Origin of the sequence: Bacillus sp. DX3.1, from assembly GCF_030292155.1 — a bacterium.
Taxonomy (GTDB): Bacteria; Bacillota; Bacilli; order Bacillales; family Bacillaceae_G; genus Bacillus_A.
Genome location: NZ_CP128153.1, coordinates 2,095,397 through 2,326,082 on the forward strand (window position 1 = coordinate 2,095,397; position 230,686 = coordinate 2,326,082).

Sequence of the window (230,686 nt, forward strand, 5' to 3'; positions counted from 1 at the left end):
CATTCATTTGGCTGAATGAATATCTGTTTGAGCACCAGTACTTAGATGTTCAAATCAAAAGGATTCAAGCAAAAATCGGTCGTTTGACTCACAGGCAATACCGTTTAAAGCAGAAGCTTGAATCGTACCAAACGCATATTCCTAGCGCGGTGTTTGGGAGTAAAAAACTGTTTCGGTCTCAATTTACAATCGATGAGTTTATACATAACCATGACAAATGGAAAATATTATTTTCCCGTGCTCGAAATAAACAATTCATTCTATCTGGCCGTAAAGATGCCAAACACGGAAATTTTGTGTTTCAGTATGTTGCCCAGAATCAGGAATTATGGATGACGACAAGTACAGGAAAACTAGTTATGTTTCCAGCTATCACATTCCCGTATGGACAAGAAATCATTGAGGAAGTGATCACAAACCAATTACAGTGTAAGAATAAGAAAAAACATGGCAAACCGATTGCGTGGTCTGTTGAAGACTATGGTGAGTATTATATTGTGAAATGCTTAGTCGATGTACCGGAAAAACTTCACACGAATTACAGTAAAGCGGATGGGGTGATTGGTGTAGATTGTAATCTAAATCATTTTGCTTGGGCGCATGTAACGAAGGATGGGAATTACAAAGGAAGTGGTTCCCTCCGTTTTTCCATGATAGGTAAATCTACCGGACAAATCACAAAGATAATTGAAGCGGAAGTCATTCGATTAGTTGACCTCGCGCATCAGTATAACAAGCCGATTGTAATAGAGAAGTTAGATACCACGCAATCTAGGGCAGGGGATCGATACGGAAATAAGCGAGCGAATCGAATGAAGAGTATGTTCGCTTATAAGAAGATGACAGACGCAATTCTGGGTCGTGCGGATAAAATGGGCGTGGCTGTCTTTCAAGTCAATCCAGCTTACACTTCTATCTCAGGGAAGATGAAATATATGCGGAAACTTGGCATCTCTATTCATCAATCTGCGGCCTTTACGATTGGGCGTCGTGGATTAGGGTATAAAGAAAAAGTGCCTCAAGTGCTTCAGCCTTATATTTTAAAGAAAGAAGCACACCACTGGACCCATTGGCATCAATTAAACAATCGATTTGATATTCGTACGCATCATTTCTATCAGTTATATCATGTGAATCAGCCGAAAGAGGCATTACAAATCGAACGATTAGACTTATTTGAAAGTGAAAAGAAAAAACTAGCAAAACTGTTTGCATAATGAAAAAGACGCCTTGTCCCAGTCTCTTACACTTGTCACCAGAGCAGATAACAGGTCTAGGAACTGGATGCATGACAGGGTGTTCTTCGCCTCGATATAGGAAGAAAGTAGCTGTACCTTTTCTGTTCTCCTCGGAAGACAGAAAGAGGTCGTCTTGCCTAAGGACACTACCGAATTTCTATATTGTTGTATCCTCTTTGTTGAACGAGAGGAAGTGTTTTTGTTAGGGCAGAAACACAGTAGAATCCCCCACCTCAAGCTCGTGTAGAGGTAGGTGGGGGTAGTTCAATTCAAAAAAATCGAACGGAATGTTCTTTTCTTGCCAATATATAGTGTAAGACATAAGGAGGGATGACGGATGGAGAAAGAAGCTGAATATGATCATCTCATCCAACTGACTCTATCAGGGAATCAAGCAGCATATGGTGAACTATATGATAAAACAATCGAAGCTGTATACAAAACGGTTCATTTTCTGTTAGAGGAAAAATCGGATGTAGATGACGTAGTTCAGGAAATATATATGCAGCTATACCAATCCCTTAGCCAATTTGATCAGGAGCGACCTTTTCGGCCATGGTTAATGGGACTTGCTGTAAGGCAAATTCACTCATATCGAAGAAGGAGATGGATACGTCTACGTATTGTAAAAAAGGCGGAAGAACAGAAGAAACCAATTGAATTTGATTTTTCAAATGACGTTGTGAATAAGCTTTCGAATCGTGAGCTTGTTACGTTAATTCATAAGTTACCTTACAAGTTGAAGCCTTGTTGATTGGCTTTATAGGTAATCATTTCAATCAGTAGGCGATGTGGAATATGACAAAAGGATTGATTACTTTGTTTTCCCATATCGCTTTTTTGTTTCCACGAGATATTGTTACCAATCACAATCATAGATATTTCATTTTGAATCGCGAAATGGACGAGTTGGTAACTGATTTTGTGAAAGATATCTTTCATTTTGAGAAATCTCTTCTCATGCAGTCGTTCTAAACACTTTGATGTGTAGAGATAATAAAGTTATTTAATTCTTGTTTCAAAAACACAAAGGAGATACTACATTTTAAGTAGTGTCTCCTTTTAAAGTTCTTTAAAAATATTCATTTCAGCATAATTGTAGACATGAAAATAGGTAATAAAGAATAGTATTTGTTACATATAATTTAAAAGTTGTGAATTAACGCAACCTCGCATTATTCTTGCAACTTTTATCTAATTAGAACTACACCTCTGCATTTAATAACTTGTAATCATTATCAAAATAGGCATGTATCATGTGTCCGCCAAATAAATCTCCATCATGATATTCACAGTATATATCATTTGCTCTAATTTCGATGTCATAGAGAGTAATTGCCTTTTCAAATTTTTCTTTGGTTACATCATATTCTCCTGCATCTACAGCATCCCAATTTAAATGTTCATCATTCTCATCATACTCAGGCCAAAAATCATTTTTGTAATCAATCAATTTCTCTGCTATGGCTACTTTAGCCTTTTTATCAAATTCTTCTATGCATAAAAAAAGCCTCTCTGCTCTTTTAATCATCTCATTAACATTTACATATTCATTTCTAATATCCAATTGCCAATGTATTTTTCCTTTATTTTGCTGATATGTTTTACAAGCCTCATTAAAGGTAAACACTCCAATTAATTCACTTTTTATTGATTTTTCCATCTCCTAATTTCCTTTCTATTAATATACCTCCATTGATTACATCGACACTTTCTTGCTTTTTTATCTCTAATTCAGTATAGAAATTAATTACTCCACCTTAAACGAGACCTATGCTATGCCCTTCACGTTTTGAAGATGGAGTTTTCTTGCCTACTTTTTGATAAATAGCAAAATGAAGGTAACGATAAAGCTATTTCATCAAGGAAAAAATAAAGCTTTTTACATGTATTTTGTAGCTACAAAACTTTCCTTAATTCATCGTTGTTTTTGTTTGCTCAAGTTTTGTAAAGTAATCAATAATGCCCATCGCGCTAATTTCCATATCAAGCTTTAATACTTCATAAATAGAATGTGTTGTTGGGACGCCTTGTTTTGTAAGATGCGAAGATACTTTCTCTAGTAATAAAGCGGAAAGCTCATGACCTGCTTTTTCAAAGTCTTTTTCTTTCGCATATACATGCTTTCCGGTCTCAACAAAGATTGGAAGCCAATTTTCAAGCTGTCTATATACTTCGGAAACACGGGAGGAGGCTCCATAATGACCAAAATAAATATAATCAACATCCATATGTTGAATGCGGTCTTTTGCAGTGATCATCGCATCTGGCTGAAATTGGGAAGGAGACGTTGTTGGTAAAAATAGTTCAACGCCGAGCTCTGCCAATTCCCGATAGTAAATGCCAATTGTATCACCTGTAAACATGCCATTTGTTAAAGAATCATGGATACTAATATGATGCTTAGCATGACCAGGTGTATCATAAAATGTTAAGGTTCGATTTTCTGCGATTTGCAGTGTTTCACCATCTTGTACGATGTGAACTCGTTCTTCTGGAATTGGTAGGATTGGATTGAAGAGTTCATCGAAAGTATCGCCATATACCGCTTTTGCACCTTGGATTAATTTCGTAGGATCAATCATATGGCGAGCCCCGCGCGGATGGACAAATAAAGTAGCATTTGGGCATTTCTCCATCATTAAGCCAGCTGCACCGGCATGATCAAGGTGAACATGTGTAACGATGATATTTTTAACATCAGTAAGATCAATACGCAATTGTTGTAATCCATTTAAAAGATACGGAAGAGAAGGGGCAGCGCACGTTTCAATCAAAGTGATTTCATCGCTGAGTAAGACATATGTACCTGTTCGCTGATCATGCTGTAAGTCATGATCGTCAATAAGATATAACTGTGAAGATAATTGTTCTACTTTTTTCACACTTATCACTCCTAGTAATCTATTATATTTGTATTATAAAAGAAAAGGCAGAAAACGAAAAATCGTTTTCTGCCTTTATGTAATGTGTTTAGTTATTTTGCTCTTTGCTTATTGACATAATAAAGAATCCGACAAGACCACCAACTGCTGGAAGAGTAATCATTCCTGCAAGTGTAAAGTATTTACTTAAGAAAAGTCCATTTACATCCATAAACCAACCAGCGACGAATAATAACATCATATATAGTACGAAATAAAACTCACGATTTGAAAGCATTTCACGTTGTGCAGTTTTCATTATCAACACCATCCTTTTCTTTTATAATGGAATTGAAATGTCACAATTTAGAAGGTAAACTGTCACATTTTGTTCACAATTCAATTGTAAAACTTTCCAAGTAAATTGTCTAGTAGTTTGTGTCGAAATTTTGAACAAAAATAAAGCGCTCTCATTAGACAAGGAAGAGAAAGCGTTTTATCATAGACATAAAAGTTACAAAATAGGGGGCAAGCATATATGACAATTTATGATTTTTCTGCAACAACGATAACAGGAGAAGAAAAATCGCTGAGAGACTACGAAGGAAAAGTGCTTCTCATTGTGAATGTCGCAAGTAAATGTGGCTTCACGCCGCAGTATAAAGGATTACAATCTGTTTATGAAAAATATAAAGAGCAAGGATTTGAAATTCTTGGTTTTCCATGTAACCAATTCGGAGGGCAAGAGCCTGGTACAGAGGACGAAATTACGAGTTTTTGTGAATTGAATTATGGTGTATCCTTTCCGATGTTCGCTAAAGTCGATGTCAAAGGGGAGCATGCTCATCCGCTATTCAAATATGTAACAGAGCAAGCACCAGGTATACTTGGTATGAAGTCAGTTAAGTGGAACTTTACGAAGTTTTTAGTAGGACGTGACGGCAAAGTGATTGATCGTTTTGCACCGAAAACGAAGCCGGAAGATTTAGAGAAAGAGATTGAAAAGATACTTTCATAAAGTGAATAGGAAATAAACTACATAAGTAATGGTAGTTTATTTCCTATTGTTTATGAGTGCTATTAATGAGGGTGGACAGAAATAAAACATACGTCATCTAAATTAATTTCTACAATTTTATCTGCATCTTTTATTTTTATTTTAGCTGGGGGTCTTAAATCATCATCCACATCGTCTTCCTGAACAGAAATTAATATACCTTGAATAGGCTCTTCCTCATCTTGAAGCCGAATCGTAATTTTCTTTCCAATAAACCCTTGTAAGTAAAGTGCTAAAGAAATACCGAAGAAAGTGTTAATTAAAATAGGATTAGCTGCTACTGTTTTTCCAAAATGTAGTATTAAATCTAGTCGCAGTGGTGGGGTGAAGTTAAATGGGAAAGACTGAAGAGAAGGTTTTTGATTGTGATTTCGCTTCAATAAACACAGTTGTAAATATGGGATTAGTAATCTTCCTTCTTCTTCTTCGTTAGTTAACTCAATAAAATCTTTTCCTGCATTTGTTAAAGTTCCAAACAATTTTTCTTTTGTAGTGTCACATGCAACAATTGCTTGTGCTTCTAAACCGCGAAGTGTTAAGAGAAAAAGCTGTAAAGCTCTTGTAATTTCTGCATCTCTTGGATTTGAAATAACATGAAGTAAGTTATTGGCTTCTTCAATGCACGCGTGTAATTGATCTAATTTATCTTGTGGAAGTGAACTGTTAGGGGAAGGGAAGCTTGGTGTAGTATTAGGAAAGCAAGTAGATAATGGATGGCAAGGGGAGACATCAAAATGAGTTGGAAACCAAATTTGGTTTCGGTTGTCCGTTTTCATTGTTTGTAGAATGCTCCTTTCATATCAAAAAATATAGCTAGTATAATAGATGCGATTTTCATACATTGTGTGTCATCATTCACCCCATTGCAATTGAAAAAGGCTATCACCTACTCTTTGTAAGAGGGATAGCCTTTTTGAGTTAAATTCCTGGTATTTGTTGAATGTTTGGAATTTCAAATCTACCATCTTCAATAAAAAACACTTCAATATCATCAATGTGTATACGTACGGTCATATTGTCAAAATCATTAATATGAGTTGTTTCAACTTTAATGAAAGCATAATCACCTTGTACATCAACAATGGTACCGATAATCATAAATGGAAATTGTGCAATGAGAATGAATACGCGGCGACCAATATGGCTTTCAAATTCTTGTGCAACATTAGCGCGGCGTAATTCATTAATTAAAGGATTGCTAACTGAACTTCTACACACCGGAGGAAGTGGTTTTTTATCTTTAACATGATCTTGATCTTCCATGTTTACACCACCTTTATCATTATTATGGAATTGGAAAACGTGTTTCCGGATCAAACGGTAAGAAGAAGGCAATCATCTCAATTGCAAAATTAAGAGGTGTAGGAAATTGGAAAAATGGTGCATTGCTCATTTTAATTGTGACAGGATAAAGTGTAATGAAGCCGTCTGTTACTCTTACAATTCTTCCGGTAAAAATAGGGCGAAATGTTTGTCCTAATATATTTAACTGATCAGAGCGAGTAGTCAATAAAATATTTTTCCCTAATAAATCGCCAAATACTTGGTTTTCAGGTAATGTTGCGTTGTTTTCTAAAGGAATTGTTTTCTTTTGTGAACTTTCCAATTCAGTTGGTTGTTTTCCATGCTCATGTATCAAATTATTATTTAGCATACGTATGGCGTGAGATCTCGTGGTATGTACCAGGAGAACAGACGCTATGCCCCCTTTCACTATGAATTTTACTACCAATCTATTATTATGCGAATCATTTTACTTTTATTTCTATAAAAGTAAAATAATTAATATTTGTTTTTTTGTGTGTCCTTTTATTTCTCTTCTTCATACGCTAAAGAGAATAAGTAAAAGGAGATGTTGTCTTTTGTGGTTTAATAAACAAAAAACAGCGGTATCAAGTCCGTATTTTAATGCTCCGAGTGTAGTACAAAAGAAGAACAGTCTGGAATATAAAGAACAAAAAATAAAATTTCCAATTGTTAAGGAGGCACAAGTCAAAAAAACGATAGATAATAGAGATCCTGTATGTGAAGAATTGACCCCATTGAATTTTAATGGTTTAAAGGATAGAGTGAATTTCCGCCTTTTAAAAAATGTTGGAAATATAATAGAAGTAACAATACGCTGTGATGGGAATGAGGAAGAGACCATTGTTGGGACGATTCAAGAAGTAGGTACGGGTTTTATCCGCGTACTACAGGAGCAAAAAGGGATAGTCACAATATTATGGGGAAATATTAGAGAGAAAACAGCGGTATCAAGTCCGTATTTTAATGCTCCGAGTGTAGTACAAAAGAAGAGCAGTCTGGAATATAAAGAACAAAAAATAAAATTTCCAATTGTTAAGGAGACACAAGTCAAAAAAACGATAGATAATAGAGATCCTGTATGTGAAGAATTGACCCCATTGAATTTTAATGGTTTAAAGGATAGAGTGAATTTCCGCCTTTTAAAAAAAATTGGAAATGTAATAGAAGTAACAATACGCTGTGATGGGAATGAGGAAGAAATCATTGTTGGGACGATTCAAGAAGTAGGTACGGATTTTATCGGCGTACTACGGGAGCAAAAAGTGATAGTCACAATATTATGGGAAAATATTAGAGAGATTCGTTTGAAAGATGGAGAAGTGATAGTGATTGAGCAACTTGATGAAGAAGAAATGATTGTAACTGAGCAACTTGATGAAGAAGAAATGATTGTAACTGAGCAACTTAATGAAGAAGAAATGATTGTAACTGAGCAACTTGATGAAGAAGAAATGATTGTAACTGAGCAACTTGATGAAGAAGAAATGATTGTAATTGAGCTACTTGATGCAGAAGAAGTGATTTAGATTGTGCCTTAAGCAGAAAATATGAAGGCTATCCCAGTAAAATAGGGATAGCCTATGTTTTTAAGGGTTACATAAAGGTGGTAGTTTGCTATTTTCCCTTTTTAGAACACGAAGGATACCCCACATTCCGAGTTCGATATCCCAGCGAATATTGCCAGAGCGGTACATATAATCTCCTGGTATTCCATTTAGCCCTCCAGCTCCATGTGCAATGACGAGATTTGCTCTGGAACCAACACTATTTTCTCCTTGGACAGCGGTAAAGGTTGAGTTTAAATTATTCTCATTTCGAAGCCATGAATGACCATGTATTGTAAAAACATGCGCTCGCGGTTTATCAGCAGGGAAAGTATAACGAAAGATAATTGGATCATCTACATGTGCAAAAAAGATTGGTGTTGCAGGATCTCCATGTATTTTCGAATTAAATACTTTTGAGACATCAGGATTTATTTTCAAGCGATGAATAATGCGCTCTGAACGATAGTTAAAACCACGAGATCCTTGATCTTCAGGGTCTTCCAGTTTTTCTTCCGGTATTATAAAAATTGGCTCGGGATCGATAATAAGATTTCCGTCTTTATCTACAAGGCGAACACCGTCATGCATGAATAAAGCAAATTCACGAAATTCTGGGAAAAGAGGATGTGAAATAATTGCTTGATTACTAGTTCGTATTGGAGTACGTGTTATAGGATGTAGATGAACAGACCCGGTTTGTTCTGTAATTAGCATACCAAAAGCTCCGTGGTGCCGGTGACTACGTAAATCAGCCATATCCCATAGATTACAAGAGCCAACATTACGATCAATAAACCACCGATACGTAATACTTTCCCCTGGCGCTACGGTTTGATCAGGATTAAATCCAACTGTAGCACCGTCTGAGCCAAGGACGTCATATGCGACCATTTGCGTATGAAGAGAAATTCGTCTTGATGGTGTGAAAATAACATCCTCATCAGGCACTTCTGGATAACCATGAGATTCTCCTTCATTATGAAATGGCTCTGTTAATTGGTTGTGGAGTGTAATCTCTACACATTCACCAGTATTGGCACGTATTATAAATGGTTCGGGATTTATTTTCCCATTTTTAATATTCTCAACATCTTCTTTTAAAGCAAAAATAATGCCAAATGGATCGTGATCACCAGCTTTGTTATATTTAATCTTTGATTGAAATGCAACGACTTCAAATCTTCGAACTGGTGTACCTGTGGGACAAGGATCACCAGGATCTGTTGCTGGTGGCGGATTTTCCCCAGTAGGTTTTGGTAATGGCTTTGTTCTTTCTGGTGGTTGTGGCCGGTCTGGTAGAGGGAGTACATGCGAAACCCGCTCTTTAAATGCCCGGAAGATCCCCCAAGCCCCGAGCCAAATATCATCAATTCCACCGTAATGGTACAGCATATCAAAGTCGCCATCGCCTTCAATAGCAAATTCAGCTGTAAAAGCTTCTGAAATTCCAATGATTTGTTGCTGAGTAAGTTCTGATTCTAAATCAGGACGATTTCTATGCCAGCGTTGTCTGTGTAAGTTAAAGCTATGAGATTCCTCATGCGCTCCTTGAAATAATCGAATGCGTATCGAATCTCCATTATAAGCTTGTAATAATGGTGTAAATGGATCACCATGCAGGAAAGAGCTAAAGACAAAAGCGGGATCAGTATCAGGGTTTACTAATCGAGCTGATAGCGGCTCATTTCGGTAATTAATCGCCATAACACCAGGGTCACCATCAGAACCCGAAAATCTTGGTGGATTGAGTGGTCTGCCCTCTTCATTAAAAAGAAGCGAAAAGTCATGAACAAATAAGGCGAATTCACGAAAATCAGGAATGAGTGGATTTGTAATAATAGCTTGTGTACCAGATGATAAGATGTCTCCTGAACGAGGATCGAGAAATTTTGACCCTTTTGGTTCAATGCATAATCCGCCAAACAAACCGTGCTGTTGGTGTGAATTTGCAAATAAATGATCATGAAAGAAGACTGCTTTCAATTCTACATCTGCAAACCATTGGAATTGAATTGTTTCACCTCGTAAAGCACTGCTATCATAATTCCAGCCAACATTAGCAGCGTCGGAAACAAGAGGATCAAATTTGACGAAGTGTACATGAGTACCTGCTTCATATGTTCGTTCTACAAGTTGAAATGCGTTTCCACCTAATGTTTCTGGAAATTTATTTGTAAAGTTAATACGAATACACTCACCGGCATTCGCACGTATGACAATAGGCTCCGGTTTTTTACGGCCAGATAACACAGCTTTTTCATCTTCCTCTAATACATATATACGGCCTTCTGGATCATTCCAGCCTTCTTTGTTATATATAATGGGGACTTGAATGCCAACAATATTAAAAATCCGTTCTATTTTTGTACCTTCAGGACAAGGATTAACAAATACTGCACCAGGACGTGCATTTGGATCAAATTGATTTATTTCAAGCTTTGTTGATTTGCGGCCCCCTACAATACCAAGTGGTGGTCGAGGCGCTTTACAACCAAAAACACCAGGAATAAAGTTTGGGAACCCTGGTTTGTCTCGTGTTGGTGCAGGCGGAATTGGTCGATCGGGAAGCGGCTGTAATGCTGCAATTGGCACACCGTTCGGATAATATTGACTACCATCTTGTAATGTGTTAAAAATACGATTTATTCCCCACATTCCCTCACCAAAATGAGGATAAAGGTGACAATGCAAAATAACATCACCAAATGCACCTTGTAAGCTTCCTGCACCGTATAGAGGTGAAACAGTAAGCGCATCTTGTGGACCGAAAGACAATGAGTCAACCTGCATGGAATTGACATTATTACGTTCAAACAGCCATTGATGGACATGATAATGAAAAACGTGTGTTTCTTTTACCCCGCCATGAATGACACGGATTTTAAGGGGATCCCCTACGTAAGCGCGTAAAATAGGGGTGGCCGGATCACCAAATACCCAGGAATCATGGTGAACTTCTTCACCCTCACAGTCAGGACAAACAACACCTTCTTGTATGAGACGAACGCGATTTCGCATTGGTTCGGATCGATAATTAATGGCGTGTGTTGCGCTGTCTTGTAATGTATGAGGGTCAATTGATTTTGCTCCTGTTAAATCTTTTACTTCCATTTCATCATGGAAAAAACATGCGTACTCTCGAAAAGAAGGTAATAGAGGATTATGAATATCAGCGTAAACCCCGCTGTTAATAGGTAAGCCTGTTATAGGATCTGTCCATGCAGAGCCTTTTGGCTGTGCAAGTAATGCACCAAATAAACCCTGTACGTTACTTCCTTCTTCACTAGAGAGTGGATTACCTAAGTCAGTGAAAAGATGAATCTCTTCGCGAATGATGTCCCACGTATAAATTAGTTTCTCACCAGGAGGAACAGTAGTGTTCTTGTTATTTCCAACAAACGCTCCATCTGAAGTCTGTACATCGTACTCTGCTAACTGAATATGCATGGAAGTGCTAAAAGATAATTGATTTTCGAAAGTGACTTTTACCGTATCTCCTACGTTGGCACGAATAACGAGTGGTTGCACGAGATCTACTGTTGAAAACGGATTTTCCTCTACAAGCTTTTTTACTTTACTGACATTTTCTTTTAAAACATATATCTTACCTTCAGGATCGTGATCGCCAAAGTTGTTAATAACAATTCGAATCGGAATGGCAACTACATGATACTCCCTCAGCATTATATCAAGCCCCCCTCCAAATTAGAAAGAATCGCACTCTATATCAAATATAAAAAATGAAATACGAAAATATTCATATTCTATTTATTTTTACAAAAAAAGGTAATTAAAAAACCCTATCCATTCGTGAAATATAATATTACATAATAGAATGCTTACTTGAAAACAAAGCAAAAGTATATTGTGTTTTCTTTGTTTGATGAACATGTATAGATGTATCAAACAAAGGAGAATGGTTAGTGATTGAATAATGAGGAATACTGCTCCAGATGTATATAAATTCATATAAATAAAATAGGTAAACATATTATAGGTAAATAAGAAACCTGTTAAAATACAAGTATACAGATGAAATTTAGAGAGAAGTGGCTGTATAAAGAGTTGCTTTTGAAAAGCAGCTATAAATAAATAACTTCCTCCTAAAATAGTAACAATATATAAATAAATGTTTTCAAAAATTATTGTAAAAGGAGAAGGAAATATAGTTAGGGTATACGTTGTCAAACTTTTTACAAAAAGGATGGAGATTACCCATAAAATACAGACTAAGTTTGAGCGAGATAGACAGAAAAAGCTAACAAAAGCTAGCAAAACTAAAAAAATCCAGGAACCCCCATATATAATATCAATTGGTAGTGTGAATATTTTCCCATCTAAATCAAAATCAATTGTACTAATGGATTGAAATATGAGTAAAAGTAGTGTCGTTAGTAAAAAAAATAATTGAAAGATAAAAAGGTTAGCTTGATAAAGTTTGAAATTTGTAGATTCAGCCGGTTTAAACAGTAATCCCCATATAATCCAGCCGATTAACATAATGATGCCAAAATAATGAAACACACTAGTAGAATAAAGAAGTGTTATCCAAGTGTGTTCTGAAATGGTTGCGAAAATATTTCCGCAAAATTGCGAATCATACTTGAGTTGGAAGAGAGACCGAAATGAAAAGATGGATTGATTAGCTGTCTCCTCTGAATATACGTCAATTGTAAATATGTAAGAATCACGAACGATTTCTCCAGTATTCATCGGTATATAATAAATGACTGTATATACACCGTTTTCTAATAAAGGCAAACGTAAAGATAAAGTCGTTTCGTTATTCGAAAATTCAAGTGGACTGTTAACCATGTTCGTTCCTTTTTCATCAAAAATTTGAACGGTAGCTTTTTCTTTATTAATGTGAGCTGGAAAAGTCATTGAAAATTCTGATGGGGAATTTGTAAGTTTTTGGTTTGGAATTGGATTTGTTTGTATGATGTTTGTTTCCGCAAAAACTTGTTTTGTTTGCAAAAAAAGACAGATAACACTTAATAAGATGAGCATATGTTTCCATCTAAGAAGTTTGCACATAACCGGATCGCTCCTCCACTAAACCTTGATTAATTCCGAACGGAAAAGCGTAGCAAGATGAAAGATAAAAATACGACCACAGTTGTGCAAATAATTAAGAAAACGGGTTGTGTCGAATGTAAACCGAGCATCGGTCCCATGAGTCCGGACATAATACCACTTGCGACACCAGTTAGTAGTGTTTGATAATCAACTAACGCTCCAAAAACAACGCCGACAGCAACAGCAATTATTGTCGTTACAATTGTAATAACCGCTTCAGCTAAGGGGAACTGTGATCCGAGAACGGTACCAACAGCTAAACCAATGGCTGTACTAGATAACATTGCGATATTCATACCTAAGTGATAGCCTATGAGATGCCGAGATTTGTACAAATGGTAGTATGAAATAGCTGCGATAAAAAAGTAGCTAAATAAAATGATTCCACTTAAAAAATTCATTTGTGTTTTCACCTCCATAATAAACTATGAGTTACCATCATAAAATATTTATGATGAATGAAGAAAAAGGAGGTTTGTATGGGGGAGAAGGGTATAACAAAGGTTCGTGATGAGGATCCGCTTGTTTTGGACTATAAGGAAAAAAAGGGAGAAGGATATACATCTCCAGCTAGCGCTTTGCCGACATACGAATTAAAGATGCTTCAAGAATATATGCATGGTGCTAATCTAAAAGTACTAGGTGAATGCTTACCAGAGCGAAAACAAGTGATGATGCTAATGAAGTTTTTTAAGCATAAACGTTATCAGCGCGTGGAAATTTTTTCGAATCGAGGCGGGGGCAGTGTACACACATTAGCGAAAGTAAATGAAATCGGTAGAGATTTTGTAGTGCTTACAACATTAACGGAACGCATTTTTATCCCGTACACAGCGATTCAAAGTGCGAATATTCCTTATGCGATACCTAATGTTTCCACATCTCATCAACATTTAATATATGATGAAACCCTCCGAAAGAAATTGATGCTACAGTTTGGGAAAACCGTAGCAGAACAAGTGAATTTGAAACAGCAGTTTTTTGAAGAAGCATTTATGAATCATTTGCAATTGTGGGAGGGTATGTATATAAAACTATACGATCAAAAAGAAATGTATACAGGACGAATTACGAAAGTGACGAACAAATATATTTACCTGAAAAAACGTAATAAAACAGAAACAATATTAATAAAAGATATTACCTTTATTAATATCATGCGTGTTTTCACTATGTTTGCTGGTTTAATAAAAGGGATAAAGAAAAGAATTCATCAATGGCGTAAAAAAACATAGAGATGATGTATGCTCTAGCTAATTGTTCATTATGATAGGTTTAAGAAAGACATAGAAAAAGAAGCTCCGGTATGAGCTTCTTTTTCTACGTACATTATCGTTCACATGCGACTCCATCGCCGTCACGATCTAACTGACGACTATAGCCAGGTTGACCGCTATATAGAGGTGCTTTACCAGCATTTTTCACTTCTGTACAGTTTTTGTAGTATACGTTACTATTATTTTCTGCCGGAGCAGGTTGTGTTTGTTGTGCTGCTTGTTGTTCCTGTTGTTGGCGGGCCTGTTCGTCAGCTTGACGTTGCTGTTCTTCCTGTTGTTTGCGAGCTTGTTCGTCAGCTTGACGTTGCTGTTCTTCCTGTTGTTTGCGGGCTTGTTCGTCAGCTTGGCGTTGCTGTTCTTGTTGTTTGCGAGCTTGTTCGTCAGCTTGGCGTTTTTGCTCTTCTTGTTGTTTGCGAGCTTGTTCGTCAGCTTGACGTTTTTGCTCTTCTTGTTGTTTGCGAGCTTGTTCATCAGCTTGACGTTTTTGCTCTTCTTCTTGCTTATGAGCCTTTTCGTCCTCTTCTTTCTTTTCTAGTTCTTGTTTCTTTTCTTTATCTTTTTTTTCTTCTTTTTCTTTTTTCTCAGCTGCAATTTTTTTATCTGTTGCGGTTGCCTTTCCTAAAGAAGGGTTCGCAATGTTACCTAATGCTACAGCACCGACAAATAAAACAGCAGTAATTAAAAATTGTTTTTTTGCCACACCAGTTTTCTTAATAACGGATAAGATTGCTAAGATAAGAAAGAAAATAAATAGAATGAAACATACATTAGCAAAAAAGTTCACAATAGGGTGTTTGGTTTCAGCAGTGCTTGTTGCTGATGTTAAGAATGAAATAATAAAACAAATAACTGCAGGCCTACCATATTTCATTGCTTTGCCATTTTTCTTAAAGAAAGAAATGATACATAAGACTAGTAGGATAAGAGCTGCTAAAAATAAAATTACACTCATGTTATTCCAAAATGCCATTTTTTTATACCTCCATTTGTAAGATTTTCCTCATTGATTATATAAGAATATGATAGGAATTACATGGTTTCTAGCTAAAATAAGAAAATTAAGTTTGTTTTCATAGAGATATATATTCTTTTTATTGGTATATAAAGAAAGATTAATTAAATAAACCCATTTTGATTTTTCGACATATAAGCCGCGGCTATGGATAACAAAAGGCGACCTGCACCCGTTTTCTCTCTTTGTTTTCACTTGGCATGGGGCTGGCCGCTTCTATGCATGGCTGGATGCTCTCTCCCATCTAAAAAGAAGGGGTTTATGTCGGTTTTTTAATTTGTATTTATATAAATTCCTATTACCTTTTTTCAGCAAGTTCATAGATTATTAGTAATTCTTCTGAAAGGAGGTCTGTAAATGGATTTACCATTAGTAGTAACTTGTATTTTACAAGAGAATGGGATAGAGGGTTATGGAATGATAGGGGAGAGGCTTATTATATACATAGACTTGTTGTATCAAAGGAAGATCAGGGACTAAATATTGGTAGTCAATTGGTAGAATGGGCAAAGCAAAAGGCGAGAGGGGATGGGCAATCACTGCGACTAGATTGCGTAGCTACCAATGGGTTTACTTTGTTTCAGTGCGGAGAAACAAGAAGAATCATTTCTAGGAGTATAAAAAGAACTGTACCAAAATCCCACATATAATGGACTTTTGGTACAGCTTCTTAATTTACAAAACTAGTATGTTTTGTTTTCCATCTTTCTAGGGAGATGAATACCCAAAAACTATAGATACCTAGTGTAATAATAATTAAAATCCACCACTTTATCCATAAGCCGAATAGACCGATTGCAGAACCGTTAAATTGAAGGCGGCGACCTTCAATGACAGTATGCTCTACTTTCCATCGATAAAGCATTGTTAATGACCAGGGGTAACAAATACCAAATGTACAAATAGTAACTATTGCCCCGAGTATACAAAGACCAATATATTGTCTTAGTTTACCGTCAAAATATGAACGTTCAATCGTGCTCATTATACGCTCCTCCTATTTATAGAAGTTAAAAAGAATATGTAGATTAGAAATAAAAGTTCAAATGATTTCTCGGAAAATTCACTACTTCTTTAATCCTATATTATAATTTCTCAATATCATCATAGCACATGACGAAATAGTAGGAAATCATATAGGAGTAATCAAGAAAAGTGGTAATTTTACAAAAAATATTATTTATTAGGATGTCTTACTTTTAAATATTTTAATAAAAGTTTTATAATATAGAATGTGATTGATGTGAACTTGTACCAATAAATATATATTTGCTCAGAAAGAGGATTAATAATGAATATACGATCTTTAAAACATAAACAACCAATTCTTCCTGTTTTTAAATATAATAAAAACCCTTTAGGGTTGCTAGTCATAAGAGAAGCAAATGAAATTTGTCCAGTATGCCATAAGAAAACAGGGTATGTGTACGATGGCCCTTTTTATACAACTTTTGATGAGGAAGAAACAGAGAATATATGTCCATGGTGTATTGCAGATGGTTCTGCTGCTAAAAAGTTTGATGGAGAGTTTAATTATGACGGAGAACATATGAAAGTTCATAATGAAGCGTACACGGATGAACTTTTTTATAGAACACCTGGTTATTTTTCCTGGCAAGAAAGTTATTGGCTAAATCACTGTAATGATTATTGTACAATTATTGATGAAGTGGGTTGGAAAGAGATAGAGTATTTAGAAAATGAATTACAGGATGATATCGAGCATATTGTAAAAAGAATGAGAATGACCAAAGAGGATTTTAAGAGGCAATTATATAGAAAGGGACATTTTACAGGATACCTATTTCAATGTGTTCATTGCAATAAACATCGTTTACATGTTGATATGTCATAATTACCGATAGACTTAAAAATTGTGTTCCGTTCTTCTATAAAGGTTTGTTTCTTAGCTTTCATGCTTACAATGTGTTTACGAACTATATGAAACGTACGAAAATCTATAAAGTGAAACTTTAATCAGTGGGGGGATCACTACCTGTTAATGCGGGATAAAATAACGATTGTAAAAAATAGAAAGCAAAAAATGAAAAAGTGCCAAAATCCACGTATAATAAGGATTGTTGGCACTTTCATAGTTTTTATGCTTCACAAAATGAACAAATTTAAAACTGCTCATTTTTCTCCCAAGATTCTACAATATAATGAGCGATCGTTGGGTTAAAACCTTTTCCGATTAAGAACATAATCGCTGCAATTTCTGTCATTGCGTGTTGGGGGGATGTATGTTTTGCTTCTTTCATTCCGTAATCTACCCATGGTTTTACGAAGTTTAAGACTGGCTGTTTTAAGGATAAGAATTGTGTACCGACTACTTGCTGGATTTGTTGTGGTGTTGGTTCTGCTGGTGTTGTAGGGCTTGGTGGCGAAATGTGTATTTGTGTCGGATCTAATGTAGGTGCTGGTGGAGAAACACGTGGGTCATAGTATGGCTGGTACATTTGCGGTTGTTGATATTGCGGCTCTTGATGTTGCGGCTCTTGATGTTGTGGTTGTTGATATTGTGGCTCTTGATATTGTGGCTCTTGATATTGTGGCTCTTGATATTGTGGCTCTTGATGTTGCGGTTGTTGATATTGTGGTTCTTGATATTGTGATTCTTGGTATTGTTGTTCTTGGTATTGTTGTTCTGGGTATTGTTGTTCTCGATATTGTTGTTCTGGGTATTGTTGTTCTCGATATTGTTGTTCTGGGTATTGTTGTTCTCGATATTGTTGTTCTGGATACTGTTGCCCCGGATGTTGTTGGTAGTGTGGCTGCTGCGGATAAGGTTGTTGATTGTTATAGAACATTTTGTTTCCTCCTTCATGCTACTGAATACAACATAGTGTATGGGCAAAGAAGAAAATGTGTGATGAAAAAATGAGGGCGTGTTACAATAAGAAATTGGGTGAAGATAAATGAAAAAACAAGAACAAATACAAAAAACAGTTACGTTTGTAAAAAACACATTAGAAAAAGATGCAAGTGGGCATGATTGGTATCATATTGAGCGTGTACATAAATTAGCGATTTCATTGTCTGAACAAGAAGGCGGGAATCGTTTTGTGATTGAAATGGCAGCTTTACTTCATGATGTAGCAGATGAAAAGTTAAATGAAAGTGAAGAAGCTGGCATGAAAAAAGTGTCTAATTGGTTAGAAAGGTTACAAGTTACAGAAACAGAAATGGAATATATCCTTCATATTATTGCAAATATGTCTTATAAAGGTGGACATGGCGGGAAAGTAGAAACGCTGGAAGGAAAAATCGTTCAAGATGCAGACCGCTTGGACGCTCTAGGTGCGATTGGCATTGCTCGTACGTTTGCCTATGGCGGGGCAAAGGGACGTTTAATGTATGATCCGAAAATTCCGCCGCGTGAAGCGATGACCAAAGAAGAGTATCGAAAAAATGATGAGCCGTCTTTAAATCATTTCTATGAAAAGCTCTTGAAGCTAAAAGATTTAATGAATACAGATGCAGCGAAACAGGAAGCGGAAGTGCGTCATCGTTATATGGAGCAGTTTATTGAACAATTTATGAAAGAGTGGAATGCACAAATATGAAAATGCTAACAGTGGAAAACGTATCAAAATCATACGGAGATAAGCCGTTATTTGATGGATTATCATTTAGTATTACAGAGGGACAGCGTGCAGGGATTATCGGTGTAAACGGCACGGGAAAATCAACATTATTAAAAATTATTGCGGGTGTAGAAATTCCAGATACAGGTGACATGACGCATTCCCGTGGTTATACAATTAGCTATTTATCACAGCAACCTGATTTTAATGAAAATTTAACGGTACTTGAGCAAGTGTTCCATGGGGACACACCACTTATTCGCCTTCTTCGTGAATACGAACAAGCGTTATTAAACATAGAAAAAGATGCAAGTAATGAAAAAGTACAAGAACAATTATTTGCGATGCAGCAACGTATGGATGCGATGAATGCGTGGGAAGCGAACGCCAATGCGAAATCGCTGCTAACGAAATTAGGAATTACAGATTTCACTGCGACTGTTGGGAATTTATCTGGTGGACAAAAGAAACGTATCGCAATGGCACAATGCTTTATTGAAACGCCAGATCTATTAATATTAGACGAGCCAACGAACCATCTTGATCATGAAACAGTAGAGTGGCTAGAAGAATACTTATCACGTTATACAGGAGCGGTTTTACTCGTAACGCATGATCGATACTTCTTAGATCGTGTTACAAATCGTATGTTTGAACTAGAAAATGGAAAGCTTTATAGCTATGAAGGAAACTATAGTACATTTTTAGAAGCGAAAGCACTTCGTGAAGAGCAAGAATTGGCGCAAGAATCGAAACGACAAAATTTATATCGCCGTGAACTAGCTTGGATTCGCCGCGGTGCCAAAGCTCGTTCTACAAAACAAAAAGCTCGTATTCAGCGTTTTGATGAATTGCAAGGGCAAGATGGACCAGCAGCGAAACAATCAGTTGATATTGCACTGAGCGGTAGCCGATTAGGTAAAAAAGTACTGGAGTTAAAAGATGTAACGAAAACATTTGGCGATAAAACAGTTTTGCATAACTTTAATCATATTGTAAAACCAGGTGATCGAATTGGTATTATCGGAGCAAATGGAAGCGGGAAATCTTCTTTATTAAACATGCTTGCAGGTAAACTATCACCTGATAGCGGTGAAATTGAAGTAGGACAAACTGTAAAAATTGCATATTATACGCAAGAAAATGAAGAGATGAACTTGAATCAACGTATGATTGAATATATTAAAGAAGTGGCTGAAGTCATTCATACGACAGATGGAAAAGTAATTGGTGCATCACAAATGCTAGAGCGCTTTTTATTCCTACCACATTCACATGGGACACCAATTGGAAAACTATCAGGCGGTGAAAGAAGACGTTTGTATTTATTACGTATTTTGATGGGCGAGCCGAATGTACTTCTATTAGATGAGCCGACAAACGATTTAGATACGCAAACGTTAACGGTGCTTGAAGACTATTTAGAAGATTTTCCAGGTGTTGTTCTTACCGTATCGCATGATCGTTATTTCTTAGATAAAGTGGTAGACGAATTGTTTATATTTAGTGGAGAGGGACAAGTTAGTGGCTTCTTGGGAAGTTATAGTGATTATTTAGATGTGCAAAAAGAACAAGCAGTTTTAGTAAAAGCAGAAGTTCAAAAAGAAAAGAAAGTAGAAGAAGCTCCAAAGCAGCAACGCAAACGTAAACTTTCGTATCATGAACAGCGTGAGTGGGAAACAATTGAAGATAAAATTGCCGAGCTAGAAGAAAAGGTTGAAAGTATTACAGAAGAACTTGCAAATGTAGGCTCTGATTTTACGAAGGCACAGCAGCTTTCTGAGGAGCAACAACAAACAGAGGAAGAGCTAGAGAAAACGATGGAACGTTGGAGTGAACTATCTGACATCGTTGAAGGATTAAAATAAAAACAAGCTGCATATATTGCAATGTAAAGAGAAAAACTTTACACTATTGGTAGAATCTATTATAGGAGGGAAATAATGAGAACATCCAATCCAATGTTAAAAAAAGAGGCATTTCGTAAAGAAGGCACAAGTACTTCTGCGATGACGATTGGCGGAACAGTAGGCAAAACATTTATTATGCTGGTATTGCTACTTGCGACGTCTGTCTACTCATACATACAGATGTATAATGAAAAAATGCAAATGCCAGTTTTAATTGGTGCATTAATTATCGCTACTATCATCGCATTTGCATCTATGTTCTTTCCGCGTATCTCACCTATTGGAGCACCGATTTATGCTGCAGTAGAAGGTATTGTGTTAGGAAGTATTTCAGCAATGTATACAATTCGCTTTGGTGATTCTATCATTTTACATGCTGTATTATTAACAATTTCAATTTTATTTGCAATGTTAGTTTTATTTGCGACTCGTGCGGTGAAAGTAACAGATAAATTCCGTACAGGTGTAATGGCTGCAACATTTGGGATTATGATTATGTACTTAATCGTTTTCTTGTTACAAATGTTCGGTGTTTCCGTTCCATATTTACACCAAGGTGGAACAATCGGTATTATTATTAGTGCAGTTGTAATTGTAGTTGCTGCATTAAACTTACTATTAGACTTCGATTTCATCGAGAATGGTGCACGCGGCGGAGCTCCAAAGTATATGGAGTGGTACGGTGCAATGGGTCTAATGATGACATTAGTATGGTTATACTTAGAAATTCTTCGTTTCGTTTCTTATTTCACGAAGAATGACTAATTGAAAGAAAATCCTGCATGTTTGAAACATGCAGGATTTCTTTTTGTATTTTTTCAGATTTAAAGTTATTGTTTCCTCGCATGAATATATCATTTTGCATTTTTTACCTACTCTATATTTTTGTCTACAATAAAGAAAAAATGTGAGGTGGTATAGGTATGATGAACAGAGTCGTATTAATCGGAAGACTGACAAAAGATCCAGGTGCGCCACGTTTCGCATAACCACCACATGCCAATGGTGGGATAAAGTGACAGTTGTGAGAAATCGAATATATACCTATGTTATAGGTTGAAACAGATATTATCACATACTAACTGAACTGATTAATCAAGTTTCAACGGGGAAGTACCGTTGACATATGGAGAAAACACATAAGGATGAGGAATGGTAAGCTCGTCTGTGGTATGAACACTGAGACTTCCCTATGCGATGTATGCTGTAACATACAGACGTATAAAGCGGGGTAAAGACGTAACTTGAAATCCTAAGTCTGTTTACAGATATGGAATATAAATAGTGCGGGTGTCCGTAACCTACGGTTAGGTAACGAAAAGATGTTTGAAGTGTCGTCATTAGTCACTCTAGAAATGGAGACCAAATATAGTTGGAATATAGCACTCTGGTTTTGCGTATTCCCTCTTACTTGAAATAGTAAGTTGAAATGTAAGGAATAACTATTTCTCAAATCTTACTTAGAACTATCGGCATATAGTCTTGACCTAAGGGTTACAGCAAAAGGATAGATTAATCGGAACGTGGGAGAGCCTTTAAATGGAGTTTTACAGAATGTTGAAGTTTAAAGGAAGTCAGAGGTCTCGTAGTAGTCAGAGATGGAGAAAAACCATTACAGGGCAAAGGGGACCAGTCAACTTATCAAGTTTAACGATTCGATAGAGAAGTTCAAACTTTCTGTAAGAATGAATTGTGAACTCTAAAGGCAGGTGATGTCTTTATGAACTTTAGCACAAACTTCTCAAATGAAACTGAACTCAAAAGAGCTCAGGACAAACTATACGAATTGTCAAAGAGCAATACTCGTTTTCATAGCTTATATGAAATGGCATTCAATGAGACCACAATAATTACAGCTATTCATAAAATCAAAGCTAATAGAGGAGCTAACACCCCCGGTGTTGATGGACATGACATTCGAAGATATTTGCAAATGGATAAAAATGACGTCATAAAGCTAATTACTAAAGCAGCACGGAACTACAAATCCAAACCAGCCCGAAGGGTTTATATCGACAAAGCGGATGGAAGTCAACGACCATTAGGGATACCAACGGTCGTTGACCGTATCATTCAAGAATGTATTCGTACAATACTTGAACCAATCGTAGAAGCAAAATTTTACGACCATAGTTACGGCTTCCGTCCTTACCGTAGTTCTAAACATGCCGTTAGACAAGTGAATCATTTCATTACTACTACTAAGTCTTATTATGCAATCGAAGGTGACATAAAAGGTTACTTTGATAACATCAACCACAGATTACTAATTAAAAAACTATGGAGATTAGGCATAAGGGACAAGAGAATAATAAAGATTATTCAAATTATGTTTAAAGCGGGATATATGGAGTATGATTTTAAATTCACTACGGAAAAGGGAACTCCACAAGGCGGTATAATTTCACCCCTACTTGCAAATGTGTATCTTAATGATTTCGATTGGATGGTAGCACGTAGATTCTACAAAGCGAAACCAACTGGAATTTCAAAGGAACCGAGAAAGCAAAGAGAAAGGCTGGTTAGACAAGGTAGAAATAAATGCTACCTAGTTAGATACGCAGATGATTGGATTATACTTACTCAAACCTATCAAGAAGCAAGACGCTATCTTGAATATTTGCACAAGTATTTCAGAATAAAGTTAAAACTTGAATTGTCCAAAGAGAAAACAGTCATAACAGACTTAAGGGAAAAACCAGCACTCTTCTTAGGGTTTGATATTTATGCCGAAACACCTCTCCTCAGTAAGAGTGGAAATATAGTTGGCAAAAACAAACCCAATCATAGAAAGGTCAGCGGTCAAATTAGTAAAGTTTGCAAAGAAATAAGGAAGATGAGGAAAGTTTTAAAAGAAGAATTTTGGATAGAACAAATCATCAAAGTTAATCAAATGCTCGAAGGATATGCGGAATATTGGAAAGTCGGTATTTGCGCAGACACATTTGATAGAATTGATTACAACGTAAATCACTCCTTATTTAGAACTTTTAAGAAATTGTTCCCTAGTAGCTATATGAAGCATAAAGTAAAAATGTGTGAGCTAGGCAATCGACCTAGTAGACACTATAAATATCAGGCAAAAACCTTCGCAATCAAAAAGAAAGGATTTTGGATTGGAGTCACAAAAGCTTCATATACTCCTTCGGAGTGGCTTGTAAAACCATTTGACCAAAGGATGACACCTTACACTATAGTAGGAAGAGAAATCTACTACAAACAAAGGAAAAAACTGTTAAGGCTGGATAGACCTCATATAATGACACTACAGGATTTTTATCTCTGCAAAGATACAAAGAGTAAATATAACTTTGAATACTTTATGAACCGTGAATATGCGTATAACAGGGATAGAGGAAAATGTAGATGCTGTAATGTCGGATTAGACTTTATGAAGAGCGATGCACATTGCCATCACATTGAACCATACTTACCTATGGATTTAATTAACAGAGTCACTAATCTAGCATGGCTATGTAAAGAATGTCATACATCCATACACTTTGAAAACAATGTGTTAAGTTATGATGCTAAAACAATAAAGAAAATTGACAAATTCAGAAGTAAATTACTTCAAAAATGAATCGTAAAAACTTATAGGATTGTATCGGTGACGAACAATCTAATGAAAAAAGAATTAACTCATGCATTGAGTTAAGAAGTAGGATAAGTTGATGGAAAGCCGTATGCGTTGAAAGGCGCACGTGCGGTTTGGGGCGGGGGAAAAAGTGAAGATAACGTCAAAACTTTACCTATCGCGACCCGTAAGGGTTAGTAGCTACCCTAGCTCTTTCACGAGCTAGGATGCTACACATATAATTATACTATACAAAGCAAGGGATTGCCTACGCCCGTATATGCGTGGCTGTAAACAGAGGGTTTCGGAATAGTTTAGGAGAACAGCAGGCGGACTACATTTATTGTGTAGTATGGAGAAAATCTGCTGAGAATGTATCAGAGTATTGTCAAAAGGGATCACTTGTTGGAATTACGGGTCACATTCATACGAGCAATTATGACAATGAACTAGGGAAGAGAGTGTATAAGACGGAAGTTGTGATTGAGCGAATTACGTTTTTGGAGAGGAAGAAAGAAGGCACGTTGCGGTAGAGTGTGTAGTAGGAAAATGGTGGAGATGAATGGATGTAAGTTGTTGATACTTTATGTAAATGGATAAATAGAAAAAGGAAGAACTTTTTTTGTAGAGTAAAATTACCACATAACATTTACTGAAAAGAGGCCTTATTAATGAATGGGTCTGCAACAGATCTTGTTCAACCTCTAGGATAAGTTACACTGAACTAGACAAAAAATTAAGGTCAAGTAGATTACCCCTACTATATGTAAGGAGGACCTATATATTTTCAACCTACATTCAGGAAACAAAGCTGTTCAAAGGAAACTTTTTGGACAGCTTCTTTTTTTGTTACGCAAATAGTATAATGAAACCATTACAGCTAGAAAGAGGGTAGTTCTGTGGGGAAAATTCACATTATTCACGAAAATACGGAGTGGACAAGGCATCTAACGGAAAGATTGGACGAGCTTGGTCTTCCTTATGAAGAATGGCATTTAGACAAAGGTAATGTTGATCTTTCATCTGTTCCGCCGCAGGGCGTATTTTATAATCGCATGAGCGCTTCATCTCACACAAGAAATCACCGCTTTGCACCAGAGTTTACGGGTGCTGTGCTTTCTTGGTTAGAGAGGCATAATCGAAAGGTGTTTAATGGAAGCAGAGCATTACAACTTGAAGTAAGCAAAGTAGCACAATATATGGCGCTAAATGCACAAGGGATTCGTACACCAAAAACAATTGCAGCTGTTGGAAAGGATCATATTATAGAAGCAGCAGCTCAATTTGAAGGCCATCCATTCATTACGAAGCATAATCGTGCAGGAAAAGGATTAGGGGTTCAACTATTTCAATCTGTTGCATCTTTACAAGCATATGTAGAAAGTGTAGCATTTGAAGAGCCAGTAGATGGTATTACATTGATTCAAGAATATATACAAGCTCCGGAACCGTACATTACACGCTGTGAATTCGTTGGCGGAAAGTTTGTGTATGCAGTACAAGTAGATACATCAAAGGGTTTTGAATTATGCCCAGCTGATGCTTGTCAAATTGGCGATTTGTTCTGTCCTGTTGGAGAGAAAGCTCCGGAAAAACCGAAGTTTCAAATTGTAGAAGGGTTTAATGACCCGATTATTCAAAAATATGAGGCGATGTTGGCTGCTAATCATATTGCAATTGCTGGTATTGAGTTTATTCGAAATGCGGATGGTGAGATTTTCACTTATGATATTAATACGAATACAAACTATAATGCTGACGCTGAGGCAGTTGTTGGAAAATACGGTATGCTAGAGATTGCGAAGTTTCTTGGTAGTGAATTAGAGAAATTATAATAGATAGGGAAGAAAGCTGCTGATTAGGCAGCTTTCTTTGATGTTAAGGAAGTGGACGTTTGAACCAGTTCTATAAACTTATATTTCTATGTGATGCAAACATATTTTGAAGTTTATAACTGAAATTCTTATGTTATTAGGGTAATCAATTTCATATATTGTCCCATTTTTGTGTCTTAAAAACCCCCTAGTACGCAAAGTGTAGACAGTTTCCGACAATCAAGATTGAACACTTTTTTACCAAAAAATAGAGTATTGTCAAAAGAGATCACTTGTTGGAGTTACAGGACGCATTCATACGAGCAATTATGATAATGAATAGGGAAGAGAGTGTATAAGACGGAAGTTGTGATTGAACGAATTACTTTTTTAGAGAAGAAGCAAGAGAGAGCGTCTCAGTAGGAATATGATTCCAGAACATGTTACAATACAGCTAAGAACAGCAATAAAGGAGAGTTTTTTTACGTGAAGATTAAAGCAATTGAACCAACGCCAAGTCCAAATACAATGAAAGTTATCTTAAATGAAGTGTTACCATCAGGAGCACGTAATAATTATACAAACGAAAATGCAGAACAAGCACCAGAACAAGTGCAGCAAATTTTAAAGATTGAAGGTATTAAAGGTGTATATCATGTAGCCGACTTTTTAGCAGTTGAACGAAATGCGAAGTATGACTGGAAAGTACTTTTGCAGCAAGTTCGTGCTATGTTCGGAGAGGAAGTAACAGAAGAAGATGAACAGGAGCAGCTTTCGCATTTTGGTGAAGTGAAAGTATTCATTCAAATGTTCTTTACGATTCCAATGCAGGTTAAATTAACAGATGGGACAACGGAAGAACGAGTTGGATTACCAGACCGTTTTAAAGAAGCGATTATGAAAGTGCAAATGTCTGCACCAAACGTTGTGAAAGAGCGGAAATGGGTCGAGCAAAGTACACGTTACGGTAATTTTGAAGAGATTGGAAAGGAAGTTGTTGAAGAAATCGTTGCGGCATATTCCGCTGAACGTGTCGAGACAACTGTTAAAGAATTATTGGAGCAGGCTGGCAGGGCAGAAGTAACAGTTGCAAAACGTGTGCCATATAAAGTAACAGAAGAAATGATGGCAGATTCTGATTGGAAAAATCGGTTTGCGGCTCTTGAACAAATGGATCCAACAGAAGAAGATATCCCTGTGCTGAAAAAAGCGTTAGAGGATGAAAAAGTATCGATTCGTCGCCTTGCAACAGCTTACTTAGGGATGGTAAAAGGTGATGAAGTATTGCCATTATTATATAAAGCATTGCTTGATCGCTCTGTAAGTGTGCGCCGTACAGCGGGTGACTGCTTATCTGATGTTGGTGATCCAGCAGCTATGTTTGTCATGATAAAATCGCTCAAAGATCCAAGCAAATTGGTGCGCTGGCGTGCAGCAATGTTCTTATTTGAACTTGGTGATGAAAGTGCGATTCCAGCACTTCGCGTAGCACAAGATGATCCAGAGTTCGAAGTAGCGATGCAAGCACGTCTAGCACTGGAACGTATTGAAGGCGGAGAAGAAGCAAAAGGGTCAGTTTGGAAACAAATGACGGAGTCTCGTAAAGGGGAGTAATCATATGATTGTTTTCTATGATAGCTGGTGTCCGATGTGTACGGCAGTTGCAGAACGTACACAAAAGCTTGATAAAAAAGGTACGATGAAGTTTGTTTCTTTTCGCGACAAAGATGTAGTAGAGGAGTATCAACTTTCTACAGAGTTACAAGGAAAGATGGAACAAAGACTCTACATTTTAAAAAATAACAAATGGTATGATGGAATTAACAGCATATATGTATTGGCAAAATCTATACGAGCATATTGGTTTGCAGTTCCGTTTATTAAGTTATCTATATTGTTTGGTTTTGGAAATAAAGTATACGATTATATCGCACATAATAGAAAGCTTGTACCTGTTGGACACTGCCGAGAAGGAGTTTGTGAAATTTCTTCAAAAAACTGATGACACTGCTACCGCTTTCTTTTGCATCTATTATAAGAGCGTGATATGATAAATTTGAAATGAAAGTTGAAGGAGAAATCATACGATGAATGCATACGATGAATACATGCGTCAAATGGTAATTCCAATGCGCCAAGAGTTAGTGCGTGCTGGATTTGAAGAATTAACAACGGAAGAGGATGTAAATCAATATATGGACAATGCGACAGGTACAACATTAGTTGTTGTAAACTCTGTTTGCGGTTGTGCGGCTGGCTTAGCGCGTCCAGCAGCTGGTCAAGCAGTTGTCCGTTCTGAAAAACAACCGGATCATCTTGTAACTGTATTTGCAGGACAAGATAAAGAAGCAACTGCAGCGATGCGTTCTTACTTTGGAGATATTCCTCCATCCTCACCGTCTATGGCGTTATTAAAAGGAAATGAAGTTGTTCACTTCATCCATCGCCATGAAATTGAAGGCGTAACAATGGAAGAGATTATGAACAACTTAGAACAAGCTTTTGAAAAGCATTGCTAAAAAAGGGGGAATCGTTCTCCCTTTTTTTCTTTATATTGAGGTGAAAAGATGATTGTAACTACAGCAGGACGAACGAATGAGAGAATGACAACATATGCAAAGAACATTGCGAAAGAATTACAGTGTTCTTTCATTGTGCGAAATGACGTACCCGTATACAAGTTACACGAGCAGTATGAGCAAGACGTACTTGTCGCTGGAAAAAATCGATTAGCTATTTACCCAAAAGGTACGGAAGAATCATTTTTCTTTCATCCGAACTCTGCGATGTTTCGTGTGAAGCGATTAATGCGAGGAGAGAACGATCCATTCCTGCAAGCAGCAAAGCTAGAAGAAGGAATGAGCATGCTCGATTGTACACTTGGGATGGCATCGGATAGTATTGTAGCAAGTTATGCGGTTGGACGAGCGGGAGAAGTAATGGGACTCGAAGGAAATCGTTATATGGCTTACGTAATTGGCAAAGGTCTGCAGCAATGGGATGCAGGTATTGCAGAAATTGATGAAGCAATGAAACGAATTATAGTACAGCAGACAGAGCATTTTACTTTTTTGCAGCAATGTGAAGATAACAGTTACGACGTTGTATACATAGATCCGATGTTTGAAGAGACAGTCATAGAATCAGATGGGATTCGTGGTTTAAAACACTTTGCTTTGTATAACGATGTCACGGATGAAACAATTGCGGAAGCAAAGCGTGTGGCGAGAAAGCGCGTTGTATTAAAAGATCATTTTCGTAGTACACGTTTTGAAAGACATCACTTTTTTGTGTATAAACGAAAAAGTGCGAAATTTCATTTTGGTGTAATTGAAACTTGCTAATTTTCCGAAAAGATGTATAATAAGCAATAATAAATTACATATGATGTTGTAGATGAAGAGAGTAGTCCTATTCAGAAGAAAAGCGAGCTAGGGGTGGTGAGAGCCTAGTGCGGAGAAGGGGATGAAGCGCACTTCGGAGACGCTGCTTGAAATGAATAGTAGAGTAAGCCGGGGCCCCCTGTCCTCGTTATAAACGGGAAAGTGGTTCGAATCGAACAACAAGGGTGGTACCACGGGTGATAACTCGTCTCTTTTTTAGAGACGAGTTTTTTGTGTTCAAAAAATGAGGAGGGATCGTATGGAATATAAAATTCAATTTGCAGGATGTCTATCTCAAATCTTACCATCAGAAGTATCGTTAGAGCAGATTACAGGATTGATTGAAACGCCGAAGCAAGATGAATTCGGAGACGCTGCATTTCCTTGTTTTATACTTGCAAAGCAATATAAAAAAGCACCAGCATTGATTGCGAAGGAAATAGCTGAGAAACTAGACGATCCATTTTTCACAAAGGTAGAGGCAGTTGGGCCATATGTAAATGTATTTTTCAACCGCCATACAGTAAGTAACAAAGTGTTACAGACAATTTTAGCTGAAAAAGAAGAATATGGACAGAAGCATTTTGGTCAGGAAAAGACGGTAGTGATTGACTTTTCATCTCCGAATATCGCAAAGCCGTTTTCAATGGGGCATTTACGTTCAACGATGATCGGAAATTCATTAAAGCATATTGCTGAAAAGTGTGGCTATGAAGTTGTCGGCATTAACTATATTGGAGACTGGGGCACGCAGTTTGGTAAGTTAATTACCGCCTATAAAAAATGGGGTAATGAAGAGCTTGTGAAAGAAGATCCGATTCGTGAACTATTTAAGTTATATGTGCAATTTCATGAAGAAGTAAAAGAGAACCCAGAGCTAGAGGAAGAAGGACGTGCGTGGTTTAAAAAATTAGAAGATCACGATGAAGAAGCGGTCTTTTTATGGAATTGGTTCCGTCATGAATCATTAAAAGAATTCTCTCGTATTTATGAATTACTCGGTGTGGAGTTCTTTAATTTTCAGGGTGAGGCTTTCTACAATGATAAAATGGATGATTTCGTCCAGCTTTTAGAGGAACATCATTTATTAGAAGAATCAGATGGCGCGCAAGTTGTAAATTTAGAAAAAGAGGGGATGCCGCCATGTTTAATTAAAAAATCAGACGGGGCTACGCTGTACGCAACGCGGGATTTAACAGCGGCATTGTATCGTCAAAATACTTATAAATTCGATAAAGCACTATATGTAGTAGGAGCAGAACAAAGTTTACATTTCTCACAATTTTTCAACGTATTACAGAAGTTAGGGTTCGAGTGGGTAGATGGGATGGCTCATGTACCATTTGGGCTCATTTTAAAAGATGGCAAGAAAATGTCGACACGTAAAGGGAAAGTGGTATTACTGGAGGAAGTGTTAGAAGAAGCCATTACACTTGCGAAACAAAATATTGAAGCAAAAAATCCAGGTTTAAAACAGAAAGAAGAAGTTGCAAAACAAGTTGGAGTAGGGGCAATCATTTTCCATGATTTGAAAAATGAACGTATACACAATATTGAGTTCTCAATGGAAAACATGTTGAAGTTTGAGGGAGAAACAGGACCGTATGTACAATATACACATGCACGTGCCTGTTCGCTTTTGAGAAAAGATCATGTTGAATTTGAAGCAGAAGACTTCGTGCTAAGTGACGATATAAGCTGGAACATTATGAAACTGTTACATGGATTTCCGCAAGTAATTGAAAATACTTTTGCAAAATATGAACCATCACATATTGCAAAGTACTTATTAGATGTTGCACAAGCATTTAATAAATATTATGGAAATGTTCGTATTTTAGAAGAGAATGATGAGAAGGAAGGCAGACTTGCACTTGTATATGCAGTAAGCGTAGTACTGAAAGAAGGATTGCGTTTGCTTGGAATGGGAGCACCTGAAGAGATGTAAGAATTACAATGAGGTTCAAGTAGATAAATTAAAAAGATGAACAACTCAAAAATGAACTTAGGTTGTTCATCTTTTTATGAGTAAAGTCACTTTGACTTCGAGAATAAGAATTAATGTTGCTTTTTTACTTTCCAAAGAAACAAACAAAGATAGCATAAGAGAAATAGACTAAAGATGTAGAATGCATTTGTTAATCCGAATAAATCTGATAAGCTACCGCTTAATATGGGGCCGAAAAACATACCAATCGAATAGGCTGTATTGTAGATAGCAAATAGTATACCGTATGCGCGAATTCCGTTTTGATCTGCAAGATATGTAAGTTCTGGGAGGGCGGGTGCTAGTAGAAAACTAAAGCTCATTCCAAGTATCGCAAGTACAAATATTTCAAGAGCGATATGAGAAACAATTGCTGTAAATGGGAAACAGAAAGCAGCAATAATCATCCCAATCACCATCGTTTGTTTTCTTCCAAACTTAGTTGAAAGTGTTCCAATAATTGGAGCGGTAAATCCATATGCGAGAGTTGGGACAGCGAATAATAGTCCAATTGTTCCAGGGCTGAGGTGTAAGACATCTTGTAAGTAGAGAGGAAGAGTTGGCTCTAAAGCGCTAGGTAAGGCCGATCCTAGTATAATAATGCCAATAATCATAAATAGGGAACGCATCTTGAAAATAGATTGATAGGAAATTCGTTGCTTTGTATCGTGTTTTGGTTCATCGCGAAGTAATGTAATGCGTAATATACCGTCAACGAGAGCGATGGTTGCTGCGACAATAAAGGGAAGATGATAACCGCCCCATTGATATAGTAAACCGCCAATTGTTGGGCCAAGTAGCATCCCAGCTGCTTGACCAGATAAAGCTAAACCCATTGCTTTTCCGCGTTCTTGGAGAGGAAACACATCTGCAAGAAGGGCTAATCCAGCTGTCCATGTTGCAGCTGCAGATATACCTTGTAGCATTCGTGCTAGAACGAGTAACATAAAATTATTTGCAAGTCCAAATAATATAGTTGCAGCTGCGAGTCCAAATAAACCTAGAATCATAGGAAGGCGTCTTCCTACTTTATCAGAGACCATCCCTAAAATGGGGGTAGCAAGCAGTAATGTAATGGCATAGCTACCGAATAAAAAGCCAATCTCAGTTTGCGAAGCACCGAGTGTTTCTGCGTATCGTGGTAAGATTGGCACAATCATTCCATATATAAGCATATCAGTAAAGACAGATACTGCTACAACCCATAAAGCAGCTTTTTGTATGCGAGACATTTTCACCTGAGCTTTCATCATCTTTCCTCCGCTTTGTTCTTTTCTTCTAATCCAGATAGCATTTTTTCCATTTTTTCAATGAAACGAAGCTGCATCTCACATTGTTCATAAATATTTTCAAAAATAAGGGTTACATGTTCTGGAAGATCTATCATTTTCTTTTTAATGGACTGTCCAGCTTTCATGTTTTCGTACATTTCTATAATTGTCTTTTTTTGATCTTGTAAAGCGGATGAAATGTTTTGAATTGAAACAGTATCGGTGTTGAAAAAAGTGAGCGCTGTATATAGCTGCGTTGGGAAAGCGACAGAAGATTGCTGGAATGATTGTATCATTAGTGAATGAAACTCATTCTTTCCAGCTGCTGTGATACTGTAAATCGCTTTGGAACGATTTCCTGTTTTTTCAACAGCGTCTAGTTCTACTAATCCTTCTTTATCCATTTTTTTTAAAGCGTGATAAATGGAAGCAGGGAAAACGCCTGCCCAAGTATCAGTTTGTGCGGATTGCATAGCTTGCTGTAATTCATATCCAGACATAGGACCGTATTGCATCAGTAAACCAAGTACCATTAACCTTGTCATATATAGCCTCCGTTCTATTGGAAAACATTTAATACTAAACGTTTAGTATTAAATTGAATATATCTGGTAATTTTCGTTTTGTCAATATGTGGGTGTTTTTGTGTGCGGATATGTAACAATCTAAACGATGGAAAGGTAATATATTTAACTATATAAATCTATTTTGATTTTTCGACATATAGCCGCGGCTATGAATAACAAAAGGTGACCTGCACTCGTTTTCTCTCTTTGTTTTCACTATGTCTGGGCAGGAAAAATCTGACCGCTTCTATGCATGAACGGATGCTCTCTCCCACCTAAAAAGAAGGGTTTTATGTCGGTTTTTTAATTTGTATTTATATAGTTGTTTTTAACTGTTTTTGAACATTGTTTAATAGTTCCATATTGAATACACGATGCGAACTGTGTAAAATCGAAGCAAGTAGATGAAAAATCCTGATTTTGGATGTGGATTAAAATAATTATTCGAGGTGAATGCATGCTAGAATTTAGGCGGCTGGACACATGTTTGAAAGAGAAACGATTTTTAGATGGGTTACATGACGTAAATAAAGAACTGACAAATATAAGAGACGTCAATACGCTGTCATATGTGAAAGAATGGCTATCAACTATTTCATCAGCAGAGGAGTGCTACACACTTATTCGTCTTACAGATGAAGGGCTTATGCATCAATATAGTGCGTTTCTTACTCGCTATTCCTATAAAAAATTCCCAAGTTTGAAATCGGTTTCTTTGTATTGTGATGAGCTTATTGATGAACGCAAAGTTCTTGATGCTGAAAAATTATTAAAAGATTCCTTGCAAGATGCAGCGAAAGATCAAATAGATTCGGATACATTATCTAAAACATATTTTACGTTAGCACGTTGTCTTCTTGAAATGAAACGAAATGAAGAAGCGTTACAATATATGAAAAAAGCAGAGCAGTATAGTAAACGCCCGTTGTTTGACAAATGGGGTTATTTTTACATACAAACGGGGGAATGGGATAAAGCAGAGCAGTCACTTTTAGCTGGGAAGCAGAGTGAAGAATGCCAAGAGTTAGCAACCTATTTACTTTCACAACTATATGCTTATAGAGGGGAACACCAGCAAGCGTTACGACTCATTGATGATGCGATGGAAAAGTTTCCACAAGTACCGTATTTCTATTTTGAAAAAGTGAAAAATTTAGTAGATTTACAGTGTTATGAAGAGATGATTGATTTGTTAGATCAAATCAATCGTATGCTACCGTATCATGCTTATAAAAGTTATTTTGTGCATTTACGTGCGGAGGCACTGTATAAAATGAATAAAAGTGAGGAACTGCTAGCTTTATTAAAAAAAGAAACATGTTTAAAAGATTCAATATATCATAATATAGAAAAATATCCTGATGGGAAAAAGGTTCAGTTACCGTTAGTTCCAATTGTACAAAAAGATAATTATTGCGTACCGGCAAGTTTAGAAATGATGTTACGTTTATGGAAAGAAGAACGTACGCAAGATGAAGTGGCAAATCGTATTTTTGATGTAACAGGGTCGAAGTTTTCAGACACGGTTTTCTATTTAGAAGAGTTAGGCTATGTTTGTCGTTATTTTAAAGGAACAGAAAAGCTTTACAAGCAGTTAATTGATCAGGGGATCCCAGTATTGCTGAGTTTAGATATTGAGCATGCATCGCATGTTCAAGTGCTTGCTGGATACGATGAGCAGTTGCAATCCTTTTCTATTCAAGATCCGAATTTTTTGGAGCCGCTTCTTGTTGAATATGATAAGTTTCAGGAAAGGTATCGTTATACAGACTATTTATCAATTGTTTTTGTACCGAAGGAGAAAGTAGATCAATTGTTATGCTTATCGTTTGAAGAAGATGTATATTTCCGGAAATTGTTTACGCTCACGGATCATCTGGAAGAGCAGGATAAACTAGGAATCGAAAAATTAGTAGCATTTTTACAAGAGCAGAGAGAGATTCCTTATACATGGTTATATGCAATTAAACATTTAGACGTCGAAGTAGATCAAGAGTTTATCCTTTCTTGCGTGCAAAGTTTAATGAAGATGTATCCAGATTCAGATTTTGTGAAACTGCACAGTGCACAATGCTTTATTCGTCTTCGTGATATGGAACAAGCGGCAGACATGTTACAAAGTGTACAGAAAAAGAAAAATCAAGCGTTGTATCATTTTATAGCAGGGCGATATGCTTTAGAGAAAGAGAACTATGAAGAAGCAATTTCAAGTTTTCAATCATCGTTACAATTAGATGCAGATCAGCCGATAGCGTGGAGTTTTCTAGCATTATCGTATATGTATATGGATCAGTCTGAAAAGGGATTAGAGATGTCTCATATTGCTATCCAGCGTCATCCTGAACGGTTTATCCTCGTGAATCATGGTTTGATTTTAATGGATTTGGAGCGCTATGAACAAGCGTATCACATGTTTAATACGTTACTGAAAGATTACAAGTATGAAGCACATATATGGTATGAACGAGCTCGCTGTGCGCGTCAACTTGGAAAATTATATTTAGCAATAAAAGGATTACACATAGCAATTCAATTGGATGAGACAGCACCATATTCATATGTGGAGCTTTCGGAAATATATGAATATGATTTAGAAGATGAAAAAAGTGCGGAAGATATTTTATTGCAAGGAATCCCAAAATGTGAAGATCCGTCGACGATCTATGTTCGATTAGGAGATTTGTATTTTCAAAGTGATCGATTTGACCGAGCGGAAGAAATATATAAACGTTGTCTAGAAGAAAATAATCAAGATGTTTTTGCGCATCTCGGTTTGGTTCAAATTTATATGGCGCAAGAACAGTATGAGCAGGCGAAACAATATATTGTAAGTGTAGAAAAGCAATTTGAGAAGAATCATGATTTTCTCATTCATGCTGGTATGGCGTTATGGGATGCGGAAGTCGAGCTAGGGGCAAAGGAAGACCAATTAAAGACTGTACTATTTATGTTGGAAGACGGGATTCGCTATTTACAAAATAATATAGCGGATGTGTTAGAGGAGTATGTAAGCCGGATTGAAGGAACATCATTTGTTCAGCGAAGTATCGCATTTTTAAAACAACTTGCGAAAGAGCGAGCGGAACACATTGAGTATAGCTGTTATGTTGGCATTTTATACGAATCGCTTGGGCAATATGGTCAAGCAATGAAACGATATTATTATGCAATAAATCAGCAACCGAGTACACTTCCTTATTATCGCCTTGGCGAGACATATATGGCATTAGAGCAAATTGAACAAGCAAAAAAGGCGTATGAAACATGTCTGGAAATCAATTCGCAGTTTACTGTCGTTCATTTCAAATTAGCTGAAATATATGCGATGGAAGAAAATATTTCAAAAGAACAATATCATATGCTGCAGGCGATGAAACAAGATCCATTAGGTGTGAATATGGAGCAGTTGGCACAGCTATCAGTGGAAAATCAGCTTCATGAAGAGCTCCTATCTGAGTTATTAAAATTAACTGGAAGAGTAGCTGAAATGTGGCGTTTAGACGCACTTGCATACGTATATGGTGCCGCTGGAGACTCCGAAAAGGAACAGGAACTTGTGGAAGAAGCGTTGCAAATGGATAAAGAACATCCAGAAGTGATATTCCATTATGCGAAAGTACTTGCTAAACAGCGTAATCCAAAAGCAATTTCACTTGTTACAAGTGTGATGAAGCGCGATATTCATAACGAACGCGCATTTGAATTGTATGTACAAGTGATGGAGCAACAGCGAAAATTACCTCAAATACGAGATGCTCTCCACTTGCTTCCTATCACGAAACAAGAAAGAAGCTTTACCTTTATGTATACGGCGACTGCTATAGCAAATCGATTTGCTGAAAAACAGCAAAATGAACAGCCGAAAAAGTCGATCTTTACGAGAGCATTTTATCGCGTGAAAAATCGCGCGAAAGAGATTTATTCGCTTACAATGGTCATTAATTTGTTTGAAATCTCATTAAAATTGAATACAAAAAATAGTCTGGCAGCGCAGCGATTAGCTGAGTTTTATGAAAACGGAAATATGATTGCAGAAGCAATAGAAGTATTACAAACATCTTTAGAAAATGTTTGGGATTTTGATGTTGCCCAGCAGTTTGCCACACTACTCCTTAATCACGGGGATGGAAATGAGGATATGATACGAGATGCTCTCCGTCTAACGAAACAAATGTTACAAGAACAGCCGCATCATTACGATGTTCTTGTATTACAATCGCATGCACTGTTTGAGTTAGGAGACGAGAAAAAAGCAGAAAAAATCTGCTTGCAATTAGTTGAAACAATGCCTTTTGTAAGTAGAGGATTTCTCGCTCTAGCCGATATATATCGAAGTCAAGAAAGGTTTAAAGAAGCCATTAATATGTTAGAGAAAGGGCTTACACATCATCCACATGAAAATGCAATCTATCTGGCTTTAGCAGCTTCCTATCATCAAGATGGAAGAACAGAAAAGGCAGAAGAACTAACGCATCATGTTCTATCCTTTGACCCCTCAGATTTATTAGTACGTTACAATCATGCATGTTATTTAGCGATGTTAAACCGAAATGAAGAAGCAAAAGCAGAGCTTGAAACGGTACTGCAGGAGGACGAAACAGGACTTTTTGCAGAGCTTGCAGAAGAAGATGAAGATTTGAGTGAAGTGTGGGGGGCTGTGAAGAGATGATTGATTTTTAAATTATGTATAAATAGCAATATAAAGTGAAACGTTTCTCAGTGGGATTCTTCATTCCCACTGAGAATGAGCTCTCACCAATCAAGCAACTTTCAGGTGGGAATATTACTGCTCGTTAGTGCGGGAGAAAAATATATTTTTCGAATTGATTGACAATCGGTAGTGAGATGGAATAAAATAACTGTTAATAAAAGTATACAAATCTGAAGACGAGAAAGAGTAAAATATCGTGCTGTTCTCCAGAGAGCCGGTGCAGTGCTGAAAACCGGTGTGCAGTCTTTATTTGAAAATCATCTCCGAGGAGCCGTGGCTGAATCGAGTAAGCTCGGACGGATGTCTACCGTTACAAAGAACACGTATGTTAGTACGTTGCTAAGTGCTATTGATGATAACATCAATTGAACTAGGGTGGTAACGCGGGTAAACCCGTCCCTATCATTAGGGACGGGTTTTTTGTGTGCTTTTAAACATTTCAAAGGAGTGATTGTACATGGAAAAGGTAGATGTAAAAGAATCAGCTGTAGGGAGAGAAACACGAATTCGCAAGCAGTGGAACGAACAGAATATCTTTGAACAATCGATTCGAAATCGTGAAGGCGCACAATCTTTCGTTTTTTATGAAGGGCCGCCAACTGCAAATGGATTGCCACATGTTGGCCATGCACTCGGACGGACAATTAAAGATTTAGTAGCTAGATATAAAACGATGACTGGGTATAAAGTACTTCGTAAAGCGGGCTGGGATACACATGGGTTACCAGTTGAATTAGGAGTTGAAAAGCAGCTTGGCATTTCTGGTAAGCATGAAATTGAAGAATACGGAATTGAACCGTTTATTCAAAAATGTAAAGAAAGTGTATTTACGTATGAAAAGCAGTGGCGCGAATTTACTGAGAGCATTGGATATTGGGTCGATATGGATGAGCCGTATGTTACTTTAAAAAATTCGTATATCGAAAGTGTATGGCATATTCTTGGAACGATTCATGAAAAGGGCTTGTTATATAAAGGGCATCGCGTTTCTCCATATTGCCCGAGTTGTCAAACATCATTAAGTTCACATGAAGTGGCGCAAGGGTATAAAACCGTAAAGGATTTAAGTGCAACTGTAAAGTTTAAACTTGTAGATCGTGAAAATGAATATTTTCTTGGCTGGACGACAACCCCGTGGACACTTCCGGCCAATGTAGCACTTGCTGTACATCCAGATATGGACTATGTACGAGCGCAACAAGGTGATTCTGTTTACATTGTTGCGAAAGAACGTGTAAACGGTGTGTTAAAACAAGACTATAAAGTATTATCTGTTCATAAAGGTACAGAACTACTAGAACTTTCCTATCATCCACCATTTCATATGGACGAAGTTACGAATGGTTATCGTGTAATTAGTGCGGGCTTTGTTACAGGGGACAGTGGTACAGGACTTGTTCATATCGCGCCAGCTTATGGAGAAGACGACTATAAAGTTGTACAAGAACATGGCTTATCATTCCTTCATGTTGTGGATGAAAAGGGTGAGTATACTGCAGCTGTTCCATTCTTACAAGGGAAATTTGTGAAAGAGTGTGATGTTGATATTGTCCGTTATTTAGCTCAGGGAGGCTTGCTATATCATAAAGAGAAATATGAACATAGTTATCCGCATTGTTGGCGCTGTGATTCGCCACTACTTTATTATGCAGGAGAAAGCTGGTTCATTCGGACAACTGCAATCAAAGAAACGTTTTTAAAAAATAATGATGAAGTTACATGGCATCCAGAACATATGAAATACGGAAGATTTGGGAACTTTTTAGAAAATATGGTGGACTGGAATATTAGCCGAAAACGATACTGGGGAACACCGCTAAATGTATGGGAATGCGAAAGCTGTGATCATCAATTTGCGCCGAAGAGCATAGATGAATTAAGAAAGAACAGCGCGGGGCATACAGCAGAAAATTTAGAGCTGCATAAACCATATGTAGATGAAGTAAAGGTATGTTGTGAAAAATGCGGTAGCTTGATGGTTCGTACTCCAGAAGTAATCGATGTTTGGTTTGATAGCGGTTCGATGCCGTTTGCACAGTATCATTATCCATTTGAAAATAAAGAACTTTTTGAGGAACAATTTCCAGCCGATATAATTGCTGAAGGTGTTGACCAAACACGTGGTTGGTTTTATAGCCTATTAGCAGTAGCTGCCTTATACACTGGAAAAGTACCATACAAACGTGTATTATCTCTTGGGCATGTGCTAGATGAACAAGGACAGAAAATGTCAAAAAGTAAAGGGAATGCATTAGACCCAGTGGACTTAGTCGAGAAATTTGGTGCAGATGCACTAAGGTGGGCTCTTCTCGTTGATAGTGCACCTTGGAATGCAAAGCGTTTTTCAGAACGAACAGTGCAAGAGGCGAAATCAAAGATGGTCGATACACTCGTGAATGTGTATAGCTTCTATGTGTTATATGCGAATTTAGACAAATACGATCCGAAGAAAAAGTATGAAACGAAGCGAACGAAATTAGATGAATGGGTACTTTCACGTCTCAATAGTACGACGAAAAAAGTAAGAGAAGCGTTAGAAGCATATCAATTTACAAATGCAGCGAGGGAAATGGCAGTACTGGTCGATGAAGTGAGTAATTGGTATGTAAGACGTTCGCGCAATCGTTTTTGGGAATCTGGAATGAATGCCGAAAAAGCAGCAGCCTATGAAACGTTACATGAAGTACTCGTCACATTGAGCAAATTACTTGCTCCATTTATACCGTTTGTAGCGGAAGACATTCATTATAATTTAGAAGGTAGCAGTGTCCATGTAGCGGATTATCCAGTGCAGGACGAAACGTTGATACATGTAAAGTTAGAACAGGAGATGGCAGCTGTTTTACAAGTTGTCGAGCTTGGACGCAGTAACCGAAATCAGCATGCATTAAAAGTAAAGCAGCCATTAGCGGAACTAGTATTACTCGAGCATCATGAGCAGAAAGTGGACTGGGAATCCTATCGTGATATCGTCATGGATGAACTGAACGTAAAAGAATTTCATGTAGAATTAGATGAAACAAAGTATACATCGTACCAATTAAAGTTGAATTTTAAGACGGCAGGACCGAAATTTGGAAAGAGCGTCAATGCAGTAAATCAATGGCTAAAACAATTATCTCAAGAGGAAGTACAAAACTTCGTTTCAACTGAGAAAGTACTGCACAAGCTTACATCAGGGGAAGAAATTGTAGTAACACTTGAAGATGTATTAGTAGAAAAAGTACCGAAAGCAGGATTTTCTAACGCTACAAATGGAAAATATACAGTTATGTTAGATACGAATGTTACAGATGAATTGTTCCAAGAAGGAGTGGCACGTGAATTTATTCGAGCTGTTCAAGAGTACCGAAAACAGTTGAATTTACCAGTTAACTTGCGAGTAGATGTTATTGTTGACACAGATGATGAATTACAAAACACGTTAACGAAGCATAAAGAATTATTAGAAGAAAACCTTTTAGTAAAGCAATTTACATTCCATGCATTATTAAAAGAGGATGATGAAATTTCTTTAGGTGAGAAAAAGGTTCGGATTAAGTTAAGCCCAGCTAGCTAAATCTAAAAAATAGTATGTAAATGGAAAGTTCGAATGTTATATGATTCGAACTTTCTTTACTGTAGTATGTTGACCATAAAATTATCTTTTTAATAGTTTAGTAGCGTACTATCCAGTTATCTTTCTCATAATCCATTCTATAGGTCCTCTAGAAAATTTCTCTCGCCACAAAAAACTAAACAATACACTAAAAATGAAAAAGCAAGTAGCGAACGTTAAAACAAAAACTAAAGACTGATTTTCAAGTTTGTTTAAGAGAATCAATGTTCCTATACCTAAAATTACATGGCTCACATAATGAGTTAAAGTTAACTGTCCCGTTTTAATAAGGGTTGTAATAAACCAATTTTTTTCATACTTTTCAGTAATGTATAAGCAAAGTATTAAGGGTATTAAAGCAGATCCTGTAGCAGATAAGATGTATAAAACATTCGGTAAAATAGGTCCTGTATTGAATAAAAAGGTGGAAGCTTCCTTTCCGATATAGGGGATAAAAAAATGAGTGAATGCTTTTGACAACAATTCAGTAGTTGCTGTAATCATTAGGCTCATTATTAGTAGTTTGTTTCTAATTTTATTATTATGAAGATCCATTCGCCCAATCAACATACCAATCAAGAAGAAAGAGAACCATGGAAAAATGGGGTGGTAGCCGTTAAAGAATAAGTTACGAAGAAATCCTTTTAAGGACCAAAAATCTATATAGTTGATAAATGGAATTGGACCTCCCCAGCCTTCAAAGGAATTAAATGTTAATTGAAGATATTGTGCAGTTAGTAAAATGATGATAGACAACCAGAGTAACAACCTTTTATTAACTGTAATTAATAAGGCTGCAATAAAAAGATAAACACCATAGTAGTGTAGTATATCACCGGTCCAGTCGATTACATATAACAATAACCCTAAAACAAACAAGAACAGTGACCGTTTCCATATCATTTTTCGACTCTTCATAATTTGTGTTTGATCATGACTAGCGACAGATGATCTAGTCATGAGGGAAATCCCTATACCAGCAAGTATGACAAATAAAGCAGAAGCGCGGCCCTCAAATAGTGACATAAAAGTTATTAACCATGGAGGGCCATTACCTTCAGCCCCCGTTATCACCATAAAATTGACAATCAGCATCCCAAACATGGCCCATGCTCTGGCAAAATCTAAACCAGAAATTCGTTTTTTAACTTCCATGGGGATTACGTCCTTTAAATATACTATGCACAGCTTCAATCCATATTTGCTTATAATCCATGTGTCTATCAAACATCATGAAATTCCCTATATTATCAAGTACCAATGCAAGTACATGTGCTTTTGAGGTTAGGTTATCATTTACAATAAGTTGTAATGAGCCTGCTTTATTAAGGAGAGCTTCAAAACCATTTAAATATTCTCTTTGTATGGCAAGTAGTCGCTCGCTGTACATGTTATTTCTAGATGCGAGTAACATGTATTCTTGTAAGACGCGATTAAAATGAGGGTCCTTATTCTGTTCGTCAATCATGTTCAAACCAATTTTAATACATTTCTCAATAAAGTTATCCTGTGTAAATTCTTCCGTTTTAAAGAATGTTGAAAATTGAATTGCCTGACATAGTTCATCAAAGACACCTTCAATTAATGCATCTTTGGATTTAAAGTAATAATAAATAGAAGGTTTTGCTATCCCGACTTCCTCGGCAATCATTGTGTATGTTGTCTTGGCAATCCCGTGCTTTGCAAATAAACGATAACTTGCCCCGATTATTGAAGAAAGAGTTTCCTCACTTTTACTCATCATGAATCCTCCTACAATATAAGATTATATTCAGAGTATCATTCCTTATTATATTTTTCAACCTATCGTTAGGTAAAAAATAGCCTATTTTTTATTTAGTCCATATTCATTATTATTGGTTTTATTGCATAACTGAAACCATAAATTTCAAATTAATACTCATAGCGAATAATATCTTTCGAAAGTATTTATCGTTTTCATACTAAAATGTTGAGAAAATATTACTTTACTTATTTATATAAAAAAGAGAAAGGTAATATAATCACTCTTATAGAATTACTCGTACATTCAAAATTTATTTAAGAGAGTGGAGAGTGATTCTATTGTTCAAAAAAAGAGTTGTAGCAATTGCTACGGCAATCCCGTTAGTTTTTGGCGCGATATCTACTGCTTCAGCGGTAGAAGAAACACAGGTAAAGATAGAGAGGTTTTCACCTCAAGGAAAAGCAATGGACTATTTAAAAGTAAATGCTACGCAGTACTCGTTGAAAGCCGATTTATCAGATTTACAGTATGTTTCTACTACTGAAACACAGGTAGCATCTTATGTAAGGTTTCAACAAGTAGTAAATGGTGCTCCTGTATTTTCGAGGCAAGTAACAGTTACACTAAGTGGAGAAGGGAATGGATTACTTGCGGTTTCTGATTATCAGCCTGTTCAAAATGTGAAAGAAATAAAGCAAAAGATTAGTGAAAAAGAAGCAGAACAGAAATCACAATCATATGTTGCTGGAGTAGAAACTGAAAAAAATTTATGGGCGCCAACGATGCAAGAATTTGGATATATCATTGAGGAAGGAGTTGCAATTCCCGTATATCGCGTTGTAGTCCATGCTAATGAACCATTCGGTGCGTGGGAAACATTTATTGATGCGGAAAGTGGGAAATTGATTAAAAAGGTAGATATAAACCGTAAAGCGGAAGGAACAGGTAAAGTATTTTTGCCAAATCCTGTAGTATCAAGTGGTAGTTTAACTGGATTGAAGGATAATAATGATGCAGATTCAGCAGCATTAAATAATCAATTAAAAACAGTTACTTTAAAAGGTTTAAACGGTACAGGCTTTTTAGTTGGAGATTATGTAACGATTTCTTCAAAAGCAAATACGAAATCTACATCCCTCCAATTTAATTACACGCGTTCTAATGATAGCTTTGAAGATGTTATGTCATACTACCATATTGATACTTTACAACGTTATATACAACAAATAGGTTTTAAAAATATTAACAATCGATCTATTAAAGTAAATGTGAATGGAACGAAAGCTGATAATTCTTTCTATTCTCCTTCAACTAAGGCGTTAACATTTGGTACTGGTGGAGTAGATGATGCAGAGGATGCTGGAATCATCGCGCATGAATATGGGCACTCCATTCAAGATAATCAAGTACCAGGCTTCGGAAATTCTGCAGAAGGCGGGGCAATGGGAGAAGGATTTGGAGATTTCTTAGGTGCAACTTATGAGGATGCTGTATCAACGACAGGGTATGGAAAAGCGTGCATTGGAGAATGGGATGCGGCTTCATACTCTAGTTCGAACCCAACATGTCTGCGGCGATTAGATAACAATAAAGTATATCCAAAAGATATTGAAAATGAAGTACATGCAGACGGGGAAATTTGGGCACAAGGCCAGTACGAAATGGCACAAGCTTTCGGGCGTGATATTGCAACGAAAATTATTTTACAATCACATTGGTCACTTACTCCAAATGCCACATTTCGTGATGGTGCCAAGGCAATTAAACAAGCGGATGCTCTTCTTTACGGGGGACAACATGCAGCTGAAATTGATCGAATTTGGGCAGCAAGGGGAATTAGTACGAATTAGGAATACCACTGAATCATCATGAAAAACCCAACATAATTGATGCTATGTTGGGTTTTTTGATGAATATTGTTGTTTACCAAAAAATATATTTATAATTTTCTATAAGTGTAGGAAATTTACAGATTAGTAGCCATTAAATTTTTATCCATTAAGAATGCGATATAATCCGTAATAATAATTTGATTTCTGGCATTGGGTACTCTGTATCACCGTGAATATTTAGTGTCATAAGGCCAGAGAGAACTGTAAAGTAGCAGGAAATGAGATTACGAGGATTACCCTCAGCAAATACGCCTAATTTTTGCCCCTCTATGAATAATGGCTCCAATTTATCGACATAAACTTCCATAGAATATTGTTTGAGCAGTACTTTAGCTTCTTCGGGTACTTCATCTGATGTGCGAGCCTGATGAATTAGCATGAAACCAAGTTGATTTTCTTCATCGAGTATATGCTGAGTTAAAGCTTTTATTTTATCCATTGGTGATCCTGGTAGATGATAGAAGCATAGGCCATCAATTGATTCTTTCATTGCCCGTTGAACGAGTGTAGTGAAAAGTTCATCCTTTGATTTAAAATAGCGATAGAGAAGACCTGGGCTGATATTTGCTTCAGTAGCAATCATAATCATTTTCGTTCCGTTGATGCCCCGGCGTGCGAAGACTTTAAGGGCAGATTCCATAATTTGTTCCTTTCGCTCATTACGAATCTGTTGTAACTGATCTTCATTTAAAGGTGACAATAGGATTTCTCCTCTCCGTAGTAGTATTTTCTAATGACTGAAGAAACAATTGTGATTTATTTTTCAAGAGCTGATGTATTTTCGAGAAAAGACCTCTACTCAAAATAATTACTGACTTACTGACTTGAAAGCTGTCTGAGAGAAGGTAGGAACAATTTGATCTAATACGTCCTCTAATGGTTGACCATAGGTTAGTAAAAGCTCATGGAGGAAGTGATGCCCTTCATTAGATGAAGTGAGAATGGTCTGTACCATTTTTGGATTAAAGATAGTATGTGGGGAGATCGTCAATGAATTTACTGCCCAATACAGTCCATATAGTTCGAAATTTCGCTCGGTTGTTGCATATTTAAGATATAAATCCATATATTTTTGGCCAAAAGAAATTCCTTTCAATTGCTGTGAACTTACATATTCGACACCTTTCCACTGCAAATCAGTAGCACAATTGAGCCACCAAGCTGGCTCGATCACATCTTGCATTTTTTTGAGAACTCTTTGTTCAAAATGGGGAGTAGGATTATTTTGTTGTTCTTGCAAACAGGATTCGAGTACTTTTACTTCAATTGCAGCAACGGTCATTCCCTGACCAAAAATTGGGTCGTAAATACAGAATGCGTCTCCCAAAACTAATAATCCAGCTGGCCATCGGTGCATTTGTTCAAAGTGATGACGAAACAGTTCTGGAACGTGATAACTTCGAGGAGAGGATATTGGTTCAAACCCTTGCAAGATTTCGCCGATTATCGGACTTGGGAGCTCAGTAATAGCCTGTTCAAAGTCTTCGGCATTTGTAGGAGGATAATGTCCACCTGGACGATAAAGTAATACCTCAGCTACATTATTTTCAATAAAGGAAAATACTCCTGTAAAAGTTTCGTTAGCGGGCTGCCCTGCAATATTAATTGTATCCCATTTTTTTGTAAGATGTGATAGATGGGAAGGAACCTTATAACGACGGGTACTATATCCAAGAGAGACTTTCAAACGTTCTGAATCTGGTACATCATAGCCGTAATCTTGAAGCCGATTTACTAACCTAGAGGAACGACCACTGATATCAAATATCAAATCAGCATTCAGTATTCGTACTTGCTCGGATTTTCCACGTTCCCGGACTTGAATTCCTGTAACAGTTGTCTGATCTATCGTCATTAACAAGCCAATTACATTATGATTTGTCAGAAAACTAACATTAGGAATTTTTTGTACACGTTTACGAAGGGCCCACTCAAGCAATGCCCTACTAAACTTGATATCATTTCGTGGGTATTGCATTTCTATAGTGCCATATTGATTCATGTTGTAGACTATTTTATTCAGCACTGAAGGCGCCCCTTGTGCTACTAAATCATTTTCATAGCCTGGAAAGAGTCGTTCTGTAATTAACTTACCACGCTGGGTAAAACGATGTGGATGAAAAGCTTGTGGAGTGCCAGATCGGTTGTCTGGTTTTTCTGGAAAATCATCTTTATCAACTATAAGCACCTCTTTATAATAAGCAGAAAGTACTTTTGCAGTTAGTAATCCTCCAATACCGCCTCCAATGATAATAACTCGCTCTGTTTTCCCCTCTGTAAGTGCATACTTGGTATTAGTCATAATCGTAATCCTCCATTCATAAAGTGAAATTTTAATCAGTATTTTTTCATTCCACACTGATTATTAGTTAATCAAATTCGGCTTTTACTGCCTGTTCATACGGGATAAATGGTTTAACTAATGAGTAAATGAATCATTCATTACTAAGTTATGTTAATTTTTTGAAGTGTGAACTGGAAAATCAAAAAAATTATGAAGTGACTCTTTATATCTGCATGAAAAATAAAATATTCTGCACCAATATAAGTGGAGAAAGCTAAGTTTGGAAGTTGAAGAGCAGTTGAAGTTTTTAAAAGAAAAAATTATACAAAAAGGCGCTATCCTTTCCTAATATGTCTACAGAAAGAACAACACATTTTTGAATTTAATATATTTGTTTTGTAAGTTTGAAAATGGTGAGACTTTGTGAATCATAAAATGTGTTTTGTGATGTATCTAATTTAATTGCTTGAAGGTGTATGATTGTTGTAACTACTTGGATTCTAGATAAAGAAATTTTTATAGTATTTTCACAAATAATGCTTTCTGATTGTGCAGAAGGATTTCATTTTTTGGATTCTTTAAAAACAAAATGCTCTTTAAATTTTCTTCCTTCAACTTTTTGACCACTTATTGAAGGGATCGCGTGGAATGGCTTTAGAAGAAATCGTCCAAAACTGGATAAAATAAAAAATCGGAAAATAATGAAAAAAACAGCTTGCATTCTTCCGGTTGAAGGAATAGAATATTCTGTAAATATAAAAAGTGATGAACAGGAAAAATACATGATGCAAGGGTCTACAGAGAGCAATCGGAAGCTGGAAAGATTGCGATACTATATCATAGAAGGACACCTGTGAGCGTTGCTTTGAACGTGATTATTAGTAAAAGCGAACGGTACCTACCGTTATCAGGTCTAAGATGGTCAGTATGACAATTTGGGTGGTACCGCGGAAAAATCCGTCCCTTTTCTAGGGGCGGATTTTTGTATTTTTTGAAAGGAGGTGAGCGGTCGTGGATGATGACGATGACAACAATAATGTAAATAAATACGTAAATATAGGAGGCAGAAATGATGGAGCAAAAAATGAAACGGTCGCTCATTACTGAATGTAAAACGTCTGAAAAGAAAGTTGTTCGTCTGCAAGGTTGGGTGAAAAAGATTCGCCATTTAGGCAATGTCAGTTTTCTATTATTGCGTGACCGAACAGGAGTCATTCAATGTGTGTTAGAAAAAGACTTAGCTGGTTATAAGGCAGATGTGGAAAGTGTTGTTCAAATTACTGGAGAAGTGGTGGAAACAACAAAAACGGAACTAGGTGTTGAGGTGCTCGTGCATGACATTCAGTTATTGAATTCCTCAGAACCACTTCCATTTGAAGTAAATAAAAGAAAGTTACAAGTCGGTTTAGATCAAATATTAAATGAGCGTGTACTATCATTTCGACATGAGCGAATACAAGCAATTTTTACAGTTCAATCTATGTTAGTGCAGGCGTTTAGTGAGTATTTAATAGAGAACGATTTCACACGTGTCTTTACACCGAAAATTGTTTCACAAGGAGCAGAAGGCGGTGCTAACGTATTCCGGCTTCCTTACTTTCAGAAAGAAGCGTATTTAGCTCAATCTCCGCAATTTTATAAACAAATGATGGTCGCAGGCGGATTGGAACGTGTTTTTGAAATCGCTCCTGTTTATCGAGCGGAACATCACAATTCTTCCCGTCATTTGAACGAATATATATCTTTAGACGTAGAACTCGGTTTTATTGAAAGCTTCCATGAAGTAATGGAGCTAGAGAAAAATCTTTTACGTTATATGTTTGAAAAAGTAGAACAAAACTGTCAAAAAGAATTACAACTCCTGAAAGTCACAATACCCGTTATTTCAGAAATTCCAAAAATAACACTTGCAGAGGCACAGCGCATATTGCAAACAAAATATCGGAAAGAATCGCCGGCTGGGGATTTAGATTCAGAAGGAGAAAAATTGCTTGGAAAATATGTAAAAGAAATATACAGTAGTGATTTTGTCTTCATTATTCATTATCCGAAAGAAACGAGACCGATGTATACGATGCCCAATAAAGAAAACAAGGCAATTACAGATTCGTTTGACCTGCTGTATAAAGGTTTGGAAATAACGTCTGGTGCGCAGCGTATTCATCAACATGATCTATTACTTTCTTCATTTCAGGAAAAAGGATTACATCCAGAAAACTTTCAGTCGTATATTGATACATTTCGTTTCGGTTGTCCGCCACATGGGGGATTTGCGATTGGATTGGAACGACTTGTATATAAGTTTCTAGAATTATCGAACGTTCGAGAAGCAAGTGCGTTTCCAAGGGATTGTACACGTCTTATACCATAGTAAAAAAAACTCTCCATATATACTGGAGAGTTTTTTTATACATATATAGGAAGAAGTATGGAGCGAAAAAACAATATTCATTTAGTGAAGGAATATTGGAGATATATTCTTTTAATCATAAATTATTATATTGTATAAATAATAGGGAAAAATTTCTATAATACATTGAGAAATAGAAAATTCATACGTTATAATAAACTATGAATATAAAGAATCATTCGTATAATTTTGTGTAAGAAAGGGTATGAAATATGTTATATCAAACACAAGCAACACAGCAAACACCGGCGTACATCATTTATCTTCTTGATGTAAGTGCATCGATGAATCAAATGATGGATGCAGGGGGAGAAGAAAAACGACGTATCGACATTGTAACAGATGCTCTTTCCTTAGCGATTCGTCAAATGGTGTTTCGTTCTACGAAAGGCAGTCGTTTGTTGCCGAGATACCGTTTATCTATTTTAGCTTATAGCGATCATGTCTTTGATTTATTAGGTGGTGTGAAAACAATTGATGAAGTCGCTAGATTACGTCCGTTAGAAAAGATTCAAACGCATCGTTTAACAGATACAGCAAAAGCTTTTTCGGTAGTAGAAAAATTATTACAAAATGAATTACCAAACTTGCAAGATGGTCCAGCTCCTGTTGTATGTCATATGACAGATGGTGCTTCAACAGGTGAGGATCCAGAGCCGATTGTGCAAAGAATTATGAATATGTCAGTGCCGGATGGAAATGTGCTTGTTGAAAACATTTTCATTTCGGATGAAATCATGCAAGAGCCAATTTCTAACATAAAGCAATGGAAAGGTATTATGGCAGATACAAACATTTCGGATGAGTACGGTGCAAAACTACAACGGCTTTCATCGCCTATCCCTCAAAGTTATCGTGAAATGATGATTGAGCACGGATTTCATATTGCAGATGGAGCAATTATGATGTTCCCTGGTACAAATGCTGATTTAGTATCACTTGGCTTTCAAATGTCTGCTGCGACCCCGGTTCGATAGGAGGTGGAAGGGATGTTGGTACATACTACTTTGCCACAAGAGAAGGAAACGCTGTTGCAGGAACATAATACTGAATGTTTTACATATCGTTATAGTTATTGTAGAGCCAAGGAAGCACAGGAATTAAATGAAATTGGACAAGATTTTTTAGCGTTTCAGACAAGAGGAAATAGTTTTATATTTGTACTATGCGATGGTGTAGGAATGTCCTTTCATGGAGAAATAGCTGCCAAATTTCTCGGAACAAAATTAGTAAAGCTATTTGAAACTTGCTCGGATAAGGAGCAAGATTTTTCTATGTTTTTATATAAATGTTTGCAAGATTGGAAAAAAGAAGCAACAGAAGAAGTAAAAGCGTTTCAGTTACCAAAGGAAACGCCCTGGTTACTTCGTGATGTATTGGAAGAAAAGCGAAATCACGGCAGTGAATCTATGTTTATTGGTGGGAAAATTGAAGTGATTCCAAATCAAGACGAAGTGAATTTAATATTAGTTGCACATGGTGATTCATTCTTGCAATTGTTTCAAGAAAATAAAAAGTGTATGGATTTGATAGAGTATGAGAGAAAGACAGAGAACAGGTGGTCTACTCATCGCGGAATGATTGGTGGAGAGTTACAAATTATTTCGAAAACGTTATCTAGAAAAGAGGTAAATCGAATTGTCATTCATTCTGATGGTCTAGCACCGCTTCTTCAATATAATTTTGAAGAAGTAACAGAAGAAATAAAGAGGGCCCAGAGCTCCCCGACAAGTGATGATATCTCATTTCTTGATATTTCTTGGTAAGAACATGATGAAAAAAGGTGAATAAAGTTGGAAGAAATTATAGTGACGTACATTAAGCAGTCAAATGAGGAAATAGATATTGCTATTCCAAATGATGTGAAAGCGGAACAAGTTATTGAAGCCATTTTACATCATGAAAAGATAGATGAAACGTTAAGTGGAATCTATGAAATTCGAATAACAAAGGATAAAGAAGAGTGGCATTCTATTCGTAATGATGAGACTTTACGAGATAATGATGTTTGGGATGGTCAATATATTATGTTGCATAAAAAAGGAGCAATCATTCCTTCTTTTGAAATGTTACCAGCAAAAGATCAACATAATGAATCTGTTATACCTGATGTGCCTTCCGATAAAGAAGAAGGTTATGTTTGGAAAATTATTGAATAGAATGTTTTGTGAAAGAGGAAGGAGAAATGTTTTGTGCAAAAATCACCATATTTTCAGCGCTCTCCGCGTGTGAAAGTAGACATACCAACAGGCAATGTTGTCATTCATGATCCGCCAAATATACCAGAGGAACCGAAGTTTTCAATAGAAACAATGATATTGCCAGCGGCGATGACAATTCTAACACTGGTATTATACTTCGTGATGATGAAGGTTATGAAGATGAATTCAAGTTATATGCCACTTATGATGGTTTCTAGTATTCCAATGTTAGGATCTTATATATTTACAACAATGGGATATTTGCGTAACAAGAAAGAACATCGTCAAATGGTTGAGCAACTGCAAACAAGATATCTAGAGCAAATTCAAAAGCGCCGAGTGGAGTTAGATACATTAAAGGTCGAACAAGCAAAATATTTAATTACACAAAATCCAAGTCCTTTAAAAAGTGTACAACGAATTGAAAATCGAGAAAGTAATTTATGGGAAAGAACACCGGAAAGTCCAGATTTTTTAGATATTCGCATTGGAACGGGTTCAAGACCGTTTCTTATTGAATTAAAAGTTCCTGAACAAAGGGGATATGAAGAAAATGCATTAGTTACAGAAGCGCAAAATGTGAAAAGAGATTTTACAACAATTCCTAATGGGCATATTTCAATCTCTCTGAAAAAAAATGATGTAATTGGTGTAGTTGGGAATAAAGAAGATAGATTGAACTTTATTCGAACTGTAACGACACAAATTATGACGCATCATGCTCCAAATGAAGTGAAAATGGCAGCCTTTTATCATGAGCAAGAGAAAAAACAATGGGATTGGATGAGATGGCTTCCGCATGTATGGGACGAACAACGAAGCATGCGTTTTTTATCAGAGAATGAACAAGATGCACAAAGGTTGGCAGAAGCATTATTTACACCGCTTAATATGCGCAGAATCTATAATTCTTCAGCACAAGCGGATGCAAAAGTGCCATTAATCCCGATGTATATTTTCTTCTTATCTGCAAGAGAGTTTTTGGAAGATGATCCGCTTCTTCCTATGTTGCTTAGAGAAGGAGAGAGCGTGGGAGCTTCGACATTCATATTTGCAGAACAAAAAGAACGATTACCAATGGAATGTGATATTGTTATTAGTTTAAATGGAGAAAACGGTGAATTAGTAGAAACATTCTCGAGTTCGGCTGAAAATAGCGGAACAACACGTGCTAGCTTTAAAGTAGATCGTCTTTCATTTGAACGCTGTGAACTAGGTGCTCGTAGTATAGCGCCGATTCGAATAAAAAGTTCTACAGCAGCTAACATACCAAAGGTATTAACATTTTTAGATCTATTCCAAGTCAAGAAAATGGAAGAATTACAAGTGTTAGATCGCTGGAATGAAAATCGCTATCCAACTTCATTGCCGGTTCCAATTGGAGTAAGAGAAGGTAGCAAACCTGTTTTTCTAAATATTCATGACAAAATTGAGAAAAAAGGACACGGTCCACATGGATTAATGGCCGGTACAACAGGATCTGGGAAAAGTGAAGTTATACAGTCTATTATTGCAGCATTAGCGGTTACATACCACCCTCATGAGATGGCATTTATGCTAATCGACTATAAAGGTGGGGGGATGTCGAATACATTTACAGGGCTGCCACATATTATCGCATCGATTACGAACTTAGAAGATCCAAATTTAATAGAACGTGCAAGAATTTCGTTAAAAGCAGAGTTAGAGAGAAGACAAAAACTGTTCATTCAAGCTGGAAATGTCCAACATCTTGACGAATACTATGAAACAAGTTGGCGTGAGAAAGAACCTCTGCCACATTTATTTATTGTTATTGATGAGTTTGCTCAAATGAAAAAGGAACAACCAGAATTTATGGATGAACTTATTAGTGTCGCTGCAATTGGTAGAACGTTAGGTGTACATTTATTACTGGCAACGCAAAAGCCTTCTGGGGTTGTCAATGATAAAATTTGGAGTAACTCTCGTTTTCGTATTTGTTTGCGAGTACAAGATGGCGCAGATAGCCGTGAAATGCTAAAAATTCCAGATGCATCTAAAATTAATGTTCCTGGACGTGGGTATTTACAAGTCGGTAGTAATGAGATACTAGAACTATTCCAATCAGCTTGGAGTGGAGCTCCATATAATCCAGATGAGGAGAAGGTTGTAGATATTGTTGATTTCACAGAAGTAAAGCTTTCTGGTAAACGAATAAAAGTGAAAAAGCGTCCGAAACCTATGACGAATAGTCCAAAGCAATTGCAAGCCTTTATTCAATATATACAGACAATATCTGAGAAAGAAAATATTAAACCATTACCAGGGCCTTGGTTGGCGCCCTTACCAGAGAAATTATTATTAAATCGATTCTATGAAATAGAGAATTGGAATGCGGATGTATGGAAGAAAAGGGAAGAAGAGTTGCAGTTAACGGTGGGACTAATCGACGACGTGGCAAGTCAAGCACAGTATCCTTTGAATTTAGATTTACAAGAGGGACATTTAAATATTTATGGTATGCCAGGAACAGGGAAAACAACTTTATTACAAACAATTATTATGTCGCTTGCATTATCTCATACACCAGAGGAAGTAAACTTCTATGTGATTGATTTTGGTCGTATGTTTTTAGATTTTAGAGATTTACCACATATGGGTGGGATTGTGCAAGAAGGCGAAAATGAAAAAATGAAACGGTTATTCAGCTTTTTAAAGAAGGAAGTCACATATAGAAAAGAATGTTTTTCAGATATAGGGGCGAAATCTTACTCAATGTATAACCGAATGGTAGAAAAAAAAATCCCAGCTATTGTCGTGATGCTAGATGGTTATATTAGGTTCCGAAATGAATATGAGAAGGAAAATGAAATGTTAGAGCAATTGTTACGTGAGTCAAGTACGTATGGTATTTATTTTCATTTCTCACTCAATCAAACAACTGATATGTTTGACCGTGTTCGTAACAATATTCCGATGGCAATTTCGTTTGAATTGCAAGATAGAACTGAATATTATAGTTTAGTTGGAAGACCGAACTTTCCATTAATTGAAGTGCCATCTGGGCGTGGTTTAGCGAAAGGACAGCCACCAGAACTATTCCAAGCAGCATTACCTTTTATTGGGGAAAATGAATTGGAATATTCTCAGCAGTTAAAAACGATTATTCAAAAAATGAATGGAGCATGGACTGGAGAGAAAGCAAAATCAATTCCAATGGTTCCGAAAGAGTTGTTTGTTGAAGACATGCTAGAGCAATCAGAATCGTCTCAAATTTGTGCAGGTATCGAAACAGAAGATATTCGTTTGCAAAACTTTTCATTAGAAGAAATGACAAATATTTTCATTGGTGGAAGAATTGAAGGTGGTAAGACATCTTTATTACAAACACTGATTTTTTCACTTACCTATCAACATGCACCTGAAGAAATTGAATTATTTATGATTGATTTAAGTGAAAAAACAACGGGTATTTTGGCTCTTGGAGAATTACCTCATGTTAAGAAACGGATTACAGATGGTATGCAATTAAAAGAAATGCTAGATGAGTTGCTAGAAATAATAAATAGCAGAGAAGTGGTAATGCCGTCTTTAAATCCAAATGAAAAAATGAAGTTTCCATATTCGAGGATTATTATTGTTATTGATGATATTGATCAAATGTTGGCGTTATTATCTACTGATTTTGATGCAAAAAATAAAATGGAGCAAATTGTTCAAAATGGAAGAAATAAAGGGGTCCATTTTGTCGCAGCAGCTACAACATCAAGTATAAATAGTTATTCTCATGAAAAATGGTTTACGGAAATCAGAAAACGAAGCTTTAGTTATTTATTAGGTACAACGCAAAATAATGATGTGTATTTCTTTAATATAAAGCTTAAGCATGCAGAAATGGATCAAGAACTCCGGAGTGGTGAAGGATATTTTATACGCAGGAAGCCTATGAAAGTAAAATGTGCTTTTACACCGTTGCATTTACTTCATGATCTGACAAGAAAAATCACTACAAAATGGTCAAAATCGACAATTGAAAGAGTATAAAATTGGTTAAATTACAAAAAAATAGTTTTTTTGTAATTTACCCCTTTAAAAACAGTATGAATATAGTTTATAATCTAATTGTTACAATATTAATTGATCGAAAGGGGAAATACAGGATGGCAGAAATTAAAATTACACCCGAACAGCTTGAACAAATTGCTAGTAACTTCACAAATGCAGCAAGTGAAGCACAACAACAAATTAATAGACTTGAAGGCGACATTAATAATTTAGAAGGTCAATGGTCTGGGGCAACACAAGCAAAATTTAGAGGGAACTTTAATGAATCTAAACAAGCAATGCAACAATACATTCCAATTCTACAACACATTTCTGAAGAATTGAAAAAGATTGCTAATAACTTCCGTAACGTGGATAACTCATATTAATAGCGGAACAATTGCAAAAGACCAGGAGCTATTGTTCCTGGTCTTTTCTTTAAAAATCGTCATATGAGAGTAAGGAGATAAAATGGGATTCCGACCAGAAGTAGGAGAAAAAATAACTTTTCATACAGATGTTTATAGCTTTACAAAACATCCAGCAGTTATTGGTATTGATATGCCGTATGGACAAGAAGGTAGACAAGGGACTGTATATCAACTACAACATGAAAATAGTGCAGAAAGAATCGCTTTAAAAGTTTTTAAAGAACGCTATCGTGATGAAAAACACCAACTGGCATTTTTAGAACCTCTTTCTCATCTATTGGGGCTTAAAGTATGCTCACGCTACATTGTTACACAAGAAGAACATACAGCTGCTATTGAAAAATCAGAAGAACTTGCTAATAGTATTGTAATGCCATGGATAAAAGGGCCAACTTGGGCAGACATTTTACAAGAACAAAAATTTTTATCAAAACAACAATGTTTTTCAATTGCAGAGGCATTTCTTACAACACTTAAAACAATGGAAGAGAATGAAATTGCACATAATGATTTATCATCAAGTAATATATTAATCCCTTTATTAAGTGAAAATCCAATTGAGGGCCAACATAATATTGAACTTGTTGACGTCGAACAAATGTATGGTCCGAAAAGTAGGAGACCATCACTGTTACCAGCAGGTTCAGCTGGTTACGCGCCAACGTTTCTAAAAGGTGGGGTATGGCAAAAAGAAGCAGATCGTTTTGCTGGTGCTGTTTTATTAGGTGAGATATTAAGTTGGTGCAGTGAAGAAGTACGAAATAAGAAATGGACAGATGCCAGCTATTTTAAAACAGAAGAAATGCAGACGAAGTGTGAGCGTTATTTATTGCTTCAACAAACATTACATGAGCAATGGGATGACAAGATTGCACAGTTATTTGAGAAGGCATGGAACAGTAAAACCTTTGCAGAATGTCCAAGCTTTGCAGAGTGGTATGATGCATTCAATAGTGTTAGAGAGATAATTAAAATTGATGCGGAAAGAAAATCAGAACAAGAGCAATCTCTTTTTGTATCGAAATGTTTGGAAATTGCAAGATTACTAGAAGAGAGAGGATTTAAACAAGCAGCATTATTTGAATATAAAACGATTCTCAATTCATCACATCCATCAACTGCTCTAAAACAAGAACTAGCATATATGATTAAAACGATAGAGAGTCAAGAGCCTGAAATAAATCAAAGACGGGTGCTGCAAGGTTATTTGGAATTAGCTACTGAATTAGAGAGAGAAAACAATGCAGAATTTGCTTGTTTCGTCTATTCACGAATCATACAATTTCCAAACATTGATCAAGCACTAAAACAGGAAATTGAAAGCATCATTGAAGAGATAAAAGAACAACAAGGAACGTACCCTACTGAAGAAGTGGCTGCTGCTGTGACAGTCCCAAATAGCATCTTACAAAGCCGCAAACAAACAAAGAAACAAGTTGAATATGATATAGACGATGAAATCTTAAATGCGAAAGCATCGAATCAGCCCCTCTCATTAACACATGAACAACGAGAACCATCTGCATTTGCAAAATGGTGGAGAAAAAATAAAAAGCGTATTTTGATTATTGGCTCAAGTGTAATTGTAGTAGCAGTCGGTTCATTGTCGTATTATTTCTATACAACAAATGCGAAATACCAACAATTCATGGAACAAGCTCGGCAAGCGTATCACGATAAAAAATATAAATTAGCTGAAGAAGCTGTGGCTTCGGCTATTGCAGTGAAGGGAAAAGACGAAGCACATCTACAATTAGCAACAATTTATGTTGCGGAAGGTAAAAATAAAATTGCCATCGACTATCTTACTAAGTTAATAAAAGATAGGGAAATTGATAAAAACAACAAAGAAGCAGCGTATCTATTAGGTTCAGCAAACTTTCGAATCGGAAAATATCAGGAAGCAGTACCGAATTTTGAACAGGCACTTGCGAACAATGCTAAAGGGATTGAAATGTATAAAAAAGATGCGATGCGAGATTTAGCTGTGAGTCATATGAAAATGAAAGAATTTGAAAAGGCAGAAGATGTCATTGTTAAAATGAGCACAAATACAGATGAGGACAAGGCAATCGTTTCTTATCTAAAAGGGCAACTAGCAACTGCAACTGTGCAATTAGACAAAGCGGAGTCCTTTTTTAAAGAGGCGATTAAGCAAGATGCTAAAAATACTACATATACAATTGAACTTTCTAACTTATATGTGCTTTGGAATAAGACAAACTTGATTGATAGTGCGAAAAAAGAAGGAAACTACCAGCAAGCATCACAAGTATTACAAACTGCAATTCAAAAGGATCAAAATAATATAGAGCTATTAAATCAATTAGGAATTGTTTATTACGAAGCTGGTCAATTTTATGAAACGCGTGATGGGGGCAAAAGTACGGCTGCTTACCAACAAGCACTACAAGCCTATAATAGGGTTGTCAATAGCGGTATGCGTGACACAAATACGCTTGTGAATGTAGGGATTTTATACGATAAAGTGGGACAAGGAAATGAAGCAGAACGATTCTTCTCTGAAGCATATTCGCAAAATGATGAAGATCCGCATGTGAATTTTGCGTTCGGCATGTTTAAAATTAAACAAAAGAAATATGAAGAAGCAAGCCGATTCTTAAGAAAAACCGTACAAGCAAATGAAAATCAAGCTGAAGTGAAAACAGCACAAGAAAAACTATCAGAAATGAAAACAAACGGCTGGATTCAATAAAGATGGGAAATGGGGAGAAAATAATATGGAAGAAAATAATAATTTAGGTAAGAAAGTCGCGATATCTGTTATGTCAGCTGCTTTATTGGGCACATCCGGTTATCTTATCTATGATAAAGGCTTTAATACCGCTGGAAAAGAAACAGTAAAGTTAGCAAGTAATACAGAAGAGAAAGAAGACGATCGTATTACAGGAAGTAATGATTTACAATCTATGTTTCCTAATTTAATTGCCGATCCAGCAAAGAAAGACGATAAACCGGGTGAAAAACCCAATATTAACCTAGCAGACTTAATTGGAAACAATAAATCACCAATTACGCCGGTAACATACAATCCAGACGAAGTGCAAATTGCAAAAAAAGATCCTGATATTAAGCTATCAGATGCACCAGCACCACCAAAGGTTGACCTACCAACTAATATGGGGGGACCGGTGGTGGATCCGGGGAAGAATTTGCCGGATAATTTAGTGGATACAGCGAAGAATCCAACCACTACAGAGCCACCGAAAGAACAAGAGGGTAATGGTAACCAACCAGGTGGAGATAAACCTGGAAACGGTGGAGATAAACCTGGAGATGGTGGAGATAAACCTGGAGATGGTGGAGATAAACCTGGAGATGGTGGAGATAAACCTGGAGATGGTGGAGATAAACCTGGAGATGGTGGAGATAAACCTGGAGATGGTGGAGATAAACCTGGGGACGGTGGAGATAAACCTGGGGACGGTGGAGATAAACCTGGAGATGGTGGAGATAAACCTGGAGACGGTGGAGATAAACCTGGAGATGGTGGAGATAAACCTGGAGACGGTGGAACTACCGGAGGCGGTGGAACTACTGGAGGCGGTGGTACTACAGAGCCAGAGAAACCAGACCCAACACGCCCAACGATAACAGTATCACCACAAACGGGTGATATTTTAGTTGAGTGGATTGCTGGAAATGGAGAATATTACTCATCTGTATTCTTTAATGATTATTATGGTAATCCAAAAGGGCAGAATTCAAATGCATTAAATAATCTGACTAACTACGATAGCACAAAGAACGACTGGACGCTCGTTAGCCAATTGAATACACAATCAGAAGCAAAGGCGGTAGCTGAACATAAGTTAGCATTAGATAATTTAGAACAAATTCTGAGCCCATCAAATAACAATTACTCAAATCATAGAGAGTTATTCTATTTACGCAATCAAATCAATGTACTGAATGAATCGGTTACAACACAAACACAAGAAGAGTTACAAAGATATTTAAATGAAAAACAGAAAGAGCACATTCAATCAGTTGCAGAAAAAGTGTATCAAACAGCGATACAAGAAGAACAGATTTGGTTAAATACAGGGGATACAGCATCTTTAGAACAAGCTTTAAGTAAGTATTATTTAATTACATCAGTTTTTGAAAGTGTGGATTCTAAATTAGTAGAAGCTGCAAATCAACGTGTAGAGAAGATTTTCTACAAGCTGCTCCAAGAAGAATTGAAGAATATGGACATTCAAACGCCAGTAGTAGAAGAAACTTCAAAAGAAGCTGCAAAAGAAACTGGTAGCAAGGAAGAAACAAAAACACAAGAAGATCATACGGCAAAAACAGAAGCAATCGAAGCGACTAGTGAGCAAGAGACAAAAGGAGAACTAGCGAAAGATAATACAGAGAACAAAGAGAATAAAGAGAAAAAAGAAAGCAATGAGAATAAAGACAGTCAAAATAATAAGGAAGAAAAGGATAATAAAGACACTAGTGATCAAAAGAAACCGGAAAAACCAGATCCGATTAATCAAGTAATTGAACAAATTGAAACATATTTAAACCCAGAAAATTCACAGTACGAAAATGCTTTATTATTAGCAAATCAATGGATTGATGTAGCAAAAGGTGAGCAACAAGAGAAACTAAATCAGCAATTTAACGTAGCTGTAGAGGGACTTCGAGGACAAATGAAAGACCCTAATGTTTCCATTGATGACGCTCTAAAGAAAGCGAATTTATTAGCAAGTGCAGCAAGAGTAGAAAAATCTGTTCAAGATGAAGCAAAACAATTGTTGATGCCACTTATGTTTGAAAGAAAAGCAAATGAGGCAGCAGCTAAAGGAGAATATTATACAGCTGTATTAAATATCGCGAATGCAATCCGTACAAAGCATCCATTAGAGCGCTCAAGAGAAGAAATGGTAAGTTATGCGAATAAACTATGGGAAAGCACAGAGAAAGACTGGAATGAAATTAATGGAACAACAGGATGGCAAAGTAAGGTAGAGAAAACGGTGCTACCATCATACACATTACTTGCACAGTTAAAAGATATCGATAAAACAATTGGAGAAATTAGTGGCATGAATATGATTGATCGTGCGTCTAAAAAAGTAGAGGGAATTCAACTTATCCAAATAGCGAGTGCTGAAGCAAATAAACAAGGAAAACTTTATGACGCTTTACATTATTATGGTCAGGCAGCTTCCCGTGATGTTATTGACACAAAAGGATTTACTAAGGTCGCTAATGATGTATTAGAAGTAGCAAAACAGGCAGAAGAAACTAATTATCTATCAGCTTTAAATATCTATCAAGTTCTATATAAAACACCAGGAATTGAAATAACTGGAGTTAAAGATCAAGTGAAATATGCGATTGAGTATTTGGGCACATTTGATGCTGCGAATAAAAAAGCAGAGAAAATAACAACTATTGAGGATTTAGCTTCAGTAATTGAATTAATAGATCAGTCAATGAAACTAGGATATCAACAAACTCCTGCAAAGAACTTGATGAAGAAGTACTCTAATTTTATGTTTGACAAGGGGAAAGAGGCCTTTGAAGGAAAGAATTTTGATGCAGCATATAAATGTTTTGAGTTTTTAACTCGTCCACAATATGCAACAACTATTGATGGGGAATTGCGCCAAACAGCAATGGATTATTTAGAAAAAATTAAAGAAATGGATACCCAAAAATAAATATATGTGAAGTTCACCATCTTACCTCAATAAGATGGTGAACTTATTCCCAATAAGGAGTGAAAGAGAATGAGTTTACTAGAAATTTGTCCATTAGATGAGGCGCTAGTAGAAGCACTGCAGAATGAAGAAAAAAGGGGTCGCTTTTACGATATTTTACAAAAATCAGATTTATATGTTGTCGCTTCTGTAGAAGGGGACACAAAAATGGATGAGGAGGGAAACTTCATTTCTACAGAAAATACCCAATTGCAAATTCATTATTTTGAAATGGAAGACGGGTTAATGTTACCGCTTTATTCTGATTTAAAGCATTTAGAGACAGTAATTCCAGAAGAATGTCCATATGTTTGTATGAATGCTATTGAATTATTGCAGACGATAGATTTAGAGGCAAATGTGATTTTAAATCTAGGGACACCTTTTCAAAAATTGTTTGTAAAAGAAGAAATCGAAGCCATTTGTGATGGGAGTATCTTTGATATTTTTTCTAAAGAAGTATAAGCAATAATTGATGCGCTTCCTATTCTTTTTGGTATAAAATAGAGGAAGGTGGGAGAAAGTTTGGAGATTAAAGTCAAACCTGAACAACTCGAGCAAATTGCCAAAAACATCTCAGCGATGCAAAAACATAGCCAAAATATACAGCAGAATCTCAATCAATCGATGTTCAGTATTCAAATGCAGTGGCAAGGAGCAACGAGTCAGCGTTTTTACGGGGAGTATATGAGATCGACGAAACTAATGGAAGGGTATATACATAACTTACAAGAAACAGAAAAAGATTTACGGCGCATTGCCCAAAAGTTTCGTCAAACAGATCAAGAATATCAAAAGAAACAAGCAGAAAAAGTAAAAAAAGCACCTGAAAAAGAAAAGAAAGAAGAAAAAGCATGGTGGGAAAAGGCACGCGATGAAGCAGCAGAATTTTTCGGTGTGAATGACGCCATCAGAGCATTTACAGGGAAAGACCCTGTCACAGGTAAAGAGCTATCTACAAAAGAAAGACTCATTGCGGCAGGTTGGACGCTTTTGAACGTTATTCCGGTTGGAAAAGTCCTTAGTACTGCTGGGAAAGTAATTAAGTATGGCGGAAAAATGGTCGTAGAAGCAGTAGAGAAAGGCGGAAAAGCCCTTCTTGATGGAGCGAAGAAAGTGCCAAGTAAGCTAAAAGAAGGCGTATCCTTCGTCGCTTCTAAAACTAAAAGTCTGGTTAATAAAGTAGGAGATCTTTGGAATAAAGGGAAAACAGCAGTTAAAAACACCTTTGTACAAGCAGGTAAGAAAGTTCGACACGCAATTAAAACATTGACAGAGTATAAATGGATCCCTGGTGGTGGCGAGAAGGGTGCTGGTAAGGGAGCAGGTAAAGGCTTTGAGGGACTAAGTGGTGATGCACGAAAAATACAAACAGTTGTACTAGATGAAAAAAATCTAAGAATAATGTCTACAAAAGAATTAAGAGCTTTTAAGAATTCAATGGGGAATAAAGGAATTAAAGTTATTATAGATAAAAAAGGTACACTTTTTCCTAAACCGAATGTGGCAGCAATGTTTGATCCTCAAACGGGTAGAATAATATTAAGGTCTGAGCCTCGTATATTAGATAGTTTTCATGAAAGCTATCATGCAGAGCAGTGGTTGGATTTGGGAAAACCAGACTATTTAACCCAGTCCATGCTACAGAGAGAGGAATTTGTATACAGTACAATAATGAAAAATAAGAATTTCTTCACTAAAGAAGAAATATATGAAGCACAACGTTACATTGAGAGATGCAGAACTGGAGAATGGCCGCCAATTGGTTGGAAGGGATATGATTAGAAATGAACACTAATTTAAATGCAGAAAAAGCAACTGAGCTTGCACAGCTTTATATAAAAGAGCACAATGTTCCCTGGATAATTAAGACACCTGCTCAATTTCATCAAAATTTTTTTAGTATACATGGAAATGTTTGGATTGTTGAGGCGGAATTAAAACTTAATGCGGATGAACGATTAAAAAATTTTATAATATCAGATGAGGTGGGAGAAATAGAATATATAGCTTTCGGTATAGATATCATAGAGAAAATAAATAAAAACAATCCTAAATTAAATACTAAAAAAGCTATAGAAATCGTTCAAGATTCTATTGAAAAAGGAGATTTAGTTGGAGAAATAGAAAAACCGATTTTCTTTTATGAAAATGTAATGGATATTGAGTGTTATGCTTGGGTTGTAGATGTTAAGCTACCACCATCACAATTTGATCTGATAGGGGACGCTGTGTTTATTTCTGATGAAAGTGGTGCTATTGAAGATATAAGAAATCTTTAAATACTGATGAATATAAAAAAAGAACTCTTACAAATGGTAAATTTGAAAAAGTGGATTTGGAAAATGCAAATTTATCAGAAGTAGATGCTAGAAATGCAAATTTAATAGGAGTGACCCTTTAAAATGGGAATTTTACGGATGCGGATTTTACCGGTGCTAAACTTGATAATGTGGTTTGGAAGGGAGCAAATGTAGAAGGCGCTAAGTTTGATGAAAATGTTAAGGAACAAGTATTAAAGCTGATCTAGAAGTTTATTCAGAGTCGTATGTACACTTAATGAGATATATTGAAAAGGTTTATTCTACTTTGAAACTTGAGGTGGAATAAGCCTTTTTTGTGTCATGTTAAAAACAAATGAAGTCATTTTGTTTCAACTGGTTGAAGTAGTTTAAATTTATGACTAAGCGATTTGTTTGACGAAATCTCAAACATCTTTCAAAATAGGAGATAATGAGTGGGGAGAAGGTTTGGAGATTAAAGTCAAACCTGAACAACTCGAACAAATTGCCAAAAACATCTCAGCGATGCAAAAACATAGCCAAAATATACAGCAGAATCTCAATCAATCGATGTTCAGTATTCAAATGCAGTGGCAAGGAGCAACGAGTCAGCGTTTTTACGGGGAGTATGTGCGATCGACGAAACTAATGGAAGGGTATATACATAACTTACAAGAAACAGAAAAAGATTTACGGCGCATTGCCCAAAAGTTTCGTCAAGCAGATGATGAATATCAGAAGAAACAAGCAGAAAAAGTAAAAAAAACACCTAAAAAAGAAAAGAAAGAAGAAAAAGCATGGTGGGAAAAGGCACGCGATGAAGCAGCAGAATTTTTCGGTGTGAATGACGCCATCAGAGCATTTACAGGGAAAGACCCTGTCACAGGTAAAGAGCTATCTACAAAAGAAAGACTCATTGCTGCAGGTTGGACGCTTCTGAACGTTATTCCGGTTGGAAAAGTCGTCAGTGTTGGTGGAAAAGTAATTAAGTATGGCGGAAAGAAGGTCGTAGAAGCAGTAGAGAAAGGCGGAAAAGCCCTTCTTGATGGAGCGAAGAAAGTGTCAAGTAAGCTACAAGAAGGCGTATCCTTCGTCGCTTCTAAAACTAAAGGCCTGGTTAATAAAGTAGGAGACTTGTGGAATAAAGGAAAAACTACTGTTAAAAATGCCTTTGTTCAAGCAGATAAAAAGATCCAGCATGCGATTAAAACATTGGTAGAATATGAGTGGATTCCTGGAGGAAAGGCCTTTTCGGTAGCAGGTGGAGGTAAAGTCGGAGGATCAAACTCTCTGAAAGATGCGTATCAGTATACGAAAGAGACTGTGGAGAGGGTTTTTGGTACGGGAGGTAGTAATGCTAACCGGGCTATTATTAGTTCTGAAATGGAAGAGAAAATACTATATGGTCAAAGGAAAGTACCACCTAAAAATGATTTCATAGGTGGACATTCCCCAAACATAAACAATACACATCCTAACTATGCAGTTGAAGAAATAAAAGTTAATGCAGATGGAACGAGGAATGTTAAATTCACTACCCAATTTTCTGATGGAAATTTAGCGAAAACTAAATCAAGCACTCTATTTCCAGGTACATGGAGTGATCAGCAAATTATTAATAGTATAAAAGAGGTTGGACATATGCCTGCTATTGGACAAAGAGCAAGAGATGGAGCTACCCTCCATAGAGCTACAATTAATGGTGTTCAAATAGAAGTGATTAAAATAGGTGATGAAGTTGTATCTGGATATCCAACTGGTGGAGGTGCTACACAGCTTTTAAACGGTTTTACTACACCTTAATATTATAGATAATTAAAGGAGATTTTTAAATGTATAAAGAATTTGAGGATTATCTTTTGGGATATTTTACAGACGGCTATTGGTATGATGAAGGATTTTCAATTGCCCAAGAAATGTTACTGGAATTCTCTTCTCATGATTGGGAAGAATTACTTAATACGGCAGTAACCAACCCTTTAGAGTGGCAAAGAAGGTTAGCTTACTGTTTGGATAATGAATGTAGTATGAATGAATTGAAAGTGCTATTAACAATGCTGGATACAGACGATAAAGAACTATTCGAAACATGCGTAGATACGTTGAGAAGCTTTACAAGTCCAGAAAGTAAACAGCTTATATTGGAAAATCCCTCAATTATGCAGCGAGTAAGTGATTTAATTCCACAAGCTGGTGTTGCAACTAGAAAAATATTAGAAGACTTTCTTAGTAAGATTCAATCATAGTAACATAATGGTCATGCTGCACATAGACAAAAGAAAGAGAATCCAAGGAATTAATCCTCCTATGGGTTCTCTTTTCTGTTTTTCAAGATTTTCATATTCATAATCTTATTTTCTTTAAGCTCATCTGAACCCTTGCGGACAATTTCGTTCAGCCTTTTGTAGTATAGATAATCAGCAATTTCCGCCATATGCTCATTCCGCCAAGCAAAAATGCCAATGATTTGGTCAAGATAGCCTCGTTCGGCATTTCCATCCTTCCTTTCTCTAGCAAGCTTTGCTTTTGCTCGTAAATCTTCTACAGTATTCATAATATCTACAATGTCAGTGACAGAGTTGTTAAGAGCAGAAAATCGTTCCTCTTTCCATTGATAATACTCGTAGTCTTTCATCAGAATATCGTTAGGTGTTACATTGAGAATATCACTAAGTTCTACAAGTTTCTCGATAGACGGTTTGTAAACTCTTCTCTCCATTTGTGAAATACTTTGAATGTTCATACCTTCATCGCTTCTAAAACCAAAGGCCTGGCTAATAAAGTAGGAGACCTGTGGAATAAAGGAAAAACAACAGTTAAAAATACCTTTGTATAAGCAGATAAGAAATTCCGTTATGCTATCAAAACATTGCGAAAGTATACACCGATTTTGGGAAAAGAGCCTGCCCTTGCGACACAAGGTACAGGACAGCACTCTCTGAAAGATGCGTATCAGTTTATGAAAGAGACTGGGGAGAGGGTTTTTGGTAAGGGAGGTAGTAAGGCTAAAAATTTACAACTAGAAGACTTTACAAAAGAAGTCTTGAAAACTAAGCCTATGAATTCTCCAAGACCTGAAAGGTGGTTATTAAAACAAGGAGGGAAAATTTCTATTGACGACAAGGGAGTTTGGACATATACAAATAAAAATGAGCAGTCAGTAAGATACCCAAACGGATATCCTGATTTTACACCTTATGCCCATCCAGATATACCGCCGGTTACAATTAAAGTCCATTCTCCAAAAAATAATCAAAAAGATTTTGAAGCAGCAAATGTAAAGGAAATGTTAAAATATTGAAAATTCATCAAACTGAAAGTAGATTGTTTGTATTTGGAAATAATCCGAACCATACTGAGGTTACAATATTCCGAAATAAAGTATTAAAATGGAAAAGAGAGAATAGATTACGATAATGATTTATAACAAAAGGAGAGAGTGTTTTGCCTAGTGAAACAAATTTAATGCCAGGGATTTGGTATGGCCCTGTTAAGAAAAACGAGGATATTACACTGTTGAAAAATAATTTTACGGCTATTACTTCTGAAAAAGATTGTATTCTATCCGTTATAGAAGTTTTAAAGTCTGGAGACTTTACGATAAAAAATATACTTATTGATTTAATGAATACTACAAAGAATGAAGCAGTTTTGAATTTATGTATAAGGTTATTTTGTTCAGTTTCTAATCATGATGATTTATTAAATAGTAATAATCTGAAGTTTTTGTCTGAGATTTCGGATTCAAATGCTGATACTTTTGCTTCTTGTGCACCAACAACATTATCATATGATGTGGTTCCTTATTTACTCGCTATGTTAGAAGAATGGGAAGATACATATGTAGAACAAACGATTAAAGATTCTCTGGATACAATACTTGGATATACAAAGTATCTTTCCGAAGAAGCTACTGTGGAAGAAATAGGACAATTTTATTTAGAAAAAAGAGATAGTTTAGATGCTGAAAGCTATTATTATAGTCAGCAATTTGTATTTCCTGGAGACTTAGCAAAAAAGCTAATTGAGAAATCATTTATCGCAGCGAAAACAAATTCAAGATTAGAGATGGGGATAATTCCTTCACTACTTTCAATATGGAGTGGTGTTAAATGTCCAGTTGAATATGATACGGTAATCAATGATAATAAACTTAAAGAGACTATTAGTTATATTGACAAACTATCGAAAATGGATTGGCAAACAGGTGTTAAATATTTTTATGCAAATCCAGTCTAGTAGATATTTAATACTATCAAAGTAAATAGAAATTTAATAGCTATTAATCATAGTTAACTGGATATTCCAATCAGTTATATTAATATATTCAGGAGATATTAAAGAGGGGATGCTGTGCATTCCCTCTTTTGTTCGTATAGTAGAATAGAGATAAATGCTATTACAGAATAAATAGTCAGAAAAATCAGGAGAGTATGTACCGAAATTTGGTGGAGGGCCTTCTCTCGCGACAGAAGCTGCAGGCGTGGTTTCTGGTGGAGGAAAGCAGTCTTTGAAAGATGATGTGTATCAGTTTATGAAGGCGGCTGGGAAGCACTCAGATAACACTCCATTAACTGGTAAAGATGTTTATGGCCCTTATTATGATGAAGCTGTTGATTTATATAAAACTAAACCTGATTGGTTTTCTAATCCTGACGAGTCTATAATTGTTCAAGGAGATGATCTAGCAAAAGCTAGAGCTGACTACAGATCTTTAGTGAGAAAGGGTGAGCTTGAAAAAGGACACCATATTCAAGGCCTTTGGTCAGGCTGTTAGTAACGGTGATAAAATCCTTCATAATGACGGTTCCAAATTCCCCTAAAATAACGGACAATGGTTTCAAAACTACAATGACGGAGTGGAGAAACTATGGTCAAGATTGGGGAATTTTTTATGATTAGAGAATTGTATCAAAAAGGATGGACAATTAAAGCGATATCCAAAGAAACAGGATTTGATCCAAAAACAATTCGAAAATATATCCAACAAGATGAATTGCCGTCCAAAAAGAAAGTAGAGAAAAAGCCAAGTAAATTAGATACATATAAACCCTACGTTCTTCAAAGAATCAAGGAAGGTACTACAAATTGTGCAGTGTTATACGATGAAATTGTATCAATGGGATACCAAGGAAAGCCTACCATTCTGCGCGATTTTGTCAGACCTCATCGATAAAATCCTAAAAAACAAGCAACCTTACGGTTTGAAACACCGCCTGGTAAACAAGCTCAAATGGATTGGGGATACATAGGGAAAATAAAGATTAACGGAAAAGAACAAGATGTATATACATTTGTAATAGTGTTAGGTTACTCCAGAATGAAATATGTTGAATTTACAACAAGTATGGATTTAGAAACTTTAATGAAATGCCATATGAATGCATTTGCTTATTTTAATGGCGTTCCTGAACAAATTCTTTATGACAATATGAAAACTGTTGTAGTTAAACATACACCAGTAGAGGTTCGATTTAATCGAAGGTTCGAAGACTTCCTATCCTATTATGGAATTGTGCCGAAGGCGTGTAAGCCATATCGTCCACAAACAAAAGGAAAAGTAGAGAATGTAGTGGGATATCTTAAAAAGAATTTTATGCAGCGTAAACATACATTCACTTTAGAATCATTAAATGATGATGTAAGAGATTGGTTAAATCAAACGGCAAATCGTAAACCAAATGGAACAACAAAAGAAGCTCCAATCGCAAGATATCAAGTTGAGGAAAAATATTTAGGAAAGTCCAATACAAAACCAGCCTTTCCAATTACAAGATGGGAAATACGAGAAGTTAGTAAGGATTGTTTTATCTCTTATCAAGGAAAACGTTACTCTGTACCGTTTCGATTCGTAGGAAAACAAGTGAAGGTAAAAGAGACACTTGATCACCATCTTGAAATATATGATGAATTAGAATGCATCACAACACATCCAATTCTTACAGGTAAGACTGAAACGCATGTGAACCTTGAACATTATAAAGGGCTGAATGCGACAACAAAAGGTTTGGCGACCCGTCACATTCAACCCGATGAAACTAGAAGTAGAACAACGTTCTCTTCAAGTGTATGAACAATTAGAAGGGAGTGATTCTGTATGACCACTCAACTTCTAAATGAACGCTTAATCAAAGTTGGATGGCATCATATTGCCGACCAAATCGATGGTCTTTTAGAAGATGCATCTAAACATAATGTACCATATTCTGAATTTCTAAACACTCTTCTTTTACATGAAATTGAAAAAAGAGAAGCATCAGCTTTACAGAAACGAATACAACAAGCGAAACTTCCGTTTCATAAAACAATTCATGAATTTGATTTTACTTTTCAGCCTAGCATTAGTGAAAAGCGCGTGAAAGAAGTATTAACATGTCGTTTTATTAATAATGGGGAAAATGTCCTACTTTTAGGCCCGCCAGGAGTTGGGAAAACACATTTATCAATTGCATTTTCAAGCGAAGCTATCATGAAAGGCTATACAGCACTTTTTCTGCGGGCTGATGATTTTATTAATGAGTGTAAGAAGGCCCATACCAAGGGACTATTGAACCGAGTAATCAAACGTTGGAGCCGTCCAGATCTTCTTATCATTGACGAACTAGGCTATTTTCCCTTTGATGAATTAAGTGCCAATATCTTCTTTCAAATCATTTCAAAGCGATATGAACAAGGAGGCGCACTCATTGTAACTTCAAATAAATCTTTTATAGAGTGGGGGGGAATTTTTGGAGATGAAGTATTAGCCACAGCCATTTTAGACCGACTTTTACATCACGCAACAACATTTAATATTAAGGGAGATTCATATAGGCTTCGTGAGAAGCAAAAAGCTGGAATACAGCCAACAACATTAAATCGCTAATAAAAGGGAATTTGTTTCCGTTGAAAAAAGGGAATTTCAATACGTTATTGACACAGGCGGAGAAAATGTGCAATCAAATATAAAGTTTACTGGTGAATCTACTATTAAGAGTGAAAAGCTTTCAGGATTAAATTTAGATTTTTATCATCAAAAAGGATATGGCAAAGAGAAGAGGGCTTGAGAAAATAATTTGAAGAGATGTATCCGTTGGAAAATTCTATAAACTTAATGAATGATATATGGTATGGACCAAAAAGAAATCCAGGTGAGATTGATAAATTGAGAGAGTTACTTACTAAAATTTCAACTGAAAAAGATTGTATACTTTTGATAAATGAATTGTTAAAAGTAGGGGATTTTTCAGTAAAAGAGTTATTGGTCCAACTTTTAAATTCTTCTAAAGAAGACAATGTTTTAAATCTAAGTATAAGATTATTTTGTTCAATAGCAACACACGACGATTTATTAGATAACAAAAAAATGAATTTTTTGTCAGGTGCTTCTGAAAACAGTGTAGCTACTTTTGCTTCTTGTGCAATAGATACTATGTCTTATCAAGTAATACCATATTTATTAGCGCTTCTTGAGGAATGGGAGGATACAGAAGTAGAGGATGGAATTAGAAATTCTTTAGAAATATTATTGAATTATTCTGAAGTTTGTGGTGAGAATGCTGCTGTTGATGATATTGGAGAAATATATCTTGAGTATATAAATACAATAGATACTAATCTGTATTATTATTTTAGAAAACCTGTATTCCCAGGAGATTTAGCTAAAGAGCTAATTCAAAAATCAATGATATCATTGAAATTTTAAAAAAATCTTGGTATAGACATAGTTCCTACGTTGTTGTCGATTTGGAGTGGGGTAAAGTGTCCTGTTGAATATAATCAAATAGTTGATGATAAAAAATACAAAGAAGTAATTGATTATATTACTAAACTTTCAAATTTTGATTGGAAAGTAGGAAAAAAATATTTTTATGGGAATGTATTAGATTGAAAAAACATCTAATTTTAAATAAAGAAATAGTTGAGTTTTATGAAGCCAATAATTTACATGGTAGTGTTGGAGAAAACATAACTTTTTATCAAATTGAGAGAAGAATTACAATGGAGCTTGACTCATATTATTGACTATAATCATCTTACACAGAGGATGAATTAAAAATAAAGATTGGTTGACTTGAATCTAATAGAGTAACAGCCTTTAAAATCGAATCAAAATATTTACAGTTAATAATAATGAAATAATTGATGTCTCAGTATTAATATTTGTTTAAGGAAATGAAATTACTAAAATTGTGCTAACCAGCGAAAATGATATTCTTGTAATAGAAATTGAAGCTGAGAGTGTGAATGGTTTGAATTTGTAAATTAAACTATACAATGTTCTATCATAAATAAAAGAAAAGCCACAATGCCATTAAAAATTGTCATGAACCACACTGTTGATTGTTAGTTATGCCTAACAATCAACAGTGTGGTTTTTTATGTCAACGTTTTTACTATAAATTATTTCTTGTATCTAACTTATTTAATCTCTTTCTCAAAAATACAGGTAAAGAACTGTCCACAAAAGAAAGGTTCATTTCGGCAGGCTGTACGCTTCTAAACTTTGTACCAATTGAAAAGTCGCGAGCCTTGTTAAATATAGTGGCAAAGCGGTCATAGGAGCAGTAGGGGAAAGTTGGAAAAGCGCTTCTTGATGTAGCGAAGAAAGTGTCAAGTAAGCTACAAGAAGGCGTATCCTTCGTCACCTCTAAAACTAAAAGTTTGGTTAATAAAGTAGGAGACTTGTGGAATAAAGGAAAAACAACAGTTAAAAATGCCTTTGTTCAAGCAGATAAAAAGATCCAACATGCGATTAAAACATTGGTAGAATATAAGTGGATTCCTGGAGGAGATGCCTTTTCGGCAGTAGGTGTAGGTAAAGTCGGAGGATCACACTCTCTGAAAGATGCTTATCAGTATATGAAGGATACTGGGGAGAGGCTTTTTGGTAGTGGTGAGAAGGATGTTGTTAAGGAAGTCAGTGGAGCTAATAATTTTAAAATAGGTTCGAATGCTAAAAATCATTTAAAAAATGTAGAAAATATTACAATGAAAAAAGGTATAAGTGGTGGACATAATGCAGATGAATTTTATAAAGCTCTGTCAAGGAAACAGCATAGATGATTTAATTGTAAGTAAGAGACCGCATCCTACTATCGAAGGTGTTTATGAAGTTAACTATCAAATTCCTAGAAAAGACATGGCAGGAAACATAGCAGAACCAGTGACTTGTAAAATAATTAAAGAACCTAAAACAGTGTATGATCCATCCGTTATTTCTGACGATGTTATTTATCAATGGGGAACCGAGGCAATGAAAAAGGGCACTATTAACGGAACTAGAGTTGAAGGCACTGCTTCAAATGGTCTAAGGTTTTTTGGCTATTTAGATGAAAGTGGAAATGTGAAGAATTTTTATCCAATTCTTGATTAGGAAGGAATATAACAATGAGCTCTAAATTAATAGTAGATTTTAAAGAAATAAAAGTATTATTGGATGATATTTTTTGGGAATTAACAGTAAGAAATAGATTAATTGATGCATTGAAAGACTTTAAAAACAAAGAAGGATATGACATTGGAGGAAAAGCAATTCTTTTTAGAGATGATTTAGATGAGTATGATTTAGCTCATTTGCCCAAGACTTTAGATGATAGACATGTGTTAATAGATGTTGATGCTGCGACATCTAGTGTAAATGAAGATAGCCAAGGCTATCTTAGTTTTGAAGAGTTCTATGTGTATTTAGAAAAAAGAGTGGAGAAAGTTATTTCAAGCCAACCAGATGAAAAGGAAGAACTTACAGAATTATTGTTAGAAGTGAAGAAAGGATTGGAAGTATAGCATGTATGCTATTTTACTAGATTCTGAGGGTATAGAAATGTAGAGGTAATTTAATTCTTTTTAAAGTGTTATTCGTAGGAGGATTTGTTTGTACGATTTGAACTGGAAGATGTAATTAATCTTCCAGTTTTTTATTGGAATGAAAAATAGATTCAATTAATAGTAGAAAAATGTAGAAATCAAAAAATTATAACATACTATTTAATAGTTAAATCAATCAGCGTAGTCCATTGGTATAAACGATGCCATAAGAAAATTTAGCAGTAAAGACCCGGTCATTGGCAGAGAACTATCCACAAAAGAAAGACTCAGTGCGGTAGGCTGTACGTTTTTGAACGTTATTCCGATTGGAATAATCCTCAGTGTTGCTGGTAAAGCAATTAAGTATGGCGGAAAAATGGTCGTAGAAGCAGTAGAGAAAGGCGGAAAAGCGCTTCTTGATGTAGCGAAGAAAGTTCCAAGTAAAGTAAAAGAAGGCGTATCCTTCCTGGCATCTAAGGCAAAGGGGCTTGGCAATAAAGTAGGAGATCTGTGGAATAAAGGGAAAACGAAAGTTAAAAACGTCTTTATAGAAGCAGATAAGGCATTCAAGCATGCGGTAAAAACATTGATGGAGTTTGATTGGATTCCTGGTGGAAGGTCTTCCCTTGTGACAGAAGCTGCAGGCGCGATTTCTGGTGGAGGAAAGCAGTCTCTGAAAGATGATGTGATTCAGTTTATGAAAGAGACTGGGGAGAGGGTTTTTGGTAAGGGTACGGGTAAAGTATATCCAACAAGACAAATAGATTCAGTAGCAGAAGCTCATATAATTGATAGAGTGAAAGAGGTAAGAGGTAATTTACCAAGTAAATATAAAAAAGCTGGTAATTTTGCCCTTGCAGAGGTGGATGTTAATGGAATAAACAAAAAGGAGTTTTATGCTTCAAGTAAAATAGATGAATTTAAAGGGAATTTAGAAGAAAAAGTTCCTGAAATTTCATTAAAACCAAATGAACCAATTTTTGAGGCATCTTTAGCACCTGGTAAAGATGTAAAACCTTATATGCGAGATTCTGACACTGAGTATAAGATTTTGAATGAAATAGCTTTAAAACTGGGTGATGATGTAAATACTACTGGAAAAATTACGTTATTCACAGAACTAGATACCTATGCTAGTTGTAGCAAAGTAATAGCTGAATTTGCTAATAAATATAAGAATATTGAATTGGAAGTTATTCACAATAACGGTGAAAGACTTAAACCATAAAAGAGGAGTGATATCTTGGAAGACTGGGAATATAATGAAATATTTGAGGCGATTAACGAAGACTATAATGATTATTTAAAATTAAATAGAGGACATGAATATGCAATAGCAAGAACTGTTAATGAGTATATAAATCTTGGAAAGGTAGAAGACTTTATTGTTGATACTGCTGTAGGTGAAATATTGTTATCCAAAGATAAGGTCTTTATTGGATATGTTGAAGGTATAACAAAGAGATTAAGTATGTTTAAAGATTTAGATGTTACAAACGAACTGACACAAGAAGAAATAGCAGATTTGACTAATAGGACAGAGAAAGTATTAGATGGTCTTAGTAAGGTTGAGATAGATTATAACCCTTATTCCGAGTAGTTATTTACGAAATCGAACAAGAATATTTTTAAATTATGAATTACTGATATAATTAACTATAAAGCACTTGATTTCCTTTTAGGGCATCAGGTGTTTTTTTATGAGATATTTATGCTTTGGGCAACATGAATGATGCTATGTTGAAATTCAGAGCCCATGAAGGTAGTACCATCATGGAGTTTGATTTTAATGTTACACGCTTTATTTTATAATTTAGCAGTACAGCAAGTACAAGTAGCAAAAGGAAGTAAGATGCCACGAAACCCAGTGTTTCATGCATACTATCAAAAGAAACTAAAAGAAGGAAAAACAAAAGGACAAGCATTGGTATATATTATGAGAAGGCTTGTAAATATTATATATGGCATGATGAAACATAAAACAGCTTATGAATTACCAGTAGTACAAGAGAAAGAAGTAGTTTAATAAGGTTTGTTTTTTTATTGTGAGAGTTTAAGGTTACAACATAGGATACGGGTAAGGATACTTTAGAAGTAAAATTCACAAAGGAACAGCTTGCTACTAAACCACCATACTGGCCTGTTCCAGAGAAATGGATAAAAAAAGGTGGGGCTGTGAAAATAGATGAGGATGGAACTTGGGTATATACGAATAAGAAAGGACAAACTGTGAGGTATCCCGATGGTTATCCTGATTTCACACAATATGCACACCCTACTGTTAAACCAGTAGAAATTGAAATTGCAAGTCCAACGAATCGTCCTTTAGATTATAAAAATGTAAATATAGAGGCACGTTTGAATAAAGATTCTGATCCACCAGTACCAGCACTAGATAAGCCACCTTTAGGATATATATGGCATCACCATCAAGATGGAAAAACAATGATTCTTGTGGATAGAGATATCCATAGGGTATTTACTCATACGGGCGGAGTATCAATTGTTAATGGAAAATAAATTAAGGGGAGGATTTTAATATGGTGAAAATTGAAAGCTCACATAAGAAACTTTCTATAGAAGAGATTGAGCAGTTTGAAATAGAAAATGGTGTGAGATTAACGGAAAAATATAAGAAATTTTTACTTCAATGGAATGGTGGATACCCAGAACTTAGTATATTTAATAGTTCTGATGAACTTGGGAAAAGTGTTTTGAATGTATTTAATGGAATTGGTGATATGTATGATAATTTAGAGAAGGTTATAGATATATATATGAATTTAGGCTTGCAAAGGGCTTTATTCCAATAGCAGATGATTCAGCAGGTAATGTTATATGCTTAGGTACTGAAGAGCCATATTATGAAAAAATTTATTTTTGGGATCATGAGCAAGAACCAGAAGATCCTGATGATATGAGTAATATGTATTTTTTAGCAAATGATATTGATGAATTTTTAGATAATTTATATGAAGACGATGAAGAATAAGGCAAATTGTATGCATAGATGAATTTAATGTAATTGGGTTTTTTAACTCATAATAGTAAGTGAACAACCAAGATGGGCTATAGTGACTTTGCAAGAATTACAACAGTATTTACTACTCGATTTATATTTTACACATGAGAACGACAAAGCTCGTGGTGTTAAAGTTAAATATACACAGGTACATAAGACAAGTGAACGAAAAAGAATTTATTTTTGAAGTGGATAGAAAATGAATAGGCTGTTTAAAAGTAGAGGCAGAAAGAAGAAAGCGGAACAAGGTGGATATGCAGGTGGCGGTGTGATGTTTGGTTATACAGTAAAGAAAGGACAAAAAGTGTTAGAAGTAGATGCGGAGAAAGCAGTGGTTGTACGTAGACTATTTGAATTACGACACTTTTTTAGGCATTGGTCACTCGCTCAATTAGCAGAACGACTTAATGTAGAGGGCTATCGTACAGAGAAAGGAAAACTGTTTACGAAAGTACAAGTGAAACGCATGTTAGACCGAGAGAGTTTTTATCGAAGAATATATACATATGGGCAAATACAAGCAAACGGAAAAGCCGCGAGCCTTGCGGGAAAAGCGATTAATTATGGCGGAAAAATGGTCGTAGGAGCAGTAGGGAAAGCTGGAAAAGCGCTTTTTGATGGAGCAAAGAAAGTGCCAAGTAAGCTAAAAGAAGGCGTATCCTTCGTCGCTTCAAAAACTAAAAGTCTGGTTAATAAAGTAGGAGACCTGTGGAATAAAGGAAAAACAACTGTTAAAAACGACTTTGTACAAGCAGGTAAGGAATTCCGTTATGCTATCAAAAAATTGGGAGAGTATGTACCGCCTATTAGTAGAGAACCTTCCTTTGCGACACAAAGTGCAGGCGCGGGATCGCACTCTCTGAAAGATGCGTATCAGTATATGAAAGAGACTGGGGAGAAGGTTTTTGGTAAGGGTACGGGTGGTAGAGGGACTTCTCGATTCCCAACTAGATCAATTGATTCAAGTAAAGATGCTGATATTCTTAATAGAGTTTCAGAGATTAAAGGGACTCTATCAAATAGAGTTCGGAACAAATCAGGATCAAATATGGGATACGGTGAGGTAAATATTGAAGGGATAAATAAAAATGAGCTTTATGCCCATAGTCAAGTTAAGGATGCTGGTGGAAATCCGAACTTAGAAGGATTTTCATCGAAGCCTAAAAATCCAAAGTATGAAGCGCAAGAGGCAAAGAATGCAGATGGAGTAAGTTATCTAAGGAATCAAGATTATGAGTACAAGATCATAAATGATATTGCATCACGGTTAGGGGATAATCATAATGCAAAAGGTAAAATAAAATTATTCACCGAGAAAGATACTTGCGATAGTTGTAATAGTATTATCAGTCAATTTAAAAAGGATTATCCAAATATTGAAATTGAAGTGATTCATAATGATGGAAAACCAATTCCTCCTAAAAAATAAAAGAGGTGAGTTTAATGTGGGAGTATCAAGAGTGCATTGAAGCATTTAATGAAGATTTTTTAGAATACAAACGACAAGATAATATGAGTAATAGTGAAGCATTGGCAAGAACTTTTGATGAATATTACAGCCCAAGCATTCAAGATGAAATGGAAAAGGCATTAATAAATGTATTGTATGCAGAAATAGTGTCGGAAAAGGTAAGAATTTTTATAATAGCAAAAGAAAATAGGATAAAAGAATTAAAATCTATTGATTTTCAAAAAATCGAGAAACAAATTGAAAAAAAACAAATAACTAAAAATCAACTTGAAGAATTAATTATTCGTCGAGATAAGGCGTTAGAAAAACTTGAAAAAATTCCAGTAGATTATTGCTCAAGAGCAAGGTGGTATTATGAAGAAATAGTAAATGAAGTGTATCAATACCTTACAACTGTTGTTAAAAGTGAGCAATCATCAGAAGCTATTGTAAGTAATGTGTTAGAACGCTTTAAGAGAGATTGCAAAAATATACTTAGTGAAAAGATGGCTATATATACAACATTAGGAGAGTATTTGGTAAAACAAAACCTTATAATCCCAAAAGGTGTTATAAAAGTTTTGTCTCAATTTAATGTCAATGAAACAGAGGAACAGCTTTTGGAAAAAGAGAAACAAGATCTAGAATTACGTATTCATAAGCTGCTTGAAAGCAACTGAGAACTGGTGAAACTCCAGTTCTTTTTTATATTTTTGTGCCATCAGGAAATTCAAAAACAGATACATAGACTGCTCCCAAAGCTGTAGCAATAGTATTTAATTCTTCAGGTGAAAAAGTGCCTCGTTTTATCTTTTGATTAAAGTTTGATGGTGTCATACCTATCGCACGTGCTAATGCCGCTTGGCTTATTCCCTTATATAGCCATATTGATTTTTTGTTCTATTTTCAAGCAAACCACCTCTTTCAATATTATTACTTATTTATATCAAGTGAATAGTAAATGAGATTTATTGTTTAATAAGAGAGTATAAAATATTTTGTGTAAATGAATAAATACAAAAAAGGAAGACCTTTTCTAGTAGAATGGAGTTACCACACAACAATCCATAGAAAAGAGGTCTTCCCTATGAATCAGTTTACAACAGATCTTGTTTAAGCTCTAGTAAAAAAAGAAGATATTACAGAGATTTTTCGTGCGCATTTAGAAATGGCTGTGAATACACTTTTAACGACAGAATTAACCGCATTTTTAGACTACGAAAAGTATGATCGTAGTGGGTTTCATTCAGGGAACTCAAGAAATGGAGCTTATTCGAGAAAGCTTCATACAGAGTATGGCGATTTGATGATTACCATACCTCGCGACCGCAATGGTGAGTTTAAACAACAAACGGTACCACCTTATAAACGCTCCAATGATACGCTAGAATCCTTTGTGATTCATATGTTTCAAAAGGGCGTGACAATGGCTGAAATCTCAGATTTAATTGAGAAGATGTATGGCCATCATTATACACCGTAAACAATCTTTTTACCTACGCTAAAATAATTTTTGGGAGGATTTGAAATGCAAGAAAGTAAAAAAGAAAAATTGTTAAAACTTTATTATTACCATATTGGAGATGGATATTTTTTAGATGCTTTAAATAATTTTAGCAACCGACAGGGTTTTGGTATTGAGGATATTTGGTGCGTATTTTCAAATGAATATGAACCGTGGGAAGAAGACTATTTCGGTGAAACTGGTGTGGCTTATTATTTTGATTCCCCTGCTGTTGAAAAAGACGAAGTTTTAACTTTAGATGAGGAGTCATTCTATAAATACTTGTTAGATGCGAGTGAAGATTATTTAACTCGAAATTTAACTGATGAACAAGAGGTCAAAAAATATCTGAAAATAATCAAAAGTAAATTGAACATTACGCAGATTAAATGGAGTTGTAGGTAAAGAGAAAGAACGATAATTAGGCGATATGACATTTAAACTTACGAAGTGCTGATTAGAGGAAACAAGCCATATTAAAGAAATTAAATAAGCTCGTTGATTTAAATAAAAGATTTGTAAAAAGCTAACAAAAGCACTTGATTGTCTTTTAGGCGACTGGTGCTTTTTGGCATGGGATATTAAAAAAGCTTGAATTTAATGGACAAGAGGAAATTAAAGCATGCTGTGAAGAAAATGGCTGGAACTTGATACATATTTTTAGAGATGAAGGAATGAGTAGAGCTAAATTAAATGAAGAAGCATTGGAAATAGACCGGGTGGGCTTACAGGAGATGTTGGCTCACCTTTCGTCTGTCCAAATACAGTTTGCGTTAGTGCTCAACACAAAGTCGATTATGGCGCTCAGATATTGTGAAGGTGCTAATTCAACGAGAGCTAAAGAAATATGAGGTAAATGTGAAAGCGATTGAACAACCAAATTACAGTATATATACACATGACCCAAATGACTTTTTAGTAAATGGCATGTTAGAACTATTAGACCAATATCAACGTCTTGAAATTGCATTAAAGCTAAGTAGAAGCAGGAAGAAGAAAGCGGAACAAGATGGATATGCAGGTGGCGGTGTGATGTTTGGTTATACAATAAAGAAAGGACAAAAAGTGTTAGAAGTAGATGCGGAGAAAGCAGTGGTTGTACGTAGACTATTTGAATTACGACACTTTTTTAGGCATTGGTCACTCGCTCAATTAACAGAACGGCTTAATGTAGAGGACTATCGTACAGAGAAAGGAAAAATTTTTACGAAAGTACAAGTGAAACGCATGTTAGACTGAGAGAGTTTTTATCGAGGAATATATACATATGGGCAAATACAAGCAAACGGGAATCACCCAGCGATTATGTAACAAAACTACTTACCTCATACAGGGAAAGTTTATTCACAAAAGAAAGACTCATTGCGGCAGGCTGGACGCTTCTGAACGTTATTCCGGTTGGAAAAGTCGTCAGTACTGCTGGAAAAGTAATTAAGTATGGCGGAAAGAAGGTCGTAGAAGCAGTAAAGAAAGGCGGAAAAGCCCTTCTTGATGGAGCGAAGAAAGTGCCAAGTAAAGTAAAAGAAGGCGTATCCTTCCTGGCATCTAAGGCAAAGGGTCTTGGCAATAAAGTAGGAGATCTGTGGAATAAAGGGAAAACGAAAGTTAAAAACGACTTTATAGAAATAGATACGGCATTCAAGCGTGCGGTAAAAACATTGAGGGAGTTTGAGTGGATTCCTGATGGAGGGTCTTCCTTTGCAATGGAAGGTGTAGGCGCGATTTCTGGTGGAGGAAAGAACCTGCTGAAAGATGCGTATCAGTTTATGAAAGAGACTGGGGAGAAGGTTGTTGGTAAGGGTACGGGGGAAGCTGCTAAGTCTGTTATAGAGAAAAAGGAATGGCTTGAGAGTCTAAAAAACACAGAAAACTTTAAGCAAGGGACCAAAGAAAATGCATTAAATCACATTTTTGATGGTGAAATTCTTAAAAATGGAAATGCTAATGGTTTTCATTATGAAGGAATGCCTAATAGTAATGGTAAAGTTGTAGGAAATATTGATCCACCTAGTGAGTTTGGTGCGTATCGTGCAAATATTGAAGTTAGTGGAGTACCAAAAAACCCTAAGTCTACATTTTTTCCAAGGGAATGGACTCCCCAACAGGTTATTGATGCAATTAATGAAGCATTTAACAATAAAGAGGTCTTTAAGAATAATAAATTTAGGGGAAGTACAGATACAGGGATGGTAATTGAAATGGTAATTAAGAAGGATAAGATTGTTTCAGCTTATCCGCTACACTAGAGAAAATGGAATGGGGATATATAGTATGGTAAAGTATAGATATTTACTAGATTTTAAAGAAAATTATAATGAAGTAGTATTAGATTTTAGTCAAGAAAATTCTTTGGAGTTTGCATATATGATAAGCGACCCGCTTGGTTCTGATATATCTTGGAGATTTAATGAATTAAAAAATGATGTAGATAATTATATTGAATTATTAAGGGGACATCTCCCCGAATATCAACATGGAGGAAATGCATCTAGTGTTATATCTTATAGAGACATTACAATAATTGAAGACCCTTTTTATAATGAAGAAGATGAAATTGAACCTATCTGTAAATTAGAGACAATTGAATTTGTAAAAATTATATTAGTATGGGCTTATGAAAATTACAAATACAAATGCAAACGTCAGGTGATTGCCCGAGAAGAGGCAGAGATGGCTATGAATTGGATTGAACAAAAAATGATAGAAGTTAAAAGTATAGAAAATAACGATTAAACATAAGAAACACTGAGAAGCTTATTCCTATAAGACCTTAAGGAATAGGCTTTTTTATACCTAGGCAAGTATATCAAGAATCTTTATAACACTGAAACATTATATTATTTTTATTTGCCTAACGTAGATGGGACGACTAAGATAATTGTTCTCTGCTTAGGGTATCGGTAAAGTTTATCCTACAAGGGAAATTGATACAGCAACTGAAGCTCATATAATTGATAGAGTGAAAGAGCTAAGGGGGAAATTGACTAGTGGATATAAAAAGTCTGGAAACTTTACTCTAGCAGAAGTGGATGTTAATGGTATTGATAAATCAGAGTTTTTTGCTCAAAGTAGCATAGATGAGCTTACAGATAGTTTAAAGGAAAGAGTACCTAATATTTCTTTACAACCTAAAAATCCTATGTTTCATGCAACAGAAGCACTAGACAAAAAAGGAAGTAAGTATTTAAGGAGTTCTGATACAGAGTATAAAATATTAAATGATATTGCTACTCGAAAAGAAATTCGAGCATATAAAAAACAATGGGGAGAACAGGGCATCAAGGTTAATATAGATAAAAAAGGAAACATTCTTCCAGAAAATGTGGAAGCAGCTATTTGATAAAGCTTCTATCGACTATTCAATAGAGTACATTGAAAGACTAAGATTAAAGTACAAATAAGAGGGGAAATTTATATGTCTTTAGATAAGTATAAAAACATGTCTGATGAAGAGTTTAAACAATTGTCTAATGAAGAATTTCAAGATTATGTTAAGTTGAAGAAAGAAGATTTTTCTAGGCATTATAGAAAAATAAATGAAATTACTGTAGATGTTGTATTAAAACCTGAGGAAGCGATAGAAATTGCGAAACAATATCATAAGAAAAATAACTTAGATGGAGTGGTTAATGAAGACACCCATCAACTTTTCTTTGATGAGGCTTATACATTCAAAATTGATAAAGAAAATAGAAATAATGATGATGTAAGACCGGCATGGAGAGTATTAGTAGATTTACCAGAAAATCCTTTTCTTATGGAGGACTATACATTGATTGTGTCTGATAAAGATAAAAAGGTGATGGGGATGCTTGATCCAAATGGACATCCAGTATTCGAAGGAAATGAATTTACGGATGAAGATATCGAATATATTATGAATAATAAGGATTCTGAAAATTAATTAAATTAATAATTTAGTGTGTAGTTTTATAAATAGAATAAATATCGTTATTATGCTATTTTGTGAGTTTCTCGATTACTGGTAAAGAAACATATCCACTTTATAACGTTATTTGTTGAAGCTTTTGTCTATACGATCTGAACTGGAAGATGTGAATAATCTTCCAGTTTTTTGTTGAAATGAAAAACGAGATATAATTTATAGAAGGAAATATAAGCCATCTAGAAAAATTACGAAATATTGTTTAAAAGTTTTAGCAAGCCTCTGAGTTTATTGATGTAAATGATGCTATCAGAACCTTTACCAATATAGAAGCCGTCACTGGCAAAAAACTATCTGCAAAAGAAAGACTCATGACAGGTTGGACGCTTTTAAATTTTGTCCTAGTTGGAGAAGCCGTGAAACTTGCTGGAGTATAAGTGGATTCCTGGTGGGGGACATGCCTTTTCGGCAGCAGGTGTAGGTAAAGTCGGAGATGGAGGACCATAGTCTCTGAAAGATGATGTGTATCAGTTTATGAAAGAGACTGGAGAGAAGGTTTTTGGTAAGGGTACGGGTAAGGATAATATAAGTGATGTTGACATTGATAATTTTAACTTTGGTAAATATTTAAAAAACCACATTGGTGATCCACCTAAAGGAATGAAAGATCCCCATGCACATCACATCCTATTTAAGAAAGGTCGTGGAAAAGCTCAACAAGAGCTTATTAAGGAAGGACAAAAAATATTAAGAGAATTTGACATAGACCCAATTTTTGAAGTTGAAAATTTGACTTGAGCACCAAATAGAGTTAAAGGTCAACAAAGTATTGATGCACTTCAAAATGTCGTAGATGAGATTAAAGCAGTAAAAAATAATGGCGGTGACCGGGATGATATGGTTGAAGCACTTGAAGAATTAGGTAACATAGCCGCTAAAAGGAGATAGTGATAATATGGAAAATATACAACTAGCTAAGGAAATTCGTACAGCTATCAAGCAAAATAATGTTGAAAGAGTAGTTGAGTTAATTGGTTCAGATATGGAACTCTTGAATATGACGATGAGACCATTTGGAACTTTTCTTCATGTTGCAGCCACACATGGAAAGCTTGAAATAGTCAAGCGACTTATAGACTTAGGTGCTGACATAAATAGGCGCGGTGGTATATATGGTGGTGAATCACTTAACCAAGTGGCTTCGAAAGGACAGATTGAAATTGTTAGGTATCTATTGTCTTGTGGAGCTGAAATGGATGTGAGCGAACCGGAAAGGAATCCTTTGTTTGGTGCAATTCAGGGTGGATATGTAGATATTGCAAAACTTCTGATTGAAAATGGAATTGACATTCATGTTAAGTACACAGGAGAATATATGAAAAATATGGATGCATTAGCATTTGCACATGAACAAGGGCAAATAGAAATAGCAAATTTATTGGATTCCGATAAAAAAGAAGAATATAAGGATACTACGCAAAATGGAAAAACTGAGATTTTAGATTATATAACAGAACAGTTTGGTCCCATTAATAATACAATCAGTGAAATCATACCTGGCAGTAAGGTAGCGGTTGATATTCAAGTTATACTGCCATCAAAAGAACACGATTTTATAACTCTTGTGACTACAGGGATGAGTGATTTAGCAATGGATGATTCAGAAGACAGTAAGGGATTTAAGTATGCTGAATTAGTATTAAAGTTACCTGCAAATTGGCCAATAAGTAAAAATGAAATGACGAACAAAGATAATTATTGGCCTTTGAAGTGGCTGAGAATGGTTGCTCACATACCGCATAAATGTGATGGATGGTTAGATGAAGGGGTCATTCTTCCAAATGGGGAACCTCCAATGCCATTTGCTTCTAATACAGCATTATCATGTATTTTGATAAGTAAATCTAAAGAAATGAGAAGTTTTATAGATTCGGAAAATAGAATAATTAATTTTTATACTTTAATACCTATTTATACAGAAGAAAGAATGATAGCTTTACAAAAAGGACATGAATATTTAATAGAAAGATTCGATAAATTTGGTATTTCAGATGTACTTGGTATAAAAAGAGAAAACATTGGTTTGAAAGGATAAGACTAGAGGAATTACTTTTACTTGTTATAACATGTTTTATATGAAAAATCATTATGCCAGTATTCATTGATCTTGGGTGCTGGTTTTTTAAACAGACATACGAGATTGGCTGCAATGAACAGTATAGAACACGATCATATTAGCTACTCGATTTATATTTACATAAGAGAATGACAAAGTTCGTGGCGATAAACATAGGGTTGTAGTACGAAACGCTCATTTTTAACTTGTTTACAGTTAAAGAAATGCTCGAAGATAAACATGGAAGTCATGTTGTGACAATATCAAGTGATAAACCCGATTTAAATGGGATTCCTCCTAAGCCAAGACCAAGTGGACCTTTGGGAGAAAAGAGTGACATTTACTATACTGATCCAAAGAGTGGTAAAGTGACTCACAAATGGGAAGCTAACCTGGTGGAGATGAATGGATAAAACAGTGAATGAAAATTGTTATGTAAAACTGTATTTTTTAGTATTAAGGAGGATATAAATGAAACCTGATTTTTTCTTTATTACAATGTATCCCACAGTATCTTTTAACGAGGAAGAGATATTAGGTCGTCTTTTGGATGTGTTTGAGTCAAATGAAAAATTTACTCCTACTCATTGGGGCAACTGTGAAACGGTACGGGTAGAATATAATCGTGAGGAAATTCTGGAAAAAGTGATTTTAGAGCGTAGAGTATCAGAAGTTCACCTTTATCGTGATAAAGATGTGAAATACAAAGGGAGTTTTCAAGTTAACTGGAGCCATCGCTCATTTTTGGATTTCGAGTTTCATAAATCTATACCCAAAAAATTATGGCCAGCTTTTTTTAAGTTATCTGACCAAATCGCAGAAATTGCGAAACCACGTTATGGAGTAACTCGAATTTTTTGGCCTTTATCCTATCCGTGGAATACCGAACGTGAACGATTACAAATGTGGATGGAAATATCTTCCCAACCAATACCAGTTAGGTTTCTTCCTAACGGTCCCTTAGGGATAGGGGCTAGAACATACTTTAGTGGTCATATTTTAGAAATGTTTGATAAGGAATTATTACTAAATAGTCCAGCTGTGGTATCTGAACTAGATTGGGGCGGCCTTTGTATTGATATTTTAAATAATCCATTAGAGGGTGACATTGATACGTTACTTGATAGTTGGTTACATGTAATGAAATATTTGGAGCCAGCACAAGTAATGGCTATACCAAGTTTTGATGAGGATCGAATGGGTGTATCCTTTTCTCCAAATATTGCTTGGAAGGACTATCTGAAAAGCTAAATGAAAGGAGAGCGTAATAATGAATGAGAAGAATAATGATAGAATAAGAGTGATGGAAATATTAAATAGATCTCAATGCAATGATGAGATTATAGATGAGTTAGATATGAGTGATTTAGACCTTACTTTTTCAGACCTGTCAGAGGTAATGGCAGATCGTATTATGGCAAAACGAGTTATGTTAAGAGCTTCCTCATTAATGAGAGTGTCGTTTCGTGATTGTGATTTTGAGTTGGCTGATTTCAGAAACTGCAATTTAGTAGAAGTCGATATTGCAGATTGTAGGTTTGGTGAAGCGGATTTCTCTAAAGCGAATATGAAATATGCAAAAATAAATATAAGTGATTGTTTCGAAACCTGTTTTGACGAAGTCAATTTTTTTAATGGAGAACTAGTTGGAACAATTTTAAATTATGCTACTTTTCGCCATGCAAATTTATCAGGAATCGATGCGGAACAAGCAGAATGCACTGGAACGGATTTCAGCAGTGCTAATCTTACTGAGGGTAACTTTGAAAAAGCGTATTTGAAAAATGCAAATTTATCAGAAGTAGATGCTAGAAATGCAGATTTTACACATGCAGATTTAACAGGAGCGACCCTTTTAAATGGGAATTTTACGGATGCAGATTTTACCGGTGCTAAACTTGACAATGTAGTTTGGAAGGGAGCCAATGTAGAAGGCGCTAAGTTTGATGGAAATGTTAAGGAACAAGTATTAAAGCTGATCTAGAAGTTTATTCAGAGTCTAAGGAAGTATTACCTGAGTTAGTCACAGATAGTATTGATTTTCTTGAACAAGCTAAAGTTAAAGAAGAAGATGTTTATATTGAATGTGATTAACAAATGGAAGTATTAATCATTATGAAGTGAGAGATAGTGAAATAAAAAGTAAAGGAAATAAACTTTTAACTAGCTAAAAGCATTAAACCGATAAAAAGTCTTAGGTTTAATGCTTTTTTATTTATTATTATTTTAGGCAATCCCCTGCCTAGAGGGAATTTGTTAAACTAAATGAAAGGAGGGAAGTAATATTGAATAACAAGTTAGATTATCTGAGAAAATATGAAAAGAATATTGAAATAGTAGACTTTTCTGCTATAGGTAATAATACACTTAATATACCTGAACAGTGGTTTGATATTTTGGAAGAGGAAAATCAATCTTTAAAAATTGATAAGCTTATTACTATGTGGAATAGTGTGTGTGCATTTGAATTACGGAATACAATCGAATATGTAAGAAATAATTTAGTGACACTAGAATTGTTATATAATGGGAAAGAATATTCTATACTTTACAGCATTAAATCTAGTAAAGGTAAAATTTTGTACTATGAGGGGAAACTAGGGATAGATCTAGATAAAAATGTGGAATTGAAAGCATATTGGGATAAAATACCTAAGTCAGTATGTAAATTCTATGAAAACCTGCATAATGGTTTCTACTATTATGCCAGCCATTCTATGGGGTTGGTTCCAGAAGATGAAGTAACAAATTTTTGTGAGTATGATTGGAGTATTATCGAAGAATTAGATGAACCAATTAAAATCGATGTAAATTCAACTTTTGGTTTCTTTTCAAACGGAATGGGTGTTTATGTAGCAATTGATGCTGAGAATTGTGTAGATGAAAATTCAACTTTGTGGTTTAAAAATAAGCAACCTAAGTACAATTTAAATTTCTGGGATGTTGTCGACGAGTGGATAGTAATTGGCTTTCAATCATAATTTGAGTAGCACATCTTAAACTCTTCTCAGCGATAACTTGATAGCAAAATCTCTACCTAAGTAAGATGTTTTAAACGATCCAATAAAAGATCTTGTATTGTTCGGGAAATATTAAAAATAAAGAGAATCTAAAGAATTAATCTTTCTCTAGATTTTCTTTTCTATTTTTCAAGATTCTCGTGTTGACAATTTTGTTTTCTTTCAGCACTTTAGAACCCTGGCGGATAATTTTGTCTAACCTTTTGTAGTAAAGGTCAACAGCAGTAAAAACAACTCTCTTATAAGCAGATAAGACATTCTGATACGTGATTAAAACATTGATAGAATATAAGTAGATTCTTGGTGGATAAGAAAGTAGGGATTTATGATGAGATACCAAGCGTTAGTTAAGGAGATAGACCCATATATTGAAGAAGAAGTTATAGTAAAAATTCAAGATATTGAACTAACCTGTTTTGCAAATATTTGTCCGTATGAGATAAAACTTAGAGAAATCTATCCTACAGAATTAAGTCTTTGGTTTTTAGATTATTATGAGATTGACATACAGGATGGTCAAGAAAAGCAAGCTATAAAACTAGATGATAGCTTTAAATATGAACTTAAAGGTCTACTCACTTCAGATGGAATACTTGATATAGGAATACCAATTGAAGATGAAATTTTAGAAGACTATGAACATCTATATGGAAAATACATCAAATTAATAGTTGATAGGATAAATATAGAATTTTTATAGTATGTAAAATTAAAATGTTATATTTAAAATAAGAGGATAAATTTTTAAGTTTACAGTTACAATGATTACAGTTCGAAAACATAGTCTTATTGAAAAGAGAGTCCCTTTTCAGTAAACCGATAGAAGTATACCTCATAGGGTGAATTTTTCCTGTAGAGTATACTTTTGGGGGTTTAAGAGGAATGAAGAGCTAAGCTGGAAGATGTAATTATTCTTCCAGTTTTTTTATGCCATCAATGTTTATATGTGAGTGAAAAATCCTTGGATCATGCAAACATTGGTGACTTTACTAGAAACCCTAAAACAGGAGAAATTTCAAAAATGAAGGGTGGTGGGCATGGTCAAGATAATATAGACTTTCTTAAACAGAACGGTATCGAATAAAATATTGAAAAAAGCTACCCTAATGGGGTAAGGATAGGCAATGTACCAGGTCATAAGTCTCCAGGGAAAAGAACGGGTAATGGCCAAGCATGGTTTCCTGAAAATTGGTCTAAGGAAGATATAAGGAAAGCTGGAGAATATGTGACAAATATGCCTGAACACAAGGATATTGCGGATGGTGTAACGATATTTGGCGATTATAATGGTGTTAGGATAGGGGTAATCAAAACTAATGAAGAGATAGGAACTATTTTTCCTGATAATATGTTACAACCGTAATTTTTACAGGGAGGTTTTAGTTAATGTTTGAGGAAAAAGTAAGGGTGGTCTTAGGTGCGCGAGCATTACTTGATGATAATGACCCAAGAATTGAGCAGAAATGGGAAGAGCTAATAGCCTTACTGAGTGAAAGCGAAAACTTAACTTTGAATTTCTTACAAATATGTACAAAAAAGGAGCTCTTATTATTAAGTGAGGTTTTCGAAGAAGTGGCTTATAATTTGCAAAGTAAAAAGTATATTGAGTTACTATACTCCTTAGATCAAAGATATCCAGACTTAAATTTAAAGAAACATATACAAATTGCTGAGAGCTACATGGACTAAAATTAGGTGATTAATATCATTGAATTCCACAACTCATAAGAAAAAACAGTGTAGGAGATAAGAAAGTGTATACAGTTGAATTAATCATAAAAAATGGATTTGACTGTAGTTGTACTACATTGTTTGTTGGTAGATAGTATAAGTTAATTTCCTTTTTAGAAGTAATAAATTACTAGTACACAAATTGTTGAAAGATTAACGGATAATGAAGCATTAATTAAAATTGATTTTGGTAAGTATCTTAGAGGACTAATAGGTGACCCACCTACTGCTATGATAGATCCACATGCACATCATATTCTATTTAAAAAAGGTCTTGGCCAGAAGCAACAAGAACTTGTTCGAGAAGGTCAAGAAATATTAAAAAGGTATGGAATAGAACTGATAATTGGTAAAGGAAATCTTGTTTGGGCACCAAATAGAATTACAGGACAACACGGTATAGAACGTCTTCAACATATTGTTGATAAGTTGAAAGAAGTAGATAGTTTTGGTGGAACTCGTGAAAAAATGGTTGAAATGCTTAAGCTACTAGGTGAAGAGGCTGCATCAATGAAATAAAGATATTTTAGGAGGATTCTATGAATAATAAGGAAAAAGCAATAAAAATCTATGATTTAATTAAGAATGGTGATATAGAACAAGCGAAAGAGATAATTATTACTGATAAAAGTTTGCTTGATTTTGTAACACCTTTTGGAATGTGGCTACATGTTGCGACTAGAGCTGGTAAACTGGATATGATAAAATTTCTAGTTGAATCTGGTATGGATATTAACATAAACGAAGGTGTACCAAAGTCAACTCCTATTGCACATGCAGCTAGTGAAGGTGAAATTAGTATTGTAGAGTACTTATTTGATAATGGTGCAATATTAGATGTTAGTGACCCAAATAGAAACCCTCTATTCTCAGCGATTTATGGTGGGCACCTTGATATTGTAAAGTATTTTGTTCAGAATGGTATTGATATTACTGTTAAGTATACAGGGGATACTATGAAAGATATGGGAGCTTATGAATTTGCTATTGAAAGAGGGCAAACAGAAATTGCTGAATATTTAAAGCAGAAGATGGATGAAAAAGAATAGGTTGTTAAAAAGTAGATACTCCATGATGGTTGTACCATCATAGAGTATTACGGTGAACGGAAATGAAGGTCAACTACCCACCACTTAAACGCTAACGCGTTTTGAAGTGGGGGCTTGTAAAAAGCCTTGGTTGTCTAGCCTCAGCCTTTTGTAGACTACGTTCGTAGGTTGCATACCCAAGAATAATTTCCTAGTTCTTGGCTCTATGGTGGCTCTGTAACAGTTCTGGTTGGGAAGGAACGGTCAACCACAAGCCTTCTTTCATAAGAAGTTGCTAACACCTACAAACATTGGCGAAGGGAAACAAACTCTTAGGAGGGACAAAACATGCGTGTATTTGTCAAGAATTTACGTGGAGAACCGCTCATGCCTTGCAGTACTCGTAAGGCGCGGCTTCTTCTCAAACAAGGAAAAGCTAAGATTATAGGTTACACACCGTTTACCATTCAATTGCAATATGCGACTGGTGAAACAGTACAACCTATTACAATCGGTGTCGATAGCGGTGCAAAATATGTGGGGATCGCAATTACAACAGAGGAAAAAGTACAAGCGAAAGGAACCATTGAGCTACGTCAAGATATCAAAGAGAATCTCACCCTCAGAGCTACATTACGTAGAGGTAGAAGACAACGTAAAACCCGCTACCGAAAAGCGCGCTTTCTCAATCGAAAAAAGAAAGAAGGCTGGCTTCCCCCATCGATTCAAAGTCGAACCGATAACATCATTCATTGGATTGAGACATTCAAATCGCTATTACCTTCACCAAAAATCATTGTAGAAGTCGGCAAGTTTGATATACAAAAACTAAAGAACCCTGATATACAAGGGAAAGCGTATCAACAAGGAGACGCATTTGGCTTTTGGAATACAAGATACTATGTATTTGCGAGAGACCATTATACATGTCAAATCTGTAAGAAAAAAGGTGGCATTTTGCACACGCACCATATAATTGAGCGACATAAGGGTGGTTCAGATAGGGCAGAGAACCTCGTAACAGTACATGAAGATTGCCATGAAAAATTCCATCAAGGAAAAATTAAGCACGTTTTTAAGGAACCAAAACAGTATAAAGAGACCGCCTTTATGAACATTTTGCGGCTTCAAATCATGAAGCGTTTAGATTGTGAGATCACGTATGGAAGTTGCACAACACCGAAGCGAAAAGAATTAAGATTATCAAAAACACACTATAACGATGCCATTGCGATTACCAATCCGAAACAATTACAAGAAGATCAGCAAAGTGGTGAGTTTCGCATCAAACAATTTAGAAAGAAAAAGCGTTCTCTTCATGAAGCAACTGCAAGAAAAGGAAGAAAAACGAAAAATAGAATAGCGAAGCGAAATAATAAAAATACACCGTATGTAGGCACAATGTATCTAGGTGATAAGGTGAAAGCGTTTGGACAAATAGGATTCGTGACAGGATTTACAGGGAAGATGGTGTATGTGCAAGATATAAATGGTCATTATATACAAAATCCTGCTAAATCTTATAAGCAAGTGAATATATCGGATACTGAATGTATGCACCACAATCATAATTGGTTATTCTTACAAGTCAGTTAGGCGATGTCTAACCGAAATTCATCCCCACCTTATCGCTTGGCTATCGCCCGTCACGCGCTTGATGATGGGGGCTTCTTTCGGGAAGTACATTAAAGGGGTTACTGAAGTAGAGAACAATATGCCTGAACTAGATATGGCTGGTAATCCAAAAGGTCCAGGAATTTATGGAACAAAAGTGCATAGGAAAACTATATATGATCCAAAACTTATGTCCGATAAGGAATTTGTAGAAAAGGGTATGGAAGCTGCGAATGACGCGCTTTCAAAAGAATCTTCTGGTGTTCTTCCTCGTGAATGGATTGGGGTAGATTCTAACGGTATAAAATGGAACGGGTATTTTGAAAATGGAAAGATAACTTCCTTCTTTCCAACTAACTAAAAAGTGAGATCTACTTATGTTTGAATTAATTAATGCTAATGATTTAATAACCCCGGAGCATCTGCCAATAAAAAATCTATTGGAATCTTCTTTAATGTCTAATTGTTTTAAATGGGTGTTAGAAAATTTAAGTGATGGAAATGGGTGTGGATTGGATTATTCTGGAGGATTTACCTTTTGGAGTGATTTAGATGACTATGACAAAACTTTTTACGAAGAAGAGTTCACAGGGGTTGAAGTGGACTATAGGGATAGTCAAGTAGTGATTGATTATGAAACTATTTATAAGTATTTTCAAATTGCAGTCAGCAATTATTTAAAAACATCTCCGAACGAAAAAGAGGAGTTTTATCAGCTTCTTTCCAAAATGAAAGAAGTACTTGGATTATAAGTAAACGTCAAGTAACTTCAAAATATACAATAAAGATTGATTTTAGAGTTACTTGACGTTTACGTATCAAGTAGTTGCCTCATGTGATTTTGAAAATGAGCTACCACATAAAGGTGGGTATAACCAAAAAATAAATTATTGAAATTTATAATTGTAATTGGCTATTTTGCTAGATTCTAAAAGGTGCTTTTTGACAGAGTCATATTTTATCGGTAAAAAGGAGTAGAGCAAATGGACGAGAAAATAATTGGAAAACTAAAAAAACATGATTTGTTTGTGGAAACTACTGGGAAAGAAGGAGAAAAGCTAGTATTAGATGAATTTGATTTACGAAAAATAAATTTTTTAAATTTAGATTTATGGGAATGTGTTTTAACTGATTGTAATTTAGAGGGGCAGAAAATTACTAATATGGATTTTTATAGATCTGAATTATATTCATCAAATTTTAAAAATACCACAATTATTAATAGTAATTTTTTAAAAGCAAGGGCTGATTACACAGAATTTAAAAATGCCACAATAAGTAAAACAGATTTTTCCAAAGCAGATCTAATGGAAGCAGATTTTTCTGCATCTAGCATAGAAGAAACTAGTTTTGTTTTTAGCAATTTATATAAGGCAGATTTTAGTAATTCGGTGTTAAAAAATATAGATTTTGATGCTGCATTTTTAGAAGAAACAATTTTCTATCAATCTAGATTAATAGGTTTACAAAATATGGATAAGGCATTGGCGAAATCAGTGAATATAGGAACAGCAGAAAAACCTTGTATTTTGATAGATGAGGAAGCTAAAAAATGGTTAGAATCACAGGTTTCCACTTGTTAAAACACCGCGGATAAAACAAGCATCTTTTTATAAGAGTAAGTGAAAATATAGCTTGTACGTTAATCGGTGTAATAGGTGATGTAGATCGATTTAATACATATAAAGAATTCAAAAAGTATCTTGGCGTATCAGTTGAGAATTCTCAGTCTGGAACATCAGTACATACAACAAAACAAACCTATAGTGGCGTCCGTGATGCACGTCGAGTACTTTATCAGATGTCTATAATGATGTTAGCAAATGGAAAACGGAAACCAACTGTTTTCAAAGCATATTATGATCGTAAAGTTGATGAAGGTATGATAAAGAAAAAGGCAATTGGTCATCTTTATGGTAAAGTTGCAAATCTAATCTATACCATTTTAAAAAGTGGCCAGAAATACAATCCTAAAATACATGCGGCTGCTTGTGGGGTTGATTGGGATGAAATATATAAGTTAGAAGAAAGAGAAAAGCCTGTGTTATTTAACTAAAGGTGTAGGAGAGTTGAAGAAATAAAAGGAAAAAAATGATTTCCAATGATGAGATTAGAATTTGTATCTAATATGATGATTTGGGAAGGAAATCACTTGAATATTACTAAAAATAATGGTTTAGAGTTTCTTGAATTTATAATTACCGAGGAAGAAGACATTTTTAAATATCATCGAATAGCTGGCTCTTTTTCAGTAATAAAATGTGAAGATAAATGCCTTCTGTGTTATAACATTTGGCGAAAACAATGGGAATTACAGCTGGTCGTAGGGAAGGCGATGAAACACCAAAAGAATGTGCAATAAGAGAGCTTTATGAAGAAACTGGGCAAATAGTATCTGATTTGAAATTTCGTGGGTTATTAAAAGTCAAAAATATTGTAACTGGGGAATTTAAATATAATCCTGTTTACTTTACTACAATTGAAACTCTTCAACCGTTTAGGAAAAATGAAGAAACATCCAAAATAAAACTCTGGGACCTAAGAGAAGATATAGGCTACATTGATTCGATAGATATTAGGATATTAGATTTTGTGTGAATTAATACCAAGCCTTTTCAACTAATGGGTGCTTTTCTTGAATAAGCAACGAACATTATTCATTCCCCTAAGTCTATTGAAAATGAATAAATTCCTACTTTTTATGTAGAAAGTAGGAATTATTTTTCGTAAAAGATTTGTCTTTTTTCTCAAAGCACTACACTACATTTAAAAATCTAAGTTTTATTCAACAATAGCGCCCTTTAATGGAATAACAAAAATAGAAACACAAGATGCAAATAAGCTTATTATCTTCAACTAACACCACTCATTAGTTGACATACATTATTTCACATTCTTCAGAAGTAAAGCCTCCTAGTCCTTTTATATAAAAATGACCTCCATTACATATGATAAGGTCATTTTTTTGATTAAACTTAATTTCCTGTTTGAGAGATTTGATTAACAATTTGGCTTAAAGCTTCGTTTATTGGTGTAGCAGGGCGACCGAGTAATTTTTCTAAATCGTTACTTTTTATCTCTAATCCACCATCTCGAATACCTTTTTGCGTATTTACGAGCATAGGAAGATAGGCTTCTGGTACCCCTGCACCTTTCATAATGTCGGCATAAGTAGCATCATCGACTTGTTGTACATGGACTTCTTTCCCTAATACATCTCCAAGAGCAGATACTAATTCCTCTTGAGTCATTAGCTTACCGGAAAGCTCGTAAATTGTATTCTCGTGTCCTTTCCCAGTCAATACCTTTGTTGCTGCCTCCGCTAAATCTTGTCGAAGTACCCAGCCTACTTTTCCTTTTCCTGCTGATGTAACCCAAGGTGCTCCTGCCATCGCGCCTTGTATGCCTCCAATTTCATTTTCAAAATACCAATTGTTGCGTAAAAATGAGTAGGGAATACCTGTTTTCAAAATAGCTTCTTCTCTGGCTCTATGAGATGAAGCGAGGAAAAATTTACTTTCACTTGCATTTGTTACACTAGTATAAGCAATAAATTTCACTTGAGCACGTTGAGCAGCAGCTACGGCATTAGTATGATGTCTCATCATTGTTTCATGATCCCCAAACGTAGATATAATTAAAAGTCGATCAATTCCTGAAAAAGCAGAATCTAATGTTTTTGGTTGATCAAAATCTCCGTGTCGAACTTCCACTCCGAGAGCTCGCAACCCTTCTGCTTTCTCTGGATTTCGAACACTAACAGCCAACTCACTCGCTGGTACATTTTTTAATAATGCTTCTACAACCTTTGACCCTAATTTTCCTGTTGCACCTGTAACTAATATTTTCATTTTCTTTCCCTCCAATTAAATTTTCATATTGTATTATGAAGCTTAGGTATATACTATATCCATAGTCACAATTATAAAAGTAGGCATTTTTTTGTGACATAGTCACAAAAAAAGTACCATTATGAGAGAGAGGGAAAATACAATCAATGGCTCGATTTAATTTTCAAGGAGAACCGCCTCCTGAAGAACAAGAAGAAGTATGCTCTTTGACACTTATTCAAAATGTAATCGCTGGAAGATGGAAAATTATTATTTTATGGTATCTAAGTCGGCGAACAAGAAGATTTAACGAACTTCAAAGGTTGTTACCGGGCATTTCAAAAGGAATATTGACAAGACAACTGAGAGAGTTGGAAGAGGACGGAATGGTTCACAGAGAAGTGTATAAACAAGTTCCTCCTAAAGTAGAATACTCGCTAACAATACAAGGGAAAGGCTTTATACCAGTATTGGACATTATGGGAGAGTGGGGTAAAAAATATATGGAGAAAAAACAAAAGGAATTAAATTAGTCCACACCAAGTTAATGAAAAAGGGCTATGGTATAGATTATAGCCCTGTCTTATGTAAATTACCTCTTTTGTAGCCTTGGAATAAAGTTTGATTAAATTAACTTAATAAACCTTGATAAAAGAACAAATAAAAAAAGCATGTTTTGAAAAAAATTGATCAAAACACGCTTTTTTTATATTCAATTAAATCATCCTTTTATAAAAAAGTTTGATAATTTTTGTGATTCTTGCTCAATTAAAGCGCCCTTTAATAGAATATCTGTTTTTTTAATGATTTTGGGTAAAGCATCTTCGTTTGACAAAAGCTAAATCTGCCATTATCATCAACTCGAACTTATTTATGGGAGTGATAAAGATGAAAATTTATGTTGATGCAGATGCTTGTCCGGTAAAAGATATTATTATCTCTGAAGGTACGAATGCTGAAATTCCTGTTATCCTTGTTACTAGCTTTTCTCATTTTTCTAATGTGGAACAACCATCAGGAGTGGAAAAAATTTATGTTGATTCTGGAGCAGATGCTGCGGATTATCGGATTATGAAGTTAGCAGAAAAAGGAGATATAATCGTTACGCAAGATTATGGTCTTGCTTCGCTAGGTTTAGCAAAAGGGTGTACGGTTCTTCATCATAATGGGTATAGCTATACAAATGAAAACATTGACCAATTATTACAAACACGTTATTTGAGTGCAATGGCTCGAAAAAGCGGAAAGCGTACAAAGGGGCCGAAACCATTTACATCAGAAGATAGGGAGAAATTTAGGGAGCTTTTTAAAAGAGCGATTTCACTTTAAAAAAGAACCGTCCATAGATAAAAGAAATGCATATTCTCCAGATGGAGGACTATACATTGATTGTGTCTGATAAAGATAAAAAAGTGATGGGGATGCTTGATCCAAATGGACATCCAATATTTGAAGGAAATGAATTTACGGATAAAGATATCGAATATATTATGAATAATGAGGATTCTGAAGATTAATTAAATTAATAACTTAGTGTATAGTTTTATAAATAGAATAAATATCGTTATTATGCTATTTTGTGAGTTTCTCGATTACTGGTAAAGAAACATATCCACTTTATAACGTTATTTGTTGAAGCTTTTGTCTATACGATCTGAACTGGAAGATGTGAATAATCTTCCAGTTTTTTATTGAAATGAAAAACGAGATATAATTAATAGAAGGAAATGTAGTAGGAAAACTAGCTAAAATAGGAAAAGGAGTTAAAATGACCGCTGATGCGGTCGAAGCTACTAAGGCTGCTAAGGGGGCGGCTAATGCTGGAGAAAAAATTGTAGGTACTGAACATAGCATAATAAAACCTACTCAAGAAATAGTTAATAGAGAGAGAGTAGACTTTTATAAAGAAAAGCTACTTAATGATGAAAAAATAGAACCAGTTGAAGTTTATAAAATAGAGGGAAAAGGCCAATATTTGCAAGAAGGACATCATAGATATGTAGCCAGTGTAGAAACAGGAATACCTGTAGAAATAAAAGAATTACCTCATAGTGGGTCAGCTGGTATGCCTAATTGGAAATATGTAGAATGGAAAGAATATATAAATGAGAAACAGTTCTAGGAGGATTAAAGTATGGGAGTAGAGGCATATAGAGTAGCTGTAAATATAGAAAAAAAAGAAAATAAGCAAGTTATAAAAGAAAAATTATTAGAGTTAGGTGGCATATTGATAAGTGAAGATAATATTTATGGAAGAATAGATATAGACTTTTATTATCAAGAAGGAATAATTGAGATATTAATGGAGAATCCATATGAAATCCATAAGGGATTATATGGTGAAGACAATATAAGTAATGTTAAAAATCAATTAAGAGTATATATGAGAATAGCAAAGCCAAATTCTGAAAAGATAATTGATAAGTTAATGGAGTTATTGGCTAATATAGATTCTTGTTTTGGGATTAAAGGGATATTAGACTTAATTACAGGAAAAAAGATAGATGTATATAATTATACTGAATTTAAAGATGATTTTATAAAGTCAAAAATAGAATTTGAAATATATTATTCTGGAATACCATATCCAATAAAATGCCACGATGTATTTCCTAAGTATAGAGAGATAATGAAGAACAAACAAAAAGATTATGAATAAAATTTATAAAAAATAATTTTAGCGTAACATAGTAATTTTAATATATATATTGATAATAAGAAAACCGTATAATATTAATAATGCAGTAAGATGTAACAAAAGTAAAAATCAAATATATATATCATAGTAATAATGAAGGAATTGAAATTAAAAATTGAAAATAGAACAATAACTAAAAAGGAATATGAATCTTATATATGGAATAAAAAGTTTGCTTCAGGAAGAGCGAAGGGCGTTGAAGATTTTTGGAGTATGGAACGGAAAAGAATACTTAATAATGAAGCATATACAAGAGATTGGAGTCAAGAACAGATTAATGATATTTTAAATCATAAGACACCAAAATTTAATGGCAAACCAATACAAGGTCATCATACTTATAGTACTTCGCAATATCCGCATCTGGCAAACCGTGGAGAAGTAATTTATCCAGCAATGTTTAATGAACATTTTAAAGGTTGGCATGGGAGGAGATGGAAAAATAGTCTTCCAGGAAAGCGAATTTAAAAAATTATTGATTTTTGATAAAAGGGCGGAGGGAAAATGAATAAATATCCTGTAATTTATATGACTGTTATAGATGATTCAAATAGGAATAAATATATATCTTCAATAAGAAAAGTAATAAAGTCACCTATAGGAGTAAAATGTACCCTTTGTAAAGGACATTTAAAAAAAGCCTAGGCAGCTTGAAGAAGATGATCTCTGTATTGCACAGGAGTCATCTTTTTTAAATTCCATTGATATCTGTAATAATTGTAGTAGATCATATATTGTTTAATTTCTTTTTTTAATTCATCTAGAGTTGTACATGCTTGAATAGAAGCTTCATCTTTAAGATGGCCAAAGAAAGATTCTTGGGGAGCGTTATCCCAACAGTTTCCTCTTCTTGACATGGATTGTTGTAATCCTAGTTTCTTAACTGCTTTTTGAAAATTAGGGTGCGTATACTGAATTCCCTGATCTGAGTGAATCAAGGCATCTTTGGCTTTCTGAAAGTTTTTGTTCCTTTTTAACTTTAGAAGAGTATCTGTAGCTAATTTTACAGTCATACGTTCTGATATATGATGGGCTAAAATTTCACCAGTTGAACCATCTTTAATGACTGATAAGTAGGCTTTCTGACCTTTTCCATAAAATAAATATGTGATATCTGTTAGGAGGACTTTACCAGGGATTCCTTGCTTAAATTGGCGATTCAATAGGTTTGGCACAACTCGATGTTCTTTTGTAGCTTTCCTAATTCGTCTATAAGGATTTGCCTTTCTAATTGGGCATATAATGTCGTATTTCTTCATGATTCGTCGTATACGTTTCAAATTGTAGACAACCTGAAATTGACCCGCCAAAGTCATTTTGATTTGGCGAGCCCCTTTCTTACGACCTTTGAAATGGAAGGCTTTTAGGATGAGCCCTTTTACTACCTCATCCTTTTCATCTTTTTGATGTCTTCGTTCCTGTGATTTCACAGAGAAATAGTTATAATAACCGCTTCTTGAGACACCGGCTATTCCACATAGGTATTTCACCATATGTTTGAGTTGATATGTTTCTATCACTGAACGAATCAGGATATATTTTTGGCTAGAAAGAAGGACTACTTTTTTAGCCCCCTTTCTATCAAACGAATCTTTTTTAACAGTTCATTTTCTGCCTTTAGTAAGTTAATTTGAGCTTCTAAGCGAGCGTTTTTCTCCTCTAGAGTCAGTTCTCTTTCTCTAGAACGCTTTGAATTTCCAAATCTAGTGTCACGTAGGCCGCTAATCCCATTTTCATTGTAAGCCTTTTTCCATCTTTTACTCGCTGCCTTAATTCTATCCATTCCTAAGATTTCTACATCAAACCCACATTCTTCAAAGATTTGTCTTGGAAACTTGCCTTTCTCTTTTTCCTCAATACATATACGCTTAAATTTATCCGTATATGTGATACTTTTTGAACTGACAGATTTAACATATTGATTAGATGATAACAGCTTAATTTCTTTCTCTGTAAAAACCTTTTTACTCATAAATTTCCCCAGTCTTTATGTTTTTCTTAATTATATACAAAAACCCTATAGGGAGACTTTTTTAGTGTCTACTCTATAGGGTACATTTTAGAGACATAAAAAATCAAATTGAAAATGGCTTGCCTGTATTAAAATGCAATTATATTAATTACCCAGAGGAATTAGAAGCTTTGTATTCATTAGGAATCCAACTTAAATTACTTGGAGCTACCTTGACTATTTTTGAAGATAATAGAGAAGTATCTTTAGAAATAGTAAAAAATCAGATTGAATCACATAAAAAAATTTTGGAACAAATAGCTGAAATGGATGAACTAGAATTGGATGATGAATAAAATTGAAAGATGATTTTTACCCATAAAGAAAAAAGTTAAAAATTAGAATAAGAAAAGTTTATTCTAAAGAAAGACCTTACCATAGTAATTACTTTTAAAAAAGAATACTGTGGTTTTTTTGTTATTTTACTAGATTCTACAGAATAAGAAAAAATTCAATTTGATTGCTGAATAAAATATTAATTCAAATTGTAATAATAGATTTGATAAAAGAAGGAATATAAATTGAAAAAGAGAGAAGTTAGAAGGTTTTTGGTAAGGATACGGGTAAAGGTGCTTCGGGTAGTAATGGAAGGGATGTTCCGCCTGTCTTCAAGCAAACTGAATTTGTCAGTTCATATGAAGCAAGAATTAATCAAACACCTGCGAAAATAAATGAAAACGTCAGTTTTGAAGGAACAAGGAGGGAATCGCTACCTTCCCTTAAGACACCACCTGAGCCAAAATTAAAACAAATATTAAATGAAGCGGGTATTGATGGTATACAGTATAAAAATGGAGTTCCCGATTTTTCACCAGTATCAAAAGCACAGGTGGAAATTGATCATATGGTAGGTGGAACTGGTGAATTTGAATCAACACAGCAAGATAGCAAGACGTCTTAATTTCACATAAGCTGATGAAAAATTGGCTGAGCAACTTAATAATTCTCCTGAATTAGCACGTCGGTTTGGAATGGAATCTGGTGGAATTACATAGAAACAAATAGAAAAATATCGACGTAAAAACAATTTAACTTGGTATGAATTGAATGATGTAAAGACAGTGCAGCTTGTACCGACAGAAATAAACAGTAAATCTAGGCATCTTGGCGGAGTAGGCGAAATTAATGCGGGGGCGTTTATTCAAGGGGGATTTTCAAGTATATAATAAGGAGATGTTAAAATGACAATAAATGATGAAGTTTTTGGAGAACTTGATTATCAGTATACATGGGTAGGAGACAGAACGATAAAGTTTTTAGGAAAGGACACAGAGATAGCATTATTAGTAGGAGGTACAGAAGATGAAAAATTTGATGACGGGCAATACGTGGCATACAACTCATTAATGGAAAATTGGGAACAAATCCAACATAGCATATTGCAACCAATTTTAGATTATTATAAACAAAAAAGGCATGAACTCGGTTATGATGTTGCATTTAATGAAGACTACCCACTAATTGAAACAGTTGATCGATTAATAGAACATATAACATTAGTAGGTATTTCTGTTCCGTATGATTTCCTTCGCGAAGGACGTGATATAGGAGTATCATTTGATTGTTCGTGGGATGAAGAAAATGGTTTAGGGGTGCGTCTCATAAATGAAAAAGTAGATGAAGTAGGCTATCAAGATGTTGCGATTTAAATATCACTATTTGCTAGGAATACACATAACAGAGTATAAATGATTGGTTTGCTTTGGAAGTTAATAGCAAAAAACAGCAGGGATAAATACTAAACATCTCTGTTGTTTTTTATGTACAAATGGAATAAATTAATCTTGAAAATTATTTCTATCGTACATACTATTTAAGTGATTTGAAAATGTAGTTTGCTGTAATTCTATTGGTTCGTCTAAATTCAGCATTTAGCTTCTGAAAGGAGGTAAGTAATACTTTGTTAGATTATATTTGGTTTGATGACAAGTCACCCATTTTAAAGCAAATTCCAAGCAATTTTAAATCCGCAGCAATATTACTCCACCCTTTTATCCAAATGCCATCAGGGTGGGAGAAAACAATGAGATATAACCCCTACCAACATATATATCCAAGTGATGAAGAGATTTTTAATATTGGTAAATCAGTTTCTTGGCGGGAAATTATGTCTTATAGTGGTTTAAATTCATACAAAGAACTAGCGTTAGCCTTGTTAACCTCCATCTTTGCTTTCAAGAAAGAATATGGAAGAGAGGATTTAGCGAATAAGTTAAATTCAAATCTTAAACCAGACCTTTACTATCCAACAGAAGATAGTACATCCATATTTTTGTTGAATAGTTTGCTGAAAGTTATTGGCTCAAAAGGAGCTAATAAATTATATTTCTCAGAACCAATCTTCGATAACAGTGGATTATTAAATATAAATGATATTACTCCTATAGACATATGTAACCTATCAGACAAGGAGTTAATTGTGACTGATGAATATATGGATTATGCTTTTATGAGTTTGTATGACTCCTTTACAACCTTGTTATTTGCGAAAGAGGAAGACATTGAGTATATTGTTCAGTCGATGAATTGGGAAGCTGTAATATGTGACCAAAGAACGTTTATTAACTGGTATTTTTAAATAAGGAACTTCCAAATTAGAAGTTCCTTTAAACATTATGAAAAATCAACACTATAATTTAACAGAGCCAAATGAAAAATAGATATAATTAATAGAAGGAGATTTAAGGCGTCTAGGAAAACTATGAAATATTGTTTGAAAAGATGTTATTGCTGATACTGCTATTGGAGAAATTGCAATTACCCATGATAAAGTATTTATTGGACGTATTGAAGGTATAACTAAAAGATTAAGCATGTTTAACCTACGAGAAGTAGAAGATGAATTAACTGAAGAAGAAATAAAAGACTTAACCAAACGAATAAAAAAAGTCATAGATGGATTAAAAAGTGTGGAGATTGATTATAATCCATCAGCTGAATAATGATATTTATAAGAGATTGATTACATAGCTGGTTATATAAAAATTCGAAAACTACATGAAGGTTCTACCATCATGTAGTTTTGTTTTAATGCTAGGATAGTATGACAAGAACGATAATTAGAAGAGATGATATTTTACTAGGTTGGAGCTTTATGCATGGCATAGACAACTAACGAACGAGATCGAACAAGCTTGTAGATTTAACGTTACCTTATATCAAAGTCTCGTTAACTCCCCAATAATGAGAGATTTTGAAACTCAAGGCAGAACCGCTGTTGAGATTGGACAAACTGTTCAGTATTTGGTTACACCTATGTATAAAGGAAATAATCTAGTACTATGTGGAGTTATCATAGAAGCTACAGGGAGTGGAGGATTTAATTTATTTGTAACAGTATTAAATAGAAAATAAGGAGATTAGACGTATGAACCTGTTTGATATTTTGACAGTAAATAAAAAAGACTTTAAAAGTAATAAGCAAGAGGAATGGGACACTGTGGAAAAAAATCTAGGTATGATATTGCCTTTAGATTACAAAAAGTTTATTAATAAGTATGGCACAGGAAGCATCAATGATTTTATTTGGATATTAAATCCTTTTAGTGAGAATGAGAATTTAAACCTTATAAAAAAAGGTCATGTAATTAGAGAGGCATATGCTTATTCTAAAAAACAATTCCCAGATGACTTTATTCATAATGTCTATCCCGTTAATAATGGATTATTACCATGTGCTATTACGGATAATGGTGATGAAATATATTGGTTAACAAATGAAGAGTGTGATCAATGGAGAATTATTGTATATGATTCACGTTCAAATGATTATTATGAATATAATAATAGTATGACAGAATTTTTATACAAAGTTATCTCTAAAGAAATAATATGTCCTGTATTTCCAAACGATTTATTTAAAGATGGCTGCCAATTCATAAACCTATAATTCAAGTGTAAAATAAATATAGAAAATTCTTTTGATTCGGCGTCAGATTTAAGGGGAGGATTCTAATTTGGAAAAGCTAAAAATAAAACTAGATGAGATTATAGACTTTGATATGAAAAAGGAACGTCAGATTTGGGAGAAAGAAAGCATTACAAAGATTGAGGAGAAATACAGCTTGTCTTTACCTGAAGATTACATTTTCTATTTGAGATTCTACGGTAATGATTATATAAAAGATGATTATCGTTTTAAGCCTACGATTTCTTTACCAAAAAATATTAGGCAGTCCACCTTTGAATTAGATTCTATTTTTGGACTAGGGGATCATGCCAACAGTTTTGAAAAAAAGCTAGAGTTTTATCAAGAAACGTTACCTGCAATCATATTTCCAATAGCTGATTTGCCGGGTGGAGATTTGGTTTGTATGGAAAAGGAAAGTAACAAGATTTATTTTTGGTTTCATGAGTTGGAAGGCGAAAATATCTTCTTGGCTGCTGAAAATTTCCAGGAATTTATTGTGAGTTTTCAGCATGAACAAGTGGAAAGAGCAAATCTCAACAATATTAAATTGAATTTAAGTAGTGAATTAGATAGTGCCTTGAGAAAAGCTGCTGAAAAATATAGGAAGTGAAATTTCAGAAAAAAACCTATTTCTTCAAGGGACGTTATTCAATATTCGGAAATTTTGTTTTTATAGCTTGTTTATTGAATATAAGAGTGAGAGCAATCCGCTTTGACTAAATGTCATTGCGGATTTTTATTTTCTCTATCTTCAGGTTTGATTTTCCATACGTCAAAAGCCAATAAAATAGGGGATTTATGGAACAAAGGAAAAACAACAGTTAAAAAAGCCCTTGTTCAATCAGATAAAAAGATCCAACATGCGATTAAAACATTGGTAGAATATAAGTGGATTCCTGGAGGAGGATCTTCCTTTTCGGTAGCAGGTGTAGGTAAAGTCTGAGGTGGAGGCTCACACTCTCTGAAAGATGCGTATCAGCATATGAAAGAGACTGTGGAGAGAGTTAAAAAGAAACCATATTCAAATTTTAAAAGAAGACCGTCATATGGAAAGGTCAAGTGGATAAGGTTTGGGAAGATGCAAAGCAAGCTGATGGTAGAGTGTTTAATCTCAATACAGGTGAAGAATTATTTTGGGATAAAAGTAGATCTAGGGCTGGTCAATGGGATATGGGTCACATTCCTGAAGTAAATATAGTGAATATCATCGAAGGTATATGGATGAAGAAATTGATTATGAAATATTTATTAGAGAATATCGGGATCAAAAAAACTATCGGCTAGAGTCCCCGTCAGCAAATAAGAGTTATAAATATGAATAATAGTTAATTTTATTATAAAAGGAGGTTGATTATGGGAACAACAGAGCATGCTAGTATCTTCACTCTTGCTCAATATGGTGATTTCGAGAAATTTATTTTGAAATTTAGAGTGAATGAGATAAATCAAAAAAGTAAGATGGGGTCTAGTTTATTACATCATGCGATTGCTGGTAGAAATTTTGATATTGCCGTATTTCTTTTGCAAAATAATATAGATGTGAATATGACAAATAAGGATGGTCAAACCCCATTACACTTAATATGTGCGCATCAAAATTTGGAGGTAGCTACGATGATAATAGAGAGTGGTGGTGATGTAAATATTAGAGATAAGTTTGGAAATAATGCATTATGGAGCGCGGTTTTAAATTGTAAAGGAAAATATTATGATATGGTTGAGCTTTTTATGAGAAAAAATCCAGATGTAACGACTAAAAATAAAGTAGGAAAATCTCCTTTAGATTTTGCAAAGCAAGTAAATAATGAGCGACTAATTAATATACTAGAAAATTAGAATTTAAATTGTAAAATAGAATCGATAGTGTCATTTTAGAGAAACAATAACATTCTAGTTTCTTTTCAAAATTGATCTAATTGATTTTTAAAAAATTAATTAAAAGAGCATAATTTTATTGGAGGATAATTATGAAGAGTAATGCCGAAGCTTTTATAGAGGGATTAGAAGAGTTGTTTGGAGAAGCAGATGCAATAAAAAAGATTAATCCTAAAAATGGAGATACACCAATTCATGTGTTTTTTTATCGTGATTTACCTGAAGAAGGCATGATGACATCCATTACTTATGGACTATCAGAAGCGAACCATCCAAATTGGAAAAACGGAAAACCAGAAATTATTCTAACACTGGAGACTCAAGATGAAAGTTGGGGATTAGCTACAGCGTATTTTGCGTCACAATTTAAAGGAGAAAAAAGTTTCTCTTATGGTTCACTGTTTACTTTAGATACTCCCATTTCAGATGAATCTGAAATGGTTGGGTTCTTTGTTTTTGCTCCTTCAATTCTAAATAAAGAATACTCGGAAATCAAAACACCTGATGGATCAATACATTTAGTTGGTATGTATCCAATCTATAAAGAAGAGATTAAATTGTATCAAACGATAGGATTGGAGCAGTTTTGGCGTATGGAGGGTTTTGATTTATATAATGTAAAGAGAAAAAGTTTAGTATGAAAATATAAAATGATGTAATAAATAATAAGAAGGTTTATGCAGAAAATTGTGCTTATCTAAAGAATTGCATAGAATAAGATAAGAAAAAACACTTTTTATATCGAGTTTAATCAAGCCGATGTAAGAAGTGTTTATTTTATAAAATAAGAAATGAGGGATTAGCAAATAGTACTCATATTCCAATCCAGCCACTCAAGAAATAAAGGAGTAATGCAATATGAATTTTGAAGAAAAGTTAAATAATATATTGAATGATTCTAAACTAGATAAGCAAGAAAAATTAAATAGTTTAGGAGTTATAGGAGATATTTTAGAATATGGGGATATCAGTAGAGATGAAGCGATTCAAGAAATGAATGTTTTAATAAAATATGTTGTTCAACAAAATGATAATGATATTAAAGAAGAAATTTTACATATTATTTTAAATGGAGAAGATTCGCGTAATGTTGATAAAGAATTAGATTTAGAACCAATTGTTTCGAATTTAAGTAAATTTAATGATGAATGTATTAGTTACATTTTATCAATGTTAGGGTATTCCGGAAAAGAAAAATACAGAACAATAATTGAACAATTTAAGGATAATGCTAGGTTGGAGGGAGATGTAGAGGATGCATTATTCGAGTTAGATTATAGAGTGAAAAATCAAAAGTAGCAAGCCTTGTTGAAAAAGGAATAAAGTATATAGAGAAGAAGTTGTAAAAGTAGCAGGAACAGCTGGAAAAGCACTTTTTGATGAGGCAAAGAAGGAATCTCTATGTATGCTTAAACCACCGCCAGACCCTGAATTAAAACGTAATTTAGATGAGGCAGGTATTAAAAGTATCCAATATAAAAATACAGTACTTGATTTTTCATCAGTATCAAAAACGCAGGTGGAAATCGACCATATGTATGGTGGGACTGTTAACAAAAACGGAAATAAGGCTAGCAAGCAAACGAAAAATTAGCTGAGTAGCTTAATAACTCTGCTGAATTAGCTAGTCAGTTTGGAATGAAACCTGGGAATATTACAGCAAGCGATATAGAAGATTTCCGACTCGCAAACAATTTAACATGGCATGAATTAAATGATGTGAAAACGATGCAACTTGTACCATCAGAGATAAATAGTACATTTGGACATCTTGGCGGAGTGGGAGAGATAAACGCAGGGGCGTATACGCCTGAAGGATTTGCTACAAAATCGAAATGTATTAAAGGAGATTACAAAATGATAATAAATGATGCGGTTTTTGGTGAACTCGAATATGACTATGTATGGTTTAAGGACACTAATGTTGAGTTTTGTGGAAAAGAAGTTGAAATTTCTTTATCGATAAGCGGTGAAAAGGATGGTAAATTTTTAGAAAAACAATATATAGCATATAATTCATTAATTCAAAATTGGGAGCAACTACAGCAAGATATTTTACAACCATTGTTAGATTATTACAAACAAAAACGGCATGAACTTGGTTATGATGATACGTTTAATGAAAATTATCCTTTGATTGAAACGATCGATCAACTTCTTGATAGGATAAGTTTAGTTGGAATTTCTGTTCTATATACGAAAAGTCTTGAAGGTAGATATATTGGGTTATCCTTCGACTGTACGTGGGACACAGAAAGTGGGTTAGGTATACTTCTAATAAATGAAAAAGTGGCTAAAGTAGGATATCAAGATGTTGCAATGTGAATGTTTTATTTTTCGTGACCATTTTTGATTTTGAGGTCGTTCGTTTTGTGAGAGCGTAATTCATCAATGGTGTTATCTAACACTGGGTGGTAGTGGTGAGAGAAGCGTTGCTGAGATTACAAGTAAAACAATAGAAACTTTGATAAGGGGCCAAGCTAGACAAGTCGCAGAAAATTTATTGAAGGAAGGAGAAATAAGTCTATCTGACTTAAAATCAATGATTCCCTCGGGCATTACAGACTCACTTGTGCCCACAAGTACAAATATAGTTGGAGCGAAGTATCAGTTTACACTTGCAGATGGACTAAAGGCATGCACCAGACCCTGTAGCTGCAAGTAAGTATCCAGGCTCAGCGTCGGGTACTCGCTGGACGGCACAAATAAAAATAGGTAATAAACAATTAAAAATAGGTAATAAACAATTAAAAATAGATAATAAACAATTAAAAATAGATGGACTTGGACAAAAAATCAATCTTTAAATGAAGTTCATATCTCAATAAGGGGGGGATGATAATGAATCTAGAAGAGTACGAAAATTTACCTGATGTATTACCAGTTGAAACATTAGCGTTAATGTTTCAAGATGTATTGAATGATTTTAAACAAAAGAAAATAGATAAAACAAACTTCTTGTTCATTCTTAGTCAATTGATGGATAGGCAAGTTATGACCTATGAGCTACTGGAAAGTGAAGTAAGAAACAACATAGATATGGTTCTCTGTGAATTATGGAATACAGATTCATATGATGATGTGGATATAATTCTTTCAATTGTTGTAAATCTTGGATTAAAGAATTGCTTCCAAAAAATCAAATATTACATAAATCAGGATAAAAATATAGATGATCTAATATTAAAAGAAATATTAGAAACGATTGATGAGGTTGGAGGTAATATATCGAATCCATATTATGATCTAGAAAGATTTAAATAAAGATTTCAAAGAATCTTATATAAAATAGGGAAATAACATGTAAGTTAAATATTTTTACAAGTAGAGTTCGTGAATAATTTTTGTATGATTATTTTATCTTATAAATTGAAAAGAGGCTCCTATATCCTTACCAGCCCCTCCCAAGCCCCTACCAACTAATAAATCACTACAAGAACAAAACAAAAAAACTACTACAAACATTACTCTAAAAAGCACATATCGTAGTAATTTAAAAAATATAAAATAAAACCGCCAAAATTCTTCCCACATCCCTATATACATTAAGGAACCACCAATTCCATATTTGTCACTAAAGGATGGGAGGAATAAACATGGCAGTATACCGGAATGTGCAGGTGAATTTTTGGCAGGATGATTTTGTTTTGGATTTAACGCCGGAGGAGCGATATTTTTACATATACTTGTTGACATGTTCGAAAACGACGCAATGCGGTATTTATCCGTTACCGAAGCGTTTGGCAGAGATGGAAACAGGTTACAACAGGGAGACTGTTGAGAAATTGCTGCATCGATTTATTGAGTATGGAAAGATATTATATGATGCGGAAACGAAGGAGTTATATATACAAAATTAGTTGCGCTATAACCACGTTACAAATACGAACGTCGAAAAATGCGTGTTACGTGAGTTGAAGACTGTAAAAAGCAAAGAATTTGTACATATGTTTCTTCAAAAATGTTTGGAAGAAGAGCTGAGCATTCCGCTACTGCTAGAGCATTTCGGCATGCCAGTTGAAGTGTCTGATATGATTCCGCAAGAAGTTCTTCAAGGTTGTGAAGCGGATGAGGAAGTAGAAGAAGAAGAGGAGCTGGGAAGCAGTGTGTTTCTGTTTTATGAACAACACTTTGGTAGTTTATCGTCTTATGCCGCAGCTGAATTAAGTGAATGGATTGCAGGTTTGTCGGAGGAGCTTGTACTAAAAGCGCTCCAGATTGCGTATGAAAATAATAAACGGACGTTTGCTTATGTAAAGGGCATTTTACGAGATTGGCATAAAAAGGGATATACGAAGCTCAGTGAAGTAGAGGAAGCTACAGTGAATTCTGGAAGAAGGAACCATCTGTTGCTTGTGAGACTGAAAAATTTTTGGAGGAGTGTGAAGAGTGGGAGAAGAATGTACCGTCTGAGGAAGAGTTACAGAAGTTCTTGCAGGAACAGGGGAGCGGCCATGAGTATTCAACATGTCGAGACTGAACAAATGCGGATTAACTCCCTAATTTTGGACACATACTATCCTTAACTCATTGTTTCATAGAATCGCTCTTTATTTCGTAAGATTGCTTCTTTTTTTATATGAGATAAGAAAGAATCTCGCTTCATACTCTAACTTCTTTGATTTTTAACGGTTCTGTTTGCGTTCGTTGATAAAATTCATTTGGTGATAAATCTAAAATACTAGAATGGATCCTTCGGTTGTTGTAAAACTCAATATATGTAATTACTTCTTGGTAAGCTTCGGCGTATGTTTGAAACGTGCAGCGCCTCAGACATTCGTACTCCAATAAACGATGAAATGACTCAACATGAGCATTCATATTCGGTGCTTTTGGTGGAATTCGTTCGTGCTCGATCTCACAGGTCTGGCACATCTTTTCAAACGTATTCGAAATAAATTGTGGACCATTGTCAGTTCGAATCACAGGTCTGTGTTCTATCTCAAATTGTTGCCGCTTGAATAAAGCACGTTGTACAAGATGATCAGCATCTTGGCCTGTACAGTATAAACCAATGTAATAATCAATGATAGAACGATCGTACACATCAATGATGGATAGGACATAAAAGAAACGATCTTCGCCTTCTATGTAGCCATACTTAATATCTGTCTCCCATAACTGATTGGAGCCAGTAACTGTTCGATTACGTGTTAATTTACGCGGATACCGGAATTTGATTTCTCGTTGCGGCTGTAAGATATCTAGCACTTTACATAATCGATATACTTTCTTTTTATTGATTTGTAGCGCATATTTGTTTCTTAAACAGAGACACAGTTTGCGATAACCGTAAATACTAGCTTCGCCCGCAATGAGCTCCATGAGCCAGTCTTGTATTTGTTCGTCTGATATTTTCTTTCCTTGTTGGTCATATGAATAGCCTGGAACAGGCCTGCCCTCACTCACGGTTGTCTCTTCTTTTTTTGATAATAGTACGTGGAAGGGGAAATTCCCAAGATATGAAGGACGCGATGAACCGCATATCCTTTCTCAATCCACTTATGAGCTACTTCAAGCGTTTCAGTAAGTGAGAGTTCTTCTTTTTTAGCACATCACGTAAGATGGCGATTTCTAAATTTTTTTCACCTAACAGCTTTTTCAGTTGATCATTTTCCGCTTCTAGTTGTTTAACTTCAGCCGGTGAAATCACTTCATGATGCCCTACCTCTTGCCGATCATGATCTTGAAAAGCTTTTATCCATTTGTGCACTAAATTTGGACTGAGATCATACCTTCTAGCTACTAATGCTTTATTTCCAGTCTCTATTGCTTCTTGTACCACTTGTTTTTTAAATTCTATAGAATGCTTTCTTCTTTGCAGAATAAATGCCCTCTTATTTGGCTACCTCAAGTATAAAACCACTCTTAGTAGGTGTCCAAGTTCATTAGGGGGCTAAAGAGAATATATGTTAGAATTATAGAAAATGGGGGTGTTGATAATGAGTGAAGACAAAGAAACACCTGAAAGTAGAAGAGAAAGACTAAGACAAAAAGAATCAAAAAGAAACCCAACTGGAAATATGAACGATGCATTTAATAGGGCTGAAACTGGAAACCTTGCTGATTTAGTAGGTAGTTTAGGTTGGAAGGGTATTGGAATACTTATCCTTGTAATCATAATAGGTTTTATAGTCGCATCAATATTCTTAAAGTAAGGAGACCTCAACTAAGAGTCGATTGAGGTCGAAATATCAGTAAACTAAGTTATTTTTTAACTCTTATTAAATTGTATTTGAATAATAGCGTTATTCCTAAGTTCATTAGAAAATGTACAACAAATGGTACTAAAATATTGTTTGTTTCAAAATATATCCAACCAAAAGTCAAACTTGGAACGCTTATATTTATTAGCATTATAGGCTTTTTGAAGTATTGGGTATGAAAACCTAAGAAAAATAAAGTAGTTGTTATAATTGCAATCCATTGGTTCTCTATAAATATGAAAAGCAAATTTTGAATAATTCCTCTAAACAAAAGTTCTTCAAATAACGCTCCTAAAAACATAAAGACAAAAATACTTAACAGTGAATAATTTTGATAACTCTTGTTTGTATCGTCAATGTATTTCGAGGGAATGTAAAGCGTTAAAATTACACCAAACAAAAGTAGAGCAAACGAAGCAATAAATATATTCATTATCATTCTGATTGGTTTATCGAATGATAGGAAATTTTGAATTGTGAGTACATCATAAACCATAAGAATAAAAATGATAGCCACGCAAATGAATGTAAAAGAAGAGAATACTAAAACAGCGTCTTTTGGATTGAAATCCTTTTTTGTTTTCTTGGTTTTGTCTTTTATATTTTTCATATCTTACCTTCTTTCCTGTGACTTTAGAATAATGAAAATACCTTATATTACTATTTTATCAGAAGGTATAATATCTACAAATAATTATTTAAAAAGCAACAATCTTTACGAAAACAGCCTTTCTTTAAGAGAAAAAACCCCATTTGATGTGGTTACAATTCCATCTATTTTATCCATTTGGAGCGGGATTAAATGTCCTGTACAATATGGAACAATAATAACTGATGAAAAATATAGAGAGTTGATGTCACATATTGATTCTTTAACAAAAAAAGAATAGAAGATTGGTGAAAAGTATTTTTACGGACATTTAGTTGTGTAAAAATAGAGGTTTATATGTGAAAAATTAGACACTAATAATACTAAAGCTAGAATTGGGTATATTTTAAGCTTGAAACTAGAAAATTGATTGGAAATCCGCTTTGACAAATAAAGATCATTGCGGATTTTTGTTATCCGCATTTATCAAGATTATACAAATTTAGAAGAATCCCCATATGATGATTATGAGATTGCACAAGCATGGGAAAGACTGATGAATGGAAATTATGTGGATTCAGATATTCAACTATTAAATCACGAAATCTTTGAATCGAAATTTGAAGGAATATTCAAAACTGACTATCGCACAGCTCACGATAAAACGATAGAATCTGGAAGACTATGGAATTGGGAAAGCAATTGTAAGGAGTGAAGATAATGGCGGTATATATTATTATGTTAAAAGATTATGAAGATGAGGAAAAAGTTGTTTATAGATATGGCCCCAGTGAAGAAGTGATGGGGAAGATTGAATATAATAAGAAGGCAGATGTTATCAGTCAAATAGAACCTATTATTTCAGAAAAATATACAGATGATTTTTTCTTTAAACGAGCAGGCAGAAGGTTAGCTAGAATGATTATTAAAGAAGATGAAAATTTCGTGGAAAGAACTACAATAGAATCCTAAATTAGCAGGTAGGATTAATAATAAGTATCTATTTTGCTAGATTAAGAGAGAGAACGCTTTTAAATAATTAAGTAGTCTAATGTTATCACAATGTTGTTCATACTAAACTATCTATTGTCGAAAACTGAAAAATTATGAGAAATAAAGAAAGTCGTGTGGATGCAAAAAAATTTTAGATATTAGAATTCCAAAGGGAACCAAGGGTAATTTGGATGTAAGTGAACCTTTAGAAATAGCAAAAGATATGGATATTAAATTAATCATAAAGGAGTTTTAGTGTAAGCGTCAAATATTCCCCACCTACTATTTGTAAATAACCCATGAGATAATCTCCTTACATACTACATGTGGAGGTTTTTTTATGAAAAGACACCTATTAAAGAAAGAATGGGAAACTTATATTCAAGACTATAAAAACAGTGGATTATCAAAAGTTGCCTGGTGTCAAAAACAGAACCTATCAGTTCATCGGCTATATTACTGGCTGAAAAAATTATCACCTGAAACTGAAGATCAAAATAAAAATGAGCGTGTGAATTGGATTTCTATGAATGTCCCTGGCGTAGAAGAAAACATACATGCCACCATTCGAATTCACATTCAAGAAACAACCATTGAATTGGATGTACCTTTTACTCCACAAGTGCTCCTACAAGTGATGCAAGCGGTGAAACAACAATGATATCAGAAATCGCAATTGAAAAAGTATATCTTGCACAAGGGGCAACAGATTTACGTAAATCAATTGATGAACTAGCAGCTATTGTAAAAGAAGAAATTGATAAAGTCTTGCCGTGGTCAACGGATTTACCGTCTAGATGCAGAGTGCCGAAAAAAAGTGAAGTAAACAAAAAATAACTCCAAAATCAACTTTTATTGTATATTTTGGAGTTACTTTACGTTTACTTTAGAATGTAATAAAAATTTTAAATGCTCACGCTACGCTGCGATAATTTTCTTGTTTTTCTTTTTTCTGATTAGGTGGTTGAATTAAAATAGCGATAATAAATGACACAACACACAATACGCCAATCACCATAAAAGTTGGTTTAAATCCACCTAGAATTGCACCGATAAAGGAACCTGCGAGTGCTCCAAAACCAAAGCCTTGATACACGATTCCGTAGTTTTTACTATGATTTTTTAGACCAAAGAAATCACCAACAATAGCTGGGAAAATAGTGATATTTCCACCAAAACAAAAAGCAACGCTTGCTACACAGACGAAATAAATGCCATAATTTAAATCCACAAAACTGAGAACAAAGACAGACGTAGCTATAACGACAAACGTTGAGGTAACAATTTTTAAACGGCCGATTTTATCTGACAACGGTCCCAAAATGATTCGGCCAAGCGTATTAAAGATCGCAACCATAGCGACAGCATTAGCTGCTGTTGCTGCGCTAAGCCCTACAAGTTGAACACCGATATCTTTTACCATGCCAATTAAGTATAAGCCACTCATACATGATGTAAATAACATAATAAATAACAGATAAACTTCTTTTGTGCGTAGCATTTCTCTTGTTGTATAGTCATGACTTTTTGTTTCATGAACTGTATCTTGTTCAGCGGCCTTATGGATAAAACAAGCGCCTATCACTATCATAACTGCAACAATTAAGCCCCAATATAAAAACGCTTGTGATACACCAACTGAATCAATGAACTTAGTGTTAATGTATTTAAAAATTAGGCTACCCATGCCATATGCGGAGACAGATATACCAGCAATTAAACCTTTACGCTCTGGAAACCACTTTATTAAATTGGATAGTGTGGTAATATATGCTGTACCATCTGCGTAACCTACAACAACTCCTGCTAGTACATAAAGCATTAGTAATGAGGAAACTTGCGAACTAAGCATCAAGCCAATTCCTAAGGCTAATCCCGCTATCATAATGAGTTTACGAAGTCCCCATTTCTCTTGTAATTTACTCGCAAACATAGTTGAAAATGCTAAAGAAAGGCTAGTGATTGAGAAGGTTATAGCAACAGCGTTAAGACTCCAGCCGTATTTACTCACTAAAGGCTGATTGAATAAGCTCCATGTATATATCGTTCCAAGTCCCATTTGTACTATGACTGTACCGAGGACAACAAGCCATGGATTAACAGATGATTGTTTCATACCATCCCTCCCTCTCTTTTTATTTCGATTCTATTCAATAAGCGTCTATTGACGTTTTTTATAACCACAATACAACATGTTAGAAAATCGTATACTTTTTTTGTACTCATTTTCGCCACCTCTTTCGATTTAATAGCCTTATTGTATAGGATGTAAGTGGTTGTGTAAGCACTTACAACGTAGAACGTCAAATATATGAAATCAATTACAGAAAAAGAAGGATGAAATACAAAAAGCTGCTTGTTAAATACGAAACAGCTTCTTTAATTCTTTTGCATAAGTACGGCTTACAGGTACTTTTGAATCCTCTTTCATAATTAAATTATACGTAGAGTTAAACCACGGCTGGATTTCAGAAATATGATTTACATTTACTTTTATAGGATAAGTAGTCCATATATTTTTTAATTCATCATAAACTATTTTTACTTTTGTTTCTCCCTTAGTTCCAATGACTTTCCCAGTCGGTTTTGGTGCAAAAAAAGAATAAAATGCATATATTCCTAAATATGGAATTATAGTATGATAGAAGAGAAGTACAAGAAAAATGGGGGAACCGCTATGATTACATTGCAACAGAAGCTGGAGCAGTATACACACATATATGCACAGTTGAAGGGAGAACTAAGGTGGAAAACCGGTGATTCTCGGACAGGGATGATGATTGCCGCTATGTATGCAGGCAGCGATAAGCCGTTTGATCTTGGGCGTTTTTTACAAATTAGTAGTTATATTAATGATCAGGTAGGGATGTTTTCATATTTGAAGTCCTATCATCGCTTTGTGGTTGCAGCAACATTAGATATTCACTTTACATATTACAAAGAAGCGTTTCAACAGTTTCTAGACTTATATGAACGATTGGTCGCTGGTGGCTTTAGCCGGAGTATATTCACTTATTTGGCAGCAGCAGCGCTTTTACCAGAAGACAATGGACAGCATGAAACACGCATTCAGCGGTCGCTGCAAGTATATAAACGCATGAAAGAGGATCACTTCTTTCTTACAAGCACAAATGATTACCCGCTCGCTGTTTTGCTAGCAGGACAACCAGAGAAAGTAGAGACACTTATGGATCGAGTGGAACGTCTCTATCACAAGCTGGCGGCAACTGGTATGCACAAAGGGAATGATCTTCAATTTTTAAGTCATATTCTTTCTCTAAAGAAGGATGTCAGTGAAGATATTTTAGTAGCACGCTGCACAAATATATGGAACCTGCTAAAGCAAGAAAAGGTAAAAGTTAAACAGATGCATTATCCGGCTATCGGGCTACTAGCGTTGCTTGAGGATGGAGAGAAAGAGGTCCCTTCTGTTTGGGCATTCATTGAAAAATTGCAGGGGGACAAGCTATTCCGCTGGCATACGGATGCAAATATTCTTATTGCTATTCAACTATTCGTAAGTCAAAAAGGTGCGGAAAGTCACGCTGCCAACACAGGCTTACAAACAATGATAGAGGTTCTCATACAGGCGCAGCAGGCAGCTATGATAGCAGCAATTACCGCTTCCTCCGCAGCAGCTTCTGCCAGCAGTAGTTCATAACGTGCAATTTGCTGCATGAATGCTATATGTAGGATTTTCCAAAAAGGGTTACATATATCATGCTTAACTCAAAAGTCGATTGTCTGCTGACAATCGACTTTTGAGTTAATAAGCACGAAGCACATGCAATAAATAATCTTTTCGATTAAGTGGATTATAATCTACTCGTTTTCGCGATGGGAAATTTGATCCGATTTTACTATATCCGCAAGGTCTAGCGATAAAAACACCTTCGCCTTCAGTAAAAGAATGTAGGTCACGCTTAAAGTTCTCTGTTTTGGCCATCGGCAGAGTTTCTGTTAAATAAAAGGAATTATTAATAATGAACCAACTACACGAAAGTGGTCTACGAAACAAATTGAAGACATTTTGAATGGGAGAACACCAAAGCATAAAGGAAAGTCAATTGCAGGGCATCATACCTACAGCGCATCTAGATACCCTCATTTATCAGATAAAGGAGAAGATTGATGTGAAAAAGTAGAAGAGTTTGAATATGCTAATTTTAAAAGTGCTGGTGTGGTGCAATATGAAGATGTTCTACTAAAAAAATTAAGGTTTATCCAATAAAGTGAGGGGTACAATTCTTAGAAAAAATGCTTCCAGATGGAAGAGGTGTTCGTCTAAATATGGATGAAACTTTTAAAGGGTTTATTGACCAAATTAGATAAGAGGTGTTAAACAATGGAAAATGTTGAAATAATACTATCCAATGTTAAGAAAGAGTACTTGGATTTAATTATAAAACAAGAATTTAAGCTAACTTCTGATAAAGTAATATCTTCTCATTTCTTTGATAAAGTTAATAAAAAAGATATAGAATACACGGATGCTCTAAATTTAAGTGATTACTATTCGACACCGAATACTGGTAATATATTCGTAAAGGAAGTTTCTGTTGGAGATAGACTAATCAATGTAATGATAATCATGTCTTTTGATGAAGAGTTTGGAGATATTGTTTTAAATTTTGAAGAAGAACAGTTTATTTGTTCTAGTGAAGATGAGCTAAAACAAAAACTACGAAAGATAATTAATAAGCTCACTGAAGTTTTTGAAAGATATGAGGTTGAAGAAATTAGACTTGGATTTGAACCGGCAACTGATGACGACATGTCACTATTAATAATTGATAAAAAAGGTATAAGTGTTATAAGTGATTTTGATTGTAAACTTACAAATTCGATTAGGTCCTTATAATAAACTTATTATGTAAGTTCTATAAGAAAAAATGGAAATTCAAGTAAAAAAACTCAGTGATCATTAAAGTATTACTGAGTTTTTTTATAATTGAGTTTGTCGATAAGTATCCTGAAAAAAAGAAGAAGTAGAAGGGTTATTGGTAAAGATAAAAAAGGTATTAGGTATATAATGAGAAAAGTATTTGAAGATTATTTTTCTGAGTTATGAGCTGATATTTCTATTTGGCGACAAAAAGCTGTTATGAAGATAGGAATAGAAGATGTAGAATAAATACATACAAAATTTAAAGGGTATAATCGGGAAATGCCAACTGAAATGAAGTTATATTACAATGTTGAAACAAATAGTTTAAATGCAAAGTATAGTTACGACTTAAAATACTTTAAGGGGAAAAAGTTTTTGTCATCTAATAGTTTCGAAGAGTGGTATAACGAAATGAGAAAATAAAGGAGGCAAACATGCAAAAAATTGATATGTTCATTGAGTGGGCAAAAAAACATAATTGGGCAATAGCAGGCAAGGAAAACGATGAACTGGAATTATGTTATGAGATTACTGAAAGATATAGTGAAATTCCAAAAGAGTACGAAGTATTTATGAAAAAAATAAAAAAATGTATTTCTCTAAGTGAAAAAACTTGGTTCATATGTGAAGATGAATATAATTCGAAATCTAATATAGCATTTAAGTGGAATGAATTTGAAATGTTAAGTCTAAACGTAGCTGAAGGCGATGAAGAGTGGAAAGCAGAAATATCAAATTGGTGGAGTGGATATTTTCCTATAATAATGTCGGTAGGAAATGGATACTCATTTTATGCAATTGACTTAAAAGATGAGAGGGGAGCAATTGTAATAGGAAATGAACCAGAATTTGAAGAAACAGAAAAAATTGCAGAAAATTTCTATGAATTTTTAGATTTAATAATGTTACAAAAGATAGAATTATCATAGCTGTGTATAGAATCATGAGGAGTCTGCGGAATTTGATCCAGTAACTTATTATGTTGCAAATAGTTTTAAAGAGTTTATTGGAATGATTACAGAATAATTGCCCTTTATAAGTAACAGATCCTAAAAGGAATACTTACTTATTCTTAACGGATATCGATGAGGACAAGCAAAGATTATTGAAGTTTAATAGGTAACGATAAGTATTGTGATAAAGAAAAAACAGTTAAAAGACGAACAATACATGAAGTTGGTGATTTTGTGAGTGACTTAGAGCAAGTGGATCATTTATTAAATCAATTTATAGAAAATTCGCCTACATTAAGTAACGGTAAGGAAGCGATGGGAAAATATGTGGCAATGATAGACGACAACTTTAATCTGAGCGATTATAAAATTCTTTTAGAACGTAGCTATTATAAATTTGAGGAATGGCTAAATGATTTGCTTGTTAAAGAAAAGCCGGATGAGGATATCGTAGCCTTTAATTTCGGATTGTATGAGATTGAAAATAGTATCCAAATATATATATCCGGTTCGAATGAATGGGATAGTGACGATGAAGATTGGGAAAGTAATAACGATTACTTTCCAGAGGGGAGATATTTAAGCATACCTCTTTATGACAATTTGTATAGAATACTAGATGATAATTTTGAAGTGGGACTATTTCTCACCATTGCTTCAACTATAATTTTAATTCATACATATGTAGGGACTAGTTCGAGTAGATTACCTAAAGGTGTTGCACTTGCGACAGGGTTTGATGATGGTGATTTATATAACTTTGGGGAAATAAAATAATCAAAAATAATTGAAACCACAGAAATTAGTGCAGTGGAATGAAAAGTATAAAAAAGGATAGCGATTAAGAGATAGAATTGTTAATTGTAAAGGAAATCGAACAATCAAGGAAAGAGGGAGGAATCACAGCATGGAAAAAGTAAAGTGGTTATTTACAGAAGAAATAATGGATGAAAAAATAATAGATAAGATAGAGAAATCTTTTGGCGTGATTTTCCCAAAAGATTATAAAGAATGTGTAAGAAAGTACAATGGCGGATATCCAGAACCAAATAATTTTGAATTTGAAAATGGGGGAGAAGGTGTAATAAATGATCTATTAAGTTTTACAAGTCAAGAAATGAATATAGAGATGTTTTATGATCCTATACAGCCTGAGATGGAAGGGATTATTCCTTTTGCTAGAGATCCTTTTGGAAATCTAATATGTTTTGATTATCGGGAGAATAAACTATCACCAACAATTGCATTTTGGGATCATGAGGAACAAGGAGAAGCAGCTATAGAGATAATTTGTCATACATTTTCAGAGCTATTAGATGGATTATATAATGAGTAAAAATCTATCTTCAAAAGTGAAGGAGAAATAAATATGAACTTTGAATATGCGTTTCCTCCAACAAGCCCAAGGGAAATTGAAAACTTTGAGGAGAAATATAATATTAAGTTACCAGATGAGTATAAACAATTTTTATTATTGAATAATGGAGGGAAAGCAGAAAAAAGAAGGTTTGTTACAAATGATGGCAGGAAAGAAGGTATTGTAGAATCTTCTGTTGTATTGTTTTTTCCTTTATTTACTGAAACGAAACCTAATTTAGAAGAAATGTTTAATAAATATAATTTAGGGAAAGTAGTTCCTTCTCATTTTTTCCCTATTGGTTATAGCATAGGTGAAAGTTTAGTCTGTTTATTAGTTGAAGGAGAGGAAAAAGGGAACATTTACTATTGTGATATGGATTATTTTGAACAAGATAATGGATTACTAGATGAAGAAATAAAATTTATTGCAAAAGATTTTTCAACATTTCTAAATGAACTTAAAGCTCCACCGAAAAGTTAATGTGTTATACGATGAGATTTTTGTACTTAAAAAACGGTAAAAATGTATTTTGAAAATGAGCAAGAAATATCTACTTGTATTTGAAAGCATATCTATAAATAATATAAAAGAGTATCTGAACAAGTAATATTGTTTAGGTACTCTTTTTATGAATTTGAGGGCAAAAATTGATGTCTTTATAAGACAGTATATTTCTAATTGAAAATATACCGTCTTATAAACTTCCTGTTCATTCTAGAAAAGATGAAAATATTTTAAACATAAAGGGTAGGTATAATTGAAAGAAAAGGCACAAAACCATATATTGTGAAAATAAAAAAGTATCTTCTCTGTGAACAAGTGCAACGAGTCAAAGATTTTATCAAAAATGCAAGATGCAGCGGTTAGTTTAATCCAAATGTGGTGTAATCGCTAAAGGGTAGTGGTCAGAACACATTAGAAATATTAAAGAAAACTCCATCTTCAAAACGTATAGAGCATAGCCTAGTTTAAGGTGGAGAGGAATTGCGGTCTTACTAGATGTGTGTAAAATAGTACGATCTGAATTAGAACGTATGTTCTTTTTGGATGTTTTGTAGTATGATAAGGATATAGAAGAAAGAGGTAAAAACCTTGGTGAAGGAAAAAGAACATGTAACTTATCAAGTTTGGATTAAGCAAGGTAGCAGTCTATATGCTTATTTCTAAAAAATGTGTCAAATGCAAAGAATCTCTACAATACAACAAACTTCTATATTCGCCAAGTGTATACTGCCTTACCCCCAGAGAAATCATTACAACCCCTTCAACAAGAATTCCTCCATACATTACAAGCACATATTATGAATGACAATCAACTTCGTGCATATCAAAAGCGTCTTTAAAAACATAAAAAAAGCCTGTGACAGAACGGAAAAAAATCAAATGCAGCCTGTTTGTCCTTCCTACAAAGAGGAAATCGTTCATATCTTACCACTTTCTAGATTGTTTGTTTAAAACCATGAAACAACAAGATTATGTCAGTTTGCCAGCGCAAACCAACCAATCTATCATGAAAAAACTCTATCAAAACTGGAAATCATTCTTTGCTTCCGGCAAGGTATATCAGAAACACCCTTCTGCTTTTACTAGCAAACCACGCATTCCATCCTATATCCAATCATCTATGAAAGAAATTGTATTCACCAATCAAGTATGTAAAATCCAAGATAAGTACCTTTGTTTTCCGAAAACAAGCATAAAATTAAATATTAGAAAAAAATCTCGTGAAAGCAAAAAAGCGATATAGGAAAACAAAGGAATCAATCGTTCTGTCATATTCCACATCGCTTATTGATTGAAATAATTATCTATAAGGCGAGTCGTCAAGGAATCACTGTACAAACAAACAGTAGAAGAATCGTATGCAAGTAAAGCATCTGTTGAAGGTGATTGATACACAAGAAACTCCCACTTCAAGATTGGAAGGAGATAAATAGTGGGAGTTTTTATTATAGCTAGTGGGGAGATTGATGCATAATATTCTGATGCTTAGATACTATATTTTTTAAAAATTTATGAAATTGAAATCTATAATAATAAAAGGAGATGTTAAATGTGGAAGAGTTTATAAGAACCTTAAATTTTGAAGAAATGGATGCAATTGAAGAAATTGTACCGAAAATAATAAATGAGGTAATACAAACTAATATTCCGTATAAGTGGGAGTGTACAGAAGAGCCTTTTATTAATTTATTTGGTAAGCTGTGTTTTGATCGTTCGGGTGATGTAGTAAAAATGAAGAAGAAAGATTTAATTGACATTGACTGTACTATAGCTGAAGAAGGAATTCCTTTTTGGGCTGAATCTGAACTTCAGTATTTTCTGGATTCTATTAAAATTAATCGTTGGGAGCCAACTTATGTATCAAACCACGGAAAACATTGGATAACTTATATGGAGGTGGTATGGAGTGAATTAGAAGATTGGAAGTATTCTAATTTTGAATTGTCTGATGAAAATGGTGAAGAGATTAATGAAGAATTGGAACAAGAGATCAATGACTTGTTTTATGAATTAATAAAATCATACTCGTATAAAATATACTATGCGAGGGTTTTACGAACTTTAAAATAAATATCTTGCTTGACAGTCATAAATATAACCTATATAATTCGTAGTAATTTCAAAAGAAGTTATATTCAGAATATTAGATTGCGTTGAATAGGAGTAGTAAGGTCATGTGTTTGTACAGAGAGCTATGGGTTGGTGTGACATAGTCAAATGACATCCTGAACTCGCCTAGGAGCAGTAAGATGGAACAGAAGTCTAATTCTTAGTAAATCTTAACGATTAACCTTCGATATCAGGTTTGTAATCAAACGATTACTACTAAGGTGGATTCATAATGGAATCAATAAGGGTGGTACCGCGTTAAGTAAATGGCTTAGCGTCTCTTTATATAAAGAGATGCTGGGCCATTTTTTTATTATATCCAGAAAGAAATGGAGGGTTTATTTGGATTGGTTAATAATATTTATTTATTAATATAAAATGATTTAATTAGGAGGAAAATAGGATGAAACAGACGGAGCAATGGACTTCGAAACTAGGATTTATAATGGCCGCAGCAGGATCAGCAATTGGACTCGGAGCAATTTGGAAATTCCCTTATATTGCCGGAAAGAGTGGGGGAGGAGCGTTCTTTTTAATTTTTATATTGTTTACAGTATTAATAGGTCTTCCGTTATTAGTAGCTGAATTTATGATAGGGCGCAGCACTCAAAAACAAGCAATTGGAGCATTTAAAAGCATCGCACCACATACAGGGTGGCATTGGATTGGACGTCTTGGTGTTGGAACTTGTTTTATTCTACTATCCTTTTATAGCGTTGTTGGTGGCTGGGTATTAATCTACTTATTCCGTGGTATAACAGGACAACTTATTACACCACATCAAAACTATAGTTCTCTATTTACAGAAACAATTGGAAATCCAGTTTGGGCAATTGTTGGGCATTTTGCTTTTATGTTTATTACGATTTGGGTTGTATCAAAAGGGGTACAAAATGGAATTGAAAAAGCAAGTAAATATATGTTACCAGCACTGTTCGTTTTGTTTGTTGCACTAATTATTCGTTCGTTAACACTTGATGGTGCGATGCAAGGTGTGAAGTTTTTCTTACAGCCTGACTTCTCAAAAATCACATCAGAAAGTATTTTGTTTGCGATGGGACAATCATTCTTTGCTATTAGCATTGGAATTTCTATCATGGTCACTTATAGCTCTTACTTAAATAAAAAAGAAAGTTTACCACGTTCAGCGGTAACAATTGTTGGACTAAACCTATTTGTTTCTCTATTTGCAGGACTTGCTATTTTTCCAGCAGTATTTTCACTAGGAATGGAGCCAACAGAAGGGCCAGGATTACTATTTATCGTCTTGCCATCAGTCTTTAGTCAAATTCCATTTGGAAGTCTCTTCTTAACAGTATTTCTTGCTCTATTTACATTTGCTACACTAACATCTGCATTTTCATTACTTGAAACAGTTGTTTCTGCATTAGCAAATGGAAAGCCAGAAAGAAGAAAGAAATTATCGTGGATGATTGGATTCTTTATTTTCCTTGTAGGTATCCCCTCTGCACTTTCATTTGGGGTATGGAGTGATATCACGATCTTTGGTAAAAATATTTTTGATGCAATAGATTTCTTATCTAGTAATATATTAATGCCGCTTGGAGCACTATTTATTAGTATTTTCGTATCCTTTAAAATGGAGAGAAAAGTACTAGAAGCTGAATTCTTTGTAGGTGGAAACTACGGAAAATCATTATTTACATGTTGGATTTTCTTGCTTCGATTTGTTGCTCCAATTGCGATTATTATCGTCTTTTTGAATGTGATTGGGATTATTTAACTTTAAATGTTATAATATTCAGAAATAAGAGGTGTGGAAAATATACCATTTTATTACGGATATGTAACATGTTCTTATTCGTGCTCCTCCTATTTTAACAATATAGATAGGATAAGGAGGAGACGAATGGAAACAAAACAAGATCTGTTATTACAGGGACAAATGATGAACATAAGAGGAAAAGAATTGTACGTTGAACTTCATGGTTCACCTGAAAACCCACCAGTACTGTATTTACATGGAGGGCCTGGAGAAAGTTGCTATGATTTTTCTTTTCATCAAGCTGAGCGATTAAGAGATTCCTTTTATCTTATTGCACTAGATCAACGAGGGGTATGCCGCTCAGAGGCAATTGCTGAGACAGAACCTTTTGGATTACAGGATCTTATTGAAGACTGTGAAGCCTTAAGAGAGAAATTGCAAGTTGATAGATGGTCAATTATTGGACATTCCTTTGGTGGATTTCTCGCTTTGTTATATGCAACAACGTATCCGCAATCAATTCATAAGATCATTTTTGAAGGTCCTACATTTGATTTTGAGTTAACAACGAGGTCATTGTTGAAGAAAACGGGAGCATTATTGAAGAAGTATGGAAAAGAAGAACTTAGTAACCAATGTGTAATATTATCAGAAAGTAATGCTTCATCAAAAGAACTTCTTGAGGGATATTTAGAATTAAGCGATGAATTAGAAGAACAACGAATGGAAATTTATTGCCCGCCTCATGTTAGCGATGAAACGGATTATAATTTGTATAGTGAAGAAGAATGGGAAGTGTTTTATCATCGTTCAGACATTCATTTCACAAGATTGCGAGAGGAAGGGAAGGTCTATCAATCTTTATTACCAAAATTACAACAAGTGTCACAGCAAATGTTATTACTAATTGGCAAATATGATGCAGTAACCTGCGAAAAACAAATTGAAACGTTTTTACGAGATGTGAGAAATGGAAAAATAATCGTGCTTGAAGACAGTGGGCATACGCCGCACTATGAAGCAGCGGATCGATTTGCGGAGATTGTAATTGATTATCTGAAATGAGTTTGTTTAAAGAAAAGGTTCTTCTTGGAAATGAGAAGAACCTTTTTGCTATGTACTTGTTGCGGAAGTGACTCGTTATATTTCGGTATGATAGATTGTAATGTTAGGCCACATACTTTGCCAATTTTTCTTTCTTAATCGAGCTTCATACATATCAACACGTTCTCTCGATTTTGTGAAATGTGGCGTTGGTGTTACTTTTAAATTGAGAACATCTTCGATTCCACAAGGAGCTGTTAAAACGACATTGTTCATTTCATCTAACGTAACCCCAAGAGCAGTTGCTGTTTCGGGAAATTTGGAAATCGCATCTACTGAAGAAAAATAGGGAGGCATGTTATTAATGATATGCATTCTTGCCTGATTTTTTACTGACCATGGGATATTAGGATTCAATTTTTTAAGTAGCTCTTCTAGTTTTTTCTCTTCTAGTTCATTAATATTTGAACTGTCAAAATAAATGATGTCTATATCGGGCAAAGTTGTTCGTACTTTAAAGTTATGAAGCACATCCCAAATCTTTGAACGAATAAACCCAGCGCAAACCCACCAATCAGGTAGATGTAATGATTTTGCTGTCTGTAATATTTCCATCATCCATGTATCTTCTTGAATAAGCTGTATAATATCTTGTTCGTTTTTGATTTTCATCAATGTCCCACCTTTTAAGTATAACAACTTATAACTGTTATATGGAGTTGATTTATAGCTAAATGAACTTACAAATCTCTAAATATAGTATGTCTTTCTCTTCATCAGGTATTCCTTCTGTTAATCTTGCTGCCATAACTGGCAATATCCACTGCTTTATATCTTGCCATGTACCTTTCGATAAATGTAAATACTGAGCTATGTATTCATTACAAAATTCATTTCGTAATGAATGGATACCTTCTTTTAAAGAAGAGGGCATGCTTTTAGGAAGAACGGCATGTCGAAGTATAACAACAGTTCGTGCTACGTCTGCAAATGGATCGCCACCACCTACTGTGGACCAATCTATGACGATAGGACCATGATTGGCAAGTATGATGTTTTCAGGATGGAAATCCATATGAATGGATTCTATTGGTGTTTTGTATGGATACGGAAGTGAAGAAGAACTTAGGGGTGTCGAAGCTACGTATATTGTGAAACATGTCGAAGAATTAAGAAGCTTTTATACAGGAAAAAAGAATGTAAATGTGTGAAGTAAATAGAAAGCTAATTTATTGGAAATCCCTTTAGGACGAACAATGTATAAAAGTTGTTCATCCTAAAGGGATTTTTATGATGTAATAGAATATTAATAAATATGCTTTTTTATTATTCATATTTTGTTAGAAAAGGAGGTAATCTGTCAGGATTTGAATGTAATGTGTGCACAAGAAACATATATTACATTCGTTCGACAAATATTGTACATATGCAAGTTTGTTTATAAGAATGTATTAGAAATGAATGGAAGAACAAAAAAAGTTACGCTATAAAAAGATTGAATATTCAATAAAAATAAGGTGCGAAGAGGGGGAAGACAATTGGAGTTAGTCATTATTTTATTAGCACTTAGTATGCTCATGTTCGTTGCATACAGAGGGTTTTCCGTTATTTTATTTGCACCGATTTTTGCACTGTTTGCTGTATTTTTAACAGAACCTAGTTTTGTTTTACCATTCTTCTCAAACATTTTTATGGAAAAGATGGTAGGTTTTATTAAGTTATATTTCCCTGTTTTCTTGCTCGGGGCTATTTTTGGTAAAGTAGTAGAAATGTCAGGTATTGCGGATTCAATTGCGAAAACAATTATTGAATTAGTGGGTGAAAAACGGACGATTTTGGCAATTGTATTGATGGGTGCTGTTTTAACGTATAGTGGTGTAAGCGTTTATGTTGTTGTGTTCGCTATTTATCCGTTTGCGGCAAAGCTGTTTCGCCAGGCGAATATTCCAAAACGTTTAATACCAGGAACTATTGTCCTTGGAGCTGCTACTTTTACGATGGATGCACTCCCTGGGTCGCCGCAAATTCAAAATGTTATTCCGACAACGTTTTTTAAGACGGATATATATGCAGCGCCAATACTTGGGATACTCGGGGCGATTTTTGTTCTTACACTTGGTTTATTATATTTAGAAAGTCGTCGTAAGAAGGCAGAAGCTGCTGGGGAAGGATATTATGGATTTCAAGATGGGAATTCTGAAATGGCTGCAACTATGGAGTTACAGCAAAACATAAAGTCCGAACGTCCAGCTGTTGAGATTACAAGAATACAGCAGGCTATAGCTTTTGTACCACTTATTTTAGTTGGAGTCATGAATAAATTTTTTACAATGGCAATTCCAACATGGTATCCGAATGGTTTTGATTTTTCTTTAATTGGAATGGAGGCATTTGGGAAGGTTGAACTGTCTGGAGTACTTGGTATATGGTCTGTAGAATTAGCGCTTATTATTGGTATTATTACGACACTTTTATTATATTGGAAGCGGGTTGTGACAGGATTCCAAGCAGGGTTAAATACAAGTATTGGAGGGGCTTTGCTTGCAACAATGAATACAGGAGCAGAATTTGGATTTGGTGGAGTAATTGCAGCACTTCCAGGATTTGCGATTATCCGAGATAGTATTTCTACGACGTTTACAAATCCACTTGTGAACGGTGCTGTAACGACAAATATTCTTGCAGGTATTACAGGTTCAGCCTCAGGTGGAATGGGAATTGTTTTAAGTGCAATGGGAGATAAATTTATCGCTGCTGCAGACCAATACAATATTCCACTCGAAGTGATGCATCGCATTGTTTCTATGGCATCAGGAGGAATGGATACGTTGCCTCATAACGGAGCAATTATTACCATACTTACAGTTACAGGGCTAACGCATAAACAATCGTACCGTGACATATTTGCAGTTACGGTTTTAAAAACAATTGCTGTATTTTTAGTTATTGCATTCTATAGTATGACAGGAATTTATTAATAGGTTCCCCACATTTATTTTTTATGTAGAGAGGAAATTCCCAGTTAAAGTGGAATATTTATTGATAATTTATGATGTAAAATGTATACATCATAAAGGAGCATTAATATAAAAGGAGGGAATGTCTTGCAAGAAATAGCAGAGTTTCGTATGCCAAAGGCCGTATTATATGGAAGGAACTCACTTGAGAAATTAGGAGAACAAGCAATCCAGTATGGAAAGAAAGCTTTTATAATAAGTGATTCTATCATGGAGAAGCTTGGTTATGTTGAAGCATGTGTGCAACAATTAAAAGCGAAGAAAATAGATGTCATCATATATGCAAATGTAAATGCAGAACCAACAAACATCCATATTTCGGAAGCGCTATCACTGTGTTTAAAAGGAGAATGTGATCTTATCATTGGTCTTGGCGGAGGAAGTTGTATTGATGCCGCAAAAGCTGTTGCTGTGCTGTATACAAATGGGGGGGAGATTGAAAATTATGCTCAAAATCAGATTATAGTAGAAAAATCTCCATTACCGCTTATTGCTATCCCAACAACTTCTGGTACAGGTTCAGAAGTTACAAGTGTCACTGTCATTACAAATACAGTGACAAATATAAAAATGATGATGAAACATCCATGTTTTACTCCACAAGTAGCGATTATCGATCCATTACTTACACGTTCTGTTCCACCTTATATGACTGCAGCAACAGGAATAGATGCATTATGTCATGCGATTGAAGCATATATTTCACGGTTTGCACAACCGCTTACGGATGTACTCGCACTTGCAGCAATTGGAACAATTATGAAATATCTTCGCATCGCATATGAAGATGGAGATCATATGGAAGCAAGGGAAGCGATGATGATTGCTTCTTTGCAAGCAGGTGTAGCATTTACGAATGCATCCGTCACATTAGTTCACGGTATGTCTCGCCCGATTGGAGCGATGTTTCATGTTCCACATGGAATTTCAAATGCGATGTTACTACCTGCTATATTGGAATTTACGAAAGATTGTACAGTGAAGAGACTTGCAGAAATTGGTCGAGTAATCTGTCCAGATTTGAAAACGTTGTCAGAAGAGGAACTTGCAAATCTTGCGGTAAAAGAGGTAAAGCAACTCTGTTCCGATCTTCATATTCCTAATTTACGGGAATATGGGATACAGCAAACGGAATTTGAACATGTCATTTCGAAAATGGCAAAAGATGCGCTTGCTAGTGGTAGTCCAAGTAATAACCCGCGGATTCCATCGTATCACGAAGTTATAAAGTTATATCGTATTTGTTATGATTATCGCCATGAAGATTCTACAAGCATTGTATAAGGAAGGAGGACAGCAAACGAAAAGATAGCGGCGTAGGGGGAATTACTGTGTTTCATTCACAAAGGGAAATAAGGTTAATAAAAATCAGAAAATTCTTTAAATATTTCCATGGAAATGAAAGGAGGAAGAACGGATGGAATTAGTCATCATTTTATTGGCACTTAGTATGCTTATGTTTGTTGCGTACAGAGGGTTTTCCGTTATTTTATTTGCTCCGATTTGTGCGTTATTTGCCGTTTTATTAACAGAAACGAGTCATGTGTTACCATTTTTCTCAAATATTTTTATGGAAAAAATGGTCGGCTTTATTAAATTATATTTTCCGGTTTTCTTGCTCGGTGCAATTTTTGGTAAAGTAGTAGAAATGTCAGGCATTGCAGAATCAATTGCGAAAACAATTATTCAAGTTGTTGGTGCGAAACGTTCTATGTTAGCGATTGTTCTGATGGGTGCAATTTTAACATATAGCGGTGTTAGCTTATTCGTTGTTGCCTTTGCAGTGTATCCATTTGCAGCTAATCTATTTCGGGAAGCAAATATTCCGAAGCGTCTTATTCCAGGAACAATTGCCCTTGGGGCGATGACGTTTACGATGGATGCGCTTCCCGGAACACCACAAATTCAAAATGTTATTCCAACGCCATTTTTTAAAACAGATATTTATGCTGCTCCCTTTCTTGGAATTATTGGAGCAATCTTTGTTTTTCTTATTGGTATGTTGTATTTAGAAAGTCGTCGTCGAAAAGCGGAAGCAAGCGGAGAAGGGTATTACAGTTTTGAAGATGAGAATCCAGAAATGGCAGCATCAGTTGAGCCAGGGCAACAAGTAAAGCAGTCTATTCAAGCTGCTGAAATTACACCACTTCGTCAAGTGCTTGCTTTCGTACCGCTCGTTTTAGTAGGCGTTATGAATAAGGTGTTTACAGTGGCCATTCCAACGTGGTATCCAAATGGATTTGACTTTTCATCTATTGGATTAAAAACTTTTGGAAAAGTGGAACTGTCAGGAGTACTTGGTGTATGGTCTGTAGAACTAGCACTTTTAATGGGAATTATAACGACAATTATATTAAATTGGAAACGTTTATTCACAGGGTTTCAAGCGGGGTTAAATGCAAGCATTGGTGGTGCTCTGTTAGCAGCGATGAATACAGGGGCAGAATATGGTTTTGGTGGAGTAATTGCAGCGCTTCCAGGATTTGGAGTTATTCGAGACAGTATTTCTACAACGTTTACAAATCCACTTGTAAACGGAGCTGTTACGACAAACGTTCTTGCGGGAATAACTGGATCAGCCTCAGGGGGGATGGGCATTGCGTTAAGTGCAATGTCAGAGAAGTATATCGCTGCAGCTGAGCAGTATAATATTCCATTTGAAGTCATGCATAGGGTTATTGCAATGGCATCTGGGGGAATGGATACATTACCGCATAACGGTGCGGTTATTACATTATTAGCGGTAACAGGATTAACACACAAACAATCGTATCGTGATATTTTTGCGATTACGATTATTAAAACAGTAGCTGTTTTCGTTGTGATTGGCGTGTATAGTTTGACAGGGCTTGTATAGAAAGTAAAAAAGAAGAGAGAAAACTCTCTTCTTTTTTACTTTCATAATATTATTATGTAAACAACTGAGGGTTATAGATAGAAAATGTTCAGAAAATATTTTATAATGTAAGTGGTTACAAAAAAGGGGGAGTATTATGTTTTCACTACAACCTATCGCCTTTGTACATAATGAAAGAATTAAGCTAGAAGATGATTTATCCCGCATTAACGGGCAGTAATACCCCCACCTCAAGATTCTAAGGAAACCAAAGAAGATAGGTGGGGGATAAACTGCCCATAAAAGCCCGATTGGTTCAACTAATAATCAGTGGGGGATGAAGAAAACCCCCCACTGATTAAAGTTTCACTTTATGGGGAGAGGTGCAATCTGTTATTGAGTTAACGGATTCTTTTGCAGAAGAAAGTATAGCTGGGATTGAAAGCTTTTCTCATATTGAAGTAATTTTTTATTTTCATAAAGTTACAGAGGAACAAATTCAATATATTGCTAGACATCCTCGAAATAATAAAATGTATCCGAAAGTTGGTATTTTTGCACAAAGAGGAAAAAATCGTCCAAATAGATTAGGAGCGACGATTGTGAAAGTAGTAAGGCGAGAAGGAAAATGTATTGTGGTAGAAGGACTAGATGCAATTAATGGAACCCCTATTTTAGATATAAAGCCAGTTATGAAAGAATTTGTACCAACTGAAGCAATTATACAACCAGATTGGGCGACAGATCTTATGAAACAGTATTGGAAAGGGAGCGAAGAAAAGTGAAGATATATGAAGCAACGATTGAAGATTTAGAAGGAGTAGCATCCGTATTCAATAATTATCGTACATTTTATAGACAAGAATCGAATGTTGAAGCAGCAAAAACATTTTTACGTAAGCGTATAGAGCATAATGAATCAGTGATTTTTGTAGCCGTAGAAGATGGAGAGTACCTTGGATTTACGCAATTATATCCTTCTTTTTCTTCTATTTCAATGAAAGAACTATGGATATTGAATGATTTATTTGTACAAGAAGGTAATCGAGGATCAGGTATTGGAAAGAAACTATTAGAAGCAGCTAGGAATTTCGCCTTAGAAAATGGTGCAAAAGGATTGAAATTGCAGACAGAAATAGATAATATTGCAGCACAACGATTATATGCTGAAAATGGTTATATGAGAGACAATCATTATTTTCATTATGAACTAACTTTCTAAAATCTATATAAATACAAATTAAAAAACCGACATAAAACCCTTCTTTTTAGGTGGGAGAGAGCATCCGGCCTAAAAAGAAGCGGTCAGATCTTTTTCCTGCCCCATGCGAAGTGAAAATAAAGAGGGAAAACGAGTGCGGGTAACTCTTTGTTATCTATAGCCGCGGCTATATGTCGAAAAATCAAAATGGATTTATATAGATGGGGGATAATTGCCCGTAAAAGCCCGATTGGTGAGGGCTAATAATCAGTGGGAGATAAAGACTCCCACTGATCAAAGTTTCACTTTATTTGTGATTGCTAGTAGTAGAGAAAAAGCAATGCTATTTTTATAGCATTGCTTTTTCTTGTCTCAGTATCCAAGTAACAGCATCTTGAAAGTTCTCTGCGATATAATTTGGTTCAATATGTGCCCACTTGTCGCGATATGTATGTAATGCGTCATGACCAGCGCCAGTTTGAACTAATATTGTTGTCGCTTTAACATTGGCACCAGCGACAATATCAGTCCAACGATCACCGATAACGATACATTTTGTTAAGTCTAGATTATATTTTTCTGCTGCTTGCAGAAGCATACCAGTACTTGGTTTACGGCACTGACAGCCATCTCCATGTCGATGTGGGCAAAGATATATATCATCAAAACCAAATGCTTGTAACTCTTGTCTAAAATCTTCTGCGCTTGCTTTTCCATCGGCAATACCTGGTTGATTTGTAAAGGAGAAGAGTTTTATGCTTTGCTCTTTTAATGCATCTAACGCGCCTTTTGTATAAGAGAACAGCTCGAACTCTCCTGGATAATGCACAGTTGCGTCTCCTCCAATTGTTCCATCACGGTCAATAAAAATAGCTTCTATGTTTTGTATATTTGTCATAGGGGAAGTTCCTTTCAGTAGGTCTATTAAAAGTATTTTACAAATCGATATCCGTTTACTTCATAGCCTAATTTTTGATAGAAGGGATGAGCTTCTTTGCGGTGTGTACCACTAACAAGCCATGTCCCAATACAGTTCTGTTCTTTTGCTAATTGTTCTGCATAGTCCATTAAAATTTGTCCAATTCCTTTTCGGCGAGCTGTAGAATCAACGCTAATAATAGAAATCTCTCCATACCGCGTCACATCTTCGAGATTTTCACGTATTCGGAATCCAAGTAATCCAAATATAGAAGAATCTTCTTCATATACATAGAGGAAATCAAAAGGGCTCATTGCGACAAACTGCAAACGGTTTTGCATATCAGCTTGTGAAATGTTTGAGCCTTTTAGCTCTTTTGTAAGGGAACATAGTGCTTCTATATCCTTTTCGGTTGCTGTTCGAATGTGCGGTGTCATAAAATCATCTCCATATGTAAAGGTATGTTTTCAATAACTCCAAACATTAAATATTCTGTTAAAATATATGTTTTCCTGCAAATAAATATGAATATTTATTTAACTAGATGTAAAAATGTTAGTTTAGAAGAAAAATATGTTATGATTTTCCTGGTGATTATTGTAAGTGTTTAGAAAGTGGGGAATGAATGTGCTAGAAGTAAATATTTGCTCGGCAGGCTATGAAGCTGGTCAAACAACGATACAAAACATAGCATTTTCGGTTGAGAAAGGCGAGCTCGTTGCTCTTATAGGTGCGAATGGAGCAGGAAAGAGTACCACTATAAAATCCATATTAGGTCTGCTTTCTCATATGGATGGGACCGTTTCTTTCGGTGATAAAGAAAACCCGTATGTCTATGTACCGGAAAATCCAACGTATTATGATTATTTAACGTTATGGGAGCATATTGAATTATTAATGGCTGCACGTGGATGCGAGGTAGGAAGCTGGGAGGAGCAGGCGAAAGAGTTATTACGTACGTTCCGAATGGAGAATCATATACATGAATACTTATCGAAGTTTTCAAAAGGAATGAAACAGAAGTCGATGCTGATTTTGGCTTTTTTAACAAAATCAGATTTTTATATTATTGATGAGCCATTTATCGGATTAGATCCAGTTGCAACGCGAGAATTTTTAACTTTCCTATATAAAGAGAAAGAACGAGGGGCTGGCATTTTACTTTGTACACACGTGTTAGATACAGCGGAAAGAATATGTGAGCGTTTTTTACTCATTTCAGAAGGTACACTATTAGCGAACGGCGATTTACAAACCATTCAATCACTAGCAAATATGCCAGAAAGTTCACTATTAGATTACTTTGATGCGATTGTAAGGCGGGAACAAGATGATAAAAAAGCAATTTTATAAACGTCTATTTTACGAATTTCATATGAAATGGAAATCGATTCGTTCTGTTACGGATTGGACAGTAGCTTTATATATCATCATACCAGCGCTTGTATTTAGCGGCATTTATTACCGCTCGTTATGGACGAAAGAGCTATCCGTAGAAGAAACAATCTACTTTTCACTTGGTTTACTCGTTTTTTATTTTGTTACATTCTCAAGAGGAACGCGTTCATTCTTTGAGCAAGCAGATAGTTTGTTTTTAATTCAGCATCCTTCTCATATGAAAAAACTGATGAGGTATGGGACAATGTATACATTTGTTCGCATTAGCATAACAAATGTAATTGTGACAATGGCTATGCTACCTGTTTTTCTAAAAAACATGGATGCATCTATACTTCAAGTATTGTTATTTTGGCTATTTTTCACTGTTTTTCGATGTATGGTATCCCTATTGGTACGATATGTCGATGTGCGAATAGGAAAGCGTTGGGTGTTATGGATTGTAAAGAATATGCTATTTTTAATTGGTTTAATTTGTTTTGGAAGTGGTATGTTTTTCGTTTTCAAAAATCCAATTTGTTCAATACCATTTATCGTTATATTTATTTTAATTAGTGTAGCATTGATAAAGAAAAAAATGAATTATCAGCGTTTCTTTTTTAAAGAAGTTGAAAAGGAAAAGGCAGAGAGTATGCGTTGGACGATGGATATCATGCAGTTTGGTGGACATGTAATAAAACCAAGTAATACTACTTCAAAGCCATGGGTTTTCCCGCGCTCAAAACGGATTTTAGGACGTAAATCCGATTCGCGCATTGTAGAATCCTTTTTAAAAGAATATTTTCGTACGGGAAATTCTTTGGGTTTTTATATTCGAATTGTGCTTATAAGTGCATTGGCTATTACACGGACACCATGGTGGATAACTTCCATTATTCTCGTATTTTCCTTGTTTGCAATTGCTCGTTATTCACGTGATCGTTGGAGTGAATTTACGAAAAAAATGTTTCTTCAATTGTATTGTAATGAAGGCAGGTTGGTGTGGTTAAGATGGAAATCTAGTCAGTATTTATTTCTTCCAGCCCTTTTCATTTATGGAACGGTTATACTTGCACAGTTTTATTTACTTCCGGCAATAATCATTGGGATCATATTGGTGATTCTAGTAGGATGGATTGTATTTATACCCTAAAAAAGAGCCACAATGGCTCTTTTTAGTCCGTAATCGATTGATGAATAAAATATAAGAGAACAACAATGCTCACGATGGAGTAAATAACATCAAGGCTCAACGAAATTCCTCCTCACTATACGTATGTTCCTATTATATGAAATCTTACTATTACGTATTCAAATGAAAAAAATGTGAACGTTAACAAATTTGTAAAGTGCAAAAATTAACATCATTTTGTATAATAGAAGAAACAACAACGGTTATGAGAATATAAGTAGTGAAAGAGGAGAGAATAAAATGCCAAATTGGTTTAAAAAGACGTTAGTCACATTAATTACTGTATTTACGTTTGGCTTAGTGACGCCTCCTTCTATTTTGCTTGATAATGCAAAAGCGGACAAGCCTACAAGACAGCAAAATCTAGAGCAGACGTCATATACGTATGAAGACAAAAACGAAGAGCTAACAGCGAATGATTTTCTCACCTATGCAATGCAGGAAGCTGAGAGACAATCGATGCGGAAATTTGGATCTAAAATTGGACCTGTAATTGAAGATGAATTTAAAGATATTATTTTACCTAAAATAGAAGAGGCAATTGAAGAACTTGCAACTGATGTACCAGAAGGTTCTTTACAATCATTAGCAATTTCACAAAGGCCAGCAGGTGGTAACAACGAAAAAATTTTTCACGTGTATGATACAAAAACAGGAAGCGACTTACTTCGTTTCCATGTAAGGCGGGATCACCCACCGCAAGATGGATATTATTTTAATTTCCATTATCATCGTTACGATGATGGATTTACAGGACATCATGAACTAGGAAATATTTATTGGAATACAAATACACCACCGCAATGGTTGTCTTAATGCAGAAAGAACAGGGAAATATTCCTTGTTCTTTTTTTGTAAAATACAGCACTTACTTAAGAAGTTATATGGGAAAGGATAAGAATGTATAAAGAGAACTTTTTCATGTACATAAGAAAAGAGGCAGATGAAATGGTAAAGTATATTATTTTTGATTTTGACGGAACGTTAGTAGATTCGAAAGACGTTTTTATAGAAGCTTATAATCAGCTTGCGGAGAAACATAACTATAAACAGATAAAAAACGAAGAGCTGGAAGAGCTAAGAAAGCTATCGATTCGGGAGCGATGTAAAGCTTTGAACTTTCCCATGTATAAAATTCCGTTTTTTGTACCAGAATTATATGCTTTGTATAAAGACTCTATTAAAGACGTCGTGTTAATAGATGGAGTTAAGGAATTGCTAGATGAATTAACAAAAAGAGGATATAGATTAGCTATTATATCGTCAAATGCGGAAGAAAATATTAGGCAGTTTCTTCTGCATAATGAAATCAAAAATGTGAAAGAAGTTTTTTGCTCAAAGAATATATTCGGTAAGGATAAAGTGATTAAGAAGTTTTTAAAAGAAAAGAAATTACAAACTGAAGAAGTCTTATATGTTGGAGATGAACAGCGAGATGTTGTTGCATGTAAAAAGATTGGTGTAGAAATTATTTGGGTTGGATGGGGATATGATGTGTTAGATACGATAAAAGAGGATTCCCCAGATTATGTGGTTTATAACCCGAAGGAAATTACATCAATAGTAGAACATATTAAATAAGTGAAATGTAGAAGTATTCACAAGCTAATTTCTATAGCAGAAAGAGCACCAATTTGGTGCTCTTTCTTTGTAATAAGGATGCTATTCTCTCTTAGAGTATCTCAAATTGAAGATACGTTCCCTATTTAATCTTTGTAAATGTAAGAGGCTGTGTACTCAACATGACAGGTAAGTGTAATTGCACCTTTTCTAAGCTACCGTCTGTGCTCATTTCGTATGCAAGCATTACCTTTAGTTCATTTTGAAAGACGTTCCAAGTTGTGCTGAACATATCATAGTGATAGTGATTCATTACAACATCAAACGATTCAAACCGTAAATGTAAATTATCATTTTGTTTATATACTTCAAGCGTTCCATATGCAGGATGTTGAAATGTCCCAGTGTAGTCTTCTAAGGAATGAGAAGGTTTTGTCTCCTTAATTTGCTCTGGAAGTGATTGGGGTGTTCCTTTCATCATTTCTTTCATTTTAGCAGTGTCTTCTAGAGCGCGCTTATGCCAGTCAATTGTTTCTAATCCGAGGAGTTCGTCATAGATTTGATTTGCGAGATAACTAGGGAGTAGTGTAGTTCCAGCGTTAGTTAATATGACAAGTCCTATATTTTCTTTTGGAATGAATGAGACAAGTGCAGAAAATCCATCGATACCTCCGCTGTGATGAATCACTTTATAACCACGGTAGGCACTAATAAACCAACCAAGACCATAACTATTCAATGGTGATTCAGGTGTTGATAAAAATGGTTGGTCAGGAATTGTGTTGTGTGGCGTATACATTTGTTGTAGTAATTCGGGAGATAGTAATTCATGCCCTCCGTTTTTTCCTTGATTAAGATGGAAAAGTACCCAATTTACCATATCTTCAATTGTAGAATTAATGCATCCAGCAGCTCCTACTGTATCAAGGTTACGGAATGGTACTTCTTTTATTTTTCCATCGTTCTCAACGTAAGGCAATGCATAGTCATTCGTATTTTGTGAGTCTGTCACAGAGAAGTTTGTTTGTTCCATTTGAAGTGGTTCTAAAATATGTTCTTTTGCATATTGCTCCCATGTTTGATTTGTAATGTTTTCTACAATATAGCTAATTGTTGCATACATTAAGTTGTTATATAAGAAAGCCGTGCGAAATGGTGCATCAAGTGGTAAATGTTTTATTTTTTCAACAAGGCCTTTTCGAGTTAAGGAAGAATTATACCAAAGAGCATCATGGCGATTTACTCCAGAGCGGTGAGAAGCTAAATCCCGCGCTGTAATTTGCGAGCTTGCAAATACATCGGATAAAGAGAAGGAAGGGATGTAAGATTGAACAGGAGTATCCCAATCAAACTTTTTTTGTTGTGCTAATAAGCTTAAAGAAAGTGTACCAAATGCTTTTGTGGCAGAGCCGATTGCAAAACGTGTTTGAGGTGTAACAAGTTCTTTCTTTTCTAAATTACGATAGCCAAATCCTTCTGAAACAATGACTTTTCCGTCTTTTATAATCGCGATAGCAGCTCCTGGAACATGTAAATCTTTCATCATTTTTTCAACTGTGTTATGTAGTGTGCTCGAAGGGGATGTTTTAATTTTAGACATGTGTATAACCTCCAATTATTATTTGCTTTCGCGTTATAGTTTCTTGGATGAAATGGGAAAAACCTTTTAAGATATAAAAAGTTAAGAATTTTGTAATGATAAATAAATAAATATTTATTTATCATTACAAAAGGGATGCGGAGGAATGTTATCTATAAAAAATACGTTATGTGAAAATAGAATCAATCCAATTGGTATTGATTTGAAAGTTGTCAAAATAAGTTGGCAGTTGGATTCAAAGAAGCAAAGTGTGTTGCAAGTTGCATATCCATTACAGGAAGAAACTGATCAAGAAAATAGGTCCAGGAAATTATCAATTTGAATTTAATAAATAAAAATTTCTAGCGTTAGATTTTTGTTAATACTTACTATATTGAAATATTTTTTAATAACAGATATCAGGGATTTTGAATGCAGAATTATTTTTTGTATGATAAACTCCATATAGGAAAAAGATGCGAAAGAGGGTTTTCTTACATATGAAACATGCAGAATATGAATACTTAAATATGTGTCGTCACGTTATGGAGCATGGCACGAAAAAGGAAGATCGTACAGGAACAGGAACTGTGTCTGTATTTGGATATCAAATGCGTTTTGACCTTAGCAAAGGGTTTCCGTTACTTACGACAAAACGTGTACCTTTTCGCCTTGTAGCAAGTGAATTGCTTTGGTTTATGAAAGGTGATACAAATATCCGCTATTTACTTCAAAATAACAATAATATTTGGAATGAATGGGCGTTTAAAAGCTGGGTAGAAAGCGATGCATATACAGGTCCGGATATGACAGACTTTGGACTTCGCTCTCAGCAAGATGAAGAATTTAAGAAGCAGTATGAAGAGCAAATGGAATTGTTTAAAAAGAGTGTATTAGAAGATGATGATTTTGCGAAGCAATATGGTTATTTAGGAGATGTGTATGGAAAACAGTGGCGTGCATGGAAAACGACAGCAGGAGAAACAATCGATCAGTTAAAAGATGTAATTGATATGATTAAGAAAACACCAGATTCTCGTCGTTTACTTGTATCTGCATGGAACCCTGAAGATGTACCAAGTATGGCTCTGCCTCCTTGTCATACATTATTCCAATTTTACGTAGCAGATGGAAAACTATCATGTCAGCTCTATCAACGTAGTGGTGACATTTTCCTTGGCATTCCTTTTAACATTGCAAGCTATTCGTTATTAACACATTTAATTGCACATGAATGTGGTTTAGAAGTTGGAGAATTTGTTCATACGATCGGAGACGCTCATATTTACACAAATCATTTTGAACAAGTGGAAAAGCAATTAGCACGTGAACCACGTTCATTCCCAACGTTAACATTAAATCCAGATGTGAAATCTGTTTTTGATTTTGAAATGGATGACTTAGTACTAGAAGGATATGATCCGCATCCGGCAATTAAAGCGCCTGTTGCAGTATAATCGCAGAAGGAGGAGAAAAAATGATTATTTCATTTATGGTCGCAATGGATGAAAATCGTGTTATTGGTAAAGATAATGCGTTACCTTGGCGTTTACCAAGTGAGTTACAGTATGTTAAGAAAACAACAATGGGACACCCGCTTATTATGGGAAGAAAAAACTATGAGTCGATTGGAAGACCATTACCTGGTAGACGTAATATCATTGTAACGCGTGATACGAATTATCATGTGGAAGGCTGTGAAATTGCACATTCAGTCCAAGAAGTATTCGAGCTCTGTAAAAATGAAGAAGAAATTTTCATTTTTGGTGGGGAGCAAATTTATCAATTATTTTTACCGTATGCGGAACGGTTATATATTACAAAGATTCATTATGCGTTTGAAGGAGATACATTCTTCCCAGAAATCAATATGGAAGAGTGGAAGGAAGTATTTGTGGAAAAAGGAATTACCGATGAAAAGAATCCGTATACATACTACTACCACATATACGAAAAACAACAATAAATGAGAAGATTGGTATGCATTCATACCAATCTTTTTTTGTTAAAAACTGTATATTAGGAACATGGGATGTTATACTGAGAAATGAATGTTTTAATGTGTTGAGTCGCTTTATAAACAATTCCACAAAAAAGAAATCTGTATTATAATTTCTTTGATAAGGTGAAGGAGGAGAATCAGTTGAAAAAAATATGGGGACTACTTCTTCTTTGTATCGCACTCGTTTTAGTCGGCTGCGGTAAAGAAGAAACGCCAGAGCAAGCATTCGATACATACACGAAAGCATGGAATAAACAAAAATTTGCAGAGATGTATAATCAGCTGTCAGAAAATGCGAAAAAATCTATTTCAAAGAAAGAATTTACTGAGAAATATGAAAAGATTTATGCAGGCATTGAAGTCAAAAATTTGAAAGTCGAAGCAGAAAAAGTAAAAGAGGATAAAAAAGAAAAAGGGCCAATCCCTTTTAAAGTTAGTATGGATACAGTAGGTGGGAAAATTTCATTTGTACAGGAAGCGAAGATTGTGAAAGAAAAAGATGGAGATAAAGAATCTTGGAAAATAGATTGGACTCCTGAATTTATTTTCCCAGGTATGACAAAAGATAGTAAAATCCGTATGCAAGCGTTCCAAGCAAAACGCGGTGAATTATATGATCGCAACGGAAATGGTTTAGCGACAAACGGAAGAGCATCTGAAGTTGGAATTATTCCTGGAAAACTAGGAGATGCAGCACCAGAAACGAAAGCAACAGTTGCTAAACTGCTCAATATGTCTATAGAAGAGATTGATCAAAAACTTGCAGCAAAATGGGTGAAACCAGATTATTTCGTACCAATTGGGATTCTGCAAGATGGTGCAACACAAAATGATTATCTTGCTATGGAGGGTGTTTCGACTCGACCAGTAACAGTGCGTACCTATCCATTAGGAGAAGCGGCAGCACATTTAACAGGTTATGTTGGCAAAGTAAATGCGGAAGATTTAAAAACGCTTCAGAAAAAAGGTTATCAAGCAGATGATCCAGTTGGAAAAGCTGGTTTAGAGCAAGTGTTTGAAGACAAGCTACGCGGTGAAAAGGGTGGCCGTGTCTTTATGGAAGATGAAAAAGGGAAAGAAATAAAAAATTTAGCGAAAACAGAAGCGAAAGATGGAGAAAACGTTACGCTAACAATCGATGGTACTGTACAAGAAAAAATCTTTAACGAAATGAAGGGTGAAGCAGGCTCAAGTGCAGCCATCAATCCACAAACAGGTGAAACATTAGCACTTGTAAGCAGCCCGGCCTATAATCCAAATGTGATAGTAAGGGGTGCTTCGAAAGCACAGCGTGAGGCATGGAGTAATGATCCGAAAAAACCAATGACGAATCGTTTTACACAAGCAACTGCTCCAGGATCCGTTTTTAAACCAATTACAGGTGCAATTGGTCTTGAAACGAAAGTAATTAATCCGAAAGAAGAATTGAAAATTGAAGGATTACAGTGGACAAAAGATTCTTCTTGGGGCAACTATTATGTGACACGGGTAAAAGATGCCAGCCCAATTGATTTTGATAAAGCAATGAAGTATTCAGATAATATTTACTTTGCACAAGAAGCATTAAAAATTGGAAAAGATAAATTTACAAACGAAGCGAAGAAATTTGGATTTGGTGAAAAATTACCAATCGAATATGGATTCCCTATTTCAAAAATTGCAATAGATGGTATTAAAACTGATATTCAACTTGCTGATACGGGATATGGACAAGGTCAAGTTTTAATGACACCTCTTCATTTAGCTTTAACATATGCGCCAATTGTAAATGAAGGAAATATTCCTTCTCCTCATCTCATAAAAGAGGAGAAGCAAGTGAAACCTTGGAAAGAAAATGTAGTTTCTAAAGGAAATCAAGAAATATTGAAAAATGCGTTAATAAAAGTAATCAACGATCCAGATGGTACAGGGAAAATTGCGAAGATCGATGGAATGACCCTTGCTGGTAAAACAGGAACAGCTGAATTAAAAGAATCAAAAGAAGCGGATGGAAAAGAACTTGGTTGGTTTGCTGCTTTTGATGCGAATGCTCCAAATATGGTTGTTACGATGATGATTGAAGATGTAAAGGGTAGAGGTGGAAGTAACGTCCCTGCTGAAAAAGTAAAACATGTATTTCAAAAGTAATAAATAAGGAAGCTATCTCTATTAAAAAGAGGTAGCTTTTTTCTATTATTAATAGAGGATAGAATCATATAATGTACATTTTTATTTACTTACGAAAAAAAAGTAGCTATTTTTTATTGACAAAAAATAATTATTTTTATATCATTACTTACGTAAGGTAAGTAATTTACTTTTTAATAAATAATCTCAAAACAAAGATATTAACAACAAGAAAAAAGGGAGCGAATATAATGACTAAAGTACTATTTATTACAGCAAATCCAAACTCAGCAGAAGCATCATTCAGCGTAGCAGTAGGGGAAGCTTTTATTGAAGCTTACAAACAAGAGAATCCAGCAGATGAAGTTGTAACAATTGATCTATTCAATACAACTGTACCAGCAATTGACGCTGAAGTACTTGCAGCATGGGGCAAATTTGCAGCAGGTGAAGGCTTTGAAACATTAAGTGAAAGCCAACAACAAAAAATTGCAGCAATGAACACAAACTTAGAAACATTTATGCATGCAGATCGTTATGTTTTCGTAACACCAATGTGGAACTTCAGCTACCCACCAGTAGTAAAAGCATACTTAGATAACTTATCTATCGCAGGTAAAACATTTAAATATACTGAAAATGGACCGGTTGGTTTATTAGAAGGCAAAAAAGCATTTCACATTCAAGCTACAGGCGGCGTTTACTCTGAAGGACCTTATGCAGCGATGGACTTCGGCCGTAACCACTTAAAAGCATTACTAGGCTTTATTGGTGTATCTGATGTAGACTACCTTGCAATTGAAGGTATGAGTGCAAACCCTGAAAAAGCACCAGAAATTAAAGAAGCAGCAATTGAAAAAGCACGCGAACTAGCAAAACGCTTCTAATATAGAAAACTCAAAAAATATTCAAACGCTTGTCGTTTGGATATTTTTTCTTTTTTTTCCTTCGCTTGTTTAGTATAATGAAGGACGGAATGAGAATAGGTGGAGGTTCTATATGATTCAAACATTTTTTAAAATCTTTTATTTAATTTTAGTTGTAATTGGTATTACACCGAGGTTATGGCGTATAAAACGTAAAGTACATACAATTTCGCCACAAGAAAAAGATCGCCTTGTGTATAAAACAACGAACTGGTTTGGAAAGAAAATGGTTCGTGTAACAGGCTCAACAGTACAAGTGAATGGACTTGAAAATGTGCCACAAGATAAGCCAGTACTTGTTGTAAGTAATCATCAAAGTAATATGGATATTGCGGTCTTACTAGGTTATTTAAATAAACCAATTGGATTCGTTTCAAAAGCGGAAATTAAAAAATTTCCACTTGTACCAACGTGGATGGAATTGATGAACTGTGTGTTTATGGATCGCAGTAATCGTCGTCAATCCTTGCAAGCTATTAAAGATGGAATTGAATTCTTAAAGCAAGGTCATTCTATCGTTATTTTTCCAGAAGGAACCCGCAGCAAGGGTAATGAAATGGGAGAATTTAAAGCTGGTAGTTTCCACCTTGCTGTAAAAGCAGGTGTAGCAATTTTACCAGTAACAGTGAACGGGACATATAAAATGTTTGAAGCGAACGGTAATCGAATGAAACCAGCTAATGCAACGATAACGATTTCGAAACCAATTACAGCTGAGCAATATGAAAGTATGGATATTAAAGAATTAACAAAGTATACACAAGATGTTATTGCAGCTCAGTTACATAAGTAATAAAAAAAGGTCTCAGCTATGAAAAGCTGAGACCTTTTTTATGCGACCGGTAATACGTAAAATAATACGCAGAAAAACAGCATAGTACTACCGCCTAGTACAAATAGATGCCAAATCGCATGGTTAAACGGAAGTTTCTCCCAAAGAAAGAAGATCGCTCCGACCGAGTATAAAATTCCACCGATTAAGAGGAGGGAAAATCCATGCCCTGTTAAATTTGCATACAGTGGTTCAATTGCAACGATAATAAGCCAGCCCATCAGGAGATAAAACAGTGTCGATAGTTTAATGAATCTGCGTACAAAAAATATTTTAAAGACAATTCCTGCAATTGCAAGCGTCCAAATAATTGCAAGTAATGTCCAGCCAAGAGGACCACGCAGTGTAATCAGTAAAAATGGTGTATATGTGCCAGCGATTAATAAATAAATGGCAGAATGATCTAAAATCGTAAATAACTTTTCTACTTTTGGATGATGAATGCTATGCAATAACGTCGAACATAAATAGAGTAGGAACATGCTAACACCGTACACTGTAAAGCCGACAATGGCTGATGTTGTCCCATGTTTTGAAGCATGAATAATTAAGATAATTAAAGCAGGAATACTTAAAATGGCACCAATGCCATGTGTAATCGCATTTGCAATTTCTTCTTTTACGAATTGTGTCATTCGTGTTAGTTTTTGAGTCATAATTCGACTCCTTTCTTGTTTGATGAAGTAAGGTTCATTTGTCTTTTACCATATCATATTAAGAAGGGATAGAAAATGAAAATTGTTTAAATAGTATATTTTCTAATTTTTTTGACAAAAGACAACGGATACATTGACGTTTACAAACTTTTTTGACAAAATAAAATTAAGTGAGATTAAGGGGGAAGTCATATGCCAAACATTGGGATTCCAGGTTTAATATTAATTTTAGTACTCGCTTTAATTATTTTCGGTCCTAAAAAGTTACCTGAAATCGGACGAGCATTTGGAGAAACGTTAAAAGAATTTAAAAAGTCTGCAAAAGGGTTACATGATGATACGGATGAAAAGAAATAAATTTCACTAGATTATTTTGTATTTATGGCTTGTAGTGAGTAGGGAATGTGGTGATATGAGTGAGCAATCAAGAAATGAGTGTAACAGAGCATCTTGGTGAGTTAAGAAAACGACTCATTATAACAGCACTGACGTTTCTGTTTTTTATTATCATTGGCTTTTCATTTACGAAAGAAATTTATAATTTTATCGTAAAAGATTTAACTATGAAATTAACAGTTTTAGGTCCGAGTGATATTTTATGGATTTATTTTGTGATTGCGGCTGTTTTTTCAATCGTATGCACAATACCAATTGCAGCATTGCAAATTTGGTTATTCGTAAAACCAGCACTACACCCGCATGAACGAAAAATGACGATTCTTTATATACCGGCATTATTTCTATTGTTTATTGGAGGGCTTTGCTTCGGTTATTTTCTAATTTTGCCATTTGTCTTACAATTTTTAATTAGTCTTGGTGATGAAATGTTTCAAACAATGTTTACGACGGAGAAATATTTTTCATTTGTTATGAATATGACGGTGCCGTTTGCAGTCATTTTTGAACTCCCAGTCGTTGCAATGTTTTTAACAAGCATAGGTGTTCTTAATCCAATTGCACTACAAAAGGTGAGAAGGTATGCGTATTTTATTTTAATTGTTATCGCTGTTTGTATTACACCGCCAGACTTTATCTCTGATTTTTCAGTAGCAATTCCACTTCTTGTAATTTATGAATTAAGTATTACAGCTTCGAAGATCGTATATAAACGAAAAATGAAACGAGAAATGGAAACAGAATCAAAAAGTGCCTCATTATGAAGGCACTTTTTTTATTTATTTGTTATACTATCCTTGTAAACGTATACAATATAAAGAAGAAAAAATTTATACAATCTCCAAAATTTAGACAAACTTTTCACCTGTGTCAGTTTATACTAATTTTATAAATCCAATAAAAAAGAGGATTGATATCGTGATTATGAAAAGTTTTTACTTCACTCATTCAACGGGGGCATGTGTCAAAATATTTGAGATCCCCGTTCTACAAACACAGCATCCATTAGCGTTTCTGATTCAGTCACGTCTTCAGCTATTCATTGCCAAAATTCAAAAACAAAAACAACCGAGATTTTCATATTCATTTCGAGAATATTTGCAAAGTTGTTTAAAGTGGAATGATTATTCGAATGTGTATAAAACAAATACGCTTGAAAAAAATGCGTAGTGGGAAATATGGACAGAGCAATGTGCTCTGTCACTTTCTTTTTTGACATAAAACAAAAGATTTTTGTCGAAAATCACTTCAAACTGTTGAAAGCATTGTGAATACTAGTATAATAACAGGGAGAGCGTATTGGAAAGGGAAGAAGTAAAATATGCAAAAAATTAAAATTGTTACAGACTCAACAGTGGATTTATCACAAGATGTGATTGAAAAATATGATATTTATGTTATCCCATTATCCATTTTTGTGAATGGAAGCACGTACTTAGATCGTGTTGATTTACAACCAGATGAATTTATTGAAGAAATGCAAAAGTCAGAAGAATTACCAAAAACATCACAACCAGCAGTCGGATCGTTTGTTGAAATGTATGATCGTTTAGGAGAGGACGGTAGTCAAGTCCTTTCAATCCACTTAACAAATGGTTTAAGCGGTTCGGTTGCAACAGCAAACAGTGCAGCAACAATGACAGATACAAAGGTTACAGTAGTAGATTCATTGTTTATTTCGCATGCTTTAGCATACCAAGTAATCGAAGCAGCAAAGATGGCACGTGAAGGAAGCTCTTTAGAGGAAATTTTGAATCGTGTTGAAGAAGTTCGAAAAAATACTCGTCTATTTGTAGTTGTTGATACGTTAGAAAACCTTGTAAAAGGTGGCCGAATCGGAAAAGGAAAAGCGATGATTGGTTCTTTACTAAATATTAAGCCAATTGCAGCTATTGAAGACGGTGTCTATAATCCAGTTGCAAAAGTGCGCAGCCAAGGTCAAATTGTAAAAACATTAATGAAAATGTTTGAGGAAGATACGGCTGGTAAAACGGTAAAGGCAGTAGGTGTGCCACATGCAAAAGCGTTGCCACTAGCACAAAAAATGAAGGAAGCCGTTGAAAAAATAAGTGGTTTTACACAAACAGAAGTTTTCTATACAACACCTGTTATTAGTACACACACTGGTGTAGGCGCAATTGGATTTTCTTATTTTGCTGAATAGAAAAGAAGGCTACTTGAGAGTATATTCGACAGTAGCACTTTTTTTATCATGCGAACGGGGAGTGGAAGAAGAACCACCCACTGATTAAAGTTTCACTTTATTGAATGAAGTATAAAATGATAAGCGAAATGTAAGAGAAAATACATATTATAAGTCGTTTTTGCAAATATTGGTTCATACAGATAACACCTTTCCCCTTTTGATATATATCATGCACAAAAGGGGAAAGGTGTTATGCGTTTACGTGTTCTTTTTTTAACTCTTTTTTTTCAGTAGGTGTATTGACCGGAATATATGTTTGACCAAGAAACAAAACATGAAGTTGTTCCCATGGTAACATGCGCAAATTCCAATTGTTGCGAAGGCGTGTAATCGCTTCTTTTGGCGTTTCATCCGCGAGTGCAAAGGCACCGTAATGCATTGGAATAAAATGTGTTGCCTTTATATCTAGAAATGCTTGTACAGCTTCTTCTGGTGAAACATGAGATACTTTCATAAACCATTCCGGTTCATATGCACCGATGGGCATTAAAGCAATATCAATAGAAAAACGTTTTCCGATTTCTTTAAACCCTTTAAAATAACCGCTATCACCACAGAAATAAATCGTTTCATTTGTTGTTTTATTATCAATAACCCATCCTCCCCAGTGGGAAGAATTCATATCGAATAACGATCTTCTCGTCCAATGCTGAGAAGGTACAAAGTGAAAGTGTACATCATCTATTTTTGTTGACTCCCACCAATTATATTCTTCTACTCGCATAAACTTTTTTCGTAAAAATAATTTTTTTAACCCAGTAGGTACTAAATATAAAACATCAGAACCGAGCTGACGGAGTGTTGAAAAGTCCAAATGGTCATAGTGACCGTGTGAAATGAGGACGACATCAATGTTTGGTAATTCTTGTATTGTAAGCCCGGGCTCAGTAAGTCTTGGAACGAGCTTTATTTTCTTTGACCAAACTGGATCTGTTAATATATTCAGTCCATTTGTTTGTATGAAGAAAGTTGAATGTCCTATCCATGTAACGGTTGTCTTATTATCATTATTTCGCAAAAAATCAGCTTGCTTGACAGGTGATTGTTCTACTAGGAAAGAAAAATCTTTCTTGTTTTGTTTTCGTTCTTTACGCCATTGTAAAAATGCACGAAGCGTTTTTTTTGTACTAACATTATCTATGTTCTCATAACGCTTTGCCATAAATATCACCTCACTTAAAATCTCTGTATTTGTATTGTACCGAAATGTTGTAAAGGAAAAAAGTGAGAAAAATTGATTAACTATTAAAAAAATGTAAAAAATAGCACGTATATCTTTACAAAGTTAGAAAAGGATGAATGATTCGTGTGAGAAGACTGTATAATTATGAAACACTGATTCGTTTGTCTAGTTATTGGCTCATAAGAAGTAAGAAGGAGTCCTAAATTCGTACGATTTCGTGAACAATTAGGATAAACAATTCTCTCATAGTGTTTACTTTTGTTATGATAAACATAAATCACATATTTAGAGAAAGAGAAAAGAGGTTTGAAAATGAAGCGTTATCAAAAGTTAATGGGTTTCTTAGTTATTTTTTGTTTTTTTGTATTGGCGGGATGTACTTCAGGTCCAAAATTACGAGATGCATTAAATTGGGATTTAGAAAGTTTTCAATACATAAATCAAGAAGGTGAAAAATTTGGAACAAAAGATTTGAAAGGTAAAGTATGGGTCGCTAATTTTATGTTTACAAATTGCAAAACAGTATGTCCACCGATGACGGCAAATATGGCGAAATTGCAAAAAATGGCGAAAGAACAAAAATTAGATGTTCAATTTGTTTCATTTAGCGTTGATCCAGAAGTGGATAAACCAGAGAATTTAAAAGCATTTATACAAAAATTCACAGAAGATACGAAAAACTGGAACTTGTTAACTGGTTATTCACTAGAAGACGTTAAAAAGTTTGCAAAGAACAACTTCCAAACACTTGTTGATAAGCCAGATAATACGGATCAAGTTATGCATGGCACGTCATTTTATTTAATAGATCAAGATGGAAAAGTAATGAAGAAGTATAGCGGAATTAGTAATACACCATATGATGATATTCTGCGTGATATAAAACGATTAGAGCGATAAAAAGAAGGATGCCGCAGCATCCTTCTTTTTATTTCTTACAAGTTTTAGGGTTCACTTTATTTTATCCCGCTATTCGTGGGTAGTAATACTCTCACCTCAAAATTCGATAGGAAGCAAAGAAGTTAAACTGCCCGTAAAAGCCCGATTGGTGAGGGCTAATGATCAGTGAAGATGCGGCAAACCCTGACTGATCAAAGTTTCATAAAAATCGTTAATCTATGGATAAAATATCATGTTGCTGTGGAAGTTTTGGTGCGCGAATTTCTAAAATGCCATTTTCATAGGAAGCTTTTGCAACTTTTTTATTAATTAAATACGGTAATTTGATCATACGAGAAGCTTCTGACATGGAACGCTCACGACGATAGTAATTATGGGACTCTTCCTCTTTTGCTTCTTCTAATATGTCTTCTTTTACCAAGATTTTTAAATGCTCGCTTTGTATTTCAATTTGAATTTGTTCTTTTTGAATGCCTGGGAGTTCAGCTTTTATGACAAGGTCTTCATCCACTTCATATAAATCTACGGGGAATGTTACTAAACGATTCCCTTTTTGGAAAAAGTGATTCATATCAGCAATTACATCCCGAAGTGGTGTTTGCTCAAAAAAATCATCAATTTGTTTCAAGTAACTGCGAATGGGTGGACGCGATGAGGATTCTTTCTTTTCATCACTCATGATTTTTCCTCCTAGAAATCAATTTGAAATATCATATGACAAAAGTGTCTAAATGTGAGTGCCTATTTTTCTGGTTCAAAAGAAATTTCTGAGGGAAATGTGCAGGAGAGCGCTTTTTTTTTATTGTTTTTGTCGCCATATTGAGTTGATTATGCTAGTATAAATAGGGTTGATATAGTAGTATAGAATCAGAATGAGAACTGAAAGAGGGTAAGAAGTATGTGTGGTTTTGTAGGATGTTTATGTGAAAACCCTAGAGAGTTTTCAGCAGAAGAAAAACATCAATTTGAAAATATGAATACGATTATCTTTCACCGTGGTCCGGATGACGAAGGATATTTTCGTGATGAACATGTACAATTTGGCTTCCGCCGTTTAAGTATCATTGACTTAGAGGCAGGACATCAGCCGCTAACTTATGAAAATGATCGATATGTAATTATTTTTAATGGTGAAATTTACAACTATGTAGAATTACGTGAAATGTTACTTGAAAAAGGAGCAACGTTTGCAACGCAATCAGATACAGAAGTAATTATTGCTTTGTATGCTCACATGAAAGAAAAATGTGTAGATTATCTTCGTGGTATGTTTGCATTTATGATTTGGGATCGTGAAGAGAAGAAACTTTTCGGTGCACGTGACCATTTCGGTATTAAACCACTGTACATTGCACAGCAAGGTGATACAACATTCTTTGCATCTGAAAAGAAAAGTATTATGCACGTGATGCAAGATAAAGGAGTAAATCCAACTTCTCTGCAACATTACTTTACGTATCAATATGGGCCAGAACCTGAAACATTAACAGTTGATATTAACAAAATTGAGCCGGGTCATTATTTCGTAAAAGAAATCGGTAAAGAGATGGAAATTCATCGCTACTGGCAACCGTATTTCAATGCTTCAAGTGCAACGAAAGAAGAGCACATTCAAGCGATTCGCGACGTATTATATGATTCTGTAAAAGTGCATATGCGTAGTGACGTACCAGTAGGCTCATTCTTATCTGGTGGTATTGATTCTTCGATTATCGCGTCTATCGCAAGAGAGATGAATCCAAATCTTCTAACATTCTCTGTTGGTTTTGAACGCCGCGGCTTCAGTGAAGTTGATGTAGCAAAAGAAACAGCAGAAAAGTTAGGTGTAACAAACCATAGTGTCTTCATTACAGCGAAAGAATTCATGAATGAATTTCCGAAAATTATGTGGCATATGGATGATCCTTTAGCTGACCCAGCTGCTGTGCCATTATACTTTGTTGCGAAAGAAGCACGTAAGTATGTAACGGTTGTTCTTTCAGGTGAAGGTGCGGACGAGCTGTTTGGTGGATATAATATTTATCGTGAGCCAAACTCTCTAAAAATGTTCTCTTACATTCCTACGCCAGGGAAGAGCGTCTTAAAAGCATTAAGCGGCGCTTTAAAAGAAGGATTTAAAGGAAAAAGCTTCTTAGAGCGTGGATGTACACCAATTGAAGAGCGTTACTATGGAAATGCGAAAATCTTCCGTGAAGAAGAAAAAGCAGAATTAATGAAATACTACAATGAAAGTGTTAACTATATGGATATCACGAAGCCATTGTATAACGAAATTAAAGATTACGATGATGTAAGCAAAATGCAATACATCGATATGTTCACATGGCTGCGCGGCGACATTTTATTAAAAGCTGATAAAATGACGATGGCGAACTCATTAGAACTTCGTGTACCATTCTTAGATAAAGAAGTTTTCGATGTTGCGTCTAAAATCCCAACAGAATTAAAAATCGCAAATGGAACAACAAAAGCAATTTTACGTGAAGCAGTGCGCGGAATCGTTCCAGATCACGTGTTAGATCGTAAAAAGCTAGGATTCCCAGTACCAATTCGTCATTGGTTAAAAGATGAAATGCATGATTGGGCTACTAACATTATTAAAGAAAGCAAAACAGAGCATTTAATCGACAAACAGTACGTATTAGACTTATTGGAAGCACATTGTGCAGATAAAGGCGATTATAGCCGTAAAATTTGGACAGTACTTGCATTTATGGTATGGCACCAAATTTATGTTGAGCATAAATACGACACAAATGAGTTTCATGAAGAAACGAAACGTGCTTATAGCTTAGTGTAAATAAGGAAACCTTAAGATCATATACGATCTTAAGGTTTTTTTCATAAATATGTATTGTGCTCGATACAATAATAATAAGAAGGTGGACAAAATATGATTACGTTTGAAAAAGTAACGGAAGAAACGAAAATGGTTGTCGAAGAAATGTTTTCTTCCCATTGTTTAAGGGAGCAAGCAGTTCAATATTGCATAAAATTTGATGATACATATATTGGTTTAATCGACTATATGGTACAAGAAGAGAAAGCTAGATTATCGGTTTTAATTATTCATAATGATTATCAAAGCTATGGATACGGAACAAATGCTTACTTTACATTTGAAGAGATGATGAAACATAGAAATGTAACGTGTATAGAAATACTACAAAAGGATCTTACTGTACAGGCAAAAGCTTTTATAGAAGGTCTCGGTTTTGAAGATAACAATGAAGTTTATATGAAGCACTTGTAAAAAGATAGATAGAAATTCACAATATATATGAAATATAGGATTGAAAACGAAAGTGAGGCAGGTGGATGTATGGGGATGACGTCAGGACTTTTATTAGTAGGAGGCTGTTTTTTAGTAGCAGAGCTATGTCAAATACTCATCCGAAAAATAATGTATAAAAAGCGCAAACCATATGAATGGCAATACGTACCGGTATTTTCCGTTTTGTTTATCACTTTGTATATGTTGCAGAGCGTGACACATTTCCCGCCCATGTTAAGTATCTTTTTGAAGTTTGGTTTACTATATAGCAGTTTTGGAATTTCTATTCTATTGTGTTTGTTTTGTATACGACATGTTCATTACCAGTCGTATATATATATTCTAAATTGGTTAAAACGAGATGATGGAAACCGCCTTACATAAGGTGGTTTTTGTCTGCTCTTGTCACCAATCCTTTCTTTTTTACATAAAATAGGACGAGCATAAAAATACGTGCTCTAATTCAATAAAGAAAGGAAATGACAGATGAAGCTCGTTATAGATGCAGGTCACGGCGGAAATGATTCCGGTGCTGTTGGAAACGGTTTACTTGAAAAAAATCTAACACTTCAAATTGCACAGCGTGTTCGTAATATTTTACTGGCGAATTATGCGATAAATATTAAAATGACACGTGATAGTGACGTCTTTATCTCATTATCGGAACGTGCAAATATTGCTAATTCTTTTGGTGCAGATTATTTTATCTCATTTCATATTAACAGTGGCGGTGGAACAGGTTACGAAGATTATATTTATAATGGACTGTCAGATAGCAGTTCTGCAGCAGGCAAACAACAAAAGATGCATGCAGCGGTCAGCCCAGTATTAACAAAGTATGGATTACGTGATCGCGGTGCAAAGAAAGCAAATTATGCAGTACTAAGAGAAACAGCAATGGATGCATTATTAACAGAAACTGCTTTTATTGATACAACCTTCGATGCAAATTTATTAAAAAATCAGCAGTTTATAGAAGAGTTATGCCAAGCGTATGTAAGAGGGATTGTTGCTATATTAGGATTGGTGCCAAGTACAAACCAAAACCCAAATCCAGCACCTCAAAAGAAAGGTGTGGCTTATATTCGCGGGACAAACGTAAATTTAAGAAGCGGTCCATCTATATCATTTTCGGTTATCCGAAAATTAAATGCACCAGAGTCATACGTTGTATATCAAGAAAGTAATGGCTGGCTAGATTTAGGGGCTGGTCAGTGGGTGTATAATGATCCATCTTATATACAGTATATCAAGTCTGCAAATAGTGATGGCAGTCCGATTGGGGTTGCAAATATTCGCGGGACGAACGTGAATTTAAGAAGTGGACCATCCGCATCATCTTCGGTCATTCGTAAGTTAAATGCACCAGAATCATACGTTGTATATCAAGAGAGTAATGGCTGGCTAAACTTAGGTGGCAGTCAATGGATTTACTATGATCCATCTTATATTCAGTATAATCAGTACTAAAGAAGAAGGCCTTAAAACCTTTGATACATATAGGGTTTTAAGGACCTTTTTTGTATGTTTGCAAACATAAAGCTTTACGGACACTTTTTTATAGAAAATACTACTGTCTGAAAAAGCATATTTTTACAGACAGAGTAAGAGATATCTGTACCAGTAACTGCGTGGCAATTAAAAACTATTATGAAAGATGGAGCTTTTTAAACTATGATAGAGATTGTACAAGTGAATGTTTGAAGTGTTTCCCATTAAAAATAGGCTCTTTTACATTTTATTATTGATTTTTAGGAAAATAAAAACCGCCTTATTAAAGGCAATCCAAGTAAGACCCCTGCCTCAAGATTCTGAGGAATCCAAAGAAGATAGGTGAGGGCTAAGGATCAGTGGGGATGAAGAAAGCCCCCACTGAGAAAAGTTTCATTTTATTATCTTGATATTGTATTGGTACGTATGTAAGAGAAAAATATTTCATCTAATTGTTATGCGGTATTTCTTTGAATACATTGTTATCGTTATCAAGGAGTATTTTAAAACTTTGCAGCGGTTTACATATAAGGGTGTACATGATATTTCAAAAAAGTTTTCTAAAATATGTTGACAATATATATTATATATATTAATCTTTAAATGATAATGATAACTGTTTTCAACAAGGAGGAAATATGTTTCAAAATAAAAAGATGTTTATGCTCTGCTTCTTACTTATCATTGCTATGATTGCAGGGTGTAGTAATGAAGAAAAGAAAGATACAAGTAAAACTGCGAAAGGGAAAGACTCGTATGTAATTAAACATGCGATGGGGGAAACGACAATAAATGGTACACCTAAAAAAGTTGTAGTCCTAACAAATGAAGGAGCTGAAGCTCTTTTAGCGGTAGGCATTACACCAGTAGGTACAACAAAGCCACGTGCTGGTGATTCATGGTATCCGCACTTAGAAAAGGAATTAAAAGATACACAAGTAGTAGGAACAGAACGTGATGTAAACTTAGAGGCAATTATAAAATTAAAACCGGATTTAATTATCGGGAATAAAATGCGTCATGAAAAAGTATATGAACAGCTAAAAGCAATTGCACCAACTGTTTATGCTGAAACATTGCGCGGAGATTGGAAAGAAAACTTTACGTTATATACAAAGGCAGTTAATAAAGAAAAAGAAGGTCAAGCAGCTCTTGATAACTATAAAAAACGTGTTGATGAATTGAAAGGAAAACTTGGAGATAAGGTAGAATCTAAAGTTTCTATGATTCGTTTCGTTCCAGGTGATGTTCGTATTTATCAAAAAAATTCATTCTCTGGCGCTGTTTTAGAAGATATCGGTTTTAAACGTCCACCACTTCAAGATAAAGATGGATTTGCAATACAAGGTATTACAAAAGAGCAAATTCCAAATATGGATGGAGATGTGTTATTCTATTTCACATCTGATAAAGATGCGGATAAAAATAATGAAGGGAAAACAGTAGCAGAAGAATGGATTCAAGATCCACTATTCAAGCAACTACAAGTTTCTAAAAACAATAAAGTCCATCAGGTAGATGAAGTAATTTGGAATACTGCAGGTGGTATAAAGGCTGCAAATCTTATGTTAGATGATATTGAAAAATACTTTTTAAAATAAAGTATTGAGTTATACCGATATGTGCGAAAAACCAAAGGCTACGCTAGCCTTTGGTTTTTTATGCGGATAAATATTTGAAAATTCTTTATTTTAAGTGCCGATGAGTTGTACAATGAAAGTAGTCATGTGGGAAGGGGTGGTAAAATGTCTCAAGGTACCCATAAAGGTTGGATATTATTTAATGGACGTCTTGTAAATTCAAAGGAAGAACAAGCGATAGTTCCGCTAGAAGAAAGAGGTTTACAGTTTGGTGATGGGATATATGAAGTGTTTCGTCTATACAATGGAAAACCGCATTTACTAGATTTACATTTAGATCGTTTCTTTAAATCTATGAAGGAAATTGACCTTAACCCACCGTTTACAAAAGAAGAATTGATTGAACAGCTACAGCAATTAATTGAAAAAAATCAATTTCAAGAAGATGGAAATGTTTATATTCAAATTTCAAGGGGCGTACAACCAAGAAATCATGTGTATGAACCAAATCTTGAGCCGACTTATTTTGCAAATATCGTATCGTTTCCTAGACCGCTTTCTTTTATGAAAAAAGGGATAAAAGTAACAGTAGCAGAGGATATTCGATGGAAGTTTTGTCATATAAAGTCCCTTAATCTTCTCCCGAATATTATGATTAAGAATAAAATTAACAAAGAAGGATATACTGAAGTAATTTTAGTTCGTGATGGTATTGTAACAGAGGGATGTCATTCTAATTTCTTTATTATAAAAGATGATAAATTAATTACGCATCCAGCTGATCATTTCATTTTACATGGGATTACACGTCACCACGTAATCTCTTTAGCAAAAGTTTTACATATAGAAGTAGAAGAGCGAGAATTTTCGTTAGAAGAGGTATATGAGGCAGACGAATGCTTCTTTACAGCAACGCCACTAGAAATTTTGCCGGTCATTCAAATTGGAGAAGAACCCTTCAGTAAGGGAGAAATTGGACTGGTTACGAAGAATTTGCAAGCAGCGTATGAAGAAAGTATTGCAATGTTTAAAGTGACAACTTGAGCTAATGAATACATGAAGAGAAGCTGGTATTCCTCCAGCTTCTCTTCATGTTATAATCAACTATATAAAGATTTTTGAAAACGCTGTAAAAGGGGATTTTGTTTATATGAATTATGATGCATTGAAAGAAGTGATTCACGGACGTCGTAGCGTTCGGAAATTTACAGAACAAGCGGTACCTGTAAATGAAATAGAAGAAATTTTAGATTGTGCTCGCTATGCACCAAGTGATACGAATTCACAAACGTGGGAATTTCTCGTTATTATGAATCGTGATAAAATTAAAGAAGTAGAACAAATGACGTGGGATGCCCTGTATAAACAAGCGGAAGAAGCGAAAGAAAAAGGGGAAGAAAAGGCAGGCAAATTATTAACGCGTTCTTTTGGACCGTATGCAACGGCTTTTTCTGATGCACCCGTATTGATCGTTTGTTTAGCAACACCATATCAATCAAAGTTTCGTGAAAAAATATTTGATCCAATTAACTTTGTTCCGGATGCAGTTTGGGAAGAAGAAGGGATTAAAAGCAGCTGCTTAGCGGCACAAAATTTAATGTTGGCAGCACATGCGCGCGGCCTTGGGACTTGTCCAATGACAGGGCCTGTTTTATTAGCGCAGGATCAATTGCGACAATATCTACAAATTGAACCTGAAAAACAAATTAATATGGTTATTTCTCTAGGTTATCCGAAAGACAAGCCGAAAAAACTTGCTCGTAAAGAAGTAGCGGAAATTACGAAATTTATTTATTAATATGTTTATGAAAAAAATGAAAGAAAAAAAGACATTGAATTTATCAATGTCTTTTTTCATACTGTTGAAAAACAATCTAGTCAATAGACAAAACCTGAAAATTTCGATAAAATCTCCTCGTGAATGAAATGAAGCGAGGAGATTTTTTATGTACGTTACATATTCCATGAAAGAAATTGAAGAAAATCGAAAGTACTATGAAATGATGTATGATGCTTCGCATCATTTAGTAAAGATGGATCAAGTGATGGATTGGGATTTTGTGACAAGGCGATTGGAAGTGTTCTATCCACATCGTATCGGTCGACCAACGAAAGATCCGATTATGTTAGTGAAAATCTTATTAATTCAGTATTTGGAAGGCTTTCGCTCGGTTCGTTTTACATGTAATCAAGTAAAACAGAATGCGACGTATCGTTGGTTTTTAGGGATTTCCTCGAATGAGAAGATTCCAGATCACTCAACAATCTCTAAGTTTCTCTCGCAACGTCTACGAAATGCGACGTTTTGGGAGGAGCTTTTTCAGCATTGCCTTCGTGTGATTCAACAAGAAGGGTTTATCGCAAACGAAACATGGGTGGCGGATGAAACAGAATTAAAAGCGAATGCGAATAAGCGTGTACGCGAAATCTTGGCGGAAGAAAAAGTAATAGAAGAAAAAGATGAGGATTTAGTGATGATTAACGATCACCGTGTGCGTCATGGGAAGAAACCTTTACAAGCGAAAGGCTCAAAAATAGAAGAAAAACAGACAAACATTAGCCCTGTAGATTCTGACGCTCGCTTGTCCGTCAAACACGATCAACGCGGACGCTTTGCCTATTTTGAGCACCGTATCGTGGATTCGCTTCATAACTTTATCATCGCCACAGATGTCACCGCCGCGAATGTGCCTGGGCATCGTAAATTGATCGGACAAGTTGAACGGTTAAATCAATTATTGGGGAAGTATGCGAAAGAAATCGCCCTTGATTCAGGCTACTACAACGCTTCCCTCGCGCGAAGGTTGTTTCAACGTGGCTTCTTCGTCTACATGTCTTATCGTCGATTTACAACGAAGGATCATCCAAAGTGCCGTCGTTATCAATTTAAACAAGTAAACGAGGATCTCTACGCCTGTCCTTGCGGTGTACCGTTTTATTATAAAACAACGAATCGTCAAGGTTATCATGAATTCAGACCACCTAAAGGAAGTTGTCAATCCTGTCCATTTGCGAAAAAAGAAAACCAAGATCGTGTGTTGCGAATTTCTATCCATCAAGAAATTTACGATCAGTTAAGAGAACAGCGCTTATCAATAAGAGGAAAAATTCTCCGTTCCGTTCGTCCGTCTACGGTTGAACTGAGTTTCGCACATAGTAAAGAACTCCACGGTTTGCGCTATGCACGATACCGTGGAGTTCAAAAGGTTAAAGTACAAGTTTTGATGACCGCCATCATACAAAACTTAAAAAAGTGGACCAAACTACGCTCGCTTAAGCAAGTTGGTTTACACCTAACACATCAAATTATAGAAGAAACCATTCTATAAAACAAATAGAAATCAAGAAAATGCCAAAAAAATTCGGCATTTTCTTAACATAATCTTTTTTCAACAACGTGAAAAAAGACATTGAATTTATCAATGTCTTTTTTTTTATCTATTTTTGTATAGTAGAATGCATAAGAGGAATTTTTTGAGTGAAGTGAGTAGATTATTTATTATTAGTAAAAAAGAATATATATATGATTATTACAATAATATTTCCTGAAATGGAATATTTTCAACTAGAAATGGGTCAAAATGATGAAGAAGAAGGATTTTTTAGTGATTACTATAAAAAATAATAGTGATAAAAAAGAAGAAAATATGTTACAGTTATGGTGAGCGGATACAATTGTTCACAGAAGTGTTAAAACGTGAATATAAAATAAAATATTATTTTTGTATAATAAATAAGAAATCAATTCGCAGGGGGAATGAATTTTGAAAAAATTCATAATCGCTGGTTTGTCTGTTATGTTATTAGTAGGATGCGGTGCACCGAAAGAAAAACAAGAAGTAGAGCCAAAGAAAGAAGAACAAGTTGTAAATGCAGGACAAAAAAGTAAATATCTTTTTCCAGAGGGAGTAAATCCAATTGGGGAAGGAAGAGTAAAGGTAGTTACACCTGACGGTACTTCTGAAAATGGTAATGTGCCAACCGTATTTGTAAAAAAGGATACTCTTATTCAACAAGTTGAAATAGAACTTGCAAATTTTCAAGGTGATAAAGAAACGTTTGTGTACGTAGATCACATATTTGAAGATATGCATCAAGTGAGTAGATTAACACAGACAACTGTCGAGTTAAAACAAGAAACGTTAGAACAAGGGAATCACACAGTAACAGCAATTCAGTTTGAAAATAATGATCCAAATGGGAACGTCGTTAACTTTGTCCAGGCAAAGTTTGAAAATAAACCCGCATTGTAAAAAGAAATCTGCTTCCAAAGCAGATTTCTTTTTTGTAGGTATTTTGTTCGGAAGTGTCGAATAAGGTAAATGGCGTCGTAATAACGCGTATTCTTTTGTTTAGTGTGAAACAAATAAGGAGGAGAAGCAATGAAACGTGCCCTTATTAATATTGATTATACATATGATTTCGTAGCTGAAGATGGTGCTTTAACATGCGGGAAACCAGGCCAAGATATTGAAGGACATCTTGTTGAAACAACAAAACAGTACATGGAAAATGGGGATTATGTTGTGTTTGCGATTGATAAACATGAAGAAAATGATTCCCATCATCCAGAAACAAAATTATTTCCTCCGCACAATTTAGCTGGAACGAAAGGAAGAGACTTGTACGGGGGATTACAAACCTTATACGAAAAACATGAAAATCACGAGAATGTATATTATATGGACAAAACCCGTTATAGTGCCTTTGCTGGGACGGATTTAGAAATGAAGCTACGTGAAAGGGGGATACAAGAAGTACATCTTGTCGGTGTTTGTACAGATATTTGTGTTCTTCATACAGCAGTAGATGCATATAATAAAGGATTTCATATTGTTGTACATGAGAAAGCAGTCGCATCTTTTAATGAACAAGGGCATCAGTTTGCATTAGAGCACTTTAAGTCTTGTTTACATGCTGTAATAAAGTGAAACTTTAATCAGTGACGGTATTACTGCCCGCAAATAGCGGGATAAAATAGTAGGATATTCTGCTTGTTTTAGTGTGAGAATTTTTCACACTGTAATTAGAAAATTAGTGAAGAAAAAAAGGAAGGTCTTTTCTCGTGAAAATATGCCGCCAATTGATTGATATTGAAAAAGGAAGCTGATATACTACTCAGCTTCCTTTTTTATTTGTCTCACACGAACAGACAATAATCCCACACCTTGAAGGTATGCAGGAAGCAGCGGAAGTTAGGTGAGAGAAATGCCACCATTGAGAAAAGTTTCACCACATAGTATTTAGAAAATTTTTAATGTTATAATGAAAGGTGGTGATGAACATGAATTATGATGAAAAACAAATGCATCGGTTGCAGGCGCTAAAAGAGATTGCGGAGCTATTAAATGAAGCGACTGACTTGCAACAAATGCTAGAGAAAGTATTACATACACTATTACAAGTAATGAATTTACAAACAGGCTGGATCTTTTTTATTGATGAAAAAGGAACGCATCGAATGCTTGTCGACACAAACTTGCCACCAGCATTAACATGGGAAGCAAAAAAGCCGATGTGCGAAGGGGATTGTTGGTGCATTGATCGATTTGTTGGTGGGCGTTTGCAAAAAGCAACAAATATTATTGAATGTAAACGAATTGAAGATGCGATTGAGTATGAATGGGGGGAAACAGAGGATATTACGCACCACGCGACAATTCCTCTTCGTGCAGGAGAAGAGAAATTTGGTCTATTGAACGTTGCCTCTCCACATAAAACGCATTTTTCTGAAGAAGAGTTAGCTTTATTAGAAGCAATTGCGTATCAAATTGGTACAACGATACAACGTATTCAGCTCGTAGAGAAAGAACGAAAATATGTAGTTGTTGCAGAAAGAAATCGACTTGCCCGTGATTTACATGATTCTGTTAAACAGTTGTTATTTTCAATCATGTTAACAGCTAGAGGAACAGCTGATATGACGAAAGATAAAGAACTGCAAGATATGTTAGCGTACATAGGTGAATTGTCGCAAGAAGCACTGCAAGAGATGACACTATTAATATGGCAATTGCGTCCAGAAGGATTGGAGAAAGGCCTTGCAGAAGCAATTCGAAATTATGGAAAGTTACTAGGGATTCATGTAGCGATTCGAATTGATGGTGTCATCTCTATAGGTGATGAAACGGAAGAAATGTTATGGCGTGTTAGCCAAGAGGCGTTACATAATTGTAAAAAACATGCATCATGCGAAATGGTGTCTGTAGATTTAAAAATAGAAAATAGGGTGCTGAAGTTTCAAATCGCGGACGATGGAGCTGGGTTTGTAAAAGAAAAAGTGAGAGATTCGGCGCTTGGTTTGAAAAATATGAAAGAGCGCATTGAACTGATGGAAGGGAAATTCCAAATTCAAACGAATCCGGGAGTAGGAACGAAAATTGAGATTCAGTTGCCAATTTGAAGGGGAGAAGGTCATTGAAAATTAAATTATTACTCGTAGAAGACCATCATATTGTTCGCAAAGGTCTCGTTTTTTTCTTGAAAACGAAAGAAGAATTTGAAATTATCGGTGAAGCGGGTGATGGAGAAGAGGCGCTGAGGCTTGTTCAAAAAGAACGTCCTGACGTTGTATTAATGGATGTGTCGATGCCGAAAATGGACGGGATTGAAGTGGCGAAGCGAATGAAACAATACGACCCTTCTATTAAAGTACTTATGCTAAGTAGTTTTTCAGAACAAGATTATGTTCTTCCAGCACTGGAAGCAGGTGCAGATGGATATCAATTAAAAGAAGTACAACCTGATCAGCTTGTAGCTTCTATCATTGCGGTATATCAAGGGAATACAAATTTTCATCCAAAAGTTACGCCTGCTTTATTAGGACGTTCTGCAACGGCTCAGCCAAAGAAAGATTGTTTATCTATGCTAACAAAGCGTGAAAAAGAAGTACTCCGTGAAATCGCAAAAGGGAGAAGTAATAAAGAAATTGCGGCAGAGCTTCATATTACGGAACAAACAGTAAAAACGCATGTTTCAAATATATTGGCTAAATTAAATGTAGATGATCGAACGCAAGCTGCGCTCTATGCGGTGAAGCATGGTGTTGTGTAGGAGGCATATAAAAGAGCAAAGTATTGCAGAGTTATATGCGGAATCTGGTTATTTTAACGGTGCTGTATGAATTGTTATAAATAACGAAATTATACATAGTGAAGGATACGGTACGGCTAGTTTTACATATGGCATACCAAATAAAGGTTTTTCTTCTTTTCATAATTATGTACAATAAAGTTATTATGGAAGGAGAGGATACATCATGCCCGGTACAAAAATTGGGATAGGGAAGATTCAGGCATCGTTAAACGGTTTATCTCCGAAGCTACGAAGCATTGCCGAACATATCATCAAGCATCCGCAAGATGTTGTACATAAATCGATTACTGAATTAGCGGAAACAACAAATAGTTCGGAAGCAACTATTTTTCGCTTATGTAAACACCTTGGTTTTCAAGGATTTCAAGATTTGAAAATCACGTTAGCACGAGAGGTTGTACATACGCCAGTACAAAATATTCATGAGGAAGTATCTGCAGAAGATGATATGGTGACAGTTGCTAAAAAAGTGTTTCAGTCGCATATTACAGGATTGCAAGATATACTGCATTTATTAAATGGTAAAGCGCTAGAAGAAGCGATCAAACTGTTACAAAAGGCTACTCACATTGAGTTTTATGGAAATGGTGGTTCCGGTATTATTGCAATGGATGCTTATCATAAGTTTATGAGAACAGGTATTTCTTGTATTGCACATGTAGATTCTCATTTTCAAATTATGGGAGCAGGGTTACTTACAGAAGAAGCAGTGGTAATTGCGATTTCCCATTCTGGAAGTAACAAAGGGCTTCTTGAGGCGTTAGACGTTGCAAAATCAAGAGGAGCACGTATCATTGCGATTACGAGTTATCAAAAATCAGCACTTAGTCAACTTGCTAATGTGACGCTGTATACATCGACGCGTGAGACAGAATTTCGTACCGAAGCAAGCTCATCACGTTTAGCCCAGCTTAGTTTATTAGATACTTTATTTGTAGGATTGTCTTTACAAAGACAAGAGATAACTTTGCGAAATCTACAAAGCATTCGGGAAACAATTTCGATGAAACGACTATAAAGCAGTGTGAAAGAGATGCACTGCTTTTTTTCTTTTTCCTTTATGAAAAAAATTTTCTTCATTTATATTGATTTAAGAAAAATATTTTATATACTATTCAATGTAAACGGTTTACTAGATTTCATCCCGCACTAATGGGTAGTAAAATATCCACTTCAAAGTTATGCAGGAAGAAAAGAACTTTGAGGTGGGGGATAAACTGCTCATAAGAGCCCGATTGGTGAGGGCTCATCAACAATGAGGTTGGAGAAAACCAACTGTTGAAAGTTGCACTCTATTTTGCTAAAAACGAAGGGAAGATTCATTATGAAAACAAGGGGGAGAGTTATCGGGATTGATATCGGCACAACAAGTACAAAAGCGGTTGTTTTTACAGAGAGAGGCAAGGTTGTTGCATCTCATGCAATTGATTATCCAATTATCCAACCGAATGTAGGATGGGCTGAGCAAGATCCTGATGTAATATGTTCCGCTGTATACAAAAGTGTAAGCGTTGCCATTGAAAAGGGTAATGTATTACAAGAAGACATTTCTTCAATTGGTATTAGTACAGCAATGCATTCGTTAATTGCTGTAGATAGAAATGGTGCCCCCCTTACTCGCTCTATTATTTGGGCTGACAATAGAAGTGTTGGGCAAGCAGAAAAATTACTGCAAGAGATGAATGGGCATGACATTTATAAACGAACGGGGACCCCGATTCATCCAATGTCACCACTGTCTAAATTATTGTGGATGAAAGAAGAAGAACCGGAATTATTCTCAAGAACGTATAAATTCATTTCTATTAAAGAATATGTAATCTATCAGTTATTTGCACAATATGTAGTTGATTACTCTATTGCGTCTGCTACCGGGTTGTTTTGTTTAGAAACACTAGACTGGGATCAAGAGGTATTAAAACTATTAAATATGTCGTCAGAGCAATTGTCGAAGCCAGTACCAACGACTTACATATTAGAAGGTATAAAACCAGAATTAGCAAAAAGAATGGGGGTTCATGATAAAACACCTGTTGTCATTGGGGCAAGTGATGGTGTTCTTGCAAATGTCGGTGTTGGGGCAGTTTCGCCTGGAGAAGCAGCAATCACAATTGGAACAAGTGGTGCTGTTCGAACGATTTCTTCGAATGTAAACACAGATGAAAAAGGCAGAACGTTTTGTTATGCGCTTACGGATCAACATTGGGTAATTGGGGGACCAACGAATAATGGTGGCATTCTACTGAGATGGTTACGTGATGAATTTGGAAGCCCAGAGCAAGAAGTGGCAAGGAAATTAGGCATTGATCCGTACGATTTATTAATTCAATATGCAGAACGTGTGCCGGCCGGAGCGAATGGATTATTGTTTTTACCGTTCTTATCTGGAGAACGTGCTCCGTATTGGAATGCGAATGCTCGCGGGACATTTTTCGGTATCAATCTTCAGCATAAGCGAGAACATTTTATTCGAGCTGTGATGGAAGGAGTTTGCATGAGTGTCTTTTCAGTAGCACTCGCGATTCGAGATTCAACAGGTCCTCTTTCTGAAATCCGTGTTTCAGGGGGCTTTGCGAAGTCAGCATTTTGGAGACAAATGCTGTCCGATATGATGGGGAAAGAATTACTTGTTCCTGAAAGTCATGAAGCATCTGCATTGGGAGCTGCAGTACTTGCTTTATACGCGACAGGAAAAATAGATTCGCTTGAAGAGGTAAAAGAATGGATTGAAATTGTACATCATCATGTACCAAATAAAGAAAATACGGCTTTGTATTTAGAGATGTTTTATATGTATGAACGGCTTTACACTCGTTTGAAAGATGAATTCGATGTAATTGCTGATTTCCAACGTAAACATTAGGGGGAATGGGAGAAATGGAAGTTGGAATAGTCTTAGCAGCTGTTGTCATATTACTCTTGCTTATTACAGTAGTGAAATGGCATCCGTTTGTCGCGTTAATTGTAACATCAATCGGTGTAGGGCTAGCAATGGGGATGCCGCTGATTGCTACTTCACCAAAAGATCCTGGAATTATTGATTCCATTAAACTGGGTCTTGGAAATACATTAGGCTTTTTAGCAATTGTCTTAGCGTTAGGAACAATGCTTGGGAAAATGATGGCAGAGTCTGGCGGTGCAGAAAGAATTGCGAATACATTACTAGCACGTTTTGGAAAAAAACGCGTGCACTGGGCTATGATGGTTGTCGCATTTTTAGTTGGGATTCCAGTCTTTTTCCAAGTGGGCTTTGTTTTATTAATTCCATTAGTTTTTACAATTGCGTTAGAAACAGGAGTTTCACTCATTACAATTGGGATACCGCTTGTAGCAGGTCTTTCTGTTGTACATGGCCTTGTTCCACCGCACCCAGTTGCAATGGCTGCAGTTGGAATCTTTAAAGCAGACGTAGGGAAAACCATCTTATACGCTTTAATCGTCGGTCTTCCGACAGCTATCATTGCAGGACCACTCTATGGAAAATGGATTGGCGCCCGCATACATAAGAAGGTACCATTAGAGGTAGCAGAGCAGCTTGGAGAGCGCGATACAAAGAAAGAACTTCCGGGTTTTGGAAACACATTATTTACAATTTTACTGCCGGTATTATTAATGTTAAGTGCATCGATTGCTGAGGTGGCATTAGAAAAAACAAGTCAGCTTGCACAAATATTACATTTTATTGGAGATCCTGTCGTTGCATTATTAATTGCAACAATCTATTCATTCTTTAGTCTTGGATATGCAAAAGGATTTTCAAAAGATAAAGTTTTACAATTTACAAATGATTGTTTAGGACCAATTGCAAATATTTTACTAGTTATTGGTGCTGGTGGCGCATTCAATAAAGTGCTTCTTGATTCGGGAATCGGTACTACGATTGCTGAAATGGCAAAAGAATCTCACATTTCACCGATATTATTAGGGTGGGGGATTGCGGCACTGATTCGTATTGCAACAGGATCAGCCACTGTTTCGATGATGACAGCAGCAGGCATTGTAGCTCCAATTGCGGCAAGTATTCCTGGGGTAAATGTAGAATTGTTAGCACTTGCAACAGGAGCAGGATCACTCATTTTATCTCATGTGAATGATTCTGGATTTTGGATGATTAAAGAATACTTCGGAATGACGATTAAAGAAACATTATTAACATGGACGGCAATGGAGACGATTCTTTCTGTTGTTGCTCTTGGACTTATTTCGTTATTAAATCTCATTGTATAGAATAGGAGTTTGATTGATATGAAACTAGGTTTAGTAGGATTAGGAAAAATGGGCTTTCCATTAGCAGAGCACTTATATGAAGATCAGCATGAGGTTGTTGTATATGATGTAAACAAAGAGCTTGTTGAAAAAGCGCAACAAGCTGGCATATCTGCTCGTTATACACTAAAAGACATGGTGTCAGCACTAGAGGCACCGCGTGCGATTTGGGTTATGGTACCAGCTGGAGAAATTGTAGATTCGGTACTAAGAGACTTATATCCATTACTCGATCAAGGTGATATCGTAATTGAAGGAGGTAACTCTTTCTATAAAGATACACTGCGCCGTGCTGAAGATGCGAAAAGTTTCGCTCTTCACTATATGGACATTGGAACATCAGGTGGTGTAGAAGGTGCACGTCATGGTGCCTGTTTAATGATTGGTGGAGAAAAAGAAATCTTTGATAGATTAGAACCACTGTTTAAAGATTTATCGGTTGAAAATGGGTATTCATACGCAGGGCGCGTTGGAAGTGGGCATTTCTTGAAAATGGTTCACAATGGTATTGAATATGGTATGATGCAAGCAATTGCAGAAGGGTTTGAAGTGCTAGATAAAAGTGATTTTGATTTTAATTATAAAGATGTGGCAAATGTATGGGCAAACGGATCTGTTATCCGAGGCTGGCTAATGGATTTAACAGAAAAAGCATTCTCTGAAGATCCAAAGCTAGAAGGCATTAAAGGTGTAATGAATTCTTCAGGAGAAGGAAAATGGACAGTGGAAACAGCGCTTGAATTGCAGGCTTCCGCTCCAGTTATTGCAATGTCATTGTTTATGCGCTACCGTTCTCAAGAAGAAGATACATTCCACGGAAAAGTAGTATCAGCACTTCGTAATCAGTTTGGCGGACATGCTGTTGTGAAGAATGATTAATTGATGTAAAGGGGAACTCATACGAAAGTATGAGTTTCTTTTTTATATTTTCATACTATTTTCTCAAAGTTTTCCCTCTTTCTGATGGTGAATAAGAAGTAATTTTCTGATAATATAAAAATAGAAAGATAGCCACCCTCATATTCCTCCCGGCAGTCTTCTATTTCACTGGAATATGATTTGCTAGTCAGGAGTGAAAGGATGAAAAATTATCTTATTTTTGGAGCGAGCAAAGGTTTAGGTGACGCTTTTGCTAAAGGACTTCCAAGTTCTGGTGATAAAGTATGGATTGTCTCTCGTACTATCCCGGATAGTTTGAACCGAAGTGATGGCGTTCAAAGAATATGGATTCAAGCCGACTTGTCTTCAAATTCTGTAAGTGATCATATTGTGGCGACTTTAAAAAACGAGCGAGTGGATGTATTAATCTACAACGTGGGAATTTGGGAAAAGGATGGTTTTGAAGCCCATTATGATTTTGAAAAAGACGATCCAGAGTACTTGGCCTCTATGATTCACGTGAATATTACGTCTGCCATCGTATGCATTCAAAAGCTGTTAAATCACTTAAAACAATCAAATAATGGAAAAATTATTTTAATTGGTTCTACTGCTGGCCTTGAAAATACGAATAATTCGCAGGTCGCTTTTGTCACATCGAAATTTGGACTGCGTGGGATTGGTAGCGCACTTCGGGAACATGTAAGGAAATATGAGATTGATGTAACATGCATCAATCCAGGGGAACTCGCAGTTGAAATTCCTTTCGAAGACGGAGCAGATAAAGCTATATCCGTTTACAAAGGGACTCGCATACCGGTGCAGGATATGGTAGAGGTGGTTAAATGTGTAGTGAATCTTTCGAAAGTATCCTGTGTAAAGGAAATTCATATTCCAGCCATGACGGATACGAATGCATAATTTTAGACAACGGTAACGCCTTGTACAAAGTAACCTGAATAATAGGTGTTGTTGCATCACAAATATTTGAAGATAGAACTTAAAACAAAGGGGAGAAAATAACATGAAATTAGTCGTAATTAATGGAACACCACGTAAATTTGGTAGAACACGTGTCATTGCAAAATATATTGCAGGTCAATTTAAAGGGGAGTTATATGATTTAGCTGTGGAAGCACTACCTGTATATAACGGGGAAGAGTCTCAATATGAATTAGAAGCGGTAACGAAATTAAAAAAATTAGTGAAAGAAGCGGATGGTGTTGTACTTTGCACACCTGAATATCATAATGCGATGAGCGGTGCGCTAAAAAATGCGTTAGATTTCCTAAGTAGCAGCGAATTTATCCATAAGCCAGTTGGTCTATTGGCAGTTGCTGGTGGAGGAAAAGGCGGTATCAATGCGTTAAACAATATGCGCATCGTGGCTAGAGGTGTGTATGCAAATGTAATTCCAAAGCAAGTCGTACTAGATGGTTTATACGTGCAAAACGGTGAAATGGCAGAAGATGCAAAACCATTTGTTCATGATTTACTGAAAGAATTGAAAGGATATATGAGTGTGTATCCAGAACTCAAAAAACAATTAGGGGCTGATTGAGATGTCATCTCTTTACCGGGATTCTCGCTTGTATTATATTCTGGGAGCCAATAGCCTATCTGCTATTGGCTCTGGGATTGTGATGATAACGATTCCGTGGCTTTTAATTAAGGAGAGCGGAGGAGATACACTGTTTGGGTATGTGTCAATTGTAGCGACTCTTATTATGTTTTTACTGACACCGTTCATTGGGCAGAGTATCGATCGCTTTTCAAGAAAATCACTATTATTATGTAACGAAGGACTAGGTGTGGCGATTATTGGCATGATGGTCATATGGGGGTTTACAGGGCAGTCCTATAGCTCGATTCATTATATTATTATTTATATAACGGGGTCTTTTTATTACCTGTTGTTTTATCCAACAATCTTTGCATTTAACCAGGAAATGTTTCAAGCAGAACATTATAAATCCTTGAGTGGCACGATGGAAATACAAGGGCAACTCACGCAAGTCATCTCTGGAGCAACTGCCAGTTTTTTAATTGAGATTATATCTTTAAAGTGGATTTTATTAGTAGATATGCTGTCATTCGCTGGAGCCTTTTTCCTCTTTTTGTGTATCCCATATGTGAAGAAAACAAAAACAAAACAAAAAGTGACCTTTAAAAAACAAATGTTTGAAGGAATCCATTTTATGAAAGGACGACGAAAATTCTTTTGGTTTTTACTTGCGACATACATGCCATTTATTGGAGTTATGATGGCAAATTATTTGATTCCCGTGTATATTTCAGATGTAGTCAAAGAAAGTGGTTCCGTATATGCGGTAGAAGGAATGATGTACGGGATTGGTGCTATCCTTGCTGGAATTAGTATTCCAATTCTCATGAAATATGTCCAAACAGAAGTTTCTATTGTCTTGACAATGTTTGTCTATACAATTTCAATTACCGTAATGTTAATAGAACCATCAGTCTTGTTACTATATGGGCTTGCTGTTTTTCATGCAATTGGAAATGCGGGAACACGGGTGGCACGTAATGTATTGATGATGGAGAAAATTCCAAATGAAGTAATGGGTCGTGTAGATAGTTTATTTCGGCTTATCGGGACAGGAATTCGCGTTGTATTATTGGTTATGTTTACAGCAGTTGTTTCGAAAATCGGCGTAATGATTCCCTTTTACGTTTTAAGCATCATTCTAATTTGCGCAACATGGATTGCATTGTATTATGCCAGAGTACAACGACAAGAGAGAATAGGAATTACCAGCAAATCCGTTGTATAAGGACCATAAAACTACAAAACCTATGAGAGAATATAAATTATAAGGGTGTGAAACAAAATGGGAAAGACGAAAGCGTTAGGATCAGCAAAGCATAAAGGAAATCAAACTGAGTCTCATACGTCTTCTAAAAAAGCTCATAATCCTCAAAATGCAGGACAACGTAGTCACTAAAAAGTACTTCTGACTCCCTTTCTTTTTCTATATAATAAAAAGAAAGGGAGTGTAAACTTATATATGAACAAATGGATTTTACTTTTTATTTTATTATTACCACCATTATACATTGTATATATGACGTATCAAATGAATAAAGTTGCTCGTGAAAAGGTAAGCAATCAAGCTCCATATGTATTAATTTTAGGTGCAAAGTTATTTGGAGATAAACCTTCTTTATCGCTTCAAAATCGATTGGATGTTGCTTTAGAGTACTTGCATTCCCATCCAGTTGCGAAAGCGATTGTATCAGGAGGACAAGGGGAGGATGAGGATATTCCAGAAGCGCATAGCATGCGAAATTATTTAGTAAATCACGGTATTGACGAGAATCGTATTTTAATAGAAGATCGTTCCACTAGTACATATGAAAATGTGAAATTTAGCATTGATTTATATGATGTAAAACATGCGGTAGTTATCAGTAATACCTATCATTTATATCGTACGAAAATCATTGCAAAACGTTTAGGAATGCGAATGGAATCACTTCCCGCACCAACGCCAGTGCGTTCTAAGAAAAAAGCATATATACGCGAATATGCGGCGATTATTAAAACAATCGTATTCGATCATTAGAGCTCAAGCACGGGCTCTTTTTTTCATATATATAAATACAAATTAAAAAACCGACATAAAACCCTTTTTTTAGGTAGGAGAGAGCATCCGACCATGCATAGAAGCGGTCAGATCCTTTTCCTGCTTAGACATAGTGAAAACAAAGAGAGAAAACGAGTGCAGGTCACCTTTTGTTATCCATAGCCGCAGCTTATATGTCGAAAAATCAAAATGGATTTATATAGAACAAGCGTATCATTTGAAAATAAGACACGTTTCCATCAGAATGGAGGAAACAACAGTAAGGGAGTTGTATTTGTGATTCGATTTGAACACGTTTCAAAGATGTATGATGATGGAACGAAGGCGGTAGACTCGTTACATCTAGAAATTAAAAAGGGAGAATTTTTTGTTCTCATAGGTCCAAGTGGCTGTGGAAAAACAACAACAATGAAAATGATTAATCGTTTAATTGAAACGACGGAAGGGTCCATTTCCATTGACGGGAAAGATATTCAAGATTATAACATTCATGAGCTGCGCTGGGATATCGGTTACGTATTGCAGCAAATTGCGTTGTTTCCTCATATGACAATTGCTGAAAATATTGCGGTTGTACCTGAAATGAGAAAATGGGACAAAGAGAAAATTCGAAAACGTGTCGATGAATTATTGGATATGGTAGGGTTAGATCCGAAGGTATATCGAGACCGTATGCCCGATGAATTATCAGGTGGACAAAAGCAACGTGTTGGAGTTGTAAGAGCACTAGCGGCCAATCCAAAGATTGTATTAATGGATGAACCATTCAGTGCGTTAGATCCATTAAGCCGTGAACAACTGCAACAAGATATTGTAAAACTTCAGAAAAAAATTCAAAAGACGATTGTTTTTGTAACACATGATATGCAAGAAGCGTTATCACTTGGTGATCGCATTTGTATGATGAGGCAAGGGAAAATTGTGCAGCTTGATACACCAGAAGCGATCTTACATAATCCGGAAAATGATTTCGTAGAAGAGTTTATCGGAAATCGGGGCCGCCCATGGTATGAGGGGAAAATCATAGAAGATGTATTGCCGCTTGAAAAAATAGAAGATGAACCAATAGGTGTTGCTCCTCTTTCCTCACAATCATCGTTACAGGAGGCTCTGCTTCGTTTACAGACAGATGGGGCTGTGCCAATTGAACAGGATGGAAGTTATGTTGGAACATTAACAAGCCGCCATATTGTCGCATACATAGTCGGGGAAATGAAGGAGAGGGGCTAAACAGTGTCAGCGTTATTACAAACTTTTCAAGAACGAAAACAAGAACTACTAAGCGCGCTTTTTGAACACCTTCAAATTTCACTAATCTCTTTATTTTTGGCGGTGATTATTGCAGTGCCGCTTGGAATTATTTTAACAAGGCGTGAGCGAATTGCTGAATTTATTATTGGAACATCAGCTGTCATGCAAACCATTCCTTCGTTAGCATTACTCGGTCTTTTAATACCACTAGTTGGAATTGGCAAGGTACCAGCAATTATCGCGTTAGTTGTGTATGCTTTATTGCCGATTTTACGAAATACATATACGGGAATCCATAAGTTAGACGCATCGCTGATAGAAGCAGCAAGGGCGATGGGAATGAACGGATGGAAACGGTTATGGAAAGTAGAACTTCCGCTTGCACTACCGATTATTATGGCAGGTATTCGTACAGCGATGGTATTAATTGTCGGCACAGCAACTTTAGCCGCTTTAATCGGGGCTGGGGGACTTGGAAAACTTATTTTACTTGGTATTGATCGGAATGATCATGCTCTCATCGTGTTAGGGGCTGTACCAGCCGCGTTGTTAGCTTTATTCTTTGATGGGGTACTTCGCACGTTTGAAAGCACGAGACGCTCTTCTAAGCGTTCTGTATTGGCAATTGGTATCGCAGTAGTCATTATCGCAGCGCCATTCCTGTGGAATACGCAAAAGAAAGATATCGTGATTGCAGGAAAGCTTGGATCTGAGCCTGAAATTTTAATCCAAATGTATAAGCAGCTTATTGAACACGATACTGATTTAGAAGTTGAGTTGAAACCAGGACTTGGGAAAACGGCTTTTGTGTTTGAAGCATTAAAATCAGGAGAAATTGACATCTATCCCGAATTTTCAGGAACTGCTTTATCCACCTTTGTGAAAGAAGAGCCGAAAAGCACAGACGGGAAAGCCGTATATGAACAAGCTCGCAAAGGCATGGAACAAAAATATAATATGTCCATGTTAAAGCCGATGGAATATAACAATACGTATGCGCTCGCAATGCCGAAAAAAGTTGCAGAACAATATAACGTGAAAACAATTTCGGATTTACGAAATGTTGCTGCAAATGTAAAGGCTGGATTTACATTAGAGTTTGCGGACAGGGAAGATGGCTATAAAGGGATACAAAAGCTGTATAATTTCCAATTTGTAAACGTAAAAACGATGGAACCAAAGTTACGCTATAGTGCAATAGAGTCAGGGGATGTCAATGTAATTGATGCGTATTCAACTGACAGTGAATTAGAGCAATACGGACTCCAAGTACTTGAAGATGATAAAGGACTATTCCCACCTTATCAAGGAGCTCCATTGCTGAAAAAAGAGACGCTACAAAAATATCCTGAGCTTGAAAAAACATTAAATAAACTTGCTGGGAAAATTTCGGATGAAGAAATGAGAAAAATGAATTATGAAGTTAATGTAAATGGTAAAAGTGCAGAAAAAGTAGCACAACAATATTTACAAAAAGAACAGCTCATACGTTGAATTTTGCAAAAATATACAAATAAAGGGCTAAAAAAAACCGTTCATTACAAAATGAACGGTTTTTTGTGCATACTTATACATTTTTTTAAAAAAGTATTCCCTTTTTGCTCATTTTCTTTTAGAATAAGTAATGTTTTCCTGAAAAAATATAATAGAAACGTCTATTAGAGAAAAAGGTGACTTTAATAGTTGAGGGGATGAACATAACACCTAGAATGACAGATGGGGTGATACCGATAGAAAAGAAATTAGGATTTTTTCCATTAATCGCACTAGTAGTAGGAACAATGGTTGGCGGTGGTGTATTTAGCTTACCGCATGATTTAGCAGTGGGCGCAAATAGTGGTGCAACAATAATTGGATGGTGTATTACAGCATTGGGAATGATTCCTCTTGCGCTTGTATATCAAACGTTAGCACGGCAAAAGCCTGAGCTTGAAGGCGGCATTTATAGTTATGCGCGCGCAGGGTTTGGTGAATATATTGGTTTTAATAGCGCGTGGGGATATTGGCTTGCAGGTATTTTAGGAAACGTAGCAACGATTATGCTATTATTTAGTACGCTTGGATATTTCTTCCCTATTTTCAAAGGAGGAAACAACGTTGCCTCTATCGTAGGCGCATCTCTTTTATTATGGACACTGCACTTTCTCATATTAATTGGAATTCGTGAAGCATCCATTATGAACTTTATTGCGACAATCGGAAAGCTTGTTCCGATTTTATTATTTATTGTAATGATGGTTACTGCGTTTCGCTGGGATACATTTACACATGATTTTTGGGGAGAGGGAACAGTCACTGTTTCTTCTGTACTCGATCAAGTGAAAAATACGATGCTTGTTACACTTTGGGTATTTATTGGTGTGGAAGGAGCAGTCGTGTTATCTGGGAGAGCAAAAAATAGCCGTGATGTAGGAAAAGCAACAGTTTTTGGCTTAATTTTAGTGATGTCCATTTATATTTTAATTTCTGTCCTTTCAATGGGAGCTATGACAAGACAAGAACTTTCTGTTTTAGAAACGCCTTCGATGGGACATGTATTAGAGCATGTTGTTGGATCTTGGGGCGCAGTTGCCATTAATATTGGGCTAGTTGCTTCACTTATTGGAACATTAATTGGTTGGTTTTTACTCGTATCGGAAATTTCTCACGTAGCAGGAAAAGACGGTGTATTCCCGAAAGTCTTTACAAAAACAAATAAAAAGCAGACACCACATGCTGCATTATGGATTTCGAATGGTGTCGCACAAACATTGTTTATTATCGTTCTATTTTCTGAATCAACGTATCAAATCATGTATTTTATCGCGTCTACATCGATTTTACTTCCGTACTTATTATCAGCTCTTTATCAGCTGAAATTAGTTGTGACGAAGGAACTGAAACATGCGAGGCTGAAAAATGGAATACTTGCTTTAATCGCATCTGTATATTCCGTTTGGCTGATCTACGCAGCAGGTTTAAAAAATTTATTACTCGTTTCCACCGTGTATGGCATCGGACTTCTTGTTTATATGTTTGCTCGAAAGGAAAAGGGGAATCGATGCTTTACAACAGGTATAGAGAGATATGTGATGATTGTAATTGTGATTGCAGCCGTAGTATCTCTATATATGCTTCTAACAGGCTATATAAAAATGTAAAAAAGTCCTTTAAAAAGGACTTTTTTATTTTGTAATGGATTTGAAAAGCGTTCTCATATCAAATGTAACGAGTCGTAATGAAAAAATAAACAGAAGTGCTAATCCTCCAAAGAAGTAGAAAGTCCCTATATTGAAACCTCTTTTTGTTGAATTTTTCTTCATTCTGTTACATGAATCCCGTCTCTAAGCCTACTGTCTACGTGTGTATCATATAAAATCAAGTAAGCTTGTATTGCTTCGTACATTAAAAACTTTATTTTACATGACATATCAAGCATATTTCTTATGGTACTACAAGGAGTTTTTCTTCATTTGCAGAATATCTAATATATAAGATGTTTAGGAGGGATGAGCATGGAAGAAAAAGAGCAGTTGTTACGAGTTATCGAACTGGCAAGTGATGTGCGGAAGGTATTAGTACAAGAATCGTTTTTTAACCATCATCCCGAATTAAGAGGGGCAATTGAAAACTTAGCTTGTTCTGTGGAGACGTTAGCAAATTTGCAATATAATCAAGATGAAAACGCTGAGGATACGCTGCGCTATGTATTAGCTAAGGTGAAAATTGCTCATAATGCCATTATGAAAGAGAAAAAAGCGAAACTCACACTAATGTGAGTTTCGCTTTATCCCGCATTAACGGATAGTAAAATTACCAGCTTAAGGTTCTGCAGGTTAGGTGCGGGATAAACTACCGATGAGTGCCCGATTGTTTCAACTAATTTTCAGTAGGGATGAAGGGAATCACGACTGAGAAAAGTTTCACTTTATGTAACCTGACGGAGAACGTCAGGTTTTTTGTTTCTAGTTTTCTTTTGCGATTCATACAATAAGAATAGTATGAAAAAAGAAGGTGAGTTAGTTGAAGCTACATAAAGCTCTTCATCCAAGTTTTATGAAACGAATGCACCATATGAGATTTATTGGAAAGTTTGTTGAAGGTGAGCAAAAGAAAGAACCGGATACTTTTTTTGTTCAGTGTCTTTCCCCAGTGCCTTCTATATTGGAATCATTATTTGAAGGGGAACCAATTTTGTTTCAAGGGTTATGTAACAATAAAAAAAACGAGAAAATTTTTGCGGATATGAAGAAAAGAAAGTTAGAAAAACAATTAGTCTTGTTTCGACTTTATTATGAGAGAGGGGGTCTGTACGTTGAAGTAATTTGTGCACAGCAAGGAGAAATTGCTGATGCATATAAAATTATCCCATCCCCGAGAATACCTGAATTAAAAAAGAGAGAAGCGTTTGAACGCAAACTTGGCAAAGGGTATTTGTCTTTCCTTCTCCCGAAATTTCCGCATGATTTTGAAGTGCCAGAGTTGTTATGGTGTGAAGGAAGATTGTATGGGAATATATCATTAAAATCTTCTATCAGTGCAATTGCATATTGTGAGAACAAAAAAGAGAGTAAATATATAGAAATCGATGATTGGTCTAAGTATATCGAAATGGATGTAGATCATCATTTGTATTTTGTGCGTACAAATGTATATGAGCAACTCGTCAAACGAATTGCAGAAAAGGGAAAGCAAATTGAAGTGATGGAGATAAGGAATCAGAAGGAAGATCAGGAGTGGAATGAACGAGAATCTTCTTTTTTAAAGCATGTGCAGCAATTGGTTCATGAGAAAGGCTTATACTTAGATGAAACGGATATCTTTAATTTTCATATTAGCGTCAAGACAAATATGTTAACAATCATCGGCGGGATTCCGGGGATTGGAAAATCTCGTTTTGTGCAAGCGTATGCGGAAGCGCTAGGATTAACATTCGGGGAAGAGCTTGTATGGATTCCAATTTCACCATCTTATCAAGAACCACATGATATACTTGGATATCTTCATCCGAACGGAACATACATTGAAAGCGAAACAAAATTGATACGAACGCTACTAAAAGCAAAAGAGAATCCAAATCAACTGTATATGATTGTTTTTGATGAAATGAACATGTCACATATTGAACATTGGTTTACACCATTTTTATCAATTCTTCAATTAGAGAAGAAGCATCGTATTCTTTCCTTATACGAGACGGTTGCTGAAACGGAACAACACATTCCAGCAAAGATTGAAATTGGCGAAAATGTTATATTTGTTGGCACAGTGAATTTTGATGAAACAACGAAAGAGCTATCTGATCGCCTATTAGATCGAACAAACTTAATTACACTTCAAAAAATTCCATTTTGTGAAATCAATATAGAGAAGGAAAAAAATGTACAGAGTCCTTTTCTTATTACTACAGCAGAGTTCCGCATGAGTTGGCTTCGTTATAAACCAATGATTGATGTTTTTTCTGAAGAAGAACTTGAGCTGTTAGATAAACTGCATGGAGTACTATCTTCATACGATGCCTCAAAAGGAGTCTCATTTCGGTGTGCGACTGCGATTGCTACTTATTTACAAAATATACCCCTTCAAGACAATCAGTCCTATATGATAAGTCGAGAAGAAGGGTTTGATTTGCAGGTAAAGCAACGTATATTAACGAGGTTACGTGGAACGGAAATGACAATCGGTCCACTTCTTCGTGAAGATGGGAAGAAAGGAGCAGAGCTTGTCCCATTGTTGAAATCACCACTTGCAAATAGTATCTCTGCATTTGAACATTCCCTTGCGTATATAAAACAAAAGCGGCGTGAATTGGAGTTGTATGGGTATGCGAAATGAGGAGCAGTATGAGACGGAAATAATAGGGGCAAATGAGAATCTTCCATTTGTATTGAAATTAATCGTAGGTACAGAAGCAAAAGGAGATTTTATTTTCTTGAATCATCTTTGCACATCAACAAATGAAATGTCACAGTGTGTGTATAAAGTACAGGAATTAAAACCTCTACGTCTTCATTTACATTGTCAGAAACCAGTTCGAGTCACATTTGTATGGAATAAAGTGTATGAGGGACAAAAAGACACGAAAGAATGGAAATATGAATTACATGAAAAACAGTATAGGGCATTACTATATGAACATGGAAAAACAGATTTTTTTTATCCATGGCGCTGTGGACTCTATCATTTTGAAGTACAAGTGGAAGAAGACGTATATTATGGTGCTTTTCAAATCGTTCCGAAAAACTTTTTTGATGATCAATTTGAAGCCATTCAAAATTCTGTGAAGTCGATTCTAAATGAAATCATTTTAGATCGAGGCTACTATAAAAAAACATTCTCAGCACTCACTGATATTGAAGATTCCTCTTATTTAGTATTGCTTCGAATGCTCCCGCAAAAAATAAAAAAAATAAAGCAGTTACTTGATGAGGTTGAGGAGAGGACAAAATATAAATATGTATATCAATGGGAGATAAGAGAACGGAAAACAACGAGAAAAAGTGTGATGATGAGTGAGAAGAAGCCGTATGTAAAACATTATAATCGTAGATTTATGGAACAAAAGGATACCTTGGAAAATGCCTTTTTAAAATATAAAATGAGAAAATTTCATGATACATTACTAGAAGTACACTCCTTTTTACAAAAAACGATTGAAAAATTAGAAGATGCTAGAGATACAAAGAAAGAGGAACACCAAGCTGTAAAAACGATTATGCAAACCATTGAAAGAAATGGGTCTGTAACGGATCGAGATAAACAAAAATATCGGAATATACATTTGTTGAAAGAAGCAGATTTGCGGAAAATCTCTGTGAAAATACAAGAGTATAAAATACTTTATAGCATTTTATATCAAGCACTGCAGTATTTTCAAAGTCTGTTATATTCTTCATTTTGGAGAGATATCTCCGAAATGACACATATAACTGCACATGCTTTACCAGCCCCACATCGGCAATTGTTACATCACTTAGAAATTTTGCCGCATCATAATCAACAATCTCCATCTTTTTTATTTGTATATAAACCAACGTTTTTAGTATATGAATATTACGCATTTTTTACCGTCATTTCCGTATTGCAGAAATTAGGATTTAAAGATGAAATCCCGCTATCTGAGCAAATTCAAACGTACTTTTATTTAGATGGTTTACAAGATGGCACGACGATTACTTTAGATCGTGAAAATATTAGGATATACGTTGCGTTTAATGAGCTCATCGAAACGCATCCTCTAATTGCACTTAGTAAAGGCAGTCATTTTTATAACGGGGAAGATACAAAGAAACCTGATATCCGCTTAGACTGCTATGTGAAAAAGGGAGAGGAATACAAATATCAATCATCTATCATTATCGAAGTAAAATATAGTCCCATGTATAATATTTTTCAGTCAATTGGCAATACGAAAGCAACAGAACAGATGTACAAATATTGGTCAATCAAGTATGTAGAAGAACAAGATGGAAAACGAATTTTTTACCGAAGGGCAATTTATGAGGTGATATGTGTGTATCCAGGCAGTCATATGCACGGGAAAAAGCTTGAAGCTGGCTGCGGTGTCTTTTTGCAATTATATCCATATAAAACAAAGCAAGGAGAAGAAAAATTGGCTGGAAAGCACGGACTTGTGCAAATTTTTGAGAGATGGTTAAAAAGTACAATGTTATAGTGCTTGTTCAAAAAGGAGGATAAAGAGAGCAGAGTAGTTCGAGGTGCGGAAGCCAGGAGGGAGATAAACTGCCCGTAAAAGCCCAATTGGTGAGGGCTAATGATCAGTGGGGATAAAGAAAACCCCCGCTGATCAAAGTTTTACTCTATAAAGGAATGCTTCATCTGTATAAATACAAATGAAAAAACGACATAAACCCCTTCTTTTTAGGTGGGAGAGAGCATCCGGCCATGCATAGAAGCGGTCAGATTCTTTTCCTGCCCAGACATAGTGAAAACAAAGAGAGAAAACGAGTGCAGGTTACCTTTTGTGATCCATAGCCGCGGCTATATGTCGAAAAATCAAAATGGATTTATATAAAAAATGGAGGAGAATTTGAATTTCTACTAGCTATTATAAAACTTTGTAAAAATATAAAAACAGAATAGGAATTTGTTTCCTTTTATAGAATATATAGATAGTAAATAGTTTTAGTTGCATATGAAGATTTGTTTTTATATGATAGATGGTGAAAGCGTTATCAAAAAAAAGAACGGCGATGGGAAAGGCGGGGAAATATGTTCCAGCGTGTTCAAACGAAGGAAGAACATTTTTGGTTCGAGCAACTTTGGGGAGATTTTTGTGAAGAACGAGATTTAATGTTTGTAGAGCGAAATTTAAATCCATCACGATTTTTATTAATAGAAGATCAAAACTACATCGGCACGGTTGAATGTATACGATATACGACACCTGATCAATCTAATTCTGAGTTTTTCTATCCGTTTTCTGAAAATGAATTGGTGAAGGGTCTGAAAAATGTATATGAAATAGGAAAGTTAAGCATTGTGAAAACATCTCGTGGTCGGGGCCATTTTAAAAGATTGACGGCTATTTTATTTATGCACGCTTTGGAAACGAAGGCGGAATGGTATATAGCTGTCGTAACGAAACGGATGTATATGTATTTGCTTACACTAGGCTTTCCGATTGAACCAATTGATGAGGCATTTGCTTTTCATGATACACTGCAAGGGGTACCTGTCCGAATTCATGCTCGAAAAGGGTTAACGCATTTGTATTCTTTAAAAGAATTTCGCGATATTATTCAAGGAAATGCTCATGCACAGTCGCTCATTAAAGAGAACAGTAAAAATATTATGTTAACAAAATGAAATGTCACAAAGTTTTAAAAATTATTGTGATAGACATCACACCTCTTTTTCACAATGTATATTACACTTAATTTGTAATAATTGCTTGAGAAGGGATGGGATGATATGTTTTGCTATCAATGTGAACAAACGCCAACTGGTGGATGTAAAATAATAGGTGTTTGTGGAAAGAATGAAACAATTGCAAGTTTACAAGATACAATCGTTTTTGGGCTGAAAGGAATTGCTGCTTATCGTACACATGCTGCGCAGCTCGGTTATACAGATTCTTTTGTAGATGCTACAACTCATGAAGCATTATATATGACACTAACTAATTCTAACTTTAATGAGCAAGAACATATTGATATGGCTATGAAAGTAGGGAAATCTGCTTTACGAGTGATGGAGCTACTGGATAAGGCACATACGGACCATTTCGGTGTTCCTGAGCCGGTCCGCATTACACAAAATCGTGTAGAAGGAAAAGCAATTGTTGTTACAGGTCATAACTTATTTGCATTAGAAGAATTATTGAAGCAAACAGAAGGAAAAGGAATCAATATTTATACACATTCTGAAATGCTACCAGCACATGGATATCCGCAGTTAAAAAAATATAAACACTTAAAAGGGAATATCGGAAAAGCATGGTATGATCAACGACGTCTCTTTGAGAAGTTTACAGGTGCAATTTTAGCTACAACGAACTGTGTAATGCCTATTAAAGGAACATATTCTGATCGTTTCTTTTCATATGATATTACTGGACTAGAAGGTGTAGAAAAAATTGAAAACGATGATTTTACACCACTGATTGAAAAAACATTAGAGCTTTCAGATGTACATATGGAGTCAGATGAACAACTTGTAACGGGTTTTCATCACAATACAGTATTATCACTAGCCCCTGAAATAGTCGAGGCAGTACGAGCGGGAAAAATTAAGAGATTTTTCGTCATTGCAGGGTGTGATGCCCCTGGAAAAGGCGGAGAGTATTATCGAGAATTAGCAACTTCACTTCCACCAGAAGCAGTTATTTTAACGACTTCTTGCGGGAAATTCCGTTTTAATGATGTGGATTATGGGGTTGTACCAGGTACCGAGATTCCGCGTTATATAGATTTAGGTCAGTGCAATAACTCGATTTCAACAATAAAAATTGCTGCGGCTTTAGCGGATGCATTCCAGTGCGAAGTGAATGAATTACCAGTCAGTATCGTTTTATCTTGGTTTGAACAAAAGGCGGTTGCTATATTACTTGGATTATTTAGTCTTGGTATTCAAGATATTCGCATCGGTCCAAAAGCACCAGAATTCATTTCACCTGGTGTACTTGAAGTATTACAAGAAACATTCGGTTTAAAATTAATTACAACTGCAGCTGAAGATATGAATACAATGTTATCATAAAGAAAAGGATGTCTCGAAAAGAGACATCCTTTTGTATAAGTAAAAAGTGTATAGCAATTGGCCAGGGGGAGTCAATTGCTATACACGGAACACACGATAGGATAAAGTGAAACTTTGATCAGTGGGGTTTTCTTCATCCCCCACCTAACTTGTTTGCTTCCTGTTGAACTTTGAGGTAGGGGTATTACTGCCCGCAAATAGCGGGATAAAAAGAACTAAAAACCAAATATACTTAAAATCATTTTACGGCGTTTTGGTTTTTCTTCTCGTTCATATATTGGTGGAGAATCTGGTGTAATGTAAAGCGGTTCTTTTTTCTCGAGAGCGACTTCTAATTTTTGAATTCTTTCCAGCATTTCTTCCATTTCTCTGCGATGTTGCAGCAATTGATAGCTGACAACATCATCTGCTTTATCTTGCATCTTTTCTTCCATACGATCTAGACGTTGTGTGATGGCATTCAATTGTTTGGCAAATTGTTCGAATTCAGATGATGACTTAGCTTCAGAAATTTGTGATGAAGGTGGTACTGGAGTTTGTTCTAAACTAGAGCGTTGAAATTCTAGCATTTGATCTAAGTCTTTTTGGCTAAAGATAAAATGGCCGTATTTATTTTTTTCTATGTTCAATTCTAATTGTTGAGCAATCCGGACAACAGCCTTTGGGCTAACACCTAATTTTTTTGCCATAAAGGGTGTTTTATATTCCAAGGTAATCCCTCCTATATATATCCTGTTGAATAGTTTCGTGAGATATAGCTCGTTCCCTTCAAGGGTGACAAAAGAAGTGAGAAATCGGCAAAGAAAGTGTATTTTCACGAAAAGCAGTTTTTTAGTATATAAATCTTTCGAAAAAGAGAAAAATTGTCTGATTTTTACAAAACATCCTATTTGACGGAAATAATCTAATTCGATTATCATAAGTATAAATATCTTCTTTATGTATGCATATAATGTATAAAAAAGGTGATTGCGAATGTATATAAATCCATTTTGATTTTTCGACATATAGCCGCGGCTATGGATAACAAAAGGTGACCCGCACTCGTTTTCTCTCTTTGTTTTCACTATGTCTGGGCAGGAAAAGGATCTGACCGCTTCTATGCATGGCCGGATGCTCTCTCCCACCTAAAAAGAAGGGTTTTATGTCGGTTTTTTCATTTGTATTTATATAGAAATTTGTAAGTGTACTTATTTCGATAGAATAAAATAATTAGGAGGTGGCTTCCTTACTTACAGCGTGAGTAAGGAAACGTATTTGGACATATATAGTATAAGTATGGTGATTGTTTTAATTGCCTTAACTGCATTTTTCGTTGCGTCAGAATTTGCAATTGTGAAAGTGAGAAGTTCACGCATCGATTTTCTTATTGCAGAAGGGAATAAACGTGCAATTCCTGTGAAAACAGTCATTACAAACTTAGACGAGTATTTATCAGCTTGTCAATTAGGAATTACAGTGACAGCTCTTGGACTCGGGTGGTTAGGAAAACCAGCGATTAAGCACATGTTTGATTCACTTTTCGCAAGATGGGAAGTGCCTCCCTCGCTCGCTGACGTCTTATCTGTTATTCTAGTATTTATGTTCATTACCTTTTTCCACGTTGTTGTGGGAGAATTAGCACCAAAAACATTAGCAATTCAAAAAGCAGAACAAGTTAGTCTACTTGTGGCAAGACCGCTTATTTTCTTTTATCGTGTTGCTTTTCCATTTATTTGGATGTTAAATGGGTCGGCTCGGTTTGTAACGAGAATGTTTGGTTTACAACCGGCAAAAGAGCATGAAGAAGTACACTCGGAAGAAGAATTGCGAATGCTTGTTTCAGAAAGTTATAAAAATGGTGAAATTAATCAGTCTGAGTTTAAATATGTAAATAAAATTTTTGAATTTGATGATCGTATTGCAAAAGAAATTATGGTACCCCGGACAGAGATGTATATTTTAGATAAGGATATTCCTGTAAGAGAAGCATTGCAAAGAATGGCAAATGAGAAATATACAAGATACCCAATTATTGATGGGGACAAAGACCATGTCATTGGTTTTGTAAACTTTAAAGATATTTTCACAGATTTTGTGAACCATGATGGTGTTAGTAAAGAAACGGTTCAGCAGTATATACGTCCTATTATTCTCGTGATTGAATCCATTGCGATTCATGATTTATTTTTAAAAATGCAACGAGAACGGACACATATTGCGATTTTAATTGATGAATATGGCGGGACATCAGGCATTGTAACGGTTGAAGATATATTAGAAGAAATCGTCGGTGATATTCAGGATGAGTTTGATACAGACGAACAGCCGGAAATTCAACATATCAGTGAAACGAAAACGATTTTAGAAGGAAAAGTACTTGTTAATGAAGTAAATGCGTTATTAGGTTTGTCAATCGATGATGAAGACGTTGATACGATTGGCGGCTGGATTTTAACAAAGCACCTGGAAATTGAAGAGGGCGATATTGTTGAAATTGAAAATTATAAGTTTTGTATTAAGGAACTGGATGGTCACTATATAAAGCATATAGAAGTAACGAAGCAACCAGCACCCATTCGGTTTTCAGAGACTGAAAAACCAATCTCATTGCAAGAACAAGTAAGCTCGTAAACTCTGCGTATAGCAGAGTTTTTTCGTTGGCAAGCAAAATGGTTTTTGATGTAATGAGACCATGTTACAATAAAAAGATCATACCTTTAACTAGGTGAATTATTTATCCAGCTATTCGCGGGCAGCAAAACCCGATTCGTTCAACTAATAATCAGTAGGGGATGAAGAAAACCCCCACTGATTAAAGTTTCACTTTATAAAAAAAGAATATGTGTATCATTGAAGAGATTAGAAATTGCTTTACGAAAGTTTGTAAGTAGCACAAAAATGAGAGAGGGGAAAGAAAATGAAGAAGGATTTATACATAAATGGAGTATGGCAAGAGGCACCAACGTATAAGACGTTGTATGCACCATATTCGGAGGAAGTGTTGGCAGAAATTGCACAGGGAACAGAAAAGGAAGCCCGGGAAGCTGTCGCTGCAGCAAAGAAGGCAACGAAAGAAATGGCAGCGTTGTCTGCATTTGACAGGGCGTCTATTTTAGAAACAGTTGCTAGAAAAATGGACGAACGTAGAGAAGAATTTGCTCAAATTATAGCGAAAGAAGCTGCGAAACCTATTCGTGCAGCGAGAGGAGAAGTCGATCGTACGGTGCAAACATATAGGTTTGCAGCGGAAGAGGCAAAGCGTATTTATGGGGAGACTTTACCATTAGATGCAGCACCAGGAGCGGATGGACGTATTGCGTATACAGTTCGTAAGCCAATCGGTGTAATTGGAGCGATTACTCCGTTCAATTTTCCGCTGAACTTAGTTGCACATAAAGTCGGTCCTGCAATTGCGGCTGGTAACACGATTGTATTAAAACCAGCTGATCAAACACCGCTATCTTCCTATGCACTTGTTGAATTATTTGAAGAAGCTGGTTTGCCAAAAGGTGCCTTCAATATTGTATCAGGACGTGGCTCGATTGTTGGAGAAGCGATGGTAAAAGATGATAACATTGCTTCCATTACGTTCACGGGAAGTCCGCAAGTTGGCATTGGTATTAAAGCAAAGGCTGGATTAAAACGTGTTACATTAGAACTCGGTTCAAATGCTGCAGTTGTCATTGATGAAAATGTAGAATTAACGGACGAAATCATCGAGCGTGTGAAATGGGGCGCATTCGTTAATAACGGACAAGTTTGTATTTCTGTACAACGTGTATTTGTCCATGAAAATAAAATAAAAGAATTCGCCGAAAAATTAACAAAGGCAATGGATAAAGTAGTAGTGGGGGATCCGCTTGATGAAGAGACAGACGTTTCTGCCCTTATTTCAAAAGGTGATGTGGATCGTATTGATACGTGGGTACAAGAAGCAGTGAAAGAGGGGGCGAAAGTTGTGTATGGTGGTAAAAAACGAGACGCACGTATTTTTGAACCTACTGTATTAACAAATGTTCCAGATCACGTTTCTGTGCAGTGTCAAGAAGTGTTTGGACCAGTTGTTACTGTAAATGCATTTCGAACATTTGATGAAGCGTTAGAAAAGGTAAATAACTCACGTTATGGCTTGCAAGCTGGTGTGTTTACAAATGATTTAACGAAAGCAATGCGTGCGATTGATGAATTAGAAGTAGGTGGCGTGATGATTAATGACATTCCAACGTTCCGAGTTGATCATATGCCTTACGGTGGTGTAAAAGAAAGCGGTACGGGTCGTGAAGGAATTAAATACGCAATTGAAGAAATGACAGAGATGAAACTTGTTTGTATTAAAAAATAACGATAAAAAACGTACACCTGGTTCGGAATTAGGTGTACGCTTTTTGTACTTTAATTCATTTCTTGTTTATAAATAGCATCTTCGACATATATTTGTTCTTTATCTACCGCCGCACTATGTGCAAGAACTAAACCAATCGGTGTATGGATACCTTTATTTTGAACAATTGTAAATGGTACTTGTTTTTCATTTGCTAATTTAATGTATTTTGATAAATGTGAGTAAGTGATGCTGCCATTTACATATAAGTGTAAGGATTGAGAAGGGCGCATGCTATTTGCTACTTCTGTATAAGTATTGCTTTTCATCACTTGACCGATTGTTAAAGCGACTTCTACACGTTCACGCAATGTACTTAAAAACATATTGCGTTCTTCTGGTTTGTTTTGCTTTTGGCCATGAATGCCTTCTTGGAGATAATCTTCCACATTTTTATTTGCCATATTTTTCACACCTTTCCTTCTTCTATTGTACGCAAGAAATAAAAAGGATGCAAAAAAAATAATTTCACATACTGTATAGGAATTAATTTTATCAACATAAATTAACAAAATGTGACAAAAACATCTTAACGAAACGGTTTTTTTGTGTTAATATTCAAAATATACGGGGTGTTTGTCGCATGGATATGTAGGAAATGGGGGTTTTTCCGATCGATAAGGATATTAAAGAAGTATTTTGTTCGCACTTGAAAAACAATAGGCACCAATTCGTAGAGAACTGGAAAAACAAAATGATAGTTTCCGAAAAAGATCCATTTAAGCAAGAAATCGCTCAGAATGGAGAGAATTTATTAGAAATAATTATTGAACTTATTATGGAGGAAAAGGATATAGCTCACCTACAACCGATATGCGAGAAAATTGCAATTGAACGTGCGGGAGCAGATGCGAACATTGGAGATTTTGTCTATAACGCGAATGTAGGAAGAAATGAATTATTTGAAGCAATGTGCGAATTAGATGTTAGTGCTCGTGAATTAAAACCAATTATGGCAAAAATACATACTTGCTTTGACAAATTAATTTATTATACGGTTTTAAAGTATTCGGAAATTATATCGAGAAATTTAGAAGAAAAACAACAATATATTAATGAAACACATAAAGAAAGATTAACGATTTTAGGCCAAATGTCAGCTAGTTTCGTTCATGAGTTTAGAAATCCATTAACGTCAATTATGGGATTTGTTAAATTATTAAAAGCGGATCATCCCAATTTGTCTTATTTGGATATAATTTCACATGAACTAGATCAATTAAACTTTCGTATTTCGCAATTTTTACTTGTTTCAAAAAAAGAAATGTGGAATGAATCAGAACGTTTTTGGCTAAATGATTTGTTTCAGGATATTATTCATTTCTTATATCCGAGTTTAGTAAATGCAAATGTGTCTATTGAAAAAAACTTACCGTATCTTATACCATTTGTTGGATATCGTAGTGAAATAAGACAAGTTCTTTTAAATGTTTTAATGAACTCAATTGATGCTCTAGAAGTGGTGAAAGAAAGTCGTAAAATTATTATCGATGCATGTGAAGATGAAGAACTCATTCATATTAAAATTAAAAATAATGGGCCAATGATTCCTTCAGAAAATATTGAAACGATTTTCGAACCATTCGTCACTACTAAAAAATTAGGAACGGGTATCGGTTTATTTGTGTGTAAACAAATTGTTGAAAAGCATAATGGATCTATCATGTGCCAATCTAATTCAGAATGGACAGAATTTCATATGTCTTTTCAAAAATGAAGATGAAGAAAGTCTACACCTTACGCTAAGGTGTAGACTTTCTTTAGTTTGTCAGAACTAAAGCTTCTAATTTTGGTGATTGATTAGAATAGCCGATTACTGTAATTATATAAATTGTATTTGGTTCAACTTTTAGACTTGGAATGGTTACAAGTACCTTTTGGGTATCAGCTAGTGAAATATCAATATCAGCTGTTCCAGGACTTACTTGTAAGTAATCTGTAGTTTTTTTAAATGGGACATTTTCAAATAAATGATCGCCATTCTTTAATGAAACAGAAACAGCTGGTGTATCGGGTGACAGGTGTACAAATCTTATCTTGGCTTGACCTGATTGTAGAGGAGTGTTATCAAGAATCGGTAACAATTGCATTTGTGTATCATTACCAATCGCCGCAAGTGTATAAGAATGATTTCCCATCATGGGAACAAGTGCTGAAAAGATCGGTGTTTCACTATCAACAGGTATGATGTCAACACGATATTGTCCTTGCGTTAAAGATAAGTAGGGACTATATTGTTTAAACGAAATATTTTTCACTACTTTTTGTCCATTAATTAAAATATCAACAGGTCGTGTATGAGGAGATGCGTGAAAAATTCTCACGTAGGATGGCTGCGTCGCTTCTTGTGAGATACGTTTTTCATAAGTATGTGTAAGCTTCGTCATTGCATCGTGATGCTTGATATATAATTCCATATATTTTTTCGGATTTGTATATTTATAATAGTGTGCAAGCTGTTCGTACATGGCAGCTTCTTGTCCATATTTTTCAATTTCAGACTGAGACAAATAAATTCCTCCTTTCCCATCACTACAACTATATGCATATGTGAAAAGGGGTTATGCAAAAAAACTTACTTTTCCAAAAGTAAACCGTTAAAATATTAAAAAATTAATCTAAAAACATCTCGTATAACATATAAATACAAATTAAAAAGCCGACATAAAACTCTTCTTTTTAGGTGGGAGAGAGCATCCGTTCATGCATAGAAGTGGTCAGATCCTTTTCCTGCCCAGACATAGTGAAAACAAAGAGAGAAAACGAGTGCAGGTCACCTTTTGTTATCCATAGCCGCGGCTTATATGTTGAAAAATCAAAATGGATTTATATAATTGGAGTTGGGATTGTAAAGGGCTTTGGTTTTCAGACTGGCGCCATCGTAACAACGGTAGTGCACGATTCACATCATTTAATCGTTGTCGAAACAAATGATGAGGACATGTTAACTGCAATTGAAACGATTCAAAGGGTACAGGGCGGCATGGTAATAATCAATAATGGTGAAGTGCTTGCAGAAATATCACTGAAGATTGCAGGGTTAATATCAGAACAATGTTCGTAATTATTTTATAAACAAATAACAAAAATCAATATAGGTTTACAAAGTATTAGTTCGAATACTACATTTAATCCGTTTTTAACATTATCTTTTTTATCCCGCATTAACGGGCAGTAAGACCCCCACCTCAAAATTCAGAGAGAAACAAAGAAGATAGGTGGGGGATAACTGCCCGTAAAAGCCCGATTGGTTCAACTAATAATCAGTGGGAGATGAAGAAAACTCCCACTGATTAAAGTTTCACTTTATCTTTACCAGTTATTCCGAATATCAAAATGACAACAAATGGCTTATTTGATGTTACGAATTTCACACATATTCCAGTTCCGCTTTTTCAAAATCTCTAGTATAGCTAAGGATTTTTTTATTTCTAGGCAAACACACATACAAAGTGATAGTTGTCCTACATATTTTATAAATGTAAACCAATTTCAAGAGATGTAGGGAGTGGAACAAACCATGTGGGATTACGGATATCCTGGTAGTAGTTGTGGTTACGGGTATGGTGGCTACGGCGGGGGTTGTGGTTTTGGATCTGGATTTGCGTTAATAGTCGTATTGTTTATTTTGCTAATTATTATTGGAGCTTGCTGGGTGGGTTAATAATTGAAAAAGAGCGTCATGCTGAACTGGTTAATTATGGTTAATCGGTTCTTTCTTTTTTAGAGGGTAAAAAAAAGATTTAAATAAAGACTAATTCCGAACATTTAAAAGAGAAAATCGATATGAAATTTAAAGCAGAGGTTGACGACATCGTAACTGAAAAAGTAGAGAATGAACATGTCGTAAAAGGAATTGTTTTAAAGGATGGAACAATTTTATCTGCGAAAAAAGTAGTCATTGTACCAGAACGTGACGGTTCTACGTGGTTAACAAAAATCATGAAAAAGCGCCGTCTAAAAATGAGCACAAACCAAGTTGATATCGGTGTTCGCTCGGAAATTTCAAACGTTGTTATGGAAGAAATCAATAAGCATCTCTATGAAGGGAAATTCGTATTCAACACATCTGTTGGAACGCGAGTACGTACATTCTGTAGTAACCCGTCAGGATTTGTCTAATTTTGTTTAAAAATATGACGGATAAAGTGGATAAATAGGAAGGAAATTGACGGGAGTTTCGTCGAAGTTTACTCACTATCAGCAATTTAGAGAGGCTGATATTATGTTAGGAAAAAGAATCGTCTTTTTTTGTTTGGAGTTCATTTATGATGGAGAGGAGAATTGCTTGAAAGAAGAGGAGATTCAGTTTAAGTTTTTATTTCTAAATTTTAAAAAAAATGGTTTTTAGCACTTATTTGTATATTTTATAATAGTTTTTTCATAGATTCACTGTATCTGCAGAGAATTCTTTTTTATGAAAGAAACGTCAATTTTCTTCATATATATATACAAATTGGAGAAATGAGGGAGCGCTATGCGTGATTACTTAATTAAGCCACTTGTTGGTCAGCCGTATCCGATGATTTCACATGGAAAAGGTGTGTATTTATATGACCAAAATGGAAATAAATATTTTGATGGTTCGTCTGGCGCGATTACGGCAGGTATTGGCCATGGTGTAACGGAGATTGCAGATGTGATCAAAAGGCAGGCGGAGGAGATTGCCTTTGTCTATCGTTCACAGTTTACGAGTGAGCCAGCTGAGAATTTGGCAAAGAAGTTGAGTGATTTAACTACAGGAGATTTGAACTGGAGTTTTTTCGTGAATAGTGGTACAGAAGCGAATGAAACGGCTATGAAAATTGCAATTCAACATTTTCAAGAGCGTGGTATTCAAGGGAAACACAAAATTTTATCGCGCTGGATGAGTTATCATGGCATTACGATGGGGGCTTTATCAATGTCTGGGCATCCACTTCGCCGGCAACGATTTGTTTCAATTTTAGAAGATTATCCAACTGTTCCAGCTCCGTATTGTTTCCGTTGTCCTGTGCAAAAAGTATATCCGACATGTCAGCTTTCTTGTGCGACAGAATTAGAACGGGCAATTGAACGAATTGGTGCCGAACATATTGCAGCTTTTATTGCAGAGCCAATTATTGGAGCAGCTGGCGGAGCGATTGTGCCGCCAAAAGATTACTATAAAGTCATTAAAGATATATGCAGTCATTACGATATTCTATTTATTGCGGATGAAGTAATGACAGGTCTAGGGCGCACTGGTTCTTGGTTTGCGATGGATCACTGGGGGGTGGAGCCTGATATGATGACGCTTGGCAAAGGTCTAGGCGCTGGCTATACTCCGATGGCTGCGACTGTTGTAAGTGACCGTGTGATGGAGCCGATTTTACGTGGATCTCGGTCTGTGATGAGTGGGCATACACTAAGTGCGAATCCACTGTCTGCCGCAACAGCTCTAGCGGTTATTGAATATATGGAGAAGCATCATTTACCAGAGAAAACGGCAGAAAAAGGGGAGTATTTAATAAAAGGATTACAAAAAGTTCAACAACAATCGACAATTATTGCCGATGTGCGGGGAAAAGGATTCCTGATTGGAGTAGAATTGCAATCGTTTACAAAAGCGTCTGAACTCATTTCGGTTGCGGCAAAAAATGGGCTTCTTTTATATCAAGCCGTATCAGGTCAAGCGGGGAAAGAGGATAGTGCACTACTTGTCGCACCTCCGCTGACAACTACATATTCGGAGTTAGATGAATTACTTTCTATTTTTACGAAAAGTGTAGAAGAGATGATGCAAAAAGGGGGGCATAGTATCGCATGAAAACTGTTACAAATACATTCGGTAAATTAAAAGCAGTAGAAGAAATTATGTCGTATTTTCATGATGATATGACGTTAATGTTTGGTGGATTTGGTGGCATTGGATCTCCGCCATCATTGATACAGGCAATTGTAGAAAAAGAGATTAGTGGTTTACACTTAATTGGAAATGATACAGGTTTTCCGGACGTAGGGATTGGGCGTCTTGTAACAAATGAACGAGTGAAATCACTTATTACATCACATATCGGTTCAAATCCGAATGCAGGAAGACAGTTAAACGAGGGGAGATTACATATTGAGTTTTCTCCGCAAGGCACGTTAGCAGAACGGATTCGTGCTGGTGGAGTTGGTTTAGGTGGAATACTTGTTGATGTCGGGGTTGATACCATTGTGGAAGAAGGAAAACAAACAGTTGAAATGAACGGGAAAACATTTTTAGTAGAGACAGCTTTAACAGCAGAAGTGGCAATTGTGTATGCAAAAAAGGCAGATCCGTTTGGAAATCTTGTGTTTGATAAAAGTGCTCGTAATATGAATCCTCATATTGCCATGGCTGGAGACATCACGATTGTTGAAGCAGAAGAAATTGTACCGCTTGGAAGTTTAGATCCAGAAGAAATTGTTGTCCCAGGAGTTTTTGTAGATTATATCGTGCCATCGGAAGGAGTGAATTGGAAATGGGTATGGGAGTAGAAGTACGAGATAAGATTGCGAAACGGGCCGCAAAAGAAATTCAAAATGGGATGATTGTCAATCTAGGGATTGGTATTCCATCCCTTGTTCCGAATCACTTACCAGAGGATATGCATGTTATGTTTCATGCGGAAAATGGCATCGTTGGTATGGGACCAACACCGAATAAAGGAAGTGAAGATGAAAACTTATGTAATGCGGCGGGATTACCGACGTCTCTTATTACAGGAGCAAGCTATTTTGATAGCTGTACAGCGTTTGGGATCATTCGGAAAGGTTTACTGGACTTAACGATACTTGGTTCTTTGCAAGTGAGCGAACATGGTGACTTAGCGAACTGGATTGTTCCTGGAAAACGAGTTCCTGGTATCGGCGGGGCAATGGACTTAGCGCAAAAAGCAAAGCGTGTTGTCGTTGTAATGAATCACGTTGATAAATATGGAAATGCAAAAATTGTTTCAGAATGTACACTGCCTTTAACATCAAAAAAATGTGTGGATGTCATTATTACAGATATGGCTGTAATGGAAGTAACACCTGAAGGTTTAGTACTTCAAGAGTTAATGAGTCCTTATACAGTAGAAGATGTAAAACAACATACGGAGGCATCTTTCCGTGTAAGTTCTTCTTTACTAGTAATTGACTGAGAGGAGTTGCAAAATATGGAACAATTAAAAAAACAAGTATGTGATTATATTGAAAGTCATGAAGTAGAAAGTGTGAAGCTACTCAAGAGATTAATCCAAGAAAAGAGTGTATCTGGGGATGAAAGTGGTGCACAAGCCATTGTCATTGAAAAACTACGTGAATTAGGTTTAGATCTTGATATTTGGGAGCCATCTTTTACGAAAATGAAAGATCATCCTTGTTTTGTTTCACCAAGAACCAATTTTTCGGATAGCCCGAATATTGTTGCTACGTTAAAAGGGAGCGGCGATGGAAAATCGATGATTTTAAACGGGCATATTGATGTTGTGCCAGAAGGTGATGTGAATCAGTGGGAACATCATCCATATAGTGGTAAAAAGGTAGGGAATCGTATATACGGCCGGGGCACAACGGATATGAAGGGCGGCAACGTTGCGCTTATGCTGGCGATGGAAGCGATTGTGGAACTGGACATTCTATTAAAAGGAGATGTCCATTTTCAAAGTGTCATAGAAGAAGAAAGCGGCGGTGCTGGAACGCTTGCGGCGATTTTACGAGGTTATAAGGCGGATGGGGTTATTATTCCAGAACCGACAAATATGAAATTTTTCCCGAAACAACAAGGTTCTATGTGGTTTCGCTTGCATGTAAAAGGAAAGGCAGCACATGGTGGTACACGTTATGAAGGTGTTAGTGCAATTGAAAAAAGTATGTTTGTCGTTGATCATGTAAGAAAGCTAGAAGAAAAGAGAAATGCTCGAATTACAGATCCATTATATAAAGGAATTCCAATCCCAATTCCGATTAATATCGGGAGAATTGAAGGAGGCAGCTGGCCGAGTTCTGTTCCGGATTCATTAATTTTAGAAGGAAGATGCGGAGTTGCGCCGAATGAGACTATAGAGGCGGCAAAGGAAGAGTTTGAAAATTGGGTACTACAATTAAAGATAGTAGACCCATGGTTTGAGGAACATCCAGTAGAAGTGGAATGGTTTGGAGCAAGGTGGGTACCTGGTGAATTGGATGAGAACCACGCGCTTATTTCAACATTACAAGATAATTTTGTTGAAATTGAAGGAAGAAAACCAATTGTTGAAGCGTCACCTTGGGGAACTGACGGGGGCCTATTTACACAAATCATAGGCGTACCAACAATTGTTTTCGGACCAGGAGAAACGAAAGTTGCTCATTATCCAAATGAGTACATTGAAGTTGATAAAATGATTGCTGCAGCAAAAATTATTGCATGTACATTACTAGACTGGTGTGAGGTGAAGAAATGAAATATTATGAAGAGTTTGTAGAACAGACGAACCAATATACAGTAGAAGGGGCTTTAGATTATTTTAATAAGCGTATCAGGGTAGATCATTATACTGGGAATGTACAAAGTATTATACAAAAAATAGAAGAATTAGCAGAGAAACATTCTTTCACCAAATGTATTATAAAAGGAAAGGGGGAGCATGTTTCGGCATGGCTCTCTTTTGGTTTTTTATTAGAAGCAACCATTCCTCATTATTTTCAAGGTCATGATGCGTATTTTATGGTGAAATATCGTAATGACGAGCGACGAAACAGTGTACAATGGGCGAATGAAGATAGCATCGTTAGCGGTGTGAAAGCGAAAGAAGTGAAAGAAAAACATATTCCAGAGAGGTTCGTATTGAGAAAAGCGACAGAGGAAGATGCAGAAGAGCTTGCGAGTGTATTTGGGAAAGTGTTTGAAATTTATCCAACGCCGTTAAATGAAAAAGACTATATTGTAAAAACAATGCGAGAAGATACGATTTATTACGTGTATGAATCAGAAGGACATATTATTAGTACTGCTTCTGCAGAGATGAACGTGAAAGAAGGAAATGCTGAACTAACAAATTGCGCAACCCTTCCTGAATACCGAACACATGGTTTTATGAAAAGTTTACTCGTTAAATTAGAAGAAGAGCTGCAAGAGCGCTCCATTTTTTGTTCTTACACAATTGCTCGTGCTCTTTCGTTTGGTATGAATGCGGCTTTTCATCAGCTTGGGTATACATATACAGGTAGACTTGCAAATAATTGTTATATTTTTGATAAGTTAGAAGATATGAATGTGTGGGTAAAAGATTTATCAAATTCATATATAAATACAAATTAAAAAACCCGACATAAAACCCTTCTTTTTAGGTGGGAGAGAGCATCCGGCCATGCATAGAAGCGGTCAGATCCATGCCAAGTGAAAACAAAGAGAGAAAACGAGTGCAGGTCACCTTTTGTTATCCATAGCCGCGGCTTATATGTCGAAAAATCAAAATGGATTTATATAGTAATACCGTTTGTAAAGAAGGTTCTATTTTATGAAAAAGAGAGTTTGGTATGAAAATGCTTACAATCGCATGCAGAGGTGCCGAAAATCCGGCATGTAATTTGCTGGATTTTTGGCAAGAGGGGGGATGACATTGCTGGCAGTTTCTACACAAGAAGTCATTGAAGCGATTTTGGGCAGTATTGATGAAGCCATTCATGCTGTGGATGAGAATGGAATTACAATTTTTTATAATACAGTTGCTGCAAAACATGATGGATCAAAAATAGAACATGTACTAGGTAAGCACTTATTAGAGGCATTCCCTTCTTTATCAAGAGAGACAAGTACACTTATGAACGTATTAGATACAAAGAAGCCGATTTTACATCAAGTACAACGTTATCAAAATTTAAACGGTGAAGATGTTTGTACTGTAAATACGACGTTACCTATTTTAATAGAAGGAAAAATTGCGGGAGCTGTTGAAATCGCCAAAGATTATTCAACGATTCAAAAATTAACAGATACAATCGTTGATTTGCAATCAAAAATGAAGCGTTCATCCAGTAAGAAAGCGGCGAAAAAACATGTCGCGTTTAATACAATCGTGACGAATGATTCACGTTTTTTACAAACAAAAGAGTTGGCGCAAAAAGTAGCCCCTACAGATGCAAATGTATTGATATATGGGGAAACGGGAACAGGGAAAGAACTATTTGTACAAGCGATTCATGAAGCTTCGAAGCGGAAAAATAAACCGTTTATTGCACAAAATTGTGCAGCGCTACCAGAGTCTCTTTTAGAGAGCTTGTTATTTGGTACGACAAAAGGCAGTTACACAGGGGCGATTGAACGTGCAGGGTTATTTGAGCTTGCAGATGGTGGGACATTATTTTTAGATGAACTAAATTCGATGCCCCTTGACCTGCAAGCAAAGATGTTACGCGCGTTAGAAGACGGGGTGATTCGCCGTATTGGTGATAGTAAGACACGAAAGGTTGATGTCCGTGTAATTACTGCGATGAATCAACCACCAGAGATATGTTTACGTGAAAATAAAATCCGAACCGATTTATATTATCGGCTAAATGTATTTTCGTTATATATTCCACCGCTTCGTGAACGGAAAGAAGATGTATTACTGTTAGCCCCTTATTTTTTAAAGAGTTATAATAAAGAATATAAAAAACATGTTCTGCATATAGATAGTGAAACAAAAGAACGGCTCATGCAGTACCATTGGCCTGGCAATGTAAGAGAACTGAAACATACAATTGAACACGCTGTGATTGTTGCAGAAGGAAATTCGTTAACAGTAGCTTGTTTACCACGTACATTTCGAAAGGTATCAGCTCCAAAAAAGAAAGCAATTATACCGCTGCGTGAAGCATTGCATCAAACAGAACAAGAATTCATTGATCGAGCGATGAATGAGACAGAAGGAAATGTCCTACAAGCTGCCAAATTACTTGGAATTCCAAGGCAGACACTACAGTACAAATTGAATAAGTATGGAAAAACCGCCGAATAATTGGCGGTTTTTGTGTGTTTTCACCAATAAAAGAGCGGTTACATATATAAAAAGTAATGAGAGCTTCATTTTATAGAATGCGTTTACAAGAAACGAAAAATATTTTCCCTATATATAATAGGATATGATTTGTTTAAGTGTGTTAGGAAAGTAGAGTTGGCACAGTTATTGCTTATATAAAGGATGAGCGTACAAAAGGGGGAATGGCAATGTTACACGATGTATATAAACCAAGTCGTCATTGGAAAGAGATTGAGTTATGGGAAAATGTAACTGATGAGCAATGGAATGATTGGGTTTGGCAATTAACGAATACGATTAAAACGTTAGATGATTTGAAGAAAGTTATCAATTTAACACCGGAAGAAGAAGAAGGTGTTAAAATTTCAACGAAAACGATTCCGTTAAATATTACACCGTACTATGCTTCTCTTATGAATCCAGATGATCCGCGCTGTCCGATTCGGATGCAATCTGTACCGATTTCGGAAGAATTATATAAAACAAAATATGATTTAGAAGATCCGCTCCATGAAGATGAAGATTCACCAGTTCCTGGCTTAACGCATCGTTATCCTGACCGTGTATTATTTTTAGTAACGAACCAATGTTCAATGTATTGTAGATACTGTACAAGACGTCGTTTTAGTGGACAAATTGGAATGGGCGTGCCGAAAAAACAATTAGACGATGCAATTGCGTATATTCGTGAAACACCACAGGTTCGTGATGTTTTAATTTCTGGTGGTGATGGTCTTCTAATTAATGATAAGATTTTAGAATATATTTTAAAGAATTTACGAGCAATTCCGCATGTGGAAATTATCCGCATCGGAACGAGAGCCCCAGTTGTGTTTCCACAACGTATTACAGAAAACCTATGCAATATTATTAAAAAATATCACCCAGTGTGGTTAAATACACACTTTAACACTTCAATTGAAATTACAGAAGAATCAAAACTAGCTTGTGAAATGCTTGCAAATGCAGGTGTTCCAGTTGGAAACCAAGCGGTTATTTTAGCTGGTATTAATGACAGTGTCCCAATTATGAAAAAACTGATGCACGATTTAGTAAAAATTCGTGTTCGTCCGTACTATATTTATCAATGTGATTTATCTGAAGGTATCGGTCATTTCCGTGCCCCAGTTTCTAAAGGGCTTGAAATTATTGAAGGATTACGCGGACATACGTCTGGTTATGCAGTGCCAACATTTGTTGTTGATGCACCAGGCGGCGGTGGGAAAATTGCGCTTCAGCCAAACTATTTAATTTCGCAAAGTGCGGATAAAGTTGTTCTTCGTAACTTTGAAGGCGTTATCACAACGTATCCAGAACCAGAAAGTTATGTGCCAGGCAGAGCAGAAGGCTACTTTAAGGAAATTTATCCAACATACGAAGAAAAGCGTTCTGACATTGGTGTAGCGGGATTAATGAGCGATAAGAAGTTTAATCTTGTTCCAGATGACCTGCAGCGCATGAACCGCCGGAAAGATTATGAAATAAATGAAACACATGCTTCACTGAAACATAAGCGTGATAAACGTGATCAATTAAAAGATAAAAAATATCAATCGCAAATGAAGAAGTTGGAAGAAGATAAAAAGCCTGAGGATGACGCGGTATGAAGTGTGTCTGGTGTGACAGTGCAGAAGCGAAAGAAAGTATAAATACAGTATACTGGGAATTACCAGATGGAACAAAGGCAATTGAAATTCAAAAGACGCCTTGCATTACATGTTCAGTATGTGGAATTGACTATCAGCCAGATCATATTGTAAAAGAAATTGAAGATCAATTGTTTCTTATTTATACGAAAGACTTACCAAAACAAGTTACGTATGAAGAGTTAATGGAACGCCCACGTCTATTAAAACGAAATTATTTTGACTTTTAACCAGCAATTATGCTGGTTTTTTTCTTTCCTCCCTTGTATAATGTAGCCAAGTTAGAAAGGAAGGGAATATGTTTGAAAAAGTCATTTTACCATTATATGATGAAGCATCGTGCTTCTTTAAAACAAAATGAAATATCCGACTTAGCTGAAGCGATGTATGAAGATTTAAGTTTTCCAAAGCAAACAGAGGATTATGATGCAATTAGTTCTTATTTAGAATTAAGTGGATTACTGGCAAGTATGTCTATTTTTGATAAGGCATGGGAGTTATACATACAAGAAAGATAATATAAGCATTTATCTCGCTATTCGCGGGCAGTAATACCCCACTAATCAAAGTTTCACTTTATGCGGACAAAAAACACACCCATTTCGGTGTGTTTTTTTTATGGAAAAAAATTTTGATTATGCGCACATGTGATAAGCGTTTTCGTATCGGCCGCATATACTGTTAGCGTCACATACTTAAAATCACGACTTCAAAAGGAGAGAGGAATATGTCGAGAAAAAACCAACCTAAATATAATGTAGGAGATATAGTCGTGATTACGTTATATGGAACTGTAGGTAAAATTACAAATATGAAAATATTAGATGGTGTTTATGTATATGAAGTGAATAATCACGATGGATTTTATGTTGAACAAACGCTGCAACACGTTACAGAACAAGAAATGAAAAACGGTGAAACAGAATGGATTGAGCTGCGTTATAAATTTACATTTGGTGATCTTGTGCAAGTTACGGGGTATGAAAAAGATGTATTTCGTATTGTTGGTTTTCGTACAGAAGTATGGCGTTATAAAAATGATGCATGGGAAGATACAATTTACGAGTTATCGAGAATTACAGATGGTGAATGGTTAGAGGCGGATGAATCAGATTTAACACTACTTGCGAATGCTCAAACAGCAAATACAATTTTAAAGAAATTGAAACAAGATAAAGCCGGGATGAATAAATTAGATTTAGGAAAATTAAAGTCTATTAACAATTCAAAAAAAGTAAGCATAAAAACAAATCGACAAGAAATTATTGATGGGTTACTAGATATTTATAACGACTATCAATTACTATTTGAAACATTTCAAGATGAAGAATATAAAATTGTGATGGATGTTGTCCATAATTATTTGGTGAAATTAACTAAGAAAAAATAGCTAGAAAGAGAGAAGAAATTGAACGAAAATATACGCTGTGTACGGTATGCCTATAATTGTTAAAAAAACAATAAGCCATTTAATGATAGAGTCTGCCCATTTATCCTCATGCATGAACTCTTCTTTTCTCTGCTCTGTTTCATAATGATATTCCATTTCCATTTCCCCCTTTATATAGCTTGTACTACATCGTATGCTGAAGTATTAGGCGATATGACTAGCATGTTTTTTAAGAAAAAGAAAAAATATTTTTCTAATCTCATATACATAATTTTGAAATTCCTTCATAAAACAGAATTAAAGGAGTGATGCTCATGAAGGAAATAGAAGTCGTAATTGATACGGAAGAAATTGCGGAGTTTTTTTATGAGCAACTGATTGCGAGAGGTTATGTACCAAAGAGAGAAGAGATTGAGGATCTCGCTGATATTACGTTTGAATATTTACTAGAAAAGTGTATGATTGATGAAGTATTTGACGAAGATGAAGAGTGAAAGTAACGGCGGGATAGACTCGTCGTTTTTTGCACTCCAAAAGGTTGTCTCTCTTTACAAACTTGTCACAAACAGAGAAGGAAATTGTTGGTATAATAAAAGAAAAAATTTCAAACAAGAGGTGAAGGAATGTTCAAAAAAATTATTGATTCTTTACTAGGAAAGAAAAGTAGACATCGTTCCTATTCAAGCAGTGATTATCGGCATAGAAATCGCTCTTATTCAAGCAGCGACTATAAAAGGGATCGCTCCCCGCATGGTTATGGCCATCAGCACTATAAACGTAAACGTAAAAGTCGTAGCTTCTTTTCAAGTAGTTGATGAAATGGCGAGATATCCTTGCTTGGTTTGATAGACCGCTGCGCTTAGAAACAATAGTCGCACAGCGCTATAAAATTGAATCAGTAATTGGTATGGGCAGCTATGGGTTTACATACATCGTTAACGACTTGCAACTGCAAGAGAAAAAAGTCTTGAAACAATTAAGGCAAAGCAAACAACGGTATTCATCAGGAAGGAAATCATTTGCGTATGAACAAATGATTTTAAAGCAGCTAGAACATAGGGAAATACCGAGCCTATATGATCAATTTATCTGGAAGAAACAGCCGTTTTTTGTGATGGAACATATGCCAGGAAAGAATTTTGAAGATTTTATTTTCATAGATGGACATGTGTATGAAGAACGAGAGGTCTTTCATATTTTATATAAAGTACTTGAGCTTGTTGCCTATTTTCATAGTAAAGGCATCATCCATCGGGACTTACGTATTCCGAACATATTAATGCAGGATGATCGTATCTTTATTATTGATTTTGGTTTAGCAAGGCCTATGGGTGAAAAAGATGAACGAGCCTCGTTCTATGAAGGTGAACAAGCACATATGCGAGAAATTCATTATCGCAGTGATTTTTATGCACTTGGTCACTTCGTTCTCTTTTTATTGTATTCTGGTTATGATTCTGCTGAAATAGAAGAAAAGCCATGGTATGAAGAGTTACAGTTAGAGGAATATAGCTGCGAAGTGATTTTGCGAATGTTACAGATGAAGCAGCCATATTATGAGAATGTACAAGATGTTATGAAAGACGTTCGTCAAGTACTAGAAAAAGAAAAGGTGGGGGATCCATGTTTCAAAAGTTTTTAGCAAGCGTAGGAATTGGAAATGCAAAAGTTGATACTGTACTTGAAAAAGAAGAGTATTTAGTTGGAGAAGAAATAGCAGGCATCGTTCATATTACGGGCGGATCAGTTGCACAGCAAATTGAAAGCATTTACTTAACATTATCGACAACGTATATCCGAGAAGTAGACGATAAAAAAACAAGTGCAACATATGACTTAGAACGAGTGCGTTTAACGGAGCCAGTTACAGTCCAGCCGAATGAAAAGTTGGAAATCCCATTTTTATTCCCGATGCCAATTGAAGCACCGCTCACATTTGGCATGAAAACCGTCTGGATTCATACAGGGCTTGATATTAAACGAAGCATTGATCCAAGTGATCGAGATTATATTCAAGTATTACCAAACGCATTATTAAACAGTGTGCTAGATGGAGTAAAACAATTAGGATTTAGACTCCGCAAAGCAGAGTGTGAAGAATTACCACGTCGTTTACGTACCAATATCCCATTTGCGCAAGAATTTGAGTTTATCCCAGTTTCCGGACAGTATTATGGTAAATTGGATGAGTTGGAATTATTGATTTTACCACGTGCTTATGATCGATTGGATATTGTTATGGAAGTAGATAGAAAAGCACACGGGCTAGCTGGGTTATTTGCTGAGGCACTTGATATGGATGAAAAATTAATCCGCTTTACGGTAACACGTGAAGACATTCCAGCAATGCAGCAAAAAATTAACAATTATATTTCTCGATAAATGATGCATAAAAAAGAAATGGAGAGGGAAACTAAAACACCCGCTCCATTTTTTGTATAGTGAGGTTATGTATGTGAAACGATATCGACATTTATACATGTTAAGTTGTACGTTACTCATTTGTTTTGTCGTATTATCACTTTCGTATCATACCGCTTGTATTGAGAAATTTGATAATGTTATTAGCGAATTCATTCAAAGCTTTCGGAACGATTATTTGACATCATACTTCGTGTGGATGTCTTACATCGGTTCGGAAAAAATATATTTTCCATTACTGCTCATAGTCGCAATGTACTTTCTCATTCGAACGAAGCTGTTAAGTGCGGTATTTTTACTGATTAATTATTACGGATCCCGTTATCTCAACAGCATGCTAAAACTATGGTATGAACGACCAAGGCCGGATGTATCACAGCTTGTAACAGCGACTGGATATAGCTTTCCAAGCGGTCATACAATGAATGCTACGGCGTTTCTAGGGTTTATTGCGTATGTAACAATTACTGAGCACCGTATTTCGTTGCACAAAAAGTTGTTGCTCATTTTTATCACATGTTTCATTATTTCCTCTATCTCTGTTAGCCGTGTTTATCTCGGTGTTCATCATCCATCCGATATTTTAGCGGGTTGGGCAGCGGGTGGAAGTTGGCTCATTTTATGCATTATATTTCACCGAGCATTCATTAAAAAAGAACCTATGTCATCATAGGTTCTTTTTGCATGGGTTCCACATGAATATGTGTATGTAAAATCCCGAATTCTTGTTCTAGCATATCTTCAATTGTATCGGTAATATGATGGCTTTTACTCACATCCATATGAGCATCTACTTCAATTGTAATATCAACATATGTTTGATTCCCGTACATGCGAGCACGAATATCGACAATATGTTCTACACCTGAAACCAATTGAACTGCTTGCGCGTATTCTTCCATCTTATCCGGATCAATGCCGTCTGTTAACATATGAGAAGCTTCTGAAAAGATGTCCCATGCTGTTTTACAAATAATAAAACCAACTAGCAGAGCGGCAATTGGATCGAGAATTGGCATATGAAACTGTGCAGCAACAATACCAACAACCGTACCAATACTAACAAGTGCATCCGATAAATTATCTTTCGCAGCTGCCTCTAGCGCTTTGCTTTTTGTGCGTTTGGCAATCCCATTATTATATACATACACACCATACATGACGACAGCACAAAATAAAGCAACCCAAGCAGCCATTACGTTTGGCGCAGTTTGTTGAGGATTGAGGAAGGAACGAACCGCACTTACGATAACCTCTAAACCAACTGTTGCCATAATAAAAGAGGCAATAAGTGAAGCGATTTGTTCTGCGCGAGAATGACCATATGGATGATCAGGATCGCGAGGTTTGCGAGAAATTTTAAGCCCGATCAAAATGGCTACCGAAGCACCAATATCGGTTAAGTTATTTAAACCATCCGCACGTAACGCACTGGAAAGGGCGATATAGCTAATCACAATTTTCAGTGTTGCTAAAAATATGTAGGCGATAATGCTGACAATGGCTCCTTTATCAGCTTCTTTATTAGAAAGTGAATTCATAACGATCACTCACCTTTCTGTTAGGAATTTCTTTCTATACATAGAGTATCAAATACAAGTCGAGTGGGTCTATACAAACATTGTTGACGTTTTATAGCTTTTTAAGTAGGGGGTAAAAATGTTAGCTTAGGGCAAAAAGGTTAATATGTACATCAACAATACTTCTATTTATAATGCAGCTGAGATTACTGGTGAGGTAGGGAGGACAATTAATGAATAGAAAGGCGACGATCAAAATAGGAGCATTATTCACAATCTTATTAATCATATGTGTTTTTTATGGGTATAAGAGTTTGAATAGTTTTTTACTTTTTAATAAGCTTGATAATTTAAAAATGATTTCAAGCGATAAAAAAGTATCAGATGGTATATATTTTATACAAGGAAAAATTTATTCTGAAAGTGTAAAAAAAGACGAAACACTTCTTGCTGATGGCTATGCTATTGTGAATCGAATTGAAAAGAAGAAAATGAAACATTATACACAATCTTCTGCACCGAATCGCTCTTTATGGAGTAATGGTGAGGTGACATCTTTTTATAATAAACCGATACATATAGGAAAAAAAGAATTAAAACTATTAAACAAAGAGAATGTATCTCTTACAACACCGATTGTGGAATTAAATACCAATAATGTGATAGCACAAAGGACAAATGATATTCAAAGAGATTCTACAAAATTAGCAAATGGAACACAACAGTTTTATTCGTATAGAGTAGTAGGAAATAACGAAAATGTAGTTGTACTTGGAAAAGTAGATGGAAATGTGGTTAAAGAATTGCCCGCTAGATATGGGAAGTCTATTTATATTGGAGATAGCAAGGCTCAAATTATAAAAGAATTAAAGAGTAATAATAACAGTAACTGGATATATCTTTTTGTTCTTGTTGCACTCACGAGTATTAGTGGATTTGTTTTATATATGTACAGTAAGGGAAAGTGGACAAATGATATTTTTAGTTTTACTGTTTTTGGAAGGAAGTTTAATTAAAAAGGACGCATTTACCCCTCGATAATGAGCAGTAATACCTTACAGGTAGAAGTTCCAATTTATGAAATTTAAAGAATTGCTTCTCATATAAGTTTTTATGGATATATATGAGCCTTTTCTTGCAAAAAAATCCCTTTATCTAAAGGGATTTTTTTGTTATAAAAACACTTTATTTGGATTAGTATGCTTCTAAAAACTCAGTAACTTGCTCTTCTGTTTTTGCATTGGCACTATGTAAATGACCTAGTTTTTCACCATTTTGATACACTAATAAGCTTGGAATTCCCATTACTTGATACTCTTCAGCAATATGTGGAAACTCATCTTTATTAATAGAGTACCATTCAAATTTGTTGAACTCTTCCATTACATCTCCGATAAAGTTATTCATACGCACGCAATCTGGGCACCATGTTGTGAAAAATTTGACAACAACTGGTTCCTCGCTTGCGATAATGTCTTTAAACTCTTGCTCTGTTTTGATTTCTTTCATGTTTTTTGCTCCTTTCAATGTTATACGAATTTGCTAGTATGGTTAATGCAAAATCCGTATTTGCAAAATCTTCAACTGCTTTTTCTTGTAGACCTGGTACGACATGAGAGTAGGTGTCTAATGTGATGCCTACTCTTTTATGTTCTAAACGTTCACTTACAATCTTCGGATGAATACCTTGTTTTAACATTAAAGTTGCATCAGTATGTCGAAGATTATGGAAACGAATATTAGGAACCTCACTTTTCTTTATAAGCTTTTTCCACAGCTGTGTCAAACTTCTGAAATTGCAAGGATTACCGTTGGAGGTAGGGCAGACTAAATCATAGTCATTATATTCACTTCCATGCTGTTCTTTTTCTTCAAATATTTTTTCGAAGTGTTCTTTAAGAGCTTGCAGAGTAATCTCAGGTAAAACGATTAATCGTTTTCCTGAAGAAGTTTTAGGCTCATGGAATTCTTTTGTAATATGAGAGAGGGAACGGTTAATGGATAGTGTTCTTCTCTCAAAATCAATATCTTTCCATTGAAGATCCAAAATTTCACCTTTACGCATACCGCATGTAATAGCAAGTAAATACACAATATAATAACGACTTTCTTTAGCGTGTTCTAAGAATCGTAGTACTTCCTCTTCAGTCCATGTATTAACTGTTTTGGCAAAATGCGCTTTATGGGATTAGCAAAAACGAATGTTAATCTAATAAAATAACAGAAGCAACGTGGATTACCTTTGAATATATATAGCATTAGAGTAAGTAAACTTTCTTTGGGATGAAAGAGACGTGATTCGCTTTCATGAAATGTGGAACAGTGGGGCTAGCTTTACAGAAATAGTAAGGAATTTAAGAAAGTATCATATTGAAATTGCTGTGCTAATACTGAATCAATCAATCGGATTTGGAAAATATGTCGAGTGGAATATTGAAAAAATAAACGGAAAAGTACTATAACGAAAGGGGAAAAACGATGAGGGTATTTAGAATGTTGGGCATTGATTTTGTTTGCGCAGAGACAGTCGAACAAGCGATTAAATTTTATGCGAAGGAGACTGGGCTTGAAATAGAAGAAATAGAAACTGAACTTTTAGAAGTTAGTTTACAAAATAGAATGCTTATACCTGTTGAGGATTTACCACCTGAAGAACAGACACAGAGACAAGCAGTGAAAAGTATTGGGGGAACTTTATTTACTATGATGCCGTTTGAATGGGTGATTAAGCGTGAAAATATTAAAAACCCTTGCATCATTGCTTCAACGGAAGTTTTAACAAAAGCGTTATTTTAATACAAATTGAATTTTATTAAGAAATGGAGAATTGAAAATGAGAAAACGTGAAGATTGGGATGTATTATGAGGTTCGACCAAGGTTTATGTAGATTTGGAACGTAGTCTTCAGTATTTTTAGTTATGACTAATTTTACAATTATCTTGGCTGAACCTTTTATAAGGACGAAAGTGGTTTTAAGGATTTTTAAGAAAAATAAAAGGACAGCCGATATTTGCGACTGACCCTTTTTTATAAAAATCTTTATTTATCTTCAAGAGGTTTCAGAACGCTAGATGGAAGCTGATTAGTTGGAGCTAATACAGATTCTTCACTTGCTGGTTGAAGCGATTGTAGTTTTTGGATCACACCTGCCTCTGTAGCAATTTCGTCCTCTTTTGCTCGACGGCTTGATTTAGATGCATTTTCATTCGCTTTCTCCATTTTACATCCCTCCTTATTACATGTAGGTATACAAGCAACATAATTATTAAAAATTACTAAAGTGTTTTTTAGTATTGTACTGATTATGCATAAAATGTATTGAAAAATATTTTAGTAATAAATGCTGTTGTAACAATAGTATGGGGTAGATTTGAAATATTATGCTGGATAGGAAGAGAGAGGAAAATTAAACAAAATCGTTATTTGGATAAGAAACGCCAGCTGAAATGTTCAGTAGATATACCTAGCATTTCAGCTGGTACTAAATGTTTTAAGTTTTAGAAACCTATTTTTTTAAACATCTTAGTATATGTTATTGCAAGTACAGCTTGTGCAATTACGAATAGTGAACCAGTCAATAATTTTAGGTTATGATCTAATGCACCTAATATTGCCATAATTAATCCGATTAAGATAAAAAGTACGCTTAGGAAAGGTGTAATTTTCATTAATATCTTAAGTCTTTTATTCATATATTGACCTCCTATTTTCAGTGTATTGTAATTATTAAATACATTTTACTACATTTGATTTTTAAAATGTAGAGGAGAAGCAAAGGATTAACAGTATAAAACTAAACAAAAACGCTATTTTAGTAGGAAGTGAGGATGAAAGATGACAGAGTGTGAATTGATTATGATTGAGGTTTTACGAGAATTAGAACTTCACCCTTCTCCGCATTAACGGCTTTGAATAACGCTTTTTACAATCAAGGAAATGACATGTATGTAGTAAACACGTTAGCCGAAGCGATCGGACGTATGGAGGAAATTGAAGATGATAACGAGGGTTTAGAATAAAAACTTTTTTTGTATTAAAAAGAGCAGACTTTAGCCTATACATAAAGGTTCTGGAATTGTTCTAAAGGGGGGAATATCTGAAATATAAATATAATTGAGGGGAGTGAACTAATAATGGAAACTAGTACTTTTTTAGGACTGTTCTGGGGATGGATGACGGTTATCGTATCGGGAATACTTTTCGTCCGTCCGTCGGTACTACGTGAATTGAAAAAATTAGTGGTTGAAGATAGAGGATTTGGTATTATGTATGGTTTTCTATCGATTTTCCTAGGGTTAGGTACTGTTATCCTACATAATGTATGGGTATTTAACTGGCAGGGGTTCGTAACGGTTATTGCATGGCTTGCATTATTAAAGGGAATTTACGTAATTGCATATCCTGAACCCTCCAAGAAAACAGACTTTGAAGTAAGGGTACTATCTACGCGTATAGCGCTCGCTATCGTTGGCGCCTTGGCTTTATGGATGCTTATAGTAATCTATATAAAATAATCCTTTGAATATAGTCCGGCTAGAAAACTAGAGGACATCAATTCAATAGAGCAGTAACAATTACTGCGCTATTGATTGGTGTCCTTTTTATTTTATAAAAAGGAGATGTGGGGAATGAAAGCATTAAAAGATCAATTACGTGAATGGAAAAAACAATCTAAACAAGCAAAAAAGAAACATAAGAAAAAACGAAAAGAGAAGTTGAGCACACGCGATATTGAGGATTTAATGGGGATTCGTGGACCACGTTATGAACGTGGACGCGGAGCTTTAAGACAGAAGTAAATTAAAAAATAATAAGGAGTGGTCTTACATGACTAAACAATTATCTTTCTTACCAAAAATTGATCGCGCAGCAACACAGGAACGTTTAGAAGGTGTTCTTGAGAGTGTACGTATATATAGGCAGTTTGGAATGATTCGTAAAGAAATGAAAGTCACTCCTTCTTATGAAGTTAGATATCATGGTCCTACTTATGATGTTGGAAAACCTTTAGAAGATGTTGCTTTAGCAAATATACAGCAAAGTGAACGAGAAGAATGGTTAGATAAAATGTCTTTTCGAATAGACCAAGCATTGAGTAGGTTTGGTAATAATGGAGCAGGAAAGAATCAAAGAGACATTATTATCAAGCGTTATTTAGAAGATGAAGATGTATGTGATTACATGGTTTATAACGAAATTGGCATGAGTGAACGTACTTATCGTCGTGTTAAAGCTAGAGCATTCTATAATCTCGCTTTTGCTCTTAGATTAGAAGTTTACGAGCAAGAACAATCTGGAGGTGATGAGCAATGAATTTTGTTCAACCTATTCGTGATACAGAGCAAATACAGCAAATAAAAGAGTATTTAAAAGAAAAGAATGAGCGTAATTATCTTTTGTTCATCATGGGAATTAATACAGGTTTACGAATCAGTGATATTTTAAAGTTGAAGGTAGGTGATGTGAAAGGGAGCCATATATCTATGCGAGAAAAGAAAACAGGTAAACAGAAACGGATTCAAATCACTGCAGCACTAAAGAGGGAGCTCCGCTGGTTCAATGAAGATAGAGAAGATGATGAGTACTTATTACAAAGTAGACAAGGAAAGAATCGTCCGATTGGTCGAAGTATGGCATATAAGATATTGAGTGGAACCGCAGCAGAGTTTGGATTAGATGAGATAGGTACACATACTTTAAGAAAGACCTACGGATACCATATGTACATGCAAACAAAGAACATTGCTTTACTTATGGAGATATTTAATCATTCATCGGAGAAGGTAACGCTTCGTTATATAGGTGTAAATCAAGATGCAATGGATAAAGCGATGAAAAGATTTAAAATCTAATCATTGCTTTTTCTTTTTTTATTTGGCTCTGTTAAAGAATATTGTTGATTTTCTTGTTAAACTAAAAGGGCAATTTAGTTTAATTTTTAGATTAAAATCCTGTGATACGATTAGAATTGGAATTTATCAGAACTTGGACCCAAAGAATATTAACTACGATGATTTTTAGAGTATGTAGATTTAGGCAAGCCCATATTTTAAACATAACTAACATGGGCTTGTCTTTCTAAAGTATTAGGATTACTTAGTTAGTTTTCGTCATCGTCAGCATAAACCAATGTAAATTTTTCAAATCCTGGAAACGAAGGAACTAGTTTATGACATTCTCCACAGTTAGCAACAAGAGGAGTAACCACTGGAATAATAGGAAGGGTTTCTTGACCATGTTGAATCTCGGTTGTACATACTTCATTAGCCTTACCACATTTTACAACAATATGACCGTTGGAAGTAGGGCCGTAGAAGCAGCATATTGTATCATCCAACTTAACTTTTGCCATAATTTTCACCTCCTAAATCAATCTCAATAATATAAGATTCAAGGAAGGATAAAACTGCTTGGACACGGGCCTTTTAAAAGCCACTTTTGGTAGCTTTTTTTTCGGTTGAAAGAATTGACAACGACGCTTTTCATAGTAACGGGACAATCTTATCCTTCACAAAAGGCAGCTTTTATTAAGGCAGAAGGATTGTGAATAAATGTACTTAAAGTAACGGGTGCGTTAGTACAATAAGATGTACAAGAAGACCGAGCTAAATCGGTCTTTTTATTTGGCTAAAAATCAACAATAAAATTTAACAGAGCCTTTTATTTTATACAGTTACTCATATTTTTCGTGTTGTGTACTCAAAATAAAAAGTCTTATGAAATTAAGCACAGCGAGGGTTCCGGAGTTTCAGTCAGTTACACACAATATAAGATATAGGTAAGCGGTGAAAAAGCATAGGTAAGTATAGAAAAAAAGGAGAGGTTTTCGGGGTTTTTCAAAACAGAATTGATGCTTCTCAGTAAAAAAGGAAGATGTTTCTTAGTTTATATATAAGGTGCATAATTAACTATATTTATTGTGTTTTCTACTTGTATTTTTACGTTCTATCAGGACACATCCTTTCAAAGTACATTTTAGTAACTTAACTTAGATGTGTCCACAGAACTATACTAACGCCAGTTTTTGTTTTACTTGGTTTTGTTCTTGAAGTGTCTCAATTACATTACAAATGCGTTTTTAAAATTTAATAATATCTTGGTCTTGTAAAATCATTTTAACGCTTCCTATTTTAAAATTATAGAGGAAAGGGGAAATTTGTGAATATAAAAATATACAAATAAAAATAAAAATTATGCTCTGTGAAATAACTATTGAGTGAAAGTACTGTAGATTAAGTATAGCGAAATTCTGTGTTACAGGTAACGAAGCCTATGTACATGTGAAGTAATGCTAAAAGTCGTGTCCTCTGCGGAGACGACTTTTTATGTTAATGAATATACTATTTTAAGAAAATGAAGAGGTGATAGAGACATGTATTATTTACTCGAATTAAATCGTTGGGGAATAAAAGAAGGATTACCCCAAAAACCTTATGTAGATGCAGATTATATACAAGCTGATAAGAATATTCAAGGGATAAACAGCGCATTACAATATGCATCAGCTAACAATTATTCTGGAGTTGTTCTTCCAGCAGGTAATTATGCTATATGTTACCCTCGTGAAATTACTATGGTTTCAAATTTGGACTTAAATTTAAATGGATCAACACTAAAAGTAATATACGATTCTAATAAAAAATCACCATTTGATAATAGAACAACAACAGATTATTACAACTTCAAAGGGAATAGTATCATATTTAGCAAAGTCACCAATTCTCATTTATTTGGTGGAACTATTATTGGATGTAGGGATGACAGAAGCTTTTCCAATCCTTTAGAAGTGGCGATGGAGCATACGTATGGAGTCCTTTTTCAGAAAAGCTCTAGCTACTGCTCAATAGATCATTGTATTGTTAGAGATTATATGGGTGATAACATTTCGTTCAGCTCAGATAGTATTTTTAACTACGGTGAGTTTGACCAAGGATTAACCCTAAATGCATTAGATTACAATACAGGACAACCAATCCCCTCAACTAATACACTCACAACTAAACTACTAAACATACCTCAAAATTTAACTCCAAAGATAAATTCCCTACTTATATCTGGTTCAGGATATGCTAGGATAACTAATTTAAACAACAAAGATTTCGATATCTTCTTTTATGACAATAACAACAAATTCATTGGAGCTATGAAGAAGAGAAGAATCTATACAGACATTTCAATTCCTATAAACGCAACGAAATTTAGACTACAGTTTTATAATGAAAATAATCCAAGTAAGAATATGCAAATAACGATTATGTTTGGTGGTATACCTCATCATAATGTCGTTGAGTACAATGAAATTTTCAATGGGCATAGGGGAGGAATCACTTTAGGCGGTAACTATAATGTTATTCAACACAATACAATCCGTGATAATGGAAAAGGATTAGTTAGGTTTTTGGATGGAAAGCCTATCTTCAATGATCCAACAAGGTATTCTATTAACATGGAAGATTCTTATGGTGCGAATTGTAAAATTAGAGACAATCATATATACGGTAGCTATCATGGTATTTTAACTGGATGCTTTGACGTTGCGATTGAAAATAACCATATATACAATATAGACTTCATAGCTATTAATCTGTATTCTTTAACACATGCTACAATTAAAGGTAACTTTTTATATAACTGTCAGAACAATATTGGGTTAATGACATCAAATTTCAGTTCTGCTTTCGTTAACATTACAGACAATCATTTCTCTGGCGGGAAAATGGACTTGAATAGCCTATACTATAGAGTAATGTTGTCAAACAACCATTACGTGAACCCAGAGTTTGTTGTAGGTGGTGATAATTGTACATTCAAGGATAACTACGTTATTTATACTGATGATCCACCTTCTGCTCCTAGAATGCAGCTTAATAAGATGTCTGGATGTACGTTTAAGTCTGTAGGATTACAAAGAGAGGTTACTTTCAAAGTACGTGAGTATAACAACTGTACTTTTGATAATTTGAAAGTACGTTCCGAAAATCCAACTCCAACAGTACCAGTAAATTGTGAGTTCAATCGTTCTGAGTTTATCGGTTGCGAGTTGAGAAACCATATCTACAACTACATTCCTATGAATATAGTTATATCCAAATCGAAGTTAACTGATACAACCGTTGAAGTAGGGATAACGAACGTGGATAATCAAAACCCTAACACCTCACTAGAAGATTGTATTGTAAATATTAATACAAAAAATAACTTATTCCTATCTGATACCAACAGACCATACACAACTTATAAAGCGGAAAGATGTAGAGTTACTATAAGTAATCCGGCGTTTGCTTCACTTTTGGCTTCTGGTTCAGCTGCTGTAGCAAATGAATTAATCTTAAAGGATAGCGATTTTGTTTATACAGGAGCAACACCACTTTCTCTGAAGTATTACACAAATAAGAATCACATTCGCAATTTCACTTCTTCAGATAACACTTTTGTAAATATTAACTTACCAACAAATTAATGATGGGACATTAAAGTAGAAATGAAATTGAAAGCCGGCTCTTATGAGTCGGCTTTTTATATTGCAAAGAAGTATATAAGAACTAAGCAATGTATGAAAGGAATTCTTTGTGTAATTCACTTTTTTTGTGCCCTCTAAATTGTGTTGTTTTATCTCGCTATTCGTGAGTAATAAGGCAATAGAGAATTAATATGTCAGGCTGAAAACGGCAATTTAGGCTGTTCCGACTTGATTTTGGTCTGCAACATCAGAATCGAATGTATTTGTTGCACTAACACCGTTAAAGGTATTGGTAACAAAAGCAACATTGGATGATCCTGAACCATTATAAGCTTTCGTATTCTCTTTTGGAGAAACGTTGTAAAAATCACCTAAGTTGAAAGAACCGTTACTATTTTGTACGACAAGATTTGCGACAACAGATGGCATAATCTTCACCTACTTTGTCAGGGATTGTTTACATCACTATATGATTCATTTTTCAAAAGGTTCAGCTGTAATTTATGTAAAAGTAAAAAATTAAACAAAAAGTTCATTTTAGTAGAAAGTAGAGAAGGACGTAAATCATATGAAATGATGAGCAAGAACCTAGAAATTAGTTCTTGCTTATCTCAAGCGTACTACAAAAAGCTAGTCCTAATAATCGCAATCATGATTTTGTCCAATAGCTAGGCCACTAAAAGAAATAGATCCAACAACGTCTGCGCGTGCATTAGGAGTAAGGTTCTCGACAGTTAATGTATAAACATGAGATCCAGATCTTAAATTTGTATCTATGGCTTGAAATGTTATAGCGTAGAACTGCTCAGAATCAGTAGATTAAATTCCTACTTGCGTGTTGAAAATTTCTCTGTCATCACGAAAAATCCTAAACAAAATTTGTGATATTTCACTTATTCCTTTAACACCAACTGTAGCGATTAATTCTACTTTATTATCACGTGAATTTCTTCTAGGGATTCTTAATTGAATGGATGCTAGATCTCTTTTTGTTGGAGAGTGCGGAATTTCGAAGGTTAGTTCATTGACTTTACTAAGTGGCTGCGTAGCTTGGACATATATTGGGAATTTTTTGCGAAATAATCCTTTTTTAATAGTACTCCAACAGAAGTCCTCTTCCTCAAGCACGTGCAGGGTATAGCCCAGGTGGTAGGGAGGGGATGAATGTTGGTCGTGCATAGCACGAAATTTCTATTTCCTTTTTATGTAACATCATGTATGATAATCCTAGAAATAAAAACGAACATATATTCTGTTTTTGCGTTTAGGAATCTGAAACACTACAACGAAAAAAGAGGAAGGTGATGACAATGTTGCTGAGTCAAAAATACGAAATTTCCCCAACGAAAGAACAAAAAGAAACTTTAGACCGTTGGCTACAATATTGTCGTCAAACCTATAATTCTGCTCTTTTAGACAAACAGAGAAAATATAAAGAAAACAAACAATCCTATACACGTTCTGACATGCAAAAGCAACAAACAATAGATAAGAAAACCTATCCTTTTCTAAAAGAAGTGCCATCACAGCCTTTACAAGAAGTATTTTTACGACTGAAAAAGGCATATGATGGTTTTTTTCGTAGGGATGCCAACTATCCAAAATTGAAAAAGTATAAAGAATATAATAGCCTCACCTTCACTCAATTTGGATTCAAACCGAATGGGAAACACCGTTTCGCAATGTCATTTGCGGATAATGGAAAATTATATAACAAACGACTAGGAGAAATTGATATTCTTCTTTATCGTCCGATTTTTGCGAAAAGGGTTAGAGCAATTACTTGTGAGAACGACTGAAACTGTAGGGCAAGGTTGTGTCCAAACAGTATAAACGACGCCTGTGGAGAGTATGTAAGACTGCTTGGGTAACTCCCAAGCAGCAACACTCTATGAAACAGGAAGCCCCTTCTTCAAACAACTCGTAAGAGTGTTAAGGAGGGGTCATTCACGATTTAGTGATACGTATTTGATGTAAATAAAGATCTTTATTTGACATATAGTTTTTTTATTAGGCGCTGTTAATCTTTAGTGTTGATTTAGTACAAAAAGAAAAAGACCGATTTTTATCGGTCCCTCCATATATCTTATTTAACTATCGCCACCTGTTAGTTTAACAAACTAATGTAACCATGAGAAATTTTTTTTGATAATTCTGATATTTATACTCTCAACGGAAATCTATCATTTTTTTCTAGGACCTAATTTTTCTAGGACCTATAATTAATTTGATTGCTGTGCTTTTCTCATTATTGATTAAAATATCTGTAAATGCCGGAACAAGAACCAAATCAACACCGCTAGGAGCTACGAATCCTCTTGCAATAGCAATGGCTTTAATCGCTTGATTTAAAGCGCCAGCTCCAATCACTTGAATTTCTGTAGTACCCTTTTCTCTTAATACGCCTGCAATTGCACCTGCAACTGAATTGGGATTTGATTTTGATGATACTTTTAATATATTATCCATATAAGTTGCTCCCCCTATTATTTAATTGCTTTGTTTGGTTACTGAAAGGAATGTAATTAATGTATCTTTAACTAATATTCATATCCAAATCAAACAGAACTATTGAATCTATTCATTCGATACTTTTTGAGCTATTCCTGCCCGTTAGCGTAAATAAAGAAGCGATTGTCTTATGAAACAATCGTCGCCCGTTAGTTGAATGAGGGACATAATTCATAAAAAAGCAACATTTAAATTTAATGTTTTCATTCGTTTTTCTTACTTTTACTGAAGTGGTTGATTTGTACATCGTTTATGAACTAACCACATGATGAGCATCGTTCAACAGATGAACAGTGCTTATTTATTATAAAAACATTAAAAGTCTTTATTGTTAATGATCAATAATCCTCAATACATTTCTTCTATTGAAAGAATCCCATAACCACAAAAACGCACGAATGAATGCTTTTGACTTTGTAGGGTTTCCTGTCTTTATGTCGAATATCTAAGGTAAATAAGGAGGGAATCATATGGCACAGTTTGAACTAGAGAAAATCACTTATTTAGGGGATATGAAAGAAGAAATTGAATTTAGTGTAGCTTATGTAAGGATTGATCACTATTTAGACTGGGAAGTCATTATTCGTGGATTTAATAGTAAAGATCAACTTTTTATTGAAATCATGAAGAGAAACGAGCAACCAAAATTTGAATTTTTGACTACTGAAGGAGAAGTTCTACAAGGGACAGCAAAAATAGTAAAATTCACTCCTAGTTTGGTCGATACAGAAGTTGATTTATCTGGTATTGGAAAATTAAATGGTTATGAAACATTAAGCATCCAATAGGATGCTTTTTCTATTCAGATCGTGAACGATAAAAAGCACATAAGCGACATTGGAATCGAGAAGAGATTGCATGTGCGAACGATCGCTTTGTAGAGGGGACGTTTTTGTAGAATTGCGTTTAGTGATTACTCTGTTCTTATCGATATTTCTTTAGTCTATCGTGGGTTGTGACAGGGATTAGTGACATGTAAGACTGATGTTTCAAAGGTAAAGACTACCTTGTCTGTATTTAGTTATTGTTGGTGGATTGTAGCCTATGTTTTGCGTCATATATAAATCCATTTTGATTTTTCGACATATAGCCACGGCTATGGATAACAAAAGGTGACCTGCACTCGTTTTCTCTCTTTGTTTTCACTATGTCTGGGCAGGAAAAAGATCTGACCGCTTCTATGCATGGCTGGATGCTCTCTACCACCTAAAAAGAAGGGGGTTATGTCGGTTTTTTAATTTGTATTTATATAGATGAATGAATTACACGAATAAAAAATAAGAGAAGCAAACAACAACTTCTCTAGAATAGTTATACTTTTATCCAATTTTAGTATAGCGATAAGAATTTTTTATGTATGTTGCATGATAGATTCCTTTCGACGGTGCACTCATTAAGCTACTGTAAATACTTTCTGGTACATTGTAGTAGTCATATGTACCGTTTTTAAATTGAATGCGTAATATCATAGATGGCGAATTATAGCCTACTGCGACTAAATGTTTAGAAATTACCGGATACATAGTCAAATGAGCTCATCTCCTTATTTGTATATTGACGAAGGGAAATCCTCCTATTTTGTCGAAGTATGAGTATTGGAAAGAAGGGATAGATTATGAACGAACAGGAGTTTATTGATATTGTACTTGAAGAGAATGATTCTCTTGCATTTGTTTTAAACCAAATTGTTGAACAAAAAAAAGAGGAAACGGGTTCTTATAACATAGCTGTTCAAAACGTTATTCCTGTAAGGAAAAATCATTTCACAGTTATTCTACATAAGGTTGTGTCAAATTTTTAAATTTAAGAAAAAAGAATTTGCTAAGAGGACAAAATAAAAAGCATCCAAATGGGTGTTTTTTTTGATATATATAATGTACTTACCTTCAAATTATACGAAAAGTAAAGGGAAAGGTGCTGTAGGGAACCGATTGGCGTAGGAATTCTTAAAGCGGAAGGGTATAAAATTTCAGGATAATGTAGTATATTAAATTTTGTTAAAAGACTTCTACTTATCTTTGTTTATATGAGAGGAATTCGAAAAAATTCGTCTGACTTTGATAAACTGAGGATGTATATGCATTCACCTATGTTTATACGACGTGAATGGAACATTTTTATTGTTATTTTGAGATGATGAGGCACACTGGTTTAACGTTGTTTTGCTGATTGACAGGGTTTTTTGGCAAGTTCACATGAAATTAACATGAATGTGATATTTTTATTGAATTATAGGAAAGTTTTTTTACGGTGTGTTTTCATTTTGAAGAGGAAAGAAGGTTAAAAAAACAGTAGGGAAATTATCTATCTATTAACAAATTAAATAAGGTGTGAGTTGTATGATTATTGAGTAGTAAGAGATTGCAAATTTGCTGTGCTGTGTATATTATGAAAATTCAGGTGAATGGGCATAAGTTATCACGATACTGATCAATTTCTTTTCTTGTAATCGTGTTAGCAAGAAGGTACATGAATCGATTTTTTCGGAGAAATGAAAGGCAGGAGAAAGTAACATGTCAGAAAACTATCGTTCTCGAGAAGAGCGAAGACAAGTACAAAAGAAGAAACATCCAAGCACAACTAAAGAAAAAACGATGGGGAAAAAGTCCTTTTTTCGTAAATTTTTAATAGGGTGCTTAATACTTGGAATCGTGACACTCGTAGCTGGAATTACTACTTTTTTCATTATGATAAAGGATGCTCCAAAACTTGATAAAGCGAAGCTTGTTAACCCTTTATCGGCAAAAATCTATGATAAAGATAAAAAATTGATATATGAATATGGTAAAGAAAAACGAACAAATATCACTTACGATCAAGTTCCAAAATTAGTAGAAAATGCATTTTTAGCAACAGAAGATGCACGTTTTTATGATCATAGTGGAATTGACGTTAAGGGGACTTCACGTGCAGTTTTAGTCAGTCTTAAGGGGGAATATGGTTCACAAGGCGGTAGTACAATTACGCAACAGGTTATCAAAAACTACTTTCTTTCGATGGACAAAACACCAAAGCGTAAAGCACAAGAAATATATTTAGCGTATAAACTAGAGCAACAATATTCAAAACACGAAATACTAGAAATGTATTTAAACAAGATTAATCTAGGCAATCGCTCTTACGGTATTGCAACAGCAGCAGAAAACTACTATGGAAAAGAGTTAAAAGACTTAACTTTACCAGAGGCGGCGATGCTTGCGGGACTACCAAAAGGACCTAGTATTTATGATCCAACAAAACAACAAAATGTAGAGCGAGCAAAAGAACGTCGTGATGTTGTGTTGCATTTAATGAATCGACATGGATATATTTCTCAAAAACAAATGGAAGAGGCGCAAAAAGTGCCTGTAACAGAAGGACTCCTTCCGCCTAAAGAGGTAACAGAAATGCCATATCCTGCCTTTTTAGATGCCGTTGTGAAAGAAATTGAAACAGAAATGCCAGATGTGAATATTGGTGCTGATGGATTATCAATTTACACAACATTAGATACAAAGGCACAACAATTTGCAGATAATCTTCTAAACGAGAATATTATTGATTATCCAGACGATCAATTCCAAGGTGCATTTACATTTATGGATACAAAAACGGGAGAAGTTCGTGCAATCGGTAGTGGTCGTGGTGAAAGTAAAGCAACATTTAAAGGGTATAATATGGCTATTGAACTGGAACGTCCAGTAGGTTCAACAATGAAACCAATCTTTGATTATGGTCCAGCAATTGAATATTTAAAATGGTCAACGAATCATCAAGTTGATGACTCTGCATATAAATATTCATCAGGACAACAGGTTCAAAATGCTGATAAAACATACAAAGGTGCTATGACGATGCGCGACGCTCTTAAAATGTCTCGTAACGTGCCAGCTATCAAAACAGCGAAAGAAGTAGGGCTAAGTAAATCGCAAAGCTTCTCAGAAAGTCTTGGTCTTACATTCAAAGAAGATGCAGTAGAATCAAGTGCAATTGGTACTAATGAGTCTTCGCCACTAGATGTTGCAGGCGCTTATGCTGCTTTTGGTAATGATGGTAAATACAATAAACCACACTTTGTAAGAAAAGTAATTTTTTCTGATGGAAAAGAAAAAAGTTTTAAACCAAAACAAAAACGAGTAATGGAAGATTATACAGCTTATATGATTACAGATATGCTGCGATCGGTTGTCAATTCTGGTACAGGTACGAAGGCAAATGTGAGTTCATTAGACGTTGCCGGTAAAACTGGAACAACAAACTATGACGCTAAAGACTTAGCGAAATATGGTATACCTGCATCGGCATCTCCTGATAGTTGGTTTGCTGGTTATACACCGCAATATACAATGGCAGTATGGACAGGATATAATAACAAAGGGGACGGTTATCTTAATTCCAACTCAACCCCTATCGCACAACGTATGTTTAAAGAGATGATGAGTGAGTTTGGAACAAGTACAGCACGTTTTAAACAACCAAGTAGCGTCATTCAAGAAGGTGATGAATTACGTGTTAAAGGTGCAAAACGAGATTCTTCTTCCAGTGTGAAAGTTCCAAGTACGAACTCAACTGAGAAAAAGAAAACTGATGACCAAAACAAACAGCAAGAAGAGCAGCAACAAACGGAAGATAGTAATAAACAACAAGAGCAAAATCAACAGGATAATAATCAAGATAACAATGCAAACAATGAAAATGGTCAAGGAAACACACCAAACACTGGAAACGAAAATGGTCAAGGGAGTACCCCAGGCACTGGAAACGAAAATGGTGAAGGGAGCACCCCAGGCACTGGAAACGGAAATGGTGAAGGGAGCACCCCAGGCACCGGAAACGGAAATGGCGAAGGGAGTACCCCAGGCACTGGAAACGGAAATGGCGGAGGGAGCACCCCAGGCACTGGAAACGGAAATGGTGAAGGGAGCACCCCAGGCACTGGAAACGGAAATGGCGAAGGGAGTACCCCAGGCACTGGAAACGGAAATGGCGGAGGGAGTACCCCAGGCACTGGAAACGGTCAAGGTGAGACAACTTCTAATCAAAATGGTGATCAATAATAGAAATGGTGCCCAGCATTTCTATTATTAAAAATAGTATAGATAAGAACACTTATGATATCGTATTTAATTCGGTATCATAAGTGTTTTTTTACATTATCTCAACACATTCATTATACAAAAACAGTCGCTATTTCATGTTGTAGTAATGAGATTGCAACTTGTCCTCTACTCGGATATGAAAATAAAGTATAAGAGAGAGGGGCTTATGGGATCTCGATGCAAAAAGAAGCATAAGTCTTCTTTTGATAGTTGGAAATGGAGAAGTGTTTGTAGCTGTTGCAATCCAATACATTTTATACCTTGTCCTTCAACGCAATTATCAAAACAGAATCATTGTAGTTGTAATAGTCATAAATGCTGGTAGAATAATTGCTCAAGCTGTTAAAAGGAAAGGTGCAGTAATAAAAATCGATTTTTTAAATCGGCTTTTATTAAATTTAAAGATTTTCTATTCAAGTTGTTATTCAGATTTTAGATATTAAAAGTCCCATAAAAATTTTGAAAATAGATGGATGGGAAATGATAAAAAATTTGAGGAGCAGCATATGGGGGATAGTGGGGATAAGTATGAGAAGGATAGGTGCTTTCAGGCTGAGTTCCCTGATACCAAAAAGAAGGAGTCTGACCAGTTAATGGATATGGTTGCCACATAGCAGGGAGTGCGACCCCTACATCAGAGCTTGCGGTATGGACAGGGGCAATATGGACTGAAGGAGCAGCGGGGGCCACAACAGCAATCCTTGGGAAGAATGGATACATAATAGAATCACTCCTAAATCGATTGATACAGCAGTATATTCTTGTACGTGCTATATATGTGCATACATGTTTTCTATAGGATGATGTGTCGATTATGAAAGTGCTGTAATATGCTTAAAAAACTAAGAGGGTTCTTTTTAGTATTCCTGAAAATGAGATTTACAATGATGTTCTCTCGAACTAAGTCAATAGTCGTAAGACCAAGTCCACCTATAGACGGTGGACTTTTTTTATTAGAAAATACGTCTATTTACGGAAGGAAGTTTTCGAATGAAAAGGTACAATATGATTGTAATCAATATTATATAGCTTGTTTTGCAGCTTAGATGGAGGCTTTTTTATGGAAAAGTTATGGACGAAGTCATTTATTCAAATGACGTTGGCGATGTTATTTTTATTTACTGGATTTTATTTTCTTTTTATCTTTTGCTTATGGAGGCATCACGACATTTTTACCACTTTTTGCAACATCAATTGATGTGAACCCAGGAACATTCTTTCTTGTTTATGCCATCTCACTCACGGTTATTCGACCGGTTGCTGGGAAACTATCAGATCGATATGGAGAAATGTTTATCATTATGCCATCGCTTATCATTACCGTACTAGCGATACTTGTTTTAACAGTATCAAGTGGATTAATGGGTGTGATTGCAGCTGCGATTTTATATGGAGTTGGATTTGGTTCCGCACAACCTGCGTTGCAAGCAGCGATGCTTAGAATCGTTGATCTGGGTAAAAGGGGAATTGCCAATGCATCTTTCTTTACAGCGTTTGATTTAGGAATTGGACTCGGTGCGATTTTACTTGGATTCGTTTCACAATTTTTCGGATACCGTAGTTTATTTACTGTTAGTGCTGTAGCGGGAGTTATTGCTTTCTTGATTTTCATTGTCTTTGTCTTTGTAAAGCAGTTATTAGGGGAACATGAAATGGCAAAATAAATTTTAGCAATCGGAGGCGAAAGTATATGAGAATTACAATTGAATCTGCAGCTGTAAAATGGCTTAAAGAAGAACTTACTCTAAAAAGCGGTGATTCTGTTCGATTTGTTGTTAGATATGGTGGTAACAGTACGATTCAATCAGGTTATTCTGTAGGATTAGCCCTTGAACAGCCAGAAGATGTAGCAGCGTTTATTGAAAAAGATGGTATTTTATTTTTCGTAGATTCTGATGACATTTGGTACTTTCAAGAATACGATTTAGGTGTGGGTTATAATACCACTATCGATGAAATTGAATTTAACTATGTAAAATAATCACTTTATTACTAGCAAAAATATTTTATATAAAAATTGTATTTCAATAATAGTAGAATATGAATTATTTAAGCGAATTGCACATGTATGCAACTCGCTTTTTTCTTATGAATTGAGAAAAATACCGACTATATGGAACCTAAATAAAATAGTTCAATGGATTGTGAAATAAAGAAAAATATCAGTTTTAGCAAATGAAAAATCCCTAAAGGTTATAGTTAGAAAGATGTCTAGAGTGAGATGTGTATAAATCTCATTCCTTTTTTGATAGGAAAATTAAATTGCTATTCTTGAAAAATAGTAAAGTTTGAGTGAGAAAAGTATAGCAAACTTATAAATATAAAATAAATTGAAATCTTCTAAAAACTCTGATACATTGAAATGGAGATATATTTTCATAATCTTGAAAAGGCTTACAGGTGTGCACAAAGATCGATTAGGATTGGAGGAAACAAAATGAAAGCTGAAGAAAAATTTTCCCCGGGATTAGATGGTGTAGTCGCAGCGGAGACGAAGATTTCGTTTCTGGATACGGTAAAAGGTGAAATTGTTATTCAAGGATATGACTTAATTGAGTTATCAAAGACGAAAAGTTATTTAGACATTGTGCACCTTTTATTAGAGGAACGTCTACCAAATGAGGATGAAAAAGTAACACTTGAAAAGAAATTGAAACAGGAGTATGAGGTGCCAGAAGGTGTTTTCGATGTTTTAAAAGCATTGCCAAAACAGACGCACCCAATGGATGGGTTACGTACGGGCGTATCTGCATTAGCTGGATACGATGATGACATTGAGAATCGTTCACTAGAAGTGAACAAAAGCCGTGGTTATAAACTGTTAAGTAAGGTGCCTAACATTGTGGCGAACAGTTATCATATTTTAAATAATGAAGAGCCGGTTCATCCACTGCAAGAGTTATCATATAGTGCAAACTTCTTCTATATGTTGACAGGTAAAAAGCCGTCTGAACTTGAAGAAAAAATCTTTGACCGCTCTCTCGTTTTATATAGCGAACACGAAATGCCAAACTCTACATTTACGGCTCGCGTTATCGCATCCACACAATCTGATTTATATGGTGCTTTAACAGGAGCAGTTGCTTCTTTAAAAGGAAGCCTACACGGCGGTGCCAATGAAGCAGTTATGTACATGCTTTTGGAAGCAGGTAGCGTTGAAAAGTTTGAAGAGTTATTACAAAAGAAACTATATAACAAAGAAAAAATCATGGGATTTGGTCATCGTGTTTATATGAAGAAAATCGATCCAAGAGCACTTATGATGAAAGAAGCTTTAAAGCAACTATGTGAGGTAAAAGGTGATCATACGTTATATGAAATGTGTGAAGCTGGAGAAAAAATTATGGAGAAGGAAAAAGGAATTTATCCGAATCTAGATTACTATGCAGCACCAGTATATTGGATGTTAGGTATTCCAATTCAACTGTACACACCGATCTTTTTCAGCTCAAGAACAGTCGGATTGTGTGCGCATGTTATTGAACAACATGCAAACAATCGCTTGTTCCGCCCGCGTGTAAATTATATCGGCGAGCGACATGCATTTAGCAAATAAAAACAACTGGGGAGTTGTTAAGGCCGCCCGCCAGGTGGGTGTTTGACCGACACCCATCCTTAATAATAACGAAATTTCGACAGAAAGGGAAGGATAGCATGATAAAAACAAACGAAATCAAAAAAAGAGATGCATTATTAGAGGAAATTACGGATTATGTACTAGATAAAGAGGTGACAAGTTCAGAAGCATTTAGCACAGCTCGCTATGTGTTATTAGATACACTTGGATGTGGTATTTTAGCATTACAATATCCAGAATGTACGAAGTTACTTGGACCGATTGTACCAGGAACTGTTGTGCCAAATGGTACACGTGTACCAGGGACTTCATTTGTTCTTGATCCAGTTCGCGGTGCTTTTAATATTGGCTGTATGATCCGTTGGCTTGATTATAACGATACATGGCTTGCAGCAGAATGGGGCCATCCGTCCGATAACTTAGGTGGTATTTTAGCAGTTGCTGATTACGTGAGCCGTGTTCGTATTTCGGAAGGAAAAGAGCCATTAAAGGTGCGCGATGTATTAGAAATGATGATTAAAGCTCATGAAATTCAAGGTGTACTTGCGTTAGAAAATAGTTTGAACCGCGTTGGTCTTGACCATGTGTTATATGTAAAAGTAGCAACAACAGCAGTTGTTACAAAAA

Annotated in this window: 225 protein-coding genes, 32 pseudogenes and 4 other annotated features (2 of these 261 cut by a window edge); of the genes and pseudogenes, 205 read left to right on the forward strand and 52 right to left on the reverse strand. The window is 35.4% G+C overall.

Features of this window, described 5'->3' with window-relative positions; genetic code table 11:
• On the forward strand, positions 1-1,217 hold the 3' portion of the coding sequence (locus tag QRE67_RS10160) for an IS200/IS605 family accessory protein TnpB-related protein (RefSeq protein WP_286124744.1). It extends 454 nt beyond the left edge of the window; only the last 1,217 of its 1,671 coding nucleotides appear in the window; its start codon lies off the left edge, out of view; it ends in the stop codon at positions 1,215-1,217.
• 358 nt (positions 1,218-1,575) lie between these two features.
• A pseudogene (locus QRE67_RS10165) lies at positions 1,576-1,983 on the forward strand (sigma-70 family RNA polymerase sigma factor); the annotation flags it as partial.
• Here the strand turns inward: QRE67_RS10165 and QRE67_RS10170 are convergent.
• The 4 genes and pseudogenes from QRE67_RS10170 to QRE67_RS10185 all read right to left on the reverse strand — a co-directional run.
• Positions 1,974-2,228 (reverse strand): annotated as a pseudogene (locus tag QRE67_RS10170) (IS200/IS605 family accessory protein TnpB-related protein); the annotation flags it as partial. The pseudogenes QRE67_RS10165 and QRE67_RS10170 sit on opposite strands and share 10 nt — an antisense overlap.
• A 214-nt stretch (positions 2,229-2,442) precedes the next feature.
• Complete coding sequence (locus QRE67_RS10175; RefSeq protein WP_286124745.1) at positions 2,443-2,901, reverse strand: DUF2262 domain-containing protein; 459 nt, start codon at positions 2,899-2,901, stop codon at positions 2,443-2,445.
• 250 nt (positions 2,902-3,151) lie between these two features.
• Positions 3,152-4,123: an MBL fold metallo-hydrolase gene (locus QRE67_RS10180; RefSeq protein ID WP_286124746.1), complete on the reverse strand. Its 972-nt coding sequence runs from the start codon at positions 4,121-4,123 to the stop codon at positions 3,152-3,154.
• 88 nt (positions 4,124-4,211) lie between these two features.
• Complete coding sequence (locus QRE67_RS10185) at positions 4,212-4,421, reverse strand: DUF3925 family protein (RefSeq protein ID WP_286124747.1); 210 nt, start codon at positions 4,419-4,421, stop codon at positions 4,212-4,214.
• A 219-nt stretch (positions 4,422-4,640) separates the two neighbouring features.
• Between QRE67_RS10185 and QRE67_RS10190 the strand changes: the two genes are divergently transcribed.
• Positions 4,641-5,120, forward strand: a complete 480-nt coding sequence (locus QRE67_RS10190; RefSeq protein WP_286124748.1) for a glutathione peroxidase — start codon at positions 4,641-4,643, stop codon at positions 5,118-5,120.
• Between the two features lie 62 nt (positions 5,121-5,182).
• Here QRE67_RS10190 and QRE67_RS10195 read toward each other — a convergent pair whose 3' ends face one another.
• The 3 genes from QRE67_RS10195 to QRE67_RS10205 all read right to left on the reverse strand — a co-directional run bounded on the left by QRE67_RS10195 (position 5,183) and on the right by QRE67_RS10205 (position 6,813).
• Positions 5,183-5,935 (reverse strand): LSm family protein, encoded by a 753-nt coding sequence (locus QRE67_RS10195; RefSeq protein WP_286124749.1) that lies wholly within the window; start codon positions 5,933-5,935, stop codon positions 5,183-5,185.
• Between the two features lie 142 nt (positions 5,936-6,077).
• Positions 6,078-6,422, reverse strand: a complete 345-nt coding sequence (locus tag QRE67_RS10200; protein WP_286124750.1) for a hypothetical protein — start codon at positions 6,420-6,422, stop codon at positions 6,078-6,080.
• Positions 6,423-6,444: 22 nt separating this feature from the next.
• Positions 6,445-6,813, reverse strand: coding sequence for a hypothetical protein (locus QRE67_RS10205; protein ID WP_286124751.1), 369 nt, complete (start codon positions 6,811-6,813; stop codon positions 6,445-6,447).
• Positions 6,814-7,021: 208 nt separating this feature from the next.
• On the opposite strand from QRE67_RS10205, the gene QRE67_RS10210 reads away from it, so the two are divergent.
• Positions 7,022-7,993: a hypothetical protein gene (locus QRE67_RS10210; protein ID WP_286124752.1), complete on the forward strand. Its 972-nt coding sequence runs from the start codon at positions 7,022-7,024 to the stop codon at positions 7,991-7,993.
• A gap of 60 nt (positions 7,994-8,053) precedes the next feature.
• On the opposite strand, the gene QRE67_RS10215 is transcribed toward QRE67_RS10210, so the two are convergent.
• From QRE67_RS10215 to QRE67_RS10225, 3 genes are all read right to left on the reverse strand, one after another.
• Positions 8,054-11,698 (reverse strand): multicopper oxidase domain-containing protein, encoded by a 3,645-nt coding sequence (locus QRE67_RS10215; RefSeq protein WP_286124753.1) that lies wholly within the window; start codon positions 11,696-11,698, stop codon positions 8,054-8,056.
• 90 nt (positions 11,699-11,788) lie between these two features.
• Positions 11,789-13,051 carry a copper resistance CopC family protein gene (locus QRE67_RS10220; RefSeq protein WP_286124754.1) on the reverse strand — a complete coding sequence of 421 codons (1,263 nt, stop codon included), beginning with the start codon at positions 13,049-13,051 and terminating at the stop codon, positions 11,789-11,791.
• A 29-nt stretch (positions 13,052-13,080) separates the two neighbouring features.
• Positions 13,081-13,494, reverse strand: coding sequence for a hypothetical protein (locus QRE67_RS10225; protein WP_286124755.1), 414 nt, complete (start codon positions 13,492-13,494; stop codon positions 13,081-13,083).
• A gap of 78 nt (positions 13,495-13,572) precedes the next feature.
• On the opposite strand from QRE67_RS10225, the gene QRE67_RS10230 reads away from it, so the two are divergent.
• Positions 13,573-14,328 carry a hypothetical protein gene (locus tag QRE67_RS10230; protein ID WP_286124756.1) on the forward strand — a complete coding sequence of 252 codons (756 nt, stop codon included), beginning with the start codon at positions 13,573-13,575 and terminating at the stop codon, positions 14,326-14,328.
• 94 nt (positions 14,329-14,422) lie between these two features.
• Here the strand turns inward: QRE67_RS10230 and QRE67_RS10235 are convergent, their stop codons facing one another.
• A complete protein-coding gene (locus tag QRE67_RS10235; protein ID WP_286124757.1) occupies positions 14,423-15,340 on the reverse strand; it encodes an excalibur calcium-binding domain-containing protein in 918 nt (305 codons plus the stop codon).
• Positions 15,341-15,739: 399 nt separating this feature from the next.
• Here QRE67_RS10235 and QRE67_RS10240 point away from each other — a divergent pair, with 399 nt between their 5' ends.
• Positions 15,740-15,862 carry a hypothetical protein gene (locus tag QRE67_RS10240; RefSeq protein ID WP_286124758.1) on the forward strand — a complete coding sequence of 41 codons (123 nt, stop codon included), beginning with the start codon at positions 15,740-15,742 and terminating at the stop codon, positions 15,860-15,862.
• Positions 15,823-16,032, forward strand: a complete 210-nt coding sequence (locus QRE67_RS28610) for a GNAT family protein (RefSeq protein ID WP_353507074.1) — start codon at positions 15,823-15,825, stop codon at positions 16,030-16,032. The genes QRE67_RS10240 and QRE67_RS28610 overlap by 40 nt, the downstream gene beginning before the upstream one ends.
• A gap of 20 nt (positions 16,033-16,052) precedes the next feature.
• Here the strand turns inward: QRE67_RS28610 and QRE67_RS10245 are convergent, their stop codons facing one another.
• Positions 16,053-16,367, reverse strand: a complete 315-nt coding sequence (locus QRE67_RS10245) for a DUF898 family protein (protein ID WP_286124759.1) — start codon at positions 16,365-16,367, stop codon at positions 16,053-16,055.
• Between the two features lie 306 nt (positions 16,368-16,673).
• Here QRE67_RS10245 and QRE67_RS10250 point away from each other — a divergent pair, with 306 nt between their 5' ends.
• Entirely contained in the window at positions 16,674-17,237 is a 564-nt protein-coding gene (locus tag QRE67_RS10250; RefSeq protein WP_286124760.1) for a CbrC family protein, read from the forward strand.
• Positions 17,238-17,505: 268 nt separating this feature from the next.
• On the opposite strand, the gene QRE67_RS10255 is transcribed toward QRE67_RS10250, so the two are convergent.
• Positions 17,506-18,192, reverse strand: a complete 687-nt coding sequence (locus QRE67_RS10255) for a hypothetical protein (RefSeq protein WP_286124761.1) — start codon at positions 18,190-18,192, stop codon at positions 17,506-17,508.
• A 108-nt stretch (positions 18,193-18,300) separates the two neighbouring features.
• Here QRE67_RS10255 and QRE67_RS10260 point away from each other — a divergent pair, with 108 nt between their 5' ends.
• From QRE67_RS10260 to argS, 12 genes and pseudogenes are all read left to right on the forward strand, one after another.
• A complete protein-coding gene (locus QRE67_RS10260) occupies positions 18,301-18,948 on the forward strand; it encodes an HD domain-containing protein (protein WP_286124762.1) in 648 nt (215 codons plus the stop codon).
• Positions 18,945-20,837, forward strand: a complete 1,893-nt coding sequence (locus QRE67_RS10265) for an ABC-F family ATP-binding cassette domain-containing protein (protein WP_286124763.1) — start codon at positions 18,945-18,947, stop codon at positions 20,835-20,837. Before QRE67_RS10260 ends, QRE67_RS10265 begins: the two co-directional genes overlap by 4 nt.
• A gap of 75 nt (positions 20,838-20,912) precedes the next feature.
• Positions 20,913-21,644, forward strand: coding sequence for a Bax inhibitor-1/YccA family protein (locus tag QRE67_RS10270; RefSeq protein ID WP_286124764.1), 732 nt, complete (start codon positions 20,913-20,915; stop codon positions 21,642-21,644).
• Positions 21,645-22,599: 955 nt separating this feature from the next.
• Positions 22,600-24,462 (forward strand): group II intron reverse transcriptase/maturase, encoded by a 1,863-nt coding sequence (gene ltrA / locus QRE67_RS10275; RefSeq protein WP_286124765.1) that lies wholly within the window; start codon positions 22,600-22,602, stop codon positions 24,460-24,462.
• A gap of 236 nt (positions 24,463-24,698) precedes the next feature.
• Positions 24,699-24,989: pseudogene (locus QRE67_RS10280) on the forward strand (single-stranded DNA-binding protein); the annotation flags it as partial.
• A 366-nt stretch (positions 24,990-25,355) separates the two neighbouring features.
• Positions 25,356-26,291, forward strand: coding sequence for an ATP-grasp domain-containing protein (locus tag QRE67_RS10285; RefSeq protein ID WP_286124766.1), 936 nt, complete (start codon positions 25,356-25,358; stop codon positions 26,289-26,291).
• Positions 26,292-26,541: 250 nt separating this feature from the next.
• Positions 26,542-26,693 (forward strand): annotated as a pseudogene (locus tag QRE67_RS10290) (single-stranded DNA-binding protein); the annotation flags it as partial.
• A 63-nt stretch (positions 26,694-26,756) separates the two neighbouring features.
• Positions 26,757-27,884, forward strand: coding sequence for a conserved virulence factor C family protein (locus QRE67_RS10295; protein WP_286124767.1), 1,128 nt, complete (start codon positions 26,757-26,759; stop codon positions 27,882-27,884).
• Between the two features lie 4 nt (positions 27,885-27,888).
• Complete coding sequence (locus QRE67_RS10300; protein WP_286124768.1) at positions 27,889-28,272, forward strand: thiol-disulfide oxidoreductase DCC family protein; 384 nt, start codon at positions 27,889-27,891, stop codon at positions 28,270-28,272.
• Positions 28,273-28,357: 85 nt separating this feature from the next.
• On the forward strand, positions 28,358-28,789 hold the full coding sequence (locus QRE67_RS10305; protein ID WP_286124769.1) for a BrxA/BrxB family bacilliredoxin: 432 nt from the start codon (positions 28,358-28,360) through the stop codon (positions 28,787-28,789).
• Positions 28,790-28,837: 48 nt separating this feature from the next.
• Positions 28,838-29,614, forward strand: a complete 777-nt coding sequence (locus QRE67_RS10310) for a class I SAM-dependent methyltransferase (RefSeq protein ID WP_286124770.1) — start codon at positions 28,838-28,840, stop codon at positions 29,612-29,614.
• Positions 29,615-29,654: 40 nt separating this feature from the next.
• Positions 29,655-29,869 (forward strand) — a binding site (T-box leader).
• Positions 29,870-29,912: 43 nt separating this feature from the next.
• Positions 29,913-31,601, forward strand: a complete 1,689-nt coding sequence (gene argS / locus QRE67_RS10315) for an arginine--tRNA ligase (protein ID WP_286124771.1) — start codon at positions 29,913-29,915, stop codon at positions 31,599-31,601.
• A gap of 110 nt (positions 31,602-31,711) precedes the next feature.
• Here the strand turns inward: argS and QRE67_RS10320 are convergent, their stop codons facing one another.
• Both QRE67_RS10320 and QRE67_RS10325 read right to left on the reverse strand, forming a co-directional pair.
• Positions 31,712-32,890: an MFS transporter gene (locus QRE67_RS10320; RefSeq protein ID WP_289396069.1), complete on the reverse strand. Its 1,179-nt coding sequence runs from the start codon at positions 32,888-32,890 to the stop codon at positions 31,712-31,714.
• Positions 32,890-33,456, reverse strand: a complete 567-nt coding sequence (locus QRE67_RS10325) for a PadR family transcriptional regulator (protein ID WP_286124773.1) — start codon at positions 33,454-33,456, stop codon at positions 32,890-32,892. Before QRE67_RS10325 ends, QRE67_RS10320 begins: the two co-directional genes overlap by 1 nt.
• Positions 33,457-33,934: 478 nt before the next feature.
• On the opposite strand from QRE67_RS10325, the gene QRE67_RS10330 reads away from it, so the two are divergent.
• A complete protein-coding gene (locus QRE67_RS10330; RefSeq protein ID WP_286124774.1) occupies positions 33,935-38,146 on the forward strand; it encodes a bacteriocin-processing peptidase family protein in 4,212 nt (1,403 codons plus the stop codon).
• 206 nt (positions 38,147-38,352) lie between these two features.
• Positions 38,353-38,592: a binding site (T-box leader), on the forward strand.
• A 53-nt stretch (positions 38,593-38,645) separates the two neighbouring features.
• Entirely contained in the window at positions 38,646-41,747 is a 3,102-nt protein-coding gene (gene ileS / locus QRE67_RS10335; protein ID WP_286124775.1) for an isoleucine--tRNA ligase, read from the forward strand.
• Between the two features lie 108 nt (positions 41,748-41,855).
• On the opposite strand, the gene QRE67_RS10340 is transcribed toward ileS, so the two are convergent.
• Positions 41,856-42,941 (reverse strand): DUF418 domain-containing protein, encoded by a 1,086-nt coding sequence (locus QRE67_RS10340; RefSeq protein WP_286124776.1) that lies wholly within the window; start codon positions 42,939-42,941, stop codon positions 41,856-41,858.
• Positions 42,931-43,527 carry a TetR/AcrR family transcriptional regulator gene (locus QRE67_RS10345; RefSeq protein ID WP_286125241.1) on the reverse strand — a complete coding sequence of 199 codons (597 nt, stop codon included), beginning with the start codon at positions 43,525-43,527 and terminating at the stop codon, positions 42,931-42,933. The genes QRE67_RS10340 and QRE67_RS10345 overlap by 11 nt, the downstream gene beginning before the upstream one ends.
• A gap of 323 nt (positions 43,528-43,850) precedes the next feature.
• Between QRE67_RS10345 and QRE67_RS10350 the strand changes: the two genes are divergently transcribed.
• Entirely contained in the window at positions 43,851-45,362 is a 1,512-nt protein-coding gene (locus QRE67_RS10350) for a M36 family metallopeptidase (protein ID WP_286124777.1), read from the forward strand.
• 148 nt (positions 45,363-45,510) lie between these two features.
• On the opposite strand, the gene QRE67_RS10355 is transcribed toward QRE67_RS10350, so the two are convergent.
• Positions 45,511-46,104 (reverse strand): TetR/AcrR family transcriptional regulator, encoded by a 594-nt coding sequence (locus QRE67_RS10355; RefSeq protein ID WP_286124778.1) that lies wholly within the window; start codon positions 46,102-46,104, stop codon positions 45,511-45,513.
• A gap of 108 nt (positions 46,105-46,212) precedes the next feature.
• Positions 46,213-47,706, reverse strand: coding sequence for an NAD(P)/FAD-dependent oxidoreductase (locus QRE67_RS10360; RefSeq protein WP_286124779.1), 1,494 nt, complete (start codon positions 47,704-47,706; stop codon positions 46,213-46,215).
• A gap of 738 nt (positions 47,707-48,444) precedes the next feature.
• Positions 48,445-48,656, forward strand: a binding site (T-box leader).
• Positions 48,657-48,760: 104 nt separating this feature from the next.
• On the opposite strand from QRE67_RS10360, the gene aspS reads away from it, so the two are divergent.
• The 14 genes and pseudogenes from aspS (at position 48,761) to QRE67_RS10430 (ending at position 66,983) form a co-directional block, all read left to right on the forward strand.
• The gene (gene aspS / locus QRE67_RS10365) at positions 48,761-50,059 is read left to right on the forward strand and encodes an aspartate--tRNA(Asn) ligase (RefSeq protein ID WP_286125242.1); all 1,299 of its coding nucleotides are present in this window, start codon (positions 48,761-48,763) and stop codon (positions 50,057-50,059) included.
• 251 nt (positions 50,060-50,310) lie between these two features.
• On the forward strand, positions 50,311-51,075 hold the full coding sequence (locus QRE67_RS10370; RefSeq protein WP_286124780.1) for a vWA domain-containing protein: 765 nt from the start codon (positions 50,311-50,313) through the stop codon (positions 51,073-51,075).
• 12 nt (positions 51,076-51,087) lie between these two features.
• The gene (locus QRE67_RS10375; protein WP_483298673.1) at positions 51,088-51,864 is read left to right on the forward strand and encodes a protein phosphatase 2C domain-containing protein; all 777 of its coding nucleotides are present in this window, start codon (positions 51,088-51,090) and stop codon (positions 51,862-51,864) included.
• A gap of 27 nt (positions 51,865-51,891) precedes the next feature.
• Positions 51,892-52,257 (forward strand): ubiquitin family protein, encoded by a 366-nt coding sequence (locus tag QRE67_RS10380; RefSeq protein ID WP_286124781.1) that lies wholly within the window; start codon positions 51,892-51,894, stop codon positions 52,255-52,257.
• Between the two features lie 33 nt (positions 52,258-52,290).
• Positions 52,291-56,304 (forward strand): type VII secretion protein EssC, encoded by a 4,014-nt coding sequence (gene essC / locus QRE67_RS10385; RefSeq protein WP_286124782.1) that lies wholly within the window; start codon positions 52,291-52,293, stop codon positions 56,302-56,304.
• A gap of 116 nt (positions 56,305-56,420) precedes the next feature.
• Positions 56,421-56,693, forward strand: a complete 273-nt coding sequence (locus tag QRE67_RS10390) for a WXG100 family type VII secretion target (protein WP_286124783.1) — start codon at positions 56,421-56,423, stop codon at positions 56,691-56,693.
• 82 nt (positions 56,694-56,775) lie between these two features.
• The gene (locus tag QRE67_RS10395) at positions 56,776-59,451 is read left to right on the forward strand and encodes a tetratricopeptide repeat protein (protein ID WP_286124784.1); all 2,676 of its coding nucleotides are present in this window, start codon (positions 56,776-56,778) and stop codon (positions 59,449-59,451) included.
• A 25-nt stretch (positions 59,452-59,476) separates the two neighbouring features.
• Positions 59,477-62,416 (forward strand): hypothetical protein, encoded by a 2,940-nt coding sequence (locus tag QRE67_RS10400; protein ID WP_286124785.1) that lies wholly within the window; start codon positions 59,477-59,479, stop codon positions 62,414-62,416.
• Between the two features lie 69 nt (positions 62,417-62,485).
• Positions 62,486-62,920: an SseB family protein gene (locus QRE67_RS10405; protein ID WP_286124786.1), complete on the forward strand. Its 435-nt coding sequence runs from the start codon at positions 62,486-62,488 to the stop codon at positions 62,918-62,920.
• Positions 62,921-62,980: 60 nt separating this feature from the next.
• The gene (locus tag QRE67_RS10410; protein WP_286124787.1) at positions 62,981-64,240 is read left to right on the forward strand and encodes a WXG100 family type VII secretion target; all 1,260 of its coding nucleotides are present in this window, start codon (positions 62,981-62,983) and stop codon (positions 64,238-64,240) included.
• Positions 64,241-64,242: 2 nt separating this feature from the next.
• Positions 64,243-64,737, forward strand: coding sequence for a hypothetical protein (locus QRE67_RS10415; RefSeq protein ID WP_286124788.1), 495 nt, complete (start codon positions 64,243-64,245; stop codon positions 64,735-64,737).
• A gap of 23 nt (positions 64,738-64,760) precedes the next feature.
• Positions 64,761-64,985 (forward strand): annotated as a pseudogene (locus QRE67_RS10420) (pentapeptide repeat-containing protein); the annotation flags it as partial.
• A 220-nt stretch (positions 64,986-65,205) separates the two neighbouring features.
• The gene (locus QRE67_RS10425; protein WP_286124789.1) at positions 65,206-66,540 is read left to right on the forward strand and encodes a WXG100 family type VII secretion target; all 1,335 of its coding nucleotides are present in this window, start codon (positions 65,206-65,208) and stop codon (positions 66,538-66,540) included.
• A gap of 29 nt (positions 66,541-66,569) precedes the next feature.
• A complete protein-coding gene (locus QRE67_RS10430; RefSeq protein WP_286124790.1) occupies positions 66,570-66,983 on the forward strand; it encodes a hypothetical protein in 414 nt (137 codons plus the stop codon).
• A gap of 59 nt (positions 66,984-67,042) precedes the next feature.
• On the opposite strand, the gene QRE67_RS10435 is transcribed toward QRE67_RS10430, so the two are convergent.
• A complete protein-coding gene (locus QRE67_RS10435; protein ID WP_286124791.1) occupies positions 67,043-67,480 on the reverse strand; it encodes a helix-turn-helix domain-containing protein in 438 nt (145 codons plus the stop codon).
• Positions 67,481-67,627: 147 nt separating this feature from the next.
• On the opposite strand from QRE67_RS10435, the gene QRE67_RS10440 reads away from it, so the two are divergent.
• The 18 genes and pseudogenes from QRE67_RS10440 to QRE67_RS10520 all read left to right on the forward strand — a co-directional run bounded on the left by QRE67_RS10440 (position 67,628) and on the right by QRE67_RS10520 (position 79,675).
• On the forward strand, positions 67,628-68,038 hold the full coding sequence (locus tag QRE67_RS10440) for a hypothetical protein (RefSeq protein ID WP_286124792.1): 411 nt from the start codon (positions 67,628-67,630) through the stop codon (positions 68,036-68,038).
• A 143-nt stretch (positions 68,039-68,181) separates the two neighbouring features.
• Positions 68,182-68,976, forward strand: coding sequence for an Imm47 family immunity protein (imm47, locus tag QRE67_RS10445; RefSeq protein ID WP_286124793.1), 795 nt, complete (start codon positions 68,182-68,184; stop codon positions 68,974-68,976).
• A gap of 271 nt (positions 68,977-69,247) precedes the next feature.
• Positions 69,248-69,514 carry a hypothetical protein gene (locus QRE67_RS10450; RefSeq protein WP_286124794.1) on the forward strand — a complete coding sequence of 89 codons (267 nt, stop codon included), beginning with the start codon at positions 69,248-69,250 and terminating at the stop codon, positions 69,512-69,514.
• Positions 69,515-69,607: 93 nt separating this feature from the next.
• Positions 69,608-70,838 (forward strand): annotated as a pseudogene (gene istA, locus QRE67_RS10455) (IS21 family transposase).
• Positions 70,835-71,602 (forward strand): IS21-like element helper ATPase IstB, encoded by a 768-nt coding sequence (gene istB / locus QRE67_RS10460; protein WP_286124795.1) that lies wholly within the window; start codon positions 70,835-70,837, stop codon positions 71,600-71,602. The pseudogene istA and the gene istB overlap by 4 nt, the downstream one beginning before the upstream one ends.
• Before the next feature lie 228 nt (positions 71,603-71,830).
• A pseudogene (imm47, locus tag QRE67_RS10465) lies at positions 71,831-72,607 on the forward strand (Imm47 family immunity protein).
• Positions 72,608-73,326: 719 nt separating this feature from the next.
• Entirely contained in the window at positions 73,327-73,782 is a 456-nt protein-coding gene (locus tag QRE67_RS10470; protein WP_286124796.1) for a hypothetical protein, read from the forward strand.
• Positions 73,736-74,092 (forward strand): CdiA family toxin C-terminal domain-containing protein, encoded by a 357-nt coding sequence (locus QRE67_RS10475; RefSeq protein ID WP_286124797.1) that lies wholly within the window; start codon positions 73,736-73,738, stop codon positions 74,090-74,092. Before QRE67_RS10470 ends, QRE67_RS10475 begins: the two co-directional genes overlap by 47 nt.
• 14 nt (positions 74,093-74,106) lie before the next feature.
• Positions 74,107-74,502: a ribonuclease toxin immunity protein CdiI gene (gene cdiI / locus QRE67_RS10480; protein WP_286124798.1), complete on the forward strand. Its 396-nt coding sequence runs from the start codon at positions 74,107-74,109 to the stop codon at positions 74,500-74,502.
• A 331-nt stretch (positions 74,503-74,833) separates the two neighbouring features.
• A complete protein-coding gene (locus QRE67_RS10485) occupies positions 74,834-75,751 on the forward strand; it encodes a deaminase domain-containing protein (RefSeq protein ID WP_286124799.1) in 918 nt (305 codons plus the stop codon).
• 15 nt (positions 75,752-75,766) lie between these two features.
• Entirely contained in the window at positions 75,767-76,123 is a 357-nt protein-coding gene (locus tag QRE67_RS10490) for an Imm3 family immunity protein (protein ID WP_286124800.1), read from the forward strand.
• Between the two features lie 192 nt (positions 76,124-76,315).
• Positions 76,316-76,549, forward strand: a pseudogene (locus QRE67_RS10495) (IS110 family RNA-guided transposase); the annotation flags it as partial.
• Between the two features lie 149 nt (positions 76,550-76,698).
• Positions 76,699-77,043, forward strand: a complete 345-nt coding sequence (locus QRE67_RS10500) for an HNH endonuclease (RefSeq protein WP_286124801.1) — start codon at positions 76,699-76,701, stop codon at positions 77,041-77,043.
• Between the two features lie 20 nt (positions 77,044-77,063).
• Positions 77,064-77,336 (forward strand): SMI1/KNR4 family protein, encoded by a 273-nt coding sequence (locus QRE67_RS28615; protein WP_353507058.1) that lies wholly within the window; start codon positions 77,064-77,066, stop codon positions 77,334-77,336.
• Positions 77,333-77,515, forward strand: a complete 183-nt coding sequence (locus QRE67_RS28620) for an SMI1/KNR4 family protein (protein ID WP_353507076.1) — start codon at positions 77,333-77,335, stop codon at positions 77,513-77,515. The genes QRE67_RS28615 and QRE67_RS28620 overlap by 4 nt, the downstream gene beginning before the upstream one ends.
• Positions 77,516-77,762: 247 nt before the next feature.
• Positions 77,763-78,077: pseudogene (locus QRE67_RS10510) on the forward strand (recombinase family protein); the annotation flags it as partial.
• A gap of 42 nt (positions 78,078-78,119) precedes the next feature.
• Positions 78,120-78,974: a deaminase domain-containing protein gene (locus tag QRE67_RS28625; RefSeq protein ID WP_353507077.1), complete on the forward strand. Its 855-nt coding sequence runs from the start codon at positions 78,120-78,122 to the stop codon at positions 78,972-78,974.
• A gap of 14 nt (positions 78,975-78,988) precedes the next feature.
• A complete protein-coding gene (locus QRE67_RS10520; RefSeq protein ID WP_286124802.1) occupies positions 78,989-79,675 on the forward strand; it encodes an Imm3 family immunity protein in 687 nt (228 codons plus the stop codon).
• Between the two features lie 25 nt (positions 79,676-79,700).
• Here QRE67_RS10520 and QRE67_RS10525 read toward each other — a convergent pair whose 3' ends face one another.
• Positions 79,701-79,883, reverse strand: coding sequence for a helix-turn-helix domain-containing protein (locus QRE67_RS10525; RefSeq protein ID WP_353507078.1), 183 nt, complete (start codon positions 79,881-79,883; stop codon positions 79,701-79,703).
• A gap of 250 nt (positions 79,884-80,133) precedes the next feature.
• Between QRE67_RS10525 and QRE67_RS10530 the strand changes: the two are divergent.
• From QRE67_RS10530 to QRE67_RS10645, 25 genes and pseudogenes are all read left to right on the forward strand, one after another.
• A pseudogene (locus QRE67_RS10530) lies at positions 80,134-80,475 on the forward strand (transposase); the annotation flags it as partial.
• A gap of 48 nt (positions 80,476-80,523) precedes the next feature.
• A complete protein-coding gene (gene cdiI / locus QRE67_RS10535; RefSeq protein WP_286124804.1) occupies positions 80,524-80,904 on the forward strand; it encodes a ribonuclease toxin immunity protein CdiI in 381 nt (126 codons plus the stop codon).
• 173 nt (positions 80,905-81,077) lie between these two features.
• A pseudogene (locus QRE67_RS10540) lies at positions 81,078-81,810 on the forward strand (recombinase family protein).
• A gap of 194 nt (positions 81,811-82,004) precedes the next feature.
• Positions 82,005-82,745 (forward strand): EndoU domain-containing protein, encoded by a 741-nt coding sequence (locus QRE67_RS10545; protein WP_286124805.1) that lies wholly within the window; start codon positions 82,005-82,007, stop codon positions 82,743-82,745.
• On the forward strand, positions 82,720-83,232 hold the full coding sequence (locus QRE67_RS10550) for a hypothetical protein (protein ID WP_353507059.1): 513 nt from the start codon (positions 82,720-82,722) through the stop codon (positions 83,230-83,232). The genes QRE67_RS10545 and QRE67_RS10550 overlap by 26 nt, the downstream gene beginning before the upstream one ends.
• 160 nt (positions 83,233-83,392) lie before the next feature.
• A pseudogene (locus tag QRE67_RS10555) lies at positions 83,393-83,900 on the forward strand (deaminase domain-containing protein); the annotation flags it as partial.
• 14 nt (positions 83,901-83,914) lie between these two features.
• A complete protein-coding gene (locus tag QRE67_RS10560; RefSeq protein WP_286124807.1) occupies positions 83,915-84,403 on the forward strand; it encodes a hypothetical protein in 489 nt (162 codons plus the stop codon).
• A gap of 308 nt (positions 84,404-84,711) precedes the next feature.
• Positions 84,712-84,822 carry a hypothetical protein gene (locus tag QRE67_RS28860; protein ID WP_483298700.1) on the forward strand — a complete coding sequence of 37 codons (111 nt, stop codon included), beginning with the start codon at positions 84,712-84,714 and terminating at the stop codon, positions 84,820-84,822.
• A 97-nt stretch (positions 84,823-84,919) separates the two neighbouring features.
• Complete coding sequence (locus QRE67_RS10570; protein ID WP_286124808.1) at positions 84,920-85,183, forward strand: hypothetical protein; 264 nt, start codon at positions 84,920-84,922, stop codon at positions 85,181-85,183.
• Between the two features lie 157 nt (positions 85,184-85,340).
• Entirely contained in the window at positions 85,341-86,480 is a 1,140-nt protein-coding gene (locus QRE67_RS10575; protein WP_286124809.1) for a suppressor of fused domain protein, read from the forward strand.
• Positions 86,481-86,719: 239 nt separating this feature from the next.
• Positions 86,720-86,914: pseudogene (locus QRE67_RS28635) on the forward strand (ADP-ribosyltransferase); the annotation flags it as partial.
• Positions 86,915-86,972: 58 nt separating this feature from the next.
• Positions 86,973-87,752 (forward strand): hypothetical protein, encoded by a 780-nt coding sequence (locus QRE67_RS10580; protein ID WP_286124810.1) that lies wholly within the window; start codon positions 86,973-86,975, stop codon positions 87,750-87,752.
• A gap of 19 nt (positions 87,753-87,771) precedes the next feature.
• Complete coding sequence (locus QRE67_RS10585) at positions 87,772-88,485, forward strand: pentapeptide repeat-containing protein (protein WP_286124811.1); 714 nt, start codon at positions 87,772-87,774, stop codon at positions 88,483-88,485.
• Positions 88,486-88,786: 301 nt separating this feature from the next.
• A complete protein-coding gene (locus QRE67_RS10590) occupies positions 88,787-89,482 on the forward strand; it encodes an SMI1/KNR4 family protein (protein ID WP_286124812.1) in 696 nt (231 codons plus the stop codon).
• Between the two features lie 364 nt (positions 89,483-89,846).
• Positions 89,847-90,221, forward strand: a complete 375-nt coding sequence (locus tag QRE67_RS10595) for a UCP019853 family protein (RefSeq protein WP_286124813.1) — start codon at positions 89,847-89,849, stop codon at positions 90,219-90,221.
• A gap of 387 nt (positions 90,222-90,608) precedes the next feature.
• Entirely contained in the window at positions 90,609-90,884 is a 276-nt protein-coding gene (locus QRE67_RS10600) for an EndoU domain-containing protein (RefSeq protein ID WP_286125246.1), read from the forward strand.
• A gap of 23 nt (positions 90,885-90,907) precedes the next feature.
• The gene (locus QRE67_RS10605) at positions 90,908-91,210 is read left to right on the forward strand and encodes a hypothetical protein (RefSeq protein WP_098165256.1); all 303 of its coding nucleotides are present in this window, start codon (positions 90,908-90,910) and stop codon (positions 91,208-91,210) included.
• A 273-nt stretch (positions 91,211-91,483) separates the two neighbouring features.
• Positions 91,484-91,771 carry a hypothetical protein gene (locus QRE67_RS10610; RefSeq protein WP_483298674.1) on the forward strand — a complete coding sequence of 96 codons (288 nt, stop codon included), beginning with the start codon at positions 91,484-91,486 and terminating at the stop codon, positions 91,769-91,771.
• Between the two features lie 20 nt (positions 91,772-91,791).
• Positions 91,792-92,301: an ankyrin repeat domain-containing protein gene (locus QRE67_RS10615; RefSeq protein ID WP_286124814.1), complete on the forward strand. Its 510-nt coding sequence runs from the start codon at positions 91,792-91,794 to the stop codon at positions 92,299-92,301.
• A 327-nt stretch (positions 92,302-92,628) separates the two neighbouring features.
• On the forward strand, positions 92,629-93,876 hold the full coding sequence (iscB, locus tag QRE67_RS10620; RefSeq protein WP_286124815.1) for an RNA-guided endonuclease IscB: 1,248 nt from the start codon (positions 92,629-92,631) through the stop codon (positions 93,874-93,876).
• A gap of 64 nt (positions 93,877-93,940) precedes the next feature.
• Complete coding sequence (locus QRE67_RS10625) at positions 93,941-94,255, forward strand: CdiA family toxin C-terminal domain-containing protein (RefSeq protein WP_286125248.1); 315 nt, start codon at positions 93,941-93,943, stop codon at positions 94,253-94,255.
• A 16-nt stretch (positions 94,256-94,271) separates the two neighbouring features.
• Positions 94,272-94,646 (forward strand): ribonuclease toxin immunity protein CdiI, encoded by a 375-nt coding sequence (gene cdiI, locus QRE67_RS10630; protein ID WP_286124816.1) that lies wholly within the window; start codon positions 94,272-94,274, stop codon positions 94,644-94,646.
• 231 nt (positions 94,647-94,877) lie between these two features.
• Positions 94,878-95,477 (forward strand): pentapeptide repeat-containing protein, encoded by a 600-nt coding sequence (locus tag QRE67_RS10635; RefSeq protein WP_286124817.1) that lies wholly within the window; start codon positions 94,878-94,880, stop codon positions 95,475-95,477.
• A 35-nt stretch (positions 95,478-95,512) separates the two neighbouring features.
• Positions 95,513-95,950 (forward strand): annotated as a pseudogene (locus QRE67_RS10640) (transposase); the annotation flags it as partial.
• Positions 95,951-96,198: 248 nt separating this feature from the next.
• Complete coding sequence (locus QRE67_RS10645) at positions 96,199-96,492, forward strand: NUDIX domain-containing protein (protein WP_286124818.1); 294 nt, start codon at positions 96,199-96,201, stop codon at positions 96,490-96,492.
• Positions 96,493-96,869: 377 nt separating this feature from the next.
• Here the strand turns inward: QRE67_RS10645 and QRE67_RS10650 are convergent, their stop codons facing one another.
• Complete coding sequence (locus tag QRE67_RS10650) at positions 96,870-97,745, reverse strand: SDR family oxidoreductase (protein WP_286124819.1); 876 nt, start codon at positions 97,743-97,745, stop codon at positions 96,870-96,872.
• 146 nt (positions 97,746-97,891) lie between these two features.
• Here QRE67_RS10650 and QRE67_RS10655 point away from each other — a divergent pair, with 146 nt between their 5' ends.
• The 6 genes from QRE67_RS10655 (at position 97,892) to QRE67_RS10680 (ending at position 100,890) form a co-directional block, all read left to right on the forward strand.
• The gene (locus tag QRE67_RS10655; RefSeq protein WP_286124820.1) at positions 97,892-98,257 is read left to right on the forward strand and encodes a winged helix-turn-helix transcriptional regulator; all 366 of its coding nucleotides are present in this window, start codon (positions 97,892-97,894) and stop codon (positions 98,255-98,257) included.
• 355 nt (positions 98,258-98,612) lie between these two features.
• Positions 98,613-99,053 carry a YaiI/YqxD family protein gene (locus QRE67_RS10660; protein ID WP_286124821.1) on the forward strand — a complete coding sequence of 147 codons (441 nt, stop codon included), beginning with the start codon at positions 98,613-98,615 and terminating at the stop codon, positions 99,051-99,053.
• Positions 99,054-99,109: 56 nt separating this feature from the next.
• A complete protein-coding gene (locus QRE67_RS10665; RefSeq protein ID WP_286125400.1) occupies positions 99,110-99,241 on the forward strand; it encodes a hypothetical protein in 132 nt (43 codons plus the stop codon).
• Positions 99,242-99,492: 251 nt separating this feature from the next.
• Complete coding sequence (locus QRE67_RS10670) at positions 99,493-99,846, forward strand: hypothetical protein (RefSeq protein WP_286124822.1); 354 nt, start codon at positions 99,493-99,495, stop codon at positions 99,844-99,846.
• A gap of 12 nt (positions 99,847-99,858) precedes the next feature.
• A complete protein-coding gene (locus QRE67_RS10675) occupies positions 99,859-100,383 on the forward strand; it encodes a hypothetical protein (RefSeq protein WP_286124823.1) in 525 nt (174 codons plus the stop codon).
• A 141-nt stretch (positions 100,384-100,524) separates the two neighbouring features.
• Positions 100,525-100,890, forward strand: a complete 366-nt coding sequence (locus QRE67_RS10680; protein WP_286124824.1) for a hypothetical protein — start codon at positions 100,525-100,527, stop codon at positions 100,888-100,890.
• A gap of 173 nt (positions 100,891-101,063) precedes the next feature.
• Here the strand turns inward: QRE67_RS10680 and QRE67_RS10685 are convergent.
• A protein-coding gene (locus QRE67_RS10685) for an IS3 family transposase (RefSeq protein ID WP_286124825.1) occupies positions 101,064-102,394 on the reverse strand; the annotation gives its coding sequence in 2 pieces (ribosomal slippage) (positions 101,064-102,022 and positions 102,022-102,394; 1,332 coding nt in all).
• 170 nt (positions 102,395-102,564) lie between these two features.
• Between QRE67_RS10685 and QRE67_RS10690 the strand changes: the two genes are divergently transcribed.
• The 16 genes and pseudogenes from QRE67_RS10690 to QRE67_RS10765 all read left to right on the forward strand — a co-directional run bounded on the left by QRE67_RS10690 (position 102,565) and on the right by QRE67_RS10765 (position 112,698).
• Positions 102,565-102,729: a hypothetical protein gene (locus QRE67_RS10690; protein WP_286124826.1), complete on the forward strand. Its 165-nt coding sequence runs from the start codon at positions 102,565-102,567 to the stop codon at positions 102,727-102,729.
• A 296-nt stretch (positions 102,730-103,025) separates the two neighbouring features.
• A pseudogene (locus tag QRE67_RS10695) lies at positions 103,026-103,599 on the forward strand (HNH endonuclease); the annotation flags it as partial.
• Between the two features lie 15 nt (positions 103,600-103,614).
• The gene (locus tag QRE67_RS10700; protein ID WP_286124827.1) at positions 103,615-104,082 is read left to right on the forward strand and encodes a DUF6985 domain-containing protein; all 468 of its coding nucleotides are present in this window, start codon (positions 103,615-103,617) and stop codon (positions 104,080-104,082) included.
• Between the two features lie 251 nt (positions 104,083-104,333).
• The gene (locus QRE67_RS10705) at positions 104,334-105,011 is read left to right on the forward strand and encodes a DUF2711 family protein (RefSeq protein WP_286124828.1); all 678 of its coding nucleotides are present in this window, start codon (positions 104,334-104,336) and stop codon (positions 105,009-105,011) included.
• 139 nt (positions 105,012-105,150) lie between these two features.
• Positions 105,151-105,375, forward strand: a pseudogene (locus QRE67_RS10710) (Imm3 family immunity protein); the annotation flags it as partial.
• Between the two features lie 425 nt (positions 105,376-105,800).
• Complete coding sequence (locus QRE67_RS10715; protein WP_286124829.1) at positions 105,801-106,322, forward strand: SMI1/KNR4 family protein; 522 nt, start codon at positions 105,801-105,803, stop codon at positions 106,320-106,322.
• 67 nt (positions 106,323-106,389) lie between these two features.
• Positions 106,390-106,953: an SMI1/KNR4 family protein gene (locus tag QRE67_RS10720; RefSeq protein WP_286124830.1), complete on the forward strand. Its 564-nt coding sequence runs from the start codon at positions 106,390-106,392 to the stop codon at positions 106,951-106,953.
• A 102-nt stretch (positions 106,954-107,055) separates the two neighbouring features.
• On the forward strand, positions 107,056-107,286 hold the full coding sequence (locus tag QRE67_RS10725; protein ID WP_286124831.1) for a hypothetical protein: 231 nt from the start codon (positions 107,056-107,058) through the stop codon (positions 107,284-107,286).
• Positions 107,287-107,560: 274 nt separating this feature from the next.
• Entirely contained in the window at positions 107,561-107,665 is a 105-nt protein-coding gene (locus QRE67_RS28640; protein WP_353507060.1) for a GH-E family nuclease, read from the forward strand.
• 31 nt (positions 107,666-107,696) lie between these two features.
• Positions 107,697-108,179 (forward strand): ankyrin repeat domain-containing protein, encoded by a 483-nt coding sequence (locus tag QRE67_RS10735; RefSeq protein ID WP_286124833.1) that lies wholly within the window; start codon positions 107,697-107,699, stop codon positions 108,177-108,179.
• A gap of 131 nt (positions 108,180-108,310) precedes the next feature.
• A complete protein-coding gene (locus QRE67_RS10740) occupies positions 108,311-108,859 on the forward strand; it encodes a suppressor of fused domain protein (RefSeq protein ID WP_286124834.1) in 549 nt (182 codons plus the stop codon).
• A gap of 217 nt (positions 108,860-109,076) precedes the next feature.
• Positions 109,077-109,517, forward strand: coding sequence for a hypothetical protein (locus QRE67_RS10745; RefSeq protein ID WP_286124835.1), 441 nt, complete (start codon positions 109,077-109,079; stop codon positions 109,515-109,517).
• Between the two features lie 91 nt (positions 109,518-109,608).
• Positions 109,609-110,048, forward strand: a pseudogene (locus QRE67_RS10750) (HNH endonuclease); the annotation flags it as partial.
• A gap of 27 nt (positions 110,049-110,075) precedes the next feature.
• A complete protein-coding gene (locus QRE67_RS10755; protein WP_286125249.1) occupies positions 110,076-110,543 on the forward strand; it encodes a DUF6985 domain-containing protein in 468 nt (155 codons plus the stop codon).
• 516 nt (positions 110,544-111,059) lie between these two features.
• Positions 111,060-111,482: a hypothetical protein gene (locus QRE67_RS10760; protein WP_286124836.1), complete on the forward strand. Its 423-nt coding sequence runs from the start codon at positions 111,060-111,062 to the stop codon at positions 111,480-111,482.
• Positions 111,483-111,814: 332 nt separating this feature from the next.
• A pseudogene (locus QRE67_RS10765) lies at positions 111,815-112,698 on the forward strand (DnaD domain-containing protein).
• A gap of 122 nt (positions 112,699-112,820) precedes the next feature.
• Here the strand turns inward: QRE67_RS10765 and QRE67_RS10770 are convergent.
• Together QRE67_RS10770 and QRE67_RS10775 are read right to left on the reverse strand one after the other, a co-directional pair.
• Positions 112,821-113,627: an IS3 family transposase gene (locus QRE67_RS10770; protein WP_286124837.1), complete on the reverse strand. Its 807-nt coding sequence runs from the start codon at positions 113,625-113,627 to the stop codon at positions 112,821-112,823.
• Positions 113,628-113,727: 100 nt separating this feature from the next.
• Positions 113,728-114,045 (reverse strand): transposase, encoded by a 318-nt coding sequence (locus QRE67_RS10775; protein ID WP_353507079.1) that lies wholly within the window; start codon positions 114,043-114,045, stop codon positions 113,728-113,730.
• A gap of 115 nt (positions 114,046-114,160) precedes the next feature.
• Here QRE67_RS10775 and QRE67_RS10780 point away from each other — a divergent pair, with 115 nt between their 5' ends.
• Positions 114,161-114,376: a DUF6366 family protein gene (locus tag QRE67_RS10780; RefSeq protein ID WP_286124838.1), complete on the forward strand. Its 216-nt coding sequence runs from the start codon at positions 114,161-114,163 to the stop codon at positions 114,374-114,376.
• Between the two features lie 49 nt (positions 114,377-114,425).
• On the opposite strand, the gene QRE67_RS10785 is transcribed toward QRE67_RS10780, so the two are convergent.
• Positions 114,426-115,034 (reverse strand): CPBP family intramembrane glutamic endopeptidase, encoded by a 609-nt coding sequence (locus tag QRE67_RS10785; RefSeq protein ID WP_286124839.1) that lies wholly within the window; start codon positions 115,032-115,034, stop codon positions 114,426-114,428.
• A gap of 121 nt (positions 115,035-115,155) precedes the next feature.
• Here QRE67_RS10785 and imm47 (QRE67_RS10790) point away from each other — a divergent pair.
• The 4 genes and pseudogenes from imm47 (QRE67_RS10790) to QRE67_RS10805 form a co-directional block, all read left to right on the forward strand.
• A pseudogene (gene imm47, locus QRE67_RS10790) lies at positions 115,156-115,314 on the forward strand (Imm47 family immunity protein); the annotation flags it as partial.
• 419 nt (positions 115,315-115,733) lie between these two features.
• Positions 115,734-115,985, forward strand: coding sequence for a hypothetical protein (locus tag QRE67_RS10795; protein ID WP_286124840.1), 252 nt, complete (start codon positions 115,734-115,736; stop codon positions 115,983-115,985).
• A gap of 361 nt (positions 115,986-116,346) precedes the next feature.
• Positions 116,347-116,667, forward strand: a complete 321-nt coding sequence (gene tnpA, locus QRE67_RS10800; protein WP_286124841.1) for an IS66 family insertion sequence element accessory protein TnpA — start codon at positions 116,347-116,349, stop codon at positions 116,665-116,667.
• Positions 116,664-116,843, forward strand: coding sequence for a hypothetical protein (locus QRE67_RS10805; protein WP_286124842.1), 180 nt, complete (start codon positions 116,664-116,666; stop codon positions 116,841-116,843). The genes tnpA and QRE67_RS10805 overlap by 4 nt, the downstream gene beginning before the upstream one ends.
• A 76-nt stretch (positions 116,844-116,919) precedes the next feature.
• Here QRE67_RS10805 and QRE67_RS10810 read toward each other — a convergent pair whose 3' ends face one another.
• Positions 116,920-118,122, reverse strand: coding sequence for an L-lactate MFS transporter (locus tag QRE67_RS10810; protein WP_286124843.1), 1,203 nt, complete (start codon positions 118,120-118,122; stop codon positions 116,920-116,922).
• A gap of 243 nt (positions 118,123-118,365) precedes the next feature.
• Positions 118,366-118,497: pseudogene (locus QRE67_RS10815) on the reverse strand (LytTR family DNA-binding domain-containing protein); the annotation flags it as partial.
• A gap of 186 nt (positions 118,498-118,683) precedes the next feature.
• Between QRE67_RS10815 and QRE67_RS10820 the strand changes: the two are divergent.
• Positions 118,684-119,667, forward strand: a complete 984-nt coding sequence (locus QRE67_RS10820; protein WP_286124844.1) for a DUF4003 domain-containing protein — start codon at positions 118,684-118,686, stop codon at positions 119,665-119,667.
• Positions 119,668-119,772: 105 nt separating this feature from the next.
• On the opposite strand, the pseudogene QRE67_RS10825 reads toward QRE67_RS10820, so the two are convergent.
• A pseudogene (locus QRE67_RS10825) lies at positions 119,773-119,985 on the reverse strand (tetracycline resistance protein); the annotation flags it as partial.
• 51 nt (positions 119,986-120,036) lie between these two features.
• Between QRE67_RS10825 and QRE67_RS28645 the strand changes: the two are divergent.
• From QRE67_RS28645 to QRE67_RS10870, 11 genes and pseudogenes are all read left to right on the forward strand, one after another.
• Positions 120,037-120,138, forward strand: a complete 102-nt coding sequence (locus QRE67_RS28645) for a hypothetical protein (protein WP_353507061.1) — start codon at positions 120,037-120,039, stop codon at positions 120,136-120,138.
• Positions 120,139-120,254: 116 nt separating this feature from the next.
• Positions 120,255-120,338 (forward strand): annotated as a pseudogene (locus QRE67_RS28865) (tRNase toxin domain-containing protein); the annotation flags it as partial.
• Positions 120,339-120,351: 13 nt separating this feature from the next.
• Positions 120,352-120,867: a Cdi1I family immunity protein gene (locus QRE67_RS10830; RefSeq protein ID WP_286124845.1), complete on the forward strand. Its 516-nt coding sequence runs from the start codon at positions 120,352-120,354 to the stop codon at positions 120,865-120,867.
• 461 nt (positions 120,868-121,328) lie between these two features.
• A complete protein-coding gene (locus QRE67_RS10835; protein ID WP_286124846.1) occupies positions 121,329-121,823 on the forward strand; it encodes an SMI1/KNR4 family protein in 495 nt (164 codons plus the stop codon).
• Between the two features lie 258 nt (positions 121,824-122,081).
• Positions 122,082-122,624 carry a hypothetical protein gene (locus QRE67_RS10840; RefSeq protein ID WP_286124847.1) on the forward strand — a complete coding sequence of 181 codons (543 nt, stop codon included), beginning with the start codon at positions 122,082-122,084 and terminating at the stop codon, positions 122,622-122,624.
• A gap of 130 nt (positions 122,625-122,754) precedes the next feature.
• Complete coding sequence (locus QRE67_RS10845; RefSeq protein WP_286124848.1) at positions 122,755-123,183, forward strand: SMI1/KNR4 family protein; 429 nt, start codon at positions 122,755-122,757, stop codon at positions 123,181-123,183.
• Between the two features lie 33 nt (positions 123,184-123,216).
• Positions 123,217-123,687: an SMI1/KNR4 family protein gene (locus tag QRE67_RS10850; RefSeq protein WP_286124849.1), complete on the forward strand. Its 471-nt coding sequence runs from the start codon at positions 123,217-123,219 to the stop codon at positions 123,685-123,687.
• A 979-nt stretch (positions 123,688-124,666) separates the two neighbouring features.
• The gene (locus tag QRE67_RS10855; RefSeq protein WP_286124850.1) at positions 124,667-124,954 is read left to right on the forward strand and encodes a hypothetical protein; all 288 of its coding nucleotides are present in this window, start codon (positions 124,667-124,669) and stop codon (positions 124,952-124,954) included.
• Positions 124,955-125,262: 308 nt separating this feature from the next.
• The gene (locus tag QRE67_RS10860) at positions 125,263-125,781 is read left to right on the forward strand and encodes a hypothetical protein (RefSeq protein ID WP_286124851.1); all 519 of its coding nucleotides are present in this window, start codon (positions 125,263-125,265) and stop codon (positions 125,779-125,781) included.
• A 74-nt stretch (positions 125,782-125,855) separates the two neighbouring features.
• Positions 125,856-126,105 (forward strand) — a binding site (T-box leader).
• Between the two features lie 118 nt (positions 126,106-126,223).
• Complete coding sequence (locus tag QRE67_RS10865; RefSeq protein WP_286124852.1) at positions 126,224-127,564, forward strand: sodium-dependent transporter; 1,341 nt, start codon at positions 126,224-126,226, stop codon at positions 127,562-127,564.
• A 126-nt stretch (positions 127,565-127,690) separates the two neighbouring features.
• Entirely contained in the window at positions 127,691-128,611 is a 921-nt protein-coding gene (locus QRE67_RS10870; protein ID WP_286124853.1) for an alpha/beta fold hydrolase, read from the forward strand.
• A gap of 75 nt (positions 128,612-128,686) precedes the next feature.
• Here QRE67_RS10870 and QRE67_RS10875 read toward each other — a convergent pair whose 3' ends face one another.
• Both QRE67_RS10875 and QRE67_RS10880 read right to left on the reverse strand, forming a co-directional pair.
• Positions 128,687-129,262, reverse strand: coding sequence for a nucleotidyltransferase family protein (locus tag QRE67_RS10875; RefSeq protein WP_286124854.1), 576 nt, complete (start codon positions 129,260-129,262; stop codon positions 128,687-128,689).
• 58 nt (positions 129,263-129,320) lie between these two features.
• On the reverse strand, positions 129,321-129,665 hold the full coding sequence (locus tag QRE67_RS10880; RefSeq protein WP_286124855.1) for a phosphotransferase: 345 nt from the start codon (positions 129,663-129,665) through the stop codon (positions 129,321-129,323).
• Positions 129,666-129,675: 10 nt separating this feature from the next.
• On the opposite strand from QRE67_RS10880, the pseudogene QRE67_RS10885 reads away from it, so the two are divergent.
• The 6 genes and pseudogenes from QRE67_RS10885 to QRE67_RS10910 all read left to right on the forward strand — a co-directional run.
• Positions 129,676-129,801, forward strand: a pseudogene (locus QRE67_RS10885) (HAD family hydrolase); the annotation flags it as partial.
• 327 nt (positions 129,802-130,128) lie between these two features.
• Positions 130,129-131,568: a GntP family permease gene (locus QRE67_RS10890; protein WP_286124856.1), complete on the forward strand. Its 1,440-nt coding sequence runs from the start codon at positions 130,129-130,131 to the stop codon at positions 131,566-131,568.
• Between the two features lie 126 nt (positions 131,569-131,694).
• Positions 131,695-132,891 carry an iron-containing alcohol dehydrogenase gene (locus QRE67_RS10895; protein WP_286124857.1) on the forward strand — a complete coding sequence of 399 codons (1,197 nt, stop codon included), beginning with the start codon at positions 131,695-131,697 and terminating at the stop codon, positions 132,889-132,891.
• Between the two features lie 133 nt (positions 132,892-133,024).
• Positions 133,025-134,464, forward strand: coding sequence for a GntP family permease (locus tag QRE67_RS10900; RefSeq protein WP_286124858.1), 1,440 nt, complete (start codon positions 133,025-133,027; stop codon positions 134,462-134,464).
• Between the two features lie 353 nt (positions 134,465-134,817).
• A pseudogene (locus QRE67_RS10905) lies at positions 134,818-135,228 on the forward strand (SAM-dependent methyltransferase); the annotation flags it as partial.
• Positions 135,225-135,665: a GNAT family N-acetyltransferase gene (locus tag QRE67_RS10910; protein WP_286124859.1), complete on the forward strand. Its 441-nt coding sequence runs from the start codon at positions 135,225-135,227 to the stop codon at positions 135,663-135,665. The pseudogene QRE67_RS10905 and the gene QRE67_RS10910, both read left to right, overlap by 4 nt.
• 328 nt (positions 135,666-135,993) lie before the next feature.
• Here QRE67_RS10910 and QRE67_RS10915 read toward each other — a convergent pair whose 3' ends face one another.
• Positions 135,994-136,533 carry an HAD-IIIA family hydrolase gene (locus tag QRE67_RS10915; protein ID WP_286125251.1) on the reverse strand — a complete coding sequence of 180 codons (540 nt, stop codon included), beginning with the start codon at positions 136,531-136,533 and terminating at the stop codon, positions 135,994-135,996.
• Between the two features lie 35 nt (positions 136,534-136,568).
• Positions 136,569-137,000 (reverse strand): GNAT family N-acetyltransferase, encoded by a 432-nt coding sequence (locus QRE67_RS10920; RefSeq protein WP_286124860.1) that lies wholly within the window; start codon positions 136,998-137,000, stop codon positions 136,569-136,571.
• A gap of 190 nt (positions 137,001-137,190) precedes the next feature.
• Here QRE67_RS10920 and QRE67_RS10925 point away from each other — a divergent pair, with 190 nt between their 5' ends.
• The 4 genes from QRE67_RS10925 to QRE67_RS10940 all read left to right on the forward strand — a co-directional run bounded on the left by QRE67_RS10925 (position 137,191) and on the right by QRE67_RS10940 (position 140,713).
• The gene (locus QRE67_RS10925) at positions 137,191-137,916 is read left to right on the forward strand and encodes an ABC transporter ATP-binding protein (protein ID WP_286125252.1); all 726 of its coding nucleotides are present in this window, start codon (positions 137,191-137,193) and stop codon (positions 137,914-137,916) included.
• Complete coding sequence (locus tag QRE67_RS10930) at positions 137,894-139,093, forward strand: ABC transporter permease (RefSeq protein WP_286124861.1); 1,200 nt, start codon at positions 137,894-137,896, stop codon at positions 139,091-139,093. Before QRE67_RS10925 ends, QRE67_RS10930 begins: the two co-directional genes overlap by 23 nt.
• Positions 139,094-139,372: 279 nt before the next feature.
• Entirely contained in the window at positions 139,373-139,948 is a 576-nt protein-coding gene (locus tag QRE67_RS10935; protein ID WP_286124862.1) for a YpjP family protein, read from the forward strand.
• Between the two features lie 132 nt (positions 139,949-140,080).
• Positions 140,081-140,713, forward strand: a complete 633-nt coding sequence (locus QRE67_RS10940; protein ID WP_286125253.1) for an HAD-IA family hydrolase — start codon at positions 140,081-140,083, stop codon at positions 140,711-140,713.
• Positions 140,714-140,834: 121 nt separating this feature from the next.
• Here the strand turns inward: QRE67_RS10940 and QRE67_RS10945 are convergent, their stop codons facing one another.
• A complete protein-coding gene (locus QRE67_RS10945; RefSeq protein WP_286124863.1) occupies positions 140,835-142,292 on the reverse strand; it encodes a serine hydrolase in 1,458 nt (485 codons plus the stop codon).
• 145 nt (positions 142,293-142,437) lie between these two features.
• Between QRE67_RS10945 and QRE67_RS10950 the strand changes: the two are divergent.
• The 6 genes and pseudogenes from QRE67_RS10950 to QRE67_RS10975 form a co-directional block, all read left to right on the forward strand.
• A pseudogene (locus tag QRE67_RS10950) lies at positions 142,438-142,587 on the forward strand (glycoside hydrolase family 78 protein); the annotation flags it as partial.
• 184 nt (positions 142,588-142,771) lie between these two features.
• Positions 142,772-143,728, forward strand: coding sequence for a thymidylate synthase (locus QRE67_RS10955; RefSeq protein ID WP_286124865.1), 957 nt, complete (start codon positions 142,772-142,774; stop codon positions 143,726-143,728).
• Positions 143,729-143,748: 20 nt separating this feature from the next.
• Entirely contained in the window at positions 143,749-144,237 is a 489-nt protein-coding gene (locus tag QRE67_RS10960) for a dihydrofolate reductase (RefSeq protein ID WP_286124866.1), read from the forward strand.
• Positions 144,238-144,414: 177 nt separating this feature from the next.
• A complete protein-coding gene (locus QRE67_RS10965) occupies positions 144,415-146,400 on the forward strand; it encodes a penicillin-binding transpeptidase domain-containing protein (RefSeq protein WP_286124867.1) in 1,986 nt (661 codons plus the stop codon).
• A gap of 230 nt (positions 146,401-146,630) precedes the next feature.
• Positions 146,631-147,266: an FMN-dependent NADH-azoreductase gene (locus QRE67_RS10970; protein WP_286124868.1), complete on the forward strand. Its 636-nt coding sequence runs from the start codon at positions 146,631-146,633 to the stop codon at positions 147,264-147,266.
• A 112-nt stretch (positions 147,267-147,378) separates the two neighbouring features.
• Positions 147,379-148,098 (forward strand): lysophospholipid acyltransferase family protein, encoded by a 720-nt coding sequence (locus tag QRE67_RS10975; RefSeq protein WP_286124869.1) that lies wholly within the window; start codon positions 147,379-147,381, stop codon positions 148,096-148,098.
• Positions 148,099-148,136: 38 nt separating this feature from the next.
• Here the strand turns inward: QRE67_RS10975 and trhA are convergent, their stop codons facing one another.
• On the reverse strand, positions 148,137-148,793 hold the full coding sequence (gene trhA / locus QRE67_RS10980; RefSeq protein ID WP_286124870.1) for a PAQR family membrane homeostasis protein TrhA: 657 nt from the start codon (positions 148,791-148,793) through the stop codon (positions 148,137-148,139).
• 192 nt (positions 148,794-148,985) lie between these two features.
• Between trhA and tatA the strand changes: the two genes are divergently transcribed.
• The 4 genes from tatA (at position 148,986) to QRE67_RS11000 (ending at position 151,353) form a co-directional block, all read left to right on the forward strand.
• Positions 148,986-149,150 carry a twin-arginine translocase TatA/TatE family subunit gene (gene tatA / locus QRE67_RS10985; protein ID WP_286124871.1) on the forward strand — a complete coding sequence of 55 codons (165 nt, stop codon included), beginning with the start codon at positions 148,986-148,988 and terminating at the stop codon, positions 149,148-149,150.
• 74 nt (positions 149,151-149,224) lie between these two features.
• Positions 149,225-149,953 carry a twin-arginine translocase subunit TatC gene (gene tatC, locus QRE67_RS10990; protein WP_286125254.1) on the forward strand — a complete coding sequence of 243 codons (729 nt, stop codon included), beginning with the start codon at positions 149,225-149,227 and terminating at the stop codon, positions 149,951-149,953.
• Positions 149,954-150,107: 154 nt separating this feature from the next.
• Positions 150,108-150,359: a DUF2535 family protein gene (locus QRE67_RS10995; RefSeq protein WP_286124872.1), complete on the forward strand. Its 252-nt coding sequence runs from the start codon at positions 150,108-150,110 to the stop codon at positions 150,357-150,359.
• Between the two features lie 151 nt (positions 150,360-150,510).
• Positions 150,511-151,353: a DegV family protein gene (locus QRE67_RS11000; protein WP_286124873.1), complete on the forward strand. Its 843-nt coding sequence runs from the start codon at positions 150,511-150,513 to the stop codon at positions 151,351-151,353.
• A gap of 232 nt (positions 151,354-151,585) precedes the next feature.
• On the opposite strand, the gene QRE67_RS11005 is transcribed toward QRE67_RS11000, so the two are convergent.
• Positions 151,586-152,557, reverse strand: a complete 972-nt coding sequence (locus QRE67_RS11005) for an MBL fold metallo-hydrolase (RefSeq protein WP_286124874.1) — start codon at positions 152,555-152,557, stop codon at positions 151,586-151,588.
• A gap of 333 nt (positions 152,558-152,890) precedes the next feature.
• Here QRE67_RS11005 and QRE67_RS11010 point away from each other — a divergent pair, with 333 nt between their 5' ends.
• Entirely contained in the window at positions 152,891-153,478 is a 588-nt protein-coding gene (locus tag QRE67_RS11010; RefSeq protein WP_286124875.1) for an SCO family protein, read from the forward strand.
• A gap of 211 nt (positions 153,479-153,689) precedes the next feature.
• Here QRE67_RS11010 and QRE67_RS11015 read toward each other — a convergent pair whose 3' ends face one another.
• Complete coding sequence (locus tag QRE67_RS11015) at positions 153,690-154,157, reverse strand: Hsp20/alpha crystallin family protein (protein ID WP_286124876.1); 468 nt, start codon at positions 154,155-154,157, stop codon at positions 153,690-153,692.
• Positions 154,158-154,376: 219 nt separating this feature from the next.
• On the opposite strand from QRE67_RS11015, the gene asnB reads away from it, so the two are divergent.
• From asnB to hcp, 28 genes are all read left to right on the forward strand, one after another.
• Entirely contained in the window at positions 154,377-156,278 is a 1,902-nt protein-coding gene (gene asnB, locus QRE67_RS11020) for an asparagine synthase (glutamine-hydrolyzing) (protein WP_286124877.1), read from the forward strand.
• Between the two features lie 93 nt (positions 156,279-156,371).
• Entirely contained in the window at positions 156,372-156,731 is a 360-nt protein-coding gene (locus tag QRE67_RS11025; RefSeq protein WP_286124878.1) for a GNAT family N-acetyltransferase, read from the forward strand.
• 75 nt (positions 156,732-156,806) lie between these two features.
• The gene (locus tag QRE67_RS11030) at positions 156,807-157,136 is read left to right on the forward strand and encodes a hypothetical protein (protein WP_286124879.1); all 330 of its coding nucleotides are present in this window, start codon (positions 156,807-156,809) and stop codon (positions 157,134-157,136) included.
• A gap of 102 nt (positions 157,137-157,238) precedes the next feature.
• Positions 157,239-158,222, forward strand: a complete 984-nt coding sequence (locus QRE67_RS11035; protein WP_286124881.1) for an N-acetylmuramoyl-L-alanine amidase — start codon at positions 157,239-157,241, stop codon at positions 158,220-158,222.
• Between the two features lie 659 nt (positions 158,223-158,881).
• Positions 158,882-159,844: an ABC transporter substrate-binding protein gene (locus QRE67_RS11040; RefSeq protein ID WP_286124882.1), complete on the forward strand. Its 963-nt coding sequence runs from the start codon at positions 158,882-158,884 to the stop codon at positions 159,842-159,844.
• 144 nt (positions 159,845-159,988) lie between these two features.
• A complete protein-coding gene (dat, locus tag QRE67_RS11045; protein ID WP_286124883.1) occupies positions 159,989-160,867 on the forward strand; it encodes a D-amino-acid transaminase in 879 nt (292 codons plus the stop codon).
• 106 nt (positions 160,868-160,973) lie between these two features.
• On the forward strand, positions 160,974-161,621 hold the full coding sequence (locus QRE67_RS11050) for a nitroreductase family protein (protein WP_286124884.1): 648 nt from the start codon (positions 160,974-160,976) through the stop codon (positions 161,619-161,621).
• 148 nt (positions 161,622-161,769) lie between these two features.
• Positions 161,770-163,152, forward strand: coding sequence for an IS1182 family transposase (locus QRE67_RS11055; protein WP_286120780.1), 1,383 nt, complete (start codon positions 161,770-161,772; stop codon positions 163,150-163,152).
• 435 nt (positions 163,153-163,587) lie between these two features.
• Positions 163,588-164,076 (forward strand): putative periplasmic lipoprotein, encoded by a 489-nt coding sequence (locus QRE67_RS11060; RefSeq protein ID WP_286124885.1) that lies wholly within the window; start codon positions 163,588-163,590, stop codon positions 164,074-164,076.
• 129 nt (positions 164,077-164,205) lie between these two features.
• Positions 164,206-164,754, forward strand: coding sequence for a cysteine hydrolase family protein (locus QRE67_RS11065; RefSeq protein ID WP_286124886.1), 549 nt, complete (start codon positions 164,206-164,208; stop codon positions 164,752-164,754).
• A gap of 353 nt (positions 164,755-165,107) precedes the next feature.
• Complete coding sequence (locus tag QRE67_RS11070) at positions 165,108-166,226, forward strand: GAF domain-containing sensor histidine kinase (protein ID WP_286124887.1); 1,119 nt, start codon at positions 165,108-165,110, stop codon at positions 166,224-166,226.
• A 14-nt stretch (positions 166,227-166,240) separates the two neighbouring features.
• Entirely contained in the window at positions 166,241-166,876 is a 636-nt protein-coding gene (locus QRE67_RS11075) for a response regulator (RefSeq protein WP_286124888.1), read from the forward strand.
• A gap of 205 nt (positions 166,877-167,081) precedes the next feature.
• The gene (locus tag QRE67_RS11080) at positions 167,082-167,936 is read left to right on the forward strand and encodes a MurR/RpiR family transcriptional regulator (protein WP_286124889.1); all 855 of its coding nucleotides are present in this window, start codon (positions 167,082-167,084) and stop codon (positions 167,934-167,936) included.
• 306 nt (positions 167,937-168,242) lie between these two features.
• Positions 168,243-169,781, forward strand: coding sequence for a gluconokinase (gene gntK, locus QRE67_RS11085; RefSeq protein WP_286124890.1), 1,539 nt, complete (start codon positions 168,243-168,245; stop codon positions 169,779-169,781).
• Between the two features lie 14 nt (positions 169,782-169,795).
• On the forward strand, positions 169,796-171,145 hold the full coding sequence (locus tag QRE67_RS11090) for a GntP family permease (RefSeq protein WP_286124891.1): 1,350 nt from the start codon (positions 169,796-169,798) through the stop codon (positions 171,143-171,145).
• 18 nt (positions 171,146-171,163) lie between these two features.
• A complete protein-coding gene (gnd, locus tag QRE67_RS11095) occupies positions 171,164-172,063 on the forward strand; it encodes a phosphogluconate dehydrogenase (NAD(+)-dependent, decarboxylating) (protein WP_286124892.1) in 900 nt (299 codons plus the stop codon).
• Between the two features lie 201 nt (positions 172,064-172,264).
• Complete coding sequence (locus QRE67_RS11100) at positions 172,265-172,984, forward strand: SDR family NAD(P)-dependent oxidoreductase (protein ID WP_286124893.1); 720 nt, start codon at positions 172,265-172,267, stop codon at positions 172,982-172,984.
• Between the two features lie 103 nt (positions 172,985-173,087).
• On the forward strand, positions 173,088-173,624 hold the full coding sequence (locus QRE67_RS11105) for an NADPH-dependent FMN reductase (protein ID WP_286124894.1): 537 nt from the start codon (positions 173,088-173,090) through the stop codon (positions 173,622-173,624).
• A 1-nt stretch (position 173,625) separates the two neighbouring features.
• Positions 173,626-174,855 (forward strand): MFS transporter, encoded by a 1,230-nt coding sequence (locus QRE67_RS11110; protein ID WP_286124895.1) that lies wholly within the window; start codon positions 173,626-173,628, stop codon positions 174,853-174,855.
• Positions 174,856-175,089: 234 nt separating this feature from the next.
• Positions 175,090-175,647 carry a YdcF family protein gene (locus QRE67_RS11115; protein WP_286124896.1) on the forward strand — a complete coding sequence of 186 codons (558 nt, stop codon included), beginning with the start codon at positions 175,090-175,092 and terminating at the stop codon, positions 175,645-175,647.
• A gap of 297 nt (positions 175,648-175,944) precedes the next feature.
• On the forward strand, positions 175,945-176,898 hold the full coding sequence (locus QRE67_RS11120) for an ABC transporter ATP-binding protein (protein ID WP_286124897.1): 954 nt from the start codon (positions 175,945-175,947) through the stop codon (positions 176,896-176,898).
• A gap of 3 nt (positions 176,899-176,901) precedes the next feature.
• Positions 176,902-178,413, forward strand: a complete 1,512-nt coding sequence (locus QRE67_RS11125) for an ABC transporter permease/substrate-binding protein (protein ID WP_286124898.1) — start codon at positions 176,902-176,904, stop codon at positions 178,411-178,413.
• A 215-nt stretch (positions 178,414-178,628) separates the two neighbouring features.
• Positions 178,629-180,059, forward strand: a complete 1,431-nt coding sequence (gene arcD, locus QRE67_RS11130) for an arginine-ornithine antiporter (protein ID WP_286125255.1) — start codon at positions 178,629-178,631, stop codon at positions 180,057-180,059.
• Positions 180,060-180,413: 354 nt separating this feature from the next.
• Positions 180,414-180,677: a LemA domain protein gene (locus QRE67_RS11135; RefSeq protein ID WP_286124899.1), complete on the forward strand. Its 264-nt coding sequence runs from the start codon at positions 180,414-180,416 to the stop codon at positions 180,675-180,677.
• Between the two features lie 244 nt (positions 180,678-180,921).
• Entirely contained in the window at positions 180,922-182,733 is a 1,812-nt protein-coding gene (locus QRE67_RS11140; protein WP_286124900.1) for a DUF8727 domain-containing protein, read from the forward strand.
• Complete coding sequence (locus QRE67_RS11145; protein WP_286124901.1) at positions 182,723-184,573, forward strand: hypothetical protein; 1,851 nt, start codon at positions 182,723-182,725, stop codon at positions 184,571-184,573. The genes QRE67_RS11140 and QRE67_RS11145 overlap by 11 nt, the downstream gene beginning before the upstream one ends.
• A 557-nt stretch (positions 184,574-185,130) precedes the next feature.
• Positions 185,131-185,727 carry a hypothetical protein gene (locus QRE67_RS11150; RefSeq protein ID WP_286124902.1) on the forward strand — a complete coding sequence of 199 codons (597 nt, stop codon included), beginning with the start codon at positions 185,131-185,133 and terminating at the stop codon, positions 185,725-185,727.
• A gap of 105 nt (positions 185,728-185,832) precedes the next feature.
• Positions 185,833-187,119, forward strand: a complete 1,287-nt coding sequence (gene hcp, locus QRE67_RS11155) for a hydroxylamine reductase (RefSeq protein ID WP_286124903.1) — start codon at positions 185,833-185,835, stop codon at positions 187,117-187,119.
• Positions 187,120-187,334: 215 nt separating this feature from the next.
• Here the strand turns inward: hcp and racA are convergent, their stop codons facing one another.
• The gene (racA, locus tag QRE67_RS11160; protein WP_286124904.1) at positions 187,335-187,829 is read right to left on the reverse strand and encodes a chromosome-anchoring protein RacA; all 495 of its coding nucleotides are present in this window, start codon (positions 187,827-187,829) and stop codon (positions 187,335-187,337) included.
• Positions 187,830-188,376: 547 nt separating this feature from the next.
• Here racA and QRE67_RS11165 point away from each other — a divergent pair.
• Together QRE67_RS11165 and QRE67_RS11170 are read left to right on the forward strand one after the other, a co-directional pair.
• Entirely contained in the window at positions 188,377-189,732 is a 1,356-nt protein-coding gene (locus tag QRE67_RS11165) for a hemolysin family protein (protein ID WP_286124905.1), read from the forward strand.
• Between the two features lie 286 nt (positions 189,733-190,018).
• The gene (locus tag QRE67_RS11170; protein WP_286124906.1) at positions 190,019-191,443 is read left to right on the forward strand and encodes an aldehyde dehydrogenase family protein; all 1,425 of its coding nucleotides are present in this window, start codon (positions 190,019-190,021) and stop codon (positions 191,441-191,443) included.
• Positions 191,444-191,493: 50 nt separating this feature from the next.
• Here the strand turns inward: QRE67_RS11170 and QRE67_RS11175 are convergent, their stop codons facing one another.
• Positions 191,494-191,886, reverse strand: coding sequence for a YueI family protein (locus QRE67_RS11175; protein WP_286124907.1), 393 nt, complete (start codon positions 191,884-191,886; stop codon positions 191,494-191,496).
• Positions 191,887-192,080: 194 nt separating this feature from the next.
• Here QRE67_RS11175 and QRE67_RS11180 point away from each other — a divergent pair, with 194 nt between their 5' ends.
• Positions 192,081-193,199: a BA2291 family sporulation histidine kinase gene (locus QRE67_RS11180; RefSeq protein WP_286124908.1), complete on the forward strand. Its 1,119-nt coding sequence runs from the start codon at positions 192,081-192,083 to the stop codon at positions 193,197-193,199.
• 43 nt (positions 193,200-193,242) lie between these two features.
• On the opposite strand, the gene QRE67_RS11185 is transcribed toward QRE67_RS11180, so the two are convergent.
• Positions 193,243-193,992 (reverse strand): DUF4397 domain-containing protein, encoded by a 750-nt coding sequence (locus tag QRE67_RS11185; RefSeq protein ID WP_286124909.1) that lies wholly within the window; start codon positions 193,990-193,992, stop codon positions 193,243-193,245.
• 323 nt (positions 193,993-194,315) lie between these two features.
• Between QRE67_RS11185 and QRE67_RS11190 the strand changes: the two are divergent.
• The 13 genes and pseudogenes from QRE67_RS11190 to yodN form a co-directional block, all read left to right on the forward strand.
• A pseudogene (locus tag QRE67_RS11190) lies at positions 194,316-194,529 on the forward strand (adenine deaminase C-terminal domain-containing protein); the annotation flags it as partial.
• A 473-nt stretch (positions 194,530-195,002) separates the two neighbouring features.
• On the forward strand, positions 195,003-195,146 hold the full coding sequence (locus QRE67_RS11195; RefSeq protein ID WP_286125256.1) for a YjcZ family sporulation protein: 144 nt from the start codon (positions 195,003-195,005) through the stop codon (positions 195,144-195,146).
• A 98-nt stretch (positions 195,147-195,244) separates the two neighbouring features.
• A pseudogene (locus QRE67_RS11200) lies at positions 195,245-195,601 on the forward strand (FAD-dependent oxidoreductase); the annotation flags it as partial.
• 358 nt (positions 195,602-195,959) lie between these two features.
• Complete coding sequence (locus QRE67_RS11205; RefSeq protein WP_286124911.1) at positions 195,960-197,270, forward strand: aspartate aminotransferase family protein; 1,311 nt, start codon at positions 195,960-195,962, stop codon at positions 197,268-197,270.
• On the forward strand, positions 197,267-197,965 hold the full coding sequence (locus QRE67_RS11210; RefSeq protein WP_286124912.1) for a 3-oxoacid CoA-transferase subunit A: 699 nt from the start codon (positions 197,267-197,269) through the stop codon (positions 197,963-197,965). The genes QRE67_RS11205 and QRE67_RS11210 overlap by 4 nt, the downstream gene beginning before the upstream one ends.
• Positions 197,950-198,612, forward strand: coding sequence for a CoA transferase subunit B (locus QRE67_RS11215; RefSeq protein ID WP_286124913.1), 663 nt, complete (start codon positions 197,950-197,952; stop codon positions 198,610-198,612). Before QRE67_RS11210 ends, QRE67_RS11215 begins: the two co-directional genes overlap by 16 nt.
• Before the next feature lie 15 nt (positions 198,613-198,627).
• Positions 198,628-199,896 carry a peptidase gene (locus QRE67_RS11220; protein ID WP_286124914.1) on the forward strand — a complete coding sequence of 423 codons (1,269 nt, stop codon included), beginning with the start codon at positions 198,628-198,630 and terminating at the stop codon, positions 199,894-199,896.
• The gene (ablB, locus tag QRE67_RS11225; RefSeq protein ID WP_286124915.1) at positions 199,893-200,753 is read left to right on the forward strand and encodes a putative beta-lysine N-acetyltransferase; all 861 of its coding nucleotides are present in this window, start codon (positions 199,893-199,895) and stop codon (positions 200,751-200,753) included. Before QRE67_RS11220 ends, ablB begins: the two co-directional genes overlap by 4 nt.
• A 295-nt stretch (positions 200,754-201,048) precedes the next feature.
• Entirely contained in the window at positions 201,049-202,434 is a 1,386-nt protein-coding gene (locus tag QRE67_RS11230) for a sigma-54 interaction domain-containing protein (RefSeq protein WP_286124916.1), read from the forward strand.
• 209 nt (positions 202,435-202,643) lie between these two features.
• Positions 202,644-204,062 (forward strand): lysine 2,3-aminomutase, encoded by a 1,419-nt coding sequence (gene kamA / locus QRE67_RS11235; RefSeq protein ID WP_286124917.1) that lies wholly within the window; start codon positions 202,644-202,646, stop codon positions 204,060-204,062.
• Complete coding sequence (locus QRE67_RS11240; protein WP_286124918.1) at positions 204,059-204,331, forward strand: YokU family protein; 273 nt, start codon at positions 204,059-204,061, stop codon at positions 204,329-204,331. Before kamA ends, QRE67_RS11240 begins: the two co-directional genes overlap by 4 nt.
• Before the next feature lie 72 nt (positions 204,332-204,403).
• A complete protein-coding gene (locus tag QRE67_RS11245) occupies positions 204,404-204,619 on the forward strand; it encodes a YozE family protein (RefSeq protein ID WP_286124919.1) in 216 nt (71 codons plus the stop codon).
• Between the two features lie 209 nt (positions 204,620-204,828).
• Positions 204,829-205,491, forward strand: a complete 663-nt coding sequence (yodN, locus tag QRE67_RS11250; protein WP_286124920.1) for a germination protein YodN — start codon at positions 204,829-204,831, stop codon at positions 205,489-205,491.
• Here yodN and QRE67_RS11255 read toward each other — a convergent pair whose 3' ends face one another.
• Positions 205,492-205,647: a DUF3930 family protein gene (locus QRE67_RS11255; protein WP_286124921.1), complete on the reverse strand. Its 156-nt coding sequence runs from the start codon at positions 205,645-205,647 to the stop codon at positions 205,492-205,494. It abuts the gene before it with no gap.
• Between the two features lie 158 nt (positions 205,648-205,805).
• Here QRE67_RS11255 and QRE67_RS11260 point away from each other — a divergent pair, with 158 nt between their 5' ends.
• The 5 genes from QRE67_RS11260 to QRE67_RS11280 all read left to right on the forward strand — a co-directional run bounded on the left by QRE67_RS11260 (position 205,806) and on the right by QRE67_RS11280 (position 208,585).
• Entirely contained in the window at positions 205,806-205,985 is a 180-nt protein-coding gene (locus tag QRE67_RS11260; protein ID WP_286124922.1) for a YozD family protein, read from the forward strand.
• Between the two features lie 129 nt (positions 205,986-206,114).
• The gene (locus QRE67_RS11265; protein ID WP_286124923.1) at positions 206,115-206,306 is read left to right on the forward strand and encodes a hypothetical protein; all 192 of its coding nucleotides are present in this window, start codon (positions 206,115-206,117) and stop codon (positions 206,304-206,306) included.
• Positions 206,306-207,133, forward strand: a complete 828-nt coding sequence (locus tag QRE67_RS11270; RefSeq protein ID WP_286124924.1) for a serine/threonine protein kinase — start codon at positions 206,306-206,308, stop codon at positions 207,131-207,133. The genes QRE67_RS11265 and QRE67_RS11270 overlap by 1 nt, the downstream gene beginning before the upstream one ends.
• Positions 207,115-207,873: a sporulation protein gene (locus tag QRE67_RS11275; protein WP_286124925.1), complete on the forward strand. Its 759-nt coding sequence runs from the start codon at positions 207,115-207,117 to the stop codon at positions 207,871-207,873. Before QRE67_RS11270 ends, QRE67_RS11275 begins: the two co-directional genes overlap by 19 nt.
• A 73-nt stretch (positions 207,874-207,946) precedes the next feature.
• Positions 207,947-208,585 (forward strand): phosphatase PAP2 family protein, encoded by a 639-nt coding sequence (locus QRE67_RS11280; protein WP_286124926.1) that lies wholly within the window; start codon positions 207,947-207,949, stop codon positions 208,583-208,585.
• Here QRE67_RS11280 and QRE67_RS11285 read toward each other — a convergent pair.
• Positions 208,572-209,453 (reverse strand): cation diffusion facilitator family transporter, encoded by an 882-nt coding sequence (locus QRE67_RS11285; RefSeq protein ID WP_286124927.1) that lies wholly within the window; start codon positions 209,451-209,453, stop codon positions 208,572-208,574. The two genes, QRE67_RS11280 and QRE67_RS11285, sit on opposite strands and share 14 nt — an antisense overlap.
• Before the next feature lie 212 nt (positions 209,454-209,665).
• Here QRE67_RS11285 and QRE67_RS11290 point away from each other — a divergent pair, with 212 nt between their 5' ends.
• The gene (locus tag QRE67_RS11290) at positions 209,666-210,448 is read left to right on the forward strand and encodes a hypothetical protein (RefSeq protein ID WP_286124928.1); all 783 of its coding nucleotides are present in this window, start codon (positions 209,666-209,668) and stop codon (positions 210,446-210,448) included.
• Between the two features lie 178 nt (positions 210,449-210,626).
• Here the strand turns inward: QRE67_RS11290 and QRE67_RS11295 are convergent, their stop codons facing one another.
• Positions 210,627-210,941 (reverse strand): thioredoxin family protein, encoded by a 315-nt coding sequence (locus QRE67_RS11295; protein ID WP_286124929.1) that lies wholly within the window; start codon positions 210,939-210,941, stop codon positions 210,627-210,629.
• Positions 210,910-211,593 (reverse strand): annotated as a pseudogene (locus QRE67_RS11300) (site-specific integrase); the annotation flags it as partial. The gene QRE67_RS11295 and the pseudogene QRE67_RS11300, both read right to left, overlap by 32 nt.
• Before the next feature lie 85 nt (positions 211,594-211,678).
• On the opposite strand from QRE67_RS11300, the pseudogene QRE67_RS11305 reads away from it, so the two are divergent.
• Both QRE67_RS11305 and QRE67_RS11310 read left to right on the forward strand, forming a co-directional pair.
• Positions 211,679-211,894 (forward strand): annotated as a pseudogene (locus tag QRE67_RS11305) (hypothetical protein).
• A 16-nt stretch (positions 211,895-211,910) separates the two neighbouring features.
• Positions 211,911-212,228, forward strand: a complete 318-nt coding sequence (locus QRE67_RS11310) for a hypothetical protein (protein ID WP_286124931.1) — start codon at positions 211,911-211,913, stop codon at positions 212,226-212,228.
• 244 nt (positions 212,229-212,472) lie between these two features.
• Here QRE67_RS11310 and QRE67_RS11315 read toward each other — a convergent pair whose 3' ends face one another.
• Positions 212,473-212,652 (reverse strand): flagellin, encoded by a 180-nt coding sequence (locus QRE67_RS11315; RefSeq protein WP_286124932.1) that lies wholly within the window; start codon positions 212,650-212,652, stop codon positions 212,473-212,475.
• 278 nt (positions 212,653-212,930) lie between these two features.
• Positions 212,931-213,125, reverse strand: a complete 195-nt coding sequence (locus tag QRE67_RS11320; RefSeq protein WP_286124933.1) for a hypothetical protein — start codon at positions 213,123-213,125, stop codon at positions 212,931-212,933.
• Positions 213,126-213,566: 441 nt separating this feature from the next.
• On the opposite strand from QRE67_RS11320, the gene QRE67_RS11325 reads away from it, so the two are divergent.
• From QRE67_RS11325 to QRE67_RS11340, 4 genes are all read left to right on the forward strand, one after another.
• Positions 213,567-213,947 (forward strand): hypothetical protein, encoded by a 381-nt coding sequence (locus tag QRE67_RS11325; RefSeq protein ID WP_286124934.1) that lies wholly within the window; start codon positions 213,567-213,569, stop codon positions 213,945-213,947.
• Between the two features lie 114 nt (positions 213,948-214,061).
• Positions 214,062-214,232 (forward strand): hypothetical protein, encoded by a 171-nt coding sequence (locus QRE67_RS11330; RefSeq protein ID WP_286124935.1) that lies wholly within the window; start codon positions 214,062-214,064, stop codon positions 214,230-214,232.
• 28 nt (positions 214,233-214,260) lie between these two features.
• Complete coding sequence (locus QRE67_RS11335) at positions 214,261-214,746, forward strand: ArpU family phage packaging/lysis transcriptional regulator (RefSeq protein WP_286124936.1); 486 nt, start codon at positions 214,261-214,263, stop codon at positions 214,744-214,746.
• The gene (locus tag QRE67_RS11340; protein WP_286124937.1) at positions 214,743-215,285 is read left to right on the forward strand and encodes a site-specific integrase; all 543 of its coding nucleotides are present in this window, start codon (positions 214,743-214,745) and stop codon (positions 215,283-215,285) included. The genes QRE67_RS11335 and QRE67_RS11340 overlap by 4 nt, the downstream gene beginning before the upstream one ends.
• Before the next feature lie 248 nt (positions 215,286-215,533).
• Here QRE67_RS11340 and QRE67_RS11345 read toward each other — a convergent pair whose 3' ends face one another.
• On the reverse strand, positions 215,534-215,785 hold the full coding sequence (locus QRE67_RS11345; protein ID WP_286124938.1) for a hypothetical protein: 252 nt from the start codon (positions 215,783-215,785) through the stop codon (positions 215,534-215,536).
• 1,020 nt (positions 215,786-216,805) lie between these two features.
• Here QRE67_RS11345 and QRE67_RS11350 point away from each other — a divergent pair.
• Positions 216,806-218,893, forward strand: coding sequence for a right-handed parallel beta-helix repeat-containing protein (locus tag QRE67_RS11350; protein WP_286124939.1), 2,088 nt, complete (start codon positions 216,806-216,808; stop codon positions 218,891-218,893).
• A gap of 213 nt (positions 218,894-219,106) precedes the next feature.
• Here the strand turns inward: QRE67_RS11350 and QRE67_RS11355 are convergent, their stop codons facing one another.
• Both QRE67_RS11355 and QRE67_RS11360 read right to left on the reverse strand, forming a co-directional pair.
• Positions 219,107-219,322 carry a spore germination protein gene (locus tag QRE67_RS11355; protein ID WP_286124940.1) on the reverse strand — a complete coding sequence of 72 codons (216 nt, stop codon included), beginning with the start codon at positions 219,320-219,322 and terminating at the stop codon, positions 219,107-219,109.
• Between the two features lie 207 nt (positions 219,323-219,529).
• Positions 219,530-219,955, reverse strand: a pseudogene (locus tag QRE67_RS11360) (exosporium protein C).
• Positions 219,956-220,197: 242 nt separating this feature from the next.
• On the opposite strand from QRE67_RS11360, the pseudogene QRE67_RS11365 reads away from it, so the two are divergent.
• Positions 220,198-220,650: pseudogene (locus QRE67_RS11365) on the forward strand (RNA-guided endonuclease InsQ/TnpB family protein); the annotation flags it as partial.
• Between the two features lie 436 nt (positions 220,651-221,086).
• Here QRE67_RS11365 and QRE67_RS11370 read toward each other — a convergent pair.
• A complete protein-coding gene (locus QRE67_RS11370; protein WP_286124942.1) occupies positions 221,087-221,362 on the reverse strand; it encodes a stage V sporulation protein S in 276 nt (91 codons plus the stop codon).
• Between the two features lie 512 nt (positions 221,363-221,874).
• On the opposite strand from QRE67_RS11370, the gene QRE67_RS11375 reads away from it, so the two are divergent.
• Positions 221,875-222,192, forward strand: coding sequence for a hypothetical protein (locus QRE67_RS11375; RefSeq protein ID WP_286124943.1), 318 nt, complete (start codon positions 221,875-221,877; stop codon positions 222,190-222,192).
• A gap of 531 nt (positions 222,193-222,723) precedes the next feature.
• Here the strand turns inward: QRE67_RS11375 and QRE67_RS11380 are convergent.
• Complete coding sequence (locus tag QRE67_RS11380; RefSeq protein ID WP_286125257.1) at positions 222,724-222,927, reverse strand: KTSC domain-containing protein; 204 nt, start codon at positions 222,925-222,927, stop codon at positions 222,724-222,726.
• A gap of 92 nt (positions 222,928-223,019) precedes the next feature.
• Between QRE67_RS11380 and QRE67_RS11385 the strand changes: the two genes are divergently transcribed.
• Positions 223,020-223,205, forward strand: a complete 186-nt coding sequence (locus tag QRE67_RS11385; protein WP_286124944.1) for a hypothetical protein — start codon at positions 223,020-223,022, stop codon at positions 223,203-223,205.
• A 712-nt stretch (positions 223,206-223,917) separates the two neighbouring features.
• Positions 223,918-226,440 carry a transglycosylase domain-containing protein gene (locus tag QRE67_RS11390; protein WP_286124945.1) on the forward strand — a complete coding sequence of 841 codons (2,523 nt, stop codon included), beginning with the start codon at positions 223,918-223,920 and terminating at the stop codon, positions 226,438-226,440.
• A 474-nt stretch (positions 226,441-226,914) separates the two neighbouring features.
• Here the strand turns inward: QRE67_RS11390 and QRE67_RS11395 are convergent, their stop codons facing one another.
• Positions 226,915-227,202: a hypothetical protein gene (locus QRE67_RS11395; protein WP_286124946.1), complete on the reverse strand. Its 288-nt coding sequence runs from the start codon at positions 227,200-227,202 to the stop codon at positions 226,915-226,917.
• A gap of 410 nt (positions 227,203-227,612) precedes the next feature.
• Between QRE67_RS11395 and QRE67_RS11400 the strand changes: the two are divergent.
• From QRE67_RS11400 to prpD, 4 genes and pseudogenes are all read left to right on the forward strand, one after another.
• Positions 227,613-228,146 (forward strand): annotated as a pseudogene (locus QRE67_RS11400) (MFS transporter); the annotation flags it as partial.
• A gap of 26 nt (positions 228,147-228,172) precedes the next feature.
• Entirely contained in the window at positions 228,173-228,463 is a 291-nt protein-coding gene (locus tag QRE67_RS11405; RefSeq protein WP_286124947.1) for a HesB/YadR/YfhF family protein, read from the forward strand.
• A 456-nt stretch (positions 228,464-228,919) separates the two neighbouring features.
• Positions 228,920-230,038, forward strand: a complete 1,119-nt coding sequence (gene mmgD, locus QRE67_RS11410; protein WP_286124948.1) for a citrate synthase — start codon at positions 228,920-228,922, stop codon at positions 230,036-230,038.
• Between the two features lie 98 nt (positions 230,039-230,136).
• A protein-coding gene (prpD, locus tag QRE67_RS11415) for a 2-methylcitrate dehydratase (RefSeq protein ID WP_286124949.1) crosses the window boundary here: on the forward strand, positions 230,137-230,686 show its beginning. It continues 887 nt past the right edge of the window; only the first 550 of its 1,437 coding nucleotides appear in the window; the start codon lies at positions 230,137-230,139; the stop codon falls past the right edge of the window.

Excerpts from the sequence above, each read along its gene's own strand:
- yodN (WP_286124920.1), top strand. The coding sequence starts at position 204,829 with ATGTCGAGAAAAAACCAACCTAAATATAATGTAGGAGATATAGTCGTG.
- QRE67_RS11180 (WP_286124908.1), top strand. The coding sequence starts at position 192,081 with ATGGGGGTTTTTCCGATCGATAAGGATATTAAAGAAGTATTTTGTTCG.
- QRE67_RS10200 (WP_286124750.1), bottom strand. The coding sequence starts at position 6,422 with ATGGAAGATCAAGATCATGTTAAAGATAAAAAACCACTTCCTCCGGTG.
- QRE67_RS10835 (WP_286124846.1), top strand. The coding sequence starts at position 121,329 with ATGCAAAAAATTGATATGTTCATTGAGTGGGCAAAAAAACATAATTGG.
- QRE67_RS11015 (WP_286124876.1), bottom strand. The coding sequence starts at position 154,157 with ATGAGTGATGAAAAGAAAGAATCCTCATCGCGTCCACCCATTCGCAGT.
- QRE67_RS10760 (WP_286124836.1), top strand. The coding sequence starts at position 111,060 with ATGAATCTAGAAGAGTACGAAAATTTACCTGATGTATTACCAGTTGAA.
- QRE67_RS10875 (WP_286124854.1), bottom strand. The coding sequence starts at position 129,262 with ATGAAAATCAAAAACGAACAAGATATTATACAGCTTATTCAAGAAGAT.
- trhA (WP_286124870.1), bottom strand. The coding sequence starts at position 148,793 with ATGACTCAAAAACTAACACGAATGACACAATTCGTAAAAGAAGAAATT.
- QRE67_RS11290 (WP_286124928.1), top strand. The coding sequence starts at position 209,666 with ATGAATAGAAAGGCGACGATCAAAATAGGAGCATTATTCACAATCTTA.
- QRE67_RS11320 (WP_286124933.1), bottom strand. The coding sequence starts at position 213,125 with ATGAATAAAAGACTTAAGATATTAATGAAAATTACACCTTTCCTAAGC.
- QRE67_RS10570 (WP_286124808.1), top strand. The coding sequence starts at position 84,920 with ATGAAAGAGACTGGAGAGAAGGTTTTTGGTAAGGGTACGGGTAAGGAT.
- QRE67_RS10960 (WP_286124866.1), top strand. The coding sequence starts at position 143,749 with ATGATTATTTCATTTATGGTCGCAATGGATGAAAATCGTGTTATTGGT.
- QRE67_RS10660 (WP_286124821.1), top strand. The coding sequence starts at position 98,613 with ATGAAAATTTATGTTGATGCAGATGCTTGTCCGGTAAAAGATATTATT.
- QRE67_RS11260 (WP_286124922.1), top strand. The coding sequence starts at position 205,806 with ATGAAGGAAATAGAAGTCGTAATTGATACGGAAGAAATTGCGGAGTTT.
- QRE67_RS10205 (WP_286124751.1), bottom strand. The coding sequence starts at position 6,813 with ATGCTAAATAATAATTTGATACATGAGCATGGAAAACAACCAACTGAA.
- QRE67_RS28625 (WP_353507077.1), top strand. The coding sequence starts at position 78,120 with ATGGTCGTAGGAGCAGTAGGGAAAGCTGGAAAAGCGCTTTTTGATGGA.
- QRE67_RS11065 (WP_286124886.1), top strand. The coding sequence starts at position 164,206 with ATGAAACGTGCCCTTATTAATATTGATTATACATATGATTTCGTAGCT.
- QRE67_RS10270 (WP_286124764.1), top strand. The coding sequence starts at position 20,913 with ATGAGAACATCCAATCCAATGTTAAAAAAAGAGGCATTTCGTAAAGAA.
- QRE67_RS11195 (WP_286125256.1), top strand. The coding sequence starts at position 195,003 with ATGTGGGATTACGGATATCCTGGTAGTAGTTGTGGTTACGGGTATGGT.
- QRE67_RS10855 (WP_286124850.1), top strand. The coding sequence starts at position 124,667 with ATGAAACAACAAGATTATGTCAGTTTGCCAGCGCAAACCAACCAATCT.
- QRE67_RS11115 (WP_286124896.1), top strand. The coding sequence starts at position 175,090 with ATGAACAAATGGATTTTACTTTTTATTTTATTATTACCACCATTATAC.
- iscB (WP_286124815.1), top strand. The coding sequence starts at position 92,629 with ATGCGTGTATTTGTCAAGAATTTACGTGGAGAACCGCTCATGCCTTGC.
- QRE67_RS10740 (WP_286124834.1), top strand. The coding sequence starts at position 108,311 with ATGAAGAGTAATGCCGAAGCTTTTATAGAGGGATTAGAAGAGTTGTTT.
- QRE67_RS11215 (WP_286124913.1), top strand. The coding sequence starts at position 197,950 with ATGGGTATGGGAGTAGAAGTACGAGATAAGATTGCGAAACGGGCCGCA.
- aspS (WP_286125242.1), top strand. The coding sequence starts at position 48,761 with ATGGAGCAAAAAATGAAACGGTCGCTCATTACTGAATGTAAAACGTCT.
- QRE67_RS10945 (WP_286124863.1), bottom strand. The coding sequence starts at position 142,292 with ATGTCTAAAATTAAAACATCCCCTTCGAGCACACTACATAACACAGTT.
- QRE67_RS11220 (WP_286124914.1), top strand. The coding sequence starts at position 198,628 with ATGGAACAATTAAAAAAACAAGTATGTGATTATATTGAAAGTCATGAA.
- QRE67_RS11150 (WP_286124902.1), top strand. The coding sequence starts at position 185,131 with ATGTTCCAGCGTGTTCAAACGAAGGAAGAACATTTTTGGTTCGAGCAA.
- QRE67_RS11310 (WP_286124931.1), top strand. The coding sequence starts at position 211,911 with ATGAGGGTATTTAGAATGTTGGGCATTGATTTTGTTTGCGCAGAGACA.
- QRE67_RS11025 (WP_286124878.1), top strand. The coding sequence starts at position 156,372 with ATGATTACGTTTGAAAAAGTAACGGAAGAAACGAAAATGGTTGTCGAA.
- QRE67_RS10655 (WP_286124820.1), top strand. The coding sequence starts at position 97,892 with ATGGCTCGATTTAATTTTCAAGGAGAACCGCCTCCTGAAGAACAAGAA.
- QRE67_RS28615 (WP_353507058.1), top strand. The coding sequence starts at position 77,064 with ATGGTGAAAATTGAAAGCTCACATAAGAAACTTTCTATAGAAGAGATT.
- QRE67_RS10850 (WP_286124849.1), top strand. The coding sequence starts at position 123,217 with ATGAACTTTGAATATGCGTTTCCTCCAACAAGCCCAAGGGAAATTGAA.
- QRE67_RS10240 (WP_286124758.1), top strand. The coding sequence starts at position 15,740 with ATGGATTTACCATTAGTAGTAACTTGTATTTTACAAGAGAATGGGATA.
- QRE67_RS10625 (WP_286125248.1), top strand. The coding sequence starts at position 93,941 with ATGGGGGCTTCTTTCGGGAAGTACATTAAAGGGGTTACTGAAGTAGAG.
- QRE67_RS11330 (WP_286124935.1), top strand. The coding sequence starts at position 214,062 with ATGAAAGCATTAAAAGATCAATTACGTGAATGGAAAAAACAATCTAAA.
- QRE67_RS10390 (WP_286124783.1), top strand. The coding sequence starts at position 56,421 with ATGGCAGAAATTAAAATTACACCCGAACAGCTTGAACAAATTGCTAGT.
- QRE67_RS10615 (WP_286124814.1), top strand. The coding sequence starts at position 91,792 with ATGAATAATAAGGAAAAAGCAATAAAAATCTATGATTTAATTAAGAAT.
- QRE67_RS11010 (WP_286124875.1), top strand. The coding sequence starts at position 152,891 with ATGAAGCGTTATCAAAAGTTAATGGGTTTCTTAGTTATTTTTTGTTTT.
- QRE67_RS10700 (WP_286124827.1), top strand. The coding sequence starts at position 103,615 with ATGACAATAAATGATGAAGTTTTTGGAGAACTTGATTATCAGTATACA.
- QRE67_RS10300 (WP_286124768.1), top strand. The coding sequence starts at position 27,889 with ATGATTGTTTTCTATGATAGCTGGTGTCCGATGTGTACGGCAGTTGCA.
- QRE67_RS10735 (WP_286124833.1), top strand. The coding sequence starts at position 107,697 with ATGGGAACAACAGAGCATGCTAGTATCTTCACTCTTGCTCAATATGGT.
- QRE67_RS11035 (WP_286124881.1), top strand. The coding sequence starts at position 157,239 with ATGAAGCTCGTTATAGATGCAGGTCACGGCGGAAATGATTCCGGTGCT.
- QRE67_RS11205 (WP_286124911.1), top strand. The coding sequence starts at position 195,960 with ATGCGTGATTACTTAATTAAGCCACTTGTTGGTCAGCCGTATCCGATG.
- QRE67_RS11135 (WP_286124899.1), top strand. The coding sequence starts at position 180,414 with ATGGAAGAAAAAGAGCAGTTGTTACGAGTTATCGAACTGGCAAGTGAT.
- QRE67_RS10745 (WP_286124835.1), top strand. The coding sequence starts at position 109,077 with ATGAATTTTGAAGAAAAGTTAAATAATATATTGAATGATTCTAAACTA.
- QRE67_RS11105 (WP_286124894.1), top strand. The coding sequence starts at position 173,088 with ATGAAATTAGTCGTAATTAATGGAACACCACGTAAATTTGGTAGAACA.
- QRE67_RS10225 (WP_286124755.1), bottom strand. The coding sequence starts at position 13,494 with ATGAATTTTTTAAGTGGAATCATTTTATTTAGCTACTTTTTTATCGCA.
- QRE67_RS11100 (WP_286124893.1), top strand. The coding sequence starts at position 172,265 with ATGAAAAATTATCTTATTTTTGGAGCGAGCAAAGGTTTAGGTGACGCT.
- ablB (WP_286124915.1), top strand. The coding sequence starts at position 199,893 with ATGAAATATTATGAAGAGTTTGTAGAACAGACGAACCAATATACAGTA.
- QRE67_RS11315 (WP_286124932.1), bottom strand. The coding sequence starts at position 212,652 with ATGGAGAAAGCGAATGAAAATGCATCTAAATCAAGCCGTCGAGCAAAA.
- QRE67_RS10955 (WP_286124865.1), top strand. The coding sequence starts at position 142,772 with ATGAAACATGCAGAATATGAATACTTAAATATGTGTCGTCACGTTATG.
- gnd (WP_286124892.1), top strand. The coding sequence starts at position 171,164 with ATGAAACTAGGTTTAGTAGGATTAGGAAAAATGGGCTTTCCATTAGCA.
- QRE67_RS10475 (WP_286124797.1), top strand. The coding sequence starts at position 73,736 with ATGCAGATGAATTTTATAAAGCTCTGTCAAGGAAACAGCATAGATGAT.
- QRE67_RS10830 (WP_286124845.1), top strand. The coding sequence starts at position 120,352 with ATGGAAAATGTTGAAATAATACTATCCAATGTTAAGAAAGAGTACTTG.
- QRE67_RS10645 (WP_286124818.1), top strand. The coding sequence starts at position 96,199 with ATGGGAATTACAGCTGGTCGTAGGGAAGGCGATGAAACACCAAAAGAA.
- QRE67_RS10920 (WP_286124860.1), bottom strand. The coding sequence starts at position 137,000 with ATGACACCGCACATTCGAACAGCAACCGAAAAGGATATAGAAGCACTA.
- QRE67_RS11110 (WP_286124895.1), top strand. The coding sequence starts at position 173,626 with ATGTCATCTCTTTACCGGGATTCTCGCTTGTATTATATTCTGGGAGCC.
- QRE67_RS10435 (WP_286124791.1), bottom strand. The coding sequence starts at position 67,480 with ATGAACATTCAAAGTATTTCACAAATGGAGAGAAGAGTTTACAAACCG.
- QRE67_RS11055 (WP_286120780.1), top strand. The coding sequence starts at position 161,770 with ATGTACGTTACATATTCCATGAAAGAAATTGAAGAAAATCGAAAGTAC.
- QRE67_RS11375 (WP_286124943.1), top strand. The coding sequence starts at position 221,875 with ATGGCACAGTTTGAACTAGAGAAAATCACTTATTTAGGGGATATGAAA.
- QRE67_RS10900 (WP_286124858.1), top strand. The coding sequence starts at position 133,025 with ATGGAATTAGTCATCATTTTATTGGCACTTAGTATGCTTATGTTTGTT.
- kamA (WP_286124917.1), top strand. The coding sequence starts at position 202,644 with ATGTTACACGATGTATATAAACCAAGTCGTCATTGGAAAGAGATTGAG.
- arcD (WP_286125255.1), top strand. The coding sequence starts at position 178,629 with ATGACAGATGGGGTGATACCGATAGAAAAGAAATTAGGATTTTTTCCA.
- QRE67_RS11395 (WP_286124946.1), bottom strand. The coding sequence starts at position 227,202 with ATGTATCCATTCTTCCCAAGGATTGCTGTTGTGGCCCCCGCTGCTCCT.
- QRE67_RS10580 (WP_286124810.1), top strand. The coding sequence starts at position 86,973 with ATGAAACCTGATTTTTTCTTTATTACAATGTATCCCACAGTATCTTTT.
- QRE67_RS11145 (WP_286124901.1), top strand. The coding sequence starts at position 182,723 with ATGCGAAATGAGGAGCAGTATGAGACGGAAATAATAGGGGCAAATGAG.
- hcp (WP_286124903.1), top strand. The coding sequence starts at position 185,833 with ATGTTTTGCTATCAATGTGAACAAACGCCAACTGGTGGATGTAAAATA.
- QRE67_RS10870 (WP_286124853.1), top strand. The coding sequence starts at position 127,691 with ATGGAAACAAAACAAGATCTGTTATTACAGGGACAAATGATGAACATA.
- QRE67_RS11265 (WP_286124923.1), top strand. The coding sequence starts at position 206,115 with ATGTTCAAAAAAATTATTGATTCTTTACTAGGAAAGAAAAGTAGACAT.
- QRE67_RS11050 (WP_286124884.1), top strand. The coding sequence starts at position 160,974 with ATGAATTATGATGCATTGAAAGAAGTGATTCACGGACGTCGTAGCGTT.
- QRE67_RS11295 (WP_286124929.1), bottom strand. The coding sequence starts at position 210,941 with ATGAAAGAAATCAAAACAGAGCAAGAGTTTAAAGACATTATCGCAAGC.
- QRE67_RS10845 (WP_286124848.1), top strand. The coding sequence starts at position 122,755 with ATGGAAAAAGTAAAGTGGTTATTTACAGAAGAAATAATGGATGAAAAA.
- QRE67_RS11335 (WP_286124936.1), top strand. The coding sequence starts at position 214,261 with ATGACTAAACAATTATCTTTCTTACCAAAAATTGATCGCGCAGCAACA.
- QRE67_RS10305 (WP_286124769.1), top strand. The coding sequence starts at position 28,358 with ATGAATGCATACGATGAATACATGCGTCAAATGGTAATTCCAATGCGC.
- QRE67_RS10320 (WP_289396069.1), bottom strand. The coding sequence starts at position 32,890 with ATGAAAGCTCAGGTGAAAATGTCTCGCATACAAAAAGCTGCTTTATGG.
- QRE67_RS10255 (WP_286124761.1), bottom strand. The coding sequence starts at position 18,192 with ATGTTCTATAACAATCAACAACCTTATCCGCAGCAGCCACACTACCAA.
- QRE67_RS10930 (WP_286124861.1), top strand. The coding sequence starts at position 137,894 with ATGATAAAAAAGCAATTTTATAAACGTCTATTTTACGAATTTCATATG.
- QRE67_RS10675 (WP_286124823.1), top strand. The coding sequence starts at position 99,859 with ATGGGAGTAGAGGCATATAGAGTAGCTGTAAATATAGAAAAAAAAGAA.
- QRE67_RS10635 (WP_286124817.1), top strand. The coding sequence starts at position 94,878 with ATGGACGAGAAAATAATTGGAAAACTAAAAAAACATGATTTGTTTGTG.
- QRE67_RS10250 (WP_286124760.1), top strand. The coding sequence starts at position 16,674 with ATGAATATACGATCTTTAAAACATAAACAACCAATTCTTCCTGTTTTT.
- QRE67_RS11275 (WP_286124925.1), top strand. The coding sequence starts at position 207,115 with ATGTTTCAAAAGTTTTTAGCAAGCGTAGGAATTGGAAATGCAAAAGTT.
- QRE67_RS10780 (WP_286124838.1), top strand. The coding sequence starts at position 114,161 with ATGAGTGAAGACAAAGAAACACCTGAAAGTAGAAGAGAAAGACTAAGA.
- QRE67_RS10755 (WP_286125249.1), top strand. The coding sequence starts at position 110,076 with ATGATAATAAATGATGCGGTTTTTGGTGAACTCGAATATGACTATGTA.
- QRE67_RS10805 (WP_286124842.1), top strand. The coding sequence starts at position 116,664 with ATGATATCAGAAATCGCAATTGAAAAAGTATATCTTGCACAAGGGGCA.
- tatA (WP_286124871.1), top strand. The coding sequence starts at position 148,986 with ATGCCAAACATTGGGATTCCAGGTTTAATATTAATTTTAGTACTCGCT.
- QRE67_RS10190 (WP_286124748.1), top strand. The coding sequence starts at position 4,641 with ATGACAATTTATGATTTTTCTGCAACAACGATAACAGGAGAAGAAAAA.
- QRE67_RS10195 (WP_286124749.1), bottom strand. The coding sequence starts at position 5,935 with ATGAAAACGGACAACCGAAACCAAATTTGGTTTCCAACTCATTTTGAT.
- QRE67_RS11210 (WP_286124912.1), top strand. The coding sequence starts at position 197,267 with ATGAAAACTGTTACAAATACATTCGGTAAATTAAAAGCAGTAGAAGAA.
- QRE67_RS11255 (WP_286124921.1), bottom strand. The coding sequence starts at position 205,647 with ATGGAATATCATTATGAAACAGAGCAGAGAAAAGAAGAGTTCATGCAT.
- QRE67_RS10340 (WP_286124776.1), bottom strand. The coding sequence starts at position 42,941 with ATGGAAGTTAAAAAACGAATTTCTGGTTTAGATTTTGCCAGAGCATGG.
- tatC (WP_286125254.1), top strand. The coding sequence starts at position 149,225 with ATGAGTGTAACAGAGCATCTTGGTGAGTTAAGAAAACGACTCATTATA.
- QRE67_RS10235 (WP_286124757.1), bottom strand. The coding sequence starts at position 15,340 with ATGGCATTTTGGAATAACATGAGTGTAATTTTATTTTTAGCAGCTCTT.
- QRE67_RS10330 (WP_286124774.1), top strand. The coding sequence starts at position 33,935 with ATGCTAGAATTTAGGCGGCTGGACACATGTTTGAAAGAGAAACGATTT.
- QRE67_RS10265 (WP_286124763.1), top strand. The coding sequence starts at position 18,945 with ATGAAAATGCTAACAGTGGAAAACGTATCAAAATCATACGGAGATAAG.
- QRE67_RS11285 (WP_286124927.1), bottom strand. The coding sequence starts at position 209,453 with ATGAATTCACTTTCTAATAAAGAAGCTGATAAAGGAGCCATTGTCAGC.
- QRE67_RS11090 (WP_286124891.1), top strand. The coding sequence starts at position 169,796 with ATGGAAGTTGGAATAGTCTTAGCAGCTGTTGTCATATTACTCTTGCTT.
- QRE67_RS10785 (WP_286124839.1), bottom strand. The coding sequence starts at position 115,034 with ATGAAAAATATAAAAGACAAAACCAAGAAAACAAAAAAGGATTTCAAT.
- QRE67_RS11370 (WP_286124942.1), bottom strand. The coding sequence starts at position 221,362 with ATGGATAATATATTAAAAGTATCATCAAAATCAAATCCCAATTCAGTT.
- istB (WP_286124795.1), top strand. The coding sequence starts at position 70,835 with ATGACCACTCAACTTCTAAATGAACGCTTAATCAAAGTTGGATGGCAT.
- QRE67_RS11340 (WP_286124937.1), top strand. The coding sequence starts at position 214,743 with ATGAATTTTGTTCAACCTATTCGTGATACAGAGCAAATACAGCAAATA.
- cdiI (WP_286124804.1), top strand. The coding sequence starts at position 80,524 with ATGCAAGAAAGTAAAAAAGAAAAATTGTTAAAACTTTATTATTACCAT.
- QRE67_RS10585 (WP_286124811.1), top strand. The coding sequence starts at position 87,772 with ATGAATGAGAAGAATAATGATAGAATAAGAGTGATGGAAATATTAAAT.
- QRE67_RS10560 (WP_286124807.1), top strand. The coding sequence starts at position 83,915 with ATGTCTTTAGATAAGTATAAAAACATGTCTGATGAAGAGTTTAAACAA.
- QRE67_RS11355 (WP_286124940.1), bottom strand. The coding sequence starts at position 219,322 with ATGCCATCTGTTGTCGCAAATCTTGTCGTACAAAATAGTAACGGTTCT.
- QRE67_RS11170 (WP_286124906.1), top strand. The coding sequence starts at position 190,019 with ATGAAGAAGGATTTATACATAAATGGAGTATGGCAAGAGGCACCAACG.
- QRE67_RS10230 (WP_286124756.1), top strand. The coding sequence starts at position 13,573 with ATGGGGGAGAAGGGTATAACAAAGGTTCGTGATGAGGATCCGCTTGTT.
- QRE67_RS11005 (WP_286124874.1), bottom strand. The coding sequence starts at position 152,557 with ATGGCAAAGCGTTATGAGAACATAGATAATGTTAGTACAAAAAAAACG.
- QRE67_RS10370 (WP_286124780.1), top strand. The coding sequence starts at position 50,311 with ATGTTATATCAAACACAAGCAACACAGCAAACACCGGCGTACATCATT.
- QRE67_RS11270 (WP_286124924.1), top strand. The coding sequence starts at position 206,306 with ATGAAATGGCGAGATATCCTTGCTTGGTTTGATAGACCGCTGCGCTTA.
- QRE67_RS10430 (WP_286124790.1), top strand. The coding sequence starts at position 66,570 with ATGTATAAAGAATTTGAGGATTATCTTTTGGGATATTTTACAGACGGC.
- QRE67_RS11040 (WP_286124882.1), top strand. The coding sequence starts at position 158,882 with ATGTTTCAAAATAAAAAGATGTTTATGCTCTGCTTCTTACTTATCATT.
- mmgD (WP_286124948.1), top strand. The coding sequence starts at position 228,920 with ATGAAAGCTGAAGAAAAATTTTCCCCGGGATTAGATGGTGTAGTCGCA.
- QRE67_RS10325 (WP_286124773.1), bottom strand. The coding sequence starts at position 33,456 with ATGACAAGGTTAATGGTACTTGGTTTACTGATGCAATACGGTCCTATG.
- QRE67_RS11345 (WP_286124938.1), bottom strand. The coding sequence starts at position 215,785 with ATGGCAAAAGTTAAGTTGGATGATACAATATGCTGCTTCTACGGCCCT.
- QRE67_RS11350 (WP_286124939.1), top strand. The coding sequence starts at position 216,806 with ATGTATTATTTACTCGAATTAAATCGTTGGGGAATAAAAGAAGGATTA.
- QRE67_RS10260 (WP_286124762.1), top strand. The coding sequence starts at position 18,301 with ATGAAAAAACAAGAACAAATACAAAAAACAGTTACGTTTGTAAAAAAC.
- QRE67_RS28640 (WP_353507060.1), top strand. The coding sequence starts at position 107,561 with ATGGATGAAGAAATTGATTATGAAATATTTATTAGAGAATATCGGGAT.
- QRE67_RS10605 (WP_098165256.1), top strand. The coding sequence starts at position 90,908 with ATGTTTGAGGAAAAAGTAAGGGTGGTCTTAGGTGCGCGAGCATTACTT.
- QRE67_RS11080 (WP_286124889.1), top strand. The coding sequence starts at position 167,082 with ATGCCCGGTACAAAAATTGGGATAGGGAAGATTCAGGCATCGTTAAAC.
- asnB (WP_286124877.1), top strand. The coding sequence starts at position 154,377 with ATGTGTGGTTTTGTAGGATGTTTATGTGAAAACCCTAGAGAGTTTTCA.
- cdiI (WP_286124798.1), top strand. The coding sequence starts at position 74,107 with ATGAGCTCTAAATTAATAGTAGATTTTAAAGAAATAAAAGTATTATTG.
- QRE67_RS11405 (WP_286124947.1), top strand. The coding sequence starts at position 228,173 with ATGAGAATTACAATTGAATCTGCAGCTGTAAAATGGCTTAAAGAAGAA.
- QRE67_RS10360 (WP_286124779.1), bottom strand. The coding sequence starts at position 47,706 with ATGACTAATACCAAGTATGCACTTACAGAGGGGAAAACAGAGCGAGTT.
- QRE67_RS10650 (WP_286124819.1), bottom strand. The coding sequence starts at position 97,745 with ATGAAAATATTAGTTACAGGTGCAACAGGAAAATTAGGGTCAAAGGTT.
- QRE67_RS10375 (WP_483298673.1), top strand. The coding sequence starts at position 51,088 with ATGTTGGTACATACTACTTTGCCACAAGAGAAGGAAACGCTGTTGCAG.
- QRE67_RS10215 (WP_286124753.1), bottom strand. The coding sequence starts at position 11,698 with ATGCTGAGGGAGTATCATGTAGTTGCCATTCCGATTCGAATTGTTATT.
- QRE67_RS10715 (WP_286124829.1), top strand. The coding sequence starts at position 105,801 with ATGAACCTGTTTGATATTTTGACAGTAAATAAAAAAGACTTTAAAAGT.
- QRE67_RS11325 (WP_286124934.1), top strand. The coding sequence starts at position 213,567 with ATGGAAACTAGTACTTTTTTAGGACTGTTCTGGGGATGGATGACGGTT.
- cdiI (WP_286124816.1), top strand. The coding sequence starts at position 94,272 with ATGTTTGAATTAATTAATGCTAATGATTTAATAACCCCGGAGCATCTG.
- QRE67_RS10795 (WP_286124840.1), top strand. The coding sequence starts at position 115,734 with ATGGCGGTATATATTATTATGTTAAAAGATTATGAAGATGAGGAAAAA.
- QRE67_RS10395 (WP_286124784.1), top strand. The coding sequence starts at position 56,776 with ATGGGATTCCGACCAGAAGTAGGAGAAAAAATAACTTTTCATACAGAT.
- QRE67_RS10575 (WP_286124809.1), top strand. The coding sequence starts at position 85,341 with ATGGAAAATATACAACTAGCTAAGGAAATTCGTACAGCTATCAAGCAA.
- QRE67_RS10880 (WP_286124855.1), bottom strand. The coding sequence starts at position 129,665 with ATGGATTTCCATCCTGAAAACATCATACTTGCCAATCATGGTCCTATC.
- QRE67_RS10400 (WP_286124785.1), top strand. The coding sequence starts at position 59,477 with ATGGAAGAAAATAATAATTTAGGTAAGAAAGTCGCGATATCTGTTATG.
- QRE67_RS11385 (WP_286124944.1), top strand. The coding sequence starts at position 223,020 with ATGAACGAACAGGAGTTTATTGATATTGTACTTGAAGAGAATGATTCT.
- QRE67_RS10405 (WP_286124786.1), top strand. The coding sequence starts at position 62,486 with ATGAGTTTACTAGAAATTTGTCCATTAGATGAGGCGCTAGTAGAAGCA.
- QRE67_RS10975 (WP_286124869.1), top strand. The coding sequence starts at position 147,379 with ATGATTCAAACATTTTTTAAAATCTTTTATTTAATTTTAGTTGTAATT.
- dat (WP_286124883.1), top strand. The coding sequence starts at position 159,989 with ATGTCTCAAGGTACCCATAAAGGTTGGATATTATTTAATGGACGTCTT.
- QRE67_RS10520 (WP_286124802.1), top strand. The coding sequence starts at position 78,989 with ATGTGGGAGTATCAAGAGTGCATTGAAGCATTTAATGAAGATTTTTTA.
- QRE67_RS10595 (WP_286124813.1), top strand. The coding sequence starts at position 89,847 with ATGATGAGATACCAAGCGTTAGTTAAGGAGATAGACCCATATATTGAA.
- QRE67_RS11380 (WP_286125257.1), bottom strand. The coding sequence starts at position 222,927 with ATGTATCCGGTAATTTCTAAACATTTAGTCGCAGTAGGCTATAATTCG.
- QRE67_RS11240 (WP_286124918.1), top strand. The coding sequence starts at position 204,059 with ATGAAGTGTGTCTGGTGTGACAGTGCAGAAGCGAAAGAAAGTATAAAT.
- ileS (WP_286124775.1), top strand. The coding sequence starts at position 38,646 with ATGGAAAAGGTAGATGTAAAAGAATCAGCTGTAGGGAGAGAAACACGA.
- QRE67_RS11390 (WP_286124945.1), top strand. The coding sequence starts at position 223,918 with ATGTCAGAAAACTATCGTTCTCGAGAAGAGCGAAGACAAGTACAAAAG.
- tnpA (WP_286124841.1), top strand. The coding sequence starts at position 116,347 with ATGAAAAGACACCTATTAAAGAAAGAATGGGAAACTTATATTCAAGAC.
- QRE67_RS10970 (WP_286124868.1), top strand. The coding sequence starts at position 146,631 with ATGACTAAAGTACTATTTATTACAGCAAATCCAAACTCAGCAGAAGCA.
- QRE67_RS11030 (WP_286124879.1), top strand. The coding sequence starts at position 156,807 with ATGACGTCAGGACTTTTATTAGTAGGAGGCTGTTTTTTAGTAGCAGAG.
- QRE67_RS10175 (WP_286124745.1), bottom strand. The coding sequence starts at position 2,901 with ATGGAAAAATCAATAAAAAGTGAATTAATTGGAGTGTTTACCTTTAAT.
- ltrA (WP_286124765.1), top strand. The coding sequence starts at position 22,600 with ATGAACTTTAGCACAAACTTCTCAAATGAAACTGAACTCAAAAGAGCT.
- QRE67_RS10940 (WP_286125253.1), top strand. The coding sequence starts at position 140,081 with ATGGTAAAGTATATTATTTTTGATTTTGACGGAACGTTAGTAGATTCG.
- QRE67_RS10310 (WP_286124770.1), top strand. The coding sequence starts at position 28,838 with ATGATTGTAACTACAGCAGGACGAACGAATGAGAGAATGACAACATAT.
- QRE67_RS11070 (WP_286124887.1), top strand. The coding sequence starts at position 165,108 with ATGAATTATGATGAAAAACAAATGCATCGGTTGCAGGCGCTAAAAGAG.
- QRE67_RS11000 (WP_286124873.1), top strand. The coding sequence starts at position 150,511 with ATGCAAAAAATTAAAATTGTTACAGACTCAACAGTGGATTTATCACAA.
- QRE67_RS10610 (WP_483298674.1), top strand. The coding sequence starts at position 91,484 with ATGATAGATCCACATGCACATCATATTCTATTTAAAAAAGGTCTTGGC.
- QRE67_RS10185 (WP_286124747.1), bottom strand. The coding sequence starts at position 4,421 with ATGAAAACTGCACAACGTGAAATGCTTTCAAATCGTGAGTTTTATTTC.
- QRE67_RS10935 (WP_286124862.1), top strand. The coding sequence starts at position 139,373 with ATGCCAAATTGGTTTAAAAAGACGTTAGTCACATTAATTACTGTATTT.
- QRE67_RS11175 (WP_286124907.1), bottom strand. The coding sequence starts at position 191,886 with ATGGCAAATAAAAATGTGGAAGATTATCTCCAAGAAGGCATTCATGGC.
- argS (WP_286124771.1), top strand. The coding sequence starts at position 29,913 with ATGGAATATAAAATTCAATTTGCAGGATGTCTATCTCAAATCTTACCA.
- QRE67_RS10670 (WP_286124822.1), top strand. The coding sequence starts at position 99,493 with ATGACCGCTGATGCGGTCGAAGCTACTAAGGCTGCTAAGGGGGCGGCT.
- QRE67_RS10415 (WP_286124788.1), top strand. The coding sequence starts at position 64,243 with ATGAACACTAATTTAAATGCAGAAAAAGCAACTGAGCTTGCACAGCTT.
- QRE67_RS10810 (WP_286124843.1), bottom strand. The coding sequence starts at position 118,122 with ATGAAACAATCATCTGTTAATCCATGGCTTGTTGTCCTCGGTACAGTC.
- QRE67_RS10220 (WP_286124754.1), bottom strand. The coding sequence starts at position 13,051 with ATGTGCAAACTTCTTAGATGGAAACATATGCTCATCTTATTAAGTGTT.
- QRE67_RS11230 (WP_286124916.1), top strand. The coding sequence starts at position 201,049 with ATGACATTGCTGGCAGTTTCTACACAAGAAGTCATTGAAGCGATTTTG.
- QRE67_RS10865 (WP_286124852.1), top strand. The coding sequence starts at position 126,224 with ATGAAACAGACGGAGCAATGGACTTCGAAACTAGGATTTATAATGGCC.
- QRE67_RS10345 (WP_286125241.1), bottom strand. The coding sequence starts at position 43,527 with ATGAGTAAAAGTGAGGAAACTCTTTCTTCAATAATCGGGGCAAGTTAT.
- gntK (WP_286124890.1), top strand. The coding sequence starts at position 168,243 with ATGAAAACAAGGGGGAGAGTTATCGGGATTGATATCGGCACAACAAGT.
- QRE67_RS10245 (WP_286124759.1), bottom strand. The coding sequence starts at position 16,367 with ATGAGCACGATTGAACGTTCATATTTTGACGGTAAACTAAGACAATAT.
- QRE67_RS10820 (WP_286124844.1), top strand. The coding sequence starts at position 118,684 with ATGATTACATTGCAACAGAAGCTGGAGCAGTATACACACATATATGCA.